The organism is Rikenella microfusus DSM 15922, from assembly GCF_000427365.1.
Classification (GTDB): domain Bacteria; phylum Bacteroidota; class Bacteroidia; order Bacteroidales; family Rikenellaceae; genus Rikenella; species Rikenella microfusus.
The window spans coordinates 2375966-2606651 of the sequence record NZ_KE386488.1 but is presented as its reverse complement, the minus strand read 5'-3'; the positions used below and the strand labels follow the sequence as shown (position 1 = coordinate 2606651).

General features: G+C 54.8%; 202 protein-coding genes, 3 tRNA genes and 2 pseudogenes (1 of these 207 only partly in view). 116 read left to right on the top strand and 91 right to left on the bottom strand.

Annotated elements, in window-relative coordinates:
- From RIKMI_RS14950 to RIKMI_RS14690, 11 genes are all read left to right on the top strand, one after another.
- Positions 1-60 carry the 3' portion of a hypothetical protein gene (locus RIKMI_RS14950; protein WP_156877469.1) on the top strand. It extends 99 nt beyond the left edge of the window, so 60 of the gene's 159 nt are visible here — the last part of the coding sequence; the start codon falls outside the window, past its left edge; the stop codon is at positions 58-60.
- Positions 61-783 carry a FimB/Mfa2 family fimbrial subunit gene (locus tag RIKMI_RS0111950; protein WP_084135295.1) on the top strand — a complete coding sequence of 241 codons (723 nt, stop codon included), beginning with the start codon at positions 61-63 and terminating at the stop codon, positions 781-783. It abuts the gene before it with no gap.
- A 12-nt stretch (positions 784-795) separates the two neighbouring features.
- On the top strand, positions 796-1053 hold the full coding sequence (locus tag RIKMI_RS0111945) for a hypothetical protein (protein ID WP_027291813.1): 258 nt from the start codon (positions 796-798) through the stop codon (positions 1051-1053).
- A gap of 75 nt (positions 1054-1128) precedes the next feature.
- Positions 1129-2145, top strand: a complete 1017-nt coding sequence (locus RIKMI_RS14090) for a DUF6047 family protein (protein ID WP_147288463.1) — start codon at positions 1129-1131, stop codon at positions 2143-2145.
- Between the two features lie 18 nt (positions 2146-2163).
- Entirely contained in the window at positions 2164-2340 is a 177-nt protein-coding gene (locus RIKMI_RS14945) for a hypothetical protein (protein ID WP_156877468.1), read from the top strand.
- A gap of 42 nt (positions 2341-2382) precedes the next feature.
- Positions 2383-2631, top strand: a complete 249-nt coding sequence (locus RIKMI_RS0111930; RefSeq protein ID WP_027291812.1) for a hypothetical protein — start codon at positions 2383-2385, stop codon at positions 2629-2631.
- A gap of 6 nt (positions 2632-2637) precedes the next feature.
- Positions 2638-3273, top strand: a complete 636-nt coding sequence (locus RIKMI_RS0111925; RefSeq protein WP_027291811.1) for a DUF6047 family protein — start codon at positions 2638-2640, stop codon at positions 3271-3273.
- Positions 3274-3313: 40 nt separating this feature from the next.
- Entirely contained in the window at positions 3314-3478 is a 165-nt protein-coding gene (locus RIKMI_RS14940; RefSeq protein WP_156877467.1) for a hypothetical protein, read from the top strand.
- Complete coding sequence (locus RIKMI_RS15320) at positions 3479-3961, top strand: DUF6047 family protein (protein WP_051214534.1); 483 nt, start codon at positions 3479-3481, stop codon at positions 3959-3961. It begins immediately after the preceding gene.
- A gap of 12 nt (positions 3962-3973) precedes the next feature.
- A complete protein-coding gene (locus RIKMI_RS15315; RefSeq protein ID WP_419185321.1) occupies positions 3974-4387 on the top strand; it encodes a DUF6047 family protein in 414 nt (137 codons plus the stop codon).
- A 153-nt stretch (positions 4388-4540) separates the two neighbouring features.
- The gene (locus RIKMI_RS14690) at positions 4541-4714 is read left to right on the top strand and encodes a helix-turn-helix domain-containing protein (protein WP_084135294.1); all 174 of its coding nucleotides are present in this window, start codon (positions 4541-4543) and stop codon (positions 4712-4714) included.
- A gap of 208 nt (positions 4715-4922) precedes the next feature.
- On the opposite strand, the gene RIKMI_RS14445 is transcribed toward RIKMI_RS14690, so the two are convergent.
- Positions 4923-5492, bottom strand: coding sequence for a hypothetical protein (locus RIKMI_RS14445; RefSeq protein ID WP_027291809.1), 570 nt, complete (start codon positions 5490-5492; stop codon positions 4923-4925).
- Between the two features lie 99 nt (positions 5493-5591).
- On the bottom strand, positions 5592-5717 hold the full coding sequence (locus RIKMI_RS15255) for a hypothetical protein (protein WP_256620802.1): 126 nt from the start codon (positions 5715-5717) through the stop codon (positions 5592-5594).
- A gap of 77 nt (positions 5718-5794) precedes the next feature.
- Here RIKMI_RS15255 and RIKMI_RS0111895 point away from each other — a divergent pair, with 77 nt between their 5' ends.
- Positions 5795-6799 (top strand): putative phage abortive infection protein, encoded by a 1005-nt coding sequence (locus RIKMI_RS0111895; protein ID WP_084135293.1) that lies wholly within the window; start codon positions 5795-5797, stop codon positions 6797-6799.
- A gap of 11 nt (positions 6800-6810) precedes the next feature.
- On the opposite strand, the gene RIKMI_RS0111890 is transcribed toward RIKMI_RS0111895, so the two are convergent.
- Both RIKMI_RS0111890 and RIKMI_RS0111885 read right to left on the bottom strand, forming a co-directional pair.
- The gene (locus tag RIKMI_RS0111890) at positions 6811-7257 is read right to left on the bottom strand and encodes a hypothetical protein (protein WP_027291807.1); all 447 of its coding nucleotides are present in this window, start codon (positions 7255-7257) and stop codon (positions 6811-6813) included.
- Positions 7257-7934: a hypothetical protein gene (locus RIKMI_RS0111885; protein WP_027291806.1), complete on the bottom strand. Its 678-nt coding sequence runs from the start codon at positions 7932-7934 to the stop codon at positions 7257-7259. Before RIKMI_RS0111885 ends, RIKMI_RS0111890 begins: the two co-directional genes overlap by 1 nt.
- A gap of 126 nt (positions 7935-8060) precedes the next feature.
- Here RIKMI_RS0111885 and RIKMI_RS0111880 point away from each other — a divergent pair, with 126 nt between their 5' ends.
- A complete protein-coding gene (locus tag RIKMI_RS0111880; protein WP_027291805.1) occupies positions 8061-8948 on the top strand; it encodes a Fic family protein in 888 nt (295 codons plus the stop codon).
- Positions 8949-9013: 65 nt separating this feature from the next.
- Here the strand turns inward: RIKMI_RS0111880 and RIKMI_RS15250 are convergent, their stop codons facing one another.
- Positions 9014-9136 (bottom strand): hypothetical protein, encoded by a 123-nt coding sequence (locus RIKMI_RS15250; protein ID WP_256620803.1) that lies wholly within the window; start codon positions 9134-9136, stop codon positions 9014-9016.
- Between the two features lie 738 nt (positions 9137-9874).
- On the opposite strand from RIKMI_RS15250, the gene RIKMI_RS0111875 reads away from it, so the two are divergent.
- Complete coding sequence (locus RIKMI_RS0111875) at positions 9875-10402, top strand: methylated-DNA--[protein]-cysteine S-methyltransferase (RefSeq protein ID WP_027291804.1); 528 nt, start codon at positions 9875-9877, stop codon at positions 10400-10402.
- 114 nt (positions 10403-10516) lie between these two features.
- Here RIKMI_RS0111875 and RIKMI_RS0111870 read toward each other — a convergent pair whose 3' ends face one another.
- The 4 genes from RIKMI_RS0111870 to RIKMI_RS0111855 form a co-directional block, all read right to left on the bottom strand.
- Positions 10517-11398: a fimbrillin family protein gene (locus tag RIKMI_RS0111870; RefSeq protein ID WP_037291174.1), complete on the bottom strand. Its 882-nt coding sequence runs from the start codon at positions 11396-11398 to the stop codon at positions 10517-10519.
- A 33-nt stretch (positions 11399-11431) separates the two neighbouring features.
- Positions 11432-13249 (bottom strand): fimbrillin family protein, encoded by a 1818-nt coding sequence (locus RIKMI_RS14075; RefSeq protein WP_051214533.1) that lies wholly within the window; start codon positions 13247-13249, stop codon positions 11432-11434.
- A gap of 369 nt (positions 13250-13618) precedes the next feature.
- Positions 13619-14596, bottom strand: a complete 978-nt coding sequence (locus RIKMI_RS0111860) for a dihydroorotate dehydrogenase-like protein (protein WP_027291803.1) — start codon at positions 14594-14596, stop codon at positions 13619-13621.
- A 41-nt stretch (positions 14597-14637) separates the two neighbouring features.
- Positions 14638-15300: a YggS family pyridoxal phosphate-dependent enzyme gene (locus RIKMI_RS0111855; protein WP_027291802.1), complete on the bottom strand. Its 663-nt coding sequence runs from the start codon at positions 15298-15300 to the stop codon at positions 14638-14640.
- A 90-nt stretch (positions 15301-15390) separates the two neighbouring features.
- On the opposite strand from RIKMI_RS0111855, the gene RIKMI_RS0111850 reads away from it, so the two are divergent.
- The 4 genes from RIKMI_RS0111850 (at position 15391) to RIKMI_RS0111835 (ending at position 19168) form a co-directional block, all read left to right on the top strand.
- Entirely contained in the window at positions 15391-17082 is a 1692-nt protein-coding gene (locus RIKMI_RS0111850; protein ID WP_027291801.1) for a dipeptidase, read from the top strand.
- A gap of 160 nt (positions 17083-17242) precedes the next feature.
- Positions 17243-18058: a glycosyltransferase family 2 protein gene (locus tag RIKMI_RS0111845; protein WP_027291800.1), complete on the top strand. Its 816-nt coding sequence runs from the start codon at positions 17243-17245 to the stop codon at positions 18056-18058.
- An 11-nt stretch (positions 18059-18069) separates the two neighbouring features.
- Positions 18070-18648, top strand: a complete 579-nt coding sequence (locus tag RIKMI_RS0111840; protein ID WP_027291799.1) for a helix-turn-helix domain-containing protein — start codon at positions 18070-18072, stop codon at positions 18646-18648.
- A gap of 34 nt (positions 18649-18682) precedes the next feature.
- Positions 18683-19168, top strand: coding sequence for an arsinothricin resistance N-acetyltransferase ArsN1 family B (locus RIKMI_RS0111835; RefSeq protein ID WP_027291798.1), 486 nt, complete (start codon positions 18683-18685; stop codon positions 19166-19168).
- Here RIKMI_RS0111835 and RIKMI_RS0111830 read toward each other — a convergent pair.
- The 3 genes from RIKMI_RS0111830 to RIKMI_RS0111820 form a co-directional block, all read right to left on the bottom strand.
- The gene (locus RIKMI_RS0111830; protein WP_084135291.1) at positions 19158-20468 is read right to left on the bottom strand and encodes an MFS transporter; all 1311 of its coding nucleotides are present in this window, start codon (positions 20466-20468) and stop codon (positions 19158-19160) included. The genes RIKMI_RS0111835 and RIKMI_RS0111830 overlap by 11 nt on opposite strands.
- Positions 20469-20582: 114 nt before the next feature.
- Positions 20583-22109, bottom strand: coding sequence for a sulfatase family protein (locus RIKMI_RS0111825; RefSeq protein WP_245584976.1), 1527 nt, complete (start codon positions 22107-22109; stop codon positions 20583-20585).
- A gap of 34 nt (positions 22110-22143) precedes the next feature.
- Entirely contained in the window at positions 22144-24594 is a 2451-nt protein-coding gene (locus RIKMI_RS0111820; protein WP_037291957.1) for an outer membrane protein assembly factor BamB family protein, read from the bottom strand.
- A gap of 915 nt (positions 24595-25509) precedes the next feature.
- Between RIKMI_RS0111820 and RIKMI_RS0111815 the strand changes: the two genes are divergently transcribed.
- From RIKMI_RS0111815 to RIKMI_RS0111780, 8 genes are all read left to right on the top strand, one after another.
- Positions 25510-26778: a DUF3575 domain-containing protein gene (locus RIKMI_RS0111815; RefSeq protein ID WP_051214532.1), complete on the top strand. Its 1269-nt coding sequence runs from the start codon at positions 25510-25512 to the stop codon at positions 26776-26778.
- Positions 26779-26790: 12 nt separating this feature from the next.
- Positions 26791-27681, top strand: a complete 891-nt coding sequence (locus RIKMI_RS0111810; RefSeq protein ID WP_027291793.1) for a DUF5119 domain-containing protein — start codon at positions 26791-26793, stop codon at positions 27679-27681.
- Between the two features lie 55 nt (positions 27682-27736).
- Positions 27737-28639, top strand: coding sequence for a fimbrillin family protein (locus RIKMI_RS0111805; protein ID WP_084135290.1), 903 nt, complete (start codon positions 27737-27739; stop codon positions 28637-28639).
- A gap of 41 nt (positions 28640-28680) precedes the next feature.
- Complete coding sequence (locus RIKMI_RS0111800; RefSeq protein WP_027291791.1) at positions 28681-29700, top strand: fimbrillin family protein; 1020 nt, start codon at positions 28681-28683, stop codon at positions 29698-29700.
- A 42-nt stretch (positions 29701-29742) separates the two neighbouring features.
- Complete coding sequence (locus RIKMI_RS0111795) at positions 29743-30738, top strand: fimbrillin family protein (protein WP_027291790.1); 996 nt, start codon at positions 29743-29745, stop codon at positions 30736-30738.
- A 44-nt stretch (positions 30739-30782) separates the two neighbouring features.
- The gene (locus tag RIKMI_RS0111790) at positions 30783-31781 is read left to right on the top strand and encodes a fimbrillin family protein (protein ID WP_027291789.1); all 999 of its coding nucleotides are present in this window, start codon (positions 30783-30785) and stop codon (positions 31779-31781) included.
- A gap of 178 nt (positions 31782-31959) precedes the next feature.
- Positions 31960-33054 (top strand): fimbrillin family protein, encoded by a 1095-nt coding sequence (locus RIKMI_RS0111785; protein ID WP_027291788.1) that lies wholly within the window; start codon positions 31960-31962, stop codon positions 33052-33054.
- A gap of 33 nt (positions 33055-33087) precedes the next feature.
- Positions 33088-35220: a DUF4906 domain-containing protein gene (locus RIKMI_RS0111780; RefSeq protein ID WP_027291787.1), complete on the top strand. Its 2133-nt coding sequence runs from the start codon at positions 33088-33090 to the stop codon at positions 35218-35220.
- Between the two features lie 102 nt (positions 35221-35322).
- On the opposite strand, the gene RIKMI_RS0111775 is transcribed toward RIKMI_RS0111780, so the two are convergent.
- From RIKMI_RS0111775 to typA, 3 genes are all read right to left on the bottom strand, one after another.
- On the bottom strand, positions 35323-35982 hold the full coding sequence (locus RIKMI_RS0111775) for a recombinase family protein (protein WP_027291786.1): 660 nt from the start codon (positions 35980-35982) through the stop codon (positions 35323-35325).
- Positions 35983-36222: 240 nt separating this feature from the next.
- Entirely contained in the window at positions 36223-36804 is a 582-nt protein-coding gene (locus tag RIKMI_RS0111770) for an HdeD family acid-resistance protein (RefSeq protein ID WP_027291785.1), read from the bottom strand.
- Between the two features lie 370 nt (positions 36805-37174).
- Positions 37175-38974 (bottom strand): translational GTPase TypA, encoded by a 1800-nt coding sequence (typA, locus tag RIKMI_RS0111765; protein ID WP_027291784.1) that lies wholly within the window; start codon positions 38972-38974, stop codon positions 37175-37177.
- Positions 38975-39169: 195 nt separating this feature from the next.
- Here typA and RIKMI_RS14070 point away from each other — a divergent pair, with 195 nt between their 5' ends.
- From RIKMI_RS14070 to RIKMI_RS0111750, 3 genes are all read left to right on the top strand, one after another.
- Positions 39170-39640, top strand: coding sequence for a Fur family transcriptional regulator (locus RIKMI_RS14070; protein WP_027291783.1), 471 nt, complete (start codon positions 39170-39172; stop codon positions 39638-39640).
- The gene (gene rbr, locus RIKMI_RS0111755) at positions 39637-40212 is read left to right on the top strand and encodes a rubrerythrin (protein ID WP_027291782.1); all 576 of its coding nucleotides are present in this window, start codon (positions 39637-39639) and stop codon (positions 40210-40212) included. The genes RIKMI_RS14070 and rbr overlap by 4 nt, the downstream gene beginning before the upstream one ends.
- A gap of 300 nt (positions 40213-40512) precedes the next feature.
- Positions 40513-41892 carry a cytochrome c peroxidase gene (locus tag RIKMI_RS0111750; protein WP_027291781.1) on the top strand — a complete coding sequence of 460 codons (1380 nt, stop codon included), beginning with the start codon at positions 40513-40515 and terminating at the stop codon, positions 41890-41892.
- 38 nt (positions 41893-41930) lie between these two features.
- Here RIKMI_RS0111750 and RIKMI_RS0111745 read toward each other — a convergent pair whose 3' ends face one another.
- Positions 41931-43382: a DHA2 family efflux MFS transporter permease subunit gene (locus RIKMI_RS0111745; RefSeq protein WP_051214530.1), complete on the bottom strand. Its 1452-nt coding sequence runs from the start codon at positions 43380-43382 to the stop codon at positions 41931-41933.
- A gap of 74 nt (positions 43383-43456) precedes the next feature.
- Here RIKMI_RS0111745 and RIKMI_RS0111740 point away from each other — a divergent pair, with 74 nt between their 5' ends.
- The 4 genes from RIKMI_RS0111740 to RIKMI_RS0111725 all read left to right on the top strand — a co-directional run bounded on the left by RIKMI_RS0111740 (position 43457) and on the right by RIKMI_RS0111725 (position 46293).
- Positions 43457-44353, top strand: a complete 897-nt coding sequence (locus RIKMI_RS0111740) for a ketopantoate reductase family protein (protein WP_027291779.1) — start codon at positions 43457-43459, stop codon at positions 44351-44353.
- Between the two features lie 67 nt (positions 44354-44420).
- Positions 44421-44813: a hypothetical protein gene (locus RIKMI_RS0111735; RefSeq protein WP_027291778.1), complete on the top strand. Its 393-nt coding sequence runs from the start codon at positions 44421-44423 to the stop codon at positions 44811-44813.
- A gap of 112 nt (positions 44814-44925) precedes the next feature.
- On the top strand, positions 44926-45720 hold the full coding sequence (locus RIKMI_RS0111730) for a sulfite exporter TauE/SafE family protein (RefSeq protein WP_027291777.1): 795 nt from the start codon (positions 44926-44928) through the stop codon (positions 45718-45720).
- Between the two features lie 18 nt (positions 45721-45738).
- A complete protein-coding gene (locus RIKMI_RS0111725; RefSeq protein ID WP_027291776.1) occupies positions 45739-46293 on the top strand; it encodes a GNAT family N-acetyltransferase in 555 nt (184 codons plus the stop codon).
- 83 nt (positions 46294-46376) lie between these two features.
- Here the strand turns inward: RIKMI_RS0111725 and RIKMI_RS0111720 are convergent, their stop codons facing one another.
- Positions 46377-48080, bottom strand: coding sequence for a right-handed parallel beta-helix repeat-containing protein (locus RIKMI_RS0111720; RefSeq protein WP_027291775.1), 1704 nt, complete (start codon positions 48078-48080; stop codon positions 46377-46379).
- Positions 48081-48682: 602 nt separating this feature from the next.
- Between RIKMI_RS0111720 and RIKMI_RS0111710 the strand changes: the two genes are divergently transcribed.
- The 3 genes from RIKMI_RS0111710 (at position 48683) to RIKMI_RS0111700 (ending at position 51797) form a co-directional block, all read left to right on the top strand.
- Positions 48683-49081 carry a BlaI/MecI/CopY family transcriptional regulator gene (locus tag RIKMI_RS0111710; protein ID WP_027291773.1) on the top strand — a complete coding sequence of 133 codons (399 nt, stop codon included), beginning with the start codon at positions 48683-48685 and terminating at the stop codon, positions 49079-49081.
- A 30-nt stretch (positions 49082-49111) separates the two neighbouring features.
- Complete coding sequence (locus RIKMI_RS0111705; RefSeq protein WP_027291772.1) at positions 49112-50515, top strand: M56 family metallopeptidase; 1404 nt, start codon at positions 49112-49114, stop codon at positions 50513-50515.
- Positions 50516-50618: 103 nt separating this feature from the next.
- Positions 50619-51797, top strand: a complete 1179-nt coding sequence (locus tag RIKMI_RS0111700) for an MFS transporter (protein WP_051214529.1) — start codon at positions 50619-50621, stop codon at positions 51795-51797.
- Positions 51798-51801: 4 nt separating this feature from the next.
- Here the strand turns inward: RIKMI_RS0111700 and RIKMI_RS0111695 are convergent, their stop codons facing one another.
- From RIKMI_RS0111695 to RIKMI_RS14065, 5 genes are read right to left on the bottom strand one after another with little or no spacing between them, the layout of a single operon-like run.
- On the bottom strand, positions 51802-52851 hold the full coding sequence (locus tag RIKMI_RS0111695; RefSeq protein ID WP_147288469.1) for a carboxypeptidase-like regulatory domain-containing protein: 1050 nt from the start codon (positions 52849-52851) through the stop codon (positions 51802-51804).
- A complete protein-coding gene (locus RIKMI_RS0111690) occupies positions 52848-53201 on the bottom strand; it encodes a GntR family transcriptional regulator (RefSeq protein WP_027291769.1) in 354 nt (117 codons plus the stop codon). Before RIKMI_RS0111690 ends, RIKMI_RS0111695 begins: the two co-directional genes overlap by 4 nt.
- 4 nt (positions 53202-53205) lie before the next feature.
- Positions 53206-54003, bottom strand: coding sequence for a hypothetical protein (locus RIKMI_RS0111685; protein WP_027291768.1), 798 nt, complete (start codon positions 54001-54003; stop codon positions 53206-53208).
- Positions 54004-54009: 6 nt separating this feature from the next.
- The gene (locus RIKMI_RS0111680) at positions 54010-54834 is read right to left on the bottom strand and encodes an ABC transporter ATP-binding protein (protein WP_027291767.1); all 825 of its coding nucleotides are present in this window, start codon (positions 54832-54834) and stop codon (positions 54010-54012) included.
- 11 nt (positions 54835-54845) lie between these two features.
- The gene (locus RIKMI_RS14065; protein ID WP_027291766.1) at positions 54846-55106 is read right to left on the bottom strand and encodes a hypothetical protein; all 261 of its coding nucleotides are present in this window, start codon (positions 55104-55106) and stop codon (positions 54846-54848) included.
- Between the two features lie 86 nt (positions 55107-55192).
- On the opposite strand from RIKMI_RS14065, the gene RIKMI_RS0111670 reads away from it, so the two are divergent.
- The 8 genes from RIKMI_RS0111670 (at position 55193) to ahpF (ending at position 65729) form a co-directional block, all read left to right on the top strand.
- A complete protein-coding gene (locus RIKMI_RS0111670; RefSeq protein ID WP_027291765.1) occupies positions 55193-56215 on the top strand; it encodes an endonuclease/exonuclease/phosphatase family protein in 1023 nt (340 codons plus the stop codon).
- Between the two features lie 91 nt (positions 56216-56306).
- A complete protein-coding gene (locus RIKMI_RS0111665; RefSeq protein ID WP_336433353.1) occupies positions 56307-57413 on the top strand; it encodes an acyltransferase in 1107 nt (368 codons plus the stop codon).
- Between the two features lie 133 nt (positions 57414-57546).
- Positions 57547-58230, top strand: coding sequence for an SIMPL domain-containing protein (locus RIKMI_RS0111660; protein ID WP_027291763.1), 684 nt, complete (start codon positions 57547-57549; stop codon positions 58228-58230).
- Positions 58231-58343: 113 nt separating this feature from the next.
- Complete coding sequence (locus tag RIKMI_RS0111655) at positions 58344-60614, top strand: aconitate hydratase (RefSeq protein ID WP_027291762.1); 2271 nt, start codon at positions 58344-58346, stop codon at positions 60612-60614.
- A gap of 2 nt (positions 60615-60616) precedes the next feature.
- Positions 60617-61885: an NADP-dependent isocitrate dehydrogenase gene (gene icd, locus RIKMI_RS0111650; RefSeq protein ID WP_027291761.1), complete on the top strand. Its 1269-nt coding sequence runs from the start codon at positions 60617-60619 to the stop codon at positions 61883-61885.
- 9 nt (positions 61886-61894) lie between these two features.
- Positions 61895-63253, top strand: a complete 1359-nt coding sequence (locus RIKMI_RS0111645) for a citrate/2-methylcitrate synthase (RefSeq protein WP_027291760.1) — start codon at positions 61895-61897, stop codon at positions 63251-63253.
- Between the two features lie 352 nt (positions 63254-63605).
- Complete coding sequence (gene ahpC / locus RIKMI_RS0111640; RefSeq protein ID WP_027291759.1) at positions 63606-64172, top strand: alkyl hydroperoxide reductase subunit C; 567 nt, start codon at positions 63606-63608, stop codon at positions 64170-64172.
- 6 nt (positions 64173-64178) lie between these two features.
- A complete protein-coding gene (ahpF, locus tag RIKMI_RS0111635; protein WP_027291758.1) occupies positions 64179-65729 on the top strand; it encodes an alkyl hydroperoxide reductase subunit F in 1551 nt (516 codons plus the stop codon).
- Positions 65730-65784: 55 nt separating this feature from the next.
- Here the strand turns inward: ahpF and RIKMI_RS0111630 are convergent, their stop codons facing one another.
- On the bottom strand, positions 65785-66459 hold the full coding sequence (locus RIKMI_RS0111630) for a Crp/Fnr family transcriptional regulator (RefSeq protein ID WP_027291757.1): 675 nt from the start codon (positions 66457-66459) through the stop codon (positions 65785-65787).
- Positions 66460-66568: 109 nt separating this feature from the next.
- Between RIKMI_RS0111630 and RIKMI_RS0111625 the strand changes: the two genes are divergently transcribed.
- The 3 genes from RIKMI_RS0111625 (at position 66569) to RIKMI_RS0111615 (ending at position 69581) form a co-directional block, all read left to right on the top strand.
- Positions 66569-67438: an ATP-binding protein gene (locus RIKMI_RS0111625; RefSeq protein ID WP_027291756.1), complete on the top strand. Its 870-nt coding sequence runs from the start codon at positions 66569-66571 to the stop codon at positions 67436-67438.
- Positions 67439-67601: 163 nt separating this feature from the next.
- Positions 67602-69245 carry a hydroxylamine reductase gene (hcp, locus tag RIKMI_RS0111620; RefSeq protein WP_027291755.1) on the top strand — a complete coding sequence of 548 codons (1644 nt, stop codon included), beginning with the start codon at positions 67602-67604 and terminating at the stop codon, positions 69243-69245.
- A 9-nt stretch (positions 69246-69254) separates the two neighbouring features.
- On the top strand, positions 69255-69581 hold the full coding sequence (locus tag RIKMI_RS0111615) for a cupin domain-containing protein (protein WP_027291754.1): 327 nt from the start codon (positions 69255-69257) through the stop codon (positions 69579-69581).
- A gap of 85 nt (positions 69582-69666) precedes the next feature.
- Here the strand turns inward: RIKMI_RS0111615 and RIKMI_RS0111610 are convergent, their stop codons facing one another.
- From RIKMI_RS0111610 to RIKMI_RS0111590, 5 genes are all read right to left on the bottom strand, one after another.
- On the bottom strand, positions 69667-70632 hold the full coding sequence (locus RIKMI_RS0111610) for a phosphoribosylaminoimidazolesuccinocarboxamide synthase (RefSeq protein ID WP_027291753.1): 966 nt from the start codon (positions 70630-70632) through the stop codon (positions 69667-69669).
- 25 nt (positions 70633-70657) lie between these two features.
- Positions 70658-71644: a PhoH family protein gene (locus tag RIKMI_RS0111605; RefSeq protein WP_027291752.1), complete on the bottom strand. Its 987-nt coding sequence runs from the start codon at positions 71642-71644 to the stop codon at positions 70658-70660.
- A gap of 23 nt (positions 71645-71667) precedes the next feature.
- A complete protein-coding gene (locus RIKMI_RS0111600) occupies positions 71668-72312 on the bottom strand; it encodes a porin family protein (RefSeq protein ID WP_027291751.1) in 645 nt (214 codons plus the stop codon).
- Between the two features lie 82 nt (positions 72313-72394).
- The gene (cls, locus tag RIKMI_RS0111595) at positions 72395-73840 is read right to left on the bottom strand and encodes a cardiolipin synthase (RefSeq protein ID WP_027291750.1); all 1446 of its coding nucleotides are present in this window, start codon (positions 73838-73840) and stop codon (positions 72395-72397) included.
- A gap of 59 nt (positions 73841-73899) precedes the next feature.
- A complete protein-coding gene (locus tag RIKMI_RS0111590) occupies positions 73900-74598 on the bottom strand; it encodes a response regulator transcription factor (protein ID WP_084135288.1) in 699 nt (232 codons plus the stop codon).
- Between the two features lie 137 nt (positions 74599-74735).
- Here RIKMI_RS0111590 and RIKMI_RS0111585 point away from each other — a divergent pair, with 137 nt between their 5' ends.
- From RIKMI_RS0111585 to RIKMI_RS14440, 4 genes are read left to right on the top strand one after another with little or no spacing between them, the layout of a single operon-like run.
- Positions 74736-75038, top strand: a complete 303-nt coding sequence (locus tag RIKMI_RS0111585; protein ID WP_027291748.1) for a hypothetical protein — start codon at positions 74736-74738, stop codon at positions 75036-75038.
- On the top strand, positions 75035-76681 hold the full coding sequence (locus RIKMI_RS0111580; protein ID WP_027291747.1) for an ABC1 kinase family protein: 1647 nt from the start codon (positions 75035-75037) through the stop codon (positions 76679-76681). Before RIKMI_RS0111585 ends, RIKMI_RS0111580 begins: the two co-directional genes overlap by 4 nt.
- Positions 76682-76706: 25 nt before the next feature.
- A complete protein-coding gene (locus RIKMI_RS0111575; RefSeq protein ID WP_027291746.1) occupies positions 76707-77789 on the top strand; it encodes a glycosyltransferase family 4 protein in 1083 nt (360 codons plus the stop codon).
- A gap of 9 nt (positions 77790-77798) precedes the next feature.
- Positions 77799-78809 (top strand): glycosyltransferase family 2 protein, encoded by a 1011-nt coding sequence (locus tag RIKMI_RS14440; protein WP_051214528.1) that lies wholly within the window; start codon positions 77799-77801, stop codon positions 78807-78809.
- 124 nt (positions 78810-78933) lie between these two features.
- Here RIKMI_RS14440 and RIKMI_RS0111565 read toward each other — a convergent pair whose 3' ends face one another.
- The 6 genes from RIKMI_RS0111565 to RIKMI_RS0111540 all read right to left on the bottom strand — a co-directional run bounded on the left by RIKMI_RS0111565 (position 78934) and on the right by RIKMI_RS0111540 (position 87976).
- Positions 78934-79788 carry a UbiA-like polyprenyltransferase gene (locus RIKMI_RS0111565; RefSeq protein ID WP_027291745.1) on the bottom strand — a complete coding sequence of 285 codons (855 nt, stop codon included), beginning with the start codon at positions 79786-79788 and terminating at the stop codon, positions 78934-78936.
- 9 nt (positions 79789-79797) lie between these two features.
- Complete coding sequence (locus RIKMI_RS0111560) at positions 79798-80316, bottom strand: shikimate kinase (RefSeq protein ID WP_084135287.1); 519 nt, start codon at positions 80314-80316, stop codon at positions 79798-79800.
- A 129-nt stretch (positions 80317-80445) separates the two neighbouring features.
- On the bottom strand, positions 80446-83148 hold the full coding sequence (locus RIKMI_RS14055; protein WP_051214527.1) for a DNA gyrase/topoisomerase IV subunit A: 2703 nt from the start codon (positions 83146-83148) through the stop codon (positions 80446-80448).
- Positions 83149-83181: 33 nt separating this feature from the next.
- Complete coding sequence (locus tag RIKMI_RS14050; RefSeq protein WP_084135286.1) at positions 83182-85104, bottom strand: DNA topoisomerase IV subunit B; 1923 nt, start codon at positions 85102-85104, stop codon at positions 83182-83184.
- A 15-nt stretch (positions 85105-85119) separates the two neighbouring features.
- Positions 85120-85866 (bottom strand): lysophospholipid acyltransferase family protein, encoded by a 747-nt coding sequence (locus RIKMI_RS0111545; protein WP_037291948.1) that lies wholly within the window; start codon positions 85864-85866, stop codon positions 85120-85122.
- Positions 85867-85891: 25 nt separating this feature from the next.
- Complete coding sequence (locus RIKMI_RS0111540) at positions 85892-87976, bottom strand: glycoside hydrolase family 2 protein (protein WP_037291946.1); 2085 nt, start codon at positions 87974-87976, stop codon at positions 85892-85894.
- Positions 87977-88123: 147 nt separating this feature from the next.
- On the opposite strand from RIKMI_RS0111540, the gene fabD reads away from it, so the two are divergent.
- The 4 genes from fabD (at position 88124) to RIKMI_RS0111520 (ending at position 92271) form a co-directional block, all read left to right on the top strand.
- Positions 88124-89005: an ACP S-malonyltransferase gene (gene fabD / locus RIKMI_RS0111535; protein WP_027291741.1), complete on the top strand. Its 882-nt coding sequence runs from the start codon at positions 88124-88126 to the stop codon at positions 89003-89005.
- Positions 89006-89112: 107 nt separating this feature from the next.
- On the top strand, positions 89113-89598 hold the full coding sequence (locus RIKMI_RS0111530; protein ID WP_027291740.1) for a PspC domain-containing protein: 486 nt from the start codon (positions 89113-89115) through the stop codon (positions 89596-89598).
- A gap of 68 nt (positions 89599-89666) precedes the next feature.
- Positions 89667-90716 carry an acyltransferase family protein gene (locus RIKMI_RS0111525; RefSeq protein WP_027291739.1) on the top strand — a complete coding sequence of 350 codons (1050 nt, stop codon included), beginning with the start codon at positions 89667-89669 and terminating at the stop codon, positions 90714-90716.
- A 13-nt stretch (positions 90717-90729) separates the two neighbouring features.
- Complete coding sequence (locus RIKMI_RS0111520; RefSeq protein ID WP_027291738.1) at positions 90730-92271, top strand: sulfatase; 1542 nt, start codon at positions 90730-90732, stop codon at positions 92269-92271.
- 200 nt (positions 92272-92471) lie between these two features.
- Here the strand turns inward: RIKMI_RS0111520 and RIKMI_RS0111515 are convergent, their stop codons facing one another.
- From RIKMI_RS0111515 to truA, 3 genes are read right to left on the bottom strand one after another with little or no spacing between them, the layout of a single operon-like run.
- Complete coding sequence (locus tag RIKMI_RS0111515) at positions 92472-93911, bottom strand: aminoacyl-histidine dipeptidase (RefSeq protein ID WP_027291737.1); 1440 nt, start codon at positions 93909-93911, stop codon at positions 92472-92474.
- Positions 93912-93918: 7 nt separating this feature from the next.
- On the bottom strand, positions 93919-96327 hold the full coding sequence (locus tag RIKMI_RS14045; RefSeq protein ID WP_051214526.1) for a glycoside hydrolase family 95 protein: 2409 nt from the start codon (positions 96325-96327) through the stop codon (positions 93919-93921).
- A 7-nt stretch (positions 96328-96334) separates the two neighbouring features.
- Positions 96335-97072 (bottom strand): tRNA pseudouridine(38-40) synthase TruA, encoded by a 738-nt coding sequence (truA, locus tag RIKMI_RS0111505; protein WP_027291736.1) that lies wholly within the window; start codon positions 97070-97072, stop codon positions 96335-96337.
- Between the two features lie 195 nt (positions 97073-97267).
- Here truA and rplM point away from each other — a divergent pair, with 195 nt between their 5' ends.
- The 8 genes from rplM (at position 97268) to RIKMI_RS0111465 (ending at position 103194) form a co-directional block, all read left to right on the top strand.
- The gene (rplM, locus tag RIKMI_RS0111500) at positions 97268-97723 is read left to right on the top strand and encodes a 50S ribosomal protein L13 (protein WP_027291735.1); all 456 of its coding nucleotides are present in this window, start codon (positions 97268-97270) and stop codon (positions 97721-97723) included.
- A complete protein-coding gene (rpsI, locus tag RIKMI_RS0111495) occupies positions 97723-98118 on the top strand; it encodes a 30S ribosomal protein S9 (RefSeq protein ID WP_027291734.1) in 396 nt (131 codons plus the stop codon). Before rplM ends, rpsI begins: the two co-directional genes overlap by 1 nt.
- A gap of 216 nt (positions 98119-98334) precedes the next feature.
- Positions 98335-99171 carry a 30S ribosomal protein S2 gene (gene rpsB, locus RIKMI_RS0111490; protein ID WP_027291733.1) on the top strand — a complete coding sequence of 279 codons (837 nt, stop codon included), beginning with the start codon at positions 98335-98337 and terminating at the stop codon, positions 99169-99171.
- Positions 99172-99285: 114 nt separating this feature from the next.
- Positions 99286-100110, top strand: a complete 825-nt coding sequence (gene tsf / locus RIKMI_RS0111485) for a translation elongation factor Ts (RefSeq protein ID WP_027291732.1) — start codon at positions 99286-99288, stop codon at positions 100108-100110.
- Positions 100111-100210: 100 nt separating this feature from the next.
- Positions 100211-100699 carry a GAF domain-containing protein gene (locus tag RIKMI_RS0111480; RefSeq protein ID WP_027291731.1) on the top strand — a complete coding sequence of 163 codons (489 nt, stop codon included), beginning with the start codon at positions 100211-100213 and terminating at the stop codon, positions 100697-100699.
- A 2-nt stretch (positions 100700-100701) separates the two neighbouring features.
- Complete coding sequence (locus RIKMI_RS0111475) at positions 100702-101565, top strand: metal ABC transporter solute-binding protein, Zn/Mn family (protein ID WP_051214525.1); 864 nt, start codon at positions 100702-100704, stop codon at positions 101563-101565.
- Between the two features lie 2 nt (positions 101566-101567).
- Positions 101568-102344: a metal ABC transporter ATP-binding protein gene (locus RIKMI_RS0111470; protein ID WP_027291729.1), complete on the top strand. Its 777-nt coding sequence runs from the start codon at positions 101568-101570 to the stop codon at positions 102342-102344.
- Between the two features lies 1 nt (position 102345).
- Positions 102346-103194, top strand: a complete 849-nt coding sequence (locus tag RIKMI_RS0111465; protein ID WP_037291943.1) for a metal ABC transporter permease — start codon at positions 102346-102348, stop codon at positions 103192-103194.
- Here RIKMI_RS0111465 and RIKMI_RS0111460 read toward each other — a convergent pair.
- The 6 genes from RIKMI_RS0111460 to RIKMI_RS0111435 are packed head-to-tail and all read right to left on the bottom strand — an operon-like array spanning position 103178 to position 110030.
- The gene (locus RIKMI_RS0111460; protein WP_027291727.1) at positions 103178-103822 is read right to left on the bottom strand and encodes an O-methyltransferase; all 645 of its coding nucleotides are present in this window, start codon (positions 103820-103822) and stop codon (positions 103178-103180) included. The genes RIKMI_RS0111465 and RIKMI_RS0111460 overlap by 17 nt on opposite strands.
- A 3-nt stretch (positions 103823-103825) precedes the next feature.
- Positions 103826-105073, bottom strand: a complete 1248-nt coding sequence (locus RIKMI_RS0111455) for a M16 family metallopeptidase (protein ID WP_027291726.1) — start codon at positions 105071-105073, stop codon at positions 103826-103828.
- 7 nt (positions 105074-105080) lie between these two features.
- The gene (uvrA, locus tag RIKMI_RS0111450) at positions 105081-107936 is read right to left on the bottom strand and encodes an excinuclease ABC subunit UvrA (protein ID WP_027291725.1); all 2856 of its coding nucleotides are present in this window, start codon (positions 107934-107936) and stop codon (positions 105081-105083) included.
- Between the two features lie 34 nt (positions 107937-107970).
- Entirely contained in the window at positions 107971-108456 is a 486-nt protein-coding gene (locus tag RIKMI_RS0111445; RefSeq protein ID WP_037291941.1) for an aspartate carbamoyltransferase regulatory subunit, read from the bottom strand.
- A 30-nt stretch (positions 108457-108486) separates the two neighbouring features.
- Positions 108487-109398 carry an aspartate carbamoyltransferase gene (gene pyrB / locus RIKMI_RS0111440; protein ID WP_027291723.1) on the bottom strand — a complete coding sequence of 304 codons (912 nt, stop codon included), beginning with the start codon at positions 109396-109398 and terminating at the stop codon, positions 108487-108489.
- Positions 109399-109406: 8 nt separating this feature from the next.
- The gene (locus RIKMI_RS0111435; RefSeq protein WP_037291939.1) at positions 109407-110030 is read right to left on the bottom strand and encodes an IMPACT family protein; all 624 of its coding nucleotides are present in this window, start codon (positions 110028-110030) and stop codon (positions 109407-109409) included.
- A 545-nt stretch (positions 110031-110575) separates the two neighbouring features.
- Between RIKMI_RS0111435 and RIKMI_RS0111430 the strand changes: the two genes are divergently transcribed.
- From RIKMI_RS0111430 to RIKMI_RS0111420, 3 genes are all read left to right on the top strand, one after another.
- Positions 110576-111685 (top strand): 6-bladed beta-propeller, encoded by a 1110-nt coding sequence (locus RIKMI_RS0111430; protein WP_169715524.1) that lies wholly within the window; start codon positions 110576-110578, stop codon positions 111683-111685.
- 242 nt (positions 111686-111927) lie between these two features.
- Positions 111928-112398, top strand: a complete 471-nt coding sequence (gene greA, locus RIKMI_RS0111425; protein WP_027291720.1) for a transcription elongation factor GreA — start codon at positions 111928-111930, stop codon at positions 112396-112398.
- Positions 112399-112658: 260 nt separating this feature from the next.
- Positions 112659-113063, top strand: coding sequence for an HsmA family protein (locus tag RIKMI_RS0111420; RefSeq protein WP_037291936.1), 405 nt, complete (start codon positions 112659-112661; stop codon positions 113061-113063).
- On the opposite strand, the gene RIKMI_RS14040 is transcribed toward RIKMI_RS0111420, so the two are convergent.
- Positions 113041-113409, bottom strand: a complete 369-nt coding sequence (locus RIKMI_RS14040; RefSeq protein ID WP_037291934.1) for a cupin domain-containing protein — start codon at positions 113407-113409, stop codon at positions 113041-113043. The genes RIKMI_RS0111420 and RIKMI_RS14040 overlap by 23 nt on opposite strands.
- 4 nt (positions 113410-113413) lie before the next feature.
- Entirely contained in the window at positions 113414-114562 is a 1149-nt protein-coding gene (locus RIKMI_RS0111410) for an iron-containing alcohol dehydrogenase (RefSeq protein ID WP_027291718.1), read from the bottom strand.
- Positions 114563-114634: 72 nt separating this feature from the next.
- Here RIKMI_RS0111410 and mnmE point away from each other — a divergent pair, with 72 nt between their 5' ends.
- From mnmE to RIKMI_RS14030, 9 genes and pseudogenes are all read left to right on the top strand, one after another.
- Positions 114635-116005 carry a tRNA uridine-5-carboxymethylaminomethyl(34) synthesis GTPase MnmE gene (mnmE, locus tag RIKMI_RS0111405; RefSeq protein ID WP_027291717.1) on the top strand — a complete coding sequence of 457 codons (1371 nt, stop codon included), beginning with the start codon at positions 114635-114637 and terminating at the stop codon, positions 116003-116005.
- 261 nt (positions 116006-116266) lie between these two features.
- Positions 116267-117145: a helix-turn-helix domain-containing protein gene (locus RIKMI_RS0111400; RefSeq protein WP_027291716.1), complete on the top strand. Its 879-nt coding sequence runs from the start codon at positions 116267-116269 to the stop codon at positions 117143-117145.
- Positions 117146-117261: 116 nt separating this feature from the next.
- Complete coding sequence (locus tag RIKMI_RS0111395) at positions 117262-118377, top strand: tyrosine-type recombinase/integrase (protein ID WP_027291715.1); 1116 nt, start codon at positions 117262-117264, stop codon at positions 118375-118377.
- 169 nt (positions 118378-118546) lie between these two features.
- Positions 118547-119392 carry a hypothetical protein gene (locus tag RIKMI_RS0111390; protein ID WP_027291714.1) on the top strand — a complete coding sequence of 282 codons (846 nt, stop codon included), beginning with the start codon at positions 118547-118549 and terminating at the stop codon, positions 119390-119392.
- 99 nt (positions 119393-119491) lie between these two features.
- Positions 119492-119866 carry a helix-turn-helix domain-containing protein gene (locus RIKMI_RS0111385; protein WP_027291713.1) on the top strand — a complete coding sequence of 125 codons (375 nt, stop codon included), beginning with the start codon at positions 119492-119494 and terminating at the stop codon, positions 119864-119866.
- Between the two features lie 2 nt (positions 119867-119868).
- The gene (locus RIKMI_RS0111380; protein ID WP_027291712.1) at positions 119869-120939 is read left to right on the top strand and encodes an AAA family ATPase; all 1071 of its coding nucleotides are present in this window, start codon (positions 119869-119871) and stop codon (positions 120937-120939) included.
- Between the two features lie 440 nt (positions 120940-121379).
- Positions 121380-121799, top strand: a complete 420-nt coding sequence (locus tag RIKMI_RS0111375) for a plasmid mobilization protein (RefSeq protein ID WP_027291711.1) — start codon at positions 121380-121382, stop codon at positions 121797-121799.
- Positions 121796-123008 (top strand): annotated as a pseudogene (locus RIKMI_RS14035) (relaxase). Before RIKMI_RS0111375 ends, RIKMI_RS14035 begins: the two are co-directional and overlap by 4 nt.
- A gap of 16 nt (positions 123009-123024) precedes the next feature.
- Positions 123025-123553, top strand: a pseudogene (locus tag RIKMI_RS14030) (hypothetical protein).
- 72 nt (positions 123554-123625) lie between these two features.
- Here the strand turns inward: RIKMI_RS14030 and RIKMI_RS0111360 are convergent.
- The 12 genes from RIKMI_RS0111360 to RIKMI_RS0111310 form a co-directional block, all read right to left on the bottom strand.
- Positions 123626-124621: a virulence RhuM family protein gene (locus RIKMI_RS0111360; protein WP_027291710.1), complete on the bottom strand. Its 996-nt coding sequence runs from the start codon at positions 124619-124621 to the stop codon at positions 123626-123628.
- Positions 124622-124731: 110 nt separating this feature from the next.
- A complete protein-coding gene (locus RIKMI_RS0111355; protein ID WP_027291709.1) occupies positions 124732-125304 on the bottom strand; it encodes a hypothetical protein in 573 nt (190 codons plus the stop codon).
- Entirely contained in the window at positions 125305-127479 is a 2175-nt protein-coding gene (locus tag RIKMI_RS0111350; RefSeq protein ID WP_027291708.1) for an AAA family ATPase, read from the bottom strand.
- Positions 127476-127709: a hypothetical protein gene (locus RIKMI_RS14685; protein ID WP_084135282.1), complete on the bottom strand. Its 234-nt coding sequence runs from the start codon at positions 127707-127709 to the stop codon at positions 127476-127478. Before RIKMI_RS14685 ends, RIKMI_RS0111350 begins: the two co-directional genes overlap by 4 nt.
- 7 nt (positions 127710-127716) lie before the next feature.
- Entirely contained in the window at positions 127717-129987 is a 2271-nt protein-coding gene (locus RIKMI_RS0111340) for a DEAD/DEAH box helicase family protein (RefSeq protein ID WP_027291707.1), read from the bottom strand.
- Positions 129988-129996: 9 nt separating this feature from the next.
- Positions 129997-131244 (bottom strand): DNA sulfur modification protein DndB, encoded by a 1248-nt coding sequence (locus RIKMI_RS14025; protein ID WP_051214524.1) that lies wholly within the window; start codon positions 131242-131244, stop codon positions 129997-129999.
- 8 nt (positions 131245-131252) lie between these two features.
- Entirely contained in the window at positions 131253-131789 is a 537-nt protein-coding gene (locus RIKMI_RS14935) for a hypothetical protein (RefSeq protein ID WP_147288470.1), read from the bottom strand.
- A 7-nt stretch (positions 131790-131796) separates the two neighbouring features.
- A complete protein-coding gene (locus RIKMI_RS0111330) occupies positions 131797-132903 on the bottom strand; it encodes an adenine nucleotide alpha hydrolase family protein (RefSeq protein ID WP_027291706.1) in 1107 nt (368 codons plus the stop codon).
- The gene (locus RIKMI_RS0111325; RefSeq protein WP_027291705.1) at positions 132896-136105 is read right to left on the bottom strand and encodes a hypothetical protein; all 3210 of its coding nucleotides are present in this window, start codon (positions 136103-136105) and stop codon (positions 132896-132898) included. Before RIKMI_RS0111325 ends, RIKMI_RS0111330 begins: the two co-directional genes overlap by 8 nt.
- A 1-nt stretch (position 136106) precedes the next feature.
- Entirely contained in the window at positions 136107-136964 is an 858-nt protein-coding gene (locus tag RIKMI_RS0111320; RefSeq protein WP_027291704.1) for a DUF4007 family protein, read from the bottom strand.
- Positions 136965-137029: 65 nt separating this feature from the next.
- Positions 137030-138403: an ATP-binding protein gene (locus tag RIKMI_RS0111315; RefSeq protein ID WP_027291703.1), complete on the bottom strand. Its 1374-nt coding sequence runs from the start codon at positions 138401-138403 to the stop codon at positions 137030-137032.
- 120 nt (positions 138404-138523) lie between these two features.
- Entirely contained in the window at positions 138524-138844 is a 321-nt protein-coding gene (locus tag RIKMI_RS0111310) for a helix-turn-helix domain-containing protein (RefSeq protein WP_027291702.1), read from the bottom strand.
- Between the two features lie 720 nt (positions 138845-139564).
- On the opposite strand from RIKMI_RS0111310, the gene RIKMI_RS0111305 reads away from it, so the two are divergent.
- Positions 139565-141226: a fimbrillin family protein gene (locus tag RIKMI_RS0111305; RefSeq protein ID WP_027291701.1), complete on the top strand. Its 1662-nt coding sequence runs from the start codon at positions 139565-139567 to the stop codon at positions 141224-141226.
- An 83-nt stretch (positions 141227-141309) separates the two neighbouring features.
- On the opposite strand, the gene RIKMI_RS0111300 is transcribed toward RIKMI_RS0111305, so the two are convergent.
- Both RIKMI_RS0111300 and RIKMI_RS0111295 read right to left on the bottom strand, forming a co-directional pair.
- Complete coding sequence (locus RIKMI_RS0111300; protein ID WP_027291700.1) at positions 141310-142086, bottom strand: glucose 1-dehydrogenase; 777 nt, start codon at positions 142084-142086, stop codon at positions 141310-141312.
- 532 nt (positions 142087-142618) lie between these two features.
- A tRNA-Pro gene (locus tag RIKMI_RS0111295) sits at positions 142619-142696 on the bottom strand.
- A 116-nt stretch (positions 142697-142812) separates the two neighbouring features.
- Between RIKMI_RS0111295 and RIKMI_RS14020 the strand changes: the two genes are divergently transcribed.
- The 3 genes from RIKMI_RS14020 (at position 142813) to htpG (ending at position 146719) form a co-directional block, all read left to right on the top strand.
- A complete protein-coding gene (locus RIKMI_RS14020; RefSeq protein ID WP_051214523.1) occupies positions 142813-143415 on the top strand; it encodes a M15 family metallopeptidase in 603 nt (200 codons plus the stop codon).
- Between the two features lie 45 nt (positions 143416-143460).
- A complete protein-coding gene (locus tag RIKMI_RS0111285) occupies positions 143461-144468 on the top strand; it encodes an adenosine kinase (protein ID WP_027291699.1) in 1008 nt (335 codons plus the stop codon).
- Between the two features lie 175 nt (positions 144469-144643).
- Entirely contained in the window at positions 144644-146719 is a 2076-nt protein-coding gene (gene htpG, locus RIKMI_RS0111280; RefSeq protein WP_027291698.1) for a molecular chaperone HtpG, read from the top strand.
- A gap of 77 nt (positions 146720-146796) precedes the next feature.
- Here htpG and RIKMI_RS0111275 read toward each other — a convergent pair whose 3' ends face one another.
- The 5 genes from RIKMI_RS0111275 to RIKMI_RS0111255 form a co-directional block, all read right to left on the bottom strand.
- Complete coding sequence (locus RIKMI_RS0111275; protein ID WP_027291697.1) at positions 146797-147459, bottom strand: DedA family protein; 663 nt, start codon at positions 147457-147459, stop codon at positions 146797-146799.
- 390 nt (positions 147460-147849) lie between these two features.
- Positions 147850-149235: an efflux transporter outer membrane subunit gene (locus RIKMI_RS0111270; RefSeq protein WP_115356422.1), complete on the bottom strand. Its 1386-nt coding sequence runs from the start codon at positions 149233-149235 to the stop codon at positions 147850-147852.
- Entirely contained in the window at positions 149210-152368 is a 3159-nt protein-coding gene (locus tag RIKMI_RS0111265; protein ID WP_027291695.1) for an efflux RND transporter permease subunit, read from the bottom strand. The genes RIKMI_RS0111270 and RIKMI_RS0111265 overlap by 26 nt, the downstream gene beginning before the upstream one ends.
- A gap of 14 nt (positions 152369-152382) precedes the next feature.
- The gene (locus tag RIKMI_RS0111260; RefSeq protein ID WP_027291694.1) at positions 152383-153534 is read right to left on the bottom strand and encodes an efflux RND transporter periplasmic adaptor subunit; all 1152 of its coding nucleotides are present in this window, start codon (positions 153532-153534) and stop codon (positions 152383-152385) included.
- Positions 153535-153601: 67 nt separating this feature from the next.
- Entirely contained in the window at positions 153602-153988 is a 387-nt protein-coding gene (locus RIKMI_RS0111255; protein ID WP_336433352.1) for a YccF domain-containing protein, read from the bottom strand.
- A 448-nt stretch (positions 153989-154436) separates the two neighbouring features.
- On the opposite strand from RIKMI_RS0111255, the gene RIKMI_RS0111250 reads away from it, so the two are divergent.
- Positions 154437-155798, top strand: a complete 1362-nt coding sequence (locus RIKMI_RS0111250; protein ID WP_027291692.1) for an aldehyde dehydrogenase — start codon at positions 154437-154439, stop codon at positions 155796-155798.
- Between the two features lie 70 nt (positions 155799-155868).
- Positions 155869-156321 carry a PepSY-like domain-containing protein gene (locus RIKMI_RS0111245; RefSeq protein WP_037291923.1) on the top strand — a complete coding sequence of 151 codons (453 nt, stop codon included), beginning with the start codon at positions 155869-155871 and terminating at the stop codon, positions 156319-156321.
- Positions 156322-156402: 81 nt separating this feature from the next.
- Here the strand turns inward: RIKMI_RS0111245 and RIKMI_RS0111240 are convergent, their stop codons facing one another.
- From RIKMI_RS0111240 to RIKMI_RS0111220, 5 genes are all read right to left on the bottom strand, one after another.
- Positions 156403-157644, bottom strand: a complete 1242-nt coding sequence (locus RIKMI_RS0111240) for a DUF2264 domain-containing protein (RefSeq protein WP_027291690.1) — start codon at positions 157642-157644, stop codon at positions 156403-156405.
- Positions 157645-157649: 5 nt separating this feature from the next.
- Entirely contained in the window at positions 157650-158888 is a 1239-nt protein-coding gene (locus RIKMI_RS0111235; protein WP_027291689.1) for a DUF2264 domain-containing protein, read from the bottom strand.
- Complete coding sequence (locus RIKMI_RS0111230) at positions 158885-161083, bottom strand: alpha-N-acetylglucosaminidase (RefSeq protein ID WP_051214587.1); 2199 nt, start codon at positions 161081-161083, stop codon at positions 158885-158887. The genes RIKMI_RS0111235 and RIKMI_RS0111230 overlap by 4 nt, the downstream gene beginning before the upstream one ends.
- Before the next feature lie 72 nt (positions 161084-161155).
- The gene (locus RIKMI_RS14015) at positions 161156-163114 is read right to left on the bottom strand and encodes a heparinase II/III domain-containing protein (RefSeq protein ID WP_051214522.1); all 1959 of its coding nucleotides are present in this window, start codon (positions 163112-163114) and stop codon (positions 161156-161158) included.
- Between the two features lie 15 nt (positions 163115-163129).
- On the bottom strand, positions 163130-164329 hold the full coding sequence (locus tag RIKMI_RS0111220) for a glycoside hydrolase family 88 protein (protein WP_027291687.1): 1200 nt from the start codon (positions 164327-164329) through the stop codon (positions 163130-163132).
- Between the two features lie 299 nt (positions 164330-164628).
- On the opposite strand from RIKMI_RS0111220, the gene RIKMI_RS0111215 reads away from it, so the two are divergent.
- The 7 genes from RIKMI_RS0111215 to RIKMI_RS0111180 all read left to right on the top strand — a co-directional run bounded on the left by RIKMI_RS0111215 (position 164629) and on the right by RIKMI_RS0111180 (position 172297).
- Complete coding sequence (locus tag RIKMI_RS0111215) at positions 164629-165651, top strand: LacI family DNA-binding transcriptional regulator (RefSeq protein ID WP_245584962.1); 1023 nt, start codon at positions 164629-164631, stop codon at positions 165649-165651.
- Complete coding sequence (gene kduI, locus RIKMI_RS0111210) at positions 165644-166489, top strand: 5-dehydro-4-deoxy-D-glucuronate isomerase (RefSeq protein WP_037291920.1); 846 nt, start codon at positions 165644-165646, stop codon at positions 166487-166489. Before RIKMI_RS0111215 ends, kduI begins: the two co-directional genes overlap by 8 nt.
- 33 nt (positions 166490-166522) lie before the next feature.
- Positions 166523-167317: a gluconate 5-dehydrogenase gene (locus RIKMI_RS0111205; RefSeq protein ID WP_027291684.1), complete on the top strand. Its 795-nt coding sequence runs from the start codon at positions 166523-166525 to the stop codon at positions 167315-167317.
- A gap of 22 nt (positions 167318-167339) precedes the next feature.
- Positions 167340-168470 carry a DUF4861 family protein gene (locus tag RIKMI_RS0111200; protein ID WP_051214521.1) on the top strand — a complete coding sequence of 377 codons (1131 nt, stop codon included), beginning with the start codon at positions 167340-167342 and terminating at the stop codon, positions 168468-168470.
- A 16-nt stretch (positions 168471-168486) separates the two neighbouring features.
- A complete protein-coding gene (locus RIKMI_RS0111195) occupies positions 168487-169527 on the top strand; it encodes a sugar kinase (RefSeq protein WP_027291682.1) in 1041 nt (346 codons plus the stop codon).
- A 619-nt stretch (positions 169528-170146) separates the two neighbouring features.
- Entirely contained in the window at positions 170147-170818 is a 672-nt protein-coding gene (locus tag RIKMI_RS0111185) for a bifunctional 4-hydroxy-2-oxoglutarate aldolase/2-dehydro-3-deoxy-phosphogluconate aldolase (RefSeq protein WP_027291680.1), read from the top strand.
- Between the two features lie 42 nt (positions 170819-170860).
- Positions 170861-172297 carry an MFS transporter gene (locus RIKMI_RS0111180; RefSeq protein WP_027291679.1) on the top strand — a complete coding sequence of 479 codons (1437 nt, stop codon included), beginning with the start codon at positions 170861-170863 and terminating at the stop codon, positions 172295-172297.
- A 643-nt stretch (positions 172298-172940) separates the two neighbouring features.
- On the opposite strand, the gene RIKMI_RS0111175 is transcribed toward RIKMI_RS0111180, so the two are convergent.
- The gene (locus RIKMI_RS0111175) at positions 172941-174275 is read right to left on the bottom strand and encodes a DcaP family trimeric outer membrane transporter (RefSeq protein WP_147288471.1); all 1335 of its coding nucleotides are present in this window, start codon (positions 174273-174275) and stop codon (positions 172941-172943) included.
- Between the two features lie 101 nt (positions 174276-174376).
- On the opposite strand from RIKMI_RS0111175, the gene RIKMI_RS0111170 reads away from it, so the two are divergent.
- The 9 genes from RIKMI_RS0111170 (at position 174377) to RIKMI_RS0111125 (ending at position 185861) form a co-directional block, all read left to right on the top strand.
- Positions 174377-175264: an RluA family pseudouridine synthase gene (locus tag RIKMI_RS0111170; RefSeq protein ID WP_037291917.1), complete on the top strand. Its 888-nt coding sequence runs from the start codon at positions 174377-174379 to the stop codon at positions 175262-175264.
- Positions 175265-175765: 501 nt separating this feature from the next.
- Positions 175766-176461 (top strand): hemerythrin domain-containing protein, encoded by a 696-nt coding sequence (locus tag RIKMI_RS0111160; RefSeq protein WP_027291675.1) that lies wholly within the window; start codon positions 175766-175768, stop codon positions 176459-176461.
- Positions 176458-177075, top strand: coding sequence for a response regulator transcription factor (locus RIKMI_RS0111155; protein WP_037291915.1), 618 nt, complete (start codon positions 176458-176460; stop codon positions 177073-177075). Before RIKMI_RS0111160 ends, RIKMI_RS0111155 begins: the two co-directional genes overlap by 4 nt.
- 281 nt (positions 177076-177356) lie before the next feature.
- Complete coding sequence (locus RIKMI_RS0111150; RefSeq protein WP_084135281.1) at positions 177357-177950, top strand: HmuY family protein; 594 nt, start codon at positions 177357-177359, stop codon at positions 177948-177950.
- Between the two features lie 4 nt (positions 177951-177954).
- Complete coding sequence (locus RIKMI_RS14010) at positions 177955-179964, top strand: TonB-dependent receptor plug domain-containing protein (RefSeq protein WP_051214519.1); 2010 nt, start codon at positions 177955-177957, stop codon at positions 179962-179964.
- A 9-nt stretch (positions 179965-179973) separates the two neighbouring features.
- Positions 179974-184197 carry a cobaltochelatase subunit CobN gene (locus RIKMI_RS0111140; protein ID WP_027291672.1) on the top strand — a complete coding sequence of 1408 codons (4224 nt, stop codon included), beginning with the start codon at positions 179974-179976 and terminating at the stop codon, positions 184195-184197.
- A 7-nt stretch (positions 184198-184204) separates the two neighbouring features.
- Positions 184205-184879, top strand: a complete 675-nt coding sequence (locus RIKMI_RS0111135; RefSeq protein ID WP_027291671.1) for a hypothetical protein — start codon at positions 184205-184207, stop codon at positions 184877-184879.
- 5 nt (positions 184880-184884) lie between these two features.
- Entirely contained in the window at positions 184885-185538 is a 654-nt protein-coding gene (locus tag RIKMI_RS14005) for a MotA/TolQ/ExbB proton channel family protein (RefSeq protein ID WP_051214518.1), read from the top strand.
- Positions 185535-185861, top strand: a complete 327-nt coding sequence (locus RIKMI_RS0111125) for a DUF2149 domain-containing protein (protein WP_027291670.1) — start codon at positions 185535-185537, stop codon at positions 185859-185861. The genes RIKMI_RS14005 and RIKMI_RS0111125 overlap by 4 nt, the downstream gene beginning before the upstream one ends.
- A 2-nt stretch (positions 185862-185863) precedes the next feature.
- Here RIKMI_RS0111125 and RIKMI_RS0111120 read toward each other — a convergent pair whose 3' ends face one another.
- Positions 185864-186640: a YaaA family protein gene (locus RIKMI_RS0111120; RefSeq protein ID WP_027291669.1), complete on the bottom strand. Its 777-nt coding sequence runs from the start codon at positions 186638-186640 to the stop codon at positions 185864-185866.
- A gap of 1246 nt (positions 186641-187886) precedes the next feature.
- Between RIKMI_RS0111120 and trpB the strand changes: the two genes are divergently transcribed.
- The 9 genes from trpB to RIKMI_RS0111075 all read left to right on the top strand — a co-directional run bounded on the left by trpB (position 187887) and on the right by RIKMI_RS0111075 (position 196363).
- On the top strand, positions 187887-189080 hold the full coding sequence (gene trpB, locus RIKMI_RS0111115) for a tryptophan synthase subunit beta (RefSeq protein WP_027291668.1): 1194 nt from the start codon (positions 187887-187889) through the stop codon (positions 189078-189080).
- Entirely contained in the window at positions 189073-190482 is a 1410-nt protein-coding gene (locus RIKMI_RS0111110) for an anthranilate synthase component I family protein (protein WP_027291667.1), read from the top strand. Before trpB ends, RIKMI_RS0111110 begins: the two co-directional genes overlap by 8 nt.
- Positions 190483-190491: 9 nt before the next feature.
- Positions 190492-191061 (top strand): anthranilate synthase component II, encoded by a 570-nt coding sequence (locus RIKMI_RS0111105; RefSeq protein ID WP_027291666.1) that lies wholly within the window; start codon positions 190492-190494, stop codon positions 191059-191061.
- Between the two features lie 7 nt (positions 191062-191068).
- Positions 191069-192064, top strand: a complete 996-nt coding sequence (gene trpD, locus RIKMI_RS0111100) for an anthranilate phosphoribosyltransferase (protein WP_027291665.1) — start codon at positions 191069-191071, stop codon at positions 192062-192064.
- A gap of 12 nt (positions 192065-192076) precedes the next feature.
- The gene (trpC, locus tag RIKMI_RS0111095) at positions 192077-192862 is read left to right on the top strand and encodes an indole-3-glycerol phosphate synthase TrpC (RefSeq protein WP_027291664.1); all 786 of its coding nucleotides are present in this window, start codon (positions 192077-192079) and stop codon (positions 192860-192862) included.
- 2 nt (positions 192863-192864) lie between these two features.
- The gene (locus tag RIKMI_RS0111090; protein WP_027291663.1) at positions 192865-193488 is read left to right on the top strand and encodes a phosphoribosylanthranilate isomerase; all 624 of its coding nucleotides are present in this window, start codon (positions 192865-192867) and stop codon (positions 193486-193488) included.
- Entirely contained in the window at positions 193485-194261 is a 777-nt protein-coding gene (gene trpA, locus RIKMI_RS0111085; protein WP_027291662.1) for a tryptophan synthase subunit alpha, read from the top strand. The genes RIKMI_RS0111090 and trpA overlap by 4 nt, the downstream gene beginning before the upstream one ends.
- 64 nt (positions 194262-194325) lie before the next feature.
- On the top strand, positions 194326-195699 hold the full coding sequence (locus RIKMI_RS0111080) for an MATE family efflux transporter (RefSeq protein ID WP_027291661.1): 1374 nt from the start codon (positions 194326-194328) through the stop codon (positions 195697-195699).
- A gap of 16 nt (positions 195700-195715) precedes the next feature.
- Positions 195716-196363, top strand: a complete 648-nt coding sequence (locus RIKMI_RS0111075; protein WP_027291660.1) for a cytidylate kinase-like family protein — start codon at positions 195716-195718, stop codon at positions 196361-196363.
- Here the strand turns inward: RIKMI_RS0111075 and RIKMI_RS14000 are convergent.
- From RIKMI_RS14000 to RIKMI_RS0111050, 5 genes are all read right to left on the bottom strand, one after another.
- The gene (locus tag RIKMI_RS14000; protein WP_051214517.1) at positions 196360-197865 is read right to left on the bottom strand and encodes an RNA-directed DNA polymerase; all 1506 of its coding nucleotides are present in this window, start codon (positions 197863-197865) and stop codon (positions 196360-196362) included. The genes RIKMI_RS0111075 and RIKMI_RS14000 overlap by 4 nt on opposite strands.
- A gap of 1052 nt (positions 197866-198917) precedes the next feature.
- Positions 198918-199301: a four helix bundle protein gene (locus RIKMI_RS0111065; RefSeq protein ID WP_027291659.1), complete on the bottom strand. Its 384-nt coding sequence runs from the start codon at positions 199299-199301 to the stop codon at positions 198918-198920.
- Positions 199288-199908 (bottom strand): hypothetical protein, encoded by a 621-nt coding sequence (locus RIKMI_RS0111060; RefSeq protein ID WP_027291658.1) that lies wholly within the window; start codon positions 199906-199908, stop codon positions 199288-199290. Before RIKMI_RS0111060 ends, RIKMI_RS0111065 begins: the two co-directional genes overlap by 14 nt.
- 1450 nt (positions 199909-201358) lie before the next feature.
- A complete protein-coding gene (locus RIKMI_RS0111055) occupies positions 201359-203725 on the bottom strand; it encodes a fimbrial protein (RefSeq protein ID WP_027291657.1) in 2367 nt (788 codons plus the stop codon).
- 69 nt (positions 203726-203794) lie between these two features.
- Positions 203795-204922: a BF2992 family fimbrillin-A clan protein gene (locus tag RIKMI_RS0111050; RefSeq protein ID WP_027291656.1), complete on the bottom strand. Its 1128-nt coding sequence runs from the start codon at positions 204920-204922 to the stop codon at positions 203795-203797.
- Positions 204923-205389: 467 nt separating this feature from the next.
- Here RIKMI_RS0111050 and RIKMI_RS0111045 point away from each other — a divergent pair, with 467 nt between their 5' ends.
- A complete protein-coding gene (locus tag RIKMI_RS0111045; RefSeq protein WP_027291655.1) occupies positions 205390-205986 on the top strand; it encodes a recombinase family protein in 597 nt (198 codons plus the stop codon).
- A gap of 290 nt (positions 205987-206276) precedes the next feature.
- Here the strand turns inward: RIKMI_RS0111045 and RIKMI_RS0111040 are convergent, their stop codons facing one another.
- The gene (locus RIKMI_RS0111040; protein WP_051214516.1) at positions 206277-206717 is read right to left on the bottom strand and encodes a DoxX family protein; all 441 of its coding nucleotides are present in this window, start codon (positions 206715-206717) and stop codon (positions 206277-206279) included.
- Between the two features lie 153 nt (positions 206718-206870).
- On the opposite strand from RIKMI_RS0111040, the gene RIKMI_RS15120 reads away from it, so the two are divergent.
- Positions 206871-207044 carry a hypothetical protein gene (locus RIKMI_RS15120; protein ID WP_156877466.1) on the top strand — a complete coding sequence of 58 codons (174 nt, stop codon included), beginning with the start codon at positions 206871-206873 and terminating at the stop codon, positions 207042-207044.
- Between the two features lie 21 nt (positions 207045-207065).
- Here the strand turns inward: RIKMI_RS15120 and uxaC are convergent, their stop codons facing one another.
- The 4 genes from uxaC to RIKMI_RS0111020 are packed head-to-tail and all read right to left on the bottom strand — an operon-like array spanning position 207066 to position 210942.
- Entirely contained in the window at positions 207066-208484 is a 1419-nt protein-coding gene (gene uxaC / locus RIKMI_RS0111035; protein ID WP_027291653.1) for a glucuronate isomerase, read from the bottom strand.
- Positions 208485-208490: 6 nt separating this feature from the next.
- Complete coding sequence (gene uxuA, locus RIKMI_RS0111030) at positions 208491-209696, bottom strand: mannonate dehydratase (protein WP_027291652.1); 1206 nt, start codon at positions 209694-209696, stop codon at positions 208491-208493.
- A 17-nt stretch (positions 209697-209713) separates the two neighbouring features.
- The gene (locus RIKMI_RS0111025; RefSeq protein ID WP_037291908.1) at positions 209714-210541 is read right to left on the bottom strand and encodes an SDR family oxidoreductase; all 828 of its coding nucleotides are present in this window, start codon (positions 210539-210541) and stop codon (positions 209714-209716) included.
- Between the two features lie 41 nt (positions 210542-210582).
- Entirely contained in the window at positions 210583-210942 is a 360-nt protein-coding gene (locus RIKMI_RS0111020; RefSeq protein ID WP_027291650.1) for an arsenate reductase family protein, read from the bottom strand.
- A 60-nt stretch (positions 210943-211002) separates the two neighbouring features.
- Between RIKMI_RS0111020 and RIKMI_RS0111015 the strand changes: the two genes are divergently transcribed.
- On the top strand, positions 211003-213102 hold the full coding sequence (locus RIKMI_RS0111015) for a cation:proton antiporter (protein WP_027291649.1): 2100 nt from the start codon (positions 211003-211005) through the stop codon (positions 213100-213102).
- A gap of 31 nt (positions 213103-213133) precedes the next feature.
- Entirely contained in the window at positions 213134-214168 is a 1035-nt protein-coding gene (locus RIKMI_RS0111010; RefSeq protein ID WP_027291648.1) for an AI-2E family transporter, read from the top strand.
- Positions 214169-214255: 87 nt separating this feature from the next.
- Here the strand turns inward: RIKMI_RS0111010 and RIKMI_RS0111005 are convergent.
- The 4 genes from RIKMI_RS0111005 to RIKMI_RS0110990 form a co-directional block, all read right to left on the bottom strand.
- A tRNA-Asp gene (locus RIKMI_RS0111005) sits at positions 214256-214329 on the bottom strand.
- Positions 214330-214400: 71 nt separating this feature from the next.
- Positions 214401-214940, bottom strand: a complete 540-nt coding sequence (locus RIKMI_RS0111000) for an RsmD family RNA methyltransferase (RefSeq protein WP_027291647.1) — start codon at positions 214938-214940, stop codon at positions 214401-214403.
- The gene (locus tag RIKMI_RS0110995; protein WP_037291906.1) at positions 214931-215671 is read right to left on the bottom strand and encodes a DUF3822 family protein; all 741 of its coding nucleotides are present in this window, start codon (positions 215669-215671) and stop codon (positions 214931-214933) included. Before RIKMI_RS0110995 ends, RIKMI_RS0111000 begins: the two co-directional genes overlap by 10 nt.
- 244 nt (positions 215672-215915) lie before the next feature.
- Positions 215916-216551 carry a hypothetical protein gene (locus tag RIKMI_RS0110990; RefSeq protein WP_027291645.1) on the bottom strand — a complete coding sequence of 212 codons (636 nt, stop codon included), beginning with the start codon at positions 216549-216551 and terminating at the stop codon, positions 215916-215918.
- A gap of 68 nt (positions 216552-216619) precedes the next feature.
- On the opposite strand from RIKMI_RS0110990, the gene RIKMI_RS0110985 reads away from it, so the two are divergent.
- On the top strand, positions 216620-218071 hold the full coding sequence (locus RIKMI_RS0110985; RefSeq protein ID WP_245584961.1) for an ATP-dependent DNA helicase: 1452 nt from the start codon (positions 216620-216622) through the stop codon (positions 218069-218071).
- A gap of 94 nt (positions 218072-218165) precedes the next feature.
- Here RIKMI_RS0110985 and rplS read toward each other — a convergent pair whose 3' ends face one another.
- The gene (gene rplS / locus RIKMI_RS0110980) at positions 218166-218525 is read right to left on the bottom strand and encodes a 50S ribosomal protein L19 (protein ID WP_027291643.1); all 360 of its coding nucleotides are present in this window, start codon (positions 218523-218525) and stop codon (positions 218166-218168) included.
- Between the two features lie 228 nt (positions 218526-218753).
- Here rplS and surE point away from each other — a divergent pair, with 228 nt between their 5' ends.
- A complete protein-coding gene (gene surE / locus RIKMI_RS0110975; RefSeq protein WP_027291642.1) occupies positions 218754-219542 on the top strand; it encodes a 5'/3'-nucleotidase SurE in 789 nt (262 codons plus the stop codon).
- Positions 219543-219548: 6 nt separating this feature from the next.
- Here surE and RIKMI_RS14435 read toward each other — a convergent pair whose 3' ends face one another.
- Positions 219549-220739 carry a TlpA family protein disulfide reductase gene (locus tag RIKMI_RS14435; RefSeq protein WP_084135280.1) on the bottom strand — a complete coding sequence of 397 codons (1191 nt, stop codon included), beginning with the start codon at positions 220737-220739 and terminating at the stop codon, positions 219549-219551.
- Between the two features lie 127 nt (positions 220740-220866).
- Here RIKMI_RS14435 and RIKMI_RS0110965 point away from each other — a divergent pair, with 127 nt between their 5' ends.
- The 3 genes from RIKMI_RS0110965 to RIKMI_RS0110955 all read left to right on the top strand — a co-directional run bounded on the left by RIKMI_RS0110965 (position 220867) and on the right by RIKMI_RS0110955 (position 223396).
- Positions 220867-221274: an acyl-CoA thioesterase gene (locus RIKMI_RS0110965; RefSeq protein WP_027291641.1), complete on the top strand. Its 408-nt coding sequence runs from the start codon at positions 220867-220869 to the stop codon at positions 221272-221274.
- Positions 221275-221334: 60 nt separating this feature from the next.
- A complete protein-coding gene (gene guaB, locus RIKMI_RS0110960; protein ID WP_027291640.1) occupies positions 221335-222807 on the top strand; it encodes an IMP dehydrogenase in 1473 nt (490 codons plus the stop codon).
- 139 nt (positions 222808-222946) lie between these two features.
- Complete coding sequence (locus RIKMI_RS0110955) at positions 222947-223396, top strand: hypothetical protein (protein ID WP_027291639.1); 450 nt, start codon at positions 222947-222949, stop codon at positions 223394-223396.
- Positions 223397-223992: 596 nt separating this feature from the next.
- Here the strand turns inward: RIKMI_RS0110955 and RIKMI_RS0110945 are convergent.
- The 4 genes from RIKMI_RS0110945 to RIKMI_RS0110930 form a co-directional block, all read right to left on the bottom strand.
- Positions 223993-224646 carry a hypothetical protein gene (locus RIKMI_RS0110945; protein WP_027291638.1) on the bottom strand — a complete coding sequence of 218 codons (654 nt, stop codon included), beginning with the start codon at positions 224644-224646 and terminating at the stop codon, positions 223993-223995.
- 247 nt (positions 224647-224893) lie between these two features.
- Positions 224894-226318 carry a glutamate decarboxylase gene (gad, locus tag RIKMI_RS0110940; RefSeq protein WP_027291637.1) on the bottom strand — a complete coding sequence of 475 codons (1425 nt, stop codon included), beginning with the start codon at positions 226316-226318 and terminating at the stop codon, positions 224894-224896.
- A 308-nt stretch (positions 226319-226626) separates the two neighbouring features.
- Positions 226627-228906 carry an alpha-N-acetylglucosaminidase gene (locus tag RIKMI_RS0110935; protein ID WP_027291636.1) on the bottom strand — a complete coding sequence of 760 codons (2280 nt, stop codon included), beginning with the start codon at positions 228904-228906 and terminating at the stop codon, positions 226627-226629.
- 411 nt (positions 228907-229317) lie between these two features.
- Entirely contained in the window at positions 229318-229746 is a 429-nt protein-coding gene (locus RIKMI_RS0110930; RefSeq protein ID WP_037291903.1) for an OsmC family protein, read from the bottom strand.
- Between the two features lie 328 nt (positions 229747-230074).
- Between RIKMI_RS0110930 and RIKMI_RS0110925 the strand changes: the two genes are divergently transcribed.
- Positions 230075-230147: transfer RNA gene (locus RIKMI_RS0110925), tRNA-Gly, on the top strand.
- Positions 230148-230686: the final 539 nt, after the last annotated feature.

The window sequence follows — 230686 nt, the reverse complement described above, 5'->3', positions numbered from 1 at the left end:
CTCGGTTACGCATACCTGAACGACGCAGGCGAAAACACCACCGCGCAGGAGATACGGTGACTGGATATTTTCGTTTTCGACCCAGGCGGCCATTATCTCAAGAGCATTCATGCCGAAAACGGCCCAATCGCTGCCTCCGGCAGCCTCACCCTGTTGGAAGGGGTACCTGCCGGGGATTATTCTGTTGTCAGTTTCGCCAATGCGGAACGCAGCGCGTTCACTCCGATGAGCGCCGGGGTATCGACCCTCGACGACCTGAAAGTTGTTCTGGATAACGGTACGTCCCACGATACGGGCGATCCGTTGTTTCACCATTACGGACACTTCCATGTACAACGCGGCGATCCTGTCGTTATACCCGTCCTGCTCGACAAATGTTATTACCGCATCGACCTGACCGTCAGCGGAGCCGAAGCGGCCGAGGATTTTACGGTTACCTTTCAGGGAGCATCTTCCGGTATAGACTATGCCGGCGAGACGCTGGCCGAATCAGTCCTGTACCGGCCTCCGTTAAAAAAGACCGAAGAAGGGATACATACCGGTACGCTCTGCCTTCCCCGTTTCGGCGATGACAGCAGCGTGACAATGATTCTTGCCAGCGGAGCACGGAAGCTGGCCGAAATACCCCTTTCGGAATACCTGCGAAACGGAGACGTACCGATCGACCTGACAGCAAAAGACGTAATCATCCCCATAGAGGTCCATGTTCGTACTGCCGCAGTGACCGTTACAGTCAATGAATGGGCCGAAGGGGCGTTACAGATACCTATTGTCGGACACTAAAAACAACATACGATGGGAAAACTGACAGATAAAATCAAAAAGACGTTCTGGAATTTCTGGAATTCCATACCGATGAGCGTATATGTCGCCCTGGACGAAAACGGAAATCCTGTGGAGATGGCCCGCGGCGACGGCCCGACCTCCCCGAATATGAGGGGCCGGGAACAAGACGATTATAAATATTTTGTCCGGAGGCTCGTCAAACGCTATGGCCGCGGCGACCACATTCCGGATTTTCAGTTCGTGCGGTTCGATTTTCCGAACCAATGAAAAGTTCCGCTTTCAGGCGGGAACATAGTCCGTTATTACCAGGATAAACTGTTGCCGGCAGCCGGGAAACAGCACGTGGAAGCGGATAAGCGGATCAGCCTGCGCGATGCCGTTTTCATTATCAAATCCGGCCTGCCTTTGTTCGATGCGACTACCGAACACGGCAGGCTCGCCCGCCGCAAGGATTACAAAGAGTATATCGCCCATAACGAACAGGGCCGCTGGAAAGAGTTTATGCAGGAGAAAGGAAGCAAGTACACAGCCGTGGCGACCGATCGGGGCGTCATGCTTTTCTCGCAGACGCGGATAGGCGAAAAAGCCCTGCACACCTATCTGCAGGAGTGTGCGGATAACTATTTTCACCCGATGAAGAGCACGGGCATGTTGAGAATCTACGAGGTCAGCTCTCCTACGGCGGACGTGGCGGCAAAGGCCGACAATTATATTGACCGCCTTTCGCGCCGCGATCAGCGTTCGGACAGTGCCGGACTGCGTTATTCCCGTTACGGGGCCTATCCGGACAAGATGCTCTCTGCGGATGTGCTGATCGGTGCAGTCTGCACGGAAAAATACGACATGCGGCCCGACTTCCACGATTTCGACCGATTCACCGGCGACAACGCCCTGAAAATCGACCGGAAAAACTACGAGATCGCCACACTGCTCTATATCGCCGAAAACGGATTTGCCGACCATCTGGCAGCCGATTATTTCCACCCGTTCGACCGGATGGCCGACTTCCGGCCGCTGGCGGAAAAACTCGGCGATACCATGCGGGCAAAAAGCGAGAATCCGCAGTCGGAACACGACTTCGGATATGCCGCCCTGCAACAAGAAGCCAAAGCGCTGGCCCGCGATATGCTCGAAAGCGACTATCATATCCGCGACGGGGAATTTGCATTGGGACAGTCCGCCGGCAAAATGCTCCCGTCCGTACCTGCTCTCAGGCAGCAGCCGGTACTGCGGTCGGCAGAGGCGCCTGCTCCGACGAACCGTCCGACGATGAAACCGAGCGGTACGGTCGCTCAGCAACCGGTGCGGAGGGTCCCTTCCGTCAAATCCTCACGCGGCAAAGGGCACAGCGTTTCTTAAATCCTTTTAACGACGACAATGGAAACGAAAGCAAAGCCGGACGATACGCAGCCGGGCAGCCTGTATATGACGTTAAACCCGTTTTATCAGCCTATGTTTATAGCGGACGATACGGCCCGGTACGGTTTCGGAGAATTTATCCGGGACAACGTGACATTCTACTGTACGGATCGGAAATATCTGCCCGATTACTGACTGTTCCGCTGCGATCTGCCGGACAAAAATCTGATCCCTCCTATGGAGCGGTCCGATATGGACGGTTATCCGGAAAAGATTGCCGGAATCATGAGGAAACGGGGTCTGGGGCCCGCCGATGCGGTACGGCTGCGCGATGCGGCTTTCTGCATCGAACACGGTATCGATCCGCTGTCGGAAGCCGGCAGGCACCGCGCATTATTGAATAATCCGGATTATACGGCCCATGCCGACCGATACGGGACGGGGATTCATGTGATCCGCTCCGGGGAGGCGATTTTTCCGACCTGAACGGCTGTGGAAAGTGCCGAAGGGGTTCTGGTGTTCTCTGTCCGCGATCAGGCGGCGGATTGGCTCCAATATCAGGCCGACCGCTTTTTCGATCAGGATTTTCGGAGCGATACGCTGCGGATATGGGATCTGCCGGCCTGGGACAGAACGCTGCTTACGAAGATGGTGCCTGTCGACGTCCGGATGGATCGGATGCCGGCGGCGGAAAGGTTTGCCGGTACGGATGTCCTGTGCGGCGGTATCTGTTGGGCGGAATACGATATGGCGCCGAGCCTGGGAAATTTCACTGCCTTTCTGAACTCGGCCCGGCACGGTCCGTTGAAACTGAGCGGGCCCAACCGGAAAATCGCCAATTTGTTATACCTGAAAGAAAAAGGAGAGCTGCCGCTGAATAATCAAAACCTCAATTGGGCGGCCTCTATGGTAAAGACATTTACCGGGAAAAATTTGCGAGAACATTACTCGAGGCAGGAATTAAAAAAACTGTCTTCCGTTCTGCTGCACCGGATGTTTCCCCGGATCCGTTCCGGCAGTTCGGCTGACGATCCAACCGGGCATCCGGCACCGGCTGTAAAAGGCAAAACGCTGCGTGCCGTTCCGTCCATCCGGCCGCGGGCAAGTAAGCGTTCGCCGGGCATTTAACAACTCCAACAGAATTATAACCCTGTTAAACCTAACTGCGATGACACGAAATTCCGATCATCTCCATGACTTGTATTTGATGTTGAGTCCGGGCCACGAATCGCTGCGGATCGCTCTGTGCGACGAAGGCAGCGAGGGCTTCCGGAAGTTTATCGGCAAGAGCGTCGATATGGCCCTGAAAACGCCGATGGTACCGGATAACTGATTGCTGCATTACCGGCTGCCTGAATCCGCCGCAGAAAATGTGCCCGGCCTGGCGGAACGACCCGGACGCGAATATTTCGCCCGGGTGTGTCCCGACCTGATTCGGAGCGGTATTGTTCCGGAGCATATCGTCCGCCTGCGCGATGCGGTATATTGCCGGGAGACGGGTATCGAACTGCTGACGCCGGAAGCCGGTCATACGGCCTTGTCCCGGAGGAGCGATTACGGGGATAAGCAAATGGGGTACGGAGCCTGCATACCGGAATTGAAAGGCGTTTTACCTGATTTCAGGGCCTGTAATGCCGTGGAACTTTCCGAGGGCGTATTGTTATTCAGCCCGTCGGCTAAAGGAGACAAACTGTTGCAATGCCTGATGCGGGAGAACGCTTCCGTTTTTTTCGACCCCAACATGAATCAAACGGCCATGAAGTGCGGCCTGCTGCCTCTGTTCGATCATTCGTTGCGCCGGTTCGTCGATGCCTGAAGACCGGAATCGCTGGCGGACGGTTCGGCAAGGGCGGAATGGTTTGCGGATCATTCCGCGCTGCGCAACGGTATCGCCACGAGAAATTTCGACCTTCGACCGACACCGGAAGCCTGGTGGGAACTGGCAGAGACGGGTGTTTTCGGGCACCGGCTGCCGAATAACATGGTACGTAACCACGATATTGCCTGTCTGCTTCACATTCAGGAAACGGGCAGCCGTCCCCACAGGGAAACCAGCAGGTACGCTTCGTTCTCCTTTCGGGAGCGGTTCGACCGGGCGGAACAAGACAAAACCGACCTGAAAAAACTGGCCGGACAACTGCTTGCGGAACACTTTCCCGGTATTCGGTACAATCAGCCCGACCGGCTCCGACGAGTCCCTTCGGTCAAACTCCGGTCGTCTGCATATGGAGTCCGACAGTAATTTTGACAAATATATAATGTAAATAGTTGAATTATGGAATATTTGGTGATAGAACAACGGGTTTGGCTGAATCTGGTAGATTCGGTCAGACAACTGACCGAACAGGTAAACCTGCTTTCAAATCGTATTCATCCTCCGGCTCAGAAACAGTGATTGGACGGACAGGAAGTTTGTCTGCTGTTAAATATTTCCAAACGCACTCTTCAAAGTTATCGGGATAACGGAACGATCGGTTATAGCTACATCGGCCGTAAATGTTTCTATCGGGCAGACGAAATCGAAAATATGCTGGGAAAAAATCAGGGAAAGGATAACGTCCATGTATAAATAAAAAGATGAAAATGATCGGATAGACAGTCATTCGGCCGTATACAAAGAGCTTGTATCCAAAATAACCCGATCGGGCCGGCAGATACGGGAGCTGGCAGCGAATTATAAACCCGTTCTGAAAGATGAACGATATTATACCGGATCGGAGATTATGTCCATCCTCCATATCAGCCGTCGTACCCTTCAGGAATATCGGAATAAATGATTATTGCCTTACACGACTATCGGCGGGACCGTCTTGTATCCGGAATCGAAAATTCGGGAAATATTGGAGAAAAATTATTATAAACCCCCGGAGTAAACACCGGATAATCAGGAATGAAAATTTGGGAATACGAGAAAACATATAGACCGCGCCTTGCCGGTGCGCATCCGACTTGTTGCCCTGACGCGCGAGAGTCATAAAGCGTTGTGATGGAATATTGTTCAGAGGAATGCAATAGAAGTGCGTTTGGTCGATAACGCCCGTTACCTCGAGAAAGGCCGTGCGGAAACCTACCGGATTGCCCTTGCCGTTCTCCGTATAGAAGATGCCACGCAGGATATCTTTGAATTGGAAACTGATCGCCGTCTCGTCCTCGTCGGATTTGAGCGTTACGAGATAGATGCCATCGTCGCTCTCGGCCACGTCGTCCACCGTGCCGCCGTCGGTCACCCAAAATTCGTTGCCGGTGGCCGTGATGCGGTTGTATTTGAGTTCCGGTACTTCGAGGTATTCGTCCATGCGTAGGTTCCGGACGTGCGTATCGCCCTCGACGCGCAGATCGCCCGTCATCGTACCGCCCGCTTTGTCGAGTTTCTTTTCCAGCTCACCCGGAAGTCCCCGTGACTTCTTCGATGGCGTGGGTGTGCTTGGGTGTACTGATGGCCGCCTTCATCTCCCGACCCGACGCCGGAGTGTCTTATCGGGGTTCGTGCTGTCCACCGGGAACTGGAAATCGTTGAACCGTTCGACAATACCTTTGGCGTCCTGTAAATCCTTGATCCGTACTCCTGCCATGAAATTTCATTTCTTATGGCTGTGAAAGTAGCGGAGAATTTTATACCTTTATGGAGACAATGTTCCCCATTTGAATTATGGAAAATGCTATTAAGCAAACAAGAATATGGAGTTTTTGGGCATGGATTCTTATTGTAATAGGAATTTTAGTCATCGTAATATTTATGTCAAGACCGCCATTTAATGATGGATCTGGGAATTGTGATGCTTCGTTATTTGGACAATATGGAGATTTCATAGGAGGTTTTGTTGGCTCAATCTTTTCTTTGGCAGGATTTGTTATGCTTTATCTTACTCTTAAATCCCAACAACTTGCTATTAAAAAACAAGACTACGAAGCTCGCATGGAAAGTTTTGAGACTACAGTATTTAATCTATTAAATTCCCAACAACATATCACCAACGATATACAAGCTAATTTCGTCAAACTTATAGGGACCAGTGATATAAAAGTAATTACGATACAAGGTCGTGAATTTTTTCGTTTTGCGGTGACTGAAAGGAATAGGATAAATAAATGTTTGAAGTCTAAAATATACGATGGATATTATAGTGATAAAGACGATGAATATATTGAAAATTTAATCGCGGAGATATATGATCGGTCAAGTCCTAGTTTTGACCCTTGTAACAATCCAGAAGAAAAAGAAAATGAGATAATTCAAAAGCGTAGGAGACAATTGCTTAATAAAATATATGGTATAACTCAAGAACACTGGGATAAAGCACATAAATTACAAGAAGCTGAACGTGTAAAATATATTTATGATATTTTTTTCAAGCGCTATCATTATGCAATGGGACATTACTTTAGAAATTTATATCACATACTCAAATTTATAGATCAATTCGAGTCCGCTCAAAAACGTCAAGCATCCGGCTATAATGAGAAATCAGAAATAAATTATAAATGTTTTCAATATGCTCAGTTTGTCCAAGCGCAGATGTCTGCATATGAATTAGCATTATTACATGATAATGCTTTATGTTTTGAAAATATGGATCGTTTAGTCAAAAAATATAATATTCTTGAAAATTGTGCTAAAGAATATCTTATCGACCATATTAACTATGTGTCATAATAACAAAAGCCCTATCCTCCAAGAATATTCGTCTTAAAATTCTCCTTCCCGATAGCATAGACGAGGTCTCGGCCTTTGGCTGTAAGTTCTCCCGAAAGGGTTATATTTACGTTGGTCGTACCACCTCCGACCATCATGTCCTTAAGTTTGGATAGCGGCGCTATGACCTCCGGATCGACTCCGGCATTGGGGTTGTCACCGACCATCGCATAGGTCGGGCCGAAGGTAAGACCGCCTTTGGCCAGTTTCGGCGCGTTCTCTTTCGCCTGCTTGTTGATCAGCGCCGTCATCACGGCTGCGGCCGCCACCATTGCGGCTCCGATGGCAATTGCCGCCCACGGGTTGGCCAGCACCGATTTGAGCGCCGACTTGAAGGCTATGATCATCACACCAAACTGGATCATTTGCGAACCGATTTGCTTGAGGAAATTGGCGAACTGCAATAGAATGGCTTTCATCAGCCTCCGAATCCGAGGTCGCCGGCCATGATCTGCCCAATGGCTTCAGCCGCTGCAACGATGCTATTGGCGAGAAACGTCGATAGCGATTGGTCGAAACCCTGTATCGTTTCCCTGACCGCTCCGCCCACCTGCTCCAATGCCGCACCGAACTCCCAGCCTTTGGAGACGAGCGCTTCGGTATAAGTCGCCACCACTTGCTCTACATCCCGAATATCACCCTCCAACTTACCGCCGACCTCGTCCGCCCAGCCGAATACCTCGCCCCGGACTAACTCGCGGATGGCCTTCATCTGCTCCATCGCCCGCGTCACGATAGGTTTCAGATCGGGCAGTTTGATTTCGAATTGCGGCATGGCCAGCTTCACGCCGTCCGGCAGAATAGGCGCGAGCGGCTCGCGCGGCAAAAGGTCTTTCGGAAGCACCTTGTTCAGCCCGTCGATCTCCTTCTTCAACTCCTCGATACGGGCGTTGCAGTCGGCAATCTCCTGCACATCGAATGCCGCCTGCTTCCGCTCCTCCAACTTCTTGATCTCGGCTTGCAAAGCTGTTATCTTACCCGTCGCCTGCGTCGCCGATGCTCCCAGCCCGTTCAGACGGTCGACCTCACGGCGCAGTTCTGCAATCTGTCGGTTGAAACCGGCGATCTCCGTCGGGTCGAACTTTGGCCATTTCATCTTTACTTTTTTGTATTTTCATTTTAAGTTATCGAATAGAATATTTTGTATAATTTGCCGATACCGGCAAGTTATACTATCTTTACTTTCAAATTCGGAGATTGAACTTGCCGATAAACAAAGCGTATGGAGTATATTTCAGTAAGCGCATTTGCCGATAGATATGGTATTTCGGAGCGCACGGCACGGAACTACTGTGCCGAAGGGAAAATTGAGGGAGCTTTCCTTACGGGAAAGACATGGAACATTCCTGCGGATGCCGCACTACCCATGCGCAAGCGTCGTCGTTCAAAAGAATCGCCTTTACTCGCTGCATTGCGTGAACAAAAGGAAATAAAGCTCAAAGGCGGCATCTATCATCGCACGCAGATCGACCTGACCTACAACTCCAATCACATCGAAGGCAGTCGTCTGACACACGACCAGACACGCTATATCTTCGAGACCAACACTGTCGGCATCGAAGGCGAAAGCGTCCGTGTAGACGACATTATCGAAACGATGAACCACTTCCGCTGTATCGAACTCGTTATCGACCGCGCCGAAGAGCGGCTGACCGAATTGCTTATCAAAGAGTTGCACGCCATCCTCAAATCGGGAACATCGGCCAGCCGCAAGGAGTGGTTCGCCGTCGGGGAGTACAAACGTCTGCCCAATGAGGTAGGCGGTAACGAAACCACCGCACCGGAAAACGTGCGGCGTGAAATGAAAGCCTTGCTTGCGGAATACAACGCCAAACCGAAAAAGTCGTTCGCCGATCTGCTCGACCTGCATCAGCGTTTCGAGGCTATACATCCGTTTCAGGACGGTAACGGGCGTGTCGGCAGGCTCCTTCTCTTCAAAGAGTGCCTCGCCAACGGCATCGTGCCGTTCATCATCACCGACGACCTGAAAATATTTTATTACCGAGGCCTGCAACGTTGGCCCGAAGTGAAAGAGTATCTGACAGACACCTGTCTTACCGCACAAGACAACTATAAGGCGATACTCGACTATTTCAAGATCAAGTATTGATTCTATTCGATATTTCCAAGAACTCGCTCGAAAAATCTTAATTAAGACATTTTCATTACGAAAACTCAGTAATACAATTTTTTCAATTTTGCACTTTCATGCACGTGGCGAATAACCAGCGCACCGTGTGGTTTTCGTTCAAATTCTTTGTTGATAATTTTTTCACGTTTATCCATTCTTGTTTTCATTTCTTATCGTTATCTTTGCAAGTAAGAAACGCAGAAAAATAGTACGATACAGTGAAATTTGATTGGGCAAGATTGTAGGCCAAGTCTAAACTTGAAAACGTACTAATCTGTTAAATAGTAGGTTTTACAAAGGAGTTCGACACCCACGGGGACCACGATAAATCACTTTTCGAATCCCAGCGGGATCACGCGGATTCAGTAAAACCTCTCTCACGGGAGGTTTTTTTATTGCGCAAATCGGCGCAATATAGATTGAAAATCACTATTTTACAGATTAGAAGACTCTGGTTTCTGCCGGCGGGTTCGGGGCCTGACATCGCATAACGATGTGAATGAGACACCTTCGCCCGTAACAAAATCGTAGGCCAAAACGACCTGCCGGGAAAATGGCCTGCAGTTTGGAGAAAAACGCACTGAATATCAATAAACTGCATCATTCCTTTCCGAGTTTCTCACCCTACATTTGTGTCCCATTAAAAAGAGGAGAGAACCCCATGGGGTTGTGTTCGGCTTTCATGCGCATGGCTAATAGTGGGGAGAAAATGGTTGCCGAACGTATGCAATCGGGGCGGGAATTATGCGGGTAGTAATTCTGAATTGTTAATTTTGCAATATTTCCGGCGAGCGCATTTTCATATCGATGTGAAAATGGACAATGGGGAGAAAGCACGGGAACCCGACCGGATTTGGATACCCGGCGAGCGTTAAATCGACTGAAAAGCATATTTCGATAACAATATGGAACTACAGAACGTCATTCAGGTACATCGTTACCATTCGCCTTGCGGGGAACTGCGGCTCGGTTCGTTCGGAGGGAAGCTGTGTTTGTGCGACTGGCAAGTCGAGAAACATCGCGACCATGTGGACCGGCGGTTGGAGCAGGTATTGCAGGCCGGGTTCGTAGAAGGTATGTCGGAGGTTATCGCGAAAGCCGTCCGGCAGTTGGACGAATATTTCGCCCGGAAGCGACAGACATTTGACGTGCCGCTGCTTTTTGTCGGTACGGAGTTCCAGAAAAGCGTGTGGAACGAATTATTGAACATACCGTTCGGTACCACCGTCTCCTACGGAGAAATGGCCGAACGGATCGGGATGCCGAAAGCGGTGCGGGCGGTAGCGAATGCGAACGGTGCTAATTCCCTGTCGATTTTTGCCCCTTGTCATCGTGTGATCGGCAGCGACCGTTCGCTGACCGGGTACGGAGGGGGGCTGCCGGCAAAAAAATTCTTATTGGAACTGGAAACGAATACCCTGTCGTTCTTTTGAACGGACAGGTAAACCGGGGGGCCGGGACGAGCCGCCGGCAAACCATTGCCCTCCGTATTCAGCATAGCCAGAGCCGGGTGAGCGCCGGCTCTTTTCGGTTTGAGGCGAGTGTTGTCAGATGATAATTTCGCCGTCGATATTTCCCTGGGAATTCCATCCCCCGATTTGTGAAGCGTCGATTCTGATCCCGTCTTTGGCGACCGTCAGTTCGACCGTCAGCGTTTTTCCCCCTTCCAGACGGGTCAGCGGTATTCCCTCCGTCGTTGCGGCCGGCAGCAGGAACGTTTTGTCGATACCCTTGAAGCGGACGTTGAGCACCACTCCGTCCTTGGGTTGTGGCACCAGCAGGAAAGCGACCTCCTTTCCGGATACCTCGTCCGTTTCGGCCTCCGCCGTCTGCGTTCCTTCCAGTACCTCTCCTTTTTCCAGATCCACCGTGCAGGAGGACAAAGCCCTCAGGGAAGTGACCACTCCGGCCAGCTCTTCGTCCGAATAGGAACCGTCCGACACGTACCGTACCGCCAGTTTGTGCAGCGCATGTGAGAAGGCGAGTTTCACCGGTTTTACGGACCCTTTGTCCGTCCGTACCGCTTTTGCCAGCAAGAGATCCTTGTCCGCGGTCGAAGGCGCGGTAAATGTGAATGCGCCCTCCCGTACCGTTTCGGGCCAGGGATAGCATCCGGAGAAGTTCACCGTCCCGGCTGCATCGGGCAGCCCGAGATCCTCCCAGAACAGTTCGGTAGAACCTACGGTATAGTCTTTCAGTACGGATTCGAACCCGTCGGCGGCGATATTCAGCGCGAACCGGTCTCCGGGCGCGAAATTTCCCGCCCCGTTCTGGTCCAGTTGCGGCGCTTTCGCGAGTGCGTCGATAGATGTGGCGATATTGATTTCGGTCGGTCCTTTTCCGTTTTGGGTCGTTCCTTCGCATGCCGTCAGCAGCGGCGCCAGGCCGGCTGCTGCGAGCAAAGCTGCAATGCGCGTTTTCCTGTTCATATATATCCTTTCGTTTGTCGTAATTGTCCGTTCTTATTCTTCGTCAGGCTGTACGTCGGGGAAAGCGGCCTGCCAGTCGTCGCGTTTCAAATCCACGGTCGTGAGGGCGCTGATGGCCAAGTAATCCGAATTGCTCATACGTATGGGCCACATATCCCCTTCCCGATAATCAACGGTGGTCCGGATTAGGCGGTGGTGCTGGTAAATTGCCCCTCCCGTTACTTCAAAATTGTAATAATCGTTATTGTCCACGTAATAAATGGCCGATACATATCCGTTTTCGTCGAACTCCACCCCCCAAATCACCATGGCATGAGTTCCTGCCTGACTGAGCAGCGCCTGGGTGAACCCCAAAGCCTGTTTATTGTTCAGGGCTTCTTTGATGATGTTATTGAATTTCTCTTTGTCCAGCGCCTTATAGGTGGTAGCGACCGTCTTTTTCCCGAAAACGCGACTGAAATATCCTCCGAAATATTCATAAATATCCGCGTTATTCGGATTGAGGCCCTGAGAAATGCCGTTGATGAACCAATTCACGCCTGCGGCGTCCCAGTTGCCGTTGTTTTTGAAATTCTCACGGAAAAAATCGAATATCTCGCTCTCCTTCGTATCGGTGAATTCCATCGACGGCCGCGGGTATCTCGGGTACGGAGCCGTTCCGTAGACTTCATCGTACTTCTCGATATATTTTCGGTTATGGTACATCCACCAGTGCAGCAGGTTCGAAGCCGCGGCCGCCCAGCACATACTGCCATCTGCAATAAATTCGGGATGGTCGCCGTATAGGTTTCGTTTGTCGCAGTCGTACCAGCCCCACGCCGGATTCCAATTCAGAAACTGCACTTTGAATCCCGGCAGGCGGAACCATGCGTCCGATGGGAATTTTTCGGGAGCCCCCGGATAATATTCCGCGGCATCCGTAATATTGTCGGGGAACGTGGGGCCGCTGATCCCATACACCCAGCGTTTGCTGTTCGCCCAATCGCCGGGTACCGGATCGGGATCCGCCGCGCCGTTCGACCGGAGGGTCAGGTGCAAAACGGTTTGTTTCCCCTGTTCGAGCGACGAATTGCCGCTGACCGACGCCGGGGATTTATAGACGGATTCCTTGGCGGAAGCCGTAATCTTCACCCACTCTTCGCCTTGTTTCAGCTTTTGCGGATAGAATACGGCGCAGTAACGACCGTCGCCGAGTTTCCGGGCTTCGATCCACTCTGTTTTCGAGTCTTCCGCGGGCGTTACTTGACCGGTAAACAAATAGGCTGTTCCCTGGGTCCGGCCACGAACGCTGACTGTCAGGTCTTCGGGCAGCCCGCCCGTTTCGCTCTCCAATTCCACCACCAGGCGGTGCATTCCGTGGCTGAACGGCAGTTCGATACGGCTGCCGATCAACGTTGCGGTATTGATCGTTCGGTTCGACCATAATAAGTCCGAAGCCTCGTAACCTTCCGCCTGCTGGTCGGTCGATACCGAATGTTTGTGCCTGCTGTCCGTAACTTCGTCCTGTATGTCGTCGCGTGCCGGATAATAGGCATTGAGGGTTACCAGCCCTTCGCCCAGATCGCTTTTTCTGAGCCGCGGCGTCCACGTGCCGTTCTGCCGTGTCAGGACGATATGCCGGTATGTCCCAATTTGCTGTTCGATATAAAGCCCGATTCGGTCTCCGTCGGTAAATGAGCCGCTGCCGTCTTCGCCGATGTCCGCCCGCGTTTGCGGAGCCTCCCGGCTAAAGACGAAGTCTACGAACCCGTCTTCTTCTGCGAGCCGATCGATTCGTTCCGAACATCCCGTCCAAAGCAAAACGAGGAAGATGCAATATATAAAACGGTAGTATGTCGTTCCAAGTCTCATAATCTACAGCTAAATACGCCGCGAAATTCTTTTTTCCCGTTCGATTTTACAAGTTCATAAAACGGACTCATTCGGTAATATCTTGTACACGGAATTTTCAATAAAATTCAAATCGTTGATTATGAGATATTTGAAAATTGAACAAAATTTTCAATTCCGATTGTTTTATTGGTTTGAATAAGCTATTATATAAGAGGCGGGATAGCAAGATGGATAAACTTACACCAAGCCGTTTTGAAACCCAATATCCATGAATGGAAACGGAGATATCCGGCGTAAAAGGACGATGGACTAAAACGACGCCGGTTCCTTTGCTGCCGTAGCGGCAAAGGAACCGGCGTCGTTCAGAGTATGAAATGCCGGAAGTTTCTATTCGTGGTTGGAATAGTATTTCATGAACTGGGTGCGTTCGTATAACATCGGGTTCGGAATGTTTTTGGCATTCATCCGTCCGATGAAATCGCGCGTGGTCTGGAAGTCATGCCTGCGCATCCAATCCCGGACGAAGTCGTTCATCTCTCCAATCACGTCCAGCCCTTTCTCATAGACGACGCTCGCGATCTCGACTGCCGAAGCTCCGGCCAGCATCGCTTTCACGGCGTCGGCTCCCGTATGCACGCCCGTGGATACGGCCACGTCGATCAACGGCAACGAACCGTTCACGAACGCCGTCCAGCGCAGGACATTGGCCAGTTCCGACGAGTGGCTGAAAATGTCGCCGGCCTTCACGCTCATCCTTTCGATATCGATGTCGGTCGGATAAAAACGGTTGAACAGCACGACCCCTTTCACGTTCCGGTAATAGATCTCGCGCACGACAGCCAGCGGATTCGTGAATCCGGCGCCGAGTTTCACCGACAGCGGGATCGTGATCGCCTCTTTCACCTGCGCGATGATTTCGAGGTAGTTGCGTTCGATCTCGTCCGACGAAGTCTCTTTGTCCGTGGGCAGCAGGAAGATGTTCAGTTCCAAGGCGTCGGCTCCGGCAGCTTCGATCACCCGGGCGTAATTGACCCATTCGCCAGCCCGGCGGCAGTTGATGCTGGCGATGATCGGGATGTCGCACTGCTGTTTGGCGTCTTCGATCAGTTTCAGGTACAGTCCCAGGCTATTTTCCTGCACATAAGCACGGACGTAGTCCGCTGCCTCCGGATAATCGCTGTAGCTGTCCACATGGGCCACTTCGCTCATGATCTGTTCCTCAAAGATGGACTTGAGCACCACGGCCCCTGCGCCCGCCGCTTCGGCGTCCTTGATGCGTTGCAGGGTCGAGGTGAGGCCCGAACTGCTCAGAATGACCGGGCTTTTCAGCTCCAGGCCCAGATATTTCGTTTTGATTCTTTCCATGGATTGAAAAATTGTTAGTGTGGTTTGGTAATGTTACGTTGTCAGTATGCTCGTGCGCCGAAAATGCTGCTCCCGATGCGCACCATCGTCGCCCCCTCTTCGACGGCCAACGGATAGTCTCCCGACATGCCCATCGACAGGATATCCATTTCCGGCAGGTACTTTTCCCGAAACGCCTCGAACGCGTGCCGCAATGTACGGAATTCGTCTCGGACCTGCGACATGTCGTCGGTCAGCGATGCCATCCCCATCAGACCGCGGACACGGATATGCTCCAGGCGCATTAAGATCTTCTCCTGCAAAAAATGTTCCAGTTCGGCGGCATCCCAGCCGAATTTGGTCTCTTCCTGCGCGACATGCAGCTGGAGCAGTACGTCGAGCACTCTTCCCGCCTTGGCCGCCTCCTTGTCGATCGCCTCGGCCAGCTTCAGGGAATCGACCGAATGGATCAGCGATACGAACGGCGCGATGTATTTGATTTTGTTGGTCTGCAGGTGACCGATCATGTGCCATTCGATATCCTTGGGCAATTCGCGGTATTTGGCAGCCAGCTCCTGCGGGCGGCTCTCCCCGAAAACGCGTTGTCCGGCCCCGTAAGCCTCCATCAGCGCTTCCGCCGGATGGAATTTCGACACGGCGACCAGCGTGACGCCGGCGGGCAGCGTTTCCCGTATTCGGGCCAGATTGTCTGCGATCCTTCCCATTCTGTTCAGAAAAATTTTTATATTTGTCATTACATCTCCCCGGACGGGGGGAATGCGACGAATGAAACAAAACAAATTTACAGCATACAAATGAAGAAAACAAAACTTTTCGCGGCATTGCTTTCCGGGGTGTTCCTGGCCCAACAGAGCGCCGTTGCGTGCACCAACATTCTCGTGACGAAAGGGGCGTCCAAGACGGGTTCGACCATGATCAGCTATTCGGCGGACTCCCATACGCTGTACGGAGAACTGTATTACCGCCCGGCGGCCGATTATCCGGCCGGAACGATGATGAAAGTGTACGAGTGGGACACCGGAAAATTCCTGGGCGAGATACCGCAGGCGGAACATACCTACTCGGTGGTCGGAAACATGAACGAACACCAGTTGCTGATCGGCGAGAGCACGTGGGGCGGCCTGCCGCAGCTGGTCGATCCGCACGGGATCATGGACTACGGTTCGTTGATGTACATTACCCTGCAACGGGCCAAAACGGCCCGCGAAGCCCTGAAAGTGATGACCGATCTGGTGGCCGAATACGGTTACGCTTCCTCGGGCGAGTCGATTTCGATCGCCGACCCGAACGAAGTGTGGGTGGTCGAGATCATCGGCAAGGGAGTGAAGATGGTGGACGGCAAGAATGCCAACAAAGGCGCCGTATGGGTGGCCCGCCGCATCCCGGACGGGGCGATTTCGGCCCATGCCAACCAGGCGCGGATCACCACTTTCCCGCTGAACGACCCCGAGAACTGCATTTACTCGCCGGACGTGATCTCGTTCGCCCGTGAGCAGGGCCTTTACAAAGGCAGCGACAAGGATTTCGACTTTGCCGCGGTTTACAATCCGATGGATTACAGCTCGATGCGCGGCTGCGAAGCCCGCGTGTGGAGCGTATTCCGGCAGGTGACCGACGGGATGGACAAATACCTCGACCATGTGACCGGCAAAAATCCCGACAACCGGCTGCCGCTGTGGGTGACCCCGAACCGGAAACTGACCGTCAGGGACGTGGCCGAATTCATGCGCAACCATTTCGAGGGGACCGAGCTGGACATGACCTGCGATCCGGGCGCGGGGCCTTTCAAACTGCCCTACCGCTGGCGGCCGATGACTTTCAAGGTCGGCGACGAAGAGTTCACCAACGAACGGGCCATCGCCACGCAACAGACCGGCTGGTGGTACGTGGGCGAATGCCGCAGCTGGCTGCCCGACCCGATCGGGGGCGTGCTCTGGTTCGGAGTGGACGATACGGACAGCTCGCCGCTGACGCCGATTTACTGCTGTACCGACCGTATCCCGCAGGCTTATGCTGTCGGGAACGGCAATATGACGACCTATTCCGAGACTTCGATGTTCTGGGTGGTGAACCGGGTGACCAACTTCGCATACGGCCGCTATGACATCATCCATCCGGACGTGGAACGGGCCATGAACCGTTTCGAGGAGCGTTGTTTCGCCGAACAGCCGGCAGTGGACGCCGCCGCCGAAATGCTCTACAAACAGAACCCGCAACTGGCGGTCGATTTCCTAACCGACTACTCGGTGAATACCGCGCAGCGGCTGTTCCAGACCTGGGTGGACCTCGACCGCTACCTGCTGGTGAAGTACATCGACGGCAATGTCAAAAAAGAGGTGTCCGAAGGGGTCTTCATGGACAACGGGAACGGCCGCGGCATTCCCGCGTCGCCGGATTTCCCCGGATACAGCGAAGAGTGGAAGGAGATGGTGAAACAGGCGGCCGGGGAACGGCTCAAAGTCGTACAGCCTGGACAGAACCGGTAAGTCTTCGGCGGAACCCTAACGGCCGCGGATAACATCAATATTCGCGGCCCGCATAAAACTGGCTGCCGAGTTTTTTACGCCTCATGATGACAGAGCCGATCCGAATTATCCCGACGCCCGACGGATATGCGCGAATCGGCTCTTTAAACAAAATACCCCGATGATAACCGATAGCGAAAAAGTCGCCCTGCTGATCTCGACCTATAACAAACCCGAATACCTGCGCCAGACGCTGCTGAGCCTGACGCGGCAGACCCGGATGCCCGACACGGTGGTGATCGCCGACGACGGCTCCGACGAACGGACGAAAGCGTTGATCGACAGCATGAGGGAGGAGATACCCGTTCCGTTGCTCCACATTTGGCACCCCGACGATGGATTTCGAAAATCCGAGATTCTGAATAAAGCTATGGCGCAAATCTCGGACGAATACATTATCCAAATCGACGGCGATGCGATTATGGGACGCCATTTTATCGAAGATCATGTTTTCGTGGCGGAGCGAGGGTATTTCGTTTTGGGCAGCCGGGTCTATTTCGGCCCGAAGATTACGGAACGTATCCTGCGGAACGGCTTTTCTCCGTTTTGGCTTTTCGGATCGCAGCAGGGCAGCTGGACCAACCGGATCCGGATCGGATGGCTCCGCCGCCGGCTCGCTACGCGTTACGCGCAAAAAGTACCCCGCGTCCGGGGATGCAATATGGCTTTCTGGCGCGAAGACATCATCAGGATAAATGGATACAATGAGGATTTCACCGGCTGGGGTGGCGAAGACACGGAACTTGTCTGCCGGCTGAAGAACAGCGGCGTCGCCCATAAGGCGCTCAAAGCGGGAGGCGTACAATACCACCTGTGGCACCCGATGGCATCCCGCAGCCGTACCGCGCTTAATCAGGATTTGTGCGACAGGACGGAATGCGAACGCATCGCCCGCGCCGAAAACGGCATTGCGAAATATTTGAGACACGAACGATAAACCATAGAACCATGCTTGCAATTATCGGTCAGGTCATACGCCAGTTGCGCGAAGAGAACGGCATCTCGCTGGAAGAACTCTCCGCGCGGGCAGGCATCAGTGTGGATAAACTGGACAAAATCGAAAAAAACGAGACCAATCCTTCGTTGGGAGTGCTGATCCGCATCTCGCGCGCGTTGGGGGCCAAGCTGGGCGCTTTGCTGGCCGGCAAAGACGAAGATCGGTCGGCCGTGGTGACCCGCCGGAAAGATCTTGCCGGGAACCTGACTTTCGCCGGGAACGAGGAGGGATACAACGGCCACCTGCATTTTTATGCCATGGCCCAGGACAAGGCGGACAGACACATGGAACCGCTCGTGGTGGAGATCGCTCCGAGCGGAGGCGCGCCAGTTCCCGATCCCCGTTCCGAGCATTCGGGCGAGGAGTTCGTCTATGTGCTGGAAGGCGAGGCCACGCTTTATTACGGGGAAGAAACCTACCGGCTCGAAGCGGGCGACAGCGTGTATTACGATTCGGTCGTGCCGCACTTCCTGGCCAACGAAAGCGACCGCCCGGCACGGGTGCTGGCCGTACTCTATACCCCTTATTGATTCGTCGTTCACTACCCTAAATCAGGACAAATCCATGATCCGTCGTGTACGTCCCGCCGAAGATGCGGGAGCTATCTGCGAAATATACAACCATTACATCACCGATACGGTCGTCACTTTCGAAAACGAACCGCTCGATGCGGAAACCATGCGCCGCCGGATCGAAGCGATAGCGTCCCGCTTCCCTTATCTGGTTTACGAACAGGAGGGACAGGTGTGGGGCTATTGTTACGCTGCGACCTGGCGTACCCGTGCGGCATATGCCCATACGGTCGAAACGACGGTCTATCTGCACAAAGACCGGATCGGGAAGGGAATCGGGCACCAACTCTACCAGGAGTTGATCAAGCAGTTGAGAAACGGGGATTTTCACGTGGCCGTGGCCAGCATCACGTTGCCGAACACCCATAGCGTGGCTCTTCACGAGAAATTCGGGTTCCGCAAAGTGGCGCACTTCAGCGAAGTGGGGAACAAGTTCGGCAAATGGCTCGACGTAGGGTTCTGGGAACTCACTTTCTGACGCCGGCACCGGGTTGCCGCGACTCCTCTTTTTTCTCCCGCAGCCGCTTCATATAGCGATACTGGGGCCAGAACAGCATCAGACAAAGCGCGAGACTCATCCCGAACGACACATAGACCGATTGGGTACGGAATGCCCATTCCAGTATTTGTTGCAGGAACGGATAGACGATGATGGCGCCGTAATTCATCGCCATGACCAGCGCCAGGGCGAATGTTACCCGCTGCGGAGCCACGGAATCCGCGGTACGGTCGTAGATCAGCGGCTGCATGATACCGTATCCGAAACCGGCCAGCAGCACCCCTGCCGTGATGGGCCACAGGTCGCGTATCAGCATCAGCAGCAGTCCCGCCAGAATCAGGCCGAGAGCGATCAGGTTATTCTTTTCCTTTACGCCCGAAATCAATTTGTTGATGAACAGCCCCGGTAACATGACAGCCAGGAAAAAGGCCGAAATCAGCGTGCCGCTGGCATCCGTTCCCCCGATCGAAAATTTATCCATGTAGATTGACAGGTTCAGCGGAACGATCAGCACGATCACCGTAATCAGGAAATAAAATCCCATCAGGCCCAACGGCCAGTCGGTGCGGACGGTTTTTCCGCCGATACGGATATCGCGCATGTCTTTGGCCCCGGCGGCTCCACCGGTCGGCACAGGTTCGGGAGACGCAGCCCTTTTGTCCGGCAGCCGGAATGCGAATCCCAGCGAAACGGCCGAGAGGCAGTAAACGAGAAACGAATAGTGCCAGTCTATCCCGGCCAGGTATCCGGCCAGCATCGTGGCCAGCACCAGCGACAGGTTCGAGATGGCCGACACGATTCCCAGTTGCCTGGTCCGGTATTTTCCCGAAAAATTGTCGGCGATCAGCCCGGTGGAGAGAGGGATGACGAATCCCGCGCCGATACCCAGTATCACGCTGTCGGCCAGCATCAGGAACAGGCTCCGGGTGACCAGCAGATAGATGACGGAGCTGGCGAAAAAAAGCGACAGCCCCCAGATCATCAGCTTTTTCTTATCGACATTCAGAGACAGTTTCCCGGCGATCAGTACGAACGGTATGATGACCAGCGAGGGAAGCGAAGCGAGCATCTGTATCTCCAATTGCGAAGCATGGGGGAACACGGTCTCCAGATCGCCCAGAATCGGCGATACGGCCAATCCCGGCAGCGAAGTGACCACGGATAGCGAATAGATCGCAATCAGGGCGATCAATGGCAGGGTCGCCGCCCGGCCGGTGGGGACATCCCGTAATTCCGCGGACTTTTTCCGGATTCGGTCGTTTATCTCTTTGAGGTTCATCCTGTCGTTTTTGCGGGAAGAGCAGCAAGTTGTATGCCACCCGCAAAAACGGAGGGGCCTTCCCCGATGGAAAGGCCCCTCCGTCATAGACGGGGAGTACCCGGCAACGCCCTACTACTCCGTCCGGTCGTCGTACTGCTCCCGCACCTGTTCCAGCTTTTCGTGCATTTTGGCTCGCACTTTGGCCAGTTTCGGATCGTCGTAGCGGTTGTGCAGTTCCGTCGGATCGGTTTTCAGGTCGTACAGCTCCCAAGAGTCGATATCGTTGCCGTAAAAATGGATCAGTTTGTACCGGTCGGTACGCACCCCATAATGTTTCCGGACGTGGTGTTCGCCGGGGAATTCGTAATAGTGGTAATAGATCGCGTCGCGCCAGTGCTTCGGCTTTTCGCCCTTGAGCAAGGGTACCAGCGATACGCCCTGGATGTCTTCCGGAACCGGAACCCCGGCCAGCGTCAGGAACGTGGGGGCATAGTCGATGTTCTGTACCATTTGATCCACTACCCTGCCCCGTTCGGCCTCTTTCCAGCAATCCGGCAGGCGCATGAGAAGCGGCGTGCGCAGCGACTCTTCGTACATGAACCGTTTGTCGAACCACCCGTGTTCGCCCATATAGAACCCCTGGTCGGAGGCATAAACGATCAGCGTGTTTTCCAGCAGTCCCTCTTTCTCGAGATATTCCATCAGCCGGCCGATATTGTCGTCCAGCGACTTCACGCTCTTGAGGTAGTCGCGCATGTAACGCTGGTATTTCCATTCGGCCAGCTTTTCGCCCGACAGTCCCAGCGAGAGGAAACGGTCGATCAGGGGCTGGTAAACGCTGTCCCACTGCGCCCGCTGCTGCGGGGTCATCCGGGCCAGTTCGCCGTGGACGATCCCGCCCTTGAGCGGCGTATCGATCGTGCTGTCGATCATCTTGAGGTCGTAAGCCAGGTCCATGTCTTTGTCGATGCTCATCTTCTGGTCGGCAGCGGCCGGACGGCCGGCGTAATCGTCCCGAAAAGTTTCGGGCAGCGGGAAAGTCTTGTCCTCGAACTGCGTCAGGTCGCAGGTATCGCTCATCCAGATCCGGTGCACCGCCTTATGGTGCAGCAACAGGCAGAACGGTTTGGATTTATCCCGGTGCTCCAGATAATCGATGCCTTTGTCGGTGATGATATTCGTAACGTAACCGTGTTCGCGGTGCGTTCCCTCCGGCGTAATGAAGTCCGGATTGTAATAAGATCCCTGCCCCGGCAGTATCTCCCAATGGTCGAAACCGGTCGGAGTGCTCATCAGGTGCCATTTGCCGATGATGGCCGTCTGGTAACCGCCTTTTTGCAGCAACTTCGGAAAAGTCTGCTGCGAACCGTCGAACGGCTGGCCGTCGTTGCGCATAAACCCGTTTTTATGACTGTGCTTGCCGGTCACCAGCACCGCCCGGCTCGGCCCGGAGATCGAGTTGGTCACGAAGCTGTTGCCGAACCGCACCCCCTCGCGGGCCAGCCGGTCGAGGTTGGGCGTGTCGTTGTAACGGCCGTCGTAACAACTGATCGTCTGGAACGAATGGTCGTCGGTCATGATGTAGATGATGTTCAACGGCTTGTCGCAGTCTGCGGCCTGTCTGTCTTTGGCTTGCGTTCCCAGTGCCGAGAGGCCCATGGGCACTAAAAGCAGGGATTTGTTCATCGGAATACTATCGGTTTATTTTGAAACAATATATGTTGCCGGAGAAATCCGCCACGTACAGCGCGTCGCCGCTGACTGCGGGCGAAGAGAAAATCGGGGCGCCCAGATTCCGTTTCCACAGGAACCGTCCGGTTTCGGCATCCACCCCGTACAGCCAGCCGTCCGACGCGCCGAACACCAGCGTGTTCCCGACCAGCACGGGCGAGGTTTCCACCGAATTCTGGAAGTCCTGATAATAAGGTACGGAATAGAACAGGGCCGGGCGGGTGGCATAGGTCCATACGGGCTTGAAGGTCAGCCGGTCGAAAGCGACGACCCCGTTGTCAGCCGTTGCCACGTAAACCGTTTTCGGGGTTACGACCGGAGCGCACGCGCCTTCGAACGTGATCCCCGGCTGTACGGCGCTTTTGAGGATGTCGCCCGACTGGGGATTGATCAGGAACAGTTCGTCGCGGCTGGCCAGATAAACCAGACCGTCATAAATCGTCGGCGAACCGTCGCGGAAACGGATCTTGGAGTCCTGTTTTTTCCACAGCAGCTTCCCGTCTTTTATGTCGTGCGCGAAAAGGCCGTTCCAGTGCGCCGAAACCAACGCCACGCCTTCGCCCACGGTCGTGGTGGACTGGGTGCCTTCGCCGCCGCCCCAGGCTTCGTTTTTCCAGATCACAGACCCGTCTTTTGTGTTCAGGGCCGTGAAATAGCCGCCCTGTCCGGCGTAAACCACGCCGTCGGCTATTGCCAAGCCGTGCAGGTTTTCCGGCAATACGTAAGGATTCAATTGTTTGGTCCATCGCGGTTCGCCGCTGTCGGCATCCAGAGCGTACAATTGCATGGCCGCATCGCAGGCCAATACCAGCCCGTCGCCGTAAACCAGCGTGTTTTTCACCGAATTGCCCGTTTTGAACTGCCAAAGCTCCTTGCCGGTCGCGGCGTCGTAGGCGATTACACGGCATTTTTCCAGATTATCGTCGTCGATCGTGGCGATGAATACCTTGCCGTCGCCCACTACCGGAGAAGCCATATAGATATTTCCGCCCGCATTCTGAGACCAGACATAGCGGGGCGCATACGGCGCCTGGCCTTCGGCGACGCCCGAATGCGAAGCATTACCGCCCAGATTGCCCCAGTCGCCGCCCACAGTAACCGCAGCGGGCGTGTCGGTCAGTACGAAACTGCGGTGTTCGACAAGCCGGGTGCCGTCCGCAAAATTCGCTTCCGTCACCATCTCCTGCACTCCTTTCCGGTTGCCTACGGCCAGCATGCCGCCCCAGCTCCAGTCCGTCTGCGGCGTCAGGGATACCGCGCGTCCTTTCTTACCGTTCTCGATAAGCGACACACGTACCGATGTGGCCGGCGACACCGTGCGGTAAGCATTGACCCGCACCGGGATCGTGCCGTTCACGGCAACGAGCGTGTCGTGCTGTGCCGGTAATGCGGCGGTCAGCGTACCGGGAATGTTGGTGTATCGCGCCCGCGTCTTGTCCGAGATGTTCCCCTCGGCATCAATGCTGAACACCCGGAAGCAGGCCGGGGAGTGGTCGATACCTCCTTTGTCGGGCGTCGAAGTGCAATAGGTCTTTACCCCATCGACCTCTTTGACATACTGGCTGTGCCAATGGCCGTATATGTAACCGACGAGATTGTGTTTTTTCATGTCGATGCTGTCGCCGCCGGCCCGTATCACGACATCGTCTCCCTGAAACCACAGGTCATGGTCGAAAATAATGACTTTCTTATCCGGGTCGGTCTGGGCCAAGTCGTTTTTGATCCATTCCAGCACCTGTTTTTTATTATAGGAGGGCGCGTGGTCGCCGCCTAGCATCGGCAGGGCGAGGAAATGGACGTTACCCGCTTCGAACGAATACCAAACCGGGCCGAACAGGTTTTCGTAGTGCTGTTCCCCGTAATCTCCGCCCAGCAGGTCGTGGTTCCCGATGATGTAATACATCGGCACGCCCATATGCCGCGTCCGCACGTTCGCTGCGTGGAACTCCTGCCCCGGCTTGTAACAAATATCGCCCGTGTGCATGATGAAAGCGGTCGGATTGGCCGCCACGTATGCTTTCAGGTTATCAAGCCACTCTTTCGGGGTGGGGGTTTCGGTGTCGGCGATCTGGACGAACTCGAACGCGCCGGTGTATCCGGTACGTACCAATCCGAAATCGTACTTTTCCCGGCCGGGTTCGATCCGGATGTAATGCGCGTCGCCCGGTCGGTAGCCCGACGGCGTAGTGACGGTCACGAAACGCGCCTGCGGGTTTGCGGGCAGTTCGAAAGAGCCGTCCGGCGATGTTTTGACTACGTTTTTGCCGTCGCTTACGGAGATGCCGGCCAGTCCTTTTTCGGAAACATTCCGAAGTCCGTTCCGGTCGGCGTCGTGATAAACCGTTCCGCGCAACTGGGCCGAAGCCAATGCGGGCAACAAAAATGCGGTCGCCAGCAAGAGGTATTTTTTCATGGTTTGAGGTTATGGTTTGGGTTAATTGTTTCCTAATTCAATTCACGGAAAATCCCCGCCGGCTCCCCCCGGAAAGGAAGCGGGGCGAACCGTATGCGAACGAGATTTCAAAAACCCTTGCAAGATACAAGATAGCGGGCAAAATTGCAAAAGACGGCTTCGCCGGCTGACGCCGGTTATTGATGATAAGAAACGGATCCGCTTATATCCTCGGCATATCCGCAGCATTTGCCCGTGTTTTTTTAGGCTCGTATTCCCTGACGGCTTCCAGCTGTCAGCATGGAGCCGACCGGGAGAATGTTTGCACTTGGACACCTTCGGCACACCAACTGTAAACTCGGGAAAATGAGAATCGATCAGGAAAGATGCGGGATTCCTATTATAGTTCATGGCAATTATATACTGTTTTACTTCTTTCTGCCCGCGCCGTCGCCTCGACGGCACAAAGCCGAAACGGGGCGGCGGGAAGTTTGTGTAAAGTCGTATATAATCACCTTATAGATCCGCACAAAAAGAGAATATTCCACGACCGTTCGGGGAGATCATTACCCGGTCCTGCGTCGGGGCGTATATTTATATATAAATAGAAATCGATAAAAACAAACCAAAAATATTTGTCGGATATTTTTGAATTTATTCGTTTTGACCTGTTTGAAGATTTAATTGTTGGTTTAAAACATAGTATCTGCTTGCAAGTTTATAAAATAAAAGGAATCTAATCAAGTAAAAAGTTTAAAATATTTCCGCCCAAAGTGTTGCGTTCTTTTCATTTCATTGTGTGTCAGGTTTATACGGAGGTTTAAACGACTGCATGTTTTAAACCAACGATTTTTCCGCATACCGGAAGCCTTATATGAAAATATCGCGCAGCGTCATTTTCCTGTATATCCGGCGGGCGGTACAAGCCATAACCCCATGAGAAAAGGATTATTTCTACTGATCATCGGTACGTTCATGCTCGATTCGGCGCGGGCGCAACAGGCGGTCGATTCGATGCGGATATACTATCCGTTCGGTTACCGCTATGTCCTTCCGGATTACCGTACCAACCGCAGAGAGCTGGAACGGTTCATCGGTTCGGTGCAGGAAGCATTCCGCAAGGACATCATCGAACGCGTGGTCGTACGCTCCGGTACCTCTCCGGACGGTATGAGCGAAGCCAACGAACGGTTGTCGGCCCGCCGCGCCGACTCGCTGGAGGCCTATGTCGTCCGCCGGACAGGGCTGCCGTCCGAACTGATCGAAAAACGGTCGGAAGGTATCGCATGGGGTATGCTACGCGACAGAGTCGCGCAATCCGACATGCCCTATCGCGACGAAATATTGCAGATACTCGACCACACCCCCGTCTGGATATTCGACGATCGGGGCCGGATCATCGACGGCCGCAAGAAACAATTGATGGATCTTCGCGGCGGCGTCCCCTACAAATACATGGTCCGGGAGATATTTCCCGACCTGCGCAGCAGCATCGCCGTCTCGCTGTACCTGAAACAGACGGGACAGCCGGTACCTGAACCGAAACGGGATACGCTGCCCGAAACGCCTGCCGCACCCGACCACGAGCCGAAGCCCGCAGTACGGGCGCCGCAACCGACGGTCCCGGCCGTTCCGACGGTTTCCGCCGAAAAGCCTTTCCGCCCGCTGCTCGCCGTCAAGACCAACCTGCTTTACTGGGCGACCGTCATGCCCGATTTCAACAGCTATACTTTCGTCCCGAACCTCGAAGCCGAATGGTTCTTCGCCGACCGCTGGTCGCTGGCCGGTACCGGTAATTTCGCCAAATGGGGATACGGCGGTGCCAAATGGTTCGGCATCTCATCGTGGAGCCTCGAACCGCGGTGGTGGCTCAAGGGCGACGGGCGTTTCCGCTGGTTCTACCTCGGTGCATACGGACAGGCGGGCGATTACGACGTACAGGACGGAAGCACGCCCGGCAGCGGTTATACCGGCAACCTGTGGGGAGCGGGACTGTCGTTCGGTGCGGCGATTCCCTTTTCCGATCGTTTCGGCCTGGAAATCGGCATCCGGGGCGGCTATCGCCATGCTCAGGTCAAAGGCTATTCTTACGAAGCGCCGGATTATTTCCTGAATGTCGAAACCGCAGACGACCATTGGGGGGTAACCGGAATCAAAGCCTCCGTCTATTACCGCTTCGGCAGGGGTTCGAACAGCTCAAAATAGGACACGCAGATCATGAAAAACGAGAAATTGCATATAAGCGTATGGCTCGCCGCAGGGATATTGCTGGCCGGCACGATGGGCGGTTGTACCAAACGCAGTCTGAGCCAACGGCCGTCGGACGGTCCTTTGAAGATCGAATTCGTATGGCCCGGAGAGACCGCCGCGGCGAAAGCCGTTCCGACCGGGGCGCAAGTGCTGCTTTACGGCAGCGACGGCTCCTTGTTCCGGACTGTGCAATGCAGCGCCGAAGGCCACGAATGCCGCGTCCCGGCCGATACCTACACCGTTCTGGTCGTCAATTCCGACCGCTCCAACGCGGTTTGCGACCAAGAGGAATCCCACCGCGATTGCTGCGTAGTCGCCGCAGATGATCCGGACAACGAAAACGCAGTCCGGCACGTAGATAACGTCTATTGCATCGGAGAAGAGCGTGTCGAGGTGAAACCGGGCAATACGGCTACGACCGTCACGCTGTATCCGCAGGATGTCGTGAAACGTATCCGTTTCTCCATAGATCCGGACTATATCGACGATATCGAAAGCCTCGGCCTCGGAATGACAGGCGTCGTCCCCTCCGTCTGTCTGAAAGATTGCAGCGATGCGCAGGACGGGACAAAAAACATAAGGGCGGAAGCGCAGCCCGAAGGGACTACGGGCCTCTATACCGCCCGGATGTCCGTCTTCGGATGGCGGGGCCGGAATATCGTTACGGCGACGATCCGCCATACGGACGGCAGCGAAGAAACGACCGTCCCGCAGGACATCAGTTCGCAGTTACAGGCCCTGGCCGATGACGGAGGCACCGTTGCCGTTACGCTCGGCCTTCCCGACGGCGGAGAAATCGCCGTGACTGCCACCGTAGAATCATGGGGGACGGGCAACGGTTCCGGAACCGCCGTCTGAACCGGCCGGATAATTTGTACGCGAGACCTGAAAAAGCCATTAAGACGCAACATTTATGAATAGAATCATTCTTCCGATCATGGCGCTCGCCGCGCTGACAGGTTGTTCGAAAAACGGCGCCCATACCGCAAACACGGACGATCGGGTGCCCGTACGGCTGGGAGCCGGAGTGGAAGTCCAGGCCAAGGCCCCGGTCAATACCGACATGTCGTTCGAAGCGGCCGTGGCTGCGTGGGAGACTTCCGCCCCGACCGTAGACTACGGCGCGGCAACGGCTTGGCGGCAAACCGTGACGATTACGGCCGACCCGACGGCTGCCCAGACCGTCGTACTGGAGCCGGCACGCTATTACCGACCCGACCCGGCCGTCCGGACCTATATCCATGCCTGGTATCCTGCCGGTACGTGGAACGGCGACGGAACCGTCAGCATCGACGCGCAGGGAGGAGAAACCGATCCGATGATCGCTCCCCAGGTATCCGGTTCGAGCAAGGACAACGGTGAAAAAAATCTGGCGTTCAGCCACCCTACTACGCAGATCAAGTTCATGGTGGCGGCCGGCGAAGGGTTGGCCGCAGGGACGCGAATCGAAGGGATCACGATCAAAGACGCGGTATTGCCGACAGGGTTCGATCTGAATGCCGGTAGCGTAACGTATGCCGCCTCGGCGGCCGATCTTCCGGTACCCGGCCTCGTCGCGGCCGAAATCGGTACGGCCGCCCCGGCAGGACATCCTGTCATGATCCGGCCGATCGACCGGTCGTTCTTTTTCGTCGATGTCGCCGTCAGCGGCTACGTTTTCAGGGACGTGCGCGTGGATGTAGCGGCGCCCGACACCCGTTTCGAAGCCGGCAAAGCCTATACCATTACCCTGACGGTCCGCCAACGCGAAATCAGCCTGAAAGCGACCACTGCCGAATGGGATTACAAAGGCGGAGGCGGAGCCGTGCTCGAATAGTCTGCCGTCCCGACATATATCCGACAATCAATCAACACGATATGAAACGCATCTTTATTTCTGTGATGGCCCTCGCACTGATGGCGAGTTGCGCGAAAAAGGCCGTAGAAACTCCGCCGGCCGACCGTGTGGAAATCAAAGTGGCTTCGCAAGTCTTGGAAATCGAGTCCAAGATCCCCTACGACGGCCAAATCGGCGACGGCAATGAACTGACCGCCCGTGTCCTGGCCAGTACCGCAGCCGGAAACTACCAGGCCGATAAACTGCTGGCAGGCGGCGACGGCACGATCACCTTTACCGACAACGACCAAACGGCGCAGGGATTCGACAAGACCCCGGTCTATTATCCCGTCACCGGTTCCGTATGGCTCGCCGGCCTCTATCCGTCAGGCGGCGTATGGACGATTTCCCCGGATGGCGCCTCCGCCACCGCGCCGATCGACGGCAAGACCGACCTGATGGCGGCAAAACAGGTCGAAACGGATAAGACCGACTGTCAGAACGGCGGCTCTCCCGAAACACTCTCTTTCAAGCATCTGCTGACACGGCTCGACATCCGGGTTCAGGCAGAAAGCGAGGCCGCACGAAAAGCATGGGGCAAAATCACCGACATCGTACTGAAGGTGCCGCAATTCTCGCTCGCCGTAGACCTTGCCGCAGGCACGGCAAGCGAATCGACTCGTAGCGGAAGCGTCACCCATTGTTATGTCGTTGCCGACGGCCGGCCGGGCGATCAGGCATTCAGCGGCCAGGCTGTCGAGATTCCTCTCAAACCGGCTGGCGAAGACATCAAAACGGACGCGGCCTATGTACTGTGCCTGCCCATCGAAGACGTTACCGCCAAACCTGCCTATATACTGAATGTCAAAACGGAGAAATATGCGCAAGGGATGGATGTGGAGATCGACCTGCAAGCGAATGCCGGCCAGCCCTCCCTGTCGGGTTCCACAGCGGGACAGGCATTCGTCGTCACACTGACATTCAAAGCTACCGAGGTAAAGGCCAAAGCCGATGTGACCGCATGGGATTATGCCGGCAACGCCTCTTCGTCGCTCCAATAATCGTGAAAACCGCAAACCGCTTCAATAGAAAAAAGAAAAAATATGAAAAAGATTCTGATACCCGTAATGATCCTCGCCGCGTCGGCAAGCTGTTCGAAAAAGACGGCGGAAACCCCGCCGGCAGACCGTGTGGAGATCCGTGTCGCCTCGCAGGCGCTTTCGATCGATACCAAAAAACCTTACGACGGACCGGTCGCCCCCGCCAATCCGTTTACCGCCGACATCTGGATCAGCGAGACGGATGGTAATTACAGCATATTGCATAATACCGGCAACACGCAGATTACTTTTACCGGCACGTCGGCGACCGGCTTCACGCCGTCGGTCTCTTTCCCTTCTGCCGACGATAACGATCCCGTTTACCTCTGCGGTCTTTACCCGGCGGCAGGCGACGTCTGGACTGGGCAGGGTACCACTGCGCAAGCCGTTATCGACGGTAAAACCGACCTGATGGCCGCACAGCAAAAATCGACGACCAAAGCGCAAGCCATAGCCGGGTCCCATCCCCAACTGCGATTCGGCCACTTACTGACGCGCCTGAATATTTTTCTCAAAGGAACCGACGCCGCGCTCGAAGCCTGGGGAACGGTAACCGGAATCGAGCTGGTGCGAGCCGAAGGCGCCGCTCTGACCAACCAGTGTACCTGGACATGCGAAAACGGCGATGTGCAATTCTCCGCGGCGGACGCAACGGAATTGCCCTGTTACTTGACCGCCGATGACACCGAATTTACGGGTAAAGCGATCCCGATGGAAGCGGCTCCGACCCAAGCGGCAGCTTACGTGCTCTGCCAGCCGGTGGAAGCCCGAACGGGAGCGGACGAATATGTGCTGCATGTCGTTACGACCGGGCACGCCGACCCGATCGAAGTACCGCTCAATCTGAAAGCGAAAGACAGCCATACGGATCATACGGCACTGAGTACCGCAGGCCAGGAGTTCGACGTAACCCTGGAATTCCTGACCACCGACATTCAGGCCGTGGCCGAAGTGACCGAATGGACCGAAGGCGGCACCTCGACAGGTACGATCCGGTAACGATATTCCGACGAAACGATAAACCAAACAAATAACCGACTACAATGAAAAAAATTCTTCTTTCCGCCATGGTCGTCGCCGCTTTGGCGAGTTGTTCGAAACGCGGCGCCGAAAACCCGGCCGATCCCGGCAATGAAATCAAAGCTACCGCATCGGCACTCGATGTAACCTCCAAAGCCCCGATAATCGAGAATTTCCCCTCCGGGGCAGCAATCGCACGCGTCATTGCATCGGAATCCGCAGCCAGCAACGGTGATTATACGAAGGAATACCAGTCCGAGAGAGGGGGATATATGAATTTTACGGATAAGTCCCCCAAAGGATTCGTCAATGAAAACGGAGATACACCCAACGGCAAAACATATACGGGAGGCATAGAAAGCGTATATCTTTCCGCACTGTATCCCCATACGGGATGGGGAGATCAGGTAACGACGGCTCCGGTACACCAGATCGACGGCAAAACCGATATTATGGCGACCGATGAAATTCAGACCGCCAAAACCAAGACAGGGGAACTCAAATTCCAGCACCTGCTGACGCAATTGCAGATCAAGGCCCGTGCCAACGACGATGCCGCTATCGCCGCATGGGGCAACATTACGGGCATTACCCTTAAAAGAGCCGCAGGAGCCGCGCTTGCCAATCAGGTCAATGTCGAGTTCGGCAACTCGATGAAGTCGTTATGCTCCGGAAGCGTAGAAAGCCTGCCTTTCTTTAATCAGAACGACCAATCGAACTTTTCGTACAGTTTGACCACCGACGAAATGGCTACACAAAGTACGGTGGCCACTTGTCTTGCGCCCGCCGTCGACGCTACATCCGGCGATGAGTTCCAACTGAGCGTTACGACCGAACAGGGGAGTACAGAAACGCTGGATATATCTCTTAAGCAGAAGAACGGAGATGAGTTTTCTGGAAATACCCAGAACTATGCTTTCACGATCGAACTGACTTTCTACGCTACCGAAATCGTAGCCACAGCATCGATCAACCCTTGGACTGATGCCGGTTCGACCCAAGTCGATGTCGGGAAAAACTAACGTCCGGAGACCGATCGTCCGGGCGGACGGACGATGATCGACGGGCATAGGCCGGGCGGGGTTGAATGCTCCCTTCCCGGCCGCTATCGGCGGGGCCGGAACCGGCTGCCGGTTTCAGCGGCGCATAGCCGGGAACTCCGCCGTACCACCGAATCAGGAAATATAAAATTACGGACAGATGAAATACTGGATGTTTTTCCTACAATTTGCCATCGCGGGTGTGGCGACGGGCCTGCTGGCCGGCTGTAACAAAGAGCCGTTAGAGGCCGGCCCGGACGCAGGAGAACGGGTCGAAATCGTCTCCGGCATCGCCCTGCCCTCCCCTTCCGTCACCGCCGACACCAAAGCTCCGGTCAGCCATATCGATGACCTGCAAGGCAAAACGCTTTATTTCATGCGCGGGGACGGGTATTCTCTGATTCAAGGCGTCTTGTATATGAGCGGATCGTTCGGAACACAAACCATCGAAGCCACGGTGGGCGATTCGTATGCCGAAGTCCAAGACAGCCGATGGCTGCGTTTCAGTCCGACGCAACACTATGACATCGATGTCAATAAAAACACTGTCATGCGCGGTTGGTATCCTGAAGCCGTCTTTTCAGGGAAATCCCCTTCTCTCGAATGGACTTTCGACGGAACGCAGGATATCATGATATCCAACTGGTTGGCCGGGAACTGTTCGGATAAAGGCATCAATCCTCCCAACCATAACTTCGAATTCAGGCACATGTTGGCTCAACTGCAATTCTATGCCTATGCCGAAGACGGGACGGCCGCCAATCAATGGGGGAAGCTAAAATCCATCGTTATTCAAGAGCAAAAAAGCAAATGCCTGTTTGAGGATAAGAACAATAACACTTACGTTATTACGAGTCAGAGTACAGAAGATATCCCCAGCAACTGCACGTTTTCCGTTCCGCGCGATTTTACTTTAACACCGTCTTACGGCGAAATAACAGTCCCCACGATTACGGATAACGAAAGCAACGATTACGGCGCTAAGATGGCGGGAGCGGTGATGATCGAACCCGAACAAAGCGGCACGATCCAATTGCTTATCACTACTCAGGCGACCGGACAGCCCGAAGTCGAGACTTCGGTGGAAATCTTTGCCGGACAAGCCGATATCGAGGCCGGGAAAGCTAAAAAAATCTACCTGAAATTCCTGGCCGGCGAAGTCGATGTAACGCTCGGTGCGGCCGCCTGGACAGAAATCAGCGGAACAGACATGGACGTCGATTTGGGTACCGGCTCGTCCGCTTCCGGAAATTAACCTCCCGAACGGGATTCATCATAGTCACGAAATATGAAACGAGATATGAAAAACTGTTTGTCGAGAGCGGGGAAAAGGGCGTTGCTCGGCCTTGCGGCCGGCTGCGGCATCCTGCTGGCCGGCTGCCATAAGGAACCGGGGCCGGGAAATCCGAAAGACGGGACCGTTACCGTCCGGCTTTCTCCCGGAGCCGCCCGCGAAATCGTCGTTAAGAGCATCGGCGAAAATAATTTCGACCCGAACGGGATCGCCTCGGTATATGCCATACAGTTGGATGGAGGCGGAAATGTGCTGACCGACAAAGACGATCCGAATAAGAAATTGATCGATTGGTACAGCAGCGACCAACTCACCGATGCCGGCAATGAACAAAAAACGATCCGGATCAAAATCGATTCGAGAGCCGAAGAGATCTATTTTATCGCCAATGCTAATGCTAATGGATTCAACAATGTCAAAGACAAAAAGGCCATCGAAGCTGTAAAAAAGAAACTTACGGCAGAAAGCAGCCTTTGCGAACTGATCGACGGCAAAAACTACCTGCCGATGGCCGGAGTGCTGAAAATAGGCGAAACGAGCGATTACGCCGTCGCGTTGTACCGCGCCGCGGCCAAACTGGATCTGACGATCAAAGCCCGGCCGCTCGACGGGAACCCGGACGACGCATTCGCCCTGAAAAGCGTGCAGATCAAGCAGGTTCCGACCTCTTTGCAATATTTCCGCCATACGAACGAAATCGAGCAGGCAACTACTTATCCCGACGTATCATCGGGCGATGAAGTTATAGATTACGAAGCGATACGCTATTATCCGGAACAGGTCGGCGGAACCGTTCCGGACGGATCGGTCGATCTGGCCGACGCGTGGAAAGACCAGGCTTCTTACATGCCGGCGAACTGTATCGGAAAAATAATCGACGGCAACGCTACCGGCACGGAAAAACTGGAATGGTACCTGCCCGAAAACGCGCGTGGCACGCATCCCTCCTCCTCCGGAAAACAGTGGGACAAACAGGAAGTGAAATACGCCACTTACGTCGAAATCGTCGGATATTACCGGCAAAACGGATTGGTGGACGAAGTGACCTACCGTGTCTGGCTCGGCAAAGACAATCACAGCGATTACAATATATTGCGCAATCGCAAGTATGTGCTGACAGCCACGATCCGCGACAAAAACCGCGCCGACGTACGGGTGGACGACCTTTACGAATCGATCAACTACCTCGATTATACGGACAACAGCCAACCCCTGAGTGTGATCGGAGCCGTAGCCAACGATTCGAAAGACTGGAATGAAGATGCGCTGAGTGCCGACAAAGGGTGGGACATCCCCGGAAAGAAAGATCTGATGCTGAGTTGGATTTACTTAAGCACGGAGAAAAGTTTCAGGGAAGGGGAAAGCGCACACTGGGTAAAAGAGCACGACGCACCGAACGGCCAGGTGACTGGTCGCTGGGCTGTCAATCTCGGAAACGGCGAAACCTTATTCAACACATCGGGCGGGACGGCGAAATTCCGCAGTTATCAAGTCTGGAAACAAAAGCCCACCTACCCTTATGTCGAAACGGGTACGAATATCATTGTTTCGCGGGACGGGTACGGAGGAGTAAAAGAGGAGCATATCCGGATGACATCGACCACGACCGTCGATGGAAAGGCTTGGAACTGGAACACGCAGGGAACGCCGACGCATACGGATCAGGACGAGGCCAATATCGTCGCCGCCAGGTTCGAAGTAGCTCCGGTAGCGGTAACTCAGACTTTCCAGAACCGAAAAAACTGGAATGAGGCAGTGCAAAGTTGCGCAGACCTGAACAACAATTCTACGAATGCGGCTCCTAAAAAGGGCTGGCGGTTGCCGACCCAACGGGAGCTGATGCTGATGTATTACCTGAACGATAATTTGGCCGACGGTCTGAAAACTTCGACGGACAATCACGGCGGTCTTAATGATCAGGACAAGGACGGATACCATATCTTCTATTGGTCCGCCACCAATGATAATTCGCAAAGCACGAGCGATATCGTAGATTATGCCTGGAGCGTTTGCACCTGTACGGGCGATGACGTCTATCATTTCCAGAAAAACGGGAAAACGGAGGGCTACCTGAAAACCAACGTCAATTTCGTCCGTTGTGTGCGGGACGCTATGGAAGACGAATGACCGTCGCTTTTGTGAATCAGCCTTCCGGCCCGCGGAGCGGACGGACTCTTCGCGGGCCGGAAGGATACGGACGCAACATCTCCGGCCGGTTTCCCCGCTCCCTCAGCGCCGTTTTTTCCCGAACTGAGCGACACGACGCATCTCTTTATGATCCAGTGCCTGTTGAACCGACGGATACATCGTCCGGAATTTGGCGAAAGTATCGCGCGACAAATCGAAATGTTTGCAAATAGCAGTTATCGACTTATTTTGTTCCAGCATACGGATCACATCCCGACGGTTATCGATCAGTATTTTGAGCTTCGTGTAGCTGCCCGTCCGACGCCCCAGTACCATCCCTTCGGCTTTACGCAGGGCGAGCGCCTCTTTCGTCCGCATCGAAATCAGGCTCCGTTCGATCTCGGCCACCAGGCCGAACGCGAAACACAGCACTTTGCTGTTAATGGTATTGTCGAACGAATACCCCTCTTTCGTCGTATAAAGATTGATCTCTCGGCTCAGGCATCTGCCCATGATCGACATGATGTCGGTCAGCGTCCGGCTCAGACGGGAAACCTCCGTCACGATCAGGGTATCGCCGGCCTTCATCTTCCGAAGCAATGCTCCCAGTTTCCGGTCTCGTTCCCTTTTCCGACCGCTGGCCACTTCGGTAACCCAATTATCGACGACCATATTCCTGCTTTCCGCAAAACGACGGATTTCATCCTGTTGATTAGCTAAATGTTGCTTTCCGGTACTGACTCTCAGATAACCTATAACCATAGACAACGCATTTATAAGAAAGGCGACATTGCCCTCCTGTCGGAAAGCTAACAGATAAGCATAAAACGGAATGACATTCTCCGACAAATAATGTCAATCATATGACCAAAGACTACAAACGCAGCGGGATTCGTGCCGGATGAAACGGTATCGGCATACACGAGAAGCGGCCGCGGGATACGTAGGATCCCCGCGGCCGCTTCTCGCGTATGCGCCCTTGTTCCGAACGGACAGGACAAATCAGTCGTTTTCCTTCGGCGCGTCGATTTTTTTCGAAGCGGCGGGAACGGCCTTATGCAGACTGAAATAGTCGAACATTTCGACCACTCCGTAAGCCAGAACCCATGCTCCGAAGAAAACGGTCAGCCACACGGTCGTGGCGAACGGGTTGAAGAAAACCACGATTCCGGCCAGCAGCAAAAGTACGGGGAAAACGAAATAACCGCCTGTCACCGGGATACCGGCTTTCCTCATTTGCCCCAGCGAAACCAGTTGCATGACAGCCATCAGGAGCATCACGACGCCGAGGACGATCATGAACAATTCGATCCAGACATCCGGCTTAGCCAGAAGCAGTATGCCCCACAATACGGCCAACGGACTGGTCAGCGGCAGATAACGCCACCTGTTCTCGACGCCGCGCGTACGGGCCAGAAAACCCAGAAACTGAACGATGCCGGCCACGAGCGACAGGATACCCACCAAATAGACGGCCCAGCGGAGGACGCTGTCGGGCCAAATGATGAAAACCAATCCGACCAAAGCGGTCAGAACTCCCCATAACAAAGAATTGCCTGTGTAAGTTTTTATGTACTTTTCCATATGTTGTAAATTTTAATTCCGGGTTTACCGAGCATATACTTTAGACGTATCGGGGAATCCTTTTCCCGTCGGTTCTGCGCCGGACGGCCTTTTGTCGTCGGAAACGACGCAGGTCGCCCCGTCCTTGGTATTTTTCGCTAATTTACGACAAAAAGCACGCCATCGTATTCCGATTACGTGCTTTTTACGCTTTTTCTTTTCGACGATTATTGTTTTAAGATGCCTGTTCCTTGCGATTCGTCCCGGATCGGACCTTGCACGGCTTCGTCCGGCAAGATCAGGGCCGACAGGGGAAAAAACCTTCCCGGATATGCCCGGCATACCCCCAAAATATTTTTAGGAGCAAGTTGCAAACGCGGCTTCTCCGACGCTATGCTTTTCCGGCCCGCTTGCGGTCGGTTTCGCTGAGCAGAATCTTGCGCATACGGATCGAAGTCGGCGTGATTTCGGCGTATTCGTCTTCCTGAATATATTCCAGCGTCTCTTCCAGCGAGAAGATTACCGGCGGCGACACGGTCGATTTCTCGTCGGACCCCGACGCGCGCATGTTGGTCAGTTTTTTCGACTTGCAGACATTCACGCAGATGTCTTCCGCCCGCGTGCTCTCCCCGATCACCTGCCCGGCATACACTTCGTCGCCCGGCGAGATGAAGAAACGGCCCCGGTCCTGCAATTTGCTGATCGCGTAGGCATAGGCCGTGCCGCTCTCAGCGGCGATGAGCGAACCGTTCGAACGGCCCTCGATCTCGCCCCGGTAAGGTTCGAAACCTTTGAAACGGTGAGCGACCACCGCTTCGCCGGCCGTAGCCGTCAGCAGGTTGCTCCGCAGGCCGATAATGCCTCGTGCCGGAATGTCGAAATCCAGATGCGCCCGGTCTCCGCGATGGTCGATATGCAGCAACACCCCTTTGCGGCGCGTCGCCATTTCGATCGCTTTGCCTGCCATCTCCTCCGGCAGGTCCACCGTCAGGTGCTCGATCGGTTCGCAGCGCTGACCGTTGATGACCTTGTCCACCACCTTGGGCTGGCCGACCTGCAATTCGTACCCTTCGCGGCGCATCGTCTCGATCAGCACGCTGATGTGCAGCACGCCCCGGCCGAAGACACGGAACGAATCGGCCGTGGCGCCCGGCTTCACTTTCAGGGCGAGGTTCTTTTCCAGTTCACGGTCGAGACGTTCCTTGATATGGCGCGAAGTGACGTATTTGCCTTCTTTCCCGAAGAACGGCGAATCGTTGATCGTGAAAAGCATGCTCATGGTCGGCTCGTCGATAGCGATCGGAGTGAGCTGCTCCGGATTCTCGTAATCGGCGATCGTGTCCCCGATCTCGAAACCGTCGATACCCACGATCGCGCAGATGTCGCCGCACTGCACCTCTTCGACTTTCTGTTTACCCAGCCCCTCGAAGGTCATCAGCTCGCGGATTTTCGATTTTTCGACCGTTCCGTCGCGTTTCATCAGCGAAACATTCTGTCCGGATTTTAACGTTCCCCGGCTCAGGCGTCCCACCGCGATGCGCCCCACATACGGAGAATATTCCAGCGAAGTGACCAGCATCTGCGGAGTCCCTTCCACGACTTTGGCCGTCGGTATCTCTTCGATAATGCAGTCCAGCAGGGGAATGATGTCGCCGGTCGGCGTTTTCCAGTCGGTGGACATCCAGCCGTTCTTGGCGCTCCCGTAGATCGTCTTGAAGTCGAGCTGTTCCTCCGTGGCGTCGAGGCTGAACATCAGGTCGAACACCTGTTCGTTCACCTCCTCGGGCCGGCAATTCTGTTTGTCCACTTTATTGATGACCACGATCGGCTTGAGGCCCATCTGCAAGGCTTTCTGCAATACGAAGCGGGTCTGCGGCATGGTGCCTTCGAAAGCGTCCACCAGGAGCAGCACGCCGTCGGCCATGTTCAGCACCCGTTCCACTTCGCCGCCGAAATCGGCGTGGCCCGGCGTGTCGATAATATTGATTTTGTAATCTTTATAATGGACCGAAACATTTTTGGCCAGAATCGTGATTCCCCGTTCGCGTTCCAGATCGTTGTTGTCCAGAATCAACGTATCGGACTTCTCCTGGTCGCGGACCAGCTTGGCCTGAAGGATCATTTTGTCCACCAGGGTGGTTTTTCCGTGGTCGACGTGTGCGATGATCGCGATGTTTTTGATTTTCTGCATCTCGTTGAATTATATGCCCGTCACGCGGGTAGAGGCGCTCCGCGGACGGCACAAATGTAGATTTTTTAAGGCAGAATATCAAACCTCGTTCCGGTTCGCCGAACCGGTTATGAAAAATTTTTAATTTAGAATTATTATAATTTATTGAAAAAATTTGTACCTTTGCGGTATCAAACGAAGGGGAAAGAAACGACCATGCGAAAAAACAGTCAGCAGATCAGGGAGATGCTGAATGCCCACGGCATCAAAGTGACGCCGCAGCGGATAGCCGTGTACGCCGCTTTGGAAGAGTTGGGGCATGCCAGCGCAGAACAGATCACCGCCAAAGTCCACGATACGTTCCCTACCGTAACGGTCGGGACCATATACAACGTGCTGGAATGTTTTTCCACCAAAGGAGTGATCTCGAAACTCAATACGAGCGACAACAAGATGTATTTCGACGTCAATATCCACGACCATCACCACCTGCTTTGCGAAGAGACGGGCGAGATACTGGATTTCGGCGACCGGGAGCTGACCGAACTGGTACGCGCTTATTACGCGTCGCACCGGATGGCGGGAACGGACGGCTTCGAGGTTACCGATATCCGCGTACAGGTCATAGGCAATTTCAGACATAACCGATCCAATCATAATCGAACCACCAAAATACCAACCGAATGAAAAGCGTAAAAGGAACCAAAACCGAACAGAACCTGCTGAAATCGTTCGCCGGCGAATCGCAGGCGCGCAGCCGTTACACATTCTTCGCCAGCGTGGCCAAGAAAGAGGGTTACGAACAGATCGCGGGCGTCTTCATGGAGACGGCCGAACAGGAAAAAGAACACGCCAAACGTTTCTTCAAATTCCTCGAAGGCGGCATGGTCGAAATCACGGCCGCTTATCCGGCCGGCGTAATCGGTACGACCGAACAGAACCTGGAAGCCGCCGCCGCAGGCGAGAACGAGGAATGGAGCGACCTCTACCCCGCTTTCGCCGACGTGGCCGACGAAGAGGGCTTTCCGGCCATCGCCAAAGTATTCCGCGAAATCGCCACTGTGGAAGCCGAACACGAAAAACGTTACCGCACCCTGCTGGGTCGCGTGAAAGACTGCTCGGTGTTCAAACGCGAAACCGAAATCGAATGGCAGTGCCGCAACTGCGGTTATGTTTACACGGGCAAAGAAGCCCCGAAAGCCTGCCCGGCCTGCGCTCATCCGCAAGCGTTTTTCGAACCGAAAAAGAATAACTATTAATTCCCGGCACTGGGAAATAGAGGTACTGCAAGGCCGAGCTTTGCAGTACCTTTTATTTGGAACACGACAAAAAACGGAGGTAAGTCATATTACGACTTTATCCAAAGCCGGATAATGGTCTCCCCGGACGGCCCTGCGATACCGTCTGAATAGAATACGGCAAAAGCCCCGACGGGGCCGATCCGGCCGGGAGTCTCTTCCCCAAAAAAGAATGGGAACAGGCCGGAATGTACTACAAATCGAGTGTGCATATAAATGGGCAAACGTCATATACACTTACCGAAACAGATACGACAGCATATGCGATTATTTCCTAAAATATTGACCGGTGCCGGTGTCCTCGTCGTCATTGCAGGCGCGGCCTATCATCTTTCCAACTCTGCCCCGTCTGCCGATCTGCCGCGCGAGCGGCAGGCTCTGGCCATTCTCGAAGACGGACAGTGCCTGATGTGCCACAGCGAACATCCGGACTTGCCGTTCTACGCCTCGCTCCCGATCGCCGAAGGGATGATCCGGGAAGACATCGCGCTCGGTTACCGGCATACCGATCTGAGCGGAGTGTACGATGCGCTGCGCAGCGGCCGCAAAGTGGATGAGGCGACGCTGGCGAAAATCGAACGGGTAGTCGAAAAAGAGACGATGCCGGTGGCCCGTTTTTCGATGATGCACTGGGGATCGGCCATCACGGGCAAGAAGGCCCGCATGCTGAAAGAGTGGATCCGGGAACACCGGGCGAAATACTATGCCACGAACCTGGCTCATTCGGTTTTCGCCTTCGAACCGGTACAGCCGGTCATGGATTCGCTGCCGGTCGATCCGGCCAAAGTCGCCCTGGGCGAGAAATTGTTCCACGACCCGCGGTTCTCGGCCGACAATACGATCTCATGCGCTTCTTGTCATGGATTGGATACCGGAGGCGTGGATAACGAACAATTTTCGGACGGCGTAGGCGGAAAAAAAGGCGGCGTGAACGCTCCGACCGTCTACAACGCCGCTTTGAACTTCGTACAGTTCTGGGACGGGCGCGCCGCAACGCTGGCCGAACAGGCCGGCGGGCCGCCGATGAACCCGGTCGAAATGGCCTGCCAATCCTGGGATGAAATCATCGATAAGCTGAAGCAGGACAAGGAACTGACCGCGGAATTCCTGGCCGTTTACCCCGACGGCTATTCGGGCGACAACCTGACCGATGCCATCGCCGAATTCGAAAAGACGCTTTTGACGCCCAACTCCCGCTTCGACCTCTATCTGAAAGGCGATTCGTCCGCGCTGACGGCTCAGGAGATCAGAGGGTACGAACTCTTCAAGTCCAACGACTGCGCCACTTGTCATGTAGGGGCCAATCTCGGAGGACAATCCTACGAACTGATGGGGCTTAAAGCCGACTATTTCGCCGACCGCGGCCTGGCCATGACCGAAGAAGACAACGGCCGTTACAAAGAGACCGGAACGGCCCGAGACCGCCACCGATTCAAGACGCCGGGCCTGCGGAACATCGCGCTCACGGCCCCTTATCTGCACGACGGGACGGCCCGGACATTGGAAGAGGCCGTGGACGTCATGACGAAATACCAGGTAGGCCGATCTTTACCGGCAGCGGAGCGCGACGACATCGTGGCGTTCCTGAAAACCCTGACCGGCGAATACCGAGGCCGGCCGCTCGATGCGCAGAACAGTTAGCTGTTTCGGAAAAGGAACCATGCCGACGCTCCGACCGATCATTCGGGCCGGAGCGTCTTGTTTTTACGCCGGACCAGCAACAAAAGCAAGGGAGTCATGGCCGCCAAAGTCAGTACCGCTACGATGGCGAAATCGTCGGTTACCCCGGCGATATAGACGTCCGTTTGCGAACCGGCCACGTCGTGGGCCGCCGTATGGTACGAGATGCGCGAAGTCATGATCGCCGTCAGCAGGGCGATCCCGATACTGCCCGACAACTGTTTGATACTGTTGGCGATCCCCGCAGCGGCGGCCATATCCGCCTGTGCCAGGCGTTTCAGCGAAAAGATATTGAGCGGCGCGAAAGTCAGCCCCATACCGAATCCCCGCAAATAGAGCACGGTCATGATGGCCGAGCGATGGGTTTCGGCCGTGAAACGGCCGGCGAGCCAAAAACTCAGCGTCATCGCCGCAATTCCCGCGACCATCAGCGGCACCGAACCGATATAGCGGGTTACGATTCCCGAAACGGTCGAAAGCGTACCTTGGATCAGTCCTACGGGCAGGAAGACCATCCCTGCCATAATCGCCGTATAGCCCAGACCGTTCTGCATGTAGAGCGGCAACAGGTATGTCCCGCCCAGCATCCCGATTCCGAAAATCATCAATACCAGCATGGCCACCCCGAAATTCCGGTCGCCCAGCAAACGGATGTTCAGCAACGGAGATTTCGTTCTCAACTCGCGCAAAACGAACACAGCCAACGCGATGCCGCTGACCGCGAACGCCCCGACTACTTCCGGAGCGGCCCAGCCTTTCGGATTGGTCGCTGCATTTCCACGGGCCAGCGCATAGATCGCCAGCGGCATGAACAGGGCGACGCTGGCGAAACCGATCCAATCGAAACGGCCGATCCGCGGATTTTTCCATTCGCGCTGGATGACGAGCGCCGCAAGGATGGCGATCGCTCCCAGAGGAACGTTCACATCGAAAATCCAGTGCCAACTGTAATCGTCCACCAGATACCCGCCGATCAGCGGCCCGAAAGAAATCGAAGCCGCCGACGCCACCGACCACAGCCCGAGCGCCGTTCCCCGTTGTTCAGGCGTGAATTCGCGCGATACGATAGCCAGTCCGAGCGACTGGATGATCCCTCCGCCGACCCCCTGCAAGGCGCGAGATCCGATCAGAAACCAGTCGGTCCACGCCCGGCCGCAGAGCCACGAACCGAGCGTGAAGAGAAACATGCCGACGATATAGACCCTCTTGTTGCCGAATTTATCGGCCAGCCATCCGGCCGTGGGAAGCATGAGGGTCATCGTAATCATATAGGCCGTAATCACCCATTCCGCCGTGGAAATACCCACACGGAAGGCCCCCATGATAGCCGGCATTCCCACATTGACTACGGTGATGTCGAGCACAGCCATGAACGTTCCGATCATAATCATGCCCAGCACCCACCATTTGTATCCTTTGCCGGCCCTGAAACGCATAACAAATGTCTTCATTCGAACCGTTTTCTCCCCGGGAGTTACAAAAAAAATGCCACCTTTGCCTTTGCTAACAGACCATCGGACAAAGCATGAAAGAGATCGAACACGTGGCCCTCATCGGTCTGGGGGCTGTCGGAACCGTGCTGGCGACCCGGCTGCACGATCGGTTGCCCGGCAGGTTCACGATTATTGCGGATGCAGGCAGACAGGAAAAATTACGCCGGCAGGGAATCCTGTTCAACGGGAAACGCTACGACTTCGCTTTCGCCGATGCCTCCCGGCCCGCAGATTCGATCCTGATCGCAACCAAAGCGGTTGCGCTGCCGGAAGCCATCGAAGCCATAACCCCGCACGTCGGTCCGCAGACGCTGATCCTGTCGCTGCTGAACGGTATCGACAGCGAACAGACCCTTGCGGAACGATTCGGCCCGGAACGGGTACTCTATTCCTATTTCCTCGGACATCCGAGCCTGCGCGAAGGCAACAGCGTCGCACACGACGGGGAATACCGCATTTATTTCGGAGAGGCGGACAACCGGTGCCCGTCGGACAACGTGCGGCGGATCGGCGCTCTGTTCGACAGGACGGGTATCCCTTACGAAATACCGCAGGATATGATCTCGGCCCTGTGGCAGAAATTCGTTATCAACATCGGTTGCAACCAAACCACTGCCCTGCTCCGCCGTCCTTACGGCCATTTGCAGCGGAACGAACGGGCGATGACGCTGGCCCGGCGGATGATGGAAGAGGCGGCCGGGGTAGCCGGCATGCTGAAGATCGCCGGAGCGGAACGGATGACGGATCGTGCCGAAGAAGTCATCCGGTCCATGAACCCGGAAGGAAAAAGTTCCATGTTGCAGGACGTGGAAGCCGGGCGCCCTACCGAAGTCGATATCTTCGCAGGAACGTTATGCCGACTGGCCGCAGAAACGGGATATCCCGTTCCCTGGAACCGGGCCGCACTGCAAATTTTGTCAGCTTTATGAAATTCCGGTCCAAGTCGGGAAATTATACGTACCTTTGCCCGAAAGAACCAAACATCATACGATCCGAATGAAAAAAAACTTGTTGGCAGTTGCGGCTGTAGCAGCCCTGGTTGCCTGCTCGGGGAAAGCCGGCCTCGAAAAAGAACTGGTCGGCAGCTATTCCGCCAAACCCGAAATCGAAGTGGCGGATTCCACCGACTTCAGCGCACAACTCGCCGCTGCGATGCTTTCGCAGATGAAAATGGATATGGACTTCAACAGCGACGGCACGATCGACATGAGCGTCTCGATGGGAGCCAATTCGCAATCGACCCAAGGTAAATGGGAAGTCAGGGCCGACAGCCTGTTCATTACCGACAGCACGCAAACCGTACAGGGTTTCGGCGTCGCCAAAACCGCCGACGGCTTCAAACTGACCAGCGAACAGATGAATCTGGTGCTGACCCCCAAGGCCGAATAAATCCGGATACAATACTGAAAAGAGGCGGTTCCTTCTCCCACGAAGGAACCGCCTCTTTTTCGCATGGCATGTATTTTGTGTTTTCCCGTTCCCCGAAACCAACCCCGGGAACATGGAACCGACCCTGATACACTATGCCACCGCCGTATTGGCCGGGCTTGCGAGCGGTATCGTCAGCGAGATCGGCGGGGCCGGCTCGCTCATCTCCCTGCCGATGCTCATCGGGCTGGGGCTTCCGCCGAGCGTCGCCAACGGGACGAACCGTATCGGAGTGATGACCCAATATACGATGGGATATATCCGGTACCTGACCCGCAAACCCATCCCGCATAAAGAAGCGGCCATACTGTCCGTCACACTGGTACTCGGTACCGTAGCCGGCGCGTATTTCGCCGTCCGGATCGCCGATGCCGTTTTCAACTGGATCTTCATCGGCGTGATGATCCTCACCATCCTCTTCACCTTTTTTTCCAAAGAACTGACCGACCGCCCCGACAGTACAGACGACCCGGTCAGCCGTTCCCGTGCGGTCGATTATCTGGTATTTCTGGGTTTGGGACTGTATTGCGGCATGATCCAAGCCGGAATGGCCTACCTGATGTTCTACGTACTGGTCAAACGGATGCACACCGCGACGAAAACGGCCGAAGCGATCAAAACCTATATGAGCATGATCGTTACCCCTTTCGCGCTCTTCATCTTTATCTGGTTCGGGCATATCGACTGGGAATTGGGCGCGTGCGTGGCCGTGGGAGGCGGTTTCGGCGGCTGGCTGGGCGAAAAATTCGTCGAGCGGAAGGATACGCACACCGTCAAGGACTGGTTCATGGTGGCTCTGATCATATCGGTCGTGTATATGCTCCTGTTCGTCCAATTGCATTTGCACGACGGAATTTTTTATCTTTGATCCGCTTAAACGACTATCATGGAACCGATCCGTATCCGAGACACATCGCATCCCTATTTCCCGAAAGCATGGGAGATCTATGAACAGAGTTTCCCTTTGTGCGAGCAGCGCCCGCTCAACGAACATATCCGAGCGTTGGATAATCCGGCGTTCCACTACAACCTGCTGACAGACGACGACCGGCTGGTCGGCCTGCTCTCCTGGTGGGAGTGGGAAGCGGCCGACGGCACGCTGTTCCGCTTCGGCGAACATTTCGCCATCGCACCGGAGATACGCGGAGGCGGTTACGGCTCGCAGGCATTGAAATACCTGCTGGGAGACGGGACGAGGCTCGTTTTGCTGGAGATCGATCCGCCGGTCGATGACATATCGCGACGGAGGGAACAGTTCTACATGCGCAACGGACTGAAAACCAATTATGAATACGATCACATACACCCGTCGTTCCGCCCTTCGACGGAGGCCCACCGGTTACTGATCATGAGTTATCCGAGAGCGCTGACTCCGGAAGAGTTCAGGGAATTCCAACGCTTCAATAACGAACAGGTGCTCAGCTATTCGGCCAGAAAATAGACCGGACGGGCACGACAAGGCGACCGCCGTCCGATTCATCGCATAAGAGCGGGCATTACCGGAACGGAAACGGGATATCTTACTCAGTTTTCGATACGGTTGTCTTCGATGGTTATCCCGTCGCACGCTTCGGTTCGGATCAGGCGGTCTATGGAGGTGTTTTGCGGAGTCGAGAACAGATTGCCGCGGATTTGCAGACCGCCTACCGATTTGGCGGAAACGGCCGCACCCGCATCCGATAACCGGAACCGATTGTTTTCGATACGTATGTTGCGATGCACGTACCCTCCGTTCCGGTCGTTTTCGGGAGCGATGAGGATAGCGGGCGAGGCACATTCGACAAAACGATTGCCGCGGATAGTCACATCGCGCACCATACCCGATTCGAACCAGCTGCGGGCATCGTCGGCTATCAGGATACCGCTCATCCGGGTACGGAAAAAAGTATTGTTTTCGATCAGCACGCGCCGTCGGGTCGTGACCAGAATGCCGCGTGTCGGAACACGGGAAAAATAATTGCCGCGGATGACCACTTCCGGCGTATAGGTCGTGTTCTCGACCACCAGTTCGGACTTGTCGCTAAGGTCTTGTCCGACCGGCCGGGCCAGCGTTATAAGGATTTCGCGGTCGTTTTTCATCTCGGCCTGCCTGACCTTGCAAGCGGCTACCGGCAACAACGTATGCGCGTCGATGAATTCGATTTCGTTGCCCGGAAAGAAAGACTGGAAACCATAGGTTTGCGGATGCATGTACCGGACAAGCACCTGGTCGGGCGCCGTAAATTGCCGGACGGCCAGATGAGTGCCGTGTATATTGATCGGATCGTCGTGCGCCCCGGAAAAACGGGAATATTCGATCCTGATTTCGCCTTTGCAGCCCGACATCTGGACGAAATCGGCAAAACCGGCGCACGTTCGGCCGCTGCCCGGTTCCGGTTCGAAAGTCAGGTGACGGTAAATCAGGTTTTCGGACATTTGGCCGACGATCCCGAAATTTCCCAGGAAAGCCAGGTGCAGCTGTTCCAACGTGATGTCTTTGCTGTACTGGATCAGGCCGCAGACTTCGTCCCGGATACCGTCGCGCATCTGGAATACCTGTCCGGCTTCGGCCCGGGGGCGGGTGTCGTAAACGAAACGAAGCAGCCCGGGTTCCAGTTCGACGGCTTTGCGCAGTTCCGGAAGAGGCGACCAACTGCGCCAGGTAATGTCCCGTACGGGATCATAAAGCTGTGCGATGCCTCCCGACAGCTTCCAGCCGCGGCCGACGAACGCGAACCGTCCCGCGGAATCGATCTCGTAACGGGATAGGGGATGGATGCGGACATTCATGTGCCGTTCGCCGACCTCGGTAACCGTCATCTCCGGCACGGTCGGGTCGGCAGCGGCGACCGTAAAGTTCCGTAACGTGATGTTTTCGCAACTGTCGATCGCAAAAGCGGTCATCTCGCCGTGGGTAACGAGCCGGGCGCCGTTTCCCTCGATGGTAACATTCCTGAGGTTTTTGAGCCACAATCCGATATGCTTGGTCGGGTCGGGATTTTCCGTTTCGGACGTGGTATTGGATACAGGATAGGGATGTGCCGTAGCGCTTTCCCGGTACAGGTCATAATCGGCATTCGCGAATTCGATCACCACGGGCCGGTCCTTGCAGGCCCGGGCTTTCCCGACGGCTTCCCGTATGCGCGGGGTCATATCCCCTTCGCCCGGAACGACCCGGATCACATGCTGCGCCGCCGAAAAAGCCAACGACGCATAGCAGACCAAAAGACAACTGAACATCTTTTTCATCGTAATTCGGTTTTTGTTCGTAAAGCGTTCCGGATTTCGGCCGGAACATCGCCCGCACGCTACGTTTCCGCAGGCAATATTACCCTAAACAACGATCCGTCATCCATGCAGGTCGAAAGAATGTAACGACACGCAAGATAAGACATACCTGCCGCTTCGGCAAACACGAAACATGAACAAACCGGTACCCGGCATACGGAAAAGTACCGGTTCCGGCACTCGCAAAGCCGATAATGCGACAACGGGCCGGCGAAACAACAAGGTAACTATATATATCCGACTTTGCTCCGTTTTGTCAGTACGATTTCGTTCAATATTTTTCGAAATTATCCCTTTTCATGCTGTTACGCTCTTCGGAGTATCCCGAAGCGTGTCGGCCCGCAGCCTTTTTGGAGGCGAAAGCCTCCTGTCGGAGCTTTTGGCGGGTTTTGCCGTGTTTTATTCGGGCGGTACCGCAGGGCCGTTCGGGAAGATCGTTACCCGTTTCCGGGTAAAATCGCCTGTACTTACCCATTAAAATTCCGACCATCGCCGCGAAAAATCACTCCCGACGACTGCAGTTAAAAAATAAAAACTATATTTGTAGTAATAAAAATCCGTATATGAAAAAAACGAAAAAGCAACCGACCGAGCTGACCCGTGCCGAACTGGAAGTCATGCAACATATCTGGCGCCTTCAGAAAGCGTTTCTCGGCGAGGTGGTCGAACAATTCACCGAACCCCGTCCGGCCTATACGACGATCTCGACCGTTATCCGTACGCTCGAAACCAAAGGGTTCGTCAGGCACGACGTCGTGGGGAAAAGCCATCGTTACTATCCCGCCGTCAGCAAAGAGAACTATCGTTCGCGATTCATGCAGCGCGTGGTAAGCAATTTTTTCAATGATTCGCCGGGCCAGATGTTGTCGTTTCTGGCCGAAAGCGGAACGCTTACCGTCGAGCAATACGAAGAATTGAAAAGGGTGGCCCGGCAGATCGCCGGCGAAACCGGGAAAGAATAAAGAGACAACCGTTTTAAAACAGAACCGGCCATGTTTTCGCAAGGATACCTGATCGACACGCAACTGTGCATCGCGGCCCTGTGGCTTTTTTATATCACCGTCCTGCATCGGCGTACCGGCTTACAGGCCGCACGTATTTTCCTGCTGTCGTTAGTTCCGGTCGGAATGCTGCTGCCGTTCATACGGATTCCGTTGCTTTCGGCCGAACCGCTTCCGCTTCGCACCATACCGCAGAACGTCGTAACGGACGCCCCGGCTATCCAGCCGGAGACGACCATTTCCGAGGTACTGACCTGGGGCTATGCCGCGGGCGCGGTGCTGGCGCTGGCCTTTACGCTGGGCAGCGTGCTCCGTACTTGGATACGGGTGAGAAAAACGCGGGACAGCCGTATCGTATTTTCGCCGGACGTGGCCGGAGCCTATTCGATTTTCGGAACCGTATTCATCAACGACAAATACGAAGGGTCGCCGATGCTGGGACAGATTCTGGCCCATGAAAAAAGCCACATCGCCCGCCGGCATTCGCTGGATCTGGTCTGGATGCGCCTGTGCGGCAGCCTGCTCTGGTTCAATCCGCTGGTCTGGCACTGTACGAAACTGCTGCGCGAAGTCCACGAATACCAGGCCGACCGGGATGTCATCCGACAGGGAAATCCGGTCATGCCTTATATCGACTTATTGCTCGACACCGAAGCCGGCATCTACCCCGGCGCCGCCAATGCTTTCTGTTATTCGCTCACCAAAAAACGACTGCTTATGATCGCAAAAGCCACACGTAAGGCAGGTCTCGGAGGCAGCCTCCGCCTCGCCGCACTGATTCCCGTTACGGGATTGCTCTTAGCTGCATTTTCGCTTACCGCCCGCGCCGCCGGGCCTGCACCGGACGAAGTTCTCTCCCGTCCCGCGGCCGAATCGTTCGTCGTATATGCAGACGGGCGACGCATCGATTCGACCGCTTCCGGCCCTGTCGTTATGCTGGGGCCGCAAGGTAAGGATTCGACCAAGCACCCGATTTATGTCGTGGACGGAGTGATCTATACCGTCTTGGAATACAACAGGAAAAATATCAATCCCGAAGACTACGAAAGCATTACCGTACTGAAAGGGGAAGCCGCAACATCTGTTTACGGCGAAAAGGGCAAAGACGGGGCGATCGTTATCACGACCAAGAAAAGCGTTCAGCCAAAGAACATTACTATCAGCAACGGTGAAATCCGCCTGGGCCAAAGTTCTACCGTAGGCCGGGCAGGATACTCCGACGCAGAAAGCGTAAAACAAGTTACGGTCTCCCTGAGTAAAAAAGAGAAACGCAAGGGCGTAACGGTCAGCAGCAAACTATTGGAAAACTATCCGGAGCTTTTCGAACTCTCTCCTGACGGGAAAAGCGTAAAAAACCGCGTTCCGGTATCAGTCACCATTAACGAGGAACAATAGAGAGCGGTAAAACGAAGCGTCCCGACCGTATTCGATCGGGGCGCTTCGTTATTATCCCCGAAAATATTCCCTACCTTTGTGGCGACCAATCCCGACCTTTTCGATGGTGAAAGACAGACTATGGACAGGCAGTTTCTTTGCGGCCTGCGGCGCCAACTTTCTGATGTTCTTCGCGTTCTACATGCTCCTGCCGATACTTCCGATGTATCTGGCCGAGCAGTTCGCCGTCACCAAATCCACCGCCGGGCTGATCCTTTCGTCCTATACGATCATGGCCCTGCTGTTCCGCCCCTTCGCCGGGTTCATGGTGGACAGCTTCCCGCGTAAGCCCCTGCTGCTCATCTGCTACACATTTTTCATCTCCTATTTCGGCGGTTACATGCTGGCCGGGGCGCTCGCCGTCTTCGCCGTCCTGCGTGCCACGCACGGCATGGCCTTCGGGATGGTAACCGTATCGGTCAATACCGTCGCCATCGACATCATGCCCGCCTCGCGGCGCGGCGAAGGAATCGGTTATTTCGGCGTATCGACCAACCTGGCCATGGCTATCGGCCCGATGGTCGCCCTGATGATCCACGATGCCACGCCGGACTACGACTGGATATTCGCGACGGCGCTGGGAGTAGGACTGCTGGGACTTTTCGTCGCATCGCTGGTCAAAGGAACCAAAACCGAAGCGGTAGGGGCCAAACAGACGATTTCGCTCGACCGGTTCCTGCTGCTCAAAGGAGTCCCGGGAGCCGTAACGACAATTTTCCTGTCGTTCGCCTACGGCGTACTGAGTACCTATGTCGCCGTTTACGGAAAGGAAGAAGTAGGACTGGCCGGAGGAACGGGCCTGTTTTTCGTCTGCCTGTCCGGCGGGTTGGTCGTGTCGCGCCTGATCTCCGGCCAGCTCATCAACCGGGGCTATCTGACACAGGTCAGCAAGGCGGGCATCTCGCTCCTGATCGCCGGCTTTCTATGTTTCGTTTTCATCAAGCATCCGCTCTCGTTCTACGGATGCGGCGTAGCGATCGGCGTAGGCTACGGACTGCTCTGCCCCACCCTCCAGACCATGTTCATCAACCTGGCGCACCACAACCAGCGCGGGACCGCGAACGCGACCTATCTGACTTCGTGGGATTTCGGCGTAGGATCGGGCGTCCTGCTGGGCGGTATTATCGCCCAACATACCTCCTATTCCTCGGCGTTCCTGCTCGGCACCCTGTTGTTATGCGTCGGCCTGACACTGTTTTTCGTCTGGTCGGGGCCTTACTTCGACCGGAACAAACTGCGGTAGACCTCTACTTCGCTTGAGGCATATACGGGACATAGAGGTCCTCCGGTTTCCGGATACGTTTCGGCGAAACGAACCGACTCCGCGACAGCGTTCCTTCCATTAGCCGGCCATTGCGCGAAGCACGGTAATCGACCGTAAGCGGAACCATGCAAATCCGCCCCGTACCCCATCCGGCCGATAATCTGTAAGGCACATAGTCCGCCCGTAATTTGACGGACAGTTCCATATCCGCACTCAAATATTCCGATTCGACAGACCTTAAAAGTTTCGTCCGCTCGTCTATACGGGCTACGATCCGGATAAACAACGAAGCCTCCGACAGCCACCATAACCTGATCGTCGGGAAAGTGATCCTGAATATCCGGCAGCCATCCCGTTTGCCCAGATACCCTATTTGCCGCGTTACTCCCTGCAAATCGCGCTCTTGAAAATGGTGAGCGGGAGCAGTCGTCCACCTCAACAGGTCGTTGATTTCCCGAAGCAATTCCGTTTGCATGCTGTCGAACGGCGGCCGTGCCTTTATCGTCAGCCGGTAATTATAATCGTTATAATTTCTCGGGCTGACCTCGTTACGATGAGTAGTTATCCACCCTTCGACCCGATGCCGACTGCTATCCGCATCTGCAAATTCCATCGTCGCATAAGCCTCCAAGCGGGCCTCTCCCCACAGACCGTCGATACAGGCGCTGACCTCCCTCACGTTTTTCCGGAACAATTTTTCGATATCCGCCTTCACCGTCACCTCTTCCGCAGTCAGCGTATACATCTCCTGCAGTACCAGTTCGCACTCGCCGGAACGACCGATCCGCCCGTCTATCACCTGCCGGTCCGGCATAGTCCCCACATACGAGGCGGAGAGCGTGTCCCCCGCTTCCCATTCGCCTTCCGGCAACAGAGCGATGCCAAGCGTATCGGTTATCGCCGCGGCTTTACCGTTCACATACACGCAGGCATAAACCAACGGCTGGCGGTCGCTGCGTACCGTAACTTTCAGGTTCTGTGCCGCGGCCGTACCGGTCGTCAGCATCCATACCGCCAATAACCGTAATCTCATCGTTTCCCGTATTCTGCGGTTACTTCCTCCCACGTGATCCCCAATGTGTCCATCGCGGCGAATACCTCCGGCAGGGTCGTCTCGAAAAATTCGGAACGTTTCAGGTCGATGACCCTTTCTTTGGCTCCCCGCGAAACGAAATAGCCGATCCCTCGGCTGTTGGTAATGATCCCGGCCATCTGAAGTCGTTCGTAAGCCCGCATCGCCGTGTTCGGATTCACCTGCAACTGGGCCGCCATGTCGCGCACCGAAGGCACGCGTTCCTGTTCGGGCCAGCGACCTGAAGCTATCCGGTCGCACACGTAATCGACGATTTGCCGGTAGATCGGTTTTTCAGATTTGAAATCCATAGTTTTACCTCGTTATTTGCAGCGTGGAGAAACGCCGCCACGCAACGAAAATCCAAAGAAAAGTAAAGAACACCCCGCAAGCCATGATCGTCCCGACCCCCGCATCGCTCCCCAGCCAGAGAATGAAATCGCGCATGACGACGGGATCGGTCATCGCGGTGTATTGTACATAGACGAAAGAGGGGATCGACAGGATAAAACTGGCCAACACCGTCAGCAGGAAATGATAACGGCGGAAAACGACCGCCCCGAGAAAGAAAAATGCCATTCCCGAAAAGGTGCTGACAAGATTGGCGGTAACCGACCAGGCGGAAATCAGCATTTCCTCTGCCGGAGTATGCACCCTTGCGAAAAACGACGACAAGGCCCGGCAGATATTGTCGAATCCCAGCAACCCCGCCCACATCACGTCGTTCAGCAATGCGAGCGCAATCAGTACCAGAGGGATCGCTACCAGATTCAACAGCAAAGCATAGAGGAATTTCTCGCTTCTGGCCGCCGGAAGCATCAGGGCCGCCGAAGCCCGGCCTTTCGAAAAATAACGTTTGAAGCTGCCCGAAAGGTTGAAATAGACGATGAAACCCATGCCGACAAGCACGAAAAACCGCGAAGTGACATAGCTTAAACCGCCGTTGTAGCCGACCTGTCCTCCGCCGAAAATCACTTTGACGTTCCACAGCATATACATCACGATGCAAAACACGACGAACCCGCCCAGTTTCAGCAACAGACTGCGGCATTCGCCCGACAGTTCGGCCCGCACGAAGAGGCCGAAACGTTTCCATGAAAATTTATCGTTCATGATTCGTTACCGTTTAAAAAGTTGTTTGACCGCCTCGCGGTTGGCGACGGCAGCGTTGAATAGCAGTTCCATGTCGAGCGGCGATTCGTCGCCCGATTCGTTGGGCTGCACGCCCCAGCGACCATGAACGGTCTGCTCGGCATACAGGGCGGATTCGTTTTCCTCCAGATGGACGAACCGCAGCTTCTCGGTAACTTCTCCCGTAGTGGCATTCAACAGGATTTCGCTGCCGTCGAGCACGACCACCGAATCGATCAGCCGATCCAGGTCGCGCACCTGATGGGTGGAGATGACGATCGTACGGTTTTCGTCCGCCACCGAAGCGATCAAGCGCCGGAACGAGCTTTTGGACGGAATATCCAACCCGTTGGTCGGTTCGTCCATCAGCAGCAACGGCGTGTTGCAGGCGATGGCGAACGCGATGCAAGCCTTTTTCTTCTGGCCGAACGACATCCGGTGCAGACACTGCGATTCGGACACCTCCAGTTCGCGCATCAATTCCGACAACTGCCCGCGCGAAAAGTTCGGATAGAAACATCCGTACACCCGTGCATAATCGTTCATGTTCATACGCGGCAGGTCGAACTCTTCCGGCAGCAGGAACACTTCGCTCAGGAAACCCGGTTCCCGTTTCCGGGGGACGCGGCCCAAAACCGTGATTTCGCCGGACCTGGGAAACAACAGCCCGGCCGTCAATTTCAGCAACGTGGTTTTACCCGCCCCGTTTTTCCCCAGAAGCCCGTAAACGGCTCCTCGTCGCAGTTCCAGCCTGAGGCCGTCGAACAGGCGGCCTCCCCGATAACCGAACGATACGTTTTCAAAGTTTATCATAGTCGTTTGTTTTATTTTTGACATACCTGCTTTCCTATGAGTCCCGCACGCCATTGCAACCACCGTCCCATGCCGAAACCGGCCAACGACCAGATGGCTAATTGCAAAACGATGTTCCGTGCGTTCAGATTCAATTCGTCGCCCCAGCACAACTGATCGAAAAGCGGCACGAAAAACATCGGGAAATACCCCAACCCAGTCCCCATAGCATCAGAACGCGCTTTTGCCGATTTTCGGCCGGTGTCGATCGTCGCTTCACAATAGTGTATCATTGGATTAGTACACTGCAAATGTATATATTTTGTTCGTATTTGCAAATATCCTGTTAAAAAAATATATTTGGTTCATTGAAAATAGCATGAAACGATTCCTGTTCTGTATCCTCCTGGTCCTGTCCGCCCTGAAGGGCTACGGGGCGAAGACCTGTCTGTCCGTTTTCCAAATCAACATCTGGAACGATGCCGCGATGGTTCCCGGAGGATTCGACGGCCTCGCAGACGAAATCGCGCGTCTGCGGCCGGACATCGTCTTGCTGTGCGAAATTCGCAATAACGGATCGTCGTTCATAACGCGCATGCAGCAGGCTTTGCAGGAACGAAAAGCAAATTATGAAAACGGACTGTCGGAAGGGAATGTAGGGATTCTTTCGAAATATGCGATGGAACGGGATTCGCTGCGCGGTTTGGATCCGGCTACCGACGGAGCCGCGCTGAAAGTCCGCATACGAGTGGGCGGGACGGAAACCGTCGTCTATTCGGCTCATCTGGATTATACGCACTACGCTTGCTATCTGCCCCGCGGATACGACGGGGTCAGTTGGGAGAAGTTGGGGGCTCCGGTAACGGACGCGGAATCGATCGAAAAAATGAACGACGAATCGCTGCGGGACGAGGCGATCGGCCGGATCATCGCGGACGCGGAACATGAAAAAGGACATTTCCTCATTCTGGGAGGAGACTTCAACGAGCCGTCCCGTTCAGACTGGGACGAACGCACCCGCCATCTGCGGGATCACCGCGGCGCAACCGTAAACTGGATTTGTTCGGCATTGTTGGACGAAGCCGGATTCAAAGACAGTTACCGTACCCGGTATCCCGATCCGATCACCCATCCCGGATTCACGTACGGCATCGATAACCCGGACGTCTCGCTGGACAAACTGGACTGGGTACCCGAGGCCGACGGCCGCGACCGCATCGACTTTATCTATTACCGTCCCGTCAGCGGAGTGAAATTGAAAGACGCGATGGTCGTCGGTCCGACGGGCTACATTGTCCGAGGCCGGAGGATCGAGGAACGGACACGCGACAAGATCGTTGCTCCCTCAGGCAAATGGCCTTCCGACCATAACGGCGTCCTGGCGGTTTTCACCCTGCGGTAATCCGCGGGATGTATTCCTGAGAGCATGTCGTCCAGGGCCGGATCCCGCATAAAACTTTTATATTTGCGCACTACCCACCTCAAATAAATCAATGATGACCCAAACCTCTTCCCGCCGCATCCCGTGGCTCGATGTGCTGCGTATCGTCGCCTGCGCCATGGTCGTGCTCGCACACTGCTGCGACCCTTTCGTCGCCCGGTTCGACGCCGACCGCACCGAATTTCTTTCCGGCGCAGGCTGGGGCAGCCTGATGCGGGCCAGCGTTCCGCTTTTCGTGATGATCTCCGGCGTATTGCTGCTCCCCGTCCGGCTCGAAACCGGCGCTTTCTATCGCCGCCGGCTGGGCCGGATCCTCTGGCCGCTGGTACTGTGGAGCCTCGTCACTCCGCTCCTCTATCTGGCCTACGGACATGCCGAAGCAGCCAATACGACCTATAACATAGCCACTTTCGTCCTGAATTTCAATTATACGACCACTCCGCTCTGGTACCTCTACATGCTGGTCGGCCTCTACCTGATACTTCCGGTCGTTTCGCCGTGGATCGCGCAGGCATCGCGTCGGGAACTCAAACGGTTTCTCTGTATCTGGGGCTTCACGCTGTTCATTCCCTATCTCCGCGTCATCGCCCCGCTGCTCGGATACGCCGGCAACTACGGCCACACCGGACTGTTCGGCGAATGCGCGTGGAATCCTTTCGGGACTTTCTATTACTTCAGCGGATTCCTCGGTTATATCGTGCTGGCGTTCTACCTGAACAAGTTTCCTCCGCAAAGTTCCCGAAGCCTCATCCTGACCCGTTCGGCCCTGCTCTTCGCGCTCGGCTATGCGCTCACGTTCGGCGGTTTCGTGCTGACCCAAAAATTCTACCCGACCGACTACAATTACCTGGAGATCCCCTGGTTCTTCACCGGTTTCAATGTGTTCCTGATGGCCTACGGCCTCTTTACCGCCCTGCAAACCATCCGGATCGCCAACGACAGAACGGCAGCCCGGTTGAGCCGGTTCGCCGCGCTGACATTCGGGATTTATCTCTGCCATTTTTTTATCGTACAATTAGGTTACGACTTCGTTTACAACCACATCCCCCTGCCCGCGTACCTCCGGATTCCGGTCATCGCCGTGCTGGCTTTCGCCGCCTCTGCGGGTGTGGTATGGTTGTTGCAGAAACTGCCGTTCCGCAAATATGTGGTCGGATAGTCCGCGTATCTTATCGGAGAGACGGACGTGCCGATACGCGTACGATAATTTCGTGCAACGGTTAAACTTTCGGCCCGCAGATCGCTCCAAAAGATATACGACAACCGGTCACAGACCCTAAAAACCAAGACATATGAAAAAAATCCTCTTCGTCGCTTCGGCGCTCCTGATCGCCGGCGCCGCGACGGCACAGAATCCGGACATGAAAATGAATCGGAATTACGTGGAGATCAACAGTTCGGCGGATACGCTGGTCGCTCCCAACAAATTCCGCATCTCGATCACGATTTCCGAAGCCCCGAGCAAAGGCAAGACGACCATCGCCGACCTCGAAAAATCGCTGGCGACCGCACTCAAGGCTTCCGGCGTAGACATCAAGAAACAGCTCGTTATTACAGGGCAGTCCAACACGGACGGCAAACGCAAGGACATTTACCAGTACAAGAATTACCTGCTGACCCTCACCGAACCGACAATGGTGGAGACCGTGTTCGACGAGTTGCAGGCGAACGGGATCGCCAACGCTTCCCTGACTCAAAGCACGCGCAGCGACCTGAAAGAATTGCAGGCGCAGGTACGGGTGAAAGCCATGAAGAATGCGCAACAGACCGCCGGCGAACTGGCGGCTGCCGTGGGACAGAAAATCGGCAAAGCCATTGTGATCGAAGCCTACTCTTCCGCTCCCGAAGCCGTTGCCATGCGTAACGTGTTCGCAGCGAAAAGCGGCAACGCCTTGCAGGCGGACTCCATGCCGGACCTGAATTTCAACGACGTGCGCGTCAATCAGAACGTAACCGTCCGCTTCGTGCTGGAATAGGCCGATAATCGTTATTTTGTTGGTAATTTAACAAAACGGCGGGTATATCCCGCCGTTTTTCGTATATTGCGGGCTGGAACAGAGTTAAGGAAAATTTTTCAAAACGAAAAATCATGGTATTCGACATCGAGATGATCCGGCAGAGGTACGCCGGGATGCCGCAGGCAGTGGCCCAGATCCGCAAAGCGACAGGCAGTGCACTGACGCTGGCCGAGAAAATACTGCTGACCCATTTGCACGACAAAGGACAGCAGCCGGTTTTCCGACGCGGCGAAGATTACGTCAATTTCGCGCCGGACCGTGTCGCCATGCAGGACGCTACGGCACAAATGGCCCTGCTCCAGTTCATGAACGCGGGGCGCAGCCGCGTAGCCGTACCTTCGACGGTACATTGCGACCATCTGATCCTGGCCGACAGCGGGGCCGGAAACGACCTGCCGGCGGCCAGAGAGACCAATAAAGAAGTTTACGACTTTCTGGCTTCGGTCTCCAACAAATACGGAATCGGGTTCTGGCGGCCGGGCGCAGGGATCATCCACCAGGTCGTGCTGGAAAACTACGCTTTCCCCGGCGGGATGATGATCGGCACCGACTCCCATACGCCGAACGCCGGCGGACTGGGCATGATCGCCGTAGGTGTCGGAGGAGCCGATGCGGCTGACGTGATGTCGGGCATGCCGTGGGAACTGAAGATGCCGCGGCTCATCGGCGTGAAACTCACCGGCCGTCTGAACGGCTGGGCTTCGCCGAAAGACGTGATCCTGAAACTGGCCGGCATCCTGACCGTCAAAGGCGGAACGAACGCTATCATCGAATACTTCGGAGAGGGCGCCGCCACCCTCTCGGCCACCGGCAAAGCGACCATCTGCAACATGGGGGCCGAGGTGGGCGCCACCACCTCTCTCTTCCCCTACGACCGGAAAATGGCCGACTACCTGCGGGCCACCGGCCGCGCGGAAGTGGCGGAACTGGCCGACGAAATCGCCCGGGAATGCCTGACCGCCGATACCGCCGTTCTGGAGCACCCCGAACGGTATTACGACCGCGTGATCGAAATCGACCTGTCGGCTTTGGAACCCTATATCAACGGACCGTTCACCCCCGATGCAGCGGCGCCCATTTCGGAATTCGTGCGCATCGCCCGGGAAAAAGGCTATCCGGAACGGATGGAAGTGGGGTTGATCGGATCGTGCACCAACTCCTCGTACGAAGACCTGACCCGCGCCGCCTCGGTGGCCCGCCAGGCCGCCGAAAAGGGGCTGAAGGTACAGGCCGAATACATCATCACCCCCGGTTCGGAACAAGTACGCTACACCGCCGAACGGGACGGGTTGCTCGCAGACCTGGAAGCGATCGGCGGCGTGGTGATGGCCAACGCCTGCGGTGCCTGCATCGGCCAGTGGAAACGCCATACCGACGATCCGAAACGGGCCAATTCGATCGTCACCAGTTTCAACCGCAACTTCGCGGCGCGGAACGACGGCAATCCGGCCACGCACGCTTTCGTCGCTTCGCCCGAACTGACCACGGCGCTGACCATCGCCGGACGCATCACGTTCAACCCGCTGACCGACACGCTCGTGAACGAACGGGGAGAAAACGTCCGGCTGGATGCGCCGCAAGGCCATGAATTGCCGGCCAAAGGCTTCGCCGTGGACGACCCCGGCTACCAGGCTCCGGCCGAAGACGGTTCGTCCGTGGAGGTCGCCATATCGCCCGAGTCGCAACGTCTCCAGCGTCTGGAACCGTTCGCGGCCTGGGACGGAGACGATTACGAAGATCTGCGCCTGCTCATCAAAGCGCAGGGAAAATGCACGACCGACCATATCTCGGCGGCCGGCCCGTGGCTGCGCTTCCGGGGACACCTCGAAAACATTTCGGACAATCTGCTGATGGGAGCGACCAACGCTTTCAACGGAGGAGCCGTAAACAGCGTGCTGAACCCGCTGACGGGCGATTACGAAAAGGTCTCTTCCGTGGCCAAAGCCTATAAAACCGCCGGAATGGGCAGCATCGTCGTCGCACAGGAAAATTACGGGGAAGGTTCCTCGCGCGAACACGCGGCCATGGAACCGCGTTTTCTGAACGTCAAAGCGGTACTGGCGCAATCGTTCGCCCGTATCCATGAGACCAACCTCAAAAAACAGGGAATGCTGGCCCTGACTTTCGCCCATAAGGAAGACTGGAACAAAGTGCGCGAAGACGACCGGGTGTCGATCCTCGGCCTGAAAGCGTTCGCCCCCGGTCGGCCGCTGACCGTAGTGCTGCGCCATGCCGACGGCACCGAAGAGACCTTCGAAGCGAACCACACATACAATGCGCTGCAAATCGAATGGTTCAAAGCCGGCAGCGCACTCAACCTGATTAGCAAAAACACGAAATAGCCATGGGAAAAATCACCATCAAGAACGGGAAATTACAGGTTCCGGACTCGCCGGTCATCCCCTTCATCGAAGGCGACGGTATCGGCGTGGACATCTGGCCAGCCACGCGCCGCATCGTCGATGCGGCAGTGGCCCGATGCTACGGCGGGAAGCGCAAAATCGAATGGAAAGAGGTGCTGGCCGGCGAAAAAGCCTTCCGGCAAACCGGCAACTGGCTGCCGGAGGAGACGCTGGAAAACTTCCGCGAATACCTCGTCGGGATCAAAGGCCCGCTGACTACTCCGATCGGCGGCGGCATCCGTTCGCTGAACGTGGCCCTGCGCCAGGAACTCGACCTGTACGTCTGCCAGCGGCCGACCCGTTATTTTCAGGGCGTGGTGACGCCGCTCAAACGCCCGCAGGACGTCGATATGGTCATCTTCCGTGAAAATACGGAAGACATCTACGCCGGTATCGAATGGCAGACCGGGACGCCCGAAGCGAAAAAGATACTGGATTTTCTGGTGAACGAAATGGGAGTGAAAAAAATCCGTTTTCCGGAAACCTCCTCTTTCGGTATCAAACCGATCTCGAAAGAAGGCACCGAACGCCTCGTCCGCGCGGCCATCCGGTACGCCATCGACCACAAACTGCCGTCGGTGACACTCGTCCACAAAGGGAATATCATGAAATTCACCGAAGGTTCGTTCAAAAACTGGGGTTACGAACTGGCACAACGTGAATTCGGCGAACAGACATTCACCTGGGCCGAATGGGAGCGCATTAAGAAAGCCGAGGGCGAAGAAGCGGCCAACGCGGCACAGACCGCGGCGGTCGAAGCCGGAAAAGTGATCGTGAAAGATGCCATCGCCGACGCCTTCCTGCAATGGACGCTGCTCAAGCCACGCGAATTTTCGGTCATCGCCACCCCCAACCTGAACGGCGATTACATCTCCGACCAGCTGGCCGCCATGGTGGGCGGCATCGGCATCGCGCCCGGCGCCAACATCAACTACATGACCGGCCACGCCATTTTCGAAGCCACGCACGGCACCGCTCCGATCCATGCGGGCAAAAACAAGGCGAACCCCTGTTCGCTGCTGCTCTCGGCCGTGATGATGCTTCAGTACATGGGATGGAACGAAGCCGGCGAAGCCATCGTCAGCGCTATGGAAAGCGCCTTCGGCGAAGGAAAAGCCACCTACGACCTCGTCCGTTTCATGGACGGCGGCACGAAACTTTCGACCAGCGAATTCGCCGACCTGCTCATTTCCAGAATCACGACTAACTAAGACTCCGCGATGAACAAAGACTACCTGATATACAAACTCTCGGAGACCGTCAAAGAGACGGCCCGGATCGACAGCGAACTGTTCAAATGCTACGGCGTGAAACGCGGCCTGCGCAACGAAGACCATTCCGGGGTGCTGGTCGGCCTGACCAACATCGGCGACGTGGTGGGTTACGAACGGCTGCCCGACGGCAAAGGTCTCAAAGCCATTCCGGGCAAACTGCTCTACCGGGGCATCGAAGTATCGGACCTGGTGCACGGCGTACAGGCCGAAAACCGGCTGGGATACGAAGAAACGGCATTCCTGCTGCTGTCGGGTTATCTGCCCGACCGCGAGGAACTGGAAACCTTCACCGACCTGCTCAACGAGCAGATGGTACTGCGCCATGCCACCAAGATGAACATTCTGCAACTGTACGGGAACGACATCATGAATATCCTGGCCCGTTCGGTACTGGTGCTCTACGCTTTCGACGAAAACGCGGACGACACCTCGCGCGACAACCTGATCCGCCAGTCGGTGGACCTCATCGCCAAGTTCCCGTCGATCATCGCATACGCCTACCATACGATGAACCACAACAAAAACGGCGGTTCACTGCACATCCGTATTCCGAAACCGAACTTCTCGCTGGCCGAAAACTTCATCTACATGATGAAAGGTTCGAAAGGTTATACCCCGCTGGACGTGAAAGTGCTCGACCTCTGCCTGATCCTGCATGCCGAACACGGCGGGGGGAACAACTCGACCTTCACCACGCGCGTGACCAGTTCGTCCGGAACCGATACCTACTCCTCCATCGCCGCCGCCATCGGTTCGCTGAAAGGCCCGTTGCACGGGGGAGCCAACCTGCAGGTGATCGACATGTTCACCCACCTGCGCGAAACGATCTCGGACTGGACGGACGAGAAAGAGGTCAAAGAGTACCTGATGCGGATGCTCCGTAAAGAGGTTTACGACAAAAAAGGGCTGATCTACGGGATCGGCCATGCGGTATATACCGTTTCCGACCCGCGCGCGCTGTTGCTCAAAGAGATGGCCCGATCGCTGGCCAAAGAGAAAGGGCGCGAGGACGAATTCGCATTCCTCGAGCTGATCGAACGCCTCGGCGTCGAGAGTTTCATGGAGTTCAAAGGCAACTCGGTCAATAAACGGGTATGCGCCAATGTGGACTTCTACTCCGGTTTCGTGTACGACATGATCGGCCTGCCGCGCGAAGTCTATACGCCGCTGTTCGCCATGTCCCGCATCGCCGGCTGGGTGGCCCACCGTATCGAAGAGCTGAATTTCGACAGCCGTCGCATCATCCGACCGGCTTACAAGAACGTAGCGCCCGCAACGGAATACAAACCGCTGGATAAACGCTGACCGCGCCATCTAATTACACCTGTCGTAATCCGGCACAATCGATGAATAGATTGTGCCGGATTTTTCATACGGGAATTTCCCGGTAAAAAACCGGCCAATCGCAACGACCGGAACAAAAGAACGGCGATACTGCGATTTTGGCCCGGTTTTCGCTACTATTCCGACCGTCAAACGCGGTCCCGACTGAAAAATCGCATCCGATCGCCGAATCGTACAATAATTCATTTTAAATATAAGTTTTATTAGATGATAATAATTCCGAATTAAATCTTATCTTTGCAATACGGAATCAATCGGCACCGGCCGAAAAAACGACATAATCCATTATTAACCAATAAAAACTGTTTCAATCATGACTACGATCATCAACACGACGGTTCCCGAATTCAAGGTACAGGCTTATCATGACGGTGAATTCGTAACCGTCACGAACGAAGACATCAAAGGCAAATGGGCCATTTTCTTCTTCTATCCGGCGGACTTCACGTTCGTCTGCCCGACCGAACTGGTCGATATGGCCGAAAAATACGATAAATTCAAAGCCATGGGCGTCGAAGTCTATTCGGTCAGCACCGATTCCCACTTCGTGCACAAGGCATGGCACGACGCTTCGGAAAGCATCCGCAAAATCAAATATCCGATGCTGGCCGACCCGACCGGTGCCCTTTCCCGCGCTTTCGGCGTTATGATCGAAGAGGACGGCATGGCCTACCGCGGTACGTTCGTGGCCGATCCCGAAGGCAAGATCAAACTGGTGGAAATCCAGGACAACAACATCGGCCGTAACGCAGACGAGCTGCTGCGCAAAGTGGAAGCCGCGCAATTCGTGGCCGCCCATCCCGGCGAAGTGTGCCCGGCCAAGTGGAAACAGGGCGGCGAAACGCTCAAACCGAGCATCGACCTCGTCGGCAAAATCTGATCCGCCATGCTGGACAACTCGCTCAAAGAGCAACTGCTCCAAATATTCCAGGGACTCGAAGCCGATTACGTGTTCGACATAACGGTCGGGGCGGCTCACCCCTCGCGCCGCGAACTGCTGGAGCTGCTGGAAGAGACGGCCTCGTGCTCGGAACGGCTCTCCTGCCGGGTCAGCGACGGCGACGGACTCCAATTCCGCATCCTGCGCGAAGGAGACGACCTCGGTATCCGTTTCCGGGCAGTGCCGAACGGACACGAATTCAGCTCGCTGCTGCTCGCCGTGCTGAACGCCGACGGCAAGGGTAAAAACCTGCCCGACGACATGACACGGCGCCGGATCGAAGCGTTGAAAGGAGACATCGACCTGACGACTTACATGTCGCTGACCTGCACCAATTGTCCCGATGTGGTACAGGCGCTGAACCTGATCGCCATTCTCCATCCGGGGATCACCCACACGGCCGTGGACGGGGCATTGTATCCCGACGAAGCCGAACGACTGAAGGTACAGGCCGTGCCGGCCGTCTTCTACGGCGACGAACTGATCCATATCGGACGAGGCACGCTGGCCGAACTGCTGGACAAGCTGGAAGAACGTTTCGGCACCGCGGGAGGGGACGGCGTTCCCGTTGTGCGGGAATACGACCTGCTCGTGGCAGGCGGCGGCCCCGCAGGGTCGTCGGCCGCGATCTACGCCGCCCGCAAAGGGCTGCGCGTAGCCGTGGTCGCCGAACGGATCGGAGGACAGGTCAATGAAACGGTAGGCATCGAAAATCTGATTTCCGTGCCCTATACGACCGGAGCGACCCTTGCGGGAGATTTGCGCAAGCATATGGAGGCGTATGGAATCGACATTTGCGACAACCGTAAAATCGAACGGTTCACCTCGGACGGCAGTACCAAAGAACTGCATGCCAAAGGCGGCGAAATATTCCGCGCTCCGCAACTGATCGTCGCCACGGGAGCTTCGTGGCGTAAGCTGGGCGTAGCCGGCGAGAGCGAATACACGGGTCGCGGCGTGGCATTCTGTCCGCATTGCGACGGCCCGTTCTATGCCGGCAAACACGTCGCGGTGATCGGAGGCGGCAATTCGGGCGTCGAAGCCGCCATCGATCTGGCGGGGATCTGTTCGCAGGTTACCGTACTGGAGTTCCTCGAAACGCTGAAAGCCGACCAGGTGCTGCAAGACAAACTGCGCAGCCTGCCCAACGCGGATATCCATACGAACATCCAGACGCTGGAAGTGCTGGGCGACGGCAGCCGTATGACCGGCCTGCGCGTCAAAGACCGCGCTACCGGCGAGGAACGGACGCTGACGCTCGACGGAGTATTCGTCCAGATCGGCCTTTCGGCCAACAGCGCCCTGTTCGCCGATGCGCTCGAAACCAACCGGGCCGGCGAAATCGTTACGGACAAAAACTGCCGTACTTCGGTACCCGGTGTTTACGGCGCAGGCGACGTAACGGACGTCCGTTACAAACAGATCGTCATCGCGATGGGCGAAGGGGCGAAAGCCGCCCTCTCCGCCAGCGAAGACCGGATCAAAGGGGTTCTCTGAACCTCTGTTCCTTCATGTGAAAGCGAGCTTTGCATTATTTTGCAAAGCTCGCTTTTTATTTGTCGGCCAGCCGTGCCAGCCCCATTTTATCCCGGATAACGATCCTACGGCGTTCCGCCGCGATCAGTCCGTCCGCCTGCATCCGGGCGATTTCCCGTTCGAGCGACGGCCTCGAAATGCCGAAATATTCCGCAAGAGCGGTTTTCGTCTTGTCCAATTCGACCGTGTCCGACCCCGACTCTTTGGATAGATGCAACAGGTACAAAGCCATTTTTTGCCGGATCGTCCGAAAAGCCATGAAGTGCAGTTTACGGCTCAGGCGCACGGCGAAATCCGCCGACAGGCCGAGGTAATTTTCCAGCACCCGCTCGTTCATAGACAACATCCGCAGTACCGACCGTTTCGGAATGACGACCGCCTCTACCGCTTCGCGGGCCGTCGCCGATACGGGAAAGCGGTTGTCCTTGCCGAACAGGAACAGGATCGCCAACGGACTGGGGGCTTCGATATCCTCCACTTTGATCAGTTTTCCCGAAGGATCGGTCATCTCGCCCTTGACACTGCCTCGCAGCAGGATAATCAGCCGGTTTACCGGTTCGTCCTGCATGGCGAGCATCTCGCCTTTGTCAAACCGCTCTTCGCGTATCCGGAGCGTTCCGAATATCCGCTCCAACTCTTCCGGAGAGACGCCCCGGAACAGCGGAAGACGGGCCAACTGTACATAATCCATCGCCGAATCTTTTCCGCAAAACTAAAATATATCTCCGAGTGTAACAATGGCGACACTTCGAGGAAAACCGGCTTCTTACATTTGTTGCCGAATGACAAGGAGTTACGAAATGGAACGAACCGTAATCAAAATAGACGAAGAACGATGCAACGGATGCGGGAAGTGCGTGAGCGGTTGCCACGAAGGTGCCCTGCAAGTAGTGAACGGCAAGGCGGTCGTGGTCAGCGACCTCTATTGCGACGGGCTGGGCGCCTGTATCGGAGAGTGTCCTGTCGGGGCCATCACGCTGGAGAAACGGAAAGCGGCGCCTTACGACGAGGCGGCCGTGATGGAACGTTTGGTTCCCAAAGGCCAGGCCGTCGTCCTGGCCCATCTGAAACATCTGAAAGACCACGGGGAAACGGAATGGCTGCGACAAGGCCTGGACTACCTGAAACGCCGCGACCTGTATCCGGATTTGGAGAGAACCGGTCTGTCTCCGACAGAATCCCGAATAGGGGCGGCAACCTGCACCTGCCCCGGAGCCACCGCCCGCGAAATCGCCCGTCCCGGTTTCCGCCTTGCCGTCACCCCGCAAAGAAAAGACGGCGGACAACTTTCGGCATTGAGACAATTTCCGGTACAGCTGCACCTGCTCAATCCCCGGGCCGGATTCCTGAAAGATGCCGACCTGCTGTTGGCGGCCGACTGCACGGCTTTCGCCTGCGGCGACTTTCACAGTCGTTTTCTGTCGGGCAAGACTCTGGCTATCGCCTGCCCCAAACTCGACGGCAATCTGCCGGTCTATGTAGAAAAACTGACGGAAATGATCGACATCGGCGGTATCGGTACCTTAACGGTTCTGATTATGGAAGTCCCCTGTTGCCAGGGACTTGTACGAATAGCCATGCAAGCCCGCGAACATGCCCGGCGGAATATTCCGCTCACGATAACCGTACTCTCCGTTTCTGGCGAGGTTATTGATACCAAGTGGATTTAAAATATACGACTTTGCCCAAAATCATGTAGCGATCTCCCTGAACGACCTTGGCACTCGAACCGGGGTTTGCTCCGCTTAGGGGGGCGGTCGGAATACGCAGGTATGCGCAAATAGAGTAAAGGGTATCTTTTACTTAAAACTAATCGTTTAAATATACAAAATGATGGAAATGTTTTGTTATCAATGTCAGGAAACGGCCCAGAACAAAGGCTGTACGCTCAAGGGGGTATGCGGGAAAGAACCCCGTACCTCCGCTCTGATGGACGTATTACTATACGCCGTACGCGGAGAGGCGATCGTGAACCGTGAACTCCGCCGTAAAGGGAATCCGGAAATCCGGGCCAGCCGCCAGATGCTCGACGCACTGTTCTGCACGATCACCAATGCCAATTTCGACGACAGCGCCATTCGCGAAAAAATCGCGGCGGCGCTGACCATGAAAAACGAATTGATCGGAGTCGCCCAAAAAAGGGGCATCGCCCTGCCCGACCTGCCGGAAACGGCTTTCCATCCTGCGCCGGCCAATTATGAAACCGTAGCGTCCGGAATCGGCGTGCTGAGCATGACGGACGAAGATACCCGTGCGTTGAAACAGCTGGTCATTTACGGCTGCAAGGGAGCGGCCGCCTACACCGAACATGCGCTCAATCTCGGATTCGAGGACAACGACGTTTACGAAATGCTGGAAAATGCGCTGGCCGAAGTGAGCCGACCGGACATCGGAATCAACGAACTGACGGCCTTGGTGCTGAACGTAGGCGAATGCGGAGTGAAAGCGATGGCCCTGCTCGACAAAGCGAACACCGCCTCGTTCGGAAATCCGGAAATTACGAAAGTGAATATCGGCGTAGGCCGGCGGCCGGGGATTCTGGTCAGCGGCCACGACCTCAAAGACTTCGAAGAGTTGCTGGAACAGTCCAAAGACGCAGGCATAGACATTTACACCCATAGCGAGATGCTTCCGGCCCACTACTACCCTGCTTTCAAGAAATACCCGCACTTCGTCGGCAACTACGGCAACGCATGGTGGAAACAGCGGGAAGAGTTCCCGACGTTCAACGGTCCGATCCTGTTCACCACCAACTGCATCGTTCCTCCGTTGAAAAATGCGAACTACGCCGACCGGATCTATACCACGGGTTCGGCAGGACTTCCGGGCGCCACGCATATTCCTGGCCGCAGGGACGGCAAGCCCAAAGATTTCTCGGCGATCATCGAACACGCCCGGAAATGCGCTCCTCCCACGGAGATCGAGCACGGCGAGATCATCGGCGGATTCGCCCACAACCAGGTCGTAGCCTTGGCCGACAAAGTGGTCGAAGCCGTGAAGTCCGGCGCCATCCGCAAGTTCGTCGTCATGGCCGGCTGCGACGGTCGCTTCAAGGCTCGCGAGTACTATACTCGTTTTGCCGAAGCGCTGCCCGCCGATACGGTGATCCTGACCGCCGGATGCGCCAAATACCGGTACAATAAACTGGCTCTCGGCGACATCGGGGGGATTCCCTGTGTACTCGATGCCGGACAATGCAACGACAGTTACTCGCTGGTGCGGATCGCCCTCACTTTGCAAAAGGCTTTCGGCCTGAAAAGCGTGAACGACCTGCCGATCGTCTATAACATCGCCTGGTACGAACAGAAAGCGGTCATCGTTCTACTGGCGCTGCTGAGCCTCGGTATCCGGAATATCCATATAGGGCCTACCCTGCCGGCATTCCTGCCGCCGAACGTAGCGAAAGTACTGGCCGAAAAGTTCGGACTCGGTACCATTTCGACGGTCGATGAAGATATGAAAAACTGGATTCAATAAATTGTCGTTATGAAAGACGTGTTTTCGAAATCGGCCGTATTCGGACTCCGGGATGCGATCGAATATGCGGAAGGAGGGATAGTCAGCAAACAGGTACTGAAAAACGATGCGGGCAACGTTACGCTGTTCGCGTTCGACAGCGGCCAGGGGCTGAGCGAGCACAGCGCACCATTCGATGCGCTCGTGCAAGTCATAGACGGCGAGGTTGAAATACGGCTCGGCGGCCAGCCCCTGTACCTGAAAACGGGCGATGCGGTCATCATGCCGGCCGGGATACCTCACTCGCTTCGGGCGGCAACCCGTTTCAAGATGATGCTTACGATGATAAAAGGGTAAAAACAGACCGCTTCCCGTGCAAAAAAAGCGGGACAGACCTGAAAGAGATCTGTCCCGCTTTTATCGTTCTACTCCGGGAACCGGTCTATTTCAACCGGGCCAGCATGTTTTCGACATTGTGCTCGATACGCTCCTGAATGGCCTGTTCGGAGGCCGCATCGGCGCCTCGATCGAACTTCTCGCCGGTAATGTGCTCGTACAACTCGATATACCGTTCGCTCACGCTGTCCACGAACGCATCGGTCAGTTCCGGCATCACGTCGCCTTTGCGGCCCTGGAAATGATGTTCCATCAGCCATTCGCGCACAAACTCTTTGGAGAGTTGCCGCTGCTGTTCGCCCTTGTCGAAACGTTCCTGATAACCGTCCGCATAGAAATAACGCGAACTGTCCGGAGTATGCACTTCGTCGATCAGGTAAATCTCGCCGTCCTTTTTCCCGAACTCATACTTGGTATCCACCAGAATAAGCCCGTGTTTCGCCGCGATTTCCGTCCCGCGCTCGAACAACTGCATGGCGTATTTTTCCAGCACGGCGTAATCTTCGGCCGATACCAGCCCCTGAGCGATGATCTCCTCTTTCGAGATATTCTCGTCATGCAACCCCAGTTCCGCCTTGGTGGTCGGCGTGATGATCGGTTTGTCGAATTTCTGGTGTTCGCGCATCCCTTCGGGCAGGGGTACGCCGCAGATCGAACGTGCCCCGGCCTTGTAATCGCGCCACGAGCTGCCGGTCAGGTATCCGCGTACGATCATCTCCACCGGGAACGGTTCGCACTTGTGCCCGACGGTGACCATCGGGTCGGGAGAGGCGATTTTCCAGTTCGGGCATATATCGACCGTGGCGTCCAACGCTTTGGAGGCGATCTGGTTCAGTACCTGGCCCTTGAACGGAATCCCCTTGGGCAGCACCACGTCGAAGGCCGAAATACGGTCGGTTACGACCATGACCAGATATTTGTCGTCGATATTGTAAACGTCGCGCACCTTGCCTTCGTACAAAGATTTTTGACCGTCGAAGCGCATATCGGTCTTTACCAATGCTTTCGCCATGATTTTGAAAAGGTTTATGTAAACTTTAATGAGTTGAATGCTCGTCGAACGCCTGCACGATATGTTTCACCAAATCGTGCCGCACGATGTCTTTTCGGTCGAATTCGACCACGGCGATCCCTTCGATTCCGCGCAACATCCCGATCGCCGGCATCAGACCGGAATCGTTTTTGACCGGCAGGTCGATCTGGGTAATGTCCCCCGTCACGATGAATTTCGCGTTGCGTCCCATGCGCGTCAGGAACATCTTGATTTGCGACAGGATCGTGTTCTGCGCCTCGTCCAGAATCACGAAAGCGTTGTCCAGCGTCCGTCCCCGCATATAGGCGAGCGGGGCGATCTGCACGATGCCTTCGGCCATGTAATCCTGCAATTTTTTGGGCGGGATCATATCGTTCAGCGCGTCGTACAACGGTTGCAGGTACGGGTCGAGTTTCTCTTTCATATCCCCCGGCAGGAAACCGAGTTTTTCGCCGGCTTCGACCGCCGGACGAGTCAGTATGATCCGTTTCACCTCTTTATTCTTCAAGGCCCGCACGGCCAAAGCGATCGCCGTATAGGTCTTTCCGCTCCCCGCAGGCCCCACGGCGAACAACAGGTCGTTTTTGCCGTACAACTCGACCAGTTTCCGTTGATTGGCCGTCCGGGCACGGATCACATTCCCGTTGTTCCCGTATACGATCGCGTCGTCGTCCGCCGCATGGCCCGTTTCGCCGGTTCCGCTCGTCTTTACTGCCGCCGCCGGACGAGCATGTACCGGAGTGTCGAAAATCTGGTCCAACACCTCGCGCGACAAATGGCCGTAACGACCGTAGTATTGAATCAACTGGCCGAAACGGTTTTCAAAACGGGCGATCTGCTCTTCCGAGCCGAACAGTTTCATCGTTCCTCCGCGCGCCACGATCTTCAGTTCCGGAAATTTCCCGGCCAAATAATCGAAATTGGCGTTGGCGGGACCGTAAAAATCCACCGGATCGATGGTTCCGGCGAGGTCGATGATTTTTTCGCTCATACGATTGATATACCGCAATACTGTTATTTGAGAATCATATAACCGATCGTAACGGCCACCCTGCGTTCCTTGACTTTCAGATCGGGCGTGTAACTTTGGCTCACACCCTGGTCGGTGATATTCGTAAAGTTGCCGCAGAAACGGGCGTCCAGCGTCAGCCGGCCGAGATCGACCCCCACGCCGGCCTGGTAGCCCATGACGAAATTCTGAAGCCGCGGCGCTACTTTCGCCTCTTCCAAGCCGGCGTTCATCACTTCGTCCATCGGGAAGCGGAACGACGGCCCCAGCATCAGACGCACGATCGAGAATTTCCAACCGACCAGTACCGGCACTTCGATCCAGTTGGAACGGATCTTCAGCTTATCGCCGTATTGCCCGCCACCGCCGTTGGTCGCATCGATCGGGAACGACCCGCTGGTACGGGCATATACGATTTCCGGCTGGAGCAGGAACCCCATCGGCAGCCGCAGACGGGCTTGAAACCCCAGTTCGAACCCCGGTTTGGTACTGCTTTCGTCGTAACGGTCCTGGCTGCCGGAAAAGACATATTTCAGATCGGAATTATTGACCAGCAGACCGCCTTTGACCCCGAACTGAAAGAAAGACTGGGCCTGCGCTGCGGAAAAACCGCCGCAGGCGATCAACAGAAGGAGAAAAATCTTTTTCATTCGGAATCCGTATTTGGTAAAACCCCTAAACCGTTCTCGGAACGAACGGCCTATCCGCAGACAAAGATACGTCAATTTTCGGTTACAGCAACGGGCTGAAAAGCCGCGCCACGGACTCTTTGAATATATCGGTACGCGACCGGGTGGCCCACCGCTTCCGCGTCAGGCGGGTGCATCCCTCCAGATCCGACAGGAACCTCCGCTCGATGCGGTCCGTCACCTGTCGGTCGTAAATCATGGCCGTCACCTCGAAATTGTCCTCGAAACTGCGGTTGTCCATATTGGCCGTCCCGATCGAACTGAAATGGTTGTCGATGGTCATGATTTTGCTGTGGTTGAAACCCTTCCGGTAAAGATAGACCTTGATGCGGGCCTCCAGCAATTCCGCTATATAGGAACGCGAAGCCCAATAGACGATCTTGCTGTCGGAACGCGACGGAAGCATGATCCGCACGTCGATTCCGCTGAGGGCGGCCACCTTCAGCGCCGTCAGCAGCGACTCGCCCGGCATGAAATAAGGGGTCGAAATATAGATATGGTCCGTCGCCTTGTTGATCGCCGCGAAATAGGCCTGCATGATCGTCGCCCAGTCCGAGTCCGGACCCGATGTGGCGATCTGTACCGCCGTATCGCCCGAATATCCGTCCTGCACTGCCAGGTACTTCTCCTTGTCGCGGAGCTGTATGCCGGTAGCGAAATACCAGTCGGTCAGGAAAGTAAGCTGCAACATATGCACGGCGGTCCCTTCGATCTTCAGGTGCGTATCGCGCCACGGGCCGTGTTTGGTACCGTGCAGGTAGCGGTCGGCGATGTTCAGCCCGCCGGTATAGCCGACCTTGCCGTCGATCACCGCGATTTTGCGGTGGTTGCGGTAATTGATCTTGCTGGTGAGCCACGGAAATACGACCGGCATGAAACAGTGCACCTGCACCCCGGCCTCCCGGAGCGAACGGATAAAACTCCGCTTGAGGTTCCAGCTTCCCACATCGTCGTAAATGAAACGCACCTCCACCCCGGCCTTCGCCTTGTCTTTCAGTATTTCCGCTATCCGGCCTCCCAACGCGTCGTTCTCGAAAATATAGTATTCCAGGTGGATGAACGACTCGGCCCGCTTCAACGCGTCGATCAGCGACGAGAACGTCTCTCCGCCGTCGTCGAGTACCTCCAGCCGGTTATTGGTGGTCAGCAGCGATTTGTTGCTGTTCAGCAGCAGGGTGATGATCTCCCGGTTGGAAACCACTTCCGGGTTGGCGAAACTGTCTATTTCGCGCAGTTGTTTGTAGCTCAGATTTTCGAACTGCTTGAGGTCTTTGATCTCTTTCCGGTTGAAGATTTTCCGCTTGCGATAGTCCTGCCCGAAAAAGACGAAAAGCCCGATCCCGATGAACGGCAGCAGGACGATGACCGCGATCCAGGACAATGCCCGCACCGGATCGCGCCGTTCGTGCAGCACGGTAAAAACCGTCGCGACTACGACCAGCACGTAGAATACCAGCAGGGAATAGATGACGATGCGCCAGATATACATAACGCTAAGTTAGCGTTTTTTCCCTCCGGATATTCCCGCCGGTACAAAGAAAAGCCGTTTCAGGCTTCGTGGATGTCCTGGTATTTGTACCCTACGCCTTTGACCGTCACGATATAGTCCGCCCCGATCTTCTCGCGCAGCTTGCGGATATGCACGTCGATCGTCCGTTCGCCCACTACCACGTCGTCGCCCCATACGGCGGCGAATATCTCGTCCCGCAAAAATACTTTCTGCGGTTTGGAATAGAGCAGCGCCAGGAGTTCGAACATCTTGCGCGGGAGGACGATCTCCTCGCCGTTCTTGAGCACCACGTAACGTTCCCGGTCGATGATCAGCGACCGGCGGTCGGGTTCCGCTTCCTGCGATTCCGCGGAACCGGCACCGCTGTCGACCCGTTTGAGCAACGCCCGGATCCGGCTCACCAGCACATTCGGCCGCACCGGTTTGGCGATATAGTCGTCCGCGCCGGCATCGAACCCGGCCACTTGCGAATAATCCTCGGCGCGGGCCGTCAGGAATGCGATCACGGCGTCTTCGGTCTGGGGCATCTTCCTGAGCCGGCGGCACGCCTCCATACCGTCCATGCGGGGCATCATCACGTCGAGCAGCACCAGGTGCGGCGATACCTCGGCCGCCGTCCTGAGCGCCTCCTCCCCGTCCGATGCGGTATAGACATCGTATCCTTCCTTTTTCAGATTATAGCGGATAAATTCCAGAATATCCGCCTCGTCGTCCACGATCAATATCCGGTAATTCATAGTTTTGTCCGATATTTGCATAAACCAGGCTGCGCACCGACGACGGGCCGGGCCCGGCCGGTATTTTGTCATTGCAAGTTTAACGCATAATCGCGGAATTACGCTTAAGTTTGCGGAATTTTAACAGAAAGTTAATCATGAACAGTACGATGAACCTGCTGCTGCGTGCCGCCATTGCCGCTGCGGCCAGCGACCGGGAGAAATTCGTGGATAAAGTCAGTTCGCTGATCGAAGAAAAAGCCGGCACTTCGCCCGAAACGGCCGAAAACATTGCCGGCGGCATCGACCGTCTGGTCGATATGCTGGACCAGCGACTCTTTTTCGAACAGCTGACCGGTTCGGGCGGCGCCGACACGGCCGCGCTGGAAAAGAAAATCGACCGCCTGACGGAAGCCATCGACAAGCTGAACGCCAACCTCGAAAAGATCGCCGGCAAATGAAACTGACCAACATCTACATAGGTTACCTGAAAGTGAACCGGGCGATGGAAATCGCCGGGATACTGATCCGCCAGGGGTTCGACGAGCTGATCGCCCGCACGTGGCTCGGCCGGCGCATCCGTAAACGGCGCATCCGCCGGTCCAAACCGGTCTATACCACCGAAGAGCGGCTGCGCCTGACCATCGAAGATCTGGGGCCGACATATATCAAATTCGGACAGATACTGGCCGACCGGCCGGACGTGGTTTCCGAACGGTTCCGCAACGAGCTGAAAAAACTGCAATCCCGCGCCCTGCCGTTCGACGACCAGCTGGCCCGCAACCTGATCGAGGACGAACTGAGCGCCCCGATCGAAAAGGTGTTCGCCACTTTCGACGAAACGTGCATGGCTTCGGCCTCCATCGGGCAGGTATATGGCGCGACGCTGCCGGACGGATCGCCGGTGGTGGTCAAGATCCGCCGGCCGAAAATCGAACAGAAAATCAAGCTCGACCTCTACCTGATGCGGTTTCTGGCGGCCAAACTGGCCAAGAATTACCCGGAAATGGCGGCGATCAACATCGTAGGGGTGGTGGACGAGTTCGGCGAAAGCATTCTCCGCGAACTGGACTATAACAACGAGGCGGCCAATATCCTGCGGTTCCAGCAGATGTTCGAAAACGATCCGACGGTTTATATCCCGAAAGTCTATCTGGAATACACCACCCGGCGGTTGCTGGTGATGGAACGCGTCACGGGGATCACGCCGGACGACCCGACCGTGCTGAAAGCCAACGGGCTGGATACGCAGCAAATCGCGCTCAACGGCGCGAACGCCCTGCTGACGATGATTCTCCGGCACGGTTTTTTCCATGCCGATCCGCATGCCGGCAACATTTTCATCATGCCGGGCAACGTGATCGCCTTTATCGACTTCGGCATGGTGGGCGTGCTGACCCCGCGCGACATGAACTTCCTGGCCAACATCTCGCTGGGATTCGTGCGGCGCGACCCGACCGTGATCGCCGACTCGTTGATCACGCTTTGCAACGTCCGCTTCTTCAAAAAACGCGACGAGCTGATTTTCAGCCTGCAACAGATGACCGCGCAATACAGCCACGTGCCGATCGACAAACTGGATTACGCAGGCATGATCCAGCAGTGCATCGACCTGATTACTAAATATTCGCTTCAGATACCGAACGGCATCTTCATGCTGGTCAAATCGTTGGCCACTATTCAGAAGGTGGCCGAAAAGCTGGATCCGGATATTCCGTTCACGCCGCTGATCACACCGTATGCCAAAGATGTCATCATGCAGCGTTTCTCGCCGCGCAAACTGGCGGGCGAACTGTACCAGACGCTCAAGAATTACGCGAACCTGGCGCTGAACCTGCCGGGCGACGTGAGCGAAATCCTCTACAAGCTCAAACAGGGCGAGATACGGCATAACATCCGGTTCGAAAACAGCGAAATGCTCCAGAAAGCGGTTCGGAACGTCGGTTTCCGAATGGCCTACGCCATCATTCTCGTGGGGCTGTTCATCGGTTCCGTACTGCTGATCAACACCCGTTCCGACCTGGCCTATGCCAAATTCCTGCTGTGGGCTTCGTCGATCCTGATCTTCATTCTGATCCTCAAATGGATGTTCCGGCGGAAATAACCCGGGAAATGCCTAACTTCGGCCTATGAACATTTTACAGATCGTACCGAACAAAGGCTGGGGCGGCGGCGAAAAATACGTATGGGAACTCTCCCGGAGCCTCTCCGAAGCCGGACACGCGGTTAGCGTCGTGATTCCTCCGTGCGATATTCTGGCGAAGAAATTCGCCGGAATGGATACGGCTACGCTGCGTTTCCGGGGACCTTACGACCTGGGAGCCATCCGTCGGCTGGCCCGGTTAGTCCGGAAAAACGGTATCGATGTCATCCATACCCATATCTTCAAACACGCCTCGGCCGCGTTACTGGCCCGGAAACTGTACGGCCTGAATGTCAGAGTAGTGATGACCCGCCATTTGTGCAGGCCGGCGAAGACAGGCCTGCACTATCCGTGGCTGTACAGCCACGTCGATCGGCTGGTTTTCGTATCGGAACAGGCGAAAAAGGTTTTCCTTTCGTCCGCGCCGAAAATCCCGGCAGACCGGATAACGGTCATCCCCAACAGCGTACGCCTCCCCGACGATACCGCAGGCGGGACAAATGTGCGCGAAAGCGTCGGGCCGGATCGGTTTGTCATCGGGTTCGCCGGAACGATCATGCCGGCCAAAGGCGTCGAATTCATCCTCGATCTGGCCGAAAACCTGCGGGACACCTCGCCCGAAATCGTATTCGCCATAGCCGGGAATCCCCCGGAGGGAAAGGAAGATTATCTGGTCTTTCTGAAAAACGAGGCGCTCCGGCGGGGATTGCAAAATTGCGTGAAATTCGTCGGATTCGTCGAAAATACCATCGCTTTTTTCCGGCAAACGGACGCCGTCATCGTACCGACCCTCGTTCCCGAATCGTTCGGGATGGTGGTCGTGGAGGCCATGCTCGCCCGCAAACCGGTGCTGTTCACGGACAATATCCCCGCGGAAGTCATCACCCCGGAAGAAGGGATCCGGATCGATCCGCAAGACATTCCGGAGTGCTGCCGGTCGATCGTCGGTTTGCAGCACGACCCGGCCTTACGGGAATCGTTGGCCGAGCGGGGCTACCGCCGGTGGCAGGAACGTTTCTCTTACGACCTGTTTCTAACCCGAATGCTGGACGTCTATCGAAATCGTTAATCCTTTAATATGAGCGCAACTCCGCTGATCAGCCTGATCATTCCGGCATACAACGTCGCCGATTACCTGCCCCAGTGCCTCGATTCGGCTGTCGGACAAACGTATCCCCATCTGGAAATCATCGTCATCGACGACGGCAGCACGGACGGAACGGCCGAAATCATCGACCGGTATGCCGCGCAGGGCAGACGTATCGCGGCGATCCATCAACCGAATGCCGGTATCATGGCCGTGCGCAAACGGGCGATAGAGGCCGCTGCCGGGGAATATCTATGCTTTCTGGACGGCGACGATTATCTGCCTTCGGAAGCTGTCGAGACGCTCTACCGGGGCATACGGGAGCTGCGCACCGACATCGTCTGCGCGGACGAAATCCGAATCAGCCCGGATTACCGCGCAGAACGGCCAGAACGGTGGACAGGGACGATCGACGGCGACACTTTCATGCGTTACCAGCTGACGAACCGGATGGAAGGTTATCTGCACGCCAAACTGTACCGGCGCAGCCTGTTCGACGGACTCCGCTACCCGGCCGACATATCGCTGGCCGAAGACAAGCTCATGAATATCCAGATTGCGGCCAAAGGGCCGGCCGTGGGACATATCCGCTACACGGCGTACTATTACGTCAAAAGGCAGAGTTCCATCAGCCACCGCACGACTCCCATCGAATACAATATCCGGCTGGCGGATTACGCGGAAACTTATCTCCGGGAAGCGGGATGCGCCGACCGGTTCCGTCCCGAACTGACCCTGATGCGGTTGAAATTCTACTGGCTGTACATTTGCCACAGCTCCAGTCCGAGCATAGCCGGGCATCCCTTCGTCGCAGACCTGTACGAAAAACTGAAAGAGCCGGCGGTACGGGAGCTGGCACGGGCCAACTTCACTGCCGGCGAGCGGGCCGTGATCCGGCTGCACAAACGTCCGGCTACGGCAGGACTGGGCAAACTGCTGACCACCGTACTGCGTATCCGGGCAAGCATCGCCAAACGAACGGGCGGAAAAAAGAAAGAGTAAGTCCTACGGTTTTCCCGTGGATTCGGTATTACGACCTTATCCCATTCTGTCAGTCGCTTGATATTCGATTTTCGGTTCGCTCCCGACGACCGGGAACCGATCGGCACAGGCAAGCTCCGAAAAATCAAACCAATACCAGACCGAGAATAACGAAAAACGCATAAGCGATGCTCGCTAATCCGTTCGTCAGGCCGAACATGGCTCCGATCCGCGACAAATCGTCCGGCCGGACGATCAGGTGCTGGTAAAGCAACAGGCCGAGGAATACCGTCGCACCGATCCAGTACAACGGTCCGTTCCCGAACTGTGCCCCGACAACCGCCACCATGACCACGGTCACGACATGGAGCAACTCGCTGACCCGCAAAGCCCCCCGCACCCCCAATGCCGCCGGAATCGAATGCAGGCGTTCCGACCGGTCGAAACCGGTATCCTGCAACGCATAGATAATATCGAATCCGGATACCCACGTCAGTACCAATACCGACAGCCCAACCGGAGCCGGCGCCAACGTACCCGTCACGGCGATATAGGCCGCGCTCGGCGCGATGGCCAACCCCAACCCCAGAACCAAATGACACAGGGCCGTAAAACGCTTGGTATAGCTATAACCGAGCACGACCAGCAGCACGACGGGAGACAAGGCCAATGTCAGCGGATTGAAAACGGCCGTTACGGCGATGAACGCGACCGAATTCAATACGACGAACCACCGGCCCGCCCTCACGCCGATTTTTCCGGAAGGTATCTCACGCGTTGCCGTCCGGGGATTTTTCGCATCGAAACGGCGATCGACCACCCGGTTGAACCCCATGGCCGCATTGCGCGCGAAGACCATGCACGCCAGTACGGCGACCAGCGTCCACGGGTCGAACCCCGCGGCTTTTACCCCCAGCGTATAACCGATCAGCGCGAAAGGCAACGCAAAAGCGGTATGCGCGAACTTGACCAGTGCGAAGTAATCCTTTATTCCAGCCATCGTAATAACCTAAGAACGGGAAAGATAAGGCCCGAGAATCGCAACCAGTTTGGCGACATCCCGCGACGGGTTGGCAACCACCACATTGGCGCGACCGTAATATGCTTCGCGGACGGCCAACGTATCGACAATATATCGCAAAAGTTCTTCCGGCGATTTGCCCGCCAGGAGCGGGCGGCAAACTTTCGCGGCCGACAGCCTGTCGGCCAGCATGGCCGGGCTGAGTTTGAAGTAAACCGTTACGCCGCTGGCATTCATCAGTTCCATGTTTCCGCCGAAACACGGCGTCCCTCCGCCGGTCGAGACCACGAGGTCTCCGCCATGCGAGACGATATCCTGCAAATACTTGTGTTCCAGCGTCCGGAAGTGCGCTTCGCCCCGAACGGCGAAGATTTCCCCGACTGTACTTCCCTCCCCTTCCTCGATCGCCTTGTCGAGGTCGATGAACCGATAGCCCAAACGGGCTGCGAGCGGCTTACCCAACGTGGTCTTACCGCTGCCCATGAATCCGATCAGAAAAATCAGCATAATTTTCGTTTTACACCGGGTTTCCCGGAGTACTGCATCCGAGAAGATACTTTGCCGCTCACCCAAGCAGCCGCGCAGGAACCCGTCGGGCCGAATCCGGGAATCGCCTGAATCCGAACCACCGGCTGCCTAAAACAGTTCCAATTGATTGCTTCCCGCCTCTTTCGGCTCCGTATCGGCCTCCTCTGCGCCGACCACCGTTCCGGCCGTTTTTTCGTTCCCGGATATCGGAACGTCGTTTTCCGGATCATCCCCTTCCGGCGAAGCCTCCGGAGCCGGATCTTTCCGCAACGGTTCGAGCCACACGACCTCCTCCAGCGTCAGGTTGGACAACCGTTTCCCTTTGGCCCGGTGACTCTTGACCCCGATGAACCCATCGGCATCCACCACCTCCGGCGAACGTCCGTTGTATTTTCCGCCGTACTGCAACTGAATCACCGGATACCGGTCGTCGTTCATGGTTACGAACTCGTTTTCCGGCTCCACGAACTGCTGGGGTTTCTGGTCGCACTGTTCCGCCTGGAAACGTTTGATATAATGCAACCCCTGCTCCTTGTCGATATATACCACCGTGTATATCTTATCCGGATCGTATTTCTCGATGAACAGCAGATTTTCCGGGAAATGCTGCCCCAGATCGTAGTTGCCGGTATAATACTGGGCGTCTTTGGTGAAAACCACCAGCCGGTCGTCGCCCGCAAATTCGCCCAGCAATTCGCCCCGCTCTTCGGTATTGAGCCGGTTGATGTCGTGGTCGAACCAGATATTCTGTCCGCCGAGCGTCGAACTGCCGCGCTCTTTCAGGACGATCTTGTGGAGAGCGTAACGCGAAAACAGGTTGCCCTGCGACTGGCGACCTTTGATAACCAGATCACCGAAATTGAGGTCCGTAATGAGTTTCTTGAGCCTCGGACGGGGTTTGAAATAGATCTTCAGCGTTTCGGCCTCGCCGTTGGGATTCACGCTCATATACAGCACTTCGCTGCCAGGAGTCCCTTTGGTGATATCGTATTCCCGGTCGCGCGTGATTCCCTTGATCGCGCAACGTTTCATCATGATGGCCCCTTTCAGCCCGTCGCGGTACAGCACGTTGTAGATCGTCCGCTCATCGTTGCGCTTGAACACGCCGATATAGAGGATATTCTTGCTGAAAAAGGCCTTTTCGGAAACCTTCGTGATGGTGTATTTCCCCTGTTTGTTGAAGATAATCACGTCGTCGATGTCCGAACAGTCGCACACGAACTCCTCTTTTTTCATCCCCGCGCCGATGCCGTAGAACCCTTCCGCCCGATTGACATACAGTTTGGCATTGGCCACCACCACTTTCGCGGCTTCGATGGTATCGAAACTGCGTATCTCCGTCTTCCGCTCCCGGCCCCTGCCGTGCTTTTTCAGGATGTTCTGATAATAAGCGATCGTATAGTCGTTCAACGTCGCCAGGTGGTGTTCCGTTTCGGCGATTTCGGCCTCGATATTCCGGATCAGCTCGTCGGCCCGGAAAGCGTCGTAACGCGATATGCGCTTGATCTTGATTTCGGTCAGCTTCACGATGTCTTCGCGGGTGACCTCGCGCCGCAGCTGCGACTTGAACGGCGTCAGCTCGCGGTCGATGGTCTCCAGCACCGATTCCCAGGTCGTACACTCTTCGATGGAGTTGTATATCCGGTTCTCGATGAAAATCCGCTCCAGCGAAGAGAGGTGCCACTCCTCGTTCAATTCGCCCAGCCGGATCTCCAGCTCGCGTCGGAGCAAACCTTTGGTATTATCGACCGATCGGCGCAGCATGTCGCTCACCCCGATGAACAGCGGCTTCTTGTCCTCGATCACGCACGCGTTCGGCGAGATCGAGACTTCGCAGTCCGTGAAAGCATACAGGGCATCGATGGTTTTGTCCGGCGAGACGTCGCCCGACAGGTGCACCACGATCTCCACACTGGCCGCCGTATTGTCGTCCACCTTTTTGATCTTGATTTTCCCCTTCTCGTTGGCCTTGAGAATGGAGTCGATCACGGTCGAAGTGCTTTTCCCGTAAGGGATTTCGCTGATGACCAGCGTTTTTTTATCCTGTTTGGCAATTTTGGCCCTCACTTTCACCGCCCCGCCGCGCATCCCGTCGTTGTATTTCGAACAGTCGATCATCCCGCCCGTCGGAAAATCCGGATAGAGCGTGAACGGCTCGCCCCGCAGATAGGCGATCGAGGCTTCCAGTAATTCGATGAAGTTGTGCGGCAATATTTTGGAGGCCAGCCCCACGGCGATCCCCTCGACGCCCTGGGCCAGCAGCAGCGGAAATTTCACCGGCAACGTGACCGGTTCCTGGTTCCGGCCGTCGTAAGAGAGCATCCACTCCGTGGTTTTCGGATTGAAGACCACGTCCAGAGCCAGTTTGGAGAGTCTCGCTTCGATATAACGGGGCGCGGCGGCGCTGTCCCCCGTCAGGATATTTCCCCAGTTCCCCTGCGTGTCGATCAGCAGGTCTTTCTGTCCGAGTTGCACCAGCGCGTCGCCGATCGAAGCGTCGCCGTGCGGGTGGAACTGCATGGTGAAACCGATGATGTTGGCCACCTTGTTGTACCGCCCGTCGTCCATCCGCTTCATGGAGTGCAGGATACGCCGCTGTACCGGTTTCAGCCCGTCGTCCAGGTGCGGCACGGCCCGTTCGAGGATCACGTACGAAGCGTAATCCAGAAACCAGTCCTTGTACATCCCCGTCAGCCGATGGGCGACCGCCGCATCGGTCAATTGCGCGTATTTTCCGTGTTTTTCAGCTGTTACCTCGACCGTTTCTTCAGTCCCGGCATTGCTATTTTCCGTTTCGTCCACTGTACTCATCTGTTACTCTTTCCGTAATCCCGTTCCCCGGTTTCATATCGCCTCGGCCGGCTGTTCGTCCTCTTCCCCGTCCACGGCACGGGCGAGGAGCTGAGCGTTTTCCAGCTCCTCGATCAAATCTTCCTCGATCTTCAGGTTGTCGATGATGAAATCCTGCCGTTCCTGCGTATTTTTACCCATATAGAATTCCAGCAGGTCCGCGATCGGGTCGCCCTTGGTCAGACGCACCTTTTCAAGCCGCATCCCTTCGCCGATGAACTCCTTGAATTCATTGGGAGAAATCTCGCCCAGCCCTTTGAACCGGGTGATTTCCGGATTGGCGCCCAACTGCGCGATGGCCTGCTGTCGCTCGGTTTCCGTATAACAATACCGCGTCTCTTTCTTGTTCCGGACACGGAACAACGGCGTTTGCAGGATATAGAGATGCCCGCCGCGGATGATGTCGGGGAAGAATTGCAGGAAAAAGGTAATCAGCAGCAACCGGATGTGCATGCCGTCCACATCAGCATCGGTGGCGATAATCACCTTGTTGTAGCGCAGGTTGTCCATATCCTCCTCGATGTTCAGCGCGGCCTGCAACAGGTTGAACTCCTCGTTTTCGTACACGATTTTTTTAGTCAGCCCGTAGGTGTTCAGCGGTTTGCCCCGCAAACTGAACACGGCCTGCGTATTGACGTCGCGGCTTTTGGTGATGGAGCCGCTGGCCGAATCGCCCTCGGTGATGAAGATGGCGCTCTCCTCGGCCCGTTCGTCCTTGTCTCCGAGGTGGACACGGCAATCGCGCAGCTTTTTGTTATGCAGCGAAACCTTTTTGGCGAATTCGCGCGCCTTTTTCTGAATCCCGCTGATCGCTTTGCGTTCCTTTTCGGCCTCTTGTATTTTTTTCAGCAGAATATCAGCCGTTTCCGGATTTTTATGCAAGTAATTGTCGAGGTGCTCTTTCAGGAAGTCAATCACGAAATTGCGCACCGTCACCCCGTCGGGCGACATCTCTTTGGAGCCGAGTTTGGTCTTGGTCTGCGATTCGAAGACGGGTTCTTCGACCTTGATACTGATCGCCGCGATGATCGACGTCCGGATATCCGCCGCGTCGAAGTCTTTTTTGTAGAACTCCCTCACGGTCTTGACGACCGCTTCGCGGAAAGCCGCCTGATGCGTGCCGCCCTGCGTGGTGTGCTGGCCGTTCACGAACGAATAGTAACTTTCGTTATAACCGTTGCCGTGCGTCATGGCCACCTCGATATCCTCTCCTTTCAGGTGGATCGGCGGATAGAGGAAGTCGCCCCCTACGCTCTCGGTAAGCAGGTCGAGCAACCCGTGTTTGGATACATACGGCACGCCGTTAAACCGGATCACCAGTCCCGCATTGAGGTAGGTGTAGTTCCGGAGCATGGTTTCGATATATTCGAAATTGTAACGGTATGCCCCGAACACCGCCACGTCGGCCACGAACTGCACCCGGGTGCCGTTTTTCTCGCCGGTCGAATCGGTATGCTCGCCGACCTTCCGCCCGGCCGCGAACTCGATGGTACGCGCCTCGCCGTCCCGGGTACTGGTTATCGTAAAAGTCGAGGAAAGAGCGTTTACCGCCTTAATACCCACGCCGTTCAGACCGACGGATTTTTTGAATGCCTTGGAATCGTATTTGGCTCCGGTATTCATTTTCGAGGCGACCTCCTCCAGCTTGCCCAACGGAATCCCCCGACCGTAGTCGCGGATCGTCACCGTGGTCTCCTCCACATTGATCTCGATCTGCTTGCCGAATCCCATCATGTATTCGTCCAGCGAATTGTCCAGCACCTCCTTGATCAGGATATAGATCCCGTCGTCGGGCTGCGACCCGTCGCCGAGTTTCCCGATATACATCCCCGGACGACGCCGGATATGCTCTTTCCAGTCGAGGGTCTGGATATGTTCCTCCGAATAATTGCTCGCTGCCTCCTGTGCTGCTGTCATCTCGTATCGATTCTCCTACTTTTTGTCCTGATAATGCCGCGGTGCGACGGCCCTGTGCGTATCGCACATCAGCGTATTGAGCGTGTCCCGCAGCTCCCGCGTCGAGGCACGCGAAATTTCGTCGGCGCCGATCGGCGCCAGAATTCTCACCTGGAACGTATGCGGGGCCGCGATACCGCCTTTCCCGAAAGCATCGAACGTCCCGTCGATCACCACCGGCAGGATATCCGCGCCGCTCTGCTGCGCCAGCATCATCGCCCCCTCTTTGAAAGCGTTTACACGCCCGGTTTTGGTCCGTGTCCCTTCCGGGAACATGACCACGCTCACGCCGCGCTTCAGATACGCCTCGCATTTGGCGAGCATCGCCTTCGCGCTGGCCGTACCGCCCCGCTCGATGGCCACGTCGCCGTGCATCCAAAGCACCCAGCCGAAAATGGGAATCTTATATACTTCGCGCTTCGACACCCATTTGAAATCGAACGGCAACACGTACAAGAGCGGAATGTCGAGCATCGCCTGGTGGTTCGAAACCACGACGTAGGGCCGCCCGTAGATCACGTTTTCCAGGCCCGTCACCCGTACTTTCCACCACGGGCAGAGCCGGTATATCATTTTCGACCAGAAACGCGACAAACGGTGGCAGACCGTCCGGTTCCGGTCGAAAAGCACCGTCAGAAGCCACACGGTCGTAAATACCAAGAATATGACGACGGTAAACAAGGCGAGTACCGTCAAATAATAAATAGTTTTTAAACGATTCATAATTAATACATCATATTATACCGGTCTAAAATTCCGCACGAGCGATATTCCCGACCGTCACGGTCAGCTTACGGCCTTTTCCGACCGAACCCGTACCCGGAAGCTGCACCTGGACCGATTCGCCGGGAGCCGCCGACACGCTGACGATCCCTTCCCGGACGACCTTGCTGCCGTTCGTCAAACGATAACTTACGGTAAACTCTTCCAAATCGGTGAATTGCAGACGATTCTCAAATTCATAAATACCTTTCGAAGCGTCTACCTGCGTAATCGCCACATTGGCAAAAAGCGCACGCAGCCGTTCATTCTGCGACATGGCTTCCAGACCAACTTTCCCGCCAGCCGCCGAAGTGCGTTCGTAATCATCCGACAGGATGAACTTGCCGCCGGGGACCGATGCCGACAGCGACATATCGTTCCACCGTTCCAGAAAAGCCCCCTGCAATCCCGGCGTGGTCCACCATACCGGATCGAACGTCGTCCGAGAAGGTACGAGAGGCCGTCCCGAACCGTTTTCGGCCGATTCCGGATAGTCCGGACAATAGACGTCCGTATTCCACTCCTTCGCGGCCCCGTTATAGACCACCGGTCGCGTCCATTCCTTGCTCTTGAGCATCAGGTATCCCTGATACATATTGTACCCGTTGCCGGAACGGTCGCCCAACGACCACATCACCACCGACGGATGGTTCTTGTTCCGCTCGTACATCGCGTCGATCCGGGCCAGATAAGCCTCGCGCCACGCCGGATCGTTGGAGATCGTACCTCCCTTGTTCAGATTCGTTCCGAGACCCCACGCGTCGATATCCGCCACGTCGCAGACGTAGAAACCCAACTCGTCGCACAACTGATAAAAGCTGTACGGCATCGGGTAACCGTCCGTCCGGACGGCGTTCACGCCTGAGAATTTCATCTCGGTCAGCATGCGGCGCATTTGGGCGGTATCCACCACGTTACCCGTCTGCGGCATGTGTTCCGCCAGATTGACTCCTTTGAAAACCACCGGTTCGCCGTTGATCAAAAACCGTTCGCCCTCGGTTTCCACCGTCCGGAAACCTACCCGGCAGGCTACGTATTCGGTAAAGCGCCCCTCGCGTTTGATCCGGTATAGAATCGTGTACAGATTGGGTTGCTCCGCCGTCCATTTCGCCACGTTCGGTATCGACGCCGTGAAGCGGACCGTGTCTTCCACCCTCATCCCGACCTCCACGTCGCGGAAATTGCTGTTCACTAGTTTGCCCTGCGGATCGTACAAATCATAATAGACGGTAACGGGGAACGGGTTCAGCAATTGGGTTTTGAGCAACATGGCCGTCTCCAGCAAACCGTTGGTATAGGTCGGATCGAGCGTGGTCTGCACCAGGTAGTCCCGCATGCGGATTTTCGGCTGGGCGAACAGGAAAACGTCCCGGTTGATGCCCGACAGCCGCCAATCCTGCCAACCTTCCAAATAGCTCGCCTCCGTAAATTGCGGAACGACGACCGCCACCCAGTTGCGTCCCTCGTTCACATATTTGGTCACGTCGAATTCGACCGGATTTTTCGAATCTTTCCGGCTGAAGCCGACCTCCTTGCCGTTCACATAGACTTTTACGCCCGCTTTGGCTGCGCCGATATGCAGGAAATGGGCCTTGTCGAACAGATCGAACGGCACGGTGAACTTGCGTACATATACCGCCACGGGCGTCTTCCCCGGCAGATGCGGCGGACGGACCTGCCGTTCGGTTTCGGCGAAATCATAGACCCTCGAAGCGAACACCGCGGCCCCTTCTCCGCCATGTCCGTCCAGCTCCCATGCGCCCGGCAGCGTCACGGTTTTCCACCCTTCCACCAATTGTTCGAGCGCCTCCGTATTTCCGGCGAGCTGCTCCGGCAGCGCCTCTTCCGACGCGAACAGCCTGAAACTCCACTCGCCGTTCAATCCGACATAATATTGCGAGCTGTCGAAATCGTTCAGGATAGCATCCTGCAAGTTGCGATAACTTACGAAAACCGTGCGCGGCAGTTCCTGTCCCCCGGAAACCGCATAGGGAGCGACATGTTTCTTCGGCCCCGCACAGGCACCGTAAACCGCGGAAAACAATGCGATTGCGACAAAAAATCGTTTCATGGGAAAGTATTTTTCTAAACGACAAATATAACGTTTTTTCGGGATTCGCCCTACTGCGACGGATACTCCGGCGACCCCACGCACAGGGCGGAAGCATTTGGGAAAAAACGTTTATATTTGTTCCGTCATTTAACCATTGGAAAAAACATGAAAGCATACGTTTTCCCGGGACAGGGCGCACAGTTCACCGGCATGGGCAAAGAGTTGTACGACACCGTACCGGCGGCCAAAGAATCATTCGAGAAAGCCAACGAAATCCTCGGATTCCGCATCACGGATATCATGTTCGGCGGAACGGCCGACGAGCTGAAACAGACGAAAGTGACCCAACCGGCGGTCTTCCTCCATTCGGTGATCCTCGCAGGGTCGCTGCCGGATTTCAAACCGGACATGACCGCAGGTCACTCGCTGGGCGAATTCAGCGCATTGGTAGCCGCCGGAGCGCTGAGCTTCGAAGAGGGGTTGAAACTGGTATCGAAACGTGCGCAGGCGATGCAGAAAGCCTGCGAGATGCAGCCTTCGACCATGGCCGCGATCATCGGCCTGCCGGACGAAACGGTCGAAGAGGTCTGCGCTTCGATTCCGGAAGTGGTCGTGGCGGCCAACTACAACTGCCCCGGCCAGCTGGTCATTTCCGGCTCGATCGAAGGGATCGACAAGGCCTGCGAACAGCTGACCGCCAAAGGCGCCAAACGGGCCTTGAAGCTGAGCGTCGGCGGCGCGTTCCATTCGCCCCTGATGGAACCGGCCCGCGTGGAACTCGAAGAGGCGATCCGGGCGGCGCGGTTCGCAACGCCGGTATGCCCCGTGTATCAGAACGTGGACGCCAAGCCGTACACCGATCCGGAAAAGATCAAAGCCAACCTGATCGCCCAATTGACCGCACCGGTGCGTTGGACGCAGACCGTACAGAACATGATCGCCGACGGAGCCGCATCGTTCACAGAACTCGGCCCGGGCAACGTCCTCGCCGGACTGATCAAAAAAGTGAACAGGGAGGCAGCCTGCGAATCCAAAAGCACGCTTTAACACTCACCGCACTTAGGCCGGGGCCGGGTTTCCGTAAATGACGGAAACCCGGCCCCCGTTTTTGAAATCACCTGCAAATGATTACCTTTACGCAGGCAAACTGATCCATGAAAAAGACCCTTTCGATCAATCTGGGAGGCCGCCCGTTCGTCATCGACGAAGACGCCTACGGACTGCTGGACGACTACCTGCGACAAATCGAGCGCCGGCAGGCCGGTAGCGCTGAAACAGCGGATATCGAACGCCGCATGGCCGACCTGTTTGCGGAAACCGGCGCCGCCATCATCGACTCACCGGCAGTACGTAATGCGATAGCCCGTATCGGGACGCCCAACCTGTCCGGCACGCCGGAAAACGAACCGCCGGTCTCGGAGTGCCGGCCCAAACGTCTGTATCGCAGCCGTACGGACCGGGTAATCGGAGGAGTATGCGGCGGGCTGGCCGAATATTTCGGGATAGACAGTACGGTTTTCCGGCTGCTCTTCCTGATCCTGCTGTTTTTCGGCGGCGGGTTTCTCCTTTATGCCATTTTCTGGATCATTATGCCGCAGCGGCCCGTATCCTTTACGTACCGCCGGGACGGGACGGCATAACGGAACTCCCGCGCCCGGACGATACCGGCCGCCGACAACAACGACTTACCGATTCTGCGCACCGAACCATGAAAAGGTTTCTTTCGCTCGACGTTTTCCGAGGCATGACCATATTGATGATGATCGTCCTGAACAACCAGGCCGGCGGTTCGGTTTTCGCCCCGCTGGTGCACAGCAGTTGGGACGGCGTCACATTTGCCGACATGATTTTCCCGTTTTTCCTGTTCATCATGGGAGCGGCCATGTGGTTTTCCACCCACAGGCACGATTACGGCATCCGCGGCACCCTGTCCAAATCGAGACGGACGGGACGCATTTTCCGACGCACCCTGATCCTGTTCGCAGTCGGGCTGATACTGAACTGGATACCTTTCGACGACTATTTCGCTTTCGTGCGCATACCGGGCGTACTGCAACGCATCGCGCTGGCCTACTTTTTCGCGGCCATGCTGACCCTGTACCTGCCCCGCGTGCGCGCGATCGTCCTGAGTATCGCCGTATCGCTGGCCGGTTACTGGTTCCTGCTGGACGCTCTGGGGACGGACATCGTGGGACGGGTAGACACCGCCCTGCTCGGTCCGTCCCACCTGCTGACCCCGTCGTTCGACCCGGAAGGCATCCTGAGCACCATTCCGGCCATCGCCAGCGTGTTGATCGGCTATCTGGCCGGAAACGCTATGGACAAGCCTAACAGCGCGAGCGGAGGAATCGGCACGCTGATGGTCGTCGGGGTACTGCTCGCCGGAGCGGGAATCCTGTTCGGCCTGGTCTCGCCGATGAACAAACAACTCTGGACTCCGAGCTACGTGCTTTTCACTTCCGGCGCGGCCATGGTCGTATGGAGCGTGCTTTCGTTCGTCATCGAATACATGCAGGCCCGGAAATGGTGCGAATTTTTCACGATCGCCGGTACCAACTCGCTGTTCATATACAGCCTGTCGATGGTACTGGCCAAAATGTTCGCCCTGTGGGGAGTCACGCAGGCGGTGTACGATTTCTACCGGAGCTACCACGTCCCCGACGCAGTGGCCTCGCTCATGTGGTCGCTGACTATGGCGCTCGTCTGCTGGCTCATCACATGGCCGCTCTACCGGATGCGCGTCTTCATCTCCGCATAACCAATCGCCTTTTATGAAAACCATACCTTCCTGCACGCTTTTGCTGACGACGGCGCTGACAGCCGGCGCCGCCGAACGGGAACAGCGGCCGAATATCGTCTTTTTCCTGGTGGACGACATGGGGTGGCAAGACACCTCCCTGCCCTTCTGGAAAGACACGACCGACCTGAACCGGAAATACCGTACACCCAACATGGAACGCCTGGCGGCGCTGGGCACGAAATTTACGGACGCCTATGCCTGTCCGGTAAGTTCACCCTCACGCATCAGCCTGATTACCGGAACCAACGTGGCCCGACACCAGGTGTCGAACTGGACGCTGCACAAGGACCAGGCGACCGACGCCCCCAGCGACTCGCTGACGTTCGGACGGTGGAATTACAACGGAATGTCTCCCGTACCGGGCATCGGGAACGCTTTTTACGCCACCCCGCTGGCGCAGGTTTTCAAGGACAACGGCTATACGACCCTGTTTGTGGGAAAGGCCCATTTCGGGGCACTCGGGACTCCGGCGGAAGACCCGCTGACGCTGGGGTTCGACCGGAATATCGCCGGACATGCGGCCGGAGCGATGGGCAGCTATCTGGGCGAAGAGAACTACGGGAACCACCCGGCAGGAAGTTATACGCCGCCGTGGGGAGTGCCGATGCTGGAGAAATACCACGGCACGGATACTTTCCTGACTGAAGCGCTGACACGCGAAACCGCGAAGCTGATCGACAGTTCGGCCGCGGCGGGAAAGCCATTTTTCCTGTATATGAGCCATTATGCGGTACATGCCCCCTATAAGGCGGACAAACGGTTCGTACAACGGTACCGCGACCGGGGCCTGTCGGAAACCGAGGCGGAATATGCGGCCATCGTGGAGGGCATGGACAAAAGCCTGGGCGACCTGATGGATCTGGTCGCAGAAAAAGGGATCGCGGACAACACGATCTTCGTTTTCATGTCGGATAACGGCGGATACAGCGTCGGAGTAAGGCCGAACGACGCCAACGTTCCGCTGCGCGGCGGAAAAGGCGCCTGTTACGAAGGCGGTATCCGGGAACCGATGATCGTCTATTGGCCGGGCGTGACCGAAGGCGGAACGGTCAATGCCACGCCGGTCATCATCGAAGACTTCTACCCCACCCTGCTGGCGATGGCGGGAATCCGCGATTACGAAACGGTACAGCCTATCGACGGGCAGGATTTCACCCCGGCCCTGCTCCGGAAAGGGGGAGCGAAAATGCTATGGCCCGACCGGCCGCTCTATTTCCACTACCCGAACAACTGGGGCGAGCGTACGCGGGACGTCGGCCTGCCGTCGAGCGCCGTGCGGATGGGCGACTGGAAACTGGTGCATTTTTACGAAGACGAGCACAACGAACTTTATAACCTGAAAGAAGATATTTCGGAACGACACGACCTGTTGCAGGAAGCCTCGCCGAAATACAAGAAAATCGAAGCGAAACTGGCGAAAAAACTGAGCGACCACCTGCGGCAGAACGGGGCCAATATGCCGGTCCGCAAATCGACCGGACAACGGGCGGCCTATCCGGATGAAATATTATAAGAGTCAGGAAGTATATACATAATATATACTTGCCATTAAATCGAGGGGGCGATTGTCCGATGGACAACCGCCCCCTATTCGTTCGAAAGTATTCGAACAGCCTACATGCGATTCCACGCTGTACCATCTTCGACCCGCATTTCCTCCAGAGGCCCCGTACCGCTTCGTTCAACGATACGCAGAACGGTCGAAACCGGAAGCTAAAGATTCTTCAACGTGTCGAGCAGGAAATCGTAGAATTTCGCCACCGACGCGATATCGACCTTCTCGTCCGGCGAATGCGGGAACCGCATGGTCGGGCCGATCGAGATCATATCCAACTGCGGATATTTCGCCCCGATAATACCGCACTCCAACCCCGCATGGATCGCTTTCACTTCCGGAGTCTTGCCGAACAGCCTTTCATACCCCTCCTTCATGACATGCAGGATTTTGGAATCGGGATTCGGCGCCCAGCCGTCGTAGTCGCCCTGCGCTTCGATACGGCCGCCGGCCAGCGTCACCACCGAATCGATCATGGCCACCACCTGTTTCTTTCCGTAATTGACCATGCAACGTACCATAAAGAGCAACTGCGCCTTGCCGCAAGCCATCTCGATGCGGGACAGGTTCGTGGAGGTCTCGACCAGACCCGGCACCGTATCGCTCATCCGCATGATACCGTTCGGCATGGCCGTCAGCGCAGCGATAAAACGCGACCGGAAATCGCGCGAAGCCACGATCGCCGGCACATCGATCCGTTTCACGCCGAACCGGATACCGTCTTCCACGTGCGACAATTCCCGGCGGATCGTCTTTTCGAACGCTGCGGCCGCCTGTTCGAAAGCGGCGGCTTGATCCTCTGGTACGGCCACTACCGCTTTCGCCTCGCGCGGAATGGCATTGCGTAACCCGCCCGCATCGATGGTCGAAACCGACGCGCAGGGATTCTCGCGCAGGAAACGGGCCAGCAGTTTGTTGGCATTGCCGCGTTGCAGGATGATTTCCAACCCGGAATGCCCCCCCTTCAATCCGGAAAGAGACACCTCGTAACCGACGCAATCGTCCGGCGCGGCCTCCTCCTTATATTCGAAATGGGCCGTTACATTGACCGCTCCGGCGCACCCCACGTACAATTCGCCTTCGTCTTCCGAGTCGAGATTGATCAGGATGCTGCCCTTGAGCATATCGGTACCCAGTTGGTTGGCTCCGGTCAGTCCCGTCTCCTCGTCCACCGTAAAGAGGCATTCCAGAGCCGGGTGCGGAATATCTTTCCCTTCGAGGATCGCCAGCATCGCGCTGACGCCCATCCCGTCGTCGGCTCCGAGCGTCGTCCCGCGGGCTTTGACCCACTCGCCGTCCACGTAGGGCTGGATCGGATCGGTTTCGAAATTGAATTTCAGGTCGCTGTTCTTTTGGGGCACCATATCCATATGCGCCTGCAAAACGACCGTCGGATGTCCTTCGTAGCCCGCCGCGGCCGGTTTGCACACGACTACGTTGCCGACCGTATCCTGCCGGTACTCCAGACCGTGCTCCTCGGCAAAACCGATCACATACTGCCGGATCTTTTCCTCGTGTTTCGAAGGGTGCGGAATCGAACAGACTTTGGCGAACTGCTTCCACAGAGCCTTAGGCTCCAATTCGGTAATCTCTTTCATGGGTATATCAGAATTTTACAGTGATTCGTTCTCCGGGCCGGATTCGAAACGCCCGTATGTTTTCACGATACGACAGAATTAACTTTTGCGGCGATTGCCCGGAAGCCTCGATCGTCGCCTCCGCCAGCTTGCCGTCCTTCCACTCCATACCGACCGTATAACCGCCCCGCGCCCGCAGCCCCTGCACTTCGCCGTTCGGCCAGGCCACGGGCAACGCCGGCAGCAGATCGATCACCGGGACTTGCATCGTGCCCCGGTGCGACTGGAGAAGCATTTCCGCCACGCCGGACACATACCCCATGTTACCGTCCATTTGGAACGGCGGGTGCGCGCACAACAGATTGGAATACGCTCCGCCTCCGGTCGCCATTTTCGTTGCGGAACCGGCCGGCCTCAAAACCCTGCGACTCATCTTGTAGGCATGGTCTCCGTCCAGCAGCCGCGCCCAAAAATTGATCTTCCAGGCCAGCGACCAGCCCGTTCCGTCGTCGCCCCGGTAAACCAGCGTTTTCCGGGCGGCTTCGGCCAGCTTCGGATCGTTCAGCGGCGAAATCTGCCGCCCCGGATGCAGGGCGAACAGGTGGGAGACATGGCGGTGGTTGTCCTGCGGATCGTCCAGGTCTTCTTTCCACTCCTGCAACTGGCCGTACTTCCCGATCTTCAGCGGCGAAAGCCGTTCCCGCGCCGTCCGGACGCTGTCGATGAACGCCCGGTCGGTATCGGGCAGGATCAGGTCGGCTTCCAGGATATTGGTAAACAAATCCCAGGCTACCTCCTGATCCATCATCGCTCCGGCCGAAATATCCCCGTGTTCCGGCGAATAGGATGGAGAGCTGACCAACGTGCCGTCGCGCGGATCGAGGGTCAGGTAATCGAACCAGAAATGCGCCAGCTCTTTCATCACCGGATATGCCACCGTCCGCAAGTAAGCCGAATCGGGATAAAACGCGTACTGTTCCCACAGGTGCTGCGCCAGCCACGAAGCCGCATTGGGCGCGTAGCCCCAGTTGAATTCCCAGCCCGGAGCCGTGAATCCCAACGGGTTATTCATCGTATGCACGCTCCACCCGCGGGCGTTGAAATATTCCCGCGCCGTTTTACGCCCCGGTTCACGCAGCGACAGGATATACTCCACAAGCGGCGCATTGACCTCCGGCATGCCCGTCAGCGGCGCGGGCCAGTAGATCATCTGCTGGTTGATATTCATATGATAGTCGCAGGCCCACGGCGGATTGACGGAGTGGTTCCACTTGCCCTGCAAATTGGCGGGCATCGTCCCCGGACGCGAACTGGAGATCAGCAGGTAACGCCCCCACTGGAAAAACAGGGCCTCCAGCGCCGGATCGTAAGCCCCTTGGGCATACTGCCGCTGCCGTTCCGGCGTCGTCAGCTCCGCTTGCCCGTTCGTCCCCAGGTCCAGCGACACGCGGTCGAACACGGACCGGTAGTCCCGCACATGTTCCGCCTTCAGCGAATCGTAAGGAACTCTATCGATCGCCGCCAGAACCTTTTCGTTCAACGCTTCGGGATTGCCGCCCCGGTAAGTCGGGTAACTATTCCGGTATTCCGTCCCCGTCGAGAGATACACCTCTATATAACGCGCCCCCTCTACCCTGAGCGCAGGAGCCGACTTCGGCGCAGAGACGAATTTCCCGTCCGTGCGTACCGTCACCACCGCCTGGAAGCCCAGTTTATTCCCCGTCAAACGCCCGGTCAGCTCCAATCTATCTTTTCCCACGCGCCGGATCGAAACATCCCGGTGCGGCGTGGTCAGCAACACTTCGTACCCCGCCCCGCCGTCCGCGGTATTGTCATATTTCGCCGCCACGATCCGTTTCGGGTACGATGCCCAATATTCCGTCCGGTAATCGGCCCCGCCCCGGCGATAAGCGACGTTCCCGACCGCCTGGCCTATATCCAGCGTCCGGACATAATCCGAAACCGTGTCCGTATCCGCGCCGGAAAGCAACGTCCGGACGATGATGTTCCCGAAAGTCTGCTGCGCGCCGTAGTCGCCGAATTCGGGATCTCCCGGCCGGACGCCGCTCCGGTCGATCTTTCCGGTCAGTTCGCGGTTCGCCAGCGCATACGCTTCGGCCACCCGCCCCGAATCGAGCAACGCCCGCACCGGAGCCAGGTATTTCCAGGCATCGGCCCTGTTGCCGCCCTCATTCGTCGTCGTTCCCGTCGCCGGGCCACCCTCCCAAAGGCTCTCCTCCGTAAACTGGATCGTATCCGCCATCGGCGTCCCATAGAACATCGCCCCGATATAGCCGTTCCCGATCGGAAGAGCCTCCGTCATCCAGTCCCCCGCCGGCGTATCGTACGTCAGCTTCACCGGTGCGGCCGCACCGGCAGAAACGGCAGTTGCCGCTGCCGTCGCCGCGGCAACCAGCATCAAATTCCTTTTTTTCATCCATTTATCAATATTGTACATCTGTCAGGAACAAACCGTGCGCCGGAGCCTGTGCGCTCGCCTCGGACCGCGACTCGCTTTCGATCACGGCGCAAAACTGCGCCGGGGTCATCTTGCCCCGCCCCACGTCCACCAGCGTGCCGACCACCGCCCGCACCATTCCCCTGAGGAACCGGTCGGCGGCGATGGTGAAAACCAAACGCCGGTCGTCGGCCTGCCAGTTGGCTCCGAAGATCGTACAGCGGTTGGTCCTGTTGTCCGAATGCAGTTTCGCGAACGACGTGAAATCTTCGTACCGCATCAGCGACACGGCCGCCGTCTGCATGGCATCCAAGTCGAGCGGCTGCGTGATCTGCCAAGCCGTTCCCGTCGCGAACGGGTCCTTCACCGTGGTTATATAATATTTGTATTCCCTGCGCCGCGCGTCGAACCGGGCGTGTTTCGCATCAGGCACGGCATAGACATTCCGGATCGCGATGTCCTTCGGCAGCACGCAATTCAAATGGTAAACGAACCGGGGATCGAGCACCCGCTCCGCAGCGACAGTCGTGTCGAAATGGGCCACGGCGAACGCCGCATGCACCCCCGCATCGGTACGCCCGGCCCCCACGATCTCGTGCGGAGCGCCGAGCAGGGCGGATATTCCCTTCTCTACCGCCTCCTGTACCGAAGGCGCGTCCGGCTGCCGCTGCCACCCGTTGTAACCCGCTCCGTTATAGGCCAATTCGATGAAATACCTTGCCATACGCAAACCGAATCTGTGGTGAATGGAAAGTGCAAGGTAGCCAAAATTCGGCAAATATGTCCGCCGCCCCTGCCGGAAACATGCCGAACTGACGGAATATTTGTAAAATCGCGGAAAATACTTACCTTTGCACGCCCCATAAAGTATGGGAATGGGTCACAACAAACACAGTATTAACCAACAAACACGAGTAAAGTGGAGTCATTAAGCTACAAAACGATCTCTGTCAACGCCGGGACCGCCAATAAAGAGTGGTACCTGATCGACGCGACAGACGCAGTGCTGGGGCGGCTCGCTTCGCAGGTGGCGAAAATCCTGCGCGGCAAGAACAAACCCAGCTACACTCCCCATGTCGATTGCGGCGACAACGTCATCATCATCAACGCCGACAAGGTGAGACTCACGGGGAACAAGATGACCGGCAAGGTCTACACGCGCCATACCGGCTACCCCGGCGGACAGCGGTTCGCCACTCCGGCCGACTACCTGGCCAAGAAGCCGACTTTCGTCATCGAAAAAGCAGTCAAAGGGATGTTGCCCAAGAACCGCCTGGGCGCGGCCATCCTCGGCAACCTGAAAGTCTATGCCGGCGCCGAGCACCCGCATACGGCACAAAGCCCCAAAACCATCAAATTAAACGAAATCAAATAATGAGTCAAGAAGTTGTAAACGCCGTAGGCCGCAGAAAATCAGCCGTTGCACGCGTGTACCTCACCGCAGGCGGGAGCGGCAATATCACGATCAACGACCGTCCGCTCGAAAACTACTTCCCGCTGGAGATCTTCCAATATATCGTCAAACAACCGCTGGCGGTGACCAACCTCACCGAAGGCGTCGATATCAAGATCAACCTCACCGGCGGCGGGATCAAAGGACAGGCTGAAGCTGCACGCCTCGGGATTTCGCGCTGCCTGATCGAAATGGATGCGGAACTCCGCCCCGAACTGAAAAAGAACGGTTTCCTTACCCGCGACGCCCGCGTCGTGGAACGCAAGAAACCGGGCCGTCCGGGCGCACGCAAACGCTTCCAGTTCAGCAAACGTTAATCCCGGCGAACCCTACGCGCAGCATAATCATCGCACGGTTTATGTTACCGGCTCCTCTGTAAGCCCAAACGAACGCAGACTACCCATACAGTACTACCGCTTCGTTGCATAAACCGCGGGAAACCCGGGCGGACTGCCACTCCTTGCGCGAGGCAAGCGAGGCACTACCCCACGGGTGACGAAAGAGTTAAAAACAGATTTTTAAAAATCGGAAAAATGCCAAGAACAGATTTCAATCAGCTTTTAGAGGCAGGCGTACACTTCGGACACCTCAAACGGAAGTGGAACCCCAAAATGGCCCCGTATATCTTCATGGAAAAAAACGGGATCCACATCATCGACCTGCATAAAACGGCGGTAAAACTCGACGAAGCCGCCGCCGCGCTCAAACAGATCGCCAAATCGGGCCGCAAAGTCCTTTTCGTCGCTACCAAAAAACAGGCTAAGGAGATCGTCTCCGAGAAAGTAGCCGGCGTAGCGATGCCTTACGTGACCGAACGCTGGCCGGGCGGCATGCTGACCAACTTCCCCACCATCCGCAAGGCGGTCAAGAAGATGGCTACCATCGACAAGCTCAGCAACGACGGCACGTTCGACAATTTCAGCAAACGCGAAAAGCTGCAAATCGCCCGTCAGCGCGCCAAACTCGAAAAGAACCTCGGCTCCATCGCCGACCTGACCCGTCTGCCGGCCGCCCTGTTCGTGATCGACGTACAGAAAGAGGCCAATGCCGTGAAAGAGGCCAAACGCCTGAACATTCCGGTATTCGCCATGGTTGATACTTGTTGTGACCCCACCAATATCGACTACGTGATCCCGGCGAACGACGACGCGACCAAATCGATCGCAGTCATCCTCGACACCGTTACCGCAGCTATCCAGGAAGGTCTGGCCGAACGCAAGGTAGAAAAAGAAAAAGAGGCGTCGGAAGCTCAGAAAGGTGCGACCGCCGCTAAAAAAGAGGCACGCCCGCGCACCCGCAAGGCCGCCGAAGGGGAGACCGCAGAAGCAGAAACCGAAGCGGAAGCTGCTCCCGAAAACGCCGCCGAATAACGACTTTCAGCCTAACGAATCGATAGCGCAAACGTGCCGGGAGTCCGTTGAAACATACTAAACTCACGGCACGTTACGTTTTTAAACAAATAACCTTACAGAAAGGAAAAACCCATGGAAATCAAAGCCGCAGACGTAGCCAAATTACGTAAAATGACCGGCGCAGGCATGATGGACTGCAAAAAAGCGCTCACCGAAGCCAACGGCGATTTCGACCGCGCACAGGACATCATCCGCGAAAAAGGTAAACTCGTCGCCAGCAAACGCGCCGACCGCGAAGCTACCGAAGGCGTGGTCGCCGCCCGCCTGACCGACGGCAACAAAAAAGGATACATGCTCTGCCTGGCTTGCGAAACCGACTTCGTGGCCAAGAACGAAGAGTTCATCAAAACCGTGAACGAAATGCTCGACATCGCCGTCGCAAACGATGTGGCCGACCTCGACGCGCTCAAAGCCCTCCAAGTAGGCAGCCAGACCGTAGAGGAGATGGTGACCGAAAAATCGGGTCAGACCGGCGAAAAGATCGAACTGGCCTACTATGCCAAGATCGAAGCTCCGCAGTGTGCCAGCTACGTTCACATGAACAACAAACTGGGTACGCTGGTAGGTTTCAACGCAGAAATCCCGGCCGAAACAGCCCACGACGTGGCCATGCAGGCCGCGGCCATGGCGCCGATCTCGATCAGCAAAGAGGACTGCCCGGCCGAAGTGCTCGAAAAGGAACGCGAAATCGGCCGCGAACAGGCACGCCTCGAAGGCAAACCGGAAGCGATGCTGGATAAGATCGCCGAAGGCAAGGTGAACAAATTCCTGAAGGAATCGACCCTGCTGAACCAGGCGCTGGTCAAGGATAACAAGCTGACCGTAGCGCAGTTCATCCACAACGCCAATCCGGAAGCGACCGTAGTAGCGTACAAACGCTTCTCGCTGAACGACTAATCCGAACGACGCCGACAGGCGCACGCGCGAAGCCTTTCTTTCCCTCCGCGGAAAGAAAGGCTTTTTTCGTTACCTTTGTTTCCCATTCATACCTGAAAATATGGCCGAAACGCTGATACTTCCCGCAACAGACGACCGCAAAGAACGCTACGCCGTATTACTACCCCAAGTGGAAGCGCTGGTCGGCAGCGAAAGCGACGCCATTGCGAATATGGCCAACGTGGCCGCCGTCCTGTGGCAGGCATTCGGTTTTTTCTGGACTGGATTTTACCGTGTCGTCGGCGATACACTGGTACTGGGACCGTTTCAGGGACCGTTGGCGTGCACGAGGATCGGATTCGGCAAAGGCGTCTGCGGTACGGCCTGGGCAGAACGGAAAAGCCAGCTGGTACCGGACGTGGAAGCCTTCCCCGGGCATATAGCCTGCAACTCTTCGGCGCGGTCGGAAATCGTCGTTCCCGTATTCGATACGGCCGGGAACGTCGCCGCGGTACTGGATATAGACAGCGACCGGCCGGACGACTTCACCGAAACCGACATCGCCTGTCTGGAAGAATGGATGCGGAAAATCGGCCGCCGGCTCCTGTAACGATGAAAAGAATTATCCCGATACTGGCCTTGTTGCTGGCCGGTTGCGGCCATACGCCGCAATCGGCGGAAGAGACCGTTTTCGTCTCTATCGCCCCGCTCAAATACATAGCGGAACAGATCGCCGACTCCGGTACGCGAATCGAAGTGCTGGTGCCCGAAACCACCTCGCCAGAAAGTTACGAACCGACGGTACAGCAGATCAAAGCCCTGGTCGAAGCCCGCGCCTATATTTCGACCGGACTGATCGATTTCGAACAGGCGCTGGCCGGCAAAATCCGAGAAATCGCGCCGGATACGAAAATGCTGGACCTCTCGGAAGGCATCGCCGTATTGGAAAACGGGAGCAGCCACGACCATTCCGGACACCGCCACGGGACCGATCCGCACATCTGGCTTTCGCCAGCGATCGTGAGCGATATGGGACACCGGATCGCCGATCTATGGACCGCCCTCCGACCGGATTCCGCCGCTTTATACCATCGGCGTGCCGACCGGTTCGCGGAACGCATCGACTCTTTGGACCGGTATATCCGCCGGTCGCTCTCCGGAGCAAAACGCACCGATTTCGCCATCGGCCATACCTCGCTCACCTATTTCGCCGCCGATTACGGCCTCGGCCAGATCGCCATCGAAGCCGACGGCAAAGAACCGAGCGTCAAAACGATGAAACGGCTTGTGGACTCCCTGCAACGTTCGGGAATCAAGGCGGTGTTGTTCCAGCGGCAGACAAGCGACGCCGCGGCACGGACCATCGCCCGCGAACTGCCCGGCGGACGGGCCGTGGAATTTGACCCGCTGGCCGAAAACTGGCTGGAAAACATGTACCGGCTGACGGACAGCCTGCAAGTAATCCTGAACGAATAACGATGGAACTGATCCGAATCCGGAACCTGGCCGTAGGCTACCCGGGCGAACCTCCGGTCGTAACCGGTATCGAACTGACCGTCCGCGACCGGGACTATATCGGCGTAATCGGACCGAACGGTGGAGGGAAAACCACTTTTATCCGCACGCTGACCGGAGCTTTGCCTCCGCTGGCGGGAAAAATCGAACCTGCGAGCGGGAACCTGCGACTGGGTTACCTGCCCCAAATCAAGAGCATCGACAAAACGTTTCCCCTGTCGGTTACGGATGTCGTCATGTCGGGCCTGCTCTCCGGCAAAGGACTTTTCGGAAGATACGGCCGCAACGAGCGGGAACGGGCGAAAAAGCTGCTGGACGAAATCGGCGTCGGACGACTGGCCGGGCGGGCCGTCGGGGAGCTGTCCGGCGGCGAATTGCAACGCGTGCTGCTCTGCCGGGCGCTGATCGCCGACCCGCAGCTGCTGATATTGGACGAACCGACCACTTTCGTGGACAATAAATTCGAAAAAGAACTCTACGAATTGCTGGCGGAACTGAACCGCCGGATGGCGATCGTCATGGTCTCCCACGATTTGGGAACCATCAGCCGGTATGTCAAAAGCATCGTCTGCATCAACCGCTGTTTCCATTACCACCCATCGAACATCATCAGCGCGGAACAGCTCCGGGAGTACGACTGCCCCATCCAACTGATTTCACACGGGCCGGTACCGCATACCGTACTGTCGCAGCACCAGGGCTGCGCCTGCTGCGACCGGCCGAAACAGGAGACCCGATAAAATGATCGAATTCATACAGGAGATATTCAGCTACCGTTTTCTGGGAAACGCGGCGCTCGCCGCCGTGCTGTCGGGCATCGCCTGCGGCATCGTCGGGACCTATATCGTTTCGAGGCGGTTGGTTTTCCTGAGCGGCGGGATCACGCACGCTTCGTTCGGAGGCATCGGCATCGCCTACTATCTGGGAGCCAGCCCGCTGCTCGGAGCATTGATATTCGCGGCCTGCTCCGCGGCCGGCATCGAAACGTTCAGCCGAAAAGGGAAAATCAGCGAAGACGCCGCCACCGGCGTGCTCTGGTCTTTGGGTATGTCCGTCGGAATTATCTTCATTTTCCTCACCCCGGGCTATGCCCCCAACCTGATGAGCTTCCTGTTCGGAAACGTCCTGTTGGTGGACAGCGCGAACCTGCTGTGGCTGGGCGTGCTGGATACGTTCCTGATCCTGCTTTTCGGTTGCTGCTACCGGGCCATCGTCTATACCGCTTTCGACCGTGAATTCGCGGCCTCGCAAAAATTGCCCGTAACCTGGATCGGACACCTGATGATGATGCTGATCGCCGTTACGATCGTTCTGAACATCAAAACCATGGGTATCGTCCTGCTGATGTCGCTGCTGACGATGCCGGTCGTAATCGCCGGAACGCTAACTCGGAATTACAAACGACAGACCGTATGGGCCTGTATCGGAGGCGCCGTGGCGACGCTCGCCGGCCTCTACGTCAGCTACGAGAGCAACATCCCTTCCGGCGCGGCGGCGGTAGCCGTGCTCGCCGTTGCTTACGGTCTCATCCGGGCCGCGCTCTGGATCGCAGAGAGACAAAGGAAAAAAGCGGCTATTTCACGCGGATAACCGTCAGTCCGTCCCGAAGCGGAACGATCACCTTTTCGACCCGCGGATCGTCGCGCACCATCCGGTTGAATGCCAGCACCCCCTGCGTCTGCCGGTCGTTGCGGGCGGCTTCGCCTTCGGCGACCTTGCCGCTCCACAGGACATTATCGGCCAATATGACGCTTCCCGGATGCACCAGACCGCCATCCATCAACATACGGTAATAGGCCGGATATTCCCGTTTGTCCGCATCGATGAAAACCAAATCGAATACCAGTCCCAGCCCCGGCACCACCTCCAACGCCGGTCCGATATGCTGTACGATGCGGTCGCGCAATCCCGCTTTGACGATGTATTCGGCCGCGAAATCCTGCAACTCGTCGTTCACCTCGACGGTATGCAGTACGGCATCGGAACGCTCCAGCCCACGGGCCATCGCAATGGCCGAATATCCCGTGAACGTCCCCAGTTCGAGCACATATTTCGGCCGGAGCATCGCCGTAAACATCTCCAGCATCCGTCCCTGCAAATGTCCCGAAAGCATGCGCGGCTGGATCACCCGCAAATGGGTCTGCCGGTCGAGTTCGGCGAGCACGGGGTCTTCCGCCGAAATATGATCGAGGATGTATCGCTCCAGGTCGGTAGCCATAAATTATTGATAGATCAATGAATATTGATTTTCTTCGGAGAAAATTTCACAGGCAGTCTCCTGCAATTCTTCAGCGGTAATGGCGCCGATCTTGGCCGCTATCTCCGCCGTACTGTCGAAAGCATTGTACACCAATACGCTTTTGGCGATTCCCAGCATCAGATTCTCCGTATTCTCGGACGAAATGGCCAACTGCCCGATAAACTGTTTCTTCGCCCGGGCCAACTGCAATGTCGTCAGCTTCGTTTCCCTCAATTTCCGCAACTCCGCCCGTACCAACTCGACCGAACGATCGAGCTTGTCCCTGTCGCATCCCAGGTAGATCGTATAGACTCCGCTGTCGCTATACGGGACATAGCCTGCCTCCACATTATAAGTCAGCGCATGTTTTTCCCGAAGCTGCATATTGAGCCGCGACACGGACGAAGGCCCTCCCAATATATGGATCAGAAAGGCCAGCAACACCCTCTTCTCGTCGTTCAGGTCATAGCCGTAACCTCCGATCAGACAGTGCGTCTGGTAAGTATTTTTATGCCGGCGTATCTCGAATTTCGGCTGCCGCTGCGGAGCGGTCCTCTTTTGCGGCACTCCCCCGGCCGGTACGGCGAGCTGCCCCAGATACTTTCCGCATACCTCCCGGAACCGCTGATGCGACATTTGCACCGAAGCCGAAAACACGACCTGCTCGGGCCGGTAATGTCCCTGCACATAGGCGACCAGCTGCTCGCGAACGGCTCGTTTCAGATTCCGCTTGCTGCCCAATATGTTCCGCCCCAGCGGCGAACCGGCGAATAACAACTCTTCGAATTCATCGAAAATCAGCTCCGCCGGAGAATCTTTGTACGAATTGATTTCATCGATAATCACTTCGCGCTCTTTGTCCAATTCGCGGGAATCGAAACGTGAATTGAACGCCATATCGGAAAGCAAATCAACCCCTTTCGAAAATTCGGAACGCAATAGCGTCGCATGGACGACCGTCTCCTCCTTCGTCGTGAAGGCATTGAGTTCTCCGCCCGAATTTTCCAACAGGCTGTTCACCTGCCAGGCCGACCTGCGGGCCGTCCCCTTGAACATCAGGTGCTCCACCAAATGGGCTACGCCGTGCTGGTCGGCGGCTTCGTCCCGCGTCCCGGCTCCTATGGTGAGGGCAATATGGGCCACCGAAGCGGCACGGCCTCCGCGGGGCCTCCGGTGTACGCACCGGATACCGTTCGGGAGGGTAAACAAGTCGAATTCAGTTTCTGCCATATGATCTTCAGCCGATGACCGCTTTCAGATAATGCGCCGTATAGCTGCCCGTCTTCACAGGAGCCGACGCCAACTGCCTCGGCGTACCGGCAAAAACGAGATTCCCGCCTCGCTCTCCTCCGTCCGGCCCCAGGTCGATGACCCAATCGGCGCACTTGACCACATCCATATTATGCTCGACCACGACAATGGTGTGCCCTTTCTGCATCAATGCTTCGAATGAACGCAGCAACTTCCTGATATCGTGGAAATGCAATCCCGTCGTCGGTTCGTCGAAAATAAACAGCAACGGCTGGGCGGAATTTTCTTTCAACAGGAACGACGCCAACTTCACTCGTTGGCTCTCGCCTCCCGAAAGCGTCGAAGAGGACTGTCCCAGTTTCACGTAACCCAGCCCCACGTCCTGCAACGTCTTGAGCTTCTCGATAATACGCAGGTTGATCTTATCCTCCCCGGCATATCGGCCGAAAAATTCGATCGCCTCGTCGATGCTCATCTCCAACACGTCGTAGATCGACTTGTCATGATATTTCACCTGCAGCACCTCGTCCTTGAAGCGTTTCCCGTTGCAAGCCTCGCAGACCAGCTCCACATCGGCCATGAACTGCATCTCGACGCGGATCACCCCCTCGCCCTTACACTCTTCGCACCGTCCTCCCGCTATATTGAACGAAAAACTCGATGAATCGAATTTATATTGTTTCGCAAGCTGCTGTTCCGCAAATAGTTTACGGATTTCATCGTAAGCCTTGATGTAGGTTACCGGATTCGACCGCAGCGAACGCCCGATCGGGTTCTGGTCGATCAGCTCCACCCCTTTGATCCGGGATATATCGCCTTCCATACCGTCGAAATCGCCCGGCCGGTCGCCCGTCTCGGTCAATTCGCGCCGCAAGGCCGGATACAGGATATTCTTCACCAACGACGACTTTCCGCTCCCGCTCACCCCGGTGATGCAGGTCATCACGCCCAGCGGAATCCGCACGTCGATGTTCTTCAGGTTATGCTCCCGCGCCCCTTTGATTTCGATATAGCTGCCCGTCTTCCGCACATGGGCCGGCATGCCGATCGCTTCGCGCCCCGTCATGTAACGGACGGTCATACTGCGGTTCTCCGGATCTTCGGCCGCCTTCTCCATTTCGGAGGAGGCGCCCTGGAACACCACTTCGCCCCCCTGGTATCCCGCCATCGGACCGATGTCGATCACCTCGTCGGCCGCCCGGATGATCTCCGCGTCGTGTTCCACCACGATGACCGTATTGCCCAGATCGCGCAACTGCCGGAGCACGCCGATCAGTCTGTCCGTATCCCGCGGATGCAGCCCGATGCTCGGTTCGTCCAGGATATAGAGCGATCCGACCAGGCTGCTGCCCAAAGAGGTAGCGAGGTTGATCCGCTGGCTCTCGCCCCCGGAAAGCGTGGAAGACAACCGGTCGAGATTGAGGTACGAAAGCCCCACATCTTCCAGATACTGCAACCGGTTTTTGATCTCCGTCAAAGCCCGTCCGCCCACCGAGGCATCGTGCGCGTCCAATTCCAACCGGTCGAAAAAAGCCTTCAGTTCGCTCACGGGCATCCGAACCAGTTCGGTAATCGCCCGTCCGCCGACCTTCACATAGGAAGCCTCCGGCCTGAGTCGCGCACCGCCGCAGTCCGGACAGGTTGTCTTGCCCGTATAGCGCGACAACATCACCCGGAACTGGATCTTGTACCGCTCCTTTTCCAGAAATTCGAAAAATTCATCCAGCCCGTGGAAATACTCGTTTCCCCGCCACAACAACCGGCGCTGTTCTTCGGTCAGCTCATGGAACGGTTTATGGATCGGAAAGCCGAACTTCGACGCGTTCATCACGAGCTGCTCTTTCCACCACTTCATCGTCTCTCCGCGCCAGCAGACCACCGCATCGTCATATACGGTCTTCGACTTGTCGGGAATGACCAGATCCTCGTCGATACCGACCACCCGCCCGTACCCTTCGCACCGGGGGCAAGCCCCCAACGGGTTGTTGAAGCTGAACATGTGCTCGAACGGACGCTGGAATACGATACCGTCCGCCTCGAACCTATTCGAGAATTCCTCTATATGAACTTTCTTACCGAACTCTTTATCATTCGATAACGAAATAACAGCACACCTTCCGTCTCCCAGATCGAACGCGGTCTGTACCGAGTCGAACAGACGGCTCAGCCACTCTTTGTCGTCCCGCGCGGCATCCGGCACCGAGAAGCGATCGACCAACACGGACAGCTCCTCCGGCTTATGGTTGTCTATTTCGGGCAGAATATCCTGCGTATAACGTATTTCACCCGATGCAAACACCAACCGTTCGAAACCGTCCTTCATCAGCAGGGTCAGCTTCTCGATCACGCCCTGATTTTCCTGCAAAGCGACCGGAGCCGCCAGCATGACCCGACTGCCGGCCTGCGATCCGGCGACATAATCGACCACGTCCTGCACCGTGTGCGCTTTCACCTCCCGACCGCTTACGGGCGAATAGGTTTTTCCGATCCGGGCGTACAGCAGCCGCAGATAATCGTAAATTTCGGTCGTCGTCCCCACTGTCGAACGCGGGTTGCGCGTATTGACTTTCTGTTCCACCGCAATGGCCGGGGCGATACCCGTAATGAAATCCACATCCGGTTTTTCGATCTTTCCCAGAAACTGTCGGGCATATGCCGACAGGCTCTCCACATACCTCCGCTGCCCCTCCGCGAATATCGTATCGAACGCCAGCGTGGATTTTCCCGACCCCGACAAGCCCGTCACCACGACCAGCTTGTTATGCGGAATCTTAATCTCTATATTTTTGAGATTATGTACCCTGGCGCCCTTGACATGAATATATTGTTCCATACGATCCATTCGATTGACTATATGCCAACGCTAAGACAGGCTCTTATCGTATGATTTCGATCTGTTCCTGCGTGGTGATCTTTTCGCAATACTTGCAGCGCAGGGCCAGCTCCCCGCCCCGCGTAAACACGTCGAAACGGGTCTTGACGTGCGGTTCGTGGTTGGTTACGCACATCGGATTGCCGCACTTGACGAACCCTTCGACATAGGTCGGTACCTCGATCTGACGTTTTTCCGCCACTTCGTAATCCCGAATGATACTGAGCCGCGCCGTCGGCGCCACCAGCGAAATATAGCTGATCTCCTCGTCGGCGCAATACTTGTCCGCGATCTTGATAATCGCTTTCGTTCCTATCCGTTTGCTTTTCAAGTTGGTACCGAACGTCACCTGATGCGTCGTCTGATCCAGATTCAGCAATTTGATGACCTTGAAAAGACTCGTCGGGGGAATATGGTCGATCACCGTTCCGTTTTCGATGGCACTGACCTCGAGAATGCCTTTCTTATGATTTTCCTCTTGTCCGGACATGACATTAAACACTTTAGATAATTTTTCCAATTATTTGACACCGAAAAGATAAGCCATGATCGCCATGCGCGTATAGACTCCGTTTTCCGTCTGCTGGAACCAATAGGCTTTCGGATTGTCGTCCACATCCGTGGCGATTTCGTTCACCCTCGGCAACGGATGCAGAATCTTCATATTCGGTTTCGTACTCGCCAGCATGTCGTTATGCAGGATATAGGCGTTCTTGACCCGTTCGTACTCCATAATATCCGAAAAACGCTCGCGCTGCACCCGGGTCATATAGATGATGTCGGCCATCTCCATCCGCTCCATCATGTCCGAAGTCTCGTAATACGAAATACCGCGTTCGTAGAGCTGCATCTTATACTCCGTCGGCATCTGCAATTCGGGCGGCGACACGAACGTGAATTCGGCCTTGAAATGCGACAGCGCCTCCAGGAGCGAATGCACTGTCCGGCCGTACTTCAGGTCGCCCACCATCATGATATTGATATTGTCCAAACGCCCCTGCGTCTTGAGGATCGAATAGAGGTCGAGCAGCGTCTGGCTGGGATGCTGGTTGGCTCCGTCGCCGGCATTGACCACCGGCACGCGGGACACCTCGCTGGCATAACGCGCAGCCCCTTCGACCGGATGCCGCATGACGATCATGTCGCAATAGTTCGAAATCACGCGGATGGTATCGTGCAGCGTCTCCCCTTTGGTCACGCTGGTATTGTTCATGTCCGAGAAGCCGATCACCCTCGCCCCCAACCGGTTGATGGCGCTCTCGAAGCTGAGCCGCGTCCGGGTGGAGGGTTCGAAAAAGAGCGACGCGACCACTTTTCCGTACAGGAGCCGCTGGTCGGGGTTGGCCTCGAAATCGGCCGCCAGTTCCATGATCCGGAGAATATCCTCCTTCGTGAAGTCATGGATCGACACCAAACTTTGTTTTTCTTTCATAATACGCGCTATGATAATGACACATTGACTCCCTCGATGTCTCCGATCCGCTCCGCGAGCGCAGCCGCATCCCGCAGCCGCACGGAGAGCCTCATCCGGCACGACAGATCGAAATCCTGCCCCAGCACCCTCGGCTCCATATCCTTCACCGCTTTCATGACCCGGTTCATCGCCGGATAGGGAAATTCGACCGTCATCTCCCGGTTCTCCGTCCGCTCCACCACCTCGGCCGAAGCCAGGGCATCCGCCGTCGCCTCTTTATAGGCGGCGATCAGACCCGGTACTCCCAGCTTGATCCCCCCGAAATACCGTACTACGACCACCAACAGGTTGGTCAGCTCCCGCGACAGCAACTGTCCCAGAATAGGCCGGCCGGCGGTTCCCGCCGGCTCCCCGTCGTCATTGGCCCGGAAACGCACCCCGCCGGCGGAAGCCTCGATCCCCAGACGCCACGCGTAACAATGGTGCCGGGCGTCGTAATATTTCGTTTTCAACGCCTCCACGATCGGTTTCACGTCGCTTTCGGAATAAATCGGATAAGCAAAGGCCAGAAAACGGCTGCCTTTGTCTTTGTAAAGCCCCTCGGCCGGGGCCGCGATGGTGAGATAGGTATCGCTGATCACGCTCCGCATCGGATAATCCGAACAAAAATAACCATTCGGCGGCGGATAACCAAAAAGGAGACGGAATAATCATCCGGCCGGACGATCTTTCCCTTTCCCGCCCAACCCGAGACCAAGTTTTCAGGCGACTATATACAACTTTACACAAATTTCCCGATAATCCCGTTTCGGCTCCGCGCCGGACGGCATGAGGCAGTACAAATCCGGGCAAAAGACCCGGAGGGCCGCCCGGCGCGAGCCGCGAAAGTATCGACGAAAACCGTCGGGTATATCGAAGTATGTAATCGAAAAATAATAATCACCCATTTTTATAGTAAATCCCATAAATAATAATCCTTACATTTACCGTACAAACATTTCGCAAGCCCGAAATCATTGCCATAACCCTGAAAAAATCAGTTAAAACCATAACCAACGGTCCGGGGAAAGAACGGTATTGTTCCCAGCACATGACGTACCGCACGTATTGTCAGGGCAGAAACGACAAGGCATGTTACCATACCGGACATTAATCTCCCCCGAACATAAGCACCGATTCACACCCAATGACGCACATGAGACGGATTTACCCCCTATTACTGGTTTCGACACTGCTTTGCGCGTGCGGCCGCTCCGGAAACGATACGACCGCAAGCCGATACGAGATACCGACCAAAGTCTATTCATTGTCCCGATCGGCGCTGGAGGGTGCAGATCCCTCTTGGGAAGTCTCAGGTAATTACCTGATCCTCTCCGGCGAACCCGACAACAGACGCCTCTCCTCCATCGAAAAGATGCTGATTACGGGAGATAAAATGATCCTCAGGGACAAGGCGACCATCAACATCTACGACAAACAAGGCCGTTACCTCTCCTCCGTCAGCTATCAGGGCAAAGCGAATAACGAATATATGGACCTCGGCGACATTTCCTTTCGCCGGGGAGAGGTGTACATTCTCGACGGAAGTTACGGGAAACTGCTCCGATACGATTCGTGCGGCCGCTTGCTCTCCGCCCGCACATTGCCGCTGAACGACCTGAACGGCATGGCCGTACTGGATTCCGGATATATTTTTTACCGCCCCTTGTACAGCTCTGACGACGACCTTCCCGAATATCGATATGCCTTAACTTACACGGACACTTCCCTGAATATCCTGCACCAGGAAATCCGTTACACGGAAAACTCCCCCGACATCTACAACGGATCGCCATTCATCGAAAACAACGAACGCCTTTTCTTCCACCAATTCCTGACCGACAGATATTCGTCGATCGACCGCAATACCGGCGCAGTCCGGACATACGGCATCGATTTCGGGACGGACAGCATATCCGTCGAAGACCTCAAAGAACCTCAGAACATCTTCGCGGAAAAAAGCAACAAACGCTACCTGACGACGACGCCCTTTTTCCACCGGAACTATCTGATCGTAACAACCGCGCAGAACAGGACCCCGGCTACATATTGCATCGATACGGCATCGGGAACAATTCACGACATCAGCCGGATCGTCGGAAACAACCCGGCCTGCGTCGGTTTCGATACCGAAGCCTTATATTTCCCCTGCGAATCCGAATCGGCCGTTCCCGACTCCGTAAAACAGGCTTACGAAAGCGGACGCTGTGTTTTGCTGGAAATACAGCTTCCCCAAACGGAAATGCAGAAACAAACGAAGCCATAAATAAACTCCCGATCGCCAGCCGGGTCGTTATTCCCCGACAACCATACATATAAGCGCCGGCGGCAGGCAACGACAGGCTCGATTCATACTTCCCGTCCGGTTCGGACAGTCCGGATAACCGGACGATATTTGGTTTTCCGGAAATAATGATTACCTTTGTTCGTGATCAGACGAATGGATTCCCGATACCCGCTGGGTTTCGGGGGTCTGTCTTTTTATTGCATAAGAAAAGAGAGCATATTATGGCAAAAGTGAATTACATAACGGAAGCAGGTTTGCGGAAGTTACGCAGCGAATTGGACGCGCTCAAGGCCGAACGTCCGGTCATCTCGGCCCAGATCGCAGAGGCCCGCGACAAGGGCGACCTGTCGGAAAACGCGGAGTACGATGCCGCCAAAGAAGCACAGGGTATGCTGGAGATGCGTATCGCCAAGCTGGAAGCCACCATCGCCGGAGCACGCATCATCGACGAATCGAAATTGGGCACGGACAGCATCCAGATGCTGAACCGCGTGACGATAAAAAACATGAACCTGGGCAAGACGGTGGAATACACCATCGTTTCCGAAAACGAAGCGAACCTGAAAGAGGGCAAGCTCTCCATCGGGACTCCAATCGCCCAGGCGCTGATCGGCAAAAAACGCGGCGACGTCGTCGAAGTGCAGGTGCCTTCGGGTATCCTCAAATTAGAAGTATTGGATATTTCTATTTGACAATCATATATCCTGATATACCTACGCCCGGCCGATGTTTTTCGGCTTTCGCCCCGGTGTCGGGCGGCTTCCGGCCGACACCGGGTAGATGGGACAAATGGTTCTCGGACACATTCGGTATATCAGGTATAGCGTCGGACTCCGAGGAGGAAAGACCGAAATGAAAAACTGCCTACGAAAAATCGCAGGCAGTTTTTCATTCCCGGAACGGTTCCGCCTCCCCCCGTCCCGCTTTGCCACACCGTTTTATATCGCTACGTATGACCCCAGCTTCCACCCCGCTCCCCTACCTGCCCCTGGCCGGAATCGCCATCACGCTGGCCCTCCTGTGTTACACCGTCGGCGTCTGGGGAGAATGGTACCAACGCCGCCTGCGCCGGTGGCATATCGTTTTCTTTGTCCTGGGCCTGTGCGCCGACGCGACCGGGACGGCCCTGATGCGTCCGCTCGCCCGGTCGGGAGACGACATGCACGGCCAAATACATTCCGTTACGGGACTGGCTGCGATCGTCCTGATGCTCATCCATACGCTCTGGGCAATATGGATCTACGCCAAAGGCTCGGAAAACGCCAAACGCCGTTTCAACCGGTTCAGCATCCTGGTCTGGTGCCTGTGGCTGATCCCTTATCTGGGCGGCATATTCATCGGTATGCGGAATCACTGACGCCGGCACCTCCCAAGTGCACGGCCAGCCAAACGCAATCGAACGACGTCCGCAGGACACGGTGACGCCGGTGCGCACCGATCAGGAGGTAATCGCCGGCTTCCAATTCCGTCGTCCGGCCGTCTTCCCACTCCAACACCGCTTCGCCCCGTGCCACCATCACCCATTCGTCCCAAGCCTGGTCGTACCATTCGCCGTTTTCCTGGCCGAACGACATGATACGTTCCACCCGAACCGGCTGTCCGGCCGGTAAAAAAGCAGAGAGAAGCGTATCGAACGCCTCCCTCCCCTCTTCCTGCGTCGATGCCGGAGGCACGATCCCCCGTTTGTCGAACAAGTTTCCCATCGGATTACATCCGATCGTGCAGAATTTCAGCGACCCGTTCGGGTGTCACCTTACCCGACTCGCCGAGGTTCCAGCCCCGTTTGCGGAAACGTTCGACGATAAAATCGACGGTCTGCTCGCCGATCCCGTGCTCCGAAAGCCGGGTTTTCACGCCGAGGCTGCGGAAAAACGCGTCGGTCTTCCCGATCGCCGCCTCTGCCTTCTGTTCGGGCGAACCCGTAACGCCCCACACCCGTTCGGCATACTGCACCAACTTGTCGAATTTCTCCCGGCGCATCACTTTCATCATCCCCGGATATACGATAGCGAGCGTTACCCCGTGGTCCAATCCGTGCAAAGCGGTCAGTTCATGGCCGATCATGTGCGTGGCCCAGTCCTGCGGCACGCCCATCGCGATAAAACCGTTCAGGGCCATCGTCGCCGTCAGCATGAAATTGGCCACCTCGTCGTAACGGTCGTGACGTTCGACCAGTTTCGGCCCCAGTTCGACCAATGTCAGCAACAGCCCCTCGGCCCAACGGTCCATAACCATCGACTGGGTATCGAAAGTGAGATATTGCTCCAACGTATGGGCGAACGAATCCACGATACCGTTCACGATCTGGCGCTGCGGCAGCGAATAGCAGACTTCCGGATCGAGTACCGAAAACAGCGGGTATCCTTTCGGGTTGTGAAAAGCCAGCTTCTCGTTGAACTCCTTGCGCGATACCACGGCCCCGTTGTTCATTTCCGAGCCGGTGGCCGGAAGGGTCAGCACCGTGGCCAACGGCACGGCGTCCGTCGCTTTGGAGGGATCGACCATGAAATCCCACGGGTCGCCTTCGTATTTGAGCGCCGTGGCGATAAACTTGGTACCGTCGATCACCGACCCGCCGCCCACGGCCAGCAGGAAATCCACTCCCTGCTCGCGGGCGAGGCCGATCGCCTGCACCAGGGTTTCGTATTGCGGATTGGGTTCGATTCCGCCGAATTCGACGACCGTCCGGTCCTTCAGGGCTGCTTTCACCTGATCGTACACGCCGTTGCGACGGATACTTCCGCCGCCATAGGTCATCATGATTTTCGCCTCGGCGGGTATTTCGGCCGCGATTTGAGCGATGGTGCCTTTGCCGAAAATCAATTTGGTCGGGTTGCGGAACGTGAAATTATTCATACCGGAAATTGTTTTTGATTTTAATAACAACCGCTAATTTAAGATATTTGCAGCACAATCGTATCTTTTTTCATGCAAAACCGCGCCGATAACCTCACCACGATCGCCGCCCCGGCCACCGGCCCCGGAGGGGCGATCTCCCTGATCCGCCTCAGCGGGCCTCGTGCCATCGCGATCACGGAAAGCATTTTCTCGAAACCGCTGGCCGACGCGGAAGGATATACCGTACATTTCGGCACCATAGCCGACGGCGACCGCCTGCTGGACGAAGCGCTGGTCAGCGTATTCCGTGCACCGCGCTCCTACACGGGCGAAGATATGACGGAAATCGCATGTCACGGTTCCTCTTTCGTCACGCGTGAAATCCTGTCGCTGCTGGTACGCCGGGGAGCAGAACCGGCGACAGCAGGCGAATTTACCCGCCGGGCATTCCTGAACGGCAAACTCGATCTGTCTCAAGCCGAAGCGGTAGCCGACCTGATTGCTTCGGAAAGCGGCGCGGCGCACCGGATCGCCCTGAATCAGATGCGGGGCGGCTATGCCGCCGAACTTACCGTACTCCGGCAAAAATTGCTGCACATCACGTCTTTGCTGGAGTTGGAACTCGATTTTTCGGAAGAGGATGTGGAGTTTGCCGACCGCAGCGAACTGGAAAATTTACTGAACGATATCCATACCCGGTGCCGCACGCTGGCCGGTTCGTTCCGGACGGGCAATGTCCTGAAAAACGGAGTCCCGGTAGCCATCGCAGGCGCTCCGAATGCCGGTAAATCGACGCTCCTGAACCGGTTGCTCGGCGAAGAGCGGGCAATCGTATCGGACATTCCGGGAACGACGCGCGACTTCATCGAAGAGACGATCGTTCTGGCTGGTATCCGTTTCCGTTTCATTGACACGGCGGGTTTACGGCATACGGAAGATGCGGCCGAGGCTTTGGGAATCGGACGTGCCCGGGAACGTATCGGCCGGGCGGCGGTGGTGCTGTTGTTGATTTCCGAACCGTTGTCTGCGGAAGAGGCCGCAGAACGGATTCGCACCCTGCAACTGTCCGGGGAACAGCGACTGATCGTTCTGCTGAACAAGAACGACCTGTGGAACACGGTTCCTTTGTCGGAAAAATTAGCCCCGAAGTACCCCGTACTGAGTATTTCGGCCCGTTCGGGCGACGGTACGGACACTTTGCAGGAAATGCTCGTGCACGCCGTGGCGGATGACATACCGGAAGATACGCTGATCGTCAGCAATATCCGTCATTACGAAGCCTTGATCCACGCATCGGAAGCCCTGGAAGCGGCTACCAAAGGACTCCGCACCGGCCTGTCCGCAGACCTAATCAGCGAAGAGATCAGACAAGTACTGTATCACCTCGGAACGATCACGGGAGAGATCACCACAGACGATATACTGGGCAATATTTTCAGCAAATTCTGCATTGGAAAATGACGGCTTGTAAACAGCCGTAACCAACTATAATCATTTAGAATAAAGTCGCTGTATATCAGCGACTTTATTGTTTTAACACTTTCCAGTCCGTATTTGGAAGTAACGGTTTTTATCCATATTTTTCTATCATATTTCTACCGCGACAGAAATTCACGGTTAGCCCGAATGTCACAATGACGCATTAGTTGACGTGTGTTGACAATGGTTTACATGTGTAGACAAAAAAGGAAATTAAAAAACAGAGAAAATGATATAGAAAATATGGAAGTAAAGAGAATTTGTCAATGGTGCGGCAAACCGTTCATTGCACAGAAAACAACGACCTGTTATTGTAGCCCTCAATGCTCGAAGCGAGGTTACAAACATCGTATCAAGGAGCGCAAAATGGAACTGCACCATATTCAAGAAATGCAGGAGTTACGCTCCAGTCTGGAGAAGCAGGAGTATTTCACGTTCTCGCAGGCTGCCCGATTGATGGGCGTGAGTCGTCAGTACATTTATAAGTTGGTCAAAGAGGACAAACTGAGGGCATCCCGACTCAGCGGAAGAATGGCTCTAGTAAGACGTGCCGACATAGAACTGATGCTCAAAAGCAAACCTTACGAACGATTGGTGGCTAAAAGTGATTTCGACATCACCGAGTATTACACCGCCGAAGAGATTGCCGAAAAATATAAGGTCAATGCCAAATGGGTGTGGACTTATACACGGCAACACAAAGTTCCGAAAGTGCGCATCCGCCAGTTCAACTATTACAGCAAGAAACATATTGATGCCGCCTTTGCCAAATATGAGGTGGATTCCGACCTGACCGAATGGTACACGCCCGAAGAGATTCAGGAGAAATACGGCATGACACGTGTCGCCATCCGTTCGCAGGTGTATCGGAACAATATCCCCTCCAAGAAAGAGCACGGACAAATCTACTACTCCAAACTCCACTTTGACCTATCAAAGACTTCGGAACAGGAGAGCAAAGCTGAATACTATACAGTCAAAGAGGCTCTGGAGAAATTCAAGCTCACTCGTGACTCGGTTTATGGGATTCTGCAATTCCATCAAATCAACCGTGAGAAGAACGGACGTTTTGTCAGATTCCTGAAAGTGGAGTTTGACCGGGTGATGGGTGTCCGCAAATAGTTTAATTTATGACTATCCGTAAATTATTCCAAAATTAATCTCCGCTGAGGGTTATCTGCATGGTTACATTACAGAGATTTGCCGACAAGTTAGTATCAACCATAAAAATATGTATTATGCATGAATGTAAAACAGTAACATTAAGGACACGTCCACTAAAAGGCAGGATGATGTCTTTCTATCTGGATTATTATCCGGGGTATCGAGACAAAGAGACAATGAAAGTTATCCGTCATGAATCGCTTGGTATTTATATCTATGCCAATCCGAGGAACAAACGTGAACAGAATTTCAACGAGGTAATGACCGAGAAAGCCGAAGCCATCCGTTGCCGCAGGTTTGAATCGGTTGTCAATGAACGGTATGACTTCTTTGACAAGTACAAGCTCAAGGCAGACTTTCTGAAGTATTATCGCAAACAGCTCCATAAGCATGACCAGAAATGGGAGTTCGTCTATCTCCATTTCAGTAACTTCGTACATGGCAAATGTACCTTTGAGAAGATTGATATAGATCTATGCAACAAGTTTCGAAAATACTTGCTTACGGCTAAGAAACTGAGACGTAACGGACCTATCACACGGAACTCAGCATCAGGATATTGGTCTACCTTTAGAGGATTCCTGAAAATCCTCTATCGCAATGGAATGATAAAGACCAATGTCAATGATTTTCTGGATAAGATTGAGACGGAGGATGTTGTCAAGGAGTATCTGTCTGTAGAAGAATTATACAAGTTGGCTGAAACACCTTGTAAAAAACCTATTCTAAAAACAGCTTCTCTATTCTCTTGTATGACCAGTCTGCGTATCAGCGATATTCTTGTTTTATGTTGGGAAGATATTGTGGACTATTCTGCCGGTGGGAAATGCGTACATATCATTACGCAGAAGAACAAGGCAGAAGACATCATCCCTATCAGCGAGGAAGCCTTGGAACTGATAGACTACAGTTCCGAAAAGAAAGGTTTGGTATTCAAGGGGCTGATGCGCAGCTGGACACAAATACCGATGAAAGAGTGGATTCGTTCTGCCGGAATTACCAAGAATATCACATTCCATTCATACCGTAGAACGTTTGCCACGCTGCAAGCTGCTGCAGGAACGGACATCCGAACCATACAGAGCATTATGGCTCACAAAAGTATCACCACAACCCAGCGGTATATCAAAGTAGTTGATGCAAACAAACGGGAAGCCAGCAAGAAAATTACCCTGACACGGCAAGACTGACAGCTGTTTCGTCCTCGATTTTTACGGTCAGAATATGATTTTTTACCTGAGATCATATTCTGACCATGATATTTAGCATGATACGTGGTAACTATCAATCTCTTTATTGCAACTATCTGGAATATCGACTATATCTTTAGCACGAAACGATTCCAAATACTTGCAGACCATGACGAATAAAAAACAGACTCAGACTAAAAAGATAAGTTTTATCCTCGCACTGTCCGTTATCATTTATGCGGCCATAGATACTTATCTTTTCCTTTGTCATGACATCAATATCATGCGTATAACGACTCCAGTCATCCTTGGACTGGTAATAGCTATCATATTGTGCGGACTCCTGCAGAAGTTTTTTTATAGATGGTTGATAAAGAATCCCATCTGCTTCTCTTTTGGCGAACAGCTCTCCTATGCGGCAGAGCCAGAGAATATCATAGAAATTAATGATGCACCTGAAGCATTGCCCATCGGACAACCAATGGATTCGCCTGAACAGGAGTGTCCTCCGTCTCAACATTCAAATCAGGATTCGGTCAATTCCGATTGTCCCGAAGCTTCTCATTTGGCTAAATATGATGTCATATTGGAAAAACTTAAAAAGAGAGAAATTGAAAGGCAAGCGGAAATAATGGATGCTATTCGGGAATATGTAACCATCAAAACAGCCCCATATCTTGCTAAAGAGGCTATCGCCATCCTTATTTCCAACATTGAGTACATGGCTTGCGACCAACCTGATTTGTATAAGCCGATTCGTTCCAACATAGACAATCCGCTGAGGTCACCGGGACTTCGCCATCTCGCATGGAATATAGGTGAACGTTTGGAGGTATCATTGGCAAAAAGAGCCGTTTTTATCAAGGTTTCATTTCCATACGAACTTGAAAAGGCGACTCTTGAATATCTCAGACTTAATTTACGGGATAATGTTCCAAGCCAGATTCCTATTGATGTACCCGATAAGGGCGATTATCGTTTCCATTTAGATACAGCCCATGATGATTCACAATAAAAAATGTATGCAGACGAAATAATTAATCTGGTCTGTATTGTTCTGCAAGGTTTCATTGAGTTGGTTCGCAGCATGTTAAACGATCAAAAGAATCATAATATGGGAAAAGACCAACTGACATTCAACGACCTGCCGACAGTGGTAGGCGAATTGTACAATCGGATTGCAAGTATGGAAAATCTGCTGACAGAAAAACTATCCAAGCAGCATGAAGCCAAAGAGAACACGCATGTCCCTATGACCGTACAAGAAGCATGCGCCTATCTTAAAATGCCGTTATCGACCTTCTATTATAAGGTCAAAAAGGACGATATTCCGGTTATCAAACAAGGAAAGCATCTCTATATCTATCGGGACGAATTGGATAGATGGTTGGAATCCTCTCGAAAGAATCCGGCTCCACAAAGTTTCGAGGAAGAGAACGAAGCCATGCTCGCTTCCCATCGCCGTAAACCGAACCCAAAGAACTGGTAATTATGGAAAAGGTGGATAATACGTCTCCTTCACGTGAAGAGTTAGCCGTTTATATGGAGGAGTCAATAGTAAGTGTGACGAATGCATACGAACAGTCGCCTGTGGTGCTGATGGTGGACGATGCTGTTATCGGCACATTGGGAAACTTCAGTGCTTCCATCGGAAAAGTCAAAAGCAAGAAAACTTTCAACGTCTCGGCCATTGTCGCATCGGCATTGAGTGACAGCACCGTACTTCATTATAGGGCTATATTTCCAGATAACAAACGGAAGATTCTCTACATCGACACAGAACAGGGGCGGCATCATTGCCAGCAGGTTTTGAAACGCATCTTACGCTTGGCGGAACTGCCGGAAGACAAAAAGCCGGATAATCTGCTCATGCTGGCTCTGCGTAAGTTCTCCCCTAAGATACGTCTGTTAATAGTCGAACAGGCTATTGACACAATACCGGATTTAGGACTGGTGGTCATTGATGGCATCCGCGATTTTCTTTACGACATCAATTCTCCCGGTGAATCTACCGACATCATTTCCAAATTCATGCAGTGGACGAATGACAGGCAGATACACATCCATACCGTCCTGCATCAGAACAAGAATGATGAACATGCCCGTGGACACATCGGCACAGAACTCAACAACAAGGCGGAAACCATCATGCAGGTCGAAGTGGATAAAGAGGACAAGAGCATAAGCGTAGTCGAAGCCGTGCATATCCGTGACCGTGAGTTTGAACCTTTCGCTTTCCGCATAAACGAGGAAACTCTCCCCGAACTGGTAGAGCCTTATCTGTCCAAAGAGAAGAAAATCGGGCGACTATCCAAAGAACCGTTCGATCCGGACAAGGAGATTCCAAAGAATGTACATCGTCCAGCATTGGATGCCACTTTTGCCAATGGCAACATCGGCAACTACAATGATTATCTGGAACAACTGAAAGAGGGGTACAGATTGCAGGGTGTAAAACTCGGTTATAACAAAGCAGTCAAAGTTTCCAAATTTCTAAGAAACAAACGAATTGTAATAAAAGTGGGGAAAGAGTATCAAATCAATCCCGAATATCATTATTAACGTAAACCACTTCATTTAGGTGCATAATAATTGATAAAATGCAAGGCATTGAGAATGAGGACGACAGGAGTTTACTTGGGTAAATGACTTAGTCCGAATTCCGAAAATAACGCCGCAGTTTGCAATTATTACACACCGGAAACTTTACTTTATTGTCGGGGCGTATATATTAGGAATAAAGAAAGTAGTCAGGGATTGCTGTACGAGGTATTCATTCTCTCCCCTCTTTTAGAGGAATTTTTACTTCCAGTCATCTGCCGATTCTATATATACATCCGATATGGCTTGTCAGGAAGCATCAACAGGTATCTGTTGCAAGATATGCCAAGGTATAACCTCACTACGTTACGGTTGTACATTGGCGCTCTCGCCTGCTCAGTTCCCTCACTGATGCGGTACTCGCAAGCTCGCACCTATTCAAACATTATAAAACGATTCAAATGAAAGAAGATATTAAAAATACATCGAACTCCTCGAAAGAAACCAGAAACGTCTTCATCGGGGCAAAAGTCACTCCTACCCAGAAAGAGTATATAAAATCACAGGCCGAGCAATGCGGTATGACAGTAAGCGATTACTTGCTTACCCGTGCATACAATTACCAGCCCAAGGCGAGACTCACGAAAGAAGAAGTAGACCTGCTGCAAAATCTGGATAATTGTCGGTCAGACCTTATAAAATACACCTCCGCACTCCACGGAATGTCCACAAAGCAACGCATGGCAATGTTCAATCAGATTCCGTTCATGGTCGGTTGGCTCAAGGAACTTGGCAATGTAGCCGAAAGCGTCTGCCAGTTCCTGAATGCGGTAAAAGAGAAGAACAAGATTCCGTTTAATCCCAACACCGAAGAAGAATGATTGCAAAAGCCAAAGCTATATCGCACGGAATAAACGACCTTCGTTACATTACCGGCGAATCAAAGCACAAGAAACATCCGGAGAAAATCTATCGGGTATTGGACAACCTGTTACCCTCTGAACCGGACGCTATGGGGATATGGAACTCCATGCAGTTGACCCTATCCCAACATCGACAGATAAAGAATTCTGTCATCAGAATCGAGTTGAGTCCGTCTCCTGAACATACCCGGTTCTTCGACATTGAGGACTGGCAAAAGCTCTGGCAGGATTTTGCGGAAGAGTTCGACAAACAAATGATTACCGGCAAGGATGGAAAAGTCCGTTCCTGTCCGACCAATTTGGCAGGCAGCAAATACTCGGTCTGGCTGCATACGGAATCCAAAGGTGAAGTCCCCCATCTCCATGCTGCGGTTTGCCGTTTGGATGAAAATGGCAACATCAACAATGACCACAACATTCATCTTCGTGCACAACGTGCAGCGGAACAAGTGGCTAAAAAGCGAGGCTGGACGACTGCGGCACAAATCCGAAATCACAACATTCCACAAGTAAACAAGGACTGCATGGAGGTGTTAAGAGCGATGCCATTGTGGTCATGGGATGAGTACAAAAATGCTCTTGCACAGAAAGGCTACACAGTACATGAACGGAAAGACAAGAAAGGTACTCTTCGTGGCTATGCACTCGTGAAAGGAAATACCAAATACAAGGCTTCTGAATTGGGAATCGGCAAGAAACCTGATGATCTCGAAACTTCCTGCGACATGGGAAAAACTGCACCATCAGTCAACGACTGTCATTAAGAACAATACTACCCAAGCCATTCAACAGGCAACGGCACATAAGGAAGCCACTATTGACTATACCCAATATCGCGCAGACCGCCCGGATATGATTCCATATACCCTCAATCATCAAGGCGAGGAACACAGATTCTATATTCCGGGAAAAGTGCTCGACTGCTTTAATGACGAGTTCGATTACAGATTTGTTTCCAACTGTCAGGAACTTACCGATATGGCTGTGGCTGTTTTTGTCGGACTGCTCGAAACGCCGAATGTGGCAACCGGCGGAGGTGGCGGAGGTTCACAAAGCGACCTTCCGTGGAGAGATAAAGACGAAGACGATATACAATGGGCTCGCAGATGCGCCCGTGCTGCCAATCGTTTGTTAGGGAAGAAACCGAAAACAGGACTAAAACGATAAGCCTATGAAGCCAAACATGAAAAAGAAATTCGATTTTTCCGCAGAAATGAGTGAAGTGGAATCCATAAAAACCACTCCAAAAAAATGAATATCTGGAAGAAGAAAAACGGCTGCTCGATGTAAACGTCAAGGAACTTGCCAAGCTAAATGATAACGTTCATTACATGATTACAAATCTGGTAAATCTGCTTGATTTTCTACGGGAGTATAAACTGGCTATTGCACAACAGACGCAGGAGCAAGCTGAAAAATTCGGGCAATCTGTCCTTGATAAGTTCCTTCACCAAATTCAAAACAAATGTAATGAAACTGAACAGAAAGTCCGTAAGGCTGACAGCTATATTTTTATACCGCATACGGTATTCTACATCTTGATTATCATGTTAGTTACTCTATCTTCTTTTTTCATAAGCATCATAGTAGCCAATGCAGAGATTTTGCACTCAGCATTGATTGGTAAGGCTGTTATTTGTTGTACTTTCATTGCTGTTTTAGGAATCAGCATAACGGTAATTATACAGAAGTTTTTGGACAGAGATAAATAAAAGAAAAGTCTCAATCGAACAAGATTGCTACCGATTGAGACTTTATTTTGTATTATGTCAGAAAACAACTATCTACTCCCCTTGTTCTAACGCCCCTCTGATTTGCTTATCAAAATCAGAATCAATAAGTTGAGTACGATTAAAAATATCATATTCCTGTTCCGCCTTAGCTTTTGCCTGAGCAGCAGAAATACGCCCTTTGTCCGGCAAAATCTGATAATCCATAAATGAAAGGAATTTAGTTACACTTTTAGAAAATTGCTCCATATTGAAAGTGTTCCGACGCCTAATAAGGTTCTCAATATAATCGAAGAACGCAGATACAGCAAGTTCCAATTCCTTTATCTTTTTCTCTGGCAGATAGTTCTTTGCTATAGTAACATCAGATTTCAAGACACGTCCATTGGGAGAGTTCTTCCAAGTAGTTAAACCCATGTGTTCTTTGGTATGATCCGCACTGTGATATACAATTTCTGCTGCCGTCTGCCCCATAATTGCGTAATGAAAACAATTTTGGATCATCGCATAAAAATCGTGTGTTATTGGAGAATTCTTGTCATAGTCAATGCTGCATTCAGCATATATATCCGTAATCTTCTGCCAAATCCGACGTTCACTGGCACGGATGGAACGTATTCGTTCAAGCAACTCCTGAAAATAATCCTGCCCGAATACAGTCTCTCCTTGCTTCAAACGGTCATCATCGAGAACAAATCCCTTTTTAATATATTCATTCAGGATTTTCGTAGCCCATTGACGGAAACGAGTGGCTTGTAATGAATTAACACGATAACCAACCGAGATAGCAGCATCAAGGTTGTAAAACTGTGTATTGTATATTTTGCCATCTTCGGCAGTATGTGCAAATTTTGCACATACTGAATCCTGCTGTAACTCAGCAGACTCAAATATATTTTTGAGATGCTTGGAAACAACAGTCCTATCCACGCCAAAAAGTTGAGCCATCGCTTTCTGCGTACACCAAAGAGTTTCATCTCTGATGATTACCTGCACCTTTCCTTCCTCTTCCGGAAGATTGTATAATATGAATTGAATATCTTTAGGCATATATTTATATTTTTAGCCTTTACAATTACTAATGTTTTTACACAATTCCACTATCATAAAAACTACAAAAATATCTTCCGATAAATGTTCTCTAGTTCACACATTACACTCTAATCTAACGACTCTGGTTCATCTTCAGTCGATTCTGTTGTACTTGCGTCAAAAGTTAGAAACACCTCAAGAAAAGCCGTTTCTCTATAAAAGTAATTAGGGTTATCCATCAACTTATCTTCCATAAAATGGAAACCCCAATTAGCATACTCTTCCATCGTTTGCATTAAAGCATCAACCGCTTTACGAGGTGTTACTAGACCTTTATCAAGCGCTATAAAATCAAAATCAGTTTTAGCGACTAATGCTGTAAAAATAAACTCCTTCAATTTAGGATAGGCTTTTCTTCCTTTTACCGAATCAATATTACCCCAATATTGAATAGGTTGTCCTAACGATTTAATTTTCGTGCTATCATCTATGAGTTTTCGCCTCTGGTCGTAATATAGACCAATAAAAAATGCTATGATGAAAACTTCGTAACCAGCACCAAACAGTTTTCCCTTGGCCTCTCCTAATGTGGTTACACCTTTACCATAATCACTGAAGTTCTTAATGATAGAGTCTTCAAACCGTTTCTCCCAATTTGGATTACGTTTTGCCCATAAATCATATAGTTTCTCTGCCATAATCTATTTAATTCTTTCGGTTATTGTTCTAATAGTTGACAAATCTTCTTCATCATATCCTGGAGCTTTCTGTATACGATAAACAGAGCAAGAAAGCTGATTTATCTTATCAAAATCAAGTTCTCGCTTTTCCGTGTCCCTATCATATCTCAACAGGTCTTTCGTAAAGATAACGCATTGCTTATCAATATTATCAATAATATTATAGAATATATCCTCTTTGAATTCTCCAAACGATGAAGTCGGAGCATCAAAAATCAACGGATAATCTTCATCCCTCTTAAGCGTAGTAATCTTTGATATAGCGAAAAGGACAGACATGTACATCGTGGTCTTTTGAGCACCACCTGGATTAGCTATTAAGGTATCATTAGAGCTATATAAGTTTATTCGTGCTGAACCGTCTGCGGTTCCTTTTATCTTAATAACGCCACGAAAATCATCAGCATTGAGCTTCTTAAGATATATATTAGCCTGTTCTTCAAGTGTTTGAATAAATTCTTCTACATTTCTATTCTTTGCCGCCTCAAACGCTTTCATGATTCGTTCAAACGTAATATGAACTTTCTGATAAACTCTTACAATTCCATTTGATGGGACTATCTGATTTTGTTGCTCTTTTAGTTCCTGCTTTTTGGCCTCTAACACTTCAAGTTCATGATTCAATTCTTGGAGATCTAATGATGCTCGCTTACTACTATCAGAAAGGCCTTTAAAATCCTTAAAGTTCTTGATAAGCATCTCCTCAGTAAGATCAGGCGTTTGAATAAGAAGCTGCATTTTTGCATCTTCTGCCTCAGTCAGGTCTTTATTTACTCTTTCCAAATCCTGCTTTCTGCTTTGCACAAAAGATAACCTATCGGCAATAACGGTTGCCAGCCCCATCAATTCCTGCTCTGTATCACCACTCAACTGGATGCTACGTGTATGCAGCTCATTTATGTATGTGTTCTCAAAGAGAGGCTTAACTGGAGCCTCTTGCTGTTGAGCCACCTCTGATTCTTTACGAATATGATCAAGATACTCATTAAGTTTATTAACCATAAAGTTATATGCGTCGCTTCCTTTTTCTGCAGGTCGATCACAAACCTTACAGATCTCATCATCAATCATCTCCTGCATAGTCTCTTTATCAGGAAGATTCCACGGGAGAGGTGTGGCATCATTGGCCAATTTCTGGATTTCCTTTATTGCTTCTTGTTTTCCCTTCTCTATAGCAATTCTTTCGTCCTCTGCCTTTTGTAATTTTCTCTTCGCGCGACTAAGAGCTGCAATTTTTTTCTGGTATTCGCTTAAAATAGACGGAAATGCTCTAAGGATCCACATATCATCCAGCAGCATGGCGTTATAGTCTAGATTGATATAACCCATCAGTCTACGCTGTTCTATTTTTTTCTGCTCAATTCGAGCATTTATATCCTGTAAATTTTCACAAGCATCCTGATTCTCCTCCAGAACTCTTAATCTGGTTTCATAGTCTGATACAGCTTTCTCTTTGATACTAATGTCATGGCGAACATCAGAAATAGCAGATTGCACTTTACTCAATTCATATTCAAGTCGCTTAATAACCTCCTCCTGCTTTTTATCTTTTTTTAACTCTTTGGTAACTAAGTTATCAGATTGTTGCTCAAAATACGTAGTCAACTCAACAAGATTATCGAATTGTTTGATTCCAGAAAATGTGTCAACCAACGTCTTAAGAGCAGTATTATTATCAAAAACATTTAACTCTCGCTCCCCTTTGAATAAGCAATATCGGCGTATTACAGTATCAAAACAGGATTCTAATAATATCTTTCCGTCTCGCTTATACCTTTCTGATCCAACAATCTCATATCCAACAAAAGAAAAATCTCTTGTTCTAACAGATCCATTAGTATCTTTTTCGAAAATGAATTTTTTACAAATTTCCTTTTCTCCACTATGGTCAAAAGTCATAGTTACAGATACCTCATCACTATCGCCAATCCCCATCTCGGCTTTGCACATCTCGGATATATTACTTTCGCTTTTATTATCCTTACTAGTATCAAATAACCACTCTAAAGCTTCGAAGAAGGTTGTTTTGCCGTCACCATTATCTCCAATAACAAGGGTTAAGCCATCCGACAGTTCAAAACAATTTTCACCGTAATAGCTGCGGAAATTCTTTATAATAATTTTATTTAGTTTCATATGCTAGAGGTAAGATAATTAGACACCTGAGTATATATTTCTTTAGGGGTGTATTGATTCTCATTCCCATCAATAATCATGGCAACAGCACGTATTGTGGCATTTTCAGAATCAAGAGCGTCTGCAACTGTTTCATCTCCAGTTGGTGTATACTCGCCCAATTCGGCAAGTTTAGGATCGGCCAATACTGCTTGCAGTATTCTGTCTCCATTTGTGTAATGAGTAGCCATAGTAGTATCAATTAAAAAGTGATATTTGATATCGATTTAATACATCATCTAAAATATTTAGTGTGTCATTACAATTCTCGGAAAGGAGTGCAAAATCTCGGACTCGTTTTACTTCGGTTGAGACTAAACTCTTTTCCAACTCATAGCATTCATGATCGAAATTCACGCCTGGGATTACTACAAGATCATGAATAACAGCATATCGTTTATCTTTATGTGTTCTCAGCACACGGCCTCGGCGCTGAATAAACTGCCTAGGATTTCCCGTGCTGGCACAAAAGATTGCTAATTCGCTACGTGGTACGTCAACACCTTCGTCCAAACACTTCATTGACGTTAAAACATCAATATTCCCATTCGCAAAATCAAACAACATTGAATCACGGTCAATGGATTCTGATGTAAATTGACGTACAACTATATGCGGGTCAATATCTCTTACGATACGCGTATATTCATCAATAAGATGCAGTGTATCTTCATCATCCTTAATTACTTCTACCGTATCGAAAATATCTGCAGTTTGATCATCTAATTGGTTCCCCTCAGGAACATATACTAACGTATATTTTAAAGAACCGGTTTTATTTAGATGATCTTTTAATATTGCTTCAAATTCTTTCTTCTTATTTTCTGCTTTATGTATAATTTGCTTTCGTTTCAGTAAAAGTTGTTTTAAGATTTCTCGACTATCGTCATCAATCCTATTAATGATTTTTGCAATTTTTTTTGATAACTCAATGTACTGGCTCATTTCATCTTGAGTCAATTCCACTAGATGAGGATAATAATAATATTTACACAATGCTTTGTTTCTAATGGCCTCTGCCATTGAGTACTCAAAAGTGAATTCTTTATCGCATCCAAAGAATGACATTAATTGCAAATTTCCTTCTTCATCAAACTGTCGCTCAGGTGTAGCAGACAGTCCTATTCGTCGCAAATATTTAATATCGTTCAATCGTTTTGCAACAAGCCCTCCTCCCATGTTGTGAGCCTCGTCAGCAATAAGCAACAATTTAGCCTTTGGGAATTGATTTAATTCCAAAAAATTGGCTGGTCGAATAAAAGATGCATATGTAGAAATAATCACATACGATAATTTGTTGTTTGGATCTGACAATTCCAACATTCGTATGTTTGCCAGCGAGATCTGCCACCCTCCGTATTTGGAGCAGACCTTGATTACATTGCCAAAATTAAATTTTTCACATTCTTTTTCCCACTGTTCAACAAGTGTAATAGTTGGAACTAATATAAGTGCTTTATAATAACCAAGTTTCTTATAAATTTCAAGTAGACAGTTTAAGGATGTAATAGTTTTGCCTGTACCTGTTGCCATAGCAAACAATCCTTTCTGTTTGTTATCTTTCCAGTTCTCAAAAGCCTGTACTTGATAGTCTCTTGGTCCAGATGAATATGGGAAATGTGGCTCATGGTTTTTCAAAACATCTACTTTGTATTTTCCCTCCTTGAGCTTATCAATAATTACCTCCAATCGCTCTTTGGCATTATCCAAAGCTTTGGTAATACGTTTAGAGACATTTTGTGAATACTGATTCCTTAAAATATTATATTCGGATTCAAGCAGTTCGGATATAGATTTATCTGGATAATTCTCTGTAATATGAGTCTTAATCTTGTCTGCCGATAAATAAACTACAGTGTCATCTCTCTCTTGAAAGACTTTCTCAAAATCATCCTTTATATATTTGATCTTAGCAGCATCTACATCGCCGTCCCAATCACATGAAACGGTCAGACTTTCTATATTGTCCACCAATGCAGTCCGAGAAAAATTACACGAACCATCAAATCCAACGTCATTAATACCATCAGAGAATATGCCTGACTTGGTATGCGATATGCCAATACCATTCTTAGGTGCTATAATTTTAATATCAAGACGATTATGCCGTATGAGCCATGCTAAACAGTTGAAGAAATGATTATCTCTTTCTGATAATGTTTCTTTAATCTTTCGAATGTCTGACACATCAAAATAAGGTATTTCAACATCACTAGTCCCATCTGCAATAGCATTCTTATCTTCTTCAGTTAAGATGTCATTAACTATAAGCCTCATCTTTCCTCCATTATAAAGGAATACAGCGAATCCATTCGAGAGTACGTTTATTGCTGATGAAGAAAAGAACCCGAGCATAAGATCAAAATGCGTTGTATTACACAAACAATCGGAGAAGAAACCTATGGGTTCCCACTCTGTACGCGATTTGTATCTCCGATGTTTAGGCCATATGATATCTGATTTGAGCATACTCTATGTCTACCTGTTGATAATATATTTATTTAATTCCTCTTCAACGCAATCTATTGAAATATTTTTAACTAACGCATACCTGCTATAAAGATCCTTTTTATCTTTATCTTTAAGCAGACCATGATTAAAAATATAAACAAACAGATATTTTAACAATATTTGATTATTTACTAACATCCTTTTTGATGAAGGGTCCCATATAATCTTAGTCCAAGGCTCTTTTGATACATCCCTATTTAATTTTGAAAATACTATGAGTATATCTTTAATAGATATTTCATTATTCTCCGAACATATATAAGAAATAGACTTTATCATTTGAAGCAAAGCGACAGGTCTAAATATAATATTTCCTCCATTTATAGGATCTCTATACTTCTCTGCAGCCGTTAATGGATTTTTATGTATAAAATCCTCTACTTCAGAGAATACACCAACCATTAAATTCCAAAAGTCGTTTAAGAATTTGATATATCTTAATATTATCTCTTCATCAGGTCTGCTTCTTAGAAAATCTTTTAACTTAGTTTTACTTATTATCTTCTTATAATAAAAGATCTGAAATAACTCGACATTACATTCATACAAAGTAATTAGTGAAGTAAAAGAACTTTTATCATTTACCGGGATAGACTTAGTATTAGTAGCTTTTATACGATCATCAGTAAACAAGACATGGGTTTCGAGCAATTCTCGCGTAGCAATTGCCACAATATCATCTTCATCTAAAGCTATAATATCTCCTAATTTAACAGGCTTTGCATACCTATTAAGAGTCGAGAAGATTCGTCTAGACTTTTTCATGCCTGCATCACTGGTACTATGACCGATTAATATCACACTTATCATCTCAGTAGCAAGTGCTGGATTCTTTTTAATCGCCTCTTTAATCCCCTCAACACGATGTTGTCCGTCGACTGGAAATATCTTCTCCTTACCATTGAGATGTAATATGCCAACATTTGGGAACTCATTGTCATCAAGTTCAAATCTAATCTCTGTCCATTGAGGTTCCCCATCATACACGGCTAAAACCAATGCATTAAAGAAACGATCATCTCTGTCCAGAATATATTGTTTAATCTTTCCACTATTATCTGTAAGGGATCGTTGAAGCCTATCTTTCAACGTTTTAGAAGTATATATCTCATTGCCAACTTTTCTATCAACCAATTCATTAATTTGCTGAAAAGAAAAATTCGCAGAATAGTAAACTGTATTACCTATTTTCCCTCTTATTGCCGGAATATTCATATCACATATTAATTATTATCAAAAGCTGGAACAGTTGCTTGAACATTAACTTTATCAGGTATCTTCTCATTCAAAGGAGGTAATATCGACCTAATCAAAAGAGCTTCTGTTTTGTCAATCCAGTCATTATCCGTATTAGGGAAATATCTATAAAACAAATATGGCCCCCAAAGTCGAAACATCTTCCTGATCATTACTCGTTCTACGTCTGTAAAATACTCAAGTGCACGTTTCCTTATATTTTGAGCTCTAGTATATTTACATCTACCAATATACAAAATATGATTCTCGAAAAATGGTAAATTAAGTCCTTTCAGAAAGAATATATATAAACCACCTGTATCTGTCGGCAATGATTTAATATCATTGGAAATATCTGAATTATCAGCATTTAGATATTTAAACTCAACAGACCATTTTTTTTCATCCCTAATAGGATCATCTGTTGGCAATATATTATCTTTCCATCTTGAAGGATTATGGTAATACAAAACCTCATGCTTCAAGTTCTCATCATCATCTGCTACAAATGCCCTATATAGCATAACCTATTTAAATAAAACAGTTAGCACAAGGTATTTCATCATCTTCGTCAAACATATCGACAAGCAAGCCACTTACTGTTTTCGCCTTCAAATTCTCTTGCTTTTTGATATAGTCTAATTTTATCTGACGAACTCGTTCTGGACGACTTAATTCTGCAAGTGTCTCTCCTTGAATCCATGTATAGCCATCCTTCTCATACTCCATAGACTTTTTGTACAACTCTGGATGCTGCTCTAGAAGCCAAATCCACTCTATACGTTGTTGGAAAAAGCAAAAATAACAACCAGAACGGCTACGGCAATACTCTCCTTTCTTACCATCAACCTCAAATTCTATTGGATTGTAGTACGCAGGAATTCCGACACCACTTTCCTCCAAGATTCTGAATATATCATCCTTGACTAGGATATCCTCATTATCAATCAAAGGAAACTCTTCAAGTTTACCTACAGGGTAATCAGTTGTCTTCAAGTATTCAAACACCACTCGATTAAAAGTCTTTATGCTCAAATCTAGCAGGGCATTCAACTTCCGGCTATAAAAGAACGACTTGTTTATCAGAGTTGAGGCGATCTCAATAGCTTCTTCTTTAATGTTCTCTGGAGCCCACTGTTTGTAAAGGTCAGTAATTAACTCCATGTTTTCATTGTGTAAAGCCTTGTGTATAACATCAAGGCTCCAAATATTCCTTCTAAATGGAAATACAGCCTGTATATTCGGTTTGGTCGAAACATAACCTTCTCGGTCTTCGTCTCCACGAATACCAACATAAGATACTGTAGGCTCATCACCAACGAACTTCTCAAATTCAGCTAGCTTCATTTTTTGTGTACACCAGCGAGCCTGTGGCGATGGTAAATAGCCACCACTAATCTTTAAAAAGTGGTCAAATGGTGTTGGCTCAGGACTACCTTCAGCAGCCTTCAATCGCTCGACCTTACCTAGAAATGACTCTAGATTATCGACCAATTTCTCTGTCTCTTCCAACTCGCATCCAGTGTCTGAGTTGTAGTATTCCACCTTCAGTGTTGGGTACTTCTGCCTCATATAGATGGCTAAAGCCGCACTATCCTTTCCACCAGAAATTCCAAGAACATGTCTTACCTTAGTCATCGTTCAATCTCTTTTTAATTATACTTAAAAGTGCATAAGCATTGATTTCACTATCACTTGATAATAATTTATCAATCTTTGCTTCAAGTTTTTTTGCTTGCTCTGTCTTTGTTGCATTCAACTGAACAATTTGCTGTGAGGTTGTGCCATCACTTGAAATCATCTCAAAACGGAAAAAGTTATCCCCGCTTGCCAGTCCCTTGTTACTAATCTCAACGTACTTTAAAAGCTCTTTAAACAAGTGTACAAGGTTATCGACCAAGTATGCTTCTTCCTCATCTATCAAAGCCTCTAACTGCTTATCTAAAACCACATACGCCAAAGATTGATACCAAGTTGCCCTGTCTGTATTCTTAGTCAATATACGAGTTAAGAAAGTTTTTTGTCTTTCGGTTAGCAAGTATGTTTTGATAGATGCATATCGTTGTTCTAATTCTGCTTTATATAAAGAGAATTCTTTACTCTTCAAACCAAGTTCGTCAACAAGTACACCCTCCAATCGATTAATTAGATTTGAGTAGCACATACGGAGCTCTCTAATAGCCTTCTGGAGCAACTCTACATATCGCTTAAGAACATCTGCATTACTTGCTATCTCTGCATCCTTAAATCCTAATGCACGCGGGAGATCCTCAAAAAAGGTTTTCTCTGGATCTTTTGCAGATGCCAATACAGCTCGGAACTGTACAGTAGATTTCTGAAGACGTTTGGTCTGTTTGGTGTATTTATTAAGTTTCTTGTAAAAAAGCAGGAACGGTTTGATTGTCTCGATAAGACTGTCAGCCGTGAACTCCGCATCCTGCATTAAGCCTAATGCCTCACGATACTTGTTGAATAAGTCTAGTTTAACCCCATCAACATTGAAAGCTTTAATGGAGAATCCTGCAGGGGATTTCTGCATAATGTCCAATACCTCACGAGTAATCGTAGGTATATATATCCCAGTATCATTATACAGCGAGTAATCATTCTTTTTAATGATCAAGAATGCCGGCAGCCACATGTCTATCACTCCTTGCTTCAACTTGAAGGGGCGAGAGCGTAATATCTTTACAAGATCTCCTAATTTACGAGGTTTCTCTTTGCTAGTATCAAGGAACTCCTCGCAGGCCCTCCACAAAGGCATGAAACTTTCTTCGTTGGGAGCATCAAGAAAATACTCTTTGCCGATATGCTTATGGATGCCCGTGTTATGAAGTAGCGTCAGATAGATAGTTTTTTCTGGAGGGAACTTACCATCCTCAAAGCCTAAATTGGGCTCTGAACTATTATGAAGTAAATGAGTAAGGAAGTTAACGCGAGCCATTGATATTGCACTACTGGGCTTATGCTTGTTAACCATCTCATTGATATACACCGGAGTGTCACAATACACCCTGTCGCATATCATTGATAGCCATTTGTTAAATAGGGTTTTCGAAGAGATGTCAAGGATCTCTCCTCGATATACCCAAATGACATCTGAATTATAACTAAAAAGGGTATGTAATACGCTGGTGGTTAGCAGACTTTGCTCATGTGCAATAAGAGCATTGAGCTCTTTCTGAGCTACATTATCTTTATTGTCAACATCATTCTGGACATAAGCTAGTTTATCAAGCTGCCATACGTGATCTATAATTTGGTCTGCTTTCTTGAAGTATGCATACAAAATAGCTTCTTCAACACCTACAGAGTGTTGTTTTAATGCATCTACTGTGAGATCTTCATTAAATATGAGATTGATGTAGCCATCGATTTCATTCTGAGGCTGTAGAATAATCGGGTGGTCTGTAATCTCATACTTAAAGTATCGAGGTGTACCCTTGCGGTAATAAGAGGCGTTAGCAAACTCAATGGGAAAATTGAAGTTTGTGATGAGCTTCTCCACAATATCTTTAGAGCGGGGAACAATACCTGCAGCCTTCAATAATTCGCCTTCGATATTGACATCCGTTCCTTCAAACAATATATATTGAGACTTGTAGGTCGCATATCGAATAATCTTATGTTGCGTAAGCAATTCAATAACAGACACTGGGTCGTCAATACCTAAAGCAAATTTTGCATATTCGGAAAGTTTCTCTTTGTTAAATTGCACTCCTGCCTTACCAAAGAGATTGAACATGCCAATCGTCTTAATAAGCTTCATGGCATCTGTAGCTGTTTCGCCCTCAAATAAACTCTCAACGCGCTCTAAACTTACGCGTATGGCAGTCCATGCAGTAGAGTCTGCATTTACTTCCGACAAGTAAGAGTAAAAGTTGTATATATCATAGTCATAGACATCGGCTAAGCTATATGTTGTATTCTCTTTTTCCTTAAAATGATGAAGAGAGCCTTGTCCCGTAGCTTCAAGAAAAGAGAATAGAGTTCTTTCGTTCTGACCGTACCTCTGAATGGACAGGGTTAATGCTTGTGCAGCAAAAATGTCCAACGGATACAAACTTACTGCAGTATCATAAGCAATAGATGAACTGGCAAACTTGCTTGCAATGGCTAAATTGTAAATCTGTTTAAAGTGTTGATTCACAACATCTCGTTTTGTTCTTTCTATACGTTTAGATGCAAGATAAAGTAGCTGTTCTATAGGCTCATTAAAAACAATCTCCTGAAAACGGCCCTTTACCTTTGTCCATTCATTGCGCTGGCTCTCTGTTAATGTACGAGAATACGAATTAAAATTCTGGTGTAATGTTGTAAGTAGAATGGCATTGCGTCGTTCATCATTGATGAACTCCGTAAACTTCTGAAATAAGTACAACTCCCTTTCAGGGTTATTTTTTGCTGCATACTCTAGTAATTTACCAAACTCATCGATTACAAGAATTACAAACTCCTCACGTTTCTCTGCCCTCTTGAAATAGCTTTTCAGATTTTCAAAAAGATTGTCCGAAGCCTCTGTCGGAAAGAGATTCTCAGTGAGAACTCTTTGAAGTGAGGTGTAATCGCCTACAATTTTCTCGAACCTGAATCGAACAAAACCATTAAACTGCCCCTTGTTGGTAATGAGAATCTTACTATTATTCTTTAAGCTATCCTCAAGAGCCAGAATGAAATTGGATTTACCAGTTCCATATGAGCCAATAATATTAAATGAGTGTACGCCCGCATTGAATGAATTCACAATGTTGCCAATGACCTTTATAGCATTCTGAGTCACAATATAGCTATTGGGGTCAAAGATAGTTTGAGCGATATTTATTGATGGAGTATATTTCATATTAGTTCTCCTCGTAATATTTGTTTAGTACCTCTATAGGTGCAGGCGATGTCTTGAATTGCAACTCTTTAATACCTGCGACATCTGAAAATACAATTTCCGATGGATATTGAAGACAAAGCCGTTTGATAAGATCTATGACGTCATTGTTTGTCAAACAAAAAATCAAAGCTAACTCGGCAATATCATCAAAGGAAACACTATTTTGACCCTTACACCTAATTAGCAATGCGTAAAGAAATATCAAACTAGGTACTTTGCTACGAGCATCATAGTTGAATATATAGCTATCTTTTTCTGCTTCATTTATCAAATTCAGAGGAGCCAACAAACAGTTGCTATCCTCCAAATTGATATTGCTTTTGCTACAATAGTTGTGAAACATTACACCAACATCTCGCTTGACAGTATTGTCATTATATAAGTTTTTATACTGTGTTCCTTCAAAGCAAGTATGTTTAATGTAGTTTTGCAGTCTGCTCTTTTCTATGATATTTCGTTGGCGATGATATTCGATAAATGTCGTTTTGTAGATTGTAGCATACTCTGTGTTGATCAGCATAAAATGCAGCAACCACAGAGTTCCAATATCTTCAAGGTAGGGATCTTTACCACTCGCATCATCGAAAATGTAGCCAGCTATTGGCGCAAGGCCATCTTCCTGCAATAATCCAAACGCTTTTAGCCAAAATCTGATTGAAGCTACCATATTCTTACCAACGCCAAGATGTACAACAGCCTCATCATCGTTAAAATTATTTCCAGCGTTGACAAAATCATATCCTCGCTTAAGCCAATGAGACTTGCAAGCGAATGACTCATGTCCAGAGAATATTGGTTTTGAAATATTTCTAATCATTATCTTATTCTTTTTAAATTGTTATGCCACATTCTACAAAGCATTATCATCTTATATTCTTAGCTCTAGTTCATTAACTTGATAACGTTTTCCGGCAACATTGCATTCCCAGCATCATCTTTCGGAGCATTCTTAAGGAACAGCATTGGAACGACGGTATAGCACTTGGCAAACGGTAGCAGATTAGCTTTGCGGAGAAGTTCGGCAGTCAGTTGTTTGCCATTCTCTTGAGTAGTCCATTTGCATTCTCCGACCAACAGATACTTTTTGTCAAGCGATTCGGCCATAACATCGAACTCGACTTGTTCCGGCTTCTTGTCCTCATTGAGAACAGAACCCCACCAACGTTTTGCCTTGCCATAAACTATTCCGTTAACAAGATTTCCTGTTACGGCATCACGACACAGTTTTTCCCACTGCATACTCACATACTCAGAGAAATGAGCAGTCAAAGCCTGTTCTATGGGCAAACGACGTCCAAGCTCGATAAACGAGCGATTAGGAACAACAAACTGATAGTAGAATGCCATAAACGGATCGGCTATCTTGTAGAGGCTCTTTTTCGCATTCTTCTCATCAATACCGAACGGAACATCTTTTTCCAAGAATCCGAGATCGATAAGTTTCTTCAACGGACGCGACAGATTGGTTGCCGGCTCATTGCATCGTGCTGCAATCTCAGAAAGCCGGTTTGCACCAGTCCCGATATAAGACATGATCGTTGAAGTCTTAACAATATCCTTGACATCATCCTGAAACAGTTTTATAGGCTCTTCATAAAGAGTTCCATTTACAGAAAGGATATTGCGCCACAGGGCATCATCAAGCGAACATCTATTTTCCCTCAATTCCCAATAACGTGGTACACCGCCCCATACGGCATACTCTTCAATGGCATTCATCGCATTAAGAAGCAAAGCCTCTTGAATATACGGCAAACGTATCGGTGCAAGCCTCATTATTTCATCAGCACGCCCATATAGAGGTGCAGTAGAATCAAGGAACAACCCATACATCATATTTTGTGATGAACCGCAAAGCACCAAGTTATACTTCAACTGCTTCTCATCAACAAGTTTCTGCAATACAGACGGTAGTTCTGGTGATTGCTCTACAAGATACGGAAATTCATCCAAACATAGAGTAAAACGCTTGTCTGTTCGATAATTGACCGCACGAAATATAGATTCCCAATCTGGATATGTCAATTTGTCGAAATCTGGAAACACCTGTGCTATCACTTTTGCAAGCAATATCCTTTGGTGTTGGCCTTCAGAACGATCGGCAAGGAAATAAACATCCGTATCCGACAACACCCTTTTGATAAGCGTTGACTTACCCAACCGTCTGCGACCGCACATCACGACTAACGAGGACTTCTCTCTTGCAAGAGCATCCTTTAATCGTGCAGCTTCATCTATTCTATCAACGAATTTCATACATCTCATTTATTATGCAATACAAACATAATGTTTTCATCGCATAACACAAAATTTTGAGCCATATTTTTTTTATTCCAACAGAGCAAATTGCAACTTATGTATAGGAGGACATACGCCCTATTCCTTTTTTGAAGCTCGTTTCCTTGTCTTCAAACTCAAATCCTGCAAAGCTTTTCCCAATTTGTCTTCTCTGGCTAACCACAGAATATCATCGTCAAGCTGCAAAGCATACAACACTCGCAAGTAAATTCCGATTGCTACTGTCGGTGTGCCTTTTTCTATTCGGGACACGGTCAACGGGGAACAGGTGGCACGTTCCGCCACCTGAGCCATACTCAGATTTCTACGCAAGCGAGCCAGTTTAATCTGCTCTCCCACGACCGACATCTTCTGCTCCAATTTTCGGGGTAACTTAGTGCCCATTGTATTCTTTGTCATATGCAATACATCATATAATATGCAAATTTATAACTTTTCATCTATTTAATGATGTATTACAGGTAAAAAATCACAAGATTAGAAAAACGCTTGACCAAGTACAATATAACGGTTCTACACTTTTTCAAGCGAATAAGTCGAATTTGTTACACTTTTTCCAACGAATCATCTACATTACACGACATTTTTTCAAGCGAATCATAGTATAAATCACCGAAACTGACTTTACTTTATCCCTGTATTCCTACATACATTCATTAAAGTAAAGTCAAAATAAGGGAAGAAAAGAGATGGCTTCGCCATGACTGAGCAGAACCATATCTACCGACTTTCTCTTTTGGCTGCAAATAATCCGGAATTCTAACCCAAAAACAAAACAGAACTCACCCCTCATCAAACCACAAGAAGTAACTCAAGAATCCGTGAATCCATCTCCGATTTTGCAGCTCCAATCGGCGAAATTATACCCGATATGCCTTATCTTTGCGGAACGGAGGTTTCGGGGCGAAAGAGAGCGATTTTCCCCATTCTCCCTCTGTTTTGAGGTTGATGACGAAGAAAAGTGTTAAATCTTCGATTTTTGACGAAAAAACAAGTAAATTTTTGAGCGGTCTATCTTTTAAGCCGTAAACTATTGATAATCAACTAGCATAATATACTGTATCGCAAGTAAATCCGACCTTCCGTTCATCGCCGTATAAATCAACCTTCCGACACTCCATGATACGACACCGGTTCACCATCAGTTTACTCTGTCTGTTCTGTTGTCTGGCAACGGCATGCCATGAAGAATTTCCGGCCGATACCACGGGACCGGACGGCACTCCGGTAAGATTTGCCGCCACGATCGAACAACCGGACACCCGGGTAACGACAGAACCGGACGGACGAGGGCGATTCGAAGCCGGAAACACCATTGAAATTTATGCCCGGACTGCCGACCCCACCTCCGTGCCGCCCTATTCCCGAACCCTGATGTTCGACGGGACGGAATGGCTTCCCGAACTGCGTTGGAGCGAAATCGGGAACAGAACCCGATTTACAGCCTGGTATCCCGTCCCGGACAAAAACCGGACAAACGAGACACTTTATACTCACCGTATCGAAACCGATCAAAGTTCGACAATCGGGTATGAACTTTCGGATCTGTTGGCAACCGAAACCGAAACCGCTCGCGGCAAAACCGTACAGCTGACTTTCCGGCACGTTCTGAGCCGCCTGAATATCGTCCTGACAAGCGACGGGTACAGCGAAGAGGAACTGAACCGCGCAACAGTGGAAATACGTTCCCGCACGCAAACGACTTTCGATCTTCTGGCCCCCTTCGAGACGCCGACCATAGCAGACGGAAACACGGCATGGATCACTCCTCGCAAAATCGCTAACGGAAACTTCACGGCCATACTTTGTCCTCAAGCCATGGCCACGTACCGGACTGACGGATGGATACGCGTAACCCTCGACGGAGAAGAAGCGGTTTTCAATGCCCCGGTACAGATCGACGGACAGGTATTCGACGTTCTGGAAGCCGGAAAAGAAATAACCGTAACACTCACTGTCCGCAAAACGAACGAAACACCCGACGAAAAGACCACTGTCTGGACACAAGGGCTGCAAATTCCCGACGATTCCCGATGGAATTACGACAAAACGCAGCTCCCCTGGTGGGAAGGATGCGGATGGTACGACTGCAACAAAGTCAATCCTACCGGTAAAGATCCGACCAAGATCAACGACAGCCAACTCTGTTGGGCGGCAGCGACCTCCAATATGATACACTGGTGGCTGGACCGCAACCGCGACTGGGTGGAAAACAAAGGTTACGATATCCCGTCCGAACTCACCGATATGTTGCATTCCGAGATATTCGACCTGTACAAAAGCTGTTTCCCGAACGAAGGCAACCAGCCTTTGTCGGCGATCAACTGGTACTTCAACGGCATATTCCGCAAGAACATTTATGAAACCGACGAACCCGATCCGAGAGCCGGATTTTTCAGGGATGTTTTTGGGACCCATTCACTGGGACAGCAAATCGACATCGTCACTAAAGAAACTTTCAACAGCACGATCCGGTCGGCGCTGGAAAACGGCCAGATCGTCTCCTATGCCTTCGCCGACCCGCGCTGGCAGGCGCACGCCGTAACGCTTTGGGGAGTAGAACTGGATGAAAACGGAGATATCAGATACCTTTACATGGTGGACAACAACGACGGCGCGACGGACACGCGCGGTACAATCCGTCGCCAGGAGATACGTTACAAGCCGCTGACCGAGGGCAGTTCGACCTTGAGCGTTTTCGTTCCGAACAGCGTCGGGGATTTCAGATACCGCATTTACCAGATATTCACATTGGATACGGGTAAGAAATACCTAAAGTAAACCACCGCATACCGGATTTTACATTCATTCCGAGCCGGTGTAGGGGGATATTCCCCTTTCACCGGTTTTTCCGCTTTTCCGGATCAGTCGAGTGTCTGCACTCCGCCGCCGTTTACGAACAGCACCTGACCGCTGACCCATTGCGAAACCGGAGCCGCGAAATATAACACAGCCCCTGCGATATCGGCCGTTTCCCCGAGCCGCTTCAGAGGAGTATGAGCCAGCATACGGGCCTCGATGTCGGGCGTCAATACCGTGGACAACGCATGAGTCCGGGTCGCGCCAGGCCCTACGTTATTGATTCTTACGTTCATCGGGCCGAAATCGTATGCCAGGTTAGCCGCCATATGATTCAATGCGGCTTTCGACGAGGCATAGGCGCTCATACCGGGACTTTTGTTTATGCTGCCCATAGACGTAATATTGACGATACTGCCATATCCCGACTTAGCCATGTGAGGCACGACGAGCTGACAGAGACGCCAGACACTGAATACATTGAGTTTGAATATTTTTTCAAAATACTCCACATCTATTTCGAACGGATTTTCTTTTCCGCCACCGCCCCCGCCGGCATTGTTCACCAATATATTGACGGTTCCGAATGTTTCGACCGCCTTATCCACCAGGCGGACAAGGTCATGATCTTCAAGCACGTTGCACGGAACGCTCAACGCCCGCCCTCCGCTCTCCCTTATTCCGCGGGCCACCGTTTCGGCATCTTCGGCTTTCAGGTCTCCGATCACAATGTCGGCCCCTGCCGCTGCGAGCGTTTCGCAACACCGGCGACCGATCCCGTTTCCTCCGCCGGTAACAATAGCGACCTTTCCGGTAAGGTCGAAAAGCGATTCTATCGACATATTTTTCATCTTTTAATATTTGATTTTCAAACCCAAACGTCTATATATCCGACTCGACGAAAGGGTCAAGAACCGTGCCAGCGATAAAAGCTATCCATCGCTCTTTCATTCATGCTCTTATTTGTAAACCCGATCATATACTTTGGCATACCGAACCCGTTCGGCTGTAATTTTTTCTGAAAATTGTTGGTAAATCAAAGTATATAATCGGGTTTATAAATATAGGGCAATATAGGAATAAATAACCGAGTACCGGCAGTAAAATCAAAAGATATACGACATTACCGGAACCGGGCAATAATCTTCCCGAACGGCCCTGCGGCACCTCCTGGATCAAATCTTGCAAAACCTGACAAAAGCCCCGACCGTTTCAGGGAATCGGGTCAAAACGTAATAAATCAAGAATCAGTAATATGAATAAAACAGGGCGAAGTCGTATAAGTTGCCCATCAACAAGGAAATCAATCCATATTTCCAAAGAAAAAAGCCTTTAAAACAATCGTAAAAGATTGGTTTCAAAGGCTTTGGAGGTTGGTCGGGGTGACAAGATTCGAACTTGCGACCACTCGCCCCCCAGACGAGTACTCTAACCGGGCTGAGCTACACCCCGCTCATTAACCGGACACAAAAGTACACTATTTTCGGGATTTTCAAAAAACAAAATGCTTCGACACCCCGAAAAAACTTAATTTTAAACTCCGGAACCGGGAACAACACAGTCGTATCATGCTCATTACCGTCCTCTTATCACTTGTTTTCGCCGTAGCGCCGCCGGCCGGCGACATTGTCGTCGATTCCAGGCAAACCTTCGAAGAAGCGATCGCGGGAACCTCGGCGCCCGACAGCATCGTCCGCATGCTTACGCTCGTCGATGTCGAATACTACTCTTTCGACGGCCGGCTCCATCGGGGGCAGATCGTCATCCACCGGGAGGCTGCCGACGATATCCGGCAAATTTTCCGCGAGATCAAAGCCCGGCGTTTCCCCGTGCAGAGCGCAATCCCCATCAAATTCGACAAGCCCGACAACGGAACTTCGATGGATACGCTGAACAACACCTACGGTTTCCACTACCGACCCAAAACCACGTTCCGGACCGCCCGTCTCTCCGCCCACGCCTACGGTCGGGCCATCGACATCAACCCGTTCCGGAATCCGGCCGTTTTGCGCAACGGCCGGATTATCCCTGCCTGCGGACAGTACGATCCGCAGATACCCGGAACGATTACCGCAGCCTCTTTCCTGGTCCGGTATTTTCGGCAGTTAGGCTGGCGCTGGGGCGGGTCATGGACCTCCGTAAAAGATTACATGCACTTCGAAAAGCCGTAAAAATTTTACCTTTGCCTCCGTTTTTCAAATACAGCACGGACAAAAATGGCAATCATAGGACTGGGTAACGCACTGACCGACATACTGGTACGAATTCCGGACGAAAGCATCCTCCGGGAATTGGGCGTCGAACGCGGCGGCATGTACCTGATCGGCGGCGAACAGCACCACCGGATGATGAGCAAAATCGGACATCTGCCCCAGAGCATAGCCGCCGGAGGATCGGCGGCCAACATGATCGGAGGCGTAGCCAACCTCGGCAGTCCGGCCGCTTACGTGGGACATATCGGCGCCGATCCGACCGGCGAAGCGTTCCGCAAATATCAGCAACGAAAACACATCAGACCCCTGCTCGGCGTTTCGCCGACCACCCCGTCCGGCAAATGCATCTCGATGGTGCTTCCCGACGGCGAACGCACCATGCTCACCTATCTCGGCGCGGCGCTGGAAATCGGAACCCGCCATATCACCCCGGAAAACTTCGCGGGATACCGGGTACTGTTCGTCGAAGGGTATCTGCTCAACTGTCCCGACGTTATCGAGTCCGCGATGCGGACCGCAAAAATCGCAAGAGTAAAAGTCGCGCTCGACGCCGCCAGCTTCACCGTGATCCGCGAGTTCAGGGAGTACGCCGACCGGCTGATCGACCGGTATGTCGATATCCTTTTCGCCAACGAAGACGAAGCGGCGGCCCTCACCGGGCGCGGTATTCCGGAACAAGCGTTGGAAGCACTGGCCCCCCGGTGCGGTATCGTCGTCGTCAAAATCGGGCCGAAAGGTTCGCTGGTCGCCCGGGGCGCGGAACGCTGCCGGATCGGCACGATCGACGCCCGGCCGGTGGATAAGACCGGAGCCGGCGACCTCTACGCCGCCGGTTTCCTGCACGGCTTCGTCCGGGGACTGTCGCTCAGGCAATGCGGCGAAATGGGAGCGGTCGTATCGAGCAAAAGCATAGAAACGCTGGGCGCCGAACTTCCCGACGACGCATGGGACACCATCCGGCCGCTTATCGCAGAAATCGAAGCCGGTCGGAGCGTCGTCCGCGACCGGTAAAACCTGCGCACCGTACCGGACGCACCGCCCTCTGCTCGGGGCGGTGCGTTCTTTTTTTTGACATCCCTCCCCTGACACTCTGTCATGGAAAACTGCCACGCAGCGACATGGCACAGGAGTTGCATTACAGTGTAAACCGTAAAATCCGGAATGAATCACATAAAAACACGACGATATGCAAAAAGGTAAAATCGGGGTAACTACCGAGAACATCTTTCCGATTATCAAGAAATTCCTCTATTCCGACCACGAAATTTTCCTGCGCGAGCTGATCTCGAATGCCGTGGATGCCACCACCAAACTCAAGGCGCTCAGCTCGATGGGCGAATTCGGCGGCGAATTGGGCGACCTGACCATCCGCGTGGAACTGGACGAAAAAGGCAAAAAACTGACCGTTTCGGACCGCGGGGTCGGTATGACCGAAGAGGAGGTCAATAAATACATCAACCAGATCGCTTTCTCCGGGGCCGAAGAGTTCATGAAGAAATACGAAAACCAGAGCGGCATTATCGGCCACTTCGGGTTGGGTTTCTACTCGGCATTCATGGTGGCCTCGAAAGTCGAAGTGATCACCAAATCGTACCGAGAAGGGGCGCAGGCCGTCAAATGGGCCTGCGACGGCACCCCTGACTTTACGCTGGAACCGACCGACAAAGCGGAACGGGGTACCGACATCGTGCTTTACCTGGCGGAAGACAGCGCAGAGTTTGGCGAAAAAACGCGGATCGAGGCCCTTCTGAAAAAATACTGTTCGTTCCTGCCCGTACCGATCGCGTTCGGCAAAGAGCAAAAGTGGGAAGACGGCAAATACGTCGCGACCGACAAGGACAACATCATCAACGACACCCATCCGTTGTGGATGCGGAAACCGACCGAAATCACCGAAGACCAGTATGCGGAGTTTTACCGGAAACTCTACCCGATGGCCGACGAGCCGCTGTTCCACATCCACCTGAACGTGGATTACCCGTTCAACCTGACCGGTATCCTCTATTTCCCGAAGATCAAGAACAACTTCGAGATCCAGAAAAACAAGATCCAGCTCTATTCGAACCAGGTCTATGTAACCGACTCGGTGGAAGGGATCGTACCCGATTTTCTGACTCTGCTGCACGGGGTGATCGACTCGCCGGACATCCCGCTGAACGTCTCGCGGAGCTACCTGCAAAGCGACAGTAACGTGAAGAAGATTTCGGGTTACATCACCAAGAAAGTGGCCGACCGGCTCGCCGATCTGTTCAAAAACGGCCGGCCCGACTACGAAAACAAATGGGACGACCTGAAGCTCTTTATCCAATACGGTATCGTCAGCGAAGAGAAATTCGGCGAACGCGCCGGAGAGTTCACCCTGCTCAAGAATACCGAAGGCAAATACTTCACCCTCGACGAATATACAGAGGTCGTCAAAGGCAGCCAGACCGACAAGAACGGCAAGATCGTCCACCTGTACAGCAACGATCCGGTCGCGCAGCACAGCTTCATCGAAGCGGCGCACGCCAAAGGATACGACGTACTGGTGATGGACAGCCCGCTGGAAGCCCATTTCATCGCTTTCCTGGAAAACAAGCACAGCGACTGGCGCTTTACGCGCGTGGATGCCGATACGGTCGAGAAGCTGATCGAGAAAGACGAACAACTGGCGATGGCCCTCACTACGGCGCAGCAGCAACTGCTGACGCCGGTATTCGAATCGCAGTTGCCGACCGATGCCAAAAGCCATTTTCACGTCCAGTTCGAAGCGATGGATCCGGCCGCCGCGCCGATCATCATCACGCAGGGCGAGTTCATGCGGCGTATGAAAGACATGTCGAAAGTGGGCGGCGGCATGTACAGTTTCTACGGCGAGATGCCGGACAGCTACAACGTCGTGGTAAACGGCAACCATCCGCTGGTCATCGAAGTATTGGGCGAGACTCAGAATGCCGCCGGCGAGGAGCTGGCTCCGTTGGATAAGAATCTGGAGGCCGCCGAAAACGAAAAATCGGCCCTCGCGGAACTTCTCAAAGACAAGAAGGAGGAGGACATTTCGCAGGAAGAAAAAGACAAACGGGCCGCGATCGAAGCCAAGATCGGCGAAATCGAGGGCAAGCGGAAAGATGTCCTGCGCAAAGCGGGTTCCGAAAACGTCGTCGTCGGCCAGCTGGTCGATCTGGCCCTGCTGGCGAACGGCATGCTGAAAGGCGAAGCGCTGACCCGGTTCATCAAACGCAGCGTAGAGGTAGTCGGCAAATCGGCCGAACGGCAAAAATAACCGCTACGATTTTCAAACGGAGGGGGCTATGCAAATTATGCATAGCCCCCTCCGTTTTGTTCCCGCATCACGAATCGCTACGCGCCGGAAACGGTTTCCTTTTTTCGCCGCATTCTCCAGGCTTCTATCCCGACCGGCAGGACCGACAGTACGATTATCCCCAACATCAACAGTTTCAGGTTTCGCTGCACGAACGGCAGACTGCCGAAAAAATACCCGACGCAGATAAACAACAACACCCAGACAACGCCCCCGACCACGTTATAGATCAAAAAACGCCGATAGTGCATACGTCCCATTCCGGCAACGAAAGGAGCGAACGTCCGGACAATGGGGACGAACCGCGCCAGAACGATCGTTTTTTCTCCGTGTTTTTCATAAAACTCATGCGTTTTCCGCAAATACGCCGGTTTGAATATCCGGGAATCGGGGTTTCGGAACAATCTTTTCCCGAATACCCTGCCCACCGAATAATTGACCGTATCGCCCGACACAGCCGCTACGATCAGTATGACCGCCAACAGACGCACGTCCATCGGACTTCCCGGTAACGCACAGAGCGTACCCGCCACGAACAGCAACGAATCGCCCGGCAGGAACGGAGTCACGACCAATCCCGTTTCGCAGAAGATAATCACGAACAGAATCGCATAGAGCCAAACGCCGTAAACGACCGCCAAACGAATCAGATGAGCGTCGATATGCACGACAAAATCGAGCGCAGACTGGATCAAGTCCATATGCAGGTAAAGTATTGTCCGACAGAATAAAAACAGGTACGCACATATGACTTTATCCGGACCGGGATCTCCTTCCCGGGGACCGGAACGGAATTGCTCTTTCCCCCAGACGGACACAGACCGGAAACAACCGAAAAACAGCCATATCTTCCGGCAAAATCGTATATCGCGCTGTCAAAAATAAACCAGCGTTCGTTCAATATACAGACGGGTATGTTATCTTTATGTTATTTTTGCGATCGCCCGTCGGTATCCGGCCCCAGGCGACGCGCCGGTCATATTCTTTACGATCCGCACCGCCGGCCCACGTCGGACGCCGTGTCCGGACTTAGCCCCTGGCCGCCACCGACGGAACCGTTCGGTTTATCCGCTTCCAACCCGGCACTTCCCCTACCATCCCCCGCCCAACGCCTTGTAAAGCGAAACGTATTCAGCCAGCTGCGCCGACAATACTTCCGAAAAACCGATCTGCGTCGAAAACAACTCCCGTTCCGCATCCAGCACATCCAGATAAGTGTTCGATCCGTTGCGGTACAACTCCTGCGTCAGCACCTGAGTCGCCCGCGTAGCCCGGAGCAGTTCGCGGTAACGCTCCGCCTGCGCCCGATAGGTCGCAACGCCTGCCAGGGCGCTCTCCACCTCGCCCAGAGCCGTGATCACCGTCTGTTCGTAATTCAGTACCGCCTGCCGGTTCTCTTCCCGGGCGATCTCTTCGGCCCGTTTGTTCTTGCCCCAGGCGAAAAGCGGCTCGGCGACCGAAAGCGAAGCCGACCAACCGAAAGGATTGCCGCGAAACAACCCTTTCAACGTCGAAGAAAGCAACCCGCCTTCACCAGTCAATGTAAGGGAAGGATAGCGGTTCGCAACGGCGACGCCTACCTCGGCCGTCGCCGACGCCACTTCGTAATAGGCCTGTCGGATGTCCGGCCGACGGTCGAGCAGCGAAGCGGGCAAACCGGCCGGAACTTCGGCGGGCAGCAAAACCGACGTGAACAAACGGGTGCCGTCCACCTCGAACGGATGCGGATTCTGTCCCAACAGGGCGCACAGAGCCATTTCGGTCTGCGCTTTCGCCCGTTCGTACTGCGGAATCGCCGCGGCAGCCGTCGCCGTCAGACTTCGCGCCTGTTCCAAATCGACCGCAGACGACATGCCGTAATAGACCAGCGAATCGATAATGTCCTGCGACGCCCTCCGCAACCCGTAAGTTTCACGGGCGATCCGCAACGACATATCGTACTGCAACAGATCGAAATACGAAGTCGCTACCTCGGCCGCCAGCGACAGCATCACAGAACGATAGTTCTGTTCCGTAGCCAGCATCCGGGCGCGGGCCGATTCCGCCGTGCGGCGCAGCTTGCCGAACAGGTCGATCTCCCAGGTAATGTTCGGCTCGACAGCATACTGCTGCACGATACCGGTACGGTCGGTATAAGTCCCTTCGCCCCGGATACCCAGACCGACCGCCGGACCGAATTCGGCCCGGGCCGATTTGAGCTGCAACCTCGCCTGCTCGATCCTCGAAGCCGCCACCGCCAGGTTCCGGTTGCTGTCCAGCGCCTGTTCGATCAACCCCGTAAGCATCGGATCGCCGAAGTTCTCCCACCACGCCAGATTGACCACCGTATCGCCCCGCGAGGCGACCGAATCATACAGATAAGCCGACGGCAGAGCCACTTCGGGCGACTTGAACGTCGGCCCCACGGCACAGCCCGTGAACCAAAGGACTGCGGCCATTACAGCCGCCCCACTATGCCTGTTTCTCACTTTTTTCATCTTTCAGGTCGTTAAGTCTGCGTTCGCGGATGCGGTCGAACCGCCCCACTTTCGCGATAAAAGCATACAAAGCCGGGTAAACGAACACCCCGAACAGGGTCGCGAGGCCCATGCCCCCAACCAGGGCCACGCCCATTACCGTCTGGGCCACGGACGAAGCCCCGCTGGCGAAAATCAACGGCGATACGCCCAACAGGAACGCCAGCGCCGTCATGACGATCGGCCGGAACCTCAGCCGGGCGGCCTCCATCGCCGCGGACAGGATGTCCTTCCCTTCGCCGAAATAGGCGTCGTTGGCATACTCCACGATCAGGATCGCATTTTTGGCCGAAAGCCCAATCAGCAGGATGAGCGAAATCTGCATAAAGATATTGTCCACATAAACCGGATCGAGCAGGTGTGCGCAGAAAATGAACACCATGGCCCCGAAAACGGCGAACGGTACCCCCAGCAGGATCGACCACGGCAGCGTCCAGCTTTCGTAGAGCGCCGCGAGGATCAGAAACACGAAAACCACCGCGATGACGAACGCCCCCATCCCTCCGCCCGAAGCATTACGTTCCTGGAACGACATGCCGCTCCACGCGATGCCCATATCTTTGGGCAGCGTCGAATCGGCCAGCGCCTGCAAAGCGTCCATGGCCTGCGTCGAAGAGTATTCGCTCGAAGCATTCGCATTCAGGGCGATCGACCGGTAGAGGTTGAACTGGCTGACGAACTCCACGCCCGTCGTATCTTCGATCGAAACGAACGACGCCAGCGGCACGCTCTGACCGTCGGCATTGGTCACGAAATAGTTCATCAGGTCGTCTTTCGACTGCCGGTACTGCGCCTCGCTCTGCACGTAAGTCTGGTATATCTTGCCGAAACGGTTGAAATTATTGATATACGCCCCGCCCAGGTAGGTGGAAAGCACGCTGTGAATCTCATCGAGCGACACGCCTTGCTGGAACGCCTGGTTCTCGTCGATCACCACTTTGCGCTGCGGCACTCCGGCATCGAACTGCGACGTGATGGTCGATATTTCGGGCAATCGCCTGGCTTTTTCCAGAAATTCGTCGGTATGACGCGCCAGGTAAGGGATGCCGTTCCCGCCCCTGTCCTGCACGACCAGCGAAACGCCCGAAGTCGTTCCCAACCCCGGTATGGAAGGTGTCTGGAACGCATAAGCCTGCGCATCGTTCACCGCCACGTACAATTCGCCGTTGAGCCGATCGACCAGTTCCATGGCCGTCACTTTACGCTGGCTGTAATCCACCAGCGTCACGAACAGCACGCCGCTGTTGGACGACGCCACGCCCGACAGCATGTTGAAACCCGATACGCCGGCCGTGTACCGGACTTCCGGCAGCCGGGAGACGATCCGCTGAATTTCGGTTACCGCCTTTTCGGTGCGCTCCGCGGAAGCCGCATTGGGCAGATTGATCCCGATCATCAGGTAGCCCTGATCTTCCTGCGGCAAGAATCCGTCCGGAATCGCCCGCATCAATCCGAAAATAGCCCCGCCGACCACGGCGATGAACACCAGCGTCCGCACGCCGTGCCGAGCAATCGTTTTGGAAAAACTCAGATACCCCTCCACCCGGCGGTCGAACCAGCGGTTGAACAGGCCGAAAAAACCTTTCGTGGCCGGTTTCCTGCTCCGCAGTACCAACGAACACAAAGCCGGCGACAGGGTCAGGGCATTGAAAGACGAAATGACGACCGACAAGGCGATCGTTATGGCGAACTGCTGGTAGAGCCGTCCCGTAATGCCGCCGATGAACGAAACGGGGATGAATACCGCCGTCAGCACGACGGTCGTGGCGATGATCGGCGAAGCCACGGACTTCATGGCCGCCCGCGTAGCCTGTTTGGGATTCATTCCGTTCGCGATATTGACCTGCACCGCCTCGATCACCACGATGGCGTCGTCCACCACCAGCCCGATGGCGAGAATCAACCCCAGCAACGAAAAAATATTGACCGAAAATCCCAACAGCGGAAACAGCATGAACGCCCCCACGAGCGACACCGGTATCGCCACGACCGGCACGATCATGGCCCGCACGTCCTGTATGAACAGGTAAATAATCAGCACGACCAGCACGAGCGCGATCAGCAACGTCACGATGATGTCATTGACTCCGGACTCGATGGATCGGGTGGCGTCCACCACCACATCATACGAGATGCCGTCGTTGAAATCCTGCGATATATCTTCCATTTTGGCCTTCACCGCTCCCCCCACTTGCATCGCATTGCTGCCGGGAGCCTGATATACGGCGATCATCGCCGCCGGATGCTCGTTGAACATCGAACTGACGCCGTAAGTCTGACTGCCGAGCTCAACGCGGGCCACATCGCCCAGCCGCACCTGCCCGCCGTCCGGCAACGTGCGGATCACGATATTCGCATACTCTTCCGCGGAATTGATCTGCGGCGGCATCGTTACGGTATAGGTGAACTCCGTCCCCTCCGGACTCGGCTCCCCGCCCAGCTTCCCGGCCGGAAACACCCCGCTCTGCGCTTCGACGGCCGAGGTGATGTCCGCCAGCGAAACGTTCAGATAATCCAACACATCGGGTTTGATCCAGATACGCATCGAGTACTCGCCCGATCCCATAATCTGCACCTTCCCCACTCCGTCGATCTTCAACAGTTCGTTCTGGATATTGATATAGGCGTAATTGGCCAGGAAATTATCGTCGTAACGGCCGTCGCTGTAAACGGCGAAGACCATCAGGAACCCGCTCATCGACTTGACCGTCGTCAGCCCTTGCTGGCGCACCGTCGAAGGCAGCATCGGCGTGGCCGTCGCCACCCGGTTCTGGGTGAAAACCGCGTTCATGTCGGGATCGGACCCCACTGCGAACGTGGCTGTCAGCCCCATCGTTCCGTCGCTGGCGCTGGTGGTCTGCATGTAAAGCATGTCGCTCACCCCCATGATGCTCTGTCCCACGGGAGTGGCCACCGCCTCGTCCACCGTCACCGCGTCGGCCCCCTGATAAGTAGCCGACACTTCGACGTTCGGAGGCGTAATGTCCGGATATTGTTCCACCGGCAGCGAACGGATCGACAGAATGCCGAGAATGACGATAATGATCGAAATCACCATCGCGAAAATAGGACGGCGTATAAAGAAATTAATCATTGCTATGCCCTCCCCTATTTATGCGCGACCGAGTCCGACGCAGCGATCGGCTCGGGTACGATTTTCATCCCGCTGCGGACTTTGAGCAACCCTTCCGTCAGCACCCATTCCCCCGGCCTCAGCCCCTCCACGATTCCCCACTCCGAACCGTAAGTGTCGCCCAGCTCCACTTTCCGGTATTCCACCGTACTGTCTTTCCCGACCACATAGACGCTATTGACCCCCTGACTCTGCACGACGGAGCGCTGGGGCACCAGCACCGTGCCCGTACCTCCCCCGACATTGGCATTCACCTTGACATACTGCCCCGGCCCCAGATACCGTTCCGGATTGGGAAACAGGACGCGAATCACGACAGCTCCCGTCCGGGTATCCACCGCCCGTTCGGTAAATTTGTACTCCCCCTTATAGGGATAGAGCGTACCGTCCGCCAGGATCATATCCACGTCGGTCAGCAGGCCCGCATTGTCGTACAGGGGCCGATCGAGGCTGTCCCGCTGGACAATGGAGAGGTATTTGGTCGTCGGGATCGAGATATGGACATAGATCGAATCGATATTCGAAATGGTGTTCAGTACCGTGTTGTTCGTCCCCGGCCCCACATAATCGCCCACCGAACCGACGGTTTCACCGATCACTCCGTCGGCCGGAGCATAGATCGTCGTATAGGACAGGTCGAGGTTGGCACTCCTCAGGGCCGCCTGCGCGCTGCGCAGGTTGGCTTTGGCCGAAGCAAGGGCAGCCGTGGCCTGATCCAGCGCGCTTTGGCTGATGGCGTTGATCCGTGCCAACGGTACCGAACGGTTGTAATTGTTCTGCGCCTCGACCAACTGCGAGCGGGCTGCGGCCAGGGCCGCCTCCGCCTGCGTCACTTTGACCTGCATGGGATTCGGGTCGATCCTGAACAGCAACTGTCCTTTCTTGACAGGCATCCCCTGCTCGTAGTGCGTGGATAGCAAATAGCCGCTGACCCGCGGCTGGATAGTCACGTCCGAAAGGCTGTACGTCTGCCCCACGAACTGCATCCGCGTGGGCAATTCCCTTTTGTGCGCTTCGGCCACAGCAATATGCGGCACGGGCACCTGCGTTCGGGAGGCCTTGTGTCCGCATGCGGTCGCCCCCAGCAGGGCCGCAGCTCCGGCAATAACGATAGCATAGATTTTCATAGGTAGGAATCGGATAGTTTCGTCCGTTTCAACAACAAGAAACGTACCAAGCCATCCGGCCGAACCGTCAGTCGAGCGCCACGATCTCCCGTCCGAACGGGGAAAAAGCGACGGTCATCAGTTTGAAATGCTGCAATCCGAACGGTATCCCGACGATCGTCACGCAGAACAGAAGCCCCAGTCCGAGGTGGGTCAGGGCGATCCATACCCCGCCGATAAAAAACCAAACGACATTCATCAGAAATGCGAAGCATCCCCGGTTCTCTTCCACGACCACCGACCGGTGGCCGAACGGCAGCAGAGACAACGCCCCCAGTTTGAACACCTGCAATCCGAACGGAATGCCGATAATCGTCAGGCACATGACGATCCCGGCCGCGAAATATTCGACGGCGATGGCGAAACCTCCGAAAACGATCCAGACGATATTGCCCAAAACATTCATGACAGTCATACAAGTTCTCTATGCGTTAAAGATCGAAATGTGTTCCGGTTTTGCAATACGGAGACGGCGCAAGCTCTGGCAAAAGGCCCGAAAAGTCCGGTGCGGAGACAAAACCGGATTGTCGGGAAACTCGTGTAAACTCGCATATCGTCACCAGCTCTTTTTACAAAGGGACGAACAATCTTCGTGCAAATTACGGTCCGATTTTTGAAAAATCCAGAATATATTTGGGAGAATAATTCATATGCTTTAAGAGACCGGCAACTTTACCTGTGCCTCGGCGGTCCGCGTCCCGACGGCTGGAAACCGTCCGGCACAAAGACGAACGGAAATCTTTGCAAGGTTTGGACAGGCCGACCTATTAAAGTATATAATCAGGAGTAATATATATGCGTCCGATTCAGAGAGGAGCACGCGTAATCACCTTTGAAAAACTTATTTGCCAACACTTGCCGCTATGGATATTCTCGAAAACCAACGGGCGTTTTTCGCCTCCGGACGCACCTGCGGATACGCTTTCCGCCGTGCCGCGCTCGAACGGCTCAAAGCAGAAATAAAGACGCATCTCGCGGCCCTGTACGAGGCTTTATGGGCCGATCTGCACAAATCGGCGGAAGAAGCCTGTCTGACCGAAATAGGAATTACGCTGCGGGAAATCGACGACCAAATCGGACACCTGCACCGGCGCATGCGTCCCCGGCGGGTCGGAACGCCGCTTTTCCTGCGGCCGTCCCGCAGCCGTATCGTCTGCGAACCGTTCGGATGCGTACTGATCCTGGCCCCCTGGAACTATCCGGTCCAACTGACCCTCGCGCCGCTGGCGGGAGCCGTAGCCGCCGGGAACTGCGCTGTACTGAAGCCCTCGCCCTATACGCCGAACGTCTCCGCCGTCGTCCGGCAAATCGTCGAATCGGCTTTCCCGCCGGATCATGTCGCCGTGGTCGAAGGGCACCGGGAGGTAAACGAAGCGTTGCTGGCCGAACGGTGGGACTATATCTTCTTCACAGGCAGCCCGGAACTGGGACGGACGGTCATGCGAGCCGCAGCCGAACACCTGACCCCCGTCACGCTGGAACTGGGCGGCAAAAGTCCCTGCATCGTGGATAATTCGGCCGACGCGGATATTGCCGCACGGCGGATCGTATGGGGTAAATTCCTGAACGCAGGACAGACCTGCATCGCTCCGGACTACCTGCTGGTACACCAGAACATCAAGGCCCCGCTTCTGGAACGGATCAAATGCCATATCCGGGCGTTTTACGGCCCGGATCCGAAAGAGAGTCCGCATTACGGACGCCTGGTAAACGACAAGGCATTCGAACGGGTAGCCTCCTATCTGGGCAACGGAATCATCCTGGCCGGCGGGGAGACCGACCCCGAACAACGGTATATCGCCCCCACGCTGCTCGATCTCGGCCGACCGACAGACGGCGTTCCGGTCATGCAGGCCGAGATTTTCGGACCGATACTGCCGGTCATGGAGTTCGTCCACCTCGACGAAGCCGTCGAATTCGTGAACCGGCACGAGAAGCCTTTGGCGTTCTACTATTTCGGATCGCCGGCAACCGGCCGGGACATCCTGCGGCGTACATCGTCGGGAGGCGCCTGCATCAACGATACGGTCTTGCATATCGCTAACGACCGCCTGCCGTTCGGGGGTGTCGGACAGAGCGGGACGGGCAAATATCACGGGGCGGAATCGTTCCACACCTTCAGCAACCGCAAGGCGGTGCTCCTATCCGCGAGAAGCCTCGACATCCCGCTGAAATACCCTCCGTACCGACATTTCGGATGGATCAAAAAATTACTGACATTTTAATTTCAGTTCCGTTTCAGATTTCAGTCCTATCTTTGTATTTCATTCATAAGCACACAAAACCTATTCGACCATGAAACTACGCTTTCTTACCGCTTGCCTGCTCATCCTGAGCGCAGTCGGACTTTACGGCTGCGACGACGAAAAAAGCATCTCGTTCGATAAACTGCCCCAAACGGCCCAGCAGTTCGTCCATCAGTATTTCCCCACGCAGAATACCGTCCGCATCACCTGGGAAAAGGACGACGGCCGCAAAAACTACGAAGTCACGCTGGACAACGGCGCCTCGATCGATTTCGACGAATCCGGCGCATGGACACATCTCGAAAGCCAGTTCTCCCCGCTGCCGGTCGGATTTCTGCCCCAGGCCCTGCAAACCGACCTCGGCCAGCGGTATCCAGACGCTACGGTACATGAAATCGACGCCGAGCTGGGCGGTTACGAAATCGAAATCAACAACGGTAAAACGCTCTGGTATTCCTCCGACGGCACGTTCATCCGGGAAGAACTCCCCCGCTTCGACTAAAAACGGCTCCTCCGGAATCGACGAGGGCCGGCATGTTTCCAGGAAACATGCCGGCCCTTTCCATAATCGTGCTGCCGCGGATCAGTTCGCGATCGAATGATCCTGCGGGAACTTCTCGCCGCTCCAGGCCTTCTGCGAAGTCCACTTCTCAGCCGGAGCCGTCCAGAACGGATCGTCCTCGGGCAATCCCAGCGCCAGAAAACCGGTCGTACAAAGGTAGAGCGAACCGGTACAGGTATAGGCTTCGCCGATTTCGGGCTGTGCGCCGCAAAATCCGATCCGGAGCCATCCGTTTTCATCGAACGTGCCCGGCTGTCCGAAGAAATTGCGGATCACCGCCGTCATCGCCGAACGCACCTGCCCTTTGCTAACGCTTTTGGGCAGTCTGTCCATCAGGGCCATCTGCGAAAGTACCTGCAAAGCCGCCGTGCGGTATTGCAACGAACGTCCGATCGGCGGGATCGTCCCTTCGGGCGAAATCATCCGCTCGGTCACCTCCGCATAACGCGCGGCCCGGTCCAGCACCCGCTTCCGCATCCCCGGGAAACCGTCGCCCATCACGCTCAGCACGTCGATCAGCATCGGCTGAATCACGAAGCTGTTGTAGTAATCCCAATGGAACGGTTCGCCGTCGCCGTACACCCCGTCGCCCTTGTACCATTTATCCATCTGACGCACGGGATAGTCCACCCGCACCTGGTCGTACTCCTCGCCGACCGAGCGCAGGAAAGCCTCGATCTGGGCCGTGAACATCAACCAGTTGCTCACGTTCGGCCGTACCTTGCGGGTCTGTTTCATTTCATAGACGATCCGCTGCTGCGTGGCCTTGTCCAGACCGCCCCACAGGTTTTTCGGCGCACGCATCAACCCCTGAGCCAGATGCGCGGCATCGACGAGCGCCTGATACCCCACCGCGAAACTGATATAGTCCGCCGAAGCGGTGTCCATCGCGTTGGTCAGCCCCTTGATCGACAAATCAAGCAATTCCTTGCGCATTTTTCCGTCTTTAGTCGTCGTATCCACCGGCAGTTCCAGCCACGGCGCAATCCCGCAAATCGTCCGGCCCAACGCTTCGAGATACGCGTACTTCGTCCGGTCTCCGTACGATCCGTATTCCGGATGCGACGGCCCGCGCTGCTCGACGGGCATATTCCGATGCAACGTGCCCGCCGCCAGATTCGACAACACCGGATATGCGATTCTGTAAGCCGTTTTGGCCCACACTTCGCGGTCGGTCTTCGGCGGTTCCGCCTGTTTCTTGCGTGCCGCAGCGCCCGGCAGGATAAATGCCGCGGCAAGCGCGGCGATCAGTAATTTTTTCATTTGCATTAATCTCCTATCGAATGATCGCCGGGAAACGGCATGCCGCCCCAGGCTTTTTTAGTCGTCCAGTCCGCTGCCGGAGTTGTCCAGAACGAATCTCCGGCCGGCAAGCCCAAAGGTAAGAAAATCGTCGAAGCCAGATACATGCTGCCCGTACAGAGGTAATATTCCCCCGCTCCTTTCTGTGCTCCGCAGAAACCCATCGAAAGCCACCCTCCGTCATCGTACGTCTCGGGGGCATCGAGCATCCGGCGCATGACCGCCGTCATCGCCGAACGCACCTGCCCTTCGGTCGCATCTTTCGGCAACATCTTCAGCAACGAAGCCTGCGCCAGCGATTGCAGGCATCCCGTCCGGTAGAGGATAGACCGCCCCAGCACGGGAAATGTCCCTTCGGGCGAAATCGAACGTTCCAGCACGCCCGCATACCGGGACGCCCGGCGGCAAATCCGCGCATATTGCGCGTCCGAATACGGCGCCTCGCTTTTGTAATAACGGTTCATTACCCGCCCCGCGTCCACCAGCATGGGCTGAATCACGAAACTGTTGTAGTAATCGTTATGATACATCGGTCCGTCGCTGTACTGCCCGTCGCCGACATACCAATCGTCCGTCTGCCGGAAAGCGTAATCGGTACGCATCAGGTCGGGCCGCTCGCCCGCCATGCGCAGGAACGCCTCGACCGTGGCGCTGAACATCAGCCAATTATTATACGAAGGCCGCGTATTGCGCGTAGCTTTCATCTCGACGATCATCCGCCACTGCGTCAGCGAGTCGAGTCCGCCCCACAACCGTTCCGGAGAACGCAGGAAAGCCTGGGCCATAAAAGCCGCATCGACCAACGGCTGGCCGAAACTTCTGAAATTCAGACAATCGGGCGACGTACTGTCCACCGCATTCCGCAATCCGGCGTGCGCCCAGGCCAGCAACTCGTCCCGCATAGCGGCTTCCGCCGCAGGAATCGAATCGCCGGACACCTCGAACCACGGAGCCAGACCGCACAACAGACGTCCCACTGCCTCCAGATGCGCATACTGCTCCCGTCCGGCACCGTCGTGTTGTTCGACGGGCATGTTCCGCCGCAACGTGCCAGCCGCCAGGTTCGACAGCACGGGTTTCGCCATACGGTAAGCCTGCGCAGCCCAGTACTCACGGTCCGTCTCCGCCTGCCCGACGGCTCTCTTCCGGCCCGACACCGGAAGAAAGCACAGAAGCGCCACGACTAAAATCAACCAACGTTTCATCGATAATACTCTTTAGCCAGTTCGCTGTACTTGCCGAACATCTTCCGGGCCGTTTCGATTTCGTCCCCGTTCGGCGCCGGATCGATGTCCGTTTTCGGGGTCGCCACGAAATCGATTTCCCAATCGGCCAGCCTGTCGTAGAACTCATTGCCCCGGAACGCCTCCCGTCCGTTGCTCATCTTCGCCCCGGCTTCGGAATAGGGTTTGCCCGAAGCGAGCGACTCGGCCAGCATGTCGTAAAACATTTTCCAGCGATTATAGTAATACCGGCGGATCAGCCCGGCCCACTCGCGCCACGAATAATCGAACTGCTGACACATATAACCCGGCGTGAAACCCCAGTAAGTCACCAACGCCGTGGCATCCCGTTCCAGCAAATCCTTCTCCTCCGTCGTCGCGCCCCAGCTGCGGGCATCGCTCACCCACCGGTCGAAATTCCACTCCGTGCGGGTAGCCAGCAACGCGTCCACGTCGAGCAGCAGTTCGAGGAAACGCCCGCTGTGCTTCTTAAACCCGGCCATATCCCCGGCCTTATAAGCCGCAGCCGCCGCTTTATGGATCTCCTGACCCAGATTGGACATGATCTGACGCTGCACATCGACCACGTCGAAACGGTATATTTCAGAGGTTTCCAGTTTTTCCGCATCCTGCAAAAGCAACCGCTCGGCCTCGTACAGCGATTTCGGGTCGTAAGGGATATTGAAACCGGCGTTCGGCCCCGATTTCTTCACATCGATGGCCGGACGCGCCGCGATGATCGAACTGCTCTCCACACCGTTGGTACCCGGCCCGTACGGCCCTTTCAGCAAGATAGCCCACGCCTGCTGAGCCGCCTCCGACTCTGCGCCGTAAGCCCGCACCGTATAAGCATCGAGCCATTCAGAAGGGCGAATCGTGTCCCGGTGCATCGGCATTTCGAACGCCATCGCATAATAGACCGGATTCTGGACGATCGACTCCATGAACAGGCCCGAACCGACCGCATTCGGGGCCTTCTTCCGAGCCGTCGCGTATTGGTTCGAGGCCAACAGGGCCAGGTCGCCGTGCATGTTGATACGGCCGCCGAAATTGTGCAGGTTCCCCGCCACGAACGGATACCCCCAGAAATTCTTTTTGTTCGGATAGGTCGAGCCGTTCAGGTCGAGCACCACCAGGCGGTCTTTCGGGAACTGCGTCGCGATCGGCTCGCGAATGCTCCACGCCTGCATCGCCACGATCCCCCGCGGGTCGAAATCGTCGATCAGTTTGCTGATCTTTTTGCCCACGGCGGACAGGTATTCGGGCGTATTGACGGGCGGCGCGCTCTCGTGGAACGGGTCGGCCGAATAAATCCCGTAAGAGCCGAATATCGAATCCTGCACCTGCATGAAGGTATGCCCCATACGGTCGAACAGCGGATCGAGCGGGTCGAGCTGCGAAACGCCTTCGAAACCGTACCACTCCGGTTGCTGCGCGATTTTGGCCTCCGGATACTTTTCCGCCATGAGTTTCGGCACATAGCCCGTGAAACTCTGCTGAATCGGCTTCATACCCAGCTCCAGCTGCCGGGCGAAAATCCGGCGTCCCAATTCGACGTGGCTGTCGATCCAGCTTTTGGGCAGCGGCCCGCCGAACTGTTCGATGTTGGTCATCCACTGCCAGGCCTGATGGCCGGGGCCCACGAGGAAAGTGCGGGCTTCGAGGTCGGTGAATCCCATACGGAGCAATGTTTCGTACCACACGGCATCCAGCCCGATCGGCTGCAACGGCATATTGATGCCGTTCATGGCCATGAAGTCGATCTCGCGCTGCCACCGTTCCCAGTCCCACCACGGAGCGGTGTAGGAGAGGGTGCAATAGTTGAAATAGGCCCGGTACTTTCCGCCTATCGTCCGCCGTTCCTTCGCGGCGGGCAGCGGCAGGCGTTCGGGCAGGTTCAACTGGTCGCCGAACCACGAAAGTTGCGCCTTGCAGGTATATTTCAGGTACCAGTGGAAAGCCGAAGCCAAGGCCACCGGATTATTGCCCCGCAGCACCACTTTCCCCTTCCGGGCATCCACCTCGAAGACATCTTCGCCGCTCTGCGCATCGGTTGGAATAACCTCCAACACATACTGTTTTTCGTATCCCGGCGTCACCCGGGCAATCAGTTCCCGAGCTGCTTTAACAACAGCCTTGTCGTTCATCGCCGGGGCTTTGGCCGCCTGCGCAGCCATGCCCGCCAGGCAAAGGGTGAACCATGTGAAAATTTTCTTTAACATCGGTTTGAATTTGGTATTGGTAGCTTTTTATTTCTGCGAAAAGGTAACCCGTAACGTGTCTTTCTGCTTCGGATCTTTCACTTTCAGGACAATCCGCGTCAGTCTCTCGCCCCAGATTTTCGACAGCCGGGGATCGGTCAGCTCCACCGCCTCCGCCGTCATTTCGTATTTCGAAGCGTCCACCGCCATCAGCAGCGTCCGGTCCCCGGCGGCGATCTCGATCGTTTTGCCGAGCTTCACCGTGCCGCAGGTCAGGAAATTCAGGGCCACCGAGCCTTTCACCTCCGCCAGTTCGTAACTGTCGGTCAGAGTCACCGTATTCCTGCGCCGGTCGAAACGATAGTCGCGTACCCAGCTGCGGCACGCCGCTTCCGCCGGATAAGCACCGGCTATATCCAGCGAGAAATCCATCACCCGGCCATTGTCGGAATGCTCTACCCGACACGAACGGTACTCGTGTCCGTCTTTCTGGCCGAACCCGTTTACGACCGGCAGATTGTGGTACTCGGACTGCATCATCCAAATGGTATAGCGCCGATGATCGAACGTCGCTGCGGTATAAGTCCCCACTCCGGCATCCACCAGCATCGGCTGTCCGTCCACGTACAGAATAAAGCTCCCCACGTCGTTGTGGTTATGGCTTTCGGCATTGTAGCCTCCTTTGGCCGCCAGCGTCAGCCCGCGGGCCGAACCTCCCTGGGTACGCGCCACCGCTACCTCGATACCGTCCATCCATACCGAACGGTACAGAGGCGCGAGAGGCCGCGCCGCGCACAACTCCCGATAGGCGGAAATCGTCTTCAGGCGGTTGTCCATCGTGCCACCCAGCGGATTTTCCCCGAAACCTGTCAGACTTCCCAGATAGGAACCGAAACGCATCATCGTACTGTCTGCGATATTCCGCCCGTAACGGAATACGGTCGAAGCTCCCGGCGAAGCCTTCGCTTCGGCATCGGCGAAATTGACGAAATAGAGGCTGTCGATGTGCGCATGGGCGATATAAAGTCCGATATTCTTGACCCGCTGTTCGCCGAACAGGTCGATTTTGCCGTGCGAATAATCGCGCAGCACTTCGAGGTAATTGTTCAGCATCCCGGCCGCATGCCCCCAATACGACGGCCCCTCTTCGCATCCGCCGTCGGGTTTGAAGAAGTTGATGAACTGGTCCACCGAACGCATCGTCTTTTTCACGATGGACGCCCGGCGCACCGGATCCTCTTCCGCCAACAAAGCCGTGGTAAGCACGTTGAAATTGCACCATGGATTCCAGTTATTGACCTGCGCCCCTTCCCGGAAACCGAGCCAGAACATGTCGTCCCGCTCCAGATAGACATCCAGCGTATGGCGGTTCAGTTCGGCCCGGAGCCGCTGCGGAATGGTCGGCGACAGTTTGCCGAGGTCGTCTTTAAAGAAATAATAGGCCCAGGCCAGCGTATTGGCCGTCATCCCGCCGCTCAGGTCGATCGTGCGATGGTCGATATCCGGAACCGCCGTCCCGCTGAGCTGCCAGTAGATATGCGCCGCCGCTACCCACGAACTCTGTTCGCAAAGCGACCATACGCCGTCGGCGATCTGGTCCATGAAACGCCCCCTGCCTTCGACCAGTTCGCCCAACATCAGGTCCGCCAACGCCCCGTACCGCTCGCCGATATGCCGGTCGTTCGGTACCCGGACGCCCTTTCGGGCGAAATCCAGATACGAAGTCACCGTCACGCTGCGCCACACGTAATCCAGCCGCGCTTCGGCCTGCCGCACCGCCTGGCGCTTCACGGCCTCCGGCAGCGACTGCCAGAATCCCCGGTCGGCATAGCCCGGATAGGGTTTGTAAGCCTCCAGGCACATCGAATCCATATCGTACCGCGCGGCGGCTTTCTGCAAAAGATCGGGCTTGGTCCGAACCGCCGGAGCCGCCTCCATAAAAAGGGGTGCCGCCCCCAAAAGACCCGTAAGGAGCAGCACCGCCATAAACCGTTTCGTCTGTTTCATTTTCGGCCGAACGATTTATTTATTTTCCAGATCCCGTTTGCGTTTGAGCGCTTCGAGGAAATAGTAGTCGGCATACACCAGCGGCACATCCACTTCGCTCGGCCCCGGTTTGTTCCCCGTCGAGTGCATCAGCACGAAATAGCCGTTCTCGCCCAACTTGGCGCGATAAGCCGGCGAACCGAGGTTTTCGACGATCCGGTCGGCCAGTTTCTTATACTCTTTCCCCTGCTTTTTGCCGACATACGTGGAAAGTTCATAGAGCGCCGAAGCCGTCACCGCCGCCGCCGAAGCGTCGCGCGGCTCTTTTTCGATATTCGGCACATCGTAGTCCCAGTACGGAATCAGGTCTTCCGGCAGGTTCTTATGCGTAAAGATGAACTTCGCAATATCCTCGGCCTGCTTCAGGTATTTCGGATCGTGCGTGTAGCGGTAGCACATCGTGTAACCGTACAGGCCCCACGCCTGGCCGCGCGCCCATGCCGAAGAGTCGGCATAGCCCTGGTGCGTCACCCGGCTGCGCACTTCGCCCGTTTTGGAATCGTAGTCCACCACATGGTAGCAGCTCATGTCCGGCCGGTAGTGGTGCTTCATGGTCTGGTCGGCATGCGACACGGCGATTTTCCAGAACGACGAATCGCCGCTCATCTGCGTGGCTTCGAACATCAGTTCGAGGTTCATCATGTTATCGATAATCACCGGGCAGTCCCACCCGCGCCACTGCGGCCACGACTGGATCACGCCTGCGCCCGGACGGTACCGTTCGCTCAGCGTCCTGGCCGCCGTCACGATCACGTCCTTATAAGATTGCTTGTCGGTGAGCCGCAGCCCGTTGCCGAACGAGCAGAAAATCATGAAACCGATGTCGTGGTTCCCGCGGTAATATTTGATCCGCTCCATCCCTTCGGTATAATGCACCGCCGGTTCGAGCCACTTGTCGTCGCCCGTCAGTTCGTAAAGGTACCACAGCGTTCCGGGGAAAAAGCCGCTCGTCCAGTCGTCCAGCGTGGTGAACACCAGCCGTCCGTCCTTATCCGTCGTGCGGGGACTGGGAATGTCCTTGAAAGTATCCATCGTGTCCACCATCAGCTGTACCTGTTTGGCCGCGAAATCCACATTCTCCGTGATCACCGGAGCCACTTTCCCGCCTTTGGCCTGCACGGACGAAGTTCCTGCCAGAGCAGCCAAAGCCAGCGAACAAGCTGCAATCGTCTTGATTTTCATACCGAAAAAATGAGTTGTTTGGGTTTGTTCTTAAAAAATTTTAATATATCATCCGCGTAACGACCTGTATATCATTTACGCAACCGATTGCACAAATGTAGAAATTATATCCGTTTCTCCAAAAAAAGGAATAAATTCCGCCTTGCCCCGTTCCGAAACAAGATACTCATTTACAGTTATTTCATACAACATCAAAAAAACTTCCGGGCAAAAAAACATTTGCATCCACCGGATTAATCTTTACATTTGCACAAACGATTGCGTAAACCGCCGCGCAACTTACCCCGGAAATCGTGAAAAAACGGACGTCCATATATGACATCGCCCAGCGCTTAGGCGTTTCGGTATCCAGCGTATCGCGGGCGCTGAGCGACCACCCGTCGATCAGCGCGGCCCTCAAGGAACGCATCCGGGAAGTGGCCGCCGAACTGCACTACACCCCCAATTCGGTGGCGGTGAACCTCAAAACGGGACGCCGCAACACGATCGGCGTGGTCGTGCCGGGCATCAACCGCAGTTTTTTCTCGTCGGCTATCGAAGGGATCGAAGACAAAGCCTATAAGCAGGGATACGACGTGCTGATCTACCAATCGAAAGATTCGGCGGAACGCGAAGAACGCATCGTACACTCGCTGGCCGGAAAAGTGGACGGAGTGATCGCCTCCGTGGCGGCGGACACGACCGACCACAGCTATTACAACCATCTTTCCGCATCGGGCGTGCCCGTCGTGCTGTTCGACCGAACGGCGCCGGGCGTCGATGCGGGAACCGTAATCGTAGACGACTACCAGGGAGCCGCGATGGCGGTCAAGCACCTGCTCCGGCAAGGACTCACCCGGATCTGCCACTGCGCGGGGCCTCAGCATGTCAATGTATGGAGCAACCGCCTGAAAGGTTATCTGGACACGATGCAGGAGGCGGGCATATCCATTCCGGAAAACTATATTTTCGAAGGCGCCAATACCACAGAAGAAGAGGGGCGGCGTTTCGCCCGGACCGTACTGGCGGAGGGATCCCTGCCCGAAGCCGTCTTTTTCGCCGGCGATTTCGCCGCGCTGGGCGCCATGCTCGAATTCCGGAAAGCCGGCGTCCGCATCCCGGAAGACATCGCAATCGTGGGCTTCGCCAACGAACCGTTCTGCCAGTTACTCCCCACTCCGCTCAGTTCGGTGGACCAGTTCAGTTACAAAATGGGCTACATGGCCGGCAAAATGATGTTCGACCGCCTCAGGGGAGAACCCCAGGTCGGAATCGTCATCGCGCCGGAACTCATCATCCGCAAATCATCGTTAAAAACTATCCATAACCATGTCTGACGTAAAATACGAAATGCGTTACGCCTCGCATCCGGCAGATGCGAAAAGCTACGACACCGAACGCCTGCGGGCCGAATACCTCTTTGCGGACATCATGACCGAAGGGGAGATCAACCTCATTTATTCGGCCTACGACCGCCTGATCGTCGGCGGCGCGGTACCGACCGCCCGGCCGCTGACCCTGGACGCCATCCCGCCGCTGCGGGCCGACCGTTTCCTGCACCGCCGCGAGTTGGGCATCATCAACGTCGGAGGCGCAGGTACCGTCAAAGCCGGAGACAAGGAGTACCGCCTCGATTACAAAGAGGCCCTCTATCTGGGCAAAAGCGACCGCGACATCACGTTCGCGAGCGACGATGCGGCCCGCCCTGCCCGTTTCTATTTCAACTCGGCACCTGCCCACGCCGAATACCCGGACAAAAAGATCACCAAGGCGGACGCCGTAGTCGTCGAGCTGGGTTCGCTGGAAGAGAGCAACCACCGCGTCATCAACAAAATGATCGTAAACCAGGTGTTGCCGACCTGCCAGCTCCAGATGGGCATGACCGAACTCAAACCGGGCAGCGTATGGAACACGATGCCGGCCCACACGCACGACCGACGCATGGAAGCCTATTTCTATTTCGAGCTGCCCGACGATCAGGCCGTGTGCCACTTCATGGGCCAGCCGCAGGAGACGCGCCACATCTGGATGCGCAACCGCCAGGCGGTCATCTCGCCCCAGTGGTCGATCCACTCGGCCTGCGCGACCCACAACTACACTTTCATCTGGGGTATGGCCGGCGAAAACATGGACTACGGCGACATGGACGGCTGCGCGACAACCGAACTCAAATAATTCCGAAGACGAAACCACACAAAACACAATACCATGAAATCACTCGAACTGTTCAATATCAGCGGTAAAGTAGCACTGGTGACCGGCGGCACACACGGTCTGGGAATGGCCATCGCCACGGCGCTGGCCGAAGCCGGAGCCACGCTCGTAATCAACGACCTGTCGAAAGAAAAGCTCGATAACGCCATCGCCGAATATGCCGCCAAAGGCATCGAGGCGCACGGCTATATTTTCGACGTGACCGACGAAGCCGCCGCCACGACGGCCGTCGCCCGGATCGCAGCGGAAGTAGGCCCGATCGATATCCTGGTGAACAACGCCGGTATTATCAAACGCATCCCGGCCGCGGAAATGAGCCTGGCCGACTGGCAGGCCGTCATCAACGTAGACCTGACCGCCCCGTTCATCATGTCCAAAGCCGTCGCCCGGAGCATGATCGAACGCGGCGGCGGGAAAATCATCAACATGTGCTCGATGATGAGCGAAGTGGGACGTGACACGGTGAGCGCCTACGCAGCAGCCAAAGGCGGCCTGAAGATGCTGACGCGCAACCTCGCCACCGAATGGGCGCGTTACAATATCCAGGTGAACGGCATCGGGCCGGGTTACTTCGCCACGGCGCAGACCGCGCCGATCCGCGTGAACGGCCACCCGTTCAACGAATTCATCATCAAACGCACGCCCGCCGCACGCTGGGGCAACCCCGAAGACCTCGCCGGGACTGCCGTATTCCTCGCCTCGCACGCTTCGGACTTCGTGAGCGGTCACGTCGTGTACGTGGACGGCGGTATCCTTGCCTCGCTGGGCAAAGCGATGAACGAAGACTAACCCCCTAAAACAGAGACCGGACATGAGAAAGATATTCCTGCTCGTCGCTGCCGCCGCCCTGCTGATGTCGTGCGGCGGCGGGGCCAAAGTAAAAGTGAGCAACCCGCTGAAAATCGCCCGTACCAACGAAACGGTCGAAATCAGTTGGCAGGAGGTGCAATCCAAAGTTTCGGACGCCACTCCGGAAAACATCGTCGTCATCGCCCCGGACGGTACCCAACAACCCTCCCAGGTGATTTACAACGGCGGCACCGAACCGCAGGCGCTGATCTTCCAGGCCACCGTCCCGGGGAACGGTTCCGAGACCTACACGCTGCAAACGGGCAGGCGCGAAACCTATCCGGCCCAGGCTTTCGGTCGTTTCGTTCCGGAACGCATGGACGATTTCGCGTGGGAGAACAACCTGATCGCCCACCGCATGTACGGTCCCGCGCTGGAAGCCACCGGCGAAATCAGCAACGGGATCGACATCTGGCTCAAACGCACCGACAGCCTCATTATCGACAAATGGTACGCGCCGGGTTTCAACTACCATGCCGACCACGGCGAGGGGCTGGACTGCTACAAAGTGGGCCGCACGCTGGGAGCCGGAGCCATGGCCCCCTACACGAAAGATTCGCTCTGGCTGGGCAACAACTACATTCGGTATAAGGTACTGGACAACGGCCCGATCCGGATCGCGTTCCAGCTCGACTACGCCCCGTTCCTGGCCGACACCGTGCTGGTGACCGAACGCCGGACGATCTCGCTGGACGCCAACACCCATTTCAACCGGATCACCGAAGAATACGCCGGCGATTTCGACAACCTGAAAGTGGCTGCGGGTATCGTTACGCGCGGAGCGGGCGGCAAAGTGCTCGACATCCTGAACAAACCGATCAAGATGGTGGGTTACTGGGAACCGCTCAATACCGACAACGAACCGGACAACGGCCATACGACCATCGGGCTGGTGTTCCCGTGCGAGATCAAAGTCGAAACACGGCTGGGACACCTGCTCGGCAGCACGACCATCCCGCAGGGCAAACCGTTCACCTATCAGATGGGAGCAGGCTGGAGCAAAAGCGACGTGCCCACTCCGGAAGCGATGACCCAGCTCATTTTCGACCAGAGCCTCAAATCCGAAAACCCGCTTATCGTAACCGTTAAATAATTCTTCAGACAAATCCATGAAAAAAATAGTCACCTTCGGCGAAATCATGCTTCGGCTGGCGACACCGGAATACCTGCGTTTCTCGCAGGCCACCTCTTATGAAGCCACCTTCGGCGGCGGCGAGGCCAACGTGGCCGTATCGCTGGCGGGTTTCGGCATGCAGACGAGCTTCGTCACCCGCCTGCCCGAAAACGACATCGCCAAAGCCTGTCTGGCCGACCTGCGCAAACACGGCGTGGGCACCTCGGACATCGTCTGGGGCGGCGAACGCCTCGGCATCTACTTCCTCGAAACCGGTGCCGTGAGCCGGCCGAGCAAAGTGGTGTACGACCGCGCCCACTCCTCCGTTTCGACCATCGAACCGGGTATGATCGACTGGGAAAAGGTATTCGCCGGCGCCGACTGGTTCCACTTCACCGGCATCACCCCTGCCCTCTCGCAATCGGCGGCCGATACCTGCCTCGAAGCAGCGCGGGCCGCCAACCGGCTGGGGGTAACCGTATCCTGCGACCTGAACTACCGCAAAAACCTTTGGAAATACGGTAAAAGTTGCACCGAGGTGATGCCGGCGCTCGTAGAGTGCTGCGACGTCATCATCGCCAACGAAGAGGACGCCGAAAAGGTATTCGGCATCAAGCCGGAGGGATTCGACGTAACGGCTACGGGCGGACAGGTCGATGCGGCGCGGTTCGAAAGCGTGGCCAAACAGCTTCAGGCGAAATTCCCGCGCGCCGAACGCGTGGCGATCACCCTGCGCGGTTCGATCAACGCGAACCACAACACTTGGAGCGCCGTACTCTACGCCGGCGGCACGCTGTACGCCTCGCGGCGGTACGACATCACCCATATCGTGGACCGCGTGGGCGGCGGCGACTCGTTCGGCGGAGGTTTGATCTACGGTCTGCTGACCTACGGCGGCGATTACCAGAAGACTATCGAATTCGCGGTAGCGGCCTCTTGTCTCAAACATACGATCAAGGGGGACTTTAACCTCGTAACGATCGACGAGGTGGAAAAACTGATGGGCGGCGACGGCTCCGGCCGGGTGTCCAGATAGGCAGGCGGTCGGAACCGGGGGCAACCGCGTAACGGACGGGGTTCTCCCTCTTTTCGCGACCTGCTTCCGGGTAAATATGACCCGGAAACAGATGTCCGGTTTAGGGATACCCCTACAGTCGATCGTCTGCATAGCGGCCCGGCCGGGGCCAACCCGGCCGGAGGTCTGCTACTTGCGATACTCGTTGCGGATCCGCTGGCTACGACCTTAAAAATAACCGTAGGTTTAAATGTACTGTCTTTCGCCGACGGGCGTTTGTTCTTTCTTTGTCCGCTCGTGCCGCGGGGGCACCGGTTTCTCCGGACGCCTCATGCCGGCGGGGCATCTCCTTTTTTGCGCGACCAAAAAAGGAGACAAAAAAGTCGCCGGGAATGCGATTACCCGTTCCCGACTCTCGTCGGAACGGAAAATCGCACATTCCCGGGTCAGTAACTTTTACCCGTACTTCGACACCAAGTTAGAAGCCGGGACATTTTTAACCTATGGTTAATCGTCTGCCGAGTAGCGGTCAGCCCGAAGCCAGCGAGGGCAAACGAGCTTGGCGAGTTTCAGCCCTGCGCCGGGGTGGCTTCGGGCTGACTAAGGGAAAACATGGCAATAAACCATACAATTTAAAATTATGGCACGTTTCACAAGAATAGAAGTCGCCCTCGAAATGGGGCGTCAAGGAGTCATTCCCGTATTTTACCACGCCGATGTCGAACTTTGCAAAGAAGTATTGAAAGCCTCCTATGCGGCCGGCATCCGGGTGTTCGAATTCACGAACCGGGGCGATTTCGCCCACGAAGTATTCGGCACGCTCAACCGGTGGGCAGCCACGGAGCTGCCGGAGCTGATGCTGGGCGTAGGCTCGGTGGTCGATGCGCCGACAGCCGCGCTCTACATCCAGTTGGGCGCCGCCTTCGTCGTATCGCCGCTGCTGAACGAAGAGATGGCCCCCGTATGCAATCGCCGCAAAATCCTCTGGGCGCCCGGATGCGGTTCGCTGAGCGAAATCGGCCGCGCCGAAGAACTCGGCGCCGAGATCGTCAAAATATTCCCCGGTTCGTCCGTAGGCGGTCCGGAATTCGTCAAAGCGGTGAAAGGGCCGTGCCCCTGGAGTTCGATCATGCCGACCGGCGGCGTGGAACCCACCGAAGAGAGCCTCGGCGCCTGGTTCAAGGCAGGCGTAACCTGCGTGGGCATGGGGTCGAACCTCTTCCCGAAAAAGCTGATCGAAGCCGGCGACTGGGCCGCCATCACCGAAACGATCGACCGGGTGCGGGCCATCGTAGCCGCCGTGCGCCGGTAACCCCCTCTTCCGCAGACAGACTACTAACCCAAAATTCCGATAATGAGCAAACTCAACGAAACATCCGGAAAGATGACCCGCTACCGCTGGATCATCTGCTCCATGCTGTTTTTCGCCACGACGGTCAATTACCTCGACCGGCAGGTACTCTCGCTGCTCCAGCCGATCCTGGAGGAAGAGTTCCACTGGACGGACAACGACTACGGGACGATCACGGCTATCTTCTCTTTAGTGTACGCCATCGCGATGCTCTTCGCCGGACGATTCGTCGATAAGGTAGGAACCAAGAAAGGCTATGCCTGGTCGATCGCCGTATGGTCGCTGGGCGCCGGAATCCACGCCCTTTGCGGCATCGTGACCGAACAGATGACCGGCCTGCCGGACGCCGCCGCCCTGCGGATGGCACAGGGAGCCGACATCGTGGGTCAGATCGCCATGATCAGCGTAACGGCTTTCATCATCTGCCGTTGCGTGCTGGCCGTCGGCGAAGCGGGCAACTTCCCCGCGGCGATCAAAGCCACGGCGGAATATTTCCCGAAAAAAGACCGGGCGTTCGCAACCGGCATCTTCAACTCCGGAGCCAACGTGGGCGCTATCGTCGCTCCGCTGACCGTACCCGTCATGGCCGAGCTGTGGGGCTGGGAGACGGCTTTCATCATCGTCGGACTGATCGGCTTCGTCTGGTTGGGTTTCTGGGTATTCGTTTACAAGAAACCGGACGAAAATCCCAAGATGAACGCTGCGGAACTGGCCTATATCGAACAGGACGCCGCGACGGAGCAAACCGGCGTGCAGGAAGACGAACCGGACCGGAAAATGTCGTTCTGGCAATGCCTCAAATACCGCCAGACATGGGCTTTCGCCTTCGGTAAGTTCATGACCGACGGCGTATGGTGGTTCTTCCTGTTCTGGACCCCGGCTTACCTGAAAGCCCAGTACGATATGGTCGGCACGTCGATCGCCCTGCCCATCGCCATCCTGTACACCATCACAGTGATCGGGTCGGTATTCGGCGGCAAGTTCCCGACCTATTTCATCAACCGGGGAATGAACCCTTATGCCGGCCGGATGCGGGCGATGCTCATCATCGCGTTCTTCCCGCTGGCCGTACTGGCCGCCCAGCCGCTGGGCGGGATCAGCTATTGGGTTCCCATCCTGCTGATCGCCGTAGGGGCTTCGGCCCACCAGGCATGGTCGGCCAACATCTTCTCGACCATCGGCGATATGTTCCCCAAACGGGCCATCGCCACGATCACCGGGATCGGCGGCATGGCCGGCGGCATCGGTTCGTTTTTTATCCAGAAAGGGGCCGGGATGCTCTTCACGTACAGCGACGAGACAGCCCTGCACTTCATGGGATTCGAAGGCAAACCGGCAGGCTATGCCATCGCGTTCATTTTCTGCGCCGTGGCATACCTGATCGCCTGGATGGTCATGAAATCGCTGGTACCGAAATACAAGCCGATCACGGATTTGTAGCAGATGCTTTCCATACGCATGTATGCGACCGGGGCCTGGCTTTTCTTGTAAAGCCAGGCCCCGGTTTTATCCATTTCTTCGGAACCGTCTGTCGCACTTCCCCGGTTCGACTCCCGATTTCTCCCGGCATTCTTCGCCTCGCTTGTGCGGCCTTATCCGCCGCGGCGCGCAGCTCCTTATTCCTAGAGACACCGCACTGTAAGCCGTGGCCGCGGGCGGGCGTGTAGACGGGATCGAGGTCTGTCGAGTAGAAGTTCAGACCGAGGCCGCGGGAATTGCTGGCCGACGACGACCAACTGCACCCGCTGCCGCCGACGCACCGCGCCACGCCCTCACAGCCCGTCCGGCCGAAGTCGCGGTAGCCCGGGGCGGGATAAATCTCAGACACTTACACGCGTTCATATATCGATAGTCGTATCCGGCGCTTTCCCGGCACGTCCGGATCTATCCTTTCGCCGAACTTGGCATAGCCTTGCGCGACAAGACGCGGAACCGGCCGGAGACAGATTCCGTCCCGGACATATGCAGAACTTAAACGGTAAAGTAACCGGAAATTCCATCGCCGGATGTTATCCGGCATAGGTGCAAAAAACAGGAACGGCAAATTGCCGTTCCTGTCCTTATCGGAGATCGAACCCGTTTGTCAGAAGTTGAATTGTACCATCATCTGGGCACGGTTCGCATGTCCCAGTTCGTGGTTCACATTTTTACGGGTGCCGTACAGGTATTCCACCCCGACATTGAAAGCCGGCGAGATACGGTAGAACAGATTGCCGACAATGTATTGCGACAACCGGTAGGCATCCGGAGCCTGTGCGAAATAGTCGTTCTTGTCCCAGACGCTCACCTGGCTGTAAGCCGCATTCATCTGCCAGTTCCGCGTGAAGTTCACCTGAAAACCGGCCATCCAGCCCATCGCGGGGAGCGTTTGCAAACGACCCAGCCGGTTCGGATCGGATACCAGGTCGTAACCGTTTCCGTTCAGGTCCTGGATGTAGTTTTCGATACCCTCGCCGTAAACGACCTGTCCGAAGAAGCTGGCCGATTTGCTCAGGGCGATATTGCCGCTCAACATGGCGCCCCAACCCAGCTCGGTCTGCGTGTTCATCGAAGTATTGTCGTAGTAATTCATGGTACGCAGAATGCCCGATGCACGCAAGTGGCTGCGGCCCTGGTTCCAATTATACTGGAAATACATCGGGAAGTCCGGTACGCGCTGCGGGATCACGTAAGCCGCCCGGGTAGGCGTGGTGGCGCTGACGCCCGGCATTTCGGCCGCAACGGCGAACTCCCAGCTCGGACTGATGTTCAGGTGGTAGCGGATCATCAGGTTACGCCGGTAAGTATAGGCATTCGGCCCCTGGAAGTCGATGGTGGTCGGCGCAGCCTGCAAGTCGGCGAAAGTGGTCGCCGTCTGACCGAAAGTCAGCCCTTTGAACGATACGTAGGCTTCGCGCAGGCGCAGGACGTTGTCGCCGCCCCGGAAATCCGTTTCGATATAAGTTTCGATCGGGCCCAACGCTTTGGTGTTCACGATCGTCTTGAAAAACAGCCGGGAGGTGCTGACGTCCATCAGCAGCCGTTGTTTGTTGGAGGGTGTTTTGAGCATCGGAATGTCGTACGTGACGAAGTCTTTGTTGTCGATAACATTGCTCCAATCGTACGCCGTACGGAAACTGACGAACCCGCCGATCCCGAATACCGCTTTGTTACTGCGGTCGGAGATGATGAAGTTCGGCACGCCGGACTGCTGGAACCCTTCCTTGACGGTTGTTGCATAGATATCTATGGCTTTGCCTTTCAATACCCACACGTCGTCGGTCTGCGGGTCGGCGCCGATGATCCACACGGTGTTCCGTTTGTCGCGGTGTCCCCGCTGGGGGGTGTCGGTCGATGCCGTGGCCGTGTCGTCGGCCCATGCCCCCAGCGAAAAGAGGCCTGCGGCCGCGGTCATCATTAAAGCGTTAATTGTTTTCATGATACGTTCTTTTTTAGGTGAATAAATAAGTTCTCCGATAGAATTGAATCTTCCGAGGCTTAAACAAGTTTCATGCCATGAGATTTCGTACCTTTGCCCGCATGAAAAAGCAAAAATCCGAAACCGAGGTCATTGTCGTTCGGGAAACCGGCGTTTTACTGCCGTTTCTGTTCAGTTATTTCACCGATCGCAGCAAGACGACGGTAAAATCTTATCTCGCTCACCGCCAGGTTTCCGTGAACGGATGCATCACGACCCAGTTCGATACGCCGCTCACACCGGGAGATCGGGTGGAAATCGGTTTCGGTCGGGCGAAAGAGGGAGTGGCCCATCCGATGCTGCGGATCGTGTACGAGGACGACGACCTGATCGTGGTCGATAAACGCAACGGCCTGCTGTCGGTGGCGACCGACAAACAGATTATGCGCACGGCGTACAGTATCCTGAGCGAACACGTGAAACGGGAAGACCCGCGCAACAAAATCTTCGTCCTGCACCGGCTGGACCGCGAGACCTCGGGATTGATGATGTTCGCCAAAAACGAACCGATCAAAATACGGGTGCAGAGCCGCTGGGAACAGACGGTAGCGGAACGCAAGTATTTCGCCGTAGTAGAAGGCATCGTGAAAGAAGACGAAGGGACGATTTCGACATACCTGACGGAAAGCAAGGCGCTGAAAGTCTATGTGACTGTCCGGGAGGAAGGGAAAATAGCCAATACGGGTTTCCGAGTACTGAAGCGCTCTGAAAAAAACGATGTAACCCTGCTGGAGCTGGAACTGGAAACAGGGCGCAAGAACCAGATACGGGCGCATATGGAGTATATCGGACACCCGATCGTGGGAGACAGGAAATACGGTTCCAAAAGGAACCTGATCGGACGGGTAGCGCTCCATGCAGGCGTCTTGAGCTTCATCCATCCGGCGACGGGCGAACGGCTCGATTTTTCGACTCCGGTTCCGCGGAAATTCACGGAACTGTTCGGATAAACCCGTACCGGCCCGTATATCCGGTTCCCACCCATTCCGCTGCCGACACCCTCTGAGACTCAGACGCGCAGAAGAGAGCCGGAAAAAACCGCGCCCTGAACAGGGTAAAACGGGCACCTAAACCGTTAATTTATACGGAATGGTCCGTCCGGATCACAGAGAACCGCCCGGCACGGGCATGGTCCGTGCCCGCAGCGGAACGAAGGATCGGACATGCTGAATAATCCCGCCATTTTCAAACCTTCCCGCACCGCCCCGGAACCGCCCGACGAAAAAGCGACAGCCGGTCGGGCCATCCGGCGACAACACCGTTCGGGAAACGCATACCCGCCGGGCCGCGCCGAAACCGGTTCCGGCATCGTATCCGCCCCCCGATCCATGAAAACAGCCCCGCCTTCCGCTCTCGGACAATGTTCCGGCCCCGACGGACGTTAAAAAACACAGACCGGATTTTCACAGCCCGGACGAAATGTACATCTTTGCACAAAACGAACCTTGCGAATGAAACATCTTCTCTTTACCGAACGCATGAAAATGGCCGACTTGGTCCATGCCAATTACCGATTGCTGTTCGTACTGCCCCGGTTCGGCATCCAGCTGGGTTTCGGCGACAAAAGCATCGGCGAGATATGCCGCACGCACGGCATATCCTCCAGCCTGTTTCTGCTGGTCTGCAACATCTATACTTTCGACGACTTTCTGCCCGAAGCGGACGAACTGCACTCCTTCACGGCCGAAGACCTGACCGCGTACCTGCACCAATCGCACGAAGACTACATCCGCGAACAAATTCCGGAAATCGGGAAACAGGTATTATCGCTGGCCGGCTGCTGCGCAGGCAAAAACGGCAAAATACTGGAACGTTTTTTCGACGACTACAGCCGTGAAGTGACCAACCACTTCAACTACGAAGAGACCGTGGTATTCCCCTACATCCACAATCTCTCGGAAGGGAAAAGATCGGACGAAGGCTATTCGATCGGCCAGTTCGAAAAAAACCACAGCAACATCGAGGAAAAACTGGGCGACCTGAAAAATATCCTGATCAAATACCTGCCCGACCTCTGTCCCGGAGGCCCGCGCAACAGGCTGCTGCTCGACCTCTTCCTGCTGGAAGACGACCTGAACAAACATTCGCTGATCGAAGACCGGATATTGGTACCGCTGGTCGAACAACTGGAGGAACGCATGCGATGAACAGTTCACCGAAAAAAGGCCGCAAAACCGCCATCATAGAACCATCGGCCATTATCGCCGCCGGGTTGAAAGCCGTACTGGCCGAAGCCGGCAACGAATTCGAAATCTGCGGGATATTCGACGACCCGGCCCACTTCGCCGAACGCGCCCCGCTGTTGCAACCGGATCTGGTACTGGTAGATCCCGTCGTGTTCGATTTCCAGAAGCGGGCAACCGTACACAGTTACTTCGAACACCTGCCCCAAGCCGCTTTTGTGGCCATCGTGTACGGTTTCATCGACCCCGAAACCCAGAAACAGTACCACGGCTGCGTCCACATCTACGACGACAGCCGCAAAATCGTCCGTAAACTGCGGCAGGCGCTGGACGACCGCACCCGCGAAACAGAATCTTCGGGCGAAGGATACGAACTCACCGACCGCGAAAGCGAAATACTGGTCTCGGTGGCCAAAGGCATGACTAACAAAGAGATCGCCGACGCGCACCACATCTCGGTACATACGGTCATCTCGCACCGGAAGAACATTACGCGCAAAACGGGAATCAAAACCGTTTCGGGCCTCACGGTATATGCTTTGCTGAACAATCTGATCGACCAGTCGGACATCGAATAACGCTTAAATCACTGACTGAAAGAAACATAAAGACAAAATCCCCCTACAAGTGGGGATGAATTCCCCGATTTTTCCTAATATATGGGGATTGCCCGCCCAGGCAAATTCGCTGACCTTTGCAATGTGAAAATCAAAACAAAGATGTCAGCGAATTTATTTTGTAAGCCAACTCAATAAATGCCGAGAACTCCTGCCTCCGGAAGCCATGCCGGAAATGCAGGAGTTCTTTTTTGACCTCTTCCCGGCCGGATTTTTCAATTCACTTAACCAAACCATAAACCATGTTAAAACTTTCACTCTGTGCCGCTGCCGCTCTGTGCGCAGCAATGACTTTCAACTCGTGCAAAGACGATAAAGGCGGAAACACCCCGCCTCCCGCAAGCGGAAGTACCGTAATCGACGCTCCCGGTTTCGACAAATGGGTATATTTTTCTTTCGACAAAGAAGCGGTCATCGAAACCGACGGAAGCTACTCCGCCCTCTACAATAGCAAAACATGGGACCTCGCTTTCCACCGCGGCGACATCCGCACCAACAGCGGCCCGTCCGGATGCGGTAACGGCGGCGCATACAAAACAAGTTCGACCGACATGTCCACGGTAACCGAAAAACCGGGCGAAGTGACCTACACGATTGACACCAAAGCGGAGATTTCGTTCCCCGACATGCGTACCAAAGCCGAACAATCCAAAAACGAAGCGCTCGCCGACTGGTACACCAGCTCCGGCATGCCGCCGACGTACACCGTGAACGGCAACGTCTATTTCATCAAGACCGCCGAAGGCAAATACGCCAAAGTGAAGTTCACGGACTACACGAACGACAAAGGCGAGGGAGGACATATCGCTTTCGAATACGAATATCCGGTAGAATAAGGCCATGCTATACAAATCACTGCTGATGGCCGGCAGCCTGGCCCTGCTGGGCTGCCTTACCCTTTCCGCCAAAGAGAAAGGAAAAGCGCCGGACGAAGACGATCCGGTATGGAAACTCCAGTCGGAAGACGTGGTGGTCACCGCCACGCGTACCCCGAAACTGCTCAAAGACGTTCCCGTCATCACCCGCGTGATCCGCTCCGACGAGATCAAGAAAACGGACGCCACGACGGTCAAAGATCTGCTGGAAATGGTCATGCCGGGTATCGAATTCACCAGCCACGGCGGTACGATGAACATCAACCTGTCGGGGATGGGGGCCAATTACGTGCTGTTCCTGATCGACGGCGAACGCATCGCCGGCGAAGCCCGCGACAATATCGACTACGACCGGCTGAACGTCGAGAATATCGAACGGATCGAAGTGGTCAAAGGCGCGGCTTCGGCCCTGTACGGTTCGAACGCCATCGGAGGCGTGGTGAACATCATCACCAAGAAAGCCACCGAACCGTGGCAGCTGAACGTCAATGCCCGTTACGGCCGTGAAAACGAGCAGCGCTACGGCGGAGCGCTCGGTTTCAACACCAAACGGTTCAACAGCTTCACCACCGGGACCTACAAACACCGCAACGGATATTCCCTGACCAACACCGGCGAATCGCATATCGAATACCCGGACGGAGAGCAGGTATCCAACGACGACCAGGGCAGCACGACCGCCATATACGGGTACAGTGACTGGGACATCAACCAGAAGTTCGTCATCAAGCCGGTCGATCCGCTGACCATTACCGCCGCCGGTACTTATTACAATCACGAACAATATTCCAGTACGAAGGTACACGACCTGTACCGCGGCTATACGGGACGGCTGAACCTGAACTACGCGATCAACGACCGGCAGAACATCGAAGGGAGTTATAAATTCGACGAATACGACAAATTCGACTACTACCTCAAGCTGGACGAAAAAGATAAAAACTACGCCAATATCCAGCACACCGGACGTATCCAGTACAACAACACGTTCCGCGGCGCCGGCACTCTGACCGTGGGGGCCGAGTTCTTCGGGGACAAACTGAACACCTACCAGTTCAAAGGCGACAAGCCGGAACACTCGACCGAGACCTACGTAGGCTTCGCGCAGCACGACGTGAACCTCATCCCGAAACTCAACCTCGTTTACGGGGCGCGGCTCGACTACCATTCGACCTACGGAGCGCACGTCAGCCCGAAAGTTTCGCTGATGTACAAACTCAATCCGGTAACCCTGCGCCTGTCCTACGGCGGCGGCTTCAAATCGCCGACCCTCAAGGAACTGTACACCGACTGGAGCCACCAGGGGATGTTCCAACTGGTCGGCAACCCCGATCTGGTGCCCGAAAAGAGCCAGAACGTATCGCTGTCGGCCGAATACACCAAAGGCAAATTCTCCGCCTCGGTCATCGGATATTACAACAACATCCGGGACAAGATCTCCAACATCTGGAACAACGACGGAGACACCTCCTATTATACCAACATCGGCCGGGCCGAAGTATGGGGCATCGACGCCAACGTTTCGGTCAAACTGCCTTACGGCTTCGGGATCACCGCCTCGTACGCCTATGTGCACGACTACCAGCCGGTGGACGGGGTCAATGCTTCGACAGCCCGCCCGCACTCGGCCACGATCCGGTTCGAATACGGTCTCAAACGCCGCAACTACGGTCTCGACGTGAATCTGACGGGCCGCGTGCTGAGCGCCGTGACGACCCATACGTTCGACGACGAATACACCAATCCGGACGGGACGACCGGCTCCGTGTACAAACAACGCTATCCGGCCTACACGATGTGGAAACTGGTGGTGACCCAACGTTTCCGGAATGCCGTGAGCCTGAATCTGGGAGCGGACAACCTGTTCAATTACAAGGCCGACGTCCACAGCTTCAACACCTCCGTATCGCCGGGTATCACCTTCTTCGCCGGCGTTTCGCTGGACGTGGAACAACTTTTCCGGAAAAGGAACTAAACGAATACGATGAACAAGAAGAGAAAAAAGATAGCGCTCATAACGGGTATAGCCCTGGCCGCCGCGATTTTGGTGGTATGGTTATGTTACGCGGCGGCCGGCCCTACCCGGGTTGCAATGGTCAATTTCCCGAGATACCAGATGGCCCGTATGGCCAAATCGCTGGATAACAACTCCGTGAAGCTCGAATCGGTCGAGTTGGAACAATTCGGAAAATTGAAGAATTACGATGCCGTACTGATTTTCGGCATGGGCATCCGGATGACCGACGACCACCGGGCCGTGCTCGAAAAGCTCAAAACCAAGGGAGTGCCGATCTACTCCACCTCGGTCACCGATCCGGCCAATAACATCACGAGCCTCGATTCCACGCAGAGGGAAACCGTAAAGGCTTACCTCGGCAACGGCGGTACGAAAAACTACCGCAGCCTGTTCAACTGGATCCGGCGCGACCTGGACGGCAAAAGCCTCTTCACCGGGGCGATCGAACCGCCGGTCGAGATCAGCGGCGACGTGCTGTTCCACCTGGATGACGAACAAACTTTCGCTACGGTCGGGGAGTTCGACGCTTATTACAGGAAAAACGGATTCTACAAGGAACAAGGGCCGAAAGTGGCCCTTTTGGTGGGAATGGCCGGGCCGTTCGACACCAACAAGGAGCACCTCGACTCGCTGATCCGCAACCTCGAGGCCCGCGGAATGAACGTCTATCCGGTTTCGAGTTTCGCCGAACGGCTGGAACTGTTGCAGGAGATCAGCCCCGACGCCGTCATCTACATGCCCCACGGCCGTATGCTGATGGGACAGGGCGAACGCGGCGTCGAATGGCTCAAGGAACAAAACATTCCCGTCATCTGCCCGATCACGATCAACGACACCTACGACCACTGGATGGCCGACAAACAGGGTATGGTCGGCGGCTTCCTGAGCCAGAGCGTCGTGATGCCCGAACTGGACGGCGGCATCGTGCCGATGGCCATCAACGCCCAGTTCATCGACGATGAAGGGCTGTACCTGTTCAAAGCCATTCCGGGCCGGGCCGAACAATTCGCCGGCACTGTCGCGAATTACCTGAAACTCCGGACCAAAGCCAATAAGGATAAAAAAATCGCGATCTATTACTTCAAAGGGCCGGGCAGTAATTCGCTGGTGGCCGCCGGTCTGGAAGTACTGCCCTCGCTCTACCATTTCCTGAAAAAACTGCAAAGCGAAGGGTACGACCTGAGCGGCCTTCCGGCCTCGGAAAAAGAGTTCGAAAAGGCAGTCATGGAACGCGGCCCCGTCTTCAACAGCTATGCCGAAGGCAATATCGGGCGTTACCTGCGTTCGGGCTATCCGGAACTGATTCCGACGGCCGAATACGACGGCTGGCTCCACGAAGCGTTGCGTCCCGAACAGTACGCCGAACTGACCGCCAAACACGGCGCGGCCCCGGGCGGGTTCTATACGGCCGGCGACAGCATCGCCGTGACCCGCATCCGGTTCGGCAACGTGGTGCTGCTGCCCCAGCCGACGCAAGGTACGGGCGAAAACAGTTTCGCGGCCGTACACGGCGACAATCCCGTGCCTCCGCACCATTACATAGCCTCCTACCTTTGGACGCGCTACGGCTTCGGGGCGGACGCCATGATCCACTTCGGGACGCACGGTTCGCTGGAATTCATTCCCGGCAAACAGGTGGCCCTTTCGACCGCCGACTGGAGCGACCGTTTGGTGGGCGACCTGCCGCACTTCTACCTCTATACGATCGGGGACGTGGGCGAAGGGATCATCGCCAAACGGCGCAGCTATGCAACCACCGTGTCGCACCTGACCCCGCCTTTCATCGAAACCGAAATGCGCGGCGAGGTCGGCAGGCTACTGGAACAGATACAGAACTACCTGTCGAAAGAAGAAGACGACCGTTCGCAGCAGGAAAACCTGAAAATCAAGGAACTGACCCTGCGAATGGGGCTGCACCGCGACCTGAAACTGGACAGCGTGAAGACACAGCCCTATACGGACGAGGAGATCGAACGGATCGAAAACTTCGCAGAAGAACTCTGTTCCGAAAAAATCACGGGAGGCATGTACACGCTCGGGGTAGCGTTCAGCCCGGAGAAAATCAACTCCTCGGTCGAACTGCTGGCCACCGACCCGATCGCCTACGGACTGGCCGCGCTCGACAAACTGAACGGTAAGATCACCCAGAAACAGATCGACAATACAGCTTTCTTCAACCGCCGGTACCGCACCCCGGCACAGGCGGCCGTGAAAAGTCTCTTAGCCCGTGCTACACTCTCCCCGGATGCCGTTCTGGCATCGCTGGGTATCTCCGACTCCCAGCTCGCACGGGCACGGCATATCCGGGAACTGTCCAAACCGAAAGACCGTATGGCGATGCTCAAAGCCATGCGGACAGGCAAAGACTCGACCGGAAAACACCCCGACCGGAAAGCCATGCAGGAGGCCATGAAGAAAATGGATCCGAAGCAGGCCGAAAAGGTCAAACAGATGATGACCGCCATGAAAGCGGCCCGAACCGATACGGTAACCGCCGCAGACAAGGAATTCGCCGATGCGGTGATGAACATCGCCGATGCGGTGGCCAATGTGCGCAACTACAAGACGGCGCTGGAGCAAAGCCCCTCCGTCGAACTGGAATCGTTCATCAATGCGCTCAACGGCGGTTATGTGGCCCCGACCCCGGGCGGCGACTACATCGCCAACCCCAACACCCTGCCCACGGGGCGCAACCTCTATTCGATCAACGCCGAAGCCACCCCCTCGCCCGCGGCATGGGAGAAAGGCGTCGCGATGGGCGAACAGATGCTGGCCGACTACCTGAAAAACCACGGCGGCAACTATCCGCAGAAAGTGAGCTTCACGCTCTGGTCGGGTGCGTTCATCGAAAGCGAAGGGGCCACCATCGCCCAGATACTGTGGATGCTGGGTGCCGAACCGATCCGCGACCAGTTCGGCCGCGTGATGGATATCCGGCTGGTTCCCGCCTCGGAGATGAACCGTCCGCGGATCGACGTGGTGGTACAGACCTCCGGACAGCTGCGTGACCTGGCCGCCTCGCGCCTGGCCCTGATCCAGAAAGCCATCGGGATGGCTGCCGCCGCCGACGACGGCGGGGAAAATTACGTCGCCAAAGGACAGGTGGACGCCGAGAAAGTTCTGCTCGAAAAAGGGTTTTCTCCCAAAGAGGCACGCGAGCTGTCCACCCGGCGGATTTTCGGCGGCCTGAACGGGATGGCCGGCACCGGCATCACGGGCATGGTCGAGAGCGGCGACCGCTGGGAAAACGAGCGCGAAATCGCGGATACCTATCTCAACAACATGGGTGCCGTATACGGCAGCTCCGAAGAGTGGGGCGATTTCAAGGCGGGCGTGTTCGAAGCGGCCCTGCAAAACACCGACGCCGTGGTACAGCCGCGCCAGAGCAACACCTGGGGGGCGCTGAGCCTCGACCACGTGTACGAATTCATGGGCGGTATGAACCTGACGGTACGCAACGTGACGGGCAAAGACCCCGACACCTATTTCAACGACCTGCGCAACCGGCACCACGCCCGCGTACAGGAGCTGAAAGAGGCGATCGGCGTCGAATCGCGCACCACGATCTTCAATCCGGTTTACATCAAGGAACAGATGAAGGGCGGCGCGTCGTCGGCGAACAACTTCACCGAGATCGTGCGCAACACCTACGGCTGGAACGTGATGAAGCCCGCGGCGATCGACAAAGAGATATGGGACCGGATCTACGACATTTATGTCGAAGACGACCTGAATCTGGGCACCCGCGAATTTTTCGACCGCGAGAATCCGGCCGCTCTGCAAGAGATGACTGCCGTGATGATGGAAACGGCCCGCAAGGGGTACTGGAAAGCCACGCCGGAACAACTGAAAGCCATCGCCGAACTGCACAGCGAAATGGTGACCGAACACGAGGCCGCATGCAGCGGATTCACGTGCGACAATGCCAAGCTGCGCGATTTCATCGGCCGGCAGCTCGCGCCCGAAAAAGCGCAATCCTACAAGGCTTCGGTAAACCGCGCCATCTCCGCCGCGCCGTCGGACAATGCAGATAACAAAGGCATGGTGCTCGAAAAAGAACAGCTGAACGGTACGGCCGAAACGGAAAAACCGTTCCGCGGTCTGGGTATCGCGCTGGGCGCTTTCGGTGTGATCTGCGCCGCAGTGGCCGTCATGCTGGTTCTGCGCAAAGTACGTAAACACAAAGCATAGACCCTCTATGGACAGCGTATTGCTATTATTAACCCTGCTGGCCGTCGTCAAGACGGTGCTGACCGACAGTCTCCTGCCCCGACGGTGGCAGGGGCTGTCGTTCGGACTGTTATGCGCCGGCTTCGTGTGGCTGTGCCACCCCTACGCCATGGAAATCAACAAGCTCCAGGTAGAGAACGCTCTGTCGGAACAAAAAGCGCTGATGAACATCTCGCTGGCCGTCATGCTCGACCTGCTGCTCACGTTCGGCACCTGCTGGGCGCGGATCGTGCCGCTGCGCAAGACCCGCTGGCTTCGGTACATGCCTTCGCTGCTGATTTTCCCGGCCTTGTTCTATCTGCAAATCAACCTTTTCTTCACGTTTGCAGGAACTTCGTTCACCGCGGTCAGCGTATGGCTGGCCGTCGGTATCTTCGTGATACTGGCCGGAGGAGACTTCGCGGCCCGGGCGCTGCTGCCCTCGGACGAAGGACGCATCGAACTGACCCTGCTGACCGGTATGCTGATCTTCGCACTCACGATCTGCTGCACGGTCTTCCACCCCTCGGCGGCGGTAGTGAGCCACAGCGCGCCGGTCGATTGGCGCAGCATGGGGCTGGCCCTTTCGGTAGTGGCCGTACTTTTCGCAGCGGGCTATTTCGCGCCCCGCATCCTCAAAAAACTGAAAAAACAACACAACTAACTGTAATGGAATACGTTTCAAACCTTCTTTTCTGGATCTCGAACGGACTGCTGGTTCCCGTGGTCGTCGGGTTGCTCTTCTTTTTCGTGAAATCGATCTTCATGCTGGGCGGATTCTACAACCGTTACATGCAGCGCCGGAAAATCCACCAGGCCGTCGCCGCCGAAATGAACAAACTCGACACGACGAACCTCGCCCCGTTCGGCGAAATGCTGGCGGCGCAACCCGTCTCCGCATTCATACTGGCGGCACGCGAACTGGTAAACGGCAACGGGAGCGAAGCCGCCAACAACCGCATCATCTCGGAATACGAAATCAACGCCGACCGTGAACTGGGGCATGCCAAGATGCTGACCAAATTCGGACCGATTCTCGGCCTGATGGGTACGCTGATCCCCATGGGACCGGCCCTGATGGGACTTTCGACCGGGGACATCAGCACCATGGCCTACAACATGCAGGTCGCTTTCGCCACCACCGTGATCGGACTGTTCGCCGGGGCCGTGGGATTCGTCCTGCTCCAGGTCAAACAACGCTGGGCGGCTCAGGACCTCACCTCGCTGGACTATATTTCGGCCATTGCGGTCGAAGCCCGCGAGGCATCGCACACGGCCCATATCAAAGAGATGACGGTAACCAAAAACGCGGTGAATCAATGAAGCGGAGAAGAATCCTGAACACGGGCGAAGATCACGATCCGGTGGCCCTGCTTTCGAACCTGTTCGACGTGGCGATGGTCTTCGCCGTGGCCCTGATGGTGGCTTTGGTGACCAAATTCAACATGACGGAGGTCTTCTCGCAGGAAGACTATACGATGGTCAAGAACCCCGGCAAGGACAACATGGAGATCATCACCAAAGAGGGCCAGAAAATCACCAAGTATAAACCTTCCGAATCGCAGGACGCCTCCGGCAAGAAAGGCCGCAAGGTGGGTATCGCCTACGAAATGGAGAACGGCGAGATCATCTACGTGCCGGAATAAGGTTACGGCCTGCGTTCGCGGGTGAACACATAACGTTCCCCGTCCGAAACCTCCGGATTGAACGCGAATCCGTTCCACATGAATTTCACCAGTTCGTCCGCAGACTCGATCCTTTGCTGAATGATATGCCGCGTCATCACGCCGCGGCATATTTTCGCATAAGTACGTACCGTTTCGTACCTGCCGTCGCGCAGTTCCTGGAACTCCGGCGTAACCACCCGCACCGCTCGGCGCACTTCGTCCATACGCAATGCCCCCTGGATATCGAGGCTCGCCAGATTCACCAATATCCCGCCCGCTTTGCGCACATCGGCGATCAACGGCCCGGTCAGTTTCGGCAACCAATAGTCGTACAGATTTCCCTGTTCCGGATACAGTTTCAGGCTGAAAGCGATCCGGTAGGCTTCGATCCGATCTAAAGGCCTGACCAGTCCGTAAAGCGTCGAAACGATCCGGATACGATCCTGCGCGTAAAGCAGGTCGTCTGCCGTGAGGGTCGCCGCGCCGATGGCTTTGAATACGCTGCCGTTATAAGCGGCGATCGCTTCCTTGCGCGGATTAGACGGACGGCCGAACAACCGGTAACGTTCATAGTTCTGTGCCGCCAGAGCCGGACTGATTTTCAGTATCTTCGCCAATTCCGCTTCGGAAAAACGGCGCATGGCCGCAGCCAGCTTCCGGGCATCGGCGGCAAAAACAGGTTCCGTACCGGCGGGAAAACCGGAAACGCTTTCGGACGACATATCCATCGTCTTGGCGGGCGACAACATAATCAGCATAAAAGAATCTTTTTCGAAGGAATCCATACAAATATAACACCACAAGAATAAACAGGGCAAGTATATACTCTCCGGCCATACGCCGGCCTCGAACAACCTGACCGATAATTCTGCCGGGTCGAACAACGTAGGTTTGCTTGTCAAAGGACCGCAGCCTGCGGAGAACGTGAACGAGCATGGCGAGCGGGCTTCCGCGGGCTGCAGCCCATGCAAACATAAAATCTAACGTACGGTTAAATATTATGGCCGGAGCCAGCGAGGCCCAAACGAGCATCGCGAGTTGCAGGCCTTCGCCGGGGGTGGCTCCGGCCTGACTAAAGGGAAACATTGCAATTAACAGTAAGTTTAATGGTAACCTCTTTCGCCGACAGGCGTTTATCTTTTCTTTGCCCGCTCATGCCGCGGGGGCACAGGTTTCTCCCGACGCCTCATGCCGGCGGGGCACTTACTTTTTTGCACGACCAAAAAAGTAAGCAAAAAAGTCGCCGGGAATGCGATTCCCCGTTCCCGCCTCCCGTCGGAACGGGAAATCGCACATTCCCGGACCGGCAGCCTCTACCCCCAAAAACAAACAAGGAACATTGAATTGTACGGTTTGTACAGTGATTTGTCCACGTAGCGGTCAGCCCGGAGCCAGCGAGGGCAAGACCGCAGGTTGCAGCCCTTCGCCGGGGGTGGCTTCGGGCTGACTAAGGGAGAATATGGCAATAAACCGTACGGTTAAATATTATGGCCGGAGCCACTTCGGGCTCCGGCCTGACTAAGGGAAAACATTGCAATTAAAAGTACTCCTGGCTTCTTACATGGGTGCCGAAGTCGGGTAGAGGCTGCAAACCCGAATTTCAGAAAAGATTAAAAAGTCGATAGTATATTTTACACGGCATCGTTCTTTCGGCTCGCGCGCCCCCGACGACTAAGAGCCGTCCGGCGCCGAGCCGAAAAGGGATTCGTATAAAGTCACATATAGTCACCTAAAATCCGATGCAAGCGCAAAAAATATTTCCGAAAAATTCGGCGGATTCGATTTTTCGCTATATTTGCGGTGTACAAAAAAGTACACGAAACAAAACGATGAAAGCGATTACTTTGGCACAGGCATGGTGGTGGCGCACGATTCTTTACACGAAGTCGTGACGATACCGCTATACCCCGTTACCATAAAGATATGAACAAGAAGGGCTGTCGGACGCACGACAGCCCTTCTTTCGTTTATCCCCGCCAGGAAAACATGCAACAACCAAATACCATGAACTACAACGTAGATAAAAACGGCTACTACGGACGCTTCGGAGGAGCATATATCCCCGAAATCCTCCACGCCAACGTCGAGAACCTGAAACGCGAATACCTGCGGATCATCGACGATCCCGCTTTCCAAAAAGAGTTCCGTGACCTGCTCGCCGATTATGTGGGGCGTCCCTCGCCGCTCACCTTCGCCCCGCGGATGAGCAAACGTTACGGTACGAAGATCTACCTCAAACGCGAAGACCTCAACCACACCGGGGCGCACAAAATCAACAACACCATCGGCCAGATCCTGCTGGCCCGGCGTATGGGCAAGACCCGCATCATCGCCGAAACCGGAGCCGGGCAGCACGGCGTGGCTACGGCCACCGTCTGCGCCCTGACCGGGATGCGGTGCATCGTCTATATGGGCGCAACCGACGTCGAACGGCAACACCTCAACGTGCAGAAAATGCAAATGCTCGGTGCCGAAGTGCGGCCCGTACGGAGCGGCAACATGACCCTCAAAGACGCGACGAACGAAGCGATCCGCGACTGGTGCTGCCACCCTGCCGATACCCACTATATCATCGGCTCCACCGTAGGCCCCCACCCCTACCCCGACATGGTGGCCCGTTTCCAGTCGGTCATCAGCGAAGAGATCAAAAAACAGCTTCAGGCCAAAGAGGGCCGCGACTGGCCCGACTATCTGATCGCCTGCGTAGGCGGAGGCAGCAATGCCGCGGGCACCTTCTACCACTACCTGAACGACACCCGCGTGAAGCTGATCGCCGCCGAAGCCGCCGGGCTGGGTATCGACACCGGCCATTCGGCCGCCACGATCCACCTCGGCCGCGAAGGAATCATCCACGGCGCCCGCACGCTCGTCATGCAGACTCCGGACGGACAGATCACCGAACCCTATTCGATCTCTGCCGGGCTGGACTATCCGGGCATCGGCCCCGTCCACGCCAACCTCGCCGAGACCCGCCGGGCCGAAATACGGGCCGTCACGGACGACGAAGCCCTGAAAGCCGCTTTCGAACTGACCGCCCTCGAAGGGATCATCCCGGCGCTGGAATCGGCGCACGCGCTGGCCGTCTTCGGACAGAAGAAATTCAAACCGGAGGATGTGGTGGTGCTGACCGTTTCGGGCCGGGGCGACAAGGATATGGAAACCTATGTCAAACATTTCAACCGGGCCGACCATGAATAATCGCATCAAATTGACCGCCATGAGCCGTACCCTGCTGGCCGACCTGCAAACCCCGGTAGGCATCTACCTCAAAGTGCGCGACATGTTCCCCGAATCGGCCCTGCTCGAAAGTTCCGACTACCACTCCTCCGAGAACAGCTATTCGTTCATCGGCATCGAACCGATCGCCCGCTTCACCGTCGATCGCGGGCAAGTCGCCGAGCAATATCCCGACCGTACCTGCCGCTCCTATCCCCTGACGGAAAAGACCGGGCTGCCGGACGCTCTGAACGCCTTTATCCGCCGGTTCGAAATCGCGGGCGATACCCGGTCGGACAACGGCTTTTTCGGCTATACGGCCTACGACGCGGTGCAGTATTTCGAAAACGTGCGGATCGAAAGCCGCCCGGCCGCCGAAACCGAAATTCCGGAAATGATCTATATCCTGTACCGCTTCGTGATCGCCGTAAACCACCTGCGGAACGAAATGACCGTCACCGAAAACCTCGCCGAAGGGGAAACCGGCCGTATGGACAGCCTGCTGGGAATACTCGCCAGCCGCAACTTCCCGACCTACGGGTTCCGGGCCGCCGGCCCCGTCGCCTCGCCCATCACGGACGAAGAGCACAAGGCCAACGTGCGCGAAGGCATCCGACACTGCATGCGCGGCGACGTTTTCCAGATCGTCCTCTCGCGCCGTTTTTCGCAAGGGTTCGCCGGCGACGACTTCAACGTTTACCGCGCCCTGCGTTCGATCAATCCTTCGCCCTACCTGTTTTATTTCGATTTCGGTTCGTTCCGCATCTTCGGCTCCTCGCCCGAAACCCACTTCAAGGTGGAAGGAGACGTGGCGACCATCGATCCGATCGCCGGAACCGTGAAGCGCACCGGCAACGACGCCGAAGACGAAAGGCTGGCCCAGCAGCTGCTGGCCGACCCCAAAGAGAACGCCGAACACACGATGCTGGTCGATCTGGCCCGCAACGACCTGAGCCGGAACACCTCGGACGTATATGTCAAATCCTACAAAGAGCTGCAATTCTACTCGCACGTGATCCACATGGTATCGCGCGTATGCGGCACCGTGCCCGAAGGCGCCAACCGGATCAAACTCTACGCCGACACCTTTCCCGCCGGGACGCTCTCCGGCGCCCCGAAAGTACGCGCGATGCAACTGATCGACCGGATCGAACCCCACCGCCGGGGCTTCTACGGCGGCTGCATCGGCCACATCGGATTCGACGGCGACCTGAACCAGGCCATCACGATCCGTACGTTCCTGAGCCGGAACAACACGCTCTATTTCCAGGCCGGAGGCGGCATCGTCGCCGATTCCGACCCGGACAACGAACTGCGCGAAGTGAACAACAAACTGGGCGCCCTGCGCCGTGCCATCGAACTGGCCGAATCCATCAAACACTGACCCGACGCCATGAAAATCCTCGTTTTCGATAACTACGACTCGTTTACCTACAACCTCGTGCAACTGCTCCGCGAAACCGGTTGCGACGACCTCGACGTCTTCCGGAACGACCGGATCGCGCTGGACGAGATCGAAAAATACGACAAAATCCTGCTCTCGCCAGGTCCCGGCATCCCCTCCGAAGCGGGTATCCTGCTGCCGCTCATCGAACGTTACGCACCGACCAAAAGCATCCTCGGCATCTGCCTCGGCCAGCAGGCCATCGGGGAGGCGTTCGGCGCCCGGCTGCTGAACCTGCCCCACGTTTACCACGGCATCGCCAGCCGGATCGAAATCACCGAACCCGACCCGCTCTTCGAAGGTATCTCCCCGACGCCGGAGGTGGGCCGCTACCATTCGTGGATCGTAGACCGCGACGGTTTCCCGGCCGATACGCTGAAAATCACCGCCGTGGACGGCGAAGGGCACATCATGGCGCTGGCCCACCGCACTTACGACGTGCGCGGGGTGCAATTCCATCCCGAATCGGTACTCACGCCCGAAGGCAAACGGATGATCGCCAACTGGATCAAACACTGACCCCATCATGAAACAGATACTCAACCGCCTTTTCGAGCACGACTGTCTCGACCGGGCCGAAGCCCGCGAAATCATGCTCCGCATATCGCGCGGCGAAATGAGCGAGAGCCAGATCGCCGCCTTCATCACCGTCTTCCTGATGCGCAGCATCACTATCGAAGAGCTGAGCGGCTTCCGCGACGCCCTCCTGGAACTGCGCGTTCCGGTCGATCTGTCGGAATTCCCGGCCATCGACATCGTCGGTACCGGCGGCGACAACAAAAATACGTTCAACATCTCCACGGCGGCCTGCTTCGTCGTGGCCGGAGCCGGGTACCACGTCGTCAAGCACGGGAACTACGGCGCATCGTCCGTCAGCGGCGCGTCGAATGTCATCGAAGCCCACGGAGTACGATTCGCTTCCGATACGGACATACTCCGTAAATCCCTGGACCGGTGCGGAATGGCATTTTTACACGCCCAGTTTTTCAACCCGGCCATGAAACGGGTCGCCCCCGTGCGGAAAGCGCTCGCCGTGCGGACATTCTTCAATATGCTCGGCCCTCTGGTAAACCCCTGCCTGCCGAAATACCAGATGTTAGGCGTTTACAACCTGAAACTGGGCCGGATGTACAATTACCTTTACCAGCAGACCGACACGGAATATACGATCGTCAATTCGCTGGACGGTTACGACGAGATCTCCCTCACGGACGATTTCAAATGTTTCAGCCGCACGGGAGAAAACATCGTCTCCCCGGAATCGCTGGGTTTCTCCCGCAGCACCGAAGCCGACCTGTACGGCGGCGAAACCGTCGGCGAGGCGGCCCGGATCTTCGACCGGGTACTGGACGGGACAGCGACCGCCGCTCAGACGAACACAGTGGTCGCCAACGCCGCCTACGCCATCCATACGATCGACCGCGCCAAACCGCTGGCGGAGTGCATCGACGCCGCGCAGGAGTCGATCCGGAGCGGAAAGGCACGGCGAACGCTCGAACGATTTGTCGAGATCAACTCATAAAACAAACTGGTTATGAATACAATACTGGATAACATCATACAGAACAAACGTCTGGAAATCGCCTCGGCGAAAGCGGTCAAACCGTTCGCCGCGCTGCTGGAAGAGGCGCGGCAGACCGGACGGCCCGGCCGTTCTTTCCGGCAGGCGCTGGAACGCTCCGCCACCGGCATCATCGCCGAATTCAAACGCCGGTCGCCCTCGAAAGGCTTTATCCACGAAGGGGCCGACCCGGAACAGGTCGTCCCCGGCTATGCGGCGGCAGGGGCGGCGGCCTGTTCGGTACTGACCGACACCGTCTATTTCGGAGGATCGTCCGACGACCTGGTAAAGGCCCGGAAACGGACCGATATACCGCTGCTGCGCAAAGACTTCACGATCGACGAATACCAGATCGCCCAGGCCCGGATATGGGGCGCGGACGCGATCCTGCTGATCGCCGCCGTGCTGACTCCTGCCGAAACGGAGAAGCTGAGCCTTTTCGCGCACTCGCTCGGACTCGAAGTCCTGCTCGAAATACACGACGCCTGCGAGCTGAACCGCCTCTGCCCGGTCGTGGACGTCGTGGGAGTCAATAACCGGAATCTGACCACATTCGCCACCGACGTCCGTACCTCATTCGAACTGGCCGGTCGGATTCCGGCCGAATACCTGCGCATCTCGGAAAGCGGCATCGGATCGCCGGACACGGTGCTCCGCCTGCGCGAAGCGGGATTCCGGGGATTCCTGATGGGCGAAAATTTCATGAAAGAACCCGATCCGGCAGCGGCGCTGCGAAACTTCATCCAGGCATTGAGCTGACCATGGGCAACCGACTGAAAATAAAGATATGCGGCATGCGGAAAGCGGAGAATATCGCCGCCGTGGCTGAACTGGCGCCGGAATACATGGGATTCATCTTTTACCGGCACTCTCCGCGCTACGCCGGCTCTCCCGACTTATCCGCCCTGCCGGCAACGATCCGCAAGACGGGCGTATTCGTCGATACGCCGCCCGACGAAATGGCGGACACCGCCCGGCATTACGGCCTGCAAACCCTGCAACTGCACGGCAGCGAAACGCCCGGCACCTGCCGGAAACTGCGGGAGGCCGGTTACGAGATCATCAAAGCGTTCGGCATCGAAACCGCGGAAGACTTCGCCCGGACCGCCGGCTACACGGCCTGCTGCGACCTGTTCCTGTTCGACACCCGCACGCCGGGACACGGAGGCTCCGGCCGCCGGTTCGACTGGCATATCCTCGAAGCCTATACGGGAAAAACGCCGTTCCTGCTGAGCGGCGGCATTTCGCCGGCCGATGCGGACGAAATCCTGACCCTGAATCATCCGATGCTTTACGGCATCGACCTGAACAGCCGCTTCGAAACCGAAGCCGGGCTGAAAAACACAGAATCGCTCGAACATTTCATCAAAACCATCCGATCATGAACCGCATAACCGAACTTTTCCGGAAAAAGCAAAAAGACATCCTCTCCGTCTATTTCACCGCCGGGTTCCCGCATCCCGACGATACGGTACCCATCCTCGAAGCGCTGGCCGCCCAGGGAGCGGACATGGCCGAAATAGGCATCCCCTTCTCCGACCCGATGGCCGACGGCGAAACGATCCAGAACAGCAGCCAGACAGCTCTCAAAAACGGCATGACGCTGCGAAAACTCTTCTCGCAGCTGAAAGACATTCGCTCCAAAGTCGACATTCCGTTAGTCATGATGGGTTATCTGAATCCCATCATGCAGTACGGGATCGAAAACTTCTGCCGCGACTGCGCCGAAACCGGCATCGACGGGGCGATCGTCCCCGACCTGCCGCTGGCCGACTACCTGCGGGACTACAAACCCGCGGCCGACCGCTACGGACTCAAATTCATCATGCTCATCACCCCGGAGACCTCCGAAGAACGCATCCGCCTGATCGACGAACATACGGACGGTTTCATCTACATGGTCTCCACGGCAGCCACGACCGGCACGCAAGACCGTTTCGACGAACGGACGCTGGCCTATTTCCGCCGTATCGACGGCATGGACCTGCGCAATCCCCGGCTCATCGGGTTCGGTATCTCGAATCCGGCCACCTACTCGGCGGCCCAGTCAGCCGCGAACGGCGCGATCGTCGGCAGCGGCTTCATCAAGGCGCTCGCCGCATCCCCGGACGACATTCCGGGAGCCGTCGCGCACCTGTTAGGACAACTGCGAAAATAGGCGTATCTTTGGGGGCCGTCCCGACGGAAATCTCCGCGGGTGCGGCCCGTAAACGATCCGAACTATGGCCCAACAAGCTTCGCCCCAGCTCTTAGGTACCGAAAAGATATCCACCCTGCTGCTGCGCTATGCCATTCCGGCCATCATCGCCATGATGGCATCGTCGCTTTACAACCTGACCGACAGTATCTTTATCGGACACGGCGTGGGGGCTATGGCGCTGACAGGACTGGGGATCACCATGCCGCTGATGAACCTCGGCGCGGCATTCGGTTCGCTCGTGGGTATCGGAGCATCGACCCAGCTTTCGATCAAAATGGGGCAGAACGACCGGCAAAGCGCTCTGGCCATCCTGGGAAACGTCATCCTGCTCAATTCCATGATCGGCCTGGGCTATACGCTGCTCTGCCTGCCGTTCCTCGACCCGATCCTCTATTTCTTCGGCGCGACCGAAAACAGCATCGGATACGCCCGGAGTTATATGCTGATCATCCTGTGCGGCAACATCGTCACGCACGTCTATCTGGGGCTGAACGACATGCTGCGCGCATCGGGCTATCCCGGCAAGGCGATGGCGATCATGCTGACGGCTGTGTGCCTGAACGCCGTTCTGAACGGGATCTTCATCTTCGTACTGGGCTGGGGCATCGCCGGATCGGCCTGGGCCACCGTCATCGCCCAATGCGTCGCGATGGGACTCGAACTGAAACACTTCCTGAATCCGAAAAGCTTCATCCACTTCAGCCGCGGAGCGATACGCCTCAAACGCTCCATCGTCCGGGGTATCCTGTCGATCGGGATGGCTCCGTTCCTGATGTACGTCTGCTCCAGCGTCATCGTGATCCTGATCAATAAAAGCCTGCTGCAATACGGCGGCGATCTTTACATCGGCGCGTACAGCAACGTCAATCGCATCGCGATGCTGTTCGTCATGATCGTCATGGGCCTGAACCAGGGGATGCAGCCGATCGTCGGTTACAACTTCGGCGCCCGCAAGATCGACCGCGTGACCCGGACGCTGAAATACGTCGTCTGCTGCGCCGTCAGCGTCACCACGACCGGTTTCATCGTCTGCCAGCTCTTCCCGGAGAATATCACCATGCTGTTTACGGACGATCCCGACCTGATCGCCATATCGAGCCACGGGCTGCGTATCGTGCTGGCCATGTTCCCGTTCGTGGGATTCCAGATGGTAACCTCCAACTTTTTCCAGTCGATCGGCATGGCGCCCAAAGCCATTTTCCTGTCGCTGACGCGACAATTGATTTTCCTGGTGCCGTTCCTGCTGATTCTGCCCGGCTTTTTCGGGTCGAACGGCGTATGGATGAGCATGCCGATGGCCGACACGGCCGCCACGACGCTGGCGGCTATCCTGCTTTGGAAACAATTCCGCAAATTCCGCCGCATGCAGGCTCAACCTCTGTCGAACAATCCCTAACATTTTCGCATATCCCATGGAAACTCCCCGTTTCGTCATCACCATCGGCCGCCAGTTCGGAAGCGGCGGCCGCGAACTGGGTCGCCGGCTGGCCGACCTGTTCGGCATCCCCTATTACGATAAAGAGTTGATTTCGGAAGCATCGAAAGAGAGCGGACTTGATCCGGAATATTTCGAAAAAGCGGACGAACAGGCTCCGGGCAGCCTGATACGCGCCCTGACGGCCAACCTGATGATGAGCGGCGGAGCGGTAGGAGCCGAAAACGCCCTGGCGGGCGAAAACATCTTCAAATTCCAGTCGGACGTCATCCGGGAGGTGGCCCGTACCGGTTCGTGCGTGATCGTAGGCCGTTGCGCGGACTATATCCTGCGCAACGAACCGGTGTGCATCAGCACCTTCATCTATGCCTCCGACGACGACCGGATCAGCCGCGTCATGCGCTGCCACGGGGCCGGAACGCCCAAAGAAGCGCTGGAGATGATGCGCAAAACGGACAAGAAACGGGCCGGATACTACAATTTCTATACGGACAGGACCTGGGGAGCCGCCACCACTTATAACCTTTGCATCGACTCGTCGGTACTGGGAATCGAAAAAACGGCGGAACTGCTCCGCGACTATATAGAAGAAAGGCTTGCCGCCGCAGCCCGGGCGGTACGCTAAACACCGCCCTGCCCTTCCCCGGCCGCCGGCGGTTCGCCGTTCCCGGTACCGGACGGACGTCCGGCATCGCATCCCCGAGGTACCTTCTCCTCCGGCCGCGCTCTTTCCGCGCCCTGCTCCTCTCCGAAGAGCAGGGCGTCTGTCTCATCGGCCATTTGGCGACGGGACGCCCAGTCCCCGTCATCGTCCGGAACGAAATCCTCGTCCGCCTGTTCACGCGGCAACGGCAGGCACTCCATCTCCCACGGCAACGCATCCGCACGGCCGTCGAGACCGAGCCGTTCACGGATATCCCGATTCAGCCGGTAACGCGTCATATTATGGGTCAGGGAACCCAGTTTCAGCACCTCGCCCATACGCGGAACCAGCTTCAGTTTCATCTTGTAACACTTATAGTGCGTCATATACCCCAGATACGAATTCATCGCCGCCTGCATATAGATCAGAAACGTTTTCGACGGTCTGGGATGCGTACGAATATAGGCATTCATCGCCGCCAGCAGTTCGCTGAAATGGTTCCGCGTACGATTGACCATATAACGCCGGTAAGGTTTCACCACAGCGCCGAGAAACGTAACCCCCTTGGAAATTTCCTGAAGATAGATCTTCTTCGGATGCAACGTCAGCCCCAGGTTTTCCTGTAAATAAGCGTCGATCTCGCGGATATGCCTTTTCAGCAGTTCTTTATCCCGGTGGATGATGTAAAAATCATCCACATACCGACCATAATGCTTGTGTTTCAGCTTGCGTTTGACGAAATGGTCGAAATCATTCAGATAGATATTGCTGAACAGCTGGGAAGTCAGATTGCCAATCGGCAGGCCGCAATCCGCCGGCGATGTGAAAAGGCTCTTGCTGCGAGGCAGATCGGCCCACTTGGAACGGCTGCCGCGCACGATGCAATTTTCCGTCGGATCGTTAAAAACCACTTCCCGCAGCAGGTACAGGACCAAATCGTAGTCCAGCAGTTCATTCCACGGTCTTCCCCGGTGCGACTGCCGCGGTCCCATTTTGAGCATCACCCGTTCGATGGTCTCGTACATGATCCGGCGGTTGATATTCATGAAATACCCCTGTATATCGAGTTTCAGGACATAGCACGTCTGCCGGTAATTGTCGGAACACGAACGGATATGATGCTCCAGGCGTTCGACACCGTACAGCGTACCTTTATTCTTGAGGCAGGAATAACTGTCCGTAATGAAAGTACGCTCGAACAACGGCGCGATATAATTGAACAGCAGATGATGCACGACCCGGTCGCGGAAATCGGCGGCGAATATCTCGCGTTTGACCGGATGTTCGACTATGAAACAGACACTCGGCCCCACCCGATACTCCCGCTTACGGATCTGATCGTACAACTCGATCAGGTTGGCTTCGAGATCCATTTCGAAACGCAATTGGTTACGCGTGTTCCGCTTGTGCCTGCGGGCATCGAAATAAGCCCTGAAAAGGTCTTCGAGCAACGTATCGGATCGTTCCGTTTTATTTTCCGCCATAGGATTCCGTCATATTCGAATTTGCGAACCCGATTATATATTTTGCATCGCCGCCAGGAAACCGACCGCTTAGGCGCGAAACCCGACGATTCTTCGAAATCGCAGAAACTAAAAAACCGTAGGATTAATATTATGTTTGCCAAGGGCCGCGGCCTGCGGGGAACGCAACAATCGCGTGAGCAATTGATTTTGCGGGCCTCCGCTGCGGGAGTCTGCGGCCCGCCCGCTAACGCGGAAACTTATATTTTAACCATAGGTTTATTTATATGTCTATCGCCGACGGGCGTTCGTTTTTCTTCGCCCGCTCATGCCGCGAGGGCACCGGTTTCTCCGGACGCCTCATGCCGGCGGGGCACCTTCTTTTTTGGGGCGAGCAAAAAAGAAGGCAAAAAACTCGCCGGGAATGCTATTCCCCGCTCCCGACTCCCGTCGGAACGGAAAATCGCACATTCCCGGGTTGGCAGCCTTTACCCGTACTTCGATACCAATGTAAGAAACCGGGAGTACTTTTTAAACCTACGATTTAAAATCAGTCTCCGCGTCAGCGGTCAGCCCGGAGCCACCCCCGGCGAAGGGCTGAAACCTACGGTTTTGCCCTCGCTGGCTCCGGGCTTTAACCTGCAAATTAAAAGTACGGTTTCTTGCATAGGGCCGCAGTCTGCGGGAATAGGGCACTTACAGCCCGGCGGGAGTGCCCAGCGGCACCGGGCCTCCCGTGGGGAGGCTTCCGGCCCGCGCAATCAAAGGTCGCTGGATTTTTGCTGAATATTTAATTGTGAATGACTATATACGGCTTTACCCAAAATCAGGCGGTGATCTTCCCAACCGTCCCTGCGGGGCCGGAGGCGGGTTGCCCTTCCGGTTTCCTCCTGGCGCCTCGGCCATACGAACAAATTCGACGGCGCTCGGCAGCCGCGTCGGTTCGGCCTGCCCGCTACGCGGACGATTAATCATCCGCTTTTAATACTGCGTCCTCTCGAATCGTATGCATAAAGAACCGGCAGGGCGGCAAACACGGCAACGCCATCCGAAAACTCTCCTCCCACACAGCCTCAGGCATGCGGTACCGCCGCAGCCTGCTGTTCGGCCTTCACCTTCTCGGAATACCGTTGCCAGGCCTGCAACTGACGGGAGATCGACTCCGTATACGTACACACCACCGCGAACTGCCTGACCGAAATCTGCTTCAGATCCGTCAGCATGCGGCACATCAGTTTGATCGTCACCAACCGTTCGCGGGCCTGCCGTATATCCGGCACCCGATCCTTGGCGCCGTTCGCCCGATAGATGCAAAGACAAAGCTCGATGATATTGTCCTTGATTTTTTCCGCCAACGTATAACGGTAATCCCGCTTCACATTCGGCGTAAACTGGAAAACATAAAGCAACAGATCGTAACTGGCCTTAAAGACCTCCAGATTGTCATATATTGCCATTGAGCTGCTTTTTTAAAGAAGAGACGAACAGAAGACACTCCAGCGGCGTGGCATTTTCCACACTGAAATTACGGAGATCGCGCAAGACGGCCTCGCCGACCGACGTTTCGGACGCCGCCGCAGGATACGACCCGGTACTCCCCGCCTCCGAAGAACGGGACGACAACGGAGCCGCAGGCACGCGCCGGGGAACCGACTCCGCGTCGGGTACCGGAATTACCATCTGGCGAGGGACACCGCCGTAAAGCGTCCCGAACACCGGCGACGGCATCCCCGCCGGCTTGGAAACAACCAACGGAATCGCCTCTTTCCATCGTCCGTACTCCTCCGCGTCGATCGTCCCCGTACCGAGTACCAGCATATCGGCCTTCTCCGTTTCCAGTGGCCTGTCGCCCAGCACTTTCGCCCGCGAAGCGTCGGGAAAACCCACCGACACCACCTCGGCGTCGAGATATTTGACAAATCGTTTGGAAGCCTTATAACGAGAGATACGGTGGATAAAAGCGAACGCCGACCGTTCGTAAGCCTTCCAGAAAATCCCTTCCAGATGAAGGTATATTTTATCCGTGTTGCGGTTTTCGGCCGCAAGTATTTCCTGTAGGGTCATAACGCAATAGTTTTTTGAATGGCGAACACGGTGTCCTGCGGGGATAAAAGTAAAAAATTACTCGGAAAAGACCGCAGAAAGAATGTCACAAAAATAAACAATACAAGCCTTGCGACCCGACCAACCTATGCCAGAAACAGGCATATAAGATTGATACACACCGCATTATTCACAATACATATAATGACATAAAACAAACCGGGAGGCAACCCCAAAAATGCCGGAAAATCGAATTAGAGCCGGATTAAAACAGGCCTCTGCATACCACAAAACGACGGCCACCGGAACCGATCCCGACTGCAATCGTATATACCCGATTAAAAATAAAAAAGGAGCGCACGACGCTGAAGCCCTTCGGCCAGCCGTAAAATCAGCGGAATAGCACAGGCAAAAATCCACAGCTTTACACCGGCTGGCCCAACAGCGTCGTAAGCACTCCTCCGTATCGTATCATCCAATGAACAATAATCCTCCGTTCCCGCCCCGGGCTACCGCGACTTCGGCCGGACGGGCTATGAGGGCGTGGCGCGGTACGTCGGCGGCAGCGGGTGCAGTTGGTCGGCGGCGACCAGCGATTCCCGCGGCCTCGGTCTGAACTTCTACTCGACAGACCTCGATCCCGTCTACACGCACGCCCGCGGCCACGGCTTACAGGTGCGGTGCCTCCAAGAATAAGGAGCTGCGCGCCGCGGCGGATAAGGCCGCACAAGCGAGGCAAAGCCTCGCCCCGCGGGATACCCGCGGGCAGGCCGAAGAGACCGCGCGGGCAACTTCCCTCCCCCCGTCTTCGCTTTAAAAGTACAGTTGAAATAACATTCCCGCGCCAGCGGACGGGCCGCAGCCTCCGGCAGCGGAGGCCCGCTGACTCGCAAAGCTCGTTCACGTGCCCCGCAGGCTGCGATCCGATGCGCAAAACCCTACGGTTAAATATTACGGCCGGAGCCAGCGAGGCCCAAACGAGCATCGCGAGTTGCAGGCCGTCGCCGGGGTGGCTCCGGCCTGACTAAGGGAGAACATCGCAATAAACCGTAGGGCTTAAATAACGTTCCCGCGTCAGCAGGCGGGCCTCCGGCAGCGGAGGCCCGGAACCAGCTCTAACAAGCCCCGACAACAACTCAAAACAACGTTAAAACAGCGCAAAAAGCCGCGCACTCCCAACAACGCAAAGCCTCAAAAACAACCCCACCTCGGAAACAAAGCCCACCGCATATCCCGCAAAAACCGCAAAGTCCCGGCAAACCCGCCTCCAAAAGCCACCGGCAAAAAATGCGGAAAATTCGGGCGGCCAAAGGCCGCCATTTGGGGCGGCGGGCCTACAAGCCCGCCGCTAATACCTTCCGGCCGCCTCAAACACGCTGCCCGCGCGGCCTCTTCGGCCTGCCCGCGGGTATCCCGCGGGGCGAGGCTTTGCCTCGCTTGTGCGGCCTTATCCGCCGCGGCGCGCAGCTCCTTATTCTTGGAGGCACCGCACCTGTAAGCCGCTGGCACGGCTGCTCGCGTTAGTGGGATTGAGGCCCTGCGTGTAGAAGTACAGGTAGTGGGCGCCATACCCGCTAGCGGCGACCGTGGACGACCAGCTGTACCCGTAGTTGCCGACGCCGTACAATGCGCCGCTGGCGCCGTAGCGGTAGCCCGGGGCGGGATACCAGGCCAGCGGGGTGCCCTCGCCCGAAGACGATACCTTGTACAGGCGGCCGTTGGTCATACCGTAATCGCCTGATTTACCGTCCTCTTTCGGGTCGCCTTTGATATAGTACGGGAACGTACCGTTCAGTGGCGAAGTAGCGATCGTAGTGCGGCTAAAATCACTCCAAGTCTCGTTCGGCGCGATGCGCCAACCTTCCGGGCAGGGGTCGTAAACGCTCTTCTTTTCTGCTTTGTCACCCCACAAAGCGTCGTTCTGATTACTTTCCGAAGTCGCATACCAGTCGTAAGGAGTGGTACTGTTATATATAAATACCAGCGGATGAGACACTGCATAACCCAACGAGTTATTGCCCGATACCACACCTCCGGTCTTAATATCCGTTTTCTTATATCCAGTACCGTCTTCGGTCAGTATTTGATTATCTATATCGTAGATATTAATGGTCTCGCTGGTGGCGCTCGAAGGATCTATATCGGCACCCGTAGCGCGCGGGAACGGGTCTTTGCGACCCCACTGGTAAAACATCCCGAAAGCCTGGTCGGCCGTGTTATCCCCTGAAGCCGGAGCCGTATAATAAGTCTTCGTGGCCCCCAGATTACGGTCCATTATTACGCGGATATTGCTGTTACTATATCCTGTGGTAGGTTTTACCGCATTCACGGCAGCCATATATTTCGCCCCATAAGTATGTACCTGACCGGTACTTTCGGACGCTTTTTGATTTATGCCCAAATTGTACTTTTTTGTACCGTCGGGGTGGTAGTTGGTAACCCACACGTGCCAACTCCAGATGCAATTCGCCGTTCGCGCTTGACTTTGCTGGGTCCCCGCGGGAAAAAGCCCCACCACGGCGTTGCCGCTCTTTCCGGAAGCGGTTTTGACGACAACGTATCCCAGAGCCTTGTTGTACTCGACGCTGCTCACCAGCGACTGCGCGTCCTGCCAGATCAGGTAAGCCGTGTAGTCCGTACTTTTACTCCAGCTTTTCAGGGGCAGGCTCGCGGCCTCGGTTTCGATGAGTTTCTTTTGGCGGTCTTCGACGCTGAAAGCCACCTGACCGCCCGGAACCACCATCCCGCAGTTCGCCAGAACGGGAGTTACGGCTTCTTCCACTTTCACGCGAGTATCGGCGTCGTTGGCTCCTTTGAGCGTAACGGAAACGGTATAGATTTTGTTCCGCTCCACGCTGTAATTCGTCTGCGTCACGCCGTCGCTGCCCACAGGGATGTAATAGGTTACGTTCCGGGGCAGCCCGTCGCCGTGGCCGGTCCACCTCCCCGCGATCTCGATGTAGGTGGCCCACCCCTCGCCTTTCGCGTTTTTCACCGCTGTCTGGAGGTTTTCGGGCAGGTACCAGGTATAAGAACCCGTTTTCGGGTCGCCGCCCAGCGTTTCGGCAGGATACGAGGTGTGATTCGACGCGTCGGCGTCAGGCCACGGGGCGGAAGCGGTCTTGACGTAATGGATTTTGTTGGCGGCATTCTTCAACGTCACGGATTCGACGGTGAATTTTTTACCGAATTCGCTGTCGGTCGTGTACGAAAAATTCACTTTGGCCACTCCTCGTTTCAGGGTCACGCCGTTCATCTCGGCCCCCACCGTACCGCTGTACAGGCCGTTCATCAGCAGGCCGGTCGCCGAGCTGGGTTTGTATTCCGCAGTCTGCGTCCGGCTCAGGTTTTGGAAAGCGGTCTCGGTGGCGGCGTTCGAAGCGTTGAACAGGCTCTTGTCGCCGGTATTGGCCACGAAATAGACCCTGTTGGTTTTGCCTTCGCTGGAGGTCAGGTTGATCTCGACGGTCACGGAAGCGTCGCTCTGCTGAATCCGGTCGGTATAGAAAGGCTCGCCGACCAGAGCACCTTGCTCTGTGTACTGCAAGGCCCAAAGGTCATGCACCGTCTTTTCGTTCTGGTCGTCCAACGCGGTAACGGCACGGGTTTCGGGAACCGCCCCTGCGCCGTATTCGATGCTCACAGCCGGACTAACGCTTTTGGCCACGGGACGCCATGCGCCGCCGGGAACGGAGGGCGTTCCGGTATCGAAGCTCACGCGGACGGTCAGCGGATTCCGTCCGCCGTTTCCGCCGCCGGGCTGCTGGAGTTCGCTTTTATTACATGACACGGCGAGCACCGTCGCGGCCGAAGTCATCCATAAAAATATTCTTTTCATATTTTACCGAACTGTTATTTACTTCGTAATGATTTGTCGTTTTCCCGCACGGAAAATGCGGCCGACAGGTCAGTTTCCGCCGACCTGCGTGTCGCTGCCCCACGAGGGGGCGGAAGTCCACGTCCCGACAACCAACCCTTGCGAGGGATCGGCGCCGACGGCATCGTCGTCCCACGATACCCCGCTCCATTCGCCGACCGTGATGGTCTGGTCCGGAAATCCGCCGATCTCCGTGCCGTCGCCCCACTCGGAGGTGTCCCACGGCAGCACCGTGAGCACCAGCTCCACGCTGGTCTGTTTGACTTTGGCGGTAAATCGGTAGTTGTTCCCTTTTCCGAAAGAGATTTCGGGCAGTTCGGCTGTCAGCCGGTAGGATGTACTGTTCACCCGCACGGTAAATTCAGCCGGAACGGTGCCGGCCGTTTTGGGCAGAAAGATGCCGGAGCCGCTGGCGCCCTGGCCTTTCTGTCCGTCGTCTTTGTAAGCGAACGTGGTGATTTCGCCGACGGATTCTTCGCCGCCGACGCTCGGCACGAGGTCGCCGCCTATGGTATAGTCGGCGGCGGGGGCGGCGGCCAGTTTTTTCAGTTTTACGCTCGTTGCGGTCAGGTCTTCGCACTGCATCCCGTCGGCGGGGACGATGGCGAAGGTGATCTTGGCGCATTCGTGCTCGAATTCGAGGCTGACAGTGGACGAGGATCGGTTTATGGTCCGGCTGCCGATGAATGCGCCCATGAAGTCTTCGCCGTGGCCCACGCCTTTCACGGTGCGGTTGTCGGCTTCCAGCTTGCGGGCGGCGGAGTAGGCGTAGAAATCATAGGTTCCGTTGTGCAGTTCCATGCTTTCGGCGTCGCCGGGAATCGCGGCGCCGTCGTCGCTGACAAGGCACGGAACCAAGTCGCCGCTCTCCACTTTATAAGTACTGGAAGCTTTCCACGTATCGAGGGAGGGGTCGGGACTGCCCTGGCCGTCGCCCTGCCGCTGGTAGGCCACCACGCGCACGGTGGCGCCTTCGGGCAAGGGGACGAGCTGTCCGGACGCTTTCGAGGTTTCCGGGGCAGGCAACACTTCGGCCAGACTGCCGGCCCGGAAGCGCACCCGGCAGTTTTCGCCGGCCGGATCGCCCCACTCCAGCGGACGACGCTGACACCCCGCAACTGCCAATAATGCGGCAGCGACCACTAAATAGCGTTTCATCTTCGTCATGTCTGCATTATACCCGCCATGCTGCCCGCTGCAAACCAACGGGTTACAGCGGCAGACCTTACAATTAACCGTTCGATTAATTGTAAAGCGAAAAAACACCCCCCGGCGAGACCGCGTAAAAAACCGTTTATCATGTCAGAAATAGTAGGTATCCGATTGATAAAAGGTTATTTAAGTCAGTTTTTATTTGGTGAATACAATTTCCTTTTCTACATTTGTGACACAATTAGTAATTAATCGAACGGTTAATTGAACGGGTACTTTTTGCCAACAAAAAGTCTCATTTATAGCTATATTTACTATACACAGACTATTACGGACGTACCGCCGTCTTTATCCTCAGAAATGTTTGTTCGATTGCAACCGCACGACTGAAATATATCCGGCTTTACGCCCGACGACACAAAACCGTATCAGACTTACTTTATATTATTTTATGTACCTAATTCTTTCTTATCATGGTTATCGCATACCTGAGAGTCAGCACTGAAAAACAGCATCTCGAAAACCAACAACTGGAAATCGCCCGGTTCGCGGAAACGCGGGGCATCAAAATCGACAAATGGGTCACGGAGGTGGTCAGCGGAAAAACCAAACGCAACGAAAGACGGCTGGGACTGCTGATCCGAAAACTCAAAAAGGGGGATACGCTGATCGTTACCGAACTCTCGCGCCTGAGCCGCACGCTGCTGGATATCATGTCGATCCTCAATATCTGCATGGAAAAACAAATCATGATTTACAGCACCAAGGACGGCTATGCGTTCGATAACAATATCAATAGCAAGGTGCTGGCGTTCGCTTTCGGGCTGGTGGCGGAAATCGAACACAACCTGATCTCGCTGCGCACGAAAGAGGCGCTGGCGCTCAAAAAAGCGGAGGGGGTACGCATCGGAAGGCCGGTCGGCAGCCGGGTCAAGCTGCAAAGGCTGATCGACGACAAAAAACGAATACTGAACCTGCTCAAACAGGGAACGTCGATCGCGCATATCTGCCGGGAATACCAAGTATCGAGGGGGGTGTTCTACCTGTTCCGGAACCGGTATGCGGCCTGACGGCCCCGACATTCAACATATTTCGACAGGTAAGATATACGACTTCGCCCAAAATCGGGAAAGATACCCTGCGGTGCCGCTCGGCACAGGGGATCGGGGCTTTTCTCTGCTTAAGAGGGTGGGCGCGGGCCGAAATATGCTGAAAATCAGGCGTGCATATGATAGGATAAAGTCGTATATACGTACCTTTCGATATATCAGCGATCGTACAGTGCGGCGCACAGGCAGCACGGGCGGACGCTCTCCCTTCGGAGCGTCCGCCCGTGCGATTTTTACATACCCGGCCGGCTTTACGCCTCCGGTCGGGCAATGGTCTTGCCGATCAGATAATCGATCGAGCATTTGCCTGGCCCGGCGACGAAAATCACGACATACATCCCCAAATAAAGCAACGGCAGTTCGACGTTGCCGAGACTCATCTCCGGGTAGGTGGTCATGGCCATAATCATGGAAAAGACCAGCGGGACGACGGCGAACCGGGTCAAAAGTCCCGTAATCACCATCAACGAACAACCGACCTCCACCAGAATGATCATCACCAGCGACAACCCTACTCCCCAACCGATGGGATCCGGGAAACCTTCGCGCAAAGCGGAAAAATTCTGAATCTTGGAGATGCCGTGCACGAGCATCATAATACCTGCGAACAGGCGCAGGAGCAACAGGGACAGGTTGGCATACCGCTCGGAGAGCAGGAACCCGACCCACGGATTTCGATTGGTGGTCTTCATAAAAACGACGGTTTGGAATTCATAATATTTCTACCGGGGAACAAGAGGCTGTCCAAAAACGGAACTCCCCTTCTTCCATTCTCTTTCGCTTTTTACCGGCCCGCATGGGCATGGCACTCAATCATGCACTGAATCCAAGCCCGGCAAAACGATATGGAACCGCTGTCAAATAAGATACATACGAATTCAGTCAGCCTGCGTGCCCTACTCCCCGCGCCGCAAAGCAAATCGCATACCGGATTTATCGAGCAGATCGCGCCCTGGATTTTGGATCAAGTCGTACATACTTATCCGGAAATCATTTCGGTCATATCGTTTACTTCTTAACAAATACCGTGCAATTCGACATTAAAACCCGAAATAGCTTTTCGCGTTGCCGTAGCAAATGTCTTCCACCATCCGCCCCACAGCTTCCATTTCCGAGGCCGGGAGCAGGCCGCGTTCGATGTCGCGTCCCAGCATGTCGCACAGCAGACGCCGGAAATACTCGTGCCGAGGGAAAGAGAGGAAACTGCGCGAGTCGGTGAGCATCCCTACGAATCGGCTCAAAAGTCCGTAGTCGGACAGAATATCCATTTGCCGCGCCATGCCGTTCAGGTGGTCGGAAAACCACCACGCCGCGCCGTACTGCATCTTGCCGGGGATTTTGCCGTCCTGGAAGTTGCCGGCCATGGCCGCCATCGTCTCCCCGTCCTTGGGATTGAGGTTATAGACGATCGTGCGGGCCAGCATCCCCTCCCGGTCGAGCCGGTCGAGGAAACGCCCCATGGCCCGCGCCACCGGCTTGTCGTCCAGCGAATCGCACCCCGCGTCAGGCCCGTAACCGCGCATCAGAACGGTACGGTTGTTCCGCAGCGGCCCCACATGGAACTGCTGCACCCACCCCCGCTCGGCATTCATCACGGCCAGATGGTACGACACGCCCGATTTGAATACCGCCATTTCGGTTTCGGTCAGTTGCCCGCCCTGTCGCAACACGGCGAAAAGCGTTTCCAGCCCGGAGTCGGTGAACTCTTCGCCGTAGAAAGTATCCAGCCCGTGGTCCGACACCCGGCATCCGGCTTCGGAGAAAAAGCGCTGCCTTTCGCGCAGCGCGTCGAGCAGCCCGGCGAAAGTACCGATCCCCCGCCCTGCCGCTTCGGACAACTTATTTATATAAGCATTCCACGCTTGCGGGTCTTCTACGGCCATCACCCTGTCCGGCCGCCAGGCCGGCAGCATCTGTGGATCGCCCTCCCGACGGCTGCGCGCATACGCCAGATGGTATTCCAGCGAATCGGCCGGGTCGTCCGTCGTACAGATCGCCTCGACGCGCATCCGGCGCAACAGGCCGCGGGCCGAAAACGCCTCCGGCTCGTCCCGCAGCATCGCATTGCAACGGTCGTATATCTCCCGTGCCGTTTCGGGTTTCAACAGGGTGTCGATGCCGAAATAACGTTTCAGCTCCAACGCCGTCCAATGGTAGAGGGGGTTGCGCATCGTCCGGGGCACCGTCTCCGCCCAACGGGCGAACTTTTCCCAATCTGGGGCGCCGCCTGTGACGTAATGTTCGTCGATACCGGCGGCACGCATCGCCCGCCATTTGTAATGATCGCCGCCCAACCACAATTGTGCGATGTTACCGGCCCGGAAATCCTCGGCCACCTGCCTGGGAGACAGGTGGTTGTGGTAATCGAGAATCGGCATCCGCTCCGCATGGCCGTGATACAGTTCCCGCGCGGCGTCCGTGCCGAGCAGAAAATCGTCGTGAATGAACTCCCGTCCCATCCGTCTCTATTTTTTGTCGGTTTCGGGAAACAGCGTCCGCCCGATCCCCAGCTCCAATCCCCGCAGCTCGGCCAGCCCTTTAAGGCGTCCGATCGCCGAATAGCCGGGATAAGTTTTCTTGTTCAGGTCGTCGAGCATCTGATGCCCGTGGTCCGGGCGCAGCGGAATCGGCTGCCCGGTACGCTGCATCGCCTCGACCAGCACACGCATGATCGCGTACATGTCGATGCTCCCCTCCAGGTGATTGGCTTCGTAAAAATTCCCTTCGGCATCGCGCTGCGTACTGCGCAGGTGGGCGAAATGGATACGCCCCTCATTCCCGAACCGTTCGGCCATGGCCGGCAGGTCATTGTCCGCCCGAATGCTGAGCGATCCCGTGCAGAAACACAACCCATTCGAGGCGTTCGGTACCGCCTCCGTAAGTTGCGCGAAATCCGCCGCGCAGCTCATGATGCGCGGCAGACCCAGCAAACGGTACGGCGGGTCGTCCGGATGGATAGCCAGCCGCACGCCGACCTCGTCCGCCACCGGAGCCACCTCTTTCAGAAACAGAACGAGATGTTCCCGCAGCCGGGCATCGGTAACGTCCTTATACAACTCCAATCCGGAACGGATATTCTCCAGCGAAAAGCTCTCGTCCGCTCCCGGCAACCCCATCAACACGCTGGCCGTCAGCGTTTCGATCTCCTCGGGGGTCATCCGTTCGTAACGCGCCCTGGCTTTCGCCACCTCTTCCGCGCTGTAATCCCTCTCGGCTCCGGGCCGCCCGAGGATATAGAGGTCGAACGCGACGAAAGCCGACCGCTCGAACCGCAGCGCCCGCGAACCGTCGGGCAGTTCGTAGGCGACATTCGTCCGAGTCCAGTCCAGCACGGGCATAAAATTGTAGGTCACCACCGGTACCCCGGCGGCAGCCAAGTTGCGCAGGCTCTCCTTGTAATTTTCGATATGGCGCAGGTAGTCTCCCCGTCGGGTTTTGATCTCCTCGCTTACCGGCAGACTCTCCACCACATGCCACGTCAGCCCCGCCGCTTCGATATTCGCTTTGTAACGTCCGATTTCGTCCGCCGTCCACACCTCGCCCGGCGCGATATGGTGCAACGCGCTGACCACGCCCTCGGCGCCGGCCTGCCGGATATCCGCGAGCGATACCGGATCGTTCGGCCCGTACCAGCGCATGGTCTGTTCGAAACGTACTCGATTGTTTTCCATACTTCTGAACATTTGCATCAAACTCCCGTGAAAATCGAAAAACCGCCGTCCACCGGCACCACGACGCCCGTAACGAACGCCGAAGCATCGGACGCCAGCCAGCCCAGCGTGCCGTTCAGCTCTTCCGGCTCCCCGAAACGCCCGTAAGGCGTGGCCGCGATAATATCGCGCGAACGGTCGGTCAGCGAGCCGTCGGGATTGGTCAGCAACGTGCGGTTCTGTTCGGTCAGGAAGAAACCGGGCGCAATGGCATTGACCCGGACGCCTTCGCCGAATTTTTTGGCCATCTCGACCGCCATCCAGCGGGTGAAATTGTCGATCGCCGCTTTCGACGCCGAGTAGCCCACCACACGGGTAATCACCCCCTGAGCCGCCATCGACGAAATATTGACGATACTTCCTTTGCGTCCGGCATCGGCCATCGCCTTGCCGAAAACCAGCGTCGGCAGCACCGTCCCCATGAAGTTCAGGTCCACCACCCCGCGCATCGCATCGGTATCCAGGTCGAAGATCGTCCGATCCGGCGCAATAGTCGCCCCGGCCTGGTTACCGCCGGCCGCATTGAGCAGGATATCCGCCGCGCCCCACTCGGCCGTCAGTTTCGCGCAGGCTCGTTCCAGCGCCGGTTTATCCAGCACGTCGGCTTGCAGGAACATCGTTTCGCCGCCCGTCGCCGCCGCGATTTCCCGCGCTTTGGCTTCGCCCTTCTCCGCATTGCGGCCCAGGATCGCCACTTTCGCCCCCTGCCGAGCCAGGAAAAGGGCCATACTGCCCCCCAGCACGCCGTAACCGCCAGTCACGACAGCCACGCGCCCCGAAAGGTCATACAGATTTTCTTTTTCCATCTTATCATTTTGGTGTTAGTAGTCTGTCATTTCGGCAATCCTCACCGTCCCAGCGCCGCCCGCCACTCCTGTTCTCCGAATCCGACCAGCACACGGCCGGCCAGCACCAGCACAGGCCGTTTGACCAGTTTGCCGTCGGTCGCCAGCAGGGCGATCATCTCCGCTTCGGGCATCGCCGGCAGCTTGTCTTTCAATCCCATCTCCTTATACAGGACGCCGCTCGTGTTGAAAAATTTACGCACCGGAAGCCCGCTCGCCGCGATCCACTCCCGCAGCTCGTCCGCAGAGGGTTTATCGGCCACTATATCACGCGTTTCCGCCTCGATTCCCTGTTCCGCCAGCCATTTCACGGCCTTGCGGCAGGTACCGCACTTGGGATAATGTACGAACAATGGCTTCATTTTTGTTGTAATTTTAGTTATATTGCAAATGTAACGATTCCTATCCAAACCTGAACCGTAATGTTACCTTTGAGCCTGATCGACCTGACATTGCCGCTGACCAATCCGGTGCTGAAATTCCTGCTGATCCTGATTATCATCCTTTCGGCGCCCCTGCTTCTCAATAAAATACGCATACCCCACCTGCTGGGACTCATTATCGCCGGAGCCGTGATCGGACCGTTCGGTTTCAACCTGATGGAACGCGACAGCAGCATCATCATGTCGGGCACCGTAGGGCTGCTCTACATCATGTTCCTCGCCGGACTGGAAATCGACATCGCGGATTTCAAGAAAAATAGCTGGCGGAGCCTCGTCTTCGGCCTGTTCACCTTCACCATACCGATGGCGATCGGCATTCTGGCGGGGATCTATCTGCTGAATTTCAACATACTGACCTCCATCCTGCTGGCCAGCATGTTCGCTTCGCACACGCTCATCACCTACCCGATCATCAGCAAACTGGGCGTACAGAAAAACCCGGCCGTGACCATCACCGTCGGCGGCACCATGATTACGGACACACTGGCGCTGCTGGTGCTGACCATCATCGTCGGCCTTTCGGCCGGATCGGTGGACAACGGGTTCTGGATTCGGCTGGGCGTATCGCTGGTGCTGTTCGCCGGCATCATCCTGCTGCTGTTCCCGCTGGTCGGCCGGTGGTTTTTCAAACGGTTCCACGACAACGTGTCGCAATACATATTCGTGCTGGCTATCGTTTTCCTGGGAGCCGTTCTGGCCGAAGCGGCCGGCATCGAATCCATTATCGGGGCGTTTCTGGCCGGGCTGGCGATGAACCGGCTGATTCCGCGCACATCGCCGCTGATGAACCGGATCGAATTCGTCGGAAACGCCATCTTCATCCCGTTCTTTCTGATCGGCGTAGGGATGCTGATCGACTACCGGGCCTTTTTCAAAGACTTCGAAACCATCAAAGTGGCGACCGTGATGACCGTCGTGGCCATCGGGGCCAAGTTCCTGGCCGCATACGCCACGCAAAAGGCATTCCGCTATTCGATCGATCAGCGGCGGCTGGTTTTCGGCCTGAGCAACTCGCAGGCGGCGGCGACGCTGGCCGCGGTCATGGTAGGCTACGGCATCGTCACCGGCCATACGGAAACGGGCGAACCGATACGCCTGCTGAACGAAAGCGTACTGAACGGCACGATTCTGATGATCCTGATTACATGCACCGTCTCCTCTTTCGTCACCCAGCGCGGGGCACGCAACATCGCCCTGACCGACGCTCCGGAACCATCGGCCAAACCGGACAAACACGGCCCGCGGGAACGGATCCTGATACCGGTCAGCCATCCGGGGACTGCCGAAGAACTGATCCACCTGAGCGTGACCATCAAATCGAAAGGAAGCCGGAACGGGCTATATGCCCTGCACGTCGTATCGAACGACAATGCCGCCAGCGACGCCGACCGGCAGGGAAGACGACTGCTGGAAAAAGCGGTGATCGCAGCCTCGGCCACAGACAACGAGATGCAGGAACTGCTGCGTTACGATTCGGATATCGCCAACGCGATCGTCAGCACGATCCACGAACAGAAGATCACCGACCTGATCCTCGGCATCAAACCGGACAATTCCGACGAAACGACCGTATCGTTCCCCAGCGCCACAACGGAGGGCGTACTGTCTCAGAACAACGTCACCACGCTGGTTTACAAACCCGTCCAACCCCTTTCGACCGTCGGCCGCCTGTTGGTCTTCGTGCCCGACCGGGCGGAATACGAACTGGGATTCGCCCTCTGGATGCTTAAAGTCTGGAACATGGGGCGCAACACCAGCACGAAGGTCGTCTTCTATGCCTCCGCCCACACGCTGGAACGCATCAAGGCCATCCATGCCAAAAACCCGATCGAAGCCGAATTCCACGAATTCAGCGAATGGGACGATTTCCTGATCCTGCTGCGCGAGGTCAGGGCCAACGACATCCTGCTGGCCGTGCTGAGCCGCAAAGGAGGCCCGTCCTACCACAAGAGCATGAACCAGGTGCCGTCCTACCTGAGCAAATACGCCCGCGCCAACAGTTTCATCCTGATCTATCCGCTCCAGCAGAACGACCCGAGGGGAGGCGATCTGAACAATCCGTCGCTGCTGCTCGGCTGACCGTATCCCGCCCATTTAACTTCGCCGCCTTATGCAGCACCCGACCGACCGCTACAATCCGTTCTTCCGCCAGTTGCTTTTCCTTAGCGTACTGGTAGTGATCGGACTGGTCATTTTCCGGCAACTCGACTTTTTCGTAGGAGCCTTCCTCGGCGCCACGACGCTCTACGTCGTCCTGCGCGGCGCTTTGTTCCGGCTGACCGAAAAGAGGCGCTGGAAACCCTGGATCGCTTCGGCCGCATTGGTAACGGCGGCCAGCATCGTCCTGCTGGGAATCGGCTACCTGATTTTCGAAGTCATCGCCTCCGAAATTCCGAACGTCAATACCACCCAGCTGGTCGAAGGTTTCTACCGGCTCATCGACAAGATCAACGACCTCGTCGGTTACCGGGTCATCTCCGGCAAACTGCTGGCCGAATCCAGGGATTTCATCACCCGTTTCGCCTCGATGCTGATCAACACCACGTACAGCTTCGCAGCCAATATTTTCCTGATGCTGGTTATTCTCTATTTCATGCTGGCCGCCGGGCGAAGGATGGAGACGAACCTGCTCCGCTACGCCCCTTTCAGCGGCAAGAGCCTGAACCTAATCCAGCGGGAGGCGAAAAACATGATCTTCAGCAATGCCGTCGGCATTCCGGTGATCATGGTCGCACAAGCAGCCACCGCAGCCGTTTTCTATTGGATCGTCGGCATACACAACGTGCTGTTCTGGGCATTCCTGACCGGCATCTTCGGCCTCGTGCCGATGCTGGGCACGGCACTGGTCACCGTACCGCTGAGCATCTATCTGCTCTCCACGGGCGCCGTCTGGCAAGGGATCGTACTTCTGGGAGGGGCGATACTCGTGATCGCCAACGTGGACAACGTCTGCCGGATATTCCTGATGAAGAAGGCGGCCGACACCCATCCGCTGATCGTCATTTTCGGCGTGATTCTGGGCATTCCGCTCTTCGGTTTCTGGGGCATCATTTTCGGCCCGCTTCTGATCTCCGGCTTCCTGCTGCTTATCAAAATCTACTACTTCGAATATAAACTGGCCGAACCGCCGGCGGACAAAGAATAAGCATCGGTTAAAACTACCGGTATATCGACGATTATATGCTTAGCCAAAGAAAAAAGCCTCTTTTTCAAGAGGCTTTTCGAAAAGGAGCGGTGCGGACGAGACTCGAACTCGCGACCCCCTGCGTGACAGGCAGGTATTCTAACCAGCTGAACTACCGCACCGGATTTCCTTTATTGCAGTGCAAAGGTAATCAAAACTTCGGTTTCTGCAAACCCGGATATCGTTTTTTCACTTATTTTTTGAAGACCGAGAATTGCACGCTTCCGTAACTTCTTCGTTCATAAAAATTTGGATAACCGGAAAAATCTTTCTCCGCCGAATGCTCCAGAATAAAAATCCCCCCTTCCCGGACAAATCCTCCCCCCAACACCGCTTCCGGCAACATTTCGACTCCTTCCATATCATACGGCGGATCGGCGAAAACGATATCGAAGCTCTCTGCTCCCGCCATGCTTTTCAAATAAACGAACACATTGGTCTTGACGCTCCGGATCCGGTCGAAACCCAATTCTTTCGCCGTCACAGCGATGAAACGCTGATGGACGGGGTTCATCTCGACCGAAACCACCCGCCGCGCTCCTCGGGAACCGAACTCGTAACTGATCGACCCGGTACCGGAAAACAGGTCCAATACCTCGACTTCTTCCAAGTCATACAGGTTCTGAAGCACATTGAACAGATTTTCTTTGGCGAAATCCGTCGTCGGCCTGGCTCTGAAATTGCGCGGCGGAACGATCTGTTTCCGCCTGCGCGTTCCTCCTACTATACGCATATTTCCCTGACCCGTTGATGATTGTAGAAACGGATTTCACGAGCATCCACCTCATTGAAATACCGGATAAAGAATCCGCGCAACTGTTCGGCTCCCTCGCCCGTCAGTATCAGCCGGTAAGAGGTGAAACCGTCGTGTTTCACGAGTTTCTGGATATAATACAGCAGTTCTTCCGGCGTATCGGCCCGCAACGTTTCCGCCGCGTACAGTCCGCTGTGGCAAACGGTCAGGTGTACCAGATCCCCGTCCAGCACGGCGTGCACATGATTCGTCGGCGTCGTGTCGAGTTCCAGCAACAGGGGATGATAGAACAAAGCTCCGGGATAGAGTTGCAACAATCCCGCGACCAATCCGGAGTCGGCCTGCCAGACCGCGGCTGCCTGGGACGACAGCAGGTTGTTGGACAGTGTCGTCATTCCGGGTACGTACATATTGGCGGCTACCAGGTATTGTTCGGCCCGTTCCGGCTCGAACAGCGGCTGCGGCACCAACAACACGTCGTCGGTGGAACTGCCCACGAACACTCGGTTCAGAGGGGGATCGGTCGCTGTCAGCATCGGTTCCCGAGCCAGGATCGAAGCCATGTCGGTATCCCGGTAGGCCACCGAACGCAGGATCGCTTCGCCGCCCATCCCCGGCGAGATATCGAACACGACAAAAGAAAATCCATTCAGGCCGACCTGAATGGATAATTCTCTGCTTCTGGTATAATGCTGGGTTATTTCCTGCATCTTTCCTCGTTTATCGTTTTTCCGGAGCGCGTTCCTTCGTCCCATTCCCGGGACAGTCTCCGCGTCCGCCTTCTCCCTACGTAACGGGCCTCAGTCATGCTCCCGACCCCCTCTTCTCTCACAGCGGAGCGAGCCTCCTCCCGACACGGCGCCTCCTTCTCTCCTCCCCCCCACACACATCTATCCTCCATGGAACCGCCTTCTCCTCTCTCCCCTCCCGGAACGGCCCCGCCCCAGCGGGTCGTTATTCTCCGTCCCAGTTACCCGCCTCGTTGGTGGTGGCGGTCAGCGAACCGACCTTCAGGCCGTCCGCCCGGTTCAGGGTATTTACCTGATAGTCGCGGAAATTAATCAGTTCCTGTTTGTCCAGATCGCCCAAGAAAGTCGGATATTTGGCGAACACTTCGAGCACCGGCACCACCACGCGCGATTCGGTTTCGATCGACGCGGTATCCATTTGGAACTGCTGGAGCGAACCGGTAGCCTCGACCGACCCCGGAATATAACGCAGGTTGTTGATATCCCCGCCCAGGCTGAACAGTTCGATGGTATCCTTCACCGCCACGTGGAACTGTTCGCGGTGCACCCGCCCTTCGGCGACGGCTACCGAGTCGTCTTCCGACCCGATGGCCCGTTCGAAAGTCAGCGAGTCTTTCTGCACGAAAGCGATCAGCGAATCGAAACTCGGCGTGAATTTCAGGTATTTATTCCGGTAAGCACGCTGTGCCGTACGAATATCCTTGAGCCGTTCGACCACCTTCGCTTCGCGCTCCTTGCGGATCCGCTCGAACTCCAGCGGCGTATTGAACAACGAGTAGAGCCACCACACCAATGCCCCGATCGCCACAAGCAAAATGATTTGAAGAAGAATTTTTTTCATCTTATGATTTTAGTTAAGTTTGTTAGCGGTTAGCAGCAACAGCGAGCCGTCCGACTCAAAAAATCCCGATGGAATCCATGTCCCTGAGCAGCCATATTGCGACCCAAATATACGGCAATTTCTCATTCACACCAACAGCAGAGCAAAAAAAATTGATCGACGCGCTGGGCCAATATCTCACCACAGAAGACCAGAGCGCCGTTTTCCTGATCAACGGTTACGCCGGCACCGGAAAAACCACGGTGATCGGGGCGCTGGTACGCACCCTGCAACGGATGGAGTTGCCCTGCGTGCTCATGGCCCCCACGGGCCGCGCGGCCAAAGTGATGAGCCGCTATGCCGGAGCCGACGCCTATACCGTCCATAAGACCATTTACCGGGAACGCAGGGCAGGCGGCGCGGAAGATTCCCGGTTCGACCTGAATTTCAACAAATCGCACGACACCCTCTATATCATCGACGAAGCCTCGATGCTGACCGGCCGCGCCGCATCCTTCAACGGCGAAAGCGCCGTTTTCGGCACGGGCGACCTGCTCGAAGACATGTTCGACTATATCCGGCTGGGACGCAACAACAAAGTGATTCTGGTCGGCGACCAGGCCCAGCTGCCTCCGGTCGGCTACGACCGTTCGCCGGCTCTGGATCCGGAATATATGGCCAAATACGGCACCGTATGGTACTTCACCCTCTCCGAGGTCGTGCGCCAGCAGAACGATTCGGGCATCCTGCACAACGCCACCACGATCCGGGCCATGATCGAGGCCCGGCTGGCCGACATTCCGCCATTCGACCCGGGTTTCCCGGACATCGCGCGCATCGACGGCCGCGAACTGATCGACGAAATCGACTCCTGCTACGGCCGTTACGGGCAGTCCGAGACGGCGATCATCACACGCTCGAACAAGCGGGCGAACCACTACAATCAGGGAATACGGCGCACGATACTGGATTACGACGAAGAGATCGCCTCGGGAGACATGCTGATGGTGGTCAAGAATAATTACCACTACGTGGAACGGGACCCGAACGCAGCAATGGATTTCATCGCCAACGGGGACATCGCGCGGGTGCACCGGATTTACAAAACGCGGGAAAAATACGGCTTCCGTTTCGCTTACGCGGAACTGGAATTTCCGGATTACGACGACTACAGCCTGGAATGCTGGCTGCTGCTCGACGCCTTGCATAGCGACGCGCCGGGCCTCAGCCGCGAGCAGCAGTCACAGCTGTTCCTCGCCGTGGAAGAGGATTATGCGGAGATCAAACAGAAAGGGAAACGCTACAAGGCGGTGATGGGCGACGAATTTTTCTGCGCCCTCCAGGTCAAATTCGCCTATGCGATCACGTGCCACAAGGCGCAGGGCGGTCAGTGGTCGGCGATTTTTCTGGACGTAGCGCTGTTCGGCAACGAGCCGATGACCATCGAACTGCTGCGATGGCTCTATACGGCCGTAACCCGGGCCACCGAGCGCCTTTATCTAGTCAATTACGACGACCGTTTTTTCCCCGCCAACGAATGATCCGCTCAGTCCTCCCCCCCCCGGAAACGAAAAGCCTCGCATCTTCGGCGGAAGATACGAGGCTTTTACGAAAAAGCTTCCCAACTAAAGAAACCTATTTGGTCAGTTTCTTTTCCTTGATACGTGCTTTCTTGCCGGTCAGGTTACGCAGGTAGTAGATACGTGCGCGGCGCACCACGCCGACCTTGTTCAGCTCGATTTTGCTGATGGTGGGCGAGTTCACCGGGAAAATACGTTCTACGCCGATCCCGTCGGAAATCTTGCGGACGGTGAAAGTCTCGGTCGCGCCCGAACCCCGGCGCTGAAGCACCACGCCGCGGAAATTCTGGAGGCGTTCCTTGTTGCCTTCGCGGATTTTGATGGTTACGGTGATGGTGTCACCGGCCTTGAATGCGGGGACTTCGGCGGTCTCCTGTTTGAAAGCCTGCTGGGCTACTGCGATCAGATTGTTCATTGCTGGAACTGAATCTAAAAGGTGTTAACATGCGGAATGTTACGGTGTCCGACGGGTCCGGGGTTTTCCGTTTCCGGAAAACAAACGGGGCCACTGCCCCATTATCCCCCGCGCCCTCCATAAGAGATTCCTGCACAAAAGCGACGCAAAAGTAACGATAATATCACAACGGGCAAAATATTTGGATAATTTTGTCTTCCGTAAACGCAAACCAAGAAGCGACATTTTATGGCAACATCCGGAAAACCCCTCATATTCGTGACCAACGACGACGGCGTGCAGGCCGCAGGCATCGCCGCGCTCATCAAACTGGCCGCCGAATTCGGCGACGTAGTGGCCGTAGCCCCGAACGAAAGCTATTCGGGGATGTCGCACTCCATCACCATGCACCGCCCCCTGTTCGTCAGCGCCGTCAGCCGCCAGCCCGGGCAAGAGGTTTACTCCTGCACCGGAACCCCCGTGGACTGCGTTAAAATCGGATTCGACGAAATCCTGGGGAGCCGTCTGCCCGATCTGGTCTTGTCGGGCATCAACCACGGATCGAACGCCAACATCAGCGTGATCTATTCCGGCACGATGGGCGCGGCGACCGAAGCGGCCCTGTACGGCATTCCCTCGATCGGCTTTTCGCTGACCGACCATTCCCCGACGGCCGATTTCACCGCATCGGTACACTATGCGCGGAGAATCATCGCGCAGGTACTGGAATTGCCCGCCGAGCGGCTGGCCGGGCTTTGCCTCAACGTCAATATCCCCGACCTCCCGCAGGACGAGATCCGGGGTATCCGGATCTGCCGCCAGACGCGAGGCAACTGGCGCGAAGATTTCGTGCACCGCACCGACCCCAACAACCGCGACTATTACTGGATGTCGGGCCGGTTCTACAACTTCGAACACGACGCCGAAGAGAGCGACGAATGGGCCTTGCGGCACGGTTACGTGGCGGTCGTACCGGTGCAGATGGACCTGACCGATTACGAACGGCTCGACCTGCTGCGCGGCCATATGGAACGATAGACCCCGTTACCGGACACCATCCGGCAGCGAATCCAGATAGCGGTAAAATTCTTCGCTTTCGCCCTCGAACCGTTTGAGAATCCGGCCCGACGGGGCAATGACGATTTTGGTCGGGAACGCCTCGACGCCGTAGGCCGTCTGAACGCTGCGGTCGTCCCCGGCCCATACGCCGGGCCACGGCATCCGGTACTTTTCCAGCCCCTCGCGCCAGTCCTGCTCCGATTCGTTACAATCCACTCCGACAAACTCGACCCGGCTTTCGTATTTCGAATAATACGTTTTCATCCGCGGAATGCCTTTCACGCACCAGCCGCACCACGTACCCCAAAAATCCAATACGACATATCGCCCCTTTCCGAACAGCGCGGAGAGCGTGAACGGCTCGCCCTGCACATCCGGCAGCGTAAAATCCGGAGCCTGAATATCGGCCGACGTGCGCATCCGTTCCCGGGCCTTTTCGGTGGCCAGCACCTCGCGGTACGAAGCCATCCGGTCGTCCAGTAAAGGCTTGAGACGCCCGTTGCGGACATTTGCTCCGAGCAGGCCATAAAGCGAATCGAGATCGTCGTACGCACTCGCCCGCAACAGGTAAAGCCCTGCCAGTTCGTCGTCCGGATGCTCCTCTATCCACGCCCGTTCCCAGCCCCGCTGAGCCTGCCTCCAGCGCCGCGACCGGTCGAACGCCGCCCGAATCGTATCTTCAGAGGCGCCGCCCGCGAATACCCGCTCCGCCTCACGTGCGGCCCGATACTCCCGCAGCCGGTAATTCGTATATTCTCCTCGTTCCGCCTTATGTTTGCGCTCGTATAACGGCGTATCGACATTCCAGACCAGCATGGAATCGCTCAAAACGCCTTTCACACGGACGCGTTCGCCGGGAAAAAGATAAAACCGGCATACTTTCGTCTCCGGCACCCACCCGCGGCCCGGCCTTTTAGGGTCGATTCGTTCCGCTGCCTCAGTGGGAAAGAAAAGCACTTCGTAAACCGAATCGGAATCCGGGACATCGAGCGAAAACCGCCCTCCGCGCATCGTCGTCGCTCTTATATCCCCATCCCTCGGCACCGAGCCGCCGATAGCGTAATAAACCGCCGCCACGCTGTCCCCCGCGTTTTTCAGTTCGGCCTCCACCCGTTCGGCAGCCGCTCCGCCGCATGCGCAACCCGCCAACAAAGCACAAACCCAATCTTTTATCATCGTTCCGTTCAAGATTAAAATGAAACATCTTTGATTACAGACGCATCGAAAAGCCGTTTCGGATGTCCCGGCACTGTATTTTTAACTATCTTTGTTCAGACCGAACCGAAAATCCGTATTCCGAACCATGATTACATACGACACGCAATTCCGGGTGCCCTACGGCGACGTGGACCGCATGGGCTTTTTCTACCATTCCCATTACGTCGAACTCTTCGATATGGGACGCACCGAACTGATGCGCAGCGTCGGGCTTCCGAACGTCGAAATCGAGGCGAACGGCGTGATGCTGCCCGTTTTGAAAGTAGAGGTCGATTACAAGAATCCGGCCTACTACGACGACCTGCTCACCGTGCGCACGACCCTGCGCGAGATGCCGGGCGTAAAAATAAAATTCGACTACGAAGTGTTCCGGGAAAACGGCGAACGGATCACCGTCGGAGCCGTCACGCTGGCCTTCATGCACGCCGATACCAAAACCGCCTGCCGCCCGCCGCGCGCTCTGCTCGAAAAACTCGCCCCGTTTTTCGCATGAGCCATCCGTTTTCCCGGAAAAAGCCTTACCTTTGCCCAAATTTATTAACCGGTAGCCATTATGTCGTTCATAGATGAAAAAATCGTAGCCGAAGGGCTGACTTTCGACGATGTCCTGCTCGTCCCCGCCTATTCCGAAGTTCTTCCGCGCGAGGTGTCCGTAGCTTCGCGTTTCTCCCGCAACGTACCCATCAACACCCCGATCGTCTCGGCCGCCATGGATACCGTGACCGAAGCCGAACTCGCGATCGCCATGGCCCGCCAGGGCGGCATCGGCGTCATCCACAAAAACATGCCGATCGAAGCCCAGGCCCACCAGGTGCGCAAAGTCAAACGCGCCGAAAACGGAATGATATACGACCCGATCACCATCAAGGCCGACGGAACGGTAGGCGACGCCAAAGCCCTGATGCACGAAAACAAGATCGGCGGGATACCCGTAATCGACGACGACGGCAAACTTATCGGGATCGTCACCAACCGCGACCTGCGGTTCCAGACCGACGCCGCCAAGAAGATCAGCGAAGTGATGACCAAAGACAACCTGGTCACCACCCATAATCCGGATCTGAACGAAGCGGCCAAAATCCTGCTCAACAATAAAATCGAAAAGCTGCCGGTCATCGACGGCGACGGCAAACTCGTCGGGTTGCTCACCTACAAGGACATCACGAAAGTCAAAGACAACCCGAACGCGGCCAAAGATTCCAAAGGCCGCCTGCGCGTGGCGGCCGGCGTGGGCGTCACGCACGACACGATGGAACGCGTGGCGGCCCTCTATGAAGCCGGAGCCGACGCCATCGTAATCGACACGGCCCACGGGCACTCGCGGGGCGTGATCGAAAAACTCAAAGAGGTCAAAGCCAAATATCCCGAACTGGACGTAGTCGTGGGGAACGTGGCGACGGCGGCGGCGGCCCGGATGCTGGTCGAAGCCGGAGCCGACGGCGTAAAGGTCGGTATCGGGCCGGGCTCGATCTGCACCACCCGCATCATCGCGGGGGTAGGCGTGCCCCAGCTCAACGCCGTGTACGACGTGGCCTCGGCGCTCAAAGGTACCGGCGTGCCGGTCATCGCCGACGGCGGCATCCGCTACACGGGCGACGTGGTCAAGGCGATCGCGGCGGGTGCGGACTGCGTGATGGCAGGCTCCATGTTCGCCGGCGTCGAAGAGTCGCCGGGAGAAACCGTGATCTTCAACGGCCGTAAATTCAAAACCTATCGGGGAATGGGGTCGCTGGAAGCCATGCAGAAAGGCTCGAAAGACCGTTACTTCCAGGATGCAGAAGACGACATCAAGAAACTGGTGCCGGAAGGGATAGCGGCGCGGGTACCGTACAAAGGGCAGCTGGCCGAAGTCATTTACCAGATCGTCGGCGGGCTGCGGGCCGGCATGGGTTACTGCGGAGCGAAAGACATCGAAGCGCTGAAAGGGGCCAAATTCGTCCGCATCACCGCTTCGGGGATGCAGGAGAGCCATCCGCACGACGTGACCATCACCCGCGAGGCTCCGAATTACAGCCGGCAGGACTGATTCGACCGGAAACAGTCCGGCAAGTATTACGATACCCCGAACCGGGTAACAAGTTCCTCCCGAACAGCCCGGTGGTACCGCCGGGCACTCCCGGCCGGAGCCGCCGCCTCCCAAACGAACGGAAACGGCCCGGAGCGCAATGAAAACCAAACATATGCAAAAAGGTAAAATTGCAGATAATCAGCTATTTTCACCTTCCCACTCCCTCAAAAAGCGTTTCCCGATTTTTCGGGAAACGCTTTTTTATAAGGTAAGTATATACAGCTTTCCCCAAAACCGTACAATGATCTTCCCGAACGGCCCGCGGTATCGCCCGGTACAGGGAAGCGGGAGTTTCCTCCAAGAAAAGGGGCCGCGGTCGAAACAAATTGAAAAACAAGCATACGTATCAAACAGGGGCAAGCCGTATATACTTGCCTTGGCGACTATATACGACTTTACACAAGCCCTGTTTCGGCTCGGCGCCGGACGGCACGAGGCGGTGCAAACCCGGGCAAAAGACCCGGAGGGTCCGGCGCGAGCCGAAAAAATCATGCAGCGTAAAATAGTATATAATTACCCTTACCTTTTACACTCCCCCTTACGATAAGAACCTGTACAATATTTCCTTACCTTTCTCCCGTTCCGCCGGAAGCGGATTCGTCCCACAGCCCGCCCTGCGCCTCGTCCGGAATCGGCAAAACGGAATAAAATCGCGATAAAATAAGGCAGCCCCGGGATACACCAAGATAGCGAACTTACATATTTCGATACACCATGAAGTCTTCATCGACCCTTTTTCGGCTCGCGCCGGATCCTCCGGGTCTTTTGCCTAAGTTTCCCATACTCGACTCAGGCAGCACCGCTGAGCCGACCGGAGGCCGCATCTTCATAATTTGAGATATCGGTGTATATAATCGAGTGATCGAAATATTTCCGATCCGCTCCGCCGTGCCGCTTGAACAGCATACCCCGAAAACCGAAAGCGACGGACCGTTCAGTAGTTCTTTCCCGTCCAAAGGCGGGACGGGACAAAATAGCCATCGGCTAAAATTGTCGATACATCGACACGTACATAACCGGAAAAGCAAAGATATAGGGCCGGAACCGGACAACGACATCCCCGACAGCACCTCACGAATCAACGGGCAGGAGCCGGGCCAGCGGGCGGAAAAACCGCATCGGACAACGGACAACTGTCCGTATCTACTTGATTTTAATAAAAGACGATGTTTCGGACAAGACCAATTCCGGACCGTTCCAATTCACGGTCGCCAGCATATCCGCACTGTTCGGTACGATAAAAACGACAACCGACTCGCTCAGCCGTCCCCACTGGCCTTCGGAAACACCGTACGAATCGGCCGGAATATCATGCGTCGTGATTTTATACGTGTAATCGTCATACAGCTCCAGGACGATCCGGCTCGAAACGGTATCCGCCAACCTGTCGATATAGCGGCCGGCAAGCCGTTGCGCCGGCGTGCAATGACGGGTGGTGTCGAACGAACCGAAACGCGTGATGACCAGTTCGACGGGATGTCCCTCCGCCCCCTCCTCTCTGGGACGCAAATAGCCCTCCATGACGGCGTAACAGGGCAGCATCTCCGGGCCGGGCAAAGCCGTATAGCGCCGTTCGGCATTGAGATTGTCTCCCGCAGAAGCTATCGGCAACGTAAGCCCGGTCGCGCAATCGGTCAATACGGCCGCATCGGCGTAATAAACGTAATCGCCGCTGAAAAAGAAATCCTTGGAGGCGAGCATCGGATCGATGATTTTGTTGCTCGTACTGTTGTTCGTGGGCGTGCCTCCGCAACCGGCCAGCAACGGAAATAAAAATAAGACGATAAACTTTTTCATAACGGGACTACCGGATAGTTCATTCAGTTGTAACAGGTAACTATATACAGTTTTGCACCGGCTTCCCGACGCCCCCGTTTCGGCTCGGCGCCGGACAGCTTCCGGCCGTCGGGGGAGCGGCGGCGCGGGCCGAAAAAATAATGCTGTGCAAATAGTATATAATTCCTTTGCAAAAATAATAAAACCCGCCATACTTGCGTCGTACAGTCGCAAGTATGGCGGGTAATCGGATGACAGACGTTCCGGACTATCTGACGTGATTGAAACACCGCTGCGATTGCGGTTGTTTCTTATTCCATTTTTCCGCGCTGTTGGTCGGGTTTTCGAGCGCGTCGAGTTCTGCGACACAAGCCTTGATGTCCTTCATCAGCAGGTCGGCCAGGTCGATACCGACCCCCTGGCGGGCTACGATACGCATGATGATCACATCCTCCATATCGGCCGGCATGGTATAGGCAGGAACCTGCCAACCCTGGATATGCAGCCGGTCGGAGAGGTCGTACAACGTCCATTTCCGCTTCGGATCGTCTTTCAGTTTCCAGATAAAGAGCGGATTGGGCATTTCATCGGTGAAAAATTCGAAGATCCCCATCTTTTTCAATTCGTCGCGCAGGTAGAGGCAGACGTTGAGCGAACTGGCCTGTACATCGTGGTAACCGTTCCAGCCCAGACGGATCAACTGATAGTATTGGGCGAGCACCTGATTGCCCGGCCGCGAGAAATTGATCGAAATGCTCGGCACCTCGGCCCCCAGGTAATTGACGGCGAAGTTCATCTCTTTGGGCAAATAGGATTTGTCCTTCCAAATCACCCAGCCCACGCCCGGATATACGAGGCCGAACTTATGGCCCGACGTGCTGATCGAGAGCACCCATTTCAGGCGGAAGTCCCATTCCACTTCGGGATAGATGAACGGCAGGATGAAACCGCCCGTAGCGGCATCCACATGGATGCAGATTTCCCAACCGGTTTTAGCGTTCAGTTTGTCGAGGGCGGCATCGAGAGCTTTCACGTCGTCATTCAGCCCGGTAATGGTCACGCCTTCGATCGGCACCACGCAGATGGTGTTTTCGTCGCAAAGTTTGACGGCCTGTTCCGGATCGAGGGTGATATGCTCGGCGGTTACGGGCACCGTACGCATCTCGACGTCCCAGTAAATGGCGAATTTTTCCCACACGACCTGAAAACAGGACGAAATGACGAAGTTCGGTTTGTCGGTCGGCTTACCGGCGGCTTTGCGCCGTTTTTTCCAGCGGAACAGCGCGGCGATACCGCCGAGCATGCACGCTTCCGACGAACCGACGGTGCTGGTACCCATACAATACTGGCCGTTCACGGCTTCGGGCGAGTTCCAGAGCTTCGCTATGATATTGACGCAACGGCGTTCGATTTCGGCGGTCTGCGGATACTCGGTCTTGTCGATCATGTTTTTGTCCATGGTCTCGGCCATGATCCGGCGGGCGCTGTCGTCCATCCAGGTGGTGACGAAGGTCGCAAGATTCAGACGGGCGTTCCCGTCGAGCATGGCTTCGTCATGTACGATCTGATAGGCAATGTCTTCCGCGGTGCCCTCTTTGGTCATTTCGGTTTTGGGAGCGACGCGCTGTTCTTCGTTCGAACCGAAGATCGGGGTATCGACAATGTCTTTTTTAAGCATAGGGATTTTTTTCATAGCTTTTGGTTTTAGGTTTTCCGATTGATTGTTTTTCGATAAGTCGTACGCAGCCATGCTTGCGGACACGGATGAAATGTTTCAAATACTATGCCATTCCACCGGAAGCAGAAGAAAACCCGTGAAACCGGGAGATTCCCGAAACGGCGGATCGCACATTCCGGAACGCACCTGATTCATACGCAATTTTACACGACAGTCCTTTCGTCCGGATTCGCCCCGCCTCGTGCGGCAAGGCGCAAAATACCCCTCCTCCTGCCGTATCCGGGTATATCGGACATGGCCGGAAAACCCTATATAATCATCCTTTATTGCTGCGACTCGTATTTCGCGAACAACGCGACCGCCCGGTCCGCCGGATTTCCGGTCGTGTCCGGAACATAACGATTGTTCGCTCTCACCCACTCCGTTTCCTGCGGAAATGAATCGGGCCGGTCGTCCGGCGGCAGCGCGACAGGTTTCACCGGCAGGGCCGGCGTACCGTGTACCCTCCCCTCGCCGTCTCCCTGCCGAAGAGCGGAACGCCCCTCGCGCAGCAACACCGTATTTCGGTCGTTCCAATGCCGGGCCAGGTAATCCAGATAACCTTTCCAGCGCGGCAGGTAATAATCCCGCAGCATACCGCCCCACTCCTTATGGGCATAATCCCGCACCGAAGACCGGAAAGGCGTCCAGGTACCGATCAACAGCCGGGCGTTGTATTCGTACAAATCCTGTATCCGGGGATCGTCGGACGCCGCTCGTGCCTGCTCCAGCCAATGCGCGACATGGAATCCGGGGTGCGCCGTGAGCAGGCTGTCCTGATCCGCAATCAACCCCAAGAAACGGCCGGAAAGGCTGTCGAACCGCTGCCGGTCGCCGCTGCGGAAAGCCTCGGTCAGCCCGTAATAAGCCTCCCGCCCCTGATCGGCCAGGTATTGCCTGACGAAATCCACCGCATCGTAACAGTAGGTCGCACAATCTTTCAACTCAGGAGCGGCCTGTAGAAACAGGGCGACGCCCCGGGCGAAAAGCGCCGGATCGTAATAAATTTTGCACTGACTCCAGGCCGAAGCCGTGATATTTTGTCCTTTGAGGCTCGGCTGCGCGCAAAAAACCGATTCGGACGGACGGCGCGATCCGTCATAAGTCCCGTAAGCCGTCCGCAGGAATATCCGCCAGGCGCTGTCCACGACTTCCGAAGAGGAACCGTAACGCCGCCGGGCATAATCGGATATCCAGCGCTCCACATCCGGCACCGTGTCGCGCCAGCGCATCTCGAAACCGAGCTCGAAGGCTACCGGATTGACCTCTATGCCTTCCGGCGCAGTCCCCACGCCGGCCATCCAATGGCCGGCCGCCAAATCTTTCAATCCCCTCACCGGCCCCTCCGCAATCGCCTGCAAACGTCCGTGCAAACCGACATTGCCGCCGTAATTGGTCAGATGAGCCCATATCCACGGAAATCCGCCGAACGCCCCGCGCTCCTGCCATCGGCTCCAATATTCGGCGCAAATATCGACGACGATCGTATGTGACGGATCGAGTCCTTTCAACAAAGATTCTTTCGGATTTTCGCCCCACGCCTGAATCATCCACACAGCGTCCGGATTGGCCGTCCGCATGGCCCGTTGCACCCGGCCGGCCGCCATCGCCACATCCAGCCCTCCGGTCAGACCGCCTTCATGAAACAAATCCCCGCCGAAATAGTCGGCCTTTCCGAACAGTTTTTCATACTCCTCGTACCACACGGCCGCCATCCGATCGAATAACGGATCGGACGGATCGAGTACCGGAGGCCGCGTCAGCCCGTTCCACCGGCCCTGAGAAATCAGGTGCGCATCCGGATACTTGTCTTTCAAATCCGACGGCACCATACCGAAAAAGCCTTGAAAGACGGGTTTCATCCCGTATTCCCGCATCCGGGCCACGATCTTTTTCTGCAACGCCTCCTGGCGGCCGAACCATTCGTCTGGCAGCGGCCCGCCCTGCCCTTCCAGATTGCCCATCAGAAACCAAGCCAGGAAAGGAGGCCCGGGCAGGAACCGCCCGATTTCGTCGTCCGAGTATCCGAACCGGCGGAGTGTGTTGCGCCAGACCGCTTCCGCCCCGACCATCGCCATCGGTGTCGTAACTCCGTTCAGAGCCATCAGGTCGATTTCCCGTTCCCACCGTTCCCAGTCCCAATAAGCCGTACTGTATCCGAAAGTACAATAGTTCATATAGAAACTATGACGATGCGGCGCATCTATTTCGACCGGCGTGCGGGGTAGCGGCAAGGAGTCCGGAACTGCGATCCGGTCGCCGCAGAAAGAGAGCGAGCTGCCGCAGTAATACTTCAGGTACCAGTTCAAGCCGCTGGCGGCACTCACCGGACTATCGCCTTCGATCAGGACGGTACAGGCCGGAGATCCCTCCATCTTCGAAATACGGAAAAAATCGCTTTTGCGCGTGGAATCCACCCTGAATACGATTTTGTGCCGCAAGTCCGGCACGACCCGCCCGACCAGTCGTTCCAGTACCTCTTCCGGGCGGGGCGAAGCGAAAAGCGAAAGGGACAGGAAAAACATTCCCATCCCCCATAAACATGATAAAATGATTTTTTTCATCGATCCGGGTTTGGTGCCAATATCGCCTAAGATAACGATTTTTTCGTTGGTCATAAACAGCCCCGGCCCTAAGACCTGTTTATCCGTACCCGATCATATACTTTGATATACCGATAATTTTTACCGGCGTTTTCTCGGCTCGCGCCGGACCCTCCGGGACTTTTACCGGAGGTTGCATCGCCTCGCGCCGGACTCTTTCGACAAAAAGAACTTCCGGCCGGAGCGCCCTGTGGCACTGCGGAGCCGATAGCGGGAAATTACCGCCGAATAAGTTTAGTATACCACATACAATCAGGTATCCGTAATTATCGCTTATGCCCCCTCGAACCGTAACCCCGCAGGCAGGGTGCACAGCCGGGCAAGGAGGAATACCGACGTTCCGGCCAACGTCGTATGGAGCGCTTTATCCGTTCATCGGTCGATCCGTTCGCCGTTAAGATATACCTCGAACGCGATCGGCGCGACTTTCCGCAACATATCGGCCACCCCGCAATACCGCTCCTGCGAGAGGCTGACCATTTTCAACGGTTTGGAGGGATCGATCCCTTTCCCTTCGAAACGGTATTTAAGTGTCATGGCAGTATAAACGACCGGTATCTCATCGCTTTTTTCCGCGTCGGCCTCGATTTCGATCCGTTCGAACTCCACCCGCATCTTCCGGGCGAGCGACGCGATGTCCATCCCGGTACAGCCGGCCAACGCAACCAACAGCAAGGGTTTCGGCCGCGCCCCGATATTCATTCCCCCGAGTTCTTCCGGCCCATCGAGCGTAATCGTATGCTCCCCCACCTGCGCGTCGAATTGCATCCCGCCTTTCCATTCCAGTTTAACTTGTTCCATATCGATCGTTTTTCCGACGAATATACGAAAAATAAGTCACTTCAGCGTATTCATCCTGAATATTTTACCTCGCTCTTTCATATCCCTGTTCGAAAAATGTTTTGCAAATTCAAATTTTCATTCTACTTTTGTATCCGGAAAGGGGGATAGGGCGCCTTATCAATGGGAATCGTCTTATCCGCCAAAGGAGTAAGATATTACTGCGGAAATAGCTCAGGCAAGTAGAGCACAACCTTGCCCGAAACGGCGGGACGGCGTTTCAAGAGAAACGGGATCCCCGACCTTGGCAAGTTGCCGCACGAGACACACCACCGTACAAATATTTACTGCGGAAATAGCTCAGTTGGTAGAGCACAACCTTGCCAAGGTTGGGGTCGCGAGTTCGAGTCTCGTTTTCCGCTCATGAGGGAAGTCGGTAATCAAGCGATTGCCGGCTTTTTTGTTCTCGGAAAACGGAGACTTCGGCGAGCGACCCAGGGCCCCCTATGAGGGGGAGCAGGGGTGCAGACAACGGCGCGAGACACCCATGCGGAGCGTGGGTTCGAGTCTCGTTTTCCGCTCATAGGAAAAGCCGGTAATCAAAAGATTGCCGGCTTTCTTGTTTTCGGAAAACGGAGACTTCGGCGAGCGACCCAGGGCCCCCTATGAGGGGGAGCGGGGATGCGGACAACGGCGCGAGACACCCACGCGGAGCGTGGGTTCGAGTCTCGTTTTCCGCTCCAGACGCCTTGAGAAAGAGGCTGTAATAATTGGATACAAACGGCAGCCTAAACGGTATAAAACCAAATACAATAGATTCATGTATACTGTTCAGCTGAGCTTTACGAGAAAAACTGCGTTTTCAAAACAACATCGTACCACAATTTAGAAAAGGAATCGTCGAGAATAGGCCTTATCGAATGCGACCGGTCGGGAATAAAGCTTCTCCCGTAAGCCATTA

Bases quoted from the DNA above. Each gene is read 5' to 3' on its own strand.
- RIKMI_RS0111880 (WP_027291805.1), top strand. From the start codon at position 8,061: ATGGAGTATATTTCAGTAAGCGCATTTGCCGATAGATATGGTATTTCG.
- RIKMI_RS0111285 (WP_027291699.1), top strand. From the start codon at position 143,461: ATGGCAATCATAGGACTGGGTAACGCACTGACCGACATACTGGTACGA.
- icd (WP_027291761.1), top strand. From the start codon at position 60,617: ATGGGAAAAATCACCATCAAGAACGGGAAATTACAGGTTCCGGACTCG.
- typA (WP_027291784.1), bottom strand. From the start codon at position 38,974: ATGCAGAAAATCAAAAACATCGCGATCATCGCACACGTCGACCACGGA.
- RIKMI_RS0111740 (WP_027291779.1), top strand. From the start codon at position 43,457: ATGAAAGAGATCGAACACGTGGCCCTCATCGGTCTGGGGGCTGTCGGA.
- kduI (WP_037291920.1), top strand. From the start codon at position 165,644: ATGTCTGACGTAAAATACGAAATGCGTTACGCCTCGCATCCGGCAGAT.
- RIKMI_RS0111820 (WP_037291957.1), bottom strand. From the start codon at position 24,594: ATGAAAAAATACCTCTTGCTGGCGACCGCATTTTTGTTGCCCGCATTG.
- RIKMI_RS0111110 (WP_027291667.1), top strand. From the start codon at position 189,073: ATGAATAATCGCATCAAATTGACCGCCATGAGCCGTACCCTGCTGGCC.
- tsf (WP_027291732.1), top strand. From the start codon at position 99,286: ATGGAAATCAAAGCCGCAGACGTAGCCAAATTACGTAAAATGACCGGC.
- RIKMI_RS14045 (WP_051214526.1), bottom strand. From the start codon at position 96,327: ATGAAAAAAAGGAATTTGATGCTGGTTGCCGCGGCGACGGCAGCGGCA.
- RIKMI_RS0110930 (WP_037291903.1), bottom strand. From the start codon at position 229,746: ATGGAACAAGTTAAACTGGAATGGAAAGGCGGGATGCAATTCGACGCG.
- RIKMI_RS0111465 (WP_037291943.1), top strand. From the start codon at position 102,346: ATGATCGAATTCATACAGGAGATATTCAGCTACCGTTTTCTGGGAAAC.
- RIKMI_RS14685 (WP_084135282.1), bottom strand. From the start codon at position 127,709: ATGGCTACTCATTACACAAATGGAGACAGAATACTGCAAGCAGTATTG.
- RIKMI_RS0111260 (WP_027291694.1), bottom strand. From the start codon at position 153,534: ATGAAAATCTATGCTATCGTTATTGCCGGAGCTGCGGCCCTGCTGGGG.
- RIKMI_RS0111235 (WP_027291689.1), bottom strand. From the start codon at position 158,888: ATGAAACGTTGGTTGATTTTAGTCGTGGCGCTTCTGTGCTTTCTTCCG.
- RIKMI_RS14075 (WP_051214533.1), bottom strand. From the start codon at position 13,249: ATGAGACTTGGAACGACATACTACCGTTTTATATATTGCATCTTCCTC.
- rplS (WP_027291643.1), bottom strand. From the start codon at position 218,525: ATGAACAATCTGATCGCAGTAGCCCAGCAGGCTTTCAAACAGGAGACC.
- RIKMI_RS0111185 (WP_027291680.1), top strand. From the start codon at position 170,147: ATGGCACGTTTCACAAGAATAGAAGTCGCCCTCGAAATGGGGCGTCAA.
- RIKMI_RS0111255 (WP_336433352.1), bottom strand. From the start codon at position 153,988: ATGACTGTCATGAATGTTTTGGGCAATATCGTCTGGATCGTTTTCGGA.
- RIKMI_RS0110990 (WP_027291645.1), bottom strand. From the start codon at position 216,551: ATGAAAAAAATTCTTCTTCAAATCATTTTGCTTGTGGCGATCGGGGCA.
- RIKMI_RS0111455 (WP_027291726.1), bottom strand. From the start codon at position 105,073: ATGGCAGAAACTGAATTCGACTTGTTTACCCTCCCGAACGGTATCCGG.
- RIKMI_RS0110945 (WP_027291638.1), bottom strand. From the start codon at position 224,646: ATGAAAAAGTTTATCGTCTTATTTTTATTTCCGTTGCTGGCCGGTTGC.
- gad (WP_027291637.1), bottom strand. From the start codon at position 226,318: ATGAAAAAAATCCCTATGCTTAAAAAAGACATTGTCGATACCCCGATC.
- uxaC (WP_027291653.1), bottom strand. From the start codon at position 208,484: ATGGGACGGGAGTTCATTCACGACGATTTTCTGCTCGGCACGGACGCC.
- RIKMI_RS0111435 (WP_037291939.1), bottom strand. From the start codon at position 110,030: ATGCGGAGCGTGATCAGCGATACCTATCTCACCATCGCGGCCCCGGCC.
- RIKMI_RS0111055 (WP_027291657.1), bottom strand. From the start codon at position 203,725: ATGAAAAGAATATTTTTATGGATGACTTCGGCCGCGACGGTGCTCGCC.
- RIKMI_RS0111230 (WP_051214587.1), bottom strand. From the start codon at position 161,083: ATGGCTGCGCAGGCGGCCAAAGCCCCGGCGATGAACGACAAGGCTGTT.
- mnmE (WP_027291717.1), top strand. From the start codon at position 114,635: ATGCAAAACCGCGCCGATAACCTCACCACGATCGCCGCCCCGGCCACC.
- RIKMI_RS0111835 (WP_027291798.1), top strand. From the start codon at position 18,683: ATGATCCGTCGTGTACGTCCCGCCGAAGATGCGGGAGCTATCTGCGAA.
- RIKMI_RS0111420 (WP_037291936.1), top strand. From the start codon at position 112,659: ATGACCCCAGCTTCCACCCCGCTCCCCTACCTGCCCCTGGCCGGAATC.
- RIKMI_RS0111525 (WP_027291739.1), top strand. From the start codon at position 89,667: ATGAAAAGGTTTCTTTCGCTCGACGTTTTCCGAGGCATGACCATATTG.
- RIKMI_RS0111705 (WP_027291772.1), top strand. From the start codon at position 49,112: ATGTTTTCGCAAGGATACCTGATCGACACGCAACTGTGCATCGCGGCC.
- RIKMI_RS0111390 (WP_027291714.1), top strand. From the start codon at position 118,547: ATGACGAATAAAAAACAGACTCAGACTAAAAAGATAAGTTTTATCCTC.
- RIKMI_RS0111065 (WP_027291659.1), bottom strand. From the start codon at position 199,301: ATGGCAATATATGACAATCTGGAGGTCTTTAAGGCCAGTTACGATCTG.
- RIKMI_RS0111135 (WP_027291671.1), top strand. From the start codon at position 184,205: ATGGACAGCGTATTGCTATTATTAACCCTGCTGGCCGTCGTCAAGACG.
- RIKMI_RS0111825 (WP_245584976.1), bottom strand. From the start codon at position 22,109: ATGGGCCTCTCGGCACTGGGAACGCAAGCCAAAGACAGACAGGCCGCA.
- RIKMI_RS0111125 (WP_027291670.1), top strand. From the start codon at position 185,535: ATGAAGCGGAGAAGAATCCTGAACACGGGCGAAGATCACGATCCGGTG.
- RIKMI_RS0111155 (WP_037291915.1), top strand. From the start codon at position 176,458: ATGAACAGTTCACCGAAAAAAGGCCGCAAAACCGCCATCATAGAACCA.
- RIKMI_RS0111010 (WP_027291648.1), top strand. From the start codon at position 213,134: ATGCAGCACCCGACCGACCGCTACAATCCGTTCTTCCGCCAGTTGCTT.
- RIKMI_RS0111150 (WP_084135281.1), top strand. From the start codon at position 177,357: ATGTTAAAACTTTCACTCTGTGCCGCTGCCGCTCTGTGCGCAGCAATG.
- RIKMI_RS0110965 (WP_027291641.1), top strand. From the start codon at position 220,867: ATGATTACATACGACACGCAATTCCGGGTGCCCTACGGCGACGTGGAC.
- RIKMI_RS0110995 (WP_037291906.1), bottom strand. From the start codon at position 215,671: ATGCAGGAAATAACCCAGCATTATACCAGAAGCAGAGAATTATCCATT.
- RIKMI_RS0111930 (WP_027291812.1), top strand. From the start codon at position 2,383: ATGGAGCGGTCCGATATGGACGGTTATCCGGAAAAGATTGCCGGAATC.
- RIKMI_RS0111080 (WP_027291661.1), top strand. From the start codon at position 194,326: ATGGCCCAACAAGCTTCGCCCCAGCTCTTAGGTACCGAAAAGATATCC.
- RIKMI_RS14055 (WP_051214527.1), bottom strand. From the start codon at position 83,148: ATGAGTACAGTGGACGAAACGGAAAATAGCAATGCCGGGACTGAAGAA.
- RIKMI_RS0111265 (WP_027291695.1), bottom strand. From the start codon at position 152,368: ATGATTAATTTCTTTATACGCCGTCCTATTTTCGCGATGGTGATTTCG.
- RIKMI_RS0111360 (WP_027291710.1), bottom strand. From the start codon at position 124,621: ATGCCTAAAGATATTCAATTCATATTATACAATCTTCCGGAAGAGGAA.
- RIKMI_RS0111725 (WP_027291776.1), top strand. From the start codon at position 45,739: ATGGAACCGATCCGTATCCGAGACACATCGCATCCCTATTTCCCGAAA.
- RIKMI_RS0111810 (WP_027291793.1), top strand. From the start codon at position 26,791: ATGAAAAACGAGAAATTGCATATAAGCGTATGGCTCGCCGCAGGGATA.
- rpsI (WP_027291734.1), top strand. From the start codon at position 97,723: ATGAGTCAAGAAGTTGTAAACGCCGTAGGCCGCAGAAAATCAGCCGTT.
- RIKMI_RS0111000 (WP_027291647.1), bottom strand. From the start codon at position 214,940: ATGCGTATAGTAGGAGGAACGCGCAGGCGGAAACAGATCGTTCCGCCG.
- RIKMI_RS0111770 (WP_027291785.1), bottom strand. From the start codon at position 36,804: ATGGAAAAGTACATAAAAACTTACACAGGCAATTCTTTGTTATGGGGA.
- RIKMI_RS0111800 (WP_027291791.1), top strand. From the start codon at position 28,681: ATGAAACGCATCTTTATTTCTGTGATGGCCCTCGCACTGATGGCGAGT.
- RIKMI_RS14940 (WP_156877467.1), top strand. From the start codon at position 3,314: ATGACACGAAATTCCGATCATCTCCATGACTTGTATTTGATGTTGAGT.
- RIKMI_RS14935 (WP_147288470.1), bottom strand. From the start codon at position 131,789: ATGCTATATAGGGCATTTGTAGCAGATGATGATGAGAACTTGAAGCAT.
- RIKMI_RS14005 (WP_051214518.1), top strand. From the start codon at position 184,885: ATGGAATACGTTTCAAACCTTCTTTTCTGGATCTCGAACGGACTGCTG.
- RIKMI_RS0111690 (WP_027291769.1), bottom strand. From the start codon at position 53,201: ATGGATTTCAAATCTGAAAAACCGATCTACCGGCAAATCGTCGATTAC.
- RIKMI_RS0111050 (WP_027291656.1), bottom strand. From the start codon at position 204,922: ATGAAACGCTATTTAGTGGTCGCTGCCGCATTATTGGCAGTTGCGGGG.
- RIKMI_RS0111585 (WP_027291748.1), top strand. From the start codon at position 74,736: ATGAACAGTACGATGAACCTGCTGCTGCGTGCCGCCATTGCCGCTGCG.
- RIKMI_RS0111380 (WP_027291712.1), top strand. From the start codon at position 119,869: ATGGAAAAGGTGGATAATACGTCTCCTTCACGTGAAGAGTTAGCCGTT.
- RIKMI_RS0111310 (WP_027291702.1), bottom strand. From the start codon at position 138,844: ATGACAAAGAATACAATGGGCACTAAGTTACCCCGAAAATTGGAGCAG.
- RIKMI_RS0111745 (WP_051214530.1), bottom strand. From the start codon at position 43,382: ATGAAGACATTTGTTATGCGTTTCAGGGCCGGCAAAGGATACAAATGG.
- RIKMI_RS0110985 (WP_245584961.1), top strand. From the start codon at position 216,620: ATGGAATCCATGTCCCTGAGCAGCCATATTGCGACCCAAATATACGGC.
- RIKMI_RS0111870 (WP_037291174.1), bottom strand. From the start codon at position 11,398: ATGAACAGGAAAACGCGCATTGCAGCTTTGCTCGCAGCAGCCGGCCTG.
- RIKMI_RS0111775 (WP_027291786.1), bottom strand. From the start codon at position 35,982: ATGGTTATAGGTTATCTGAGAGTCAGTACCGGAAAGCAACATTTAGCT.
- RIKMI_RS0111200 (WP_051214521.1), top strand. From the start codon at position 167,340: ATGAGAAAGATATTCCTGCTCGTCGCTGCCGCCGCCCTGCTGATGTCG.
- pyrB (WP_027291723.1), bottom strand. From the start codon at position 109,398: ATGAAAGAAAAACAAAGTTTGGTGTCGATCCATGACTTCACGAAGGAG.
- RIKMI_RS0111520 (WP_027291738.1), top strand. From the start codon at position 90,730: ATGAAAACCATACCTTCCTGCACGCTTTTGCTGACGACGGCGCTGACA.
- truA (WP_027291736.1), bottom strand. From the start codon at position 97,072: ATGGCAAGGTATTTCATCGAATTGGCCTATAACGGAGCGGGTTACAAC.
- RIKMI_RS0111600 (WP_027291751.1), bottom strand. From the start codon at position 72,312: ATGAAAAAGATTTTTCTCCTTCTGTTGATCGCCTGCGGCGGTTTTTCC.
- RIKMI_RS0111720 (WP_027291775.1), bottom strand. From the start codon at position 48,080: ATGAAAAAGATGTTCAGTTGTCTTTTGGTCTGCTATGCGTCGTTGGCT.
- RIKMI_RS0111375 (WP_027291711.1), top strand. From the start codon at position 121,380: ATGAAAGAAGATATTAAAAATACATCGAACTCCTCGAAAGAAACCAGA.
- RIKMI_RS0111470 (WP_027291729.1), top strand. From the start codon at position 101,568: ATGGAACTGATCCGAATCCGGAACCTGGCCGTAGGCTACCCGGGCGAA.
- RIKMI_RS0111680 (WP_027291767.1), bottom strand. From the start codon at position 54,834: ATGATAAACTTTGAAAACGTATCGTTCGGTTATCGGGGAGGCCGCCTG.
- RIKMI_RS0111330 (WP_027291706.1), bottom strand. From the start codon at position 132,903: ATGACTAAGGTAAGACATGTTCTTGGAATTTCTGGTGGAAAGGATAGT.
- RIKMI_RS0111300 (WP_027291700.1), bottom strand. From the start codon at position 142,086: ATGTCGATAGAATCGCTTTTCGACCTTACCGGAAAGGTCGCTATTGTT.
- RIKMI_RS0111040 (WP_051214516.1), bottom strand. From the start codon at position 206,717: ATGAAGACCACCAATCGAAATCCGTGGGTCGGGTTCCTGCTCTCCGAG.
- RIKMI_RS0111060 (WP_027291658.1), bottom strand. From the start codon at position 199,908: ATGACCCTACAGGAAATACTTGCGGCCGAAAACCGCAACACGGATAAA.
- RIKMI_RS0111860 (WP_027291803.1), bottom strand. From the start codon at position 14,596: ATGGAAAGAATCAAAACGAAATATCTGGGCCTGGAGCTGAAAAGCCCG.
- RIKMI_RS0111665 (WP_336433353.1), top strand. From the start codon at position 56,307: ATGATGACCCAAACCTCTTCCCGCCGCATCCCGTGGCTCGATGTGCTG.
- RIKMI_RS0111445 (WP_037291941.1), bottom strand. From the start codon at position 108,456: ATGTCCGGACAAGAGGAAAATCATAAGAAAGGCATTCTCGAGGTCAGT.
- fabD (WP_027291741.1), top strand. From the start codon at position 88,124: ATGAAAGCATACGTTTTCCCGGGACAGGGCGCACAGTTCACCGGCATG.
- surE (WP_027291642.1), top strand. From the start codon at position 218,754: ATGGCAACATCCGGAAAACCCCTCATATTCGTGACCAACGACGACGGC.
- RIKMI_RS0111120 (WP_027291669.1), bottom strand. From the start codon at position 186,640: ATGCTGATTATGTTGTCGCCCGCCAAGACGATGGATATGTCGTCCGAA.
- RIKMI_RS0111575 (WP_027291746.1), top strand. From the start codon at position 76,707: ATGAACATTTTACAGATCGTACCGAACAAAGGCTGGGGCGGCGGCGAA.
- RIKMI_RS0111780 (WP_027291787.1), top strand. From the start codon at position 33,088: ATGAAACGAGATATGAAAAACTGTTTGTCGAGAGCGGGGAAAAGGGCG.
- RIKMI_RS0111645 (WP_027291760.1), top strand. From the start codon at position 61,895: ATGAACAAAGACTACCTGATATACAAACTCTCGGAGACCGTCAAAGAG.
- greA (WP_027291720.1), top strand. From the start codon at position 111,928: ATGGCAAAAGTGAATTACATAACGGAAGCAGGTTTGCGGAAGTTACGC.
- RIKMI_RS0111020 (WP_027291650.1), bottom strand. From the start codon at position 210,942: ATGAAGCCATTGTTCGTACATTATCCCAAGTGCGGTACCTGCCGCAAG.
- RIKMI_RS0111560 (WP_084135287.1), bottom strand. From the start codon at position 80,316: ATGCTGATTTTTCTGATCGGATTCATGGGCAGCGGTAAGACCACGTTG.
- RIKMI_RS14435 (WP_084135280.1), bottom strand. From the start codon at position 220,739: ATGATAAAAGATTGGGTTTGTGCTTTGTTGGCGGGTTGCGCATGCGGC.
- RIKMI_RS0111670 (WP_027291765.1), top strand. From the start codon at position 55,193: ATGAAACGATTCCTGTTCTGTATCCTCCTGGTCCTGTCCGCCCTGAAG.
- RIKMI_RS15250 (WP_256620803.1), bottom strand. From the start codon at position 9,136: ATGAAAACAAGAATGGATAAACGTGAAAAAATTATCAACAAAGAATTT.
- RIKMI_RS0111515 (WP_027291737.1), bottom strand. From the start codon at position 93,911: ATGAAAGAGATTACCGAATTGGAGCCTAAGGCTCTGTGGAAGCAGTTC.
- uxuA (WP_027291652.1), bottom strand. From the start codon at position 209,696: ATGGAAAACAATCGAGTACGTTTCGAACAGACCATGCGCTGGTACGGG.
- RIKMI_RS0111845 (WP_027291800.1), top strand. From the start codon at position 17,243: ATGATAACCGATAGCGAAAAAGTCGCCCTGCTGATCTCGACCTATAAC.
- uvrA (WP_027291725.1), bottom strand. From the start codon at position 107,936: ATGGATCGTATGGAACAATATATTCATGTCAAGGGCGCCAGGGTACAT.
- RIKMI_RS14040 (WP_037291934.1), bottom strand. From the start codon at position 113,409: ATGGGAAACTTGTTCGACAAACGGGGGATCGTGCCTCCGGCATCGACG.
- RIKMI_RS0111340 (WP_027291707.1), bottom strand. From the start codon at position 129,987: ATGCTCAAATCAGATATCATATGGCCTAAACATCGGAGATACAAATCG.
- RIKMI_RS14015 (WP_051214522.1), bottom strand. From the start codon at position 163,114: ATGAAACAGACGAAACGGTTTATGGCGGTGCTGCTCCTTACGGGTCTT.
- RIKMI_RS0111275 (WP_027291697.1), bottom strand. From the start codon at position 147,459: ATGGACTTGATCCAGTCTGCGCTCGATTTTGTCGTGCATATCGACGCT.
- RIKMI_RS0111395 (WP_027291715.1), top strand. From the start codon at position 117,262: ATGCATGAATGTAAAACAGTAACATTAAGGACACGTCCACTAAAAGGC.
- RIKMI_RS0111400 (WP_027291716.1), top strand. From the start codon at position 116,267: ATGGAAGTAAAGAGAATTTGTCAATGGTGCGGCAAACCGTTCATTGCA.
- RIKMI_RS0111385 (WP_027291713.1), top strand. From the start codon at position 119,492: ATGGGAAAAGACCAACTGACATTCAACGACCTGCCGACAGTGGTAGGC.
- RIKMI_RS0111660 (WP_027291763.1), top strand. From the start codon at position 57,547: ATGAAAAAAATCCTCTTCGTCGCTTCGGCGCTCCTGATCGCCGGCGCC.
- RIKMI_RS0111195 (WP_027291682.1), top strand. From the start codon at position 168,487: ATGAAAAAAATAGTCACCTTCGGCGAAATCATGCTTCGGCTGGCGACA.
- RIKMI_RS0111240 (WP_027291690.1), bottom strand. From the start codon at position 157,644: ATGAAAAAATTACTGATCGCCGCGCTTGCCGCGGCATTTATCCTGCCG.
- RIKMI_RS0111245 (WP_037291923.1), top strand. From the start codon at position 155,869: ATGAAACTACGCTTTCTTACCGCTTGCCTGCTCATCCTGAGCGCAGTC.
- RIKMI_RS0111605 (WP_027291752.1), bottom strand. From the start codon at position 71,644: ATGAGCGAAAAAATCATCGACCTCGCCGGAACCATCGATCCGGTGGAT.
- RIKMI_RS14020 (WP_051214523.1), top strand. From the start codon at position 142,813: ATGCTCATTACCGTCCTCTTATCACTTGTTTTCGCCGTAGCGCCGCCG.
- RIKMI_RS0111730 (WP_027291777.1), top strand. From the start codon at position 44,926: ATGGAACCGACCCTGATACACTATGCCACCGCCGTATTGGCCGGGCTT.
- rpsB (WP_027291733.1), top strand. From the start codon at position 98,335: ATGCCAAGAACAGATTTCAATCAGCTTTTAGAGGCAGGCGTACACTTC.
- RIKMI_RS0111785 (WP_027291788.1), top strand. From the start codon at position 31,960: ATGAAATACTGGATGTTTTTCCTACAATTTGCCATCGCGGGTGTGGCG.
- RIKMI_RS14050 (WP_084135286.1), bottom strand. From the start codon at position 85,104: ATGACAGCAGCACAGGAGGCAGCGAGCAATTATTCGGAGGAACATATC.
- RIKMI_RS0111830 (WP_084135291.1), bottom strand. From the start codon at position 20,468: ATGAACCTCAAAGAGATAAACGACCGAATCCGGAAAAAGTCCGCGGAA.
- RIKMI_RS0111090 (WP_027291663.1), top strand. From the start codon at position 192,865: ATGGGCAACCGACTGAAAATAAAGATATGCGGCATGCGGAAAGCGGAG.
- RIKMI_RS0111175 (WP_147288471.1), bottom strand. From the start codon at position 174,275: ATGAAAACAATTAACGCTTTAATGATGACCGCGGCCGCAGGCCTCTTT.
- RIKMI_RS0111805 (WP_084135290.1), top strand. From the start codon at position 27,737: ATGAATAGAATCATTCTTCCGATCATGGCGCTCGCCGCGCTGACAGGT.
- RIKMI_RS0111075 (WP_027291660.1), top strand. From the start codon at position 195,716: ATGGAAACTCCCCGTTTCGTCATCACCATCGGCCGCCAGTTCGGAAGC.
- RIKMI_RS0111475 (WP_051214525.1), top strand. From the start codon at position 100,702: ATGAAAAGAATTATCCCGATACTGGCCTTGTTGCTGGCCGGTTGCGGC.
- RIKMI_RS0111855 (WP_027291802.1), bottom strand. From the start codon at position 15,300: ATGGGAAGGATCGCAGACAATCTGGCCCGAATACGGGAAACGCTGCCC.
- RIKMI_RS15255 (WP_256620802.1), bottom strand. From the start codon at position 5,717: ATGGCAGGAGTACGGATCAAGGATTTACAGGACGCCAAAGGTATTGTC.
- RIKMI_RS0111685 (WP_027291768.1), bottom strand. From the start codon at position 54,003: ATGAACGATAAATTTTCATGGAAACGTTTCGGCCTCTTCGTGCGGGCC.
- RIKMI_RS14010 (WP_051214519.1), top strand. From the start codon at position 177,955: ATGCTATACAAATCACTGCTGATGGCCGGCAGCCTGGCCCTGCTGGGC.
- RIKMI_RS15120 (WP_156877466.1), top strand. From the start codon at position 206,871: ATGGAACCGCTGTCAAATAAGATACATACGAATTCAGTCAGCCTGCGT.
- cls (WP_027291750.1), bottom strand. From the start codon at position 73,840: ATGTATATCTGGCGCATCGTCATCTATTCCCTGCTGGTATTCTACGTG.
- RIKMI_RS0110955 (WP_027291639.1), top strand. From the start codon at position 222,947: ATGAAAACCAAACATATGCAAAAAGGTAAAATTGCAGATAATCAGCTA.
- RIKMI_RS0111025 (WP_037291908.1), bottom strand. From the start codon at position 210,541: ATGGAAAAAGAAAATCTGTATGACCTTTCGGGGCGCGTGGCTGTCGTG.
- RIKMI_RS0110935 (WP_027291636.1), bottom strand. From the start codon at position 228,906: ATGAAAAAAATCATTTTATCATGTTTATGGGGGATGGGAATGTTTTTC.
- RIKMI_RS0111350 (WP_027291708.1), bottom strand. From the start codon at position 127,479: ATGAAACTAAATAAAATTATTATAAAGAATTTCCGCAGCTATTACGGT.
- RIKMI_RS0111480 (WP_027291731.1), top strand. From the start codon at position 100,211: ATGGCCGAAACGCTGATACTTCCCGCAACAGACGACCGCAAAGAACGC.
- guaB (WP_027291640.1), top strand. From the start codon at position 221,335: ATGTCGTTCATAGATGAAAAAATCGTAGCCGAAGGGCTGACTTTCGAC.
- RIKMI_RS14025 (WP_051214524.1), bottom strand. From the start codon at position 131,244: ATGAATATTCCGGCAATAAGAGGGAAAATAGGTAATACAGTTTACTAT.
- trpD (WP_027291665.1), top strand. From the start codon at position 191,069: ATGAAACAGATACTCAACCGCCTTTTCGAGCACGACTGTCTCGACCGG.
- ahpF (WP_027291758.1), top strand. From the start codon at position 64,179: ATGCTGGACAACTCGCTCAAAGAGCAACTGCTCCAAATATTCCAGGGA.
- RIKMI_RS0111410 (WP_027291718.1), bottom strand. From the start codon at position 114,562: ATGAATAATTTCACGTTCCGCAACCCGACCAAATTGATTTTCGGCAAA.
- RIKMI_RS0111895 (WP_084135293.1), top strand. From the start codon at position 5,795: ATGGAAAATGCTATTAAGCAAACAAGAATATGGAGTTTTTGGGCATGG.
- RIKMI_RS14440 (WP_051214528.1), top strand. From the start codon at position 77,799: ATGAGCGCAACTCCGCTGATCAGCCTGATCATTCCGGCATACAACGTC.
- RIKMI_RS0111850 (WP_027291801.1), top strand. From the start codon at position 15,391: ATGAAGAAAACAAAACTTTTCGCGGCATTGCTTTCCGGGGTGTTCCTG.
- RIKMI_RS0111205 (WP_027291684.1), top strand. From the start codon at position 166,523: ATGAAATCACTCGAACTGTTCAATATCAGCGGTAAAGTAGCACTGGTG.
- RIKMI_RS0111140 (WP_027291672.1), top strand. From the start codon at position 179,974: ATGAACAAGAAGAGAAAAAAGATAGCGCTCATAACGGGTATAGCCCTG.
- RIKMI_RS0111305 (WP_027291701.1), top strand. From the start codon at position 139,565: ATGATACGACACCGGTTCACCATCAGTTTACTCTGTCTGTTCTGTTGT.
- RIKMI_RS0111315 (WP_027291703.1), bottom strand. From the start codon at position 138,403: ATGAAATTCGTTGATAGAATAGATGAAGCTGCACGATTAAAGGATGCT.
- RIKMI_RS0111610 (WP_027291753.1), bottom strand. From the start codon at position 70,632: ATGGCGAAAGCATTGGTAAAGACCGATATGCGCTTCGACGGTCAAAAA.
- RIKMI_RS0111815 (WP_051214532.1), top strand. From the start codon at position 25,510: ATGAGAAAAGGATTATTTCTACTGATCATCGGTACGTTCATGCTCGAT.
- RIKMI_RS0111840 (WP_027291799.1), top strand. From the start codon at position 18,070: ATGCTTGCAATTATCGGTCAGGTCATACGCCAGTTGCGCGAAGAGAAC.
- RIKMI_RS0111565 (WP_027291745.1), bottom strand. From the start codon at position 79,788: ATGGCTGGAATAAAGGATTACTTCGCACTGGTCAAGTTCGCGCATACC.
- trpA (WP_027291662.1), top strand. From the start codon at position 193,485: ATGAACCGCATAACCGAACTTTTCCGGAAAAAGCAAAAAGACATCCTC.
- RIKMI_RS0111015 (WP_027291649.1), top strand. From the start codon at position 211,003: ATGTTACCTTTGAGCCTGATCGACCTGACATTGCCGCTGACCAATCCG.
- hcp (WP_027291755.1), top strand. From the start codon at position 67,602: ATGGAAATGTTTTGTTATCAATGTCAGGAAACGGCCCAGAACAAAGGC.
- RIKMI_RS0111750 (WP_027291781.1), top strand. From the start codon at position 40,513: ATGCGATTATTTCCTAAAATATTGACCGGTGCCGGTGTCCTCGTCGTC.
- RIKMI_RS0111630 (WP_027291757.1), bottom strand. From the start codon at position 66,459: ATGGATTATGTACAGTTGGCCCGTCTTCCGCTGTTCCGGGGCGTCTCT.
- RIKMI_RS14000 (WP_051214517.1), bottom strand. From the start codon at position 197,865: ATGGCGGAAAATAAAACGGAACGATCCGATACGTTGCTCGAAGACCTT.
- RIKMI_RS0111710 (WP_027291773.1), top strand. From the start codon at position 48,683: ATGAAAAAAACGAAAAAGCAACCGACCGAGCTGACCCGTGCCGAACTG.
- RIKMI_RS0111655 (WP_027291762.1), top strand. From the start codon at position 58,344: ATGGTATTCGACATCGAGATGATCCGGCAGAGGTACGCCGGGATGCCG.
- RIKMI_RS14445 (WP_027291809.1), bottom strand. From the start codon at position 5,492: ATGACGGGCGATCTGCGCGTCGAGGGCGATACGCACGTCCGGAACCTA.
- RIKMI_RS0111250 (WP_027291692.1), top strand. From the start codon at position 154,437: ATGGATATTCTCGAAAACCAACGGGCGTTTTTCGCCTCCGGACGCACC.
- RIKMI_RS0111580 (WP_027291747.1), top strand. From the start codon at position 75,035: ATGAAACTGACCAACATCTACATAGGTTACCTGAAAGTGAACCGGGCG.
- RIKMI_RS0111885 (WP_027291806.1), bottom strand. From the start codon at position 7,934: ATGAAATGGCCAAAGTTCGACCCGACGGAGATCGCCGGTTTCAACCGA.
- trpC (WP_027291664.1), top strand. From the start codon at position 192,077: ATGAATACAATACTGGATAACATCATACAGAACAAACGTCTGGAAATC.
- RIKMI_RS0111160 (WP_027291675.1), top strand. From the start codon at position 175,766: ATGAAACATCTTCTCTTTACCGAACGCATGAAAATGGCCGACTTGGTC.
- rbr (WP_027291782.1), top strand. From the start codon at position 39,637: ATGAAAAGCGTAAAAGGAACCAAAACCGAACAGAACCTGCTGAAATCG.
- RIKMI_RS0111625 (WP_027291756.1), top strand. From the start codon at position 66,569: ATGGAACGAACCGTAATCAAAATAGACGAAGAACGATGCAACGGATGC.
- RIKMI_RS0111735 (WP_027291778.1), top strand. From the start codon at position 44,421: ATGAAAAAAAACTTGTTGGCAGTTGCGGCTGTAGCAGCCCTGGTTGCC.
- RIKMI_RS0111430 (WP_169715524.1), top strand. From the start codon at position 110,576: ATGAGACGGATTTACCCCCTATTACTGGTTTCGACACTGCTTTGCGCG.
- RIKMI_RS0111790 (WP_027291789.1), top strand. From the start codon at position 30,783: ATGAAAAAAATTCTTCTTTCCGCCATGGTCGTCGCCGCTTTGGCGAGT.
- RIKMI_RS0111320 (WP_027291704.1), bottom strand. From the start codon at position 136,964: ATGATTAGAAATATTTCAAAACCAATATTCTCTGGACATGAGTCATTC.
- RIKMI_RS0111045 (WP_027291655.1), top strand. From the start codon at position 205,390: ATGGTTATCGCATACCTGAGAGTCAGCACTGAAAAACAGCATCTCGAA.
- RIKMI_RS0111615 (WP_027291754.1), top strand. From the start codon at position 69,255: ATGAAAGACGTGTTTTCGAAATCGGCCGTATTCGGACTCCGGGATGCG.
- RIKMI_RS0111590 (WP_084135288.1), bottom strand. From the start codon at position 74,598: ATGAATTACCGGATATTGATCGTGGACGACGAGGCGGATATTCTGGAA.
- ahpC (WP_027291759.1), top strand. From the start codon at position 63,606: ATGACTACGATCATCAACACGACGGTTCCCGAATTCAAGGTACAGGCT.
- RIKMI_RS0111700 (WP_051214529.1), top strand. From the start codon at position 50,619: ATGGTGAAAGACAGACTATGGACAGGCAGTTTCTTTGCGGCCTGCGGC.
- RIKMI_RS0111890 (WP_027291807.1), bottom strand. From the start codon at position 7,257: ATGAAAGCCATTCTATTGCAGTTCGCCAATTTCCTCAAGCAAATCGGT.
- RIKMI_RS0111540 (WP_037291946.1), bottom strand. From the start codon at position 87,976: ATGAAACGATTTTTTGTCGCAATCGCATTGTTTTCCGCGGTTTACGGT.
- RIKMI_RS0111530 (WP_027291740.1), top strand. From the start codon at position 89,113: ATGAAAAAGACCCTTTCGATCAATCTGGGAGGCCGCCCGTTCGTCATC.
- RIKMI_RS14945 (WP_156877468.1), top strand. From the start codon at position 2,164: ATGGAAACGAAAGCAAAGCCGGACGATACGCAGCCGGGCAGCCTGTAT.
- RIKMI_RS0111105 (WP_027291666.1), top strand. From the start codon at position 190,492: ATGAAAATCCTCGTTTTCGATAACTACGACTCGTTTACCTACAACCTC.
- RIKMI_RS0111270 (WP_115356422.1), bottom strand. From the start codon at position 149,235: ATGAAAAAAGTGAGAAACAGGCATAGTGGGGCGGCTGTAATGGCCGCA.
- RIKMI_RS0111695 (WP_147288469.1), bottom strand. From the start codon at position 52,851: ATGAGATTACGGTTATTGGCGGTATGGATGCTGACGACCGGTACGGCC.
- RIKMI_RS0111460 (WP_027291727.1), bottom strand. From the start codon at position 103,822: ATGGCTACCGACCTGGAGCGATACATCCTCGATCATATTTCGGCGGAA.
- RIKMI_RS0111795 (WP_027291790.1), top strand. From the start codon at position 29,743: ATGAAAAAGATTCTGATACCCGTAATGATCCTCGCCGCGTCGGCAAGC.
- htpG (WP_027291698.1), top strand. From the start codon at position 144,644: ATGCAAAAAGGTAAAATCGGGGTAACTACCGAGAACATCTTTCCGATT.
- RIKMI_RS0111875 (WP_027291804.1), top strand. From the start codon at position 9,875: ATGGAACTACAGAACGTCATTCAGGTACATCGTTACCATTCGCCTTGC.
- RIKMI_RS14070 (WP_027291783.1), top strand. From the start codon at position 39,170: ATGCGAAAAAACAGTCAGCAGATCAGGGAGATGCTGAATGCCCACGGC.
- RIKMI_RS0111325 (WP_027291705.1), bottom strand. From the start codon at position 136,105: ATGAAATATACTCCATCAATAAATATCGCTCAAACTATCTTTGACCCC.
- RIKMI_RS14065 (WP_027291766.1), bottom strand. From the start codon at position 55,106: ATGATACACTATTGTGAAGCGACGATCGACACCGGCCGAAAATCGGCA.
- RIKMI_RS0111170 (WP_037291917.1), top strand. From the start codon at position 174,377: ATGAAAAAGCAAAAATCCGAAACCGAGGTCATTGTCGTTCGGGAAACC.
- trpB (WP_027291668.1), top strand. From the start codon at position 187,887: ATGAACTACAACGTAGATAAAAACGGCTACTACGGACGCTTCGGAGGA.
- RIKMI_RS0111180 (WP_027291679.1), top strand. From the start codon at position 170,861: ATGAGCAAACTCAACGAAACATCCGGAAAGATGACCCGCTACCGCTGG.
- RIKMI_RS0111545 (WP_037291948.1), bottom strand. From the start codon at position 85,866: ATGAATCGTTTAAAAACTATTTATTATTTGACGGTACTCGCCTTGTTT.
- RIKMI_RS0111945 (WP_027291813.1), top strand. From the start codon at position 796: ATGGGAAAACTGACAGATAAAATCAAAAAGACGTTCTGGAATTTCTGG.